Raw genomic sequence first — 191,005 nt, 5'->3', positions numbered from 1 at the left:
GTCGGCGCCCGGGGGGCGCCGACCGCCCAAAAAACACGTGCGATTGCTGCATCGCCTCGGCTCGCCTGGCGGCTCACTCGGCGATCAGGTTCTCGCAGGCTCGAACCTGGCTTCGCTCGCAATCGCGACGGTGAGGGTTGTCGGGTGGTTGCTGTGGTGGCTGGGGTTGTTGCGCTCGACGGTGGCTGTCTGCGTGGACGGTGCGGTTCGTGCATTGCCTTGTTCGCCTGGGGGCTCACTCGGCGATCAGGTTCTCGCAAGCTCGAACCCGTTTGGCGCGGGGTCTCAGGTCTCGGTGAAGGAGAGGATGTCGCCGGGTTGGCAGTCCAGCTCGCGGCAGAGGGCGCTGAGGGTGGTGAAGCGGATGGCCTTGGCGCGGCCGTTCTTCAGGATGGAGAGGTTGACGGGCGTCACGCCGACGCGTTCGGCCAGCTCGACGAGGGTGATGCCGCGTTCGGCCAGGACGGCGTCCAGGTGGACGGTGATCTGGTGGGGGTCCTCGGGCGGCATCAGACCAGGCCCTCGGTGTCCTCGCGCAGCCGTGCGCCGTGCCCGAACGCCCCGGCCAGCGCGGCGATGAGGATGGCCAGCAGGACGGTCGAGGCCTGGACCGTGAAGCCGATCTCGATCGCGGGCTCGATCGGGGTGCCGCCGACCAGCGCGTTCATCGTGATCATGTCGAGGGCGGGGGCGGCGGTGCCGAGCAGCAGGACGGCGATGGAGATCGTGAAGAGGCGCCGGATGTTCGCGGGGACGAACACGTCCCCGGAACGGAACGTCGCGGCCATCCGCATCAGGAGCGACAGGATCAGGATGATCAGCACGCCCCGGGCGACCTCGGGGGCGGCGAGCAGCACTCGGTCCGACAAGCCGGGGTCACTGACCGCCAGCTCGGCGTGGTGAGTGCCGCGCAGGGTCGCTCCGCCGGACGCCAGGTGCGGCACCTGCGCGTTGGTGTCGAGGCGGACGTCGCGGGTGTCGATCGGCGGGAAGGGGCCGGTCACGCCGAGGATCGGGAAGAGGACCTGGAACAGCCCGACCAGCAGCAGGCCGAGGCCGATGGCCAGTTCCAGGACGCGGCTGTCGAATCGCGTCCAGAGCGTCTTCGGGGCCATGCGCGTCTCCTTGAGGGGGGCATATCGTTTTTCGATAGTAACGATAAACGATATGTCGCCGTCAAGCCCTCGTCCGTGAACGGACATGGAGGGTCGGGAGAGGCCGATCAGCTCGGTCGGTGGCGGGGCGGGGGAGCGGCCGGGTGGTCAGACGGCCGCGTTGTCGAGGATCAGGCGGAACTGCTCGGCGCGGCCGCCGGTGATCGTGCCCTCGCGGGTGCGGGTGGCGATCTTGTGGCGGAGGCCGGCGACGTCCGCGCGTAGGCGGTCCAGGCTCCGGGCCCGGTGATCGAGGATCCCCTCGATCACGTTGCCGAGGTCTACGCCCACGTCGTCGCGGACCTCTCCCGCGGCCACGCCCTCGTCCACGGCGCGGCGCAGCCTCATCAGGGCGCCGTCGACGCTCATTCCGCGGGGCGGGGCCGTCTCGGGCGGCGTCGTCGGCGGGGGCGGCTCGGCGGGGGGCGGCCACGGCGTCTGCGAGCCGGTCGTCTCCGGCGGGGAGGTCGCGGGCGGGGACGGCGCGGGCGGGGAGGCCGCCTGGAGCGGGAGCAGCCGGTTCGCGGAGCCGTCCCGGCTGGAGACGGTGTCGCCGATGCCGAGGACGAGCACGGTCGCCGCCACGATCGTGGCGGCGACCCCGGCCAGCGCGAGCCAGGGGAAGCGGACACCGGACGGGGCGCGGGGCAGGTCCTCGCGCCGCCACTTCGCGGTCTCCCGCTCGCCCGTCATCGGTTCTCCTGCGTGGATACCCCGGCATTCGGGCCGGTGAGGAAACGGGCTCTTGCGGGGCAGGTCGGGGAAGCCAGGGTGTTTTGCCGTCCACCGGGTTGGCGCGCACCGAGGCTGCTAGAACGTAGGTCATGGCGCGGCAGGTCAGGCGGGCGTTCAAGTACCGCTTCTACCCCACGAGCGAGCAGGCGGCGGAGCTGTCGCGCACGTTCGGGTGCGTGCGGCTGGTGTACAACAAGGCGCTGGAGGAGCGCACTCGAGCCTGGTACGACGAGCAGCGCCGCATCTCCTATGCGCAGTCCTCGGCCTTGCTTACGCAGTGGAAGAAGACAGAGGAACTGGCCTTCCTCACCGAGGTGTCGTGCGTCCCGCTCCAGCAGGCGCTGCGGCACCTTCAGACGGCGTTCGGCAACTTCTTCGCCAAGCGCGCCAGGTATCCGCGGTTCAAGTCGCGCAAGCGGTCGCGTTGCTCGGCCGAGTACACCCGCAGCGCCTTCACCTGGCGCGAGGGGAGGCTGACGCTGGCGAAGATGGCCGAGCCTCTGGCCATCCGCTGGTCGCGTCCGCTGCCCCAGGGTGCGGAGCCGACTACGGCAACCGTTTCCCGCGACAGCGCGGGCCGCTGGTTCGTGTCCCTGCTGTGCCAGGACACCATCTCTGCGGCCCCCGCCACGGAGGCAGTGGTCGGGGTGGACGCCGGGATCACTTCCCTGGTGGTGCTGTCGTCCGGGGAGAAGGTCGACAATCCCCGGCACGAGCGCCGTGACCACGGCCGCCTGGCCAAGGCGCAGCGGAACCTGGCCCGCAAGGCCCCCGGTTCGGCGAACAGGGACAAAGCCCGCCGCAAGGTCGCCCGCGTCCACGCGCGGATCGCCGACCGGCGCCGCGACGTGCTGCACAAGGTGTCGACCCGTCTCGTCCGTGAGAACCAAACGGTCGTGATCGAAGACCTCGCCGTCGGCAACCTGCTCAAGCGCCGCAGCCTCGCGCGCGCCATCTCGGATGCGGCGTGGCGGGAGCTGCGGTCGATGCTGGAGTACAAGTGCGCCTGGTACGGCCGCGAGCTGGTCGTGGTCGACCGCTGGTTCCCCTCCTCCAAGCTGTGCGGAACCTGCGGAACCGTCCGCGCCAAGCTGCCGCTGGACGTCCGCGAATGGACGTGCGAGTGCGGCGCGGTGCATGACCGCGACGTGAACGCGGCGCGCAACATCCTGGCCGCCGGGCTGGCGGTGTCGGCCTGTGGAGACGGTGTAAGACCTCAACGGGACTCCTCCCGGACGGGGCACTCGTCGGCGAAGCAGGAAACCCGGCGGGCGACCGCTGGAATCCTCCGCCTTCAGGCGGGAGAGGAAGTCAAGCCTGCACGGTGGCGAGGACGCGGTTCAGTTCGTCCGCGAGCTCGGGGGACAGGCCGCGCTCCCGCAGCCGGGTGACGATCTTGTCGTGCAGTTCGGCGATGCGGCCGCCCACGTCGACGTCGCGGTCGGCGGTGAGGTCGTTCTCCAGGTTCGTGATGACGTTGTTGAGGTCGATCGCGACGTCGGAGCGGATCTTCCCGGAGGCGTAGCCGCGGCTGACGATGGGACGCAGCCGTCCCAGCGCGTCGGTCACGCGGGGGGCGCCCTCCGGTGGCGGCGTCCGCGGCGTGCGCGCCGTGGGTGCCGGGGCCTCGGCCGAGGGGGCGGTGCTCGTCCGCGCCGGGGGCGCGACGGCGACCGGGGAGCGCGGCGCCGATAGCACGACCGCGGCGGCGGCCGTGACCGGAATGGCCGCCACGAGGGCGAACGCGGCGAGGCGGGCGCCTCCGCGGCGGGCCGGCGGAGGCGGTGGGGGAGGCGGGGGCAGGGCCCTGGTGCGGTCGTCGCTTGGCAAAGCCGTGCGGGAGACGGTGAAGACGGCGTTCGACGGCTCCTCGTCGCGGCCGAGGAGAGCGGCGACCTCGGCGGCGGGCGGGGCGTTTCGGCCCATGCAGCGGGCGGCGAGCGCGGACAGGTCCTCGGGGGCGCCGGGCGCGACGCAGGCGGCGATGACGGCGCCGAGCGCGCGCACGTCGGCGGCCCTCGCGGCGGCGGGGAAGCCGTCCGCGTCCTCCGCGCCCTCGCGCGAGCGGGCGCCGCGGACGACGGCGCCGATGCCGGTGTCGACCACTTTCACGTCGGCCCCGGCATCGCCGTGGACGAGCATGACCTTCTCCGGCCGCAGATCGCCGTGCGTCACGCCCGCGGCGTGCGCGACCTCCAGGGCGCCCGCGATCTGGCCGCAGACGGCGGCCGCCTCGGGCGCGGGGAGCGGCCCGCGCCGCAGCCGCTCGGCGAGGGTCTCGCCGACCAGGAACTCGGTCACGACGAAGGACGCGAGCCGACCGGACGCGTCGCGGGTCTGGTCGCTGTCGTAGACCGTCTCCAGCGCGGCGTGGGACAGCGCGGCGGCGCGGTTCACGCCGCGCCGGAAGGCCCGGTTCGGGCCGGTGCGCGCGGGCGCCAGGACCTTCACCGCGACGGGACGGCCCAGGAGTTCGTCCCAGCCGCGCCAGACCTCCATCGCACCGCCGTCGTCGAGGCGCTCCACGAGGCGGTAGCGCTCCGTCAGCCGCAAGCCCGATTCCACTCGACGTCACCCTCGTCGCACTCCGGTGCCGGGCGTGGTCCCCGGCTCGCCAGGAGGTACGCGCCGCGGGCGCGGCGGGGTTCGACCGGTCCACCTCGACCCGGGGCCGGTGCGCGGCGAAGGCCTTTCCGAACGGCTCCGGGAAATGGAACGGCAATTGGACCGGGAGTCAGGTGTCTCGATATTGAGAATCCCCGGTCCAACTGACAGGATCTGTACCTCATGACCCCCGACTCAGGGCAGGGGTGACCATGACCGAAGGCTCTATTGCCGTGCCTGTCGCGCTGCTGGCATTGGCGGCGGTGCCGGGCCTGCATTTCGATCTGGTGCGCGGCCGCCGGGAACGGGCCCGACCCGGAGACGCGCTGCCGCGGCTGTCCCGCGCGGTGGTCGCCGGGGTGGTGGTCACGACGGTGACGTCGATCCTGCTGGGCGTGCTGGGGCAGTCCGCCGTGCCGAGCCCCCGCCGCCTCCTGGACGAGGGCGGCGGCGCGGTCCCGACCCTTGCCGCGGCCTGGGCGGTGTGCTGTTTCCTCGCGATTTCCCTGACGCTTTCCTCGCTGGCAGCGGCAGTTCTCGCGCGCCTGGAGAATCTTCCCGGGCCGCTGCCCGCCGCGGCCCGTCCGGCCACCGGCCCGCGCGCCGATTACGCCGACCGCGACGTCGAACTCGAAATCACGTTGAACAGCGGAGAGACCTTTCGCGGACTCCTCGGCGAGGAATCGGCGGCGCGCGGGCCCGACCTGTCCTTCATCACCCTGTGCGGCCCCATCTTCCAGCTCGACGGGCACGGCGGCCCGCTGCCGCTGGACGCGCTGCACTGGGACCGGATGGTCGTGCCGACGCGGGCGGTCAACAGCGTCCTGGTGCGCCCGGTGGAGGAGCAGCCGCCCCCGCCGCAGGCGCTGCGCGGCGTCCCGTCCCGGCACTCCGCGCCGCGCCTGCGCCCGGCCGACCAGCTCAAGATCTTCGTCGAGCAGTGCTACGCGTGCCGGCTCGTGCCCGGCGCGCTGGTCAAGCTGCTGGCCCTGGAGCTGGTGGTGATCGCGCTGGCCGGGGCGCTGGCCGGCGCGATCACCTGAGCGTCACACCCGGCTGGGCGACCGCTCGGCCCGCCACGCGGCGAGCTGCTCGCGCAGGCTCTCCTCGTACAGGGCGACGTTCGCGGTCTTGACGTCCTCGTAGCCGCGGATCATGTCGGGCAGCTCGGCGATCCGCACGGCGGCGTCGAGGCGGCCGTCCCCGGCGGCCCCCGCCTCCAGCCCGGCCACCAGCTCGTTCACCACCGCGACGTACCCGGTGACGAGGCGCCGCTCGGCGCGCCGCTGCGCGGTGGCGCCGAACGGGTCGAGCGGAGTGCCGCGCAGCCGCCGCATCGCGCGCAGCGCGCGGAACGCGGGCCGGGCCGTCCGGCGCAGCGCGATCTTCCTGTCCACCCCGACGGCCCGCAGCAGCGGCGGGTGCAGCATGTACGCGACCGTGGAGCCGGGGCCGAACTGCTCCTCGACGCGCCGGGTGAGCTCCGGGTCGAGGTGCAGGCGGGCCACCTCGTACTCGTCCTTGTAGGCCATCAGCTTGTGCAGGTTCCGCGCCACGGCGACCGCGAGCCGCCGCTCGCCCGCGCCCGCCGCCTCCTCGGCCCTGGCGACGCGCAGGACCGCGTCCAGGTACCGCTTGGCGAGCGCCAGGTTCTGGTACGCGGCGAGGTCGGGCACCCGGATCCGCAGGACGCGGGCGAGCTCGCCGTCCACGCCGGACGCGTCGACGAGGTCCATCGCGGCCGACGCGGTCGAGTCCAGCGGGCGCGGCGCGACCTGCGCGGTCCCCGCCGTGGCGGAGGCGTCCTGGCCCTCCGGTTCGAGCACCAGCCGGCGGCCCGCCCGGAACGCCTGGATGTTCGCCTCCACCTGCACGCCGTTCAGCGTGAGGGCCTCCTCGATCGCCTTCGCCGACAGCGGCAGCAGCCCCGCCTGGTAGGCGGCGCCGACCACCACGAAGTTCGCGGTGGTCGTGCTGCCGAACCAGCGCTCGGCGAGCGCCAGGGCGTCGAGCGCGACCAGGCGGTCCGCCCGGGTGCGCTCGGCGATCTGCTTGACCAGGGACGCGCTCGGCGGCAGCGACGCCGAGGTGTCGACGATCATCCGACCGGTCGGCACCTCGCTGGTCGACACGACCGCGGCGGTCCGGTCCGGCGCGCAGCGGCGCAGGTTGGTCTCCGAGGTCCCGGCCAGCGAGTCGAACACGAGGTAGGCGTCGGCGCCGCCCGCGCCGACCATGCCCGGACGGTCCCGGTCGGCCGTCCCGATGCGCAGGTGCGACACGACCGCGCCGGCCTTCTGGCTGAGGCCGGTCTGGTCGAGCGCGCGGGCGTGGCGGCCGTCGATGAGGGCCGCCGTGGCGAGGACCTGGTTGACCGTGACGACGCCGGTGCCGCCGATGCCGACGAGCAGCACGTCCGCCGACTCGGGCCGCTCCGCGGGCTCCTCCAGCTCGCCGATCCGCGGCAGGGTGCGCGCCGCCTTGGGCTTGTCGCCGGGGATGACGGTAACGAACGAGGGGCAGTCGCCGTCGACGCACGAGTAGTCCTTGTTGCAGGACGTCTGGTTGATCTGCGTCTTGCGGCCGAACTCCGTCTCGACCGGCTCCACGCTGAGGCAGTTCGACTTGGTGCCGCAGTCGCCGCACCCCTCGCAGACCGCCTCGTTGATCAGCACGCGGGTCTGCGGGTCGGGGACGAGGCCGCGCTTGCGCTTGCGCCGCGTCTCGGCCGCGCACGCCTGGTCGTACAGCAGCACGGTCACGCCCGGGATCTCGCGCAGCTCCCGCTGGACGGCGTCGAGGTCGTCGCGGTGCCGGACCCGGACGCCGGGCGCCCAGTCGGTGCCGCGCGGGTAGCGGGACGGGTCGTCCGCCACCACCACGATCTTCGCGACGCCCTCGGCGTGCAGCATCCGGGTGATCGCGGCCGGGTCGGAGCCGCCGTCGGCGTCCTGCCCGCCGGTCATCGCCACGGCCGCGTTGTAGAGGAGCTTGAAGGTGATGCTGGTCCCGGCGGCGACGGCCTGCCGGACCGCGAGGCTGCCAGAGTGGAAGAACGTCCCGTCGCCGAGGTTCTGGAACATGTGCTCGGTGTCCGAGAACGGCGCCGCGCCGACCCACATCGCGCCCTCGCCGCCCATCTGCGTGGTGCCGATGCTGCGGTCGGTGAACACGGTCATCACGTGGCAGCCGATGCCGCTCGCCGCGACCGACCCGTCCGGGACGACCGTCGACCGGTTGTGGGGGCAGCCCGAGCAGAAGTACGGGGTGCGCGCCGGGGCGAGCAGGTTGATCTGCGGCTTGCGGGGCTTGAGCACGGCGTCGCGCAGGTCCACGTGCTCCTCGCCGACGCGGTCGGCGAGCAGCCTGGCCAGGGCCTTCACGAGGCGGTCGGCGTCCAGGCCGCCGTCCGTCGGGACCAGGCCGGCGCCGTCCGGGCCGTTCTTGCCGTACACGGCCGGGCGCTCCGCCAGGTCGTACAGGACGTCCCGGATCTGCGTCTCGACGAACGCCCGCTTCTCCTCCACGACGACGATCTCGCGGAGCCCGCGGGCGAACTCGCGGATCCGGTCGGCGTCGAGCGGGTAGATCAGGGCGAGGCGCAGCAGCCGGACGCCCCGGCGGGCCAGGGCCTCGTCGTCCAGTCCCAGCCGGTCGAGGGCCTCGCGCAGCTCCACGTAGGTGCGCCCCGCGGCGACCAGCCCGATCACCGCGTCGCCGGCGGCCCCCTCGATCCGGTCGAGGCCGTTGGCCGCGGCGTAGGCCGTCGCGGCCTCCAGGCGGCCCTGCAGGACCTCCGTTTCGAGGGCGTTCGTGCCCTTCAGGTCGACGCCCGGCTTGCGCGTCGGCTTCCACGGGCGGCCGCGCCACGCGAACTCCGGGTACACCGGGTCGGGCACCGGCTCCACGTCCACGACCTCGTGGGAGTCGGCGACGTCCGTCACGAGCTTGAACCCGGTCCACGCCCCGCTGAACCGGGACATCTCGAACCCGTGCCGTCCGAGGTGCAGCAGGTCGCCCACCGACCCGGGGACGAGCACCGGCATGAACGCCTCGGCGAGCGCGCCCTCCGTCGCCGACGGCAGCGTGGACGACTTCGCGGACGGGTCGTCGCCCACCACCGCGAGCACCCCGCCGCGCTCGGACGTGCCGAGCCAGTTCGCGTGCTTGAACGCGTCCAGCGACCGGTCCACGCCGGGCGCCTTGCCGTACCAGAGCCCGAACACGCCGTCGAACCGCGGCCCCGGCAGGTGCTCGACCAGCTGCGACCCGTACACGGCCGTCGCCGCGAGCTCCTCGTTCACGCCCGGCACGAACCGGATGTCGTGGCCCTCCAGCAGCTTCGCGTCCCGCATGAGCTGCTGGTCGAGGCCGCCGAGCGGGGACCCGCGGTACCCGGACACGAACCCGGCGGTCCGCCAGCCCCGCCGGGTGTCCGCACGGCGCTGCTCGAGCAGCAGCCGGACGAGCGCGTGCACCCCGCCGATCGCGATCCGGCCGCGCTCCAGTTCGAGCCGGTCGCGGAGGGGGGAGGAAGAAACGGTGGTGCTCATGCTTGCATTGAGCCGCCTCTGCTGAGCGGAGTGCAAGATGGTGGGACGATACTTGAGCAGATTGCTCAAGTCAGAACCGAGTTACCCGCCGGAGCTGAGCGTTGTGACCCGTACCACTCTCCTCGACCTGCAGATCCTCCGCCGCCTCGTCGAGCAGCCCCGCATCGGCGTCACGGAACTGGCCGCCAAGCTCGGCATCGCCCGCAACACCGCGCACGCCCGCGTGGAGCGCCTCGAACGCGAGGGCGTCATCGGCCACCGCGGCCGCGAGGTCGACCTCGGCGCCATCGGCTTCGAACTGACGGCCTTCGTCACCCTGGAGGTCGCCCAGGGAAGGCTGCGCGAGGCCGCCGTCGCGCTCTCCGCGATCCCGCGCGTGCTGGAGGTCCTCGGGATCACCGGCCAGGGCGACCTCCTCGTCCGCGCCGTCGCGCCCAACGGCAAGCAGCTCCACGAGGTCATCGACTCGATCCTCGCCTGCCCCGGCGTCCGCCGCAGCACCACCTCGATCGTCCTGACCCACCAGGTCCCCTTCCGCATCGCCCCCCTCCTGGAGGACGAGGAGAAGCGCGCCCGCGCGAAGGCCCGCAAACCGGCCGACTGACGGCACCGGCGGCCCCGGTCCGGGTCAGCGGATCGTGACGCGGACGCCTCCGTACGAGAGGCGCCCGCCGCCGTCCGCATCGACCGCGACGATCAGCGCGGGCCCGGGCTTGAGCGCCTTGTGGAACGGTGTGTCCCACCCGTCCGCGCCACGGATGGATCCCACGGCACCGAGGGTCTCACCGTCCCGCCGCACGACCACGTACGCGGGAGGACTCCCGGTCGCAGCACGCAGGCGCGGGCGCGCGTCCACGGTGGCCCGCGCGGCCGGTTCCAGGATGCGGACGGTTGCGGCGGGCGCGGGATCGACCCGCCCATCGGCGGAGCCGTCCGCCATGGAGTGGACGACGACGGCTCCGGCCGGCCGCAGGCTCCGCTTCTCGACGAGCAGGTAGAGGAACCGGCTGGGCGTGCCGCGCCCCTGCGTGACCTGGCGGACGAGCCTCCACCCCGCGGACCCATGGGAATCCGGGGCGAGCCGAGGGAGCGCGCCGCGCAGATCCTTCACCGAGCCGTACCGCCGCTGCGCCTCAGGCGTCAGCAACCGCCAGGCCGTCCCGGCGTCGCGCCGGGCCATGGCGGCCTGCCACTCGCGCGGCACCCCGCTGATCCCGCTGGTGTCCGGCGGCAGCGCGCACCCGCACCCCCGAGGCCGCGCGGGCTCGGCGAGGACGACCACTGCTGTCGCGACCGCTCCCGCCACTGCAACCGCCCCCGCCAGGATCGCGCCCAGAAGCCATCGCCGACCAAGAACCACCCGCCGAACGCCCGCCACCGCCGCCCCCTCACCTCTCCGAACGCCCGCTCGGACGCTCCCGCCGACGCCGAGGTTCCGCGACCGGGCGGAACTCCTGGCCAGTCGGCAGCGTGCCGTTCAGTCGGCAGTGTCAATGTGGGGGGCGACCCCCCACACCCCCCGCCCGACTGAGCGGCGCCGTTCAGTCGGTGAAGATGCCCGCCGTCGCGTTGACGAACGTCGCGGTGATCGCGGCGGCGCCGTCCGAGGCGAGGAAGGCGGCGGTGTCGGCGATCTGGGCGAGCGTGGGGGAGCGGCGCAGCATCCGCATCTCGGCCAGCCGCGTCAGCAGCCCCTCGAAGGCGGCCTCGTCCAGGTCGGCGCCGTGCAGGGCGAGCTTCTCCCGCGTCATCGTCTCGGGGAGCCCGGCCGTCCAGATCCCGACGACGCGGACGCCGCTCGGGCCGCACTCCTGCGCCAGGTTCCGGACGAGGGCGTCGATCGCGGCGTCCGCCGGGCCGGTGCCGCCCATCATCGGGCTGCCCTTGGCCGAGCCGCTGTTCAGCGCGAGGATCACGCCCGAGCCCTGCTCGGACATGTGCCGCGCGGCGGTCCGGGCGGTGAGGAAGTTCGCGGTGATGCCCGTGGTGACGGGGCGCAGGAAGTCCTCGGCCGGCACGGCGGTCAACGGGGTCCCGTGGACGTCGCCGCGCGAGACGAGGTTGAGCGACACGTCCAGGCTCCCGGCCTCCTCCACGACGCGGCGGGCGTGCTCCTCGACGCCCTTCTCGTCCAGCGCGTCCACCACGGCGGCCTCGGCACGGCCGCCCGCGGCGGCGATGCCGGCCGCGACCGCCTCCAGGCTCGCGCGGGTCCGGCCGGCCAGGTGGACGGTCGCGCCGTGCCGGGCAAACGTCCGGGCCACCGCGCCGCCGATCGCGCCGCCGCCGCCGTAGATGATCGCGTTCTTGTTCTCCAGCATGTCCTTGCTCCGTTCCTGTAGGGCGAACGGATATTGAGACGTACCCCGGCTGAGAAATCATCGCGGGCCGGGCGGGAAGGTCAGGGCGCCAGGGTGAGCGGGAGGCCGAAGGCGGGGAACAGGTGGGGCTCGAAGGAGGTGATCTCGGCGATCAGGCCGTCCTCCACGCGCAGGACGTCCAGGACCTGGGCGCGGTAGACGCTGGTGCCGGGGCGCTGGACGTAACCGGCGACCGCCGGCTGCCCGTTGGCGCGGGTCGGGAGGTGGCGCCAGCGGCCGATGTAGGCGGGGGAGGCCGGGTCGAACGTCTGGCGGAGCATGCCGATGATCGCCTCGCGGCCGCCGAACCAGAGCGGGTTGGGCGGCATGGTGATCCGCACGTCGTCGCGGAGCATGGCCGCCATCGCGGCGGTGTCGCCCTCCACGGCGGCCTTCATGTAGCGCGCGAGCAGGTCCTTCTCCGCCTCGGACGGGTCGGCGCCGCGCGCCCACCGCTCGCGCCGCCGGGGGAGGCGCTCGCGCAGGGCGGGGCGGGCCCGCTGGAGGGCGCTGTTCACCGAGGCCAGGGTCATGTCGAGGGCGGTCGCGGTGTCGGCGGCGGGCCAGCCGAGGAAGTCCCGCATGATCAGCACGGCGCGCTGCCGGGGCGGCAGATGCTGGATCGCGGCGAGGAACGCCAGCTCCATCGTCTCCGACGACTCGGCCGCCGCCTCGGGCTCCGCGTCCGGGAACGGCTGCAACCAGGGGAGGAACGGCGACGCCTCCACCCCGTCGGTGGGCGGGACCGGCGAGGGGCCGTAGCGCCGGGGACGGCGCTCGTCCCGGCGCAGGAAGTCCAGCGCCGTGTTCGTGGCGATCTTGTAGAGCCAGGCGCGGAGGCTGGAGCGCCCCGCGAAGCCGTCGCGGTTCTTCCACGCCTTGAGCAGCGTCTCCTGGACGAGGTCCTCGGAGTCGTCGTAGGAGCCGACCATCCGGTAGCAGTGCACCTGGAGTTCGTGCCGGTACCGCTCGACCAGCCCGGCGAAGGCCCACTCGTCGCCCTCCCGGAGGACGGCCGCCTCCTCCGACTCCGCCGCCTCGTCCGGTTCCGTCGCGCCCGGTTGCGTTACGCCTGATTCCGTCACGGAGGCGTCCGTTACGGATTCCCGCCGTGCGGGGCCCGGCGCCGCGTGGGTTTGCGTCACGCGTTCCGGCGTTACGGTTCCCGCCGCGTCCCGGGCCACCCGGGCGATGCGGCGCAGCCGTCCGACCGAGGACGCCAGCGACTGGACGCCGGTGTAGAACGGCCCGGGCGCTTCGGGGGTGAGGCCGCGCACCTGGCGTTCGATGTCGGAGATCAGCTCGTGGACGGCCTCGCCCCCGGCCCGCCGCGTCCGGTACGCCTTCTGCCGGCACGCGGCCGAGCAGTACAGCGACGCGCGCCCCGGCCTCCCGGCCGCGGGCGGCATGGGCTTGCCGCAGGAACGGCACGCGCGGCCCGGCGCCGTGTCAGTCATCCCGGTCGTCCTGCGCGACGCGGCGCACGACCAGGAGGGCGACGTCGTCCGGCGCCGCCTCGCGGCCGATCAGCGCCGACATCACCGCCGCGCCGACCGCCTCCGGCGGACCTGCGTGGACCGCCTGGCACAGCCGGGCGACGCCGTTGAGGATCGAGTCGTCCCGCCGCTCGATGAGGCCGTCGGTGTAGAAGCAGAGCAGGGCGCCCGGCGGGACGTCGATGGTCTTGGTCCGCCGGGGGATGTCCTCGCCCAGGCCGATCAGGACGTCGAACTTCATGTCCACGGGCTCCGCCGGGCCGTCCGGCGGCGCGAGGACGGGGGGAGGGTGGCCGGCCGACGACAGCCGGATCCGGCCTCCGCCGCGGTCGGCGACCGCGTACAGCACGGTCGCCGTCGCCTCGGGCTCGAAGTACAGCATCTTCCGGTTGAGCTTGCGCAGCACCTCGGCCGGATCGTCGTTGTCGAGCGCGTACGCGCGCAGCGCGCTGCGCATCCGGCCCATGACGACGGCCGCCGGGAGCCCGTTGCCCGCCACGTCCCCGATCACGATGCCGATCTCCCCGGACGGGAGCGTGAACACGTCGTACCAGTCCCCGCCGACGATCGCCTTGCCGGGACGGTAGCGGGCGGCCATCTCGAACCCGGGGACGTCCGGCGGCGCGGCCGGGATCAGGCTGCGCTGCAGCTCCAGCGCGCCGGCGTGTTCGGAGCGGCTGAGCACGGACTGCACCGCCTGCGCGGCGCGGGAGCCCGCGAGCTGGAGGAACTCGGTCTCCTCGGAGGTGAACCGGCGGTGGGCGAGCGTCCCGACGTGCATGACGCCGACCAGCCTTCCGGCGCCGACGAGCGGGACGCCCAGCAGCGACCGCAGGCCCCGCTCGACGAGCAGCGGGTTGAACACGCCGGCGCTCGGGACGTCCGGGATGTAGACCGGCCGGCGCTCGGCGGCGACGCGCCCCGCGAACCCCTCGCCGACCGGGACGTGGGCGGCCTGGGCGACCTCCTCCTCGATGCCCTTCGCGGCGGTCGCCACGAGGAAGCGCTCCTCGCGGTCCAGGAGCAGGACGACGGCGGTGTCCACGCCGAGGACGGCGCGGACGCGGTCGAGGAGGGTGTCGAGCAGTTCGTCCACGTCCATCTGGGCGAACGCCTCGTCGGTGATCGCCTGGATGTTCGCCAGCCTGCGGTTCGCGCCCTCCGTAGCGCCCGCCGTCTTCTCCACCTTCACACCTTATGTACTAACCCGCCGGTCCTGGCAGGAATCGTTCCCGAGGCACCTCCGGACACCGTCGGCGATCTCCAGGTCCTCGCGGGCCGCCACCACGAGCGTCCGGACGGCGGCGCCGTCCGCGGTGACGTCGGTGTCGCCGTCCGCGGCGGCGTTGCGGCCGGGGTCGACGGAGGTCCCGAGGTACGCGAGGTCCTCGGCCAGCCGCGCGCGGACCGCCGGATCGTGCTCGCCGATCCCGCCGGTGAAGACGAGCACGTCGAGCCCGCCGAGGGAGGCGGTCATCGCGGCGGCGCAGGCGCGGAGGCGGTGGTGGTAGACGTCGAGGCCGCCGAGGGCGGCCGGGTCGCCCTCGGCGGCCCGCTCGCGGACCCGCCGCATGTCGCCGGTGCCGGTCAGGCCGCGCAGCCCGGAGCTGCGTTCGAGCGCGTCGCCCACCTCCGCCGCCGGCACCCCGTGCTTGATCAGCCACAGCGGGATGCCGGGGTCGATGCTTCCTGCCCGGGACGCCATGACCAGCCCTTCGAGCGGCGTGAACCCCATCGTGGTGTCGACCGACCGGCCTCCGGCCACCGCGCACAGGGACGCGCCGGCCCCCAGGTGGCACACCACCATCCGCGGCGCGGCCGGGTCCGTGCCGAGCATCTCGGCGGCGCGCCGCACGGCATAGGAGAACGACAGGCCGTGGAAGCCGTAGCGGCGCAGGCCGAACCGTTCGACCCACTCCCGGGGGAGCGCGTAGGCCGCGGCCGCCTCCGGCAGCGTGGCGTGGAACGCGGTGTCGAAGCACGCCACGGCCGGGACGTCCGGCAGCACGCCGGTGATCTCGTCCAGGGCGTGCAGGGAGGCGGGCTGGTGCAGCGGCGCGAGGTCGGCGAGCTCGCGGAGCCGCTCGGCGGCCTTCCCGTCGACGCGCACCGGTTCGGTGAAGTCGGTACCGCCGTGGACGAACCGGACGCCGATGGCGTCCGGCCGGGGCATGTCCGCGACCAGCCCGGCCATCTCGTGGCCGCCGCCGGAGTCCTCGGCGAGGACCGTGTCGTCGGCGTCGAGCAGGCTCACCTTCAGGCTGCTCGACCCGGGGTTGACCGTCAGGACCCGCATCAGTAGGGCCACGTCCAGTCGCTGACCTCGGGCGCGTCCTCGCCGTGCTCGCGCGTGTAGGAACGCAGGAAGAGGCGCTGGTCGGCCATCCGCTGCCGGATGTGGGCGACGCGGGCGCCGAGCTGCGGGACCCGGTCGATGACGTCCATGACGAGGTGGAACCGGTCCAGGTCGTTCAGCATGACCATGTCGAACGGCGTGGTCGTCGTCCCCTCCTCCTTGTAGCCGCGCACGTGCAGGTTGCCGTGGCCCGCGCGCCGGTAGGTGAGGCGGTGGATGAGGTACGGGTAGCCGTGGAAGGCGAAGATGACGGGCTTGTCCCTGGTGAACAGGGTGTCGTACTCGCGGTCCGACAGGCCGTGGGGGTGCTCGCTGTCCGGCTGGAGCCGCATCAGGTCGACGACGTTCACGACCCGGACGCGCAGTTCGGGGAACAGTTGCCGGAGCAGGTCGACGGCCGCGAGCGTCTCCAGCGTCGGGATGTCGCCCGCGCAGGCGAGCACCACGTCGGGGTCCTCGCCGCCGTCGGTGGAGGCCCACTCCCAGATGCCGATGCCGCGGGTGCAGTGCGCGATCGCGGCGTCCATCGGCAGCCAGTTCAGCGCGGGCTGCTTCCCGGCCACGATCACGTTGACGTAGTCGCGGGAGCGCAGGCAGTGGTCCCCGACCGACAGCAGCGTGTTCGCGTCCGGCGGCAGGTACACCCGGACGATCTCGGGCTTCTTGTTCAGCACGACGTCGAGGAAGCCGGGGTCCTGGTGGGTGAAGCCGTTGTGGTCCTGCCGCCACACGTGCGACGACAGCAGGTAGTTCAGCGACGCGATCGGCCGCCGCCACGGCAGGCCGCGGGTGACCTTCAGCCACTTCGCGTGCTGGTTGAACATCGCGTCGACGATGTGCACGAACGCCTCGTAGCTGTTGAAAAGCCCGTGCCGCCCGGTGAGGAGGTAGCCCTCCAGCCAGCCCTGGCACAGGTGCTCGCTCAGCACCTCCATCACCTGGCCGGACGGCGACTGGTGCTCGTCGGTCGGCAGCAGCTCGCCCTCGAAGACGCGGTCGGTGGCCTGGAACACGTCCCCGAGCCGGTTGGACGCCGTCTCGTCCGCGCCCATGATCCGGAAGTTGTCCGGGTTGGCCCGCACGACGTCGCGCAGGAAGGTCCCGAGGCGCCGGGTGGGCTCGGTGGTGACGGTGCCGGGCTTGCCGACCTCCACGGCGTACTCGCGGAAGTCGGGCAGCGTCAGCGGCTTGAGCAGCAGCCCGCCGTTGGCGTGCGGGTTCGCGCTCATCCGCCGCTCGCCCTCGGGCGCGAGGGCCCGCAGCGCGGCGACCGGGCGGCCGTCCTCGTCGAACAGCTCCTCCGGGCGGTAGGAGCGCAGCCACTCCTCCAGCTGCGCGCGGTGCCCGGCGTCCTCGCACACGCCGGCGAGCGGCACCTGGTGGGCCCGCCAGGTGTTCTCGACCGGCAGGCCGTCCACCTCCTTCGGGCCCGTCCAGCCCTTGGGGGACCGCAGGACGATCATGGGCCAGCGGCGCCGCTCGGTCGCCCGCCCCTCGCGGGCGCCGCGCTGGATGTCGGCGATCTCGTCGAGGGCCTGGTCGAGGGCGGCGGCCATCTTGCGGTGCATCGACGCGGGCTCGTCCCCGCTCACCAGGACCGGCCGGTAGCCGTACCCGTCCAGTAGCTGGACGAGCTCCTCCTCAGGGATCCGGGCAAGCACCGTCGGGTTGGCGATCTTGTAGCCGTTGAGGTGCAGGATCGGGAGGACGGCGCCGTCGCGCACCGGGTCGAGGAACTTGGTGGAGTGCCAGCTCGCCGCCAGCGGCCCCGTCTCCGCCTCGCCGTCCCCGACGATGCACGCAACGACGAGGTCGGGGTTGTCGAACGCGGCGCCGAACGCGTGGGCGAGGGAGTAGCCGAGCTCGCCGCCCTCGTGGATGGAGCCGGGCGTCTCCGGCGCGACGTGGCTCGGGATGCCGCCGGGGAAGGAGAACTGCCGGAACAGCCGCCGCATGCCCGCCTCGTCCTGCGACACCTCCGGGTACACCTCGCTGTAGGTGCCTTCGAGCCACGCGTTGGCGACCGCCGCCGGCCCGCCGTGCCCCGGGCCCATGACGTAGATCATGTCGAGGTCGCGCGCCTTGATCACGCGGTTGAGGTGCGCGTAGCAGAAGTTCAGCCCCGGGGTGGTGCCCCAGTGCCCGAGGAGCCGGGGCTTGAGGTCCCGCCGTTCGAGGGGCTCGCGGAGCAGCGGGTTGTCGAGGAGGTAGATCTGCCCGACCGACAGGTAGTTCGCCGCTCGCCAGTACGCGTTGATCTCTCGCAGTTCGTCATCGCTCAGGGTGACCGACTGGGTCATTTGCGCGTCCTCCGGGTGCTCGTGACCGCCCTGAGGACATCCCGTCCCCACGAACGGGGTTCTCAACCGTCATGGAGAGCCCATCAGCCCTTTGCCCGCGGGCCTAGGGCCGAACGTCCCGGAAGGCCGGAACGACAACGAGGCCACGGCGCTCGGCCGTGACCTCGTTCCCCCCACCTGGATGTGAACGTCGCCGGTTACAGGGGCGGCCTGCCGTGCGAGCCGGCGCCCGGCCTCCGCCCCGCCCCCCAGCGAACCGGCGGGACCACTGGGTGCGATGAAGCCTGCCGCCTACCCGTGCGTAGGTGCGCGGTTCCCGGAGCGCGGTCGACAAGCGGCGGGCCGCCTGCGACGAGCGGTCGACAATGAGTGATCGAATGGTGACGGAGCGCCCGATCGCGGCCCCGCCGGCGGGGGCCGCCGGAGGGGCCGGAGGGGCCGGTGCGGTCTGAGATGCTACGCAGATCGGTACAGGTAACCGGCAAGGAGGCGGAATGGGCGGGTTCTTCACCGGACGGACGCTGACCGGCATCGGGCGCGACCTGCGCTCGGGCCGGGAGTCGGCGCGGGGCCTGGTCGCCCGGGCGCTGGAGTCGGTCGACGAGGACCTGAACGCCTTCACGACCCTGGACGCCGAGGGCGCCGAGTCCGCCGCCCGCTGGGCCGACGAGGAGCTGGCGTCCGGCGTCGACCGGGGGCCGCTGCACGGCGTCCCGGTCGCGGTGAAGGACATCATCGACGTCGCCGGGCTGCCCACCGGGATGGGGTCCGGGCACTTCGCCGGGCACGTCGCGGAGACCGACGCGGCCTGCGTGAGGATGCTGCGGGACGCGGGCGCCGTGATCCTCGGCAAGACCGGCACGCAGGAGTTCGCGTTCGGCGGCAGCGGCGACGTGTCGGTGAACGGCGCGGTCCGCAACCCCCGCGACCGGGAGCGGATGTCCGGCGGGTCCAGCAGCGGCAGCGCCGTCGCGGTCGCCTCCGGCACGGTCCCGCTGGCCATCGGCACGGACACGGGCGGGTCGGTGCGCATCCCGTCCGCGTTCTGCGGGATCGCCGGGTTCAAGCCGCCCTACGGCGTCATCCCGGCGGACGGCGTGTTCCCGCTCTCGCGCTCGCTCGACCACGTGGGCGTCCTCGCCGCCACGGCCGACGACTGCCGCATCGCCTACCACGCGCTGACCGGCCCGGCGGTGGCCGTCCCCTCCCGCGTGGACGGGCCGTCCGCGAGCGGCGGCCCGGACGGGGGCGCGCCGTACGGGCGCGTCGCGTGGATCGAGCCGCCGGTGTGCGACCCCGAGGTGGAGCGGCGCGTCCGCGCCCTGTTCCCGGACGCGCCGTCCGAGCGGATCGACTTCGCCGGCCTCCGGCAGGTGTTCCTCGCGATCGAGTACAGCGAGGCCTACGACGTGCACGCCGAGCGCGTCGCCGAGGCGCCCGGCCTGTTCCAGCCGGCGACGCTCGGCCGCCTGGAGGAGGCGGGCCGGATGCCGGGCTGGCGGCTCGTCCGGGCGCTGCGCGAGCGGGACCGGTACGCCGAGGAGATCGCCGGGCTGCTGGACCGCTACGACCTGCTGGCCATGCCGACCATGCCGATCCCCGCGCCGCGGATCGGGGCCGCCGAGGTCGGGCTCGGGCCGCTCACCGCGCTCCTGGTCAGCCTCACCTCGCCGTGGAACGTGCTGGGCCTGCCCGCCCTGACCGTCCCCGCCGGGACCGTCCCGGCGGACGGCGGTGTCGAGCTGCCGGTCGGGGCGCAGCTCGTCACCCGCCGCGGCGGCGAGAGCCTCCTGTTCGCCGCCGCCGAGCACCTCGCCCCCTGACCCGGTCCGCGCCCAGGCCTGTCTCGAAGTGAGGCGGGGCCTTGCCTACAGGTAGAGGCCGAAGAACTCCTCGGGGTGCTCCAGCAGCGGGGGGAGGTCGTCGGCGGTCAGGGTGACCAGCTCCTCCTTCGTGGGGAGCGCGGCCTGGACGCCGGCCTTCTCCTTGCCCCCGGCGCCCTTCTTGGCCGCGGCCCCGTTCTCGGCCGCCGCGTCCTTCCTGAAGGAGACGGCGGCGGAGGCGACGCGGTCGGCCTGGTTCGCGACGGCCACGTCCAGCATGTTGCGCATCAGGCGGCCGTTGCCGAAGGACGGGCCGCGGGGCGCGCGGCGCAGCATCGTGTGCAGGACGTCCTCGGTGCCGGGGGCCAGCTCGAAGCCGTCGGCGGCGGCGAGCTGGCGGAACACGGTGATCAGCTCGTCGTCGGTGTAGTCGGGGAAGTGGATCTGCTTGGGGAACCGGGAGTCCAGGCCGGGGTTGGCGGCGAGGAACTCGGCCATCTCCTGCTCGTAGCCCGCGACGATCACGACGAGGTCGTCGCGGTGGTCCTCCATCAGCTTGACCAGCTCGGCGATCGCCTCGTGCCCGTAGTCGCCCTTCAGCGGCGACTGCGTCAGCGTGTAGGCCTCGTCGATGAACAGGACGCCGCCGACCGCGCGCTCCACGAGCCGGCGCGTCCGGGGCGCGGTCTGCCCGATGTACTCGCCGACGAGGTGGGCGCGGGACGCCTCCACCAGGTGCCCGGACGACAGGACGCCGAGCCGCTTGTAGATGCGGCCGAGCAGCCGGGCCACCATCGTCTTGCCGGTGCCCGGGTTGCCGGTGAACACCATGTGCCGGGTCGGCGGCGTGATCCGCAGGCCGGACTCGCTGCGCAGCCGCGCCGCGTGGGTGCCCGCGACGAGCAGCGCGATCTCGTGCTTGACGGTCTCCAGGCCGGTGAGCTCGCGCAGCTCGGCCAGCGGGTTCCCGGCGGCCTGCGCGGTGTCGAGCGCGGCCGGGATGTCCTGCTTGCGGATGACCGGCTCGCCGCCCGGCGCGCCCGGGTCGAGCTTGGCCCGCGCCGCGGCGACGACCTGCTCGGCGAGGTGCGGCGCCAGGCGGGCGTTGCGGAGCGTCTGCATCGGCGAGGTCGCGGCCAGCAGCGCGCCCGCCGCCTCGACGGCCGGGCGGGTGGCGCGGGCGCCGCGGGCGTCCAGCGCGCGGCGGAACAGCTCGGCGTGGCCCGCCGCCGTGAACGGCCGGGTGCGCGCGATCCGGAACCGCTGCGGCAGGACGGGGTTGATCTCGCGGATCCGCTCCTCGCCGCCGGCGTCGCACAGCGCCACCACGTTCAGGTCGGGGTGGACGGCGAGGAGCCGGTGCAGCTCGGCGGCGAGGGCCTCGCCGTTGCCGGGGTCGGCGACGATGCCGTCCAGGCCCTCGATGATGAGCAGCCGGTCGCCGGCGCAGTCGCGGGCGTCGGCGTGCAGCTTGGCGACGGCGTCCGACAGGCGCTGCCCGGCGAACAGGTTGTCGGTGACCCAGTGCGGGTCGCGGCCGAACGCGAGCGCCCTGCCGAGCTCCTCGGCGGCGTCGCGCTTGCCGGTGCCGTCCGGGCCGCTGATCAGCAGCCGGACGGGCGCGCTGCCGCGGGTCAGCTCGTCCAGCGCCGCGGTCACCTCCGGCTGCTCGACCAGCGTCGTGGCGATCTCCGAGCGCGCGGCGGCGGCCCCCGCGCCCGCGCCGCCCGCCGCGGGGACGCTCTTCAGCGTCTCGGTGAGCGGGTTCACGACGCGGCGGCGCGGCGCGTACAGGCGGCGCAGGTCGGTCTGGAACTGGCCGACCGGGATCCACTCCGCCTTCGGGAACCACGGGTCGCCCGGCAGGCCCTGCACGATCGCGACGAACCGCATCGCCATGTCGAGCCAGCCGCGGCACGCGTCGGCGGCGCCCGCGACGAGCGCCCGGACGAGCCACGCCCGCGTCCGCTCCTGCCACGCGCCCGGCTTGAACCCGCGGCGCTCCGCGGTGAACCGCTGGAGCAGCTCGCCGTAGCGGTCCTCGCCGAGCGCGACCGCGAGCTCGGCGGGGACGTGGTCCATGCTGCCCTGCAGGAGCAGCTGGACCAGGTGGACCTCGATGCCCTCCTCGCGCGGAGCCGCCTCGACCAGGTGCTCGTAGGACGCGGTCAGCCCCGCGCAGACCCACTCCAGGTAGCCGACCGGGCCGAGCAGCTCGGGCACCGCCGCGACGATGTCGTCCCCGGCGTGCGCGTGCCAGTGCTCGCGCAGCTCCATCTTGGGCAGGTTCACGTCGCAGACCGGCGGGTCGTCGTAGAGGCGCAGCAGCGCCTTGCGCCGCTCCTCCAGCGGCTCGATGCCCTCCAGCACCGACAGGCAGTCGCGGGCCAGCTCGATCGCCAGGGCCCGGTCGGGCGCCTCGATGAGCCAGTCGACCGGCGGGCGCCACCGGCCGCCGGGCGCGTCCCAGCGGGTCATGCGGTCGCTGAGCGGGCCCGGGTTCACGAGGTGGCGGTGCAGCAGCCGCTCGGGGAGCTGCGACCACGACCCCGCCTTGATCGCGCCGCCGCCCGGCAGGAACGCCAGCATGCCGAAGATCTCCGCGGTGACGAGCGACGCCGGCAGCGTCAGCAGCTTGTGCTCGTCGGTGGTCAGCTCCACGGCCCGCGGGTCGGCCGCCAGCCCGTCGATCCGGGCCGAGATCTCCTCGAACAGCCCGTCCGGGACGCGCCACGGGCCGTGCGAGTAGACGTCGAGCACCGGCTCGTCGGTGAGCAGTAGCTCCAGATGCTCCGGCAGCCGCAACGAACACTCCCCAATACCGTCCAAAACAGGGGTACAGCTTATGTTTCCAGAGCGGGTGCCGTGGCGTCCGTGTCCCACCGCACACTCAAGGGTCCCACCGCGCGCTCAAGGCCGGCGGAGCGACTCCACGGCGATCCGGGCGGCGGTTCCGATGACCGCGTCGGCCTCCGGGAGGACGGCGACGGGCAGCGTCGACCTGGTGAACACCGCCACCGCGTAGCGCGCCCCGTCGGGGTACTCGACCGCGCCCACCTCGTTGCGGAGGGTCGGCAGCGTGCCGGTCTTGCCGCTGACGACGACGTCGTCGTAGGGGAACCCCGACGACAGGCGGTGCGGCCAGACCTGGAGGCCGAGCAGGCGCCGCATCGCCGCCGACCCGGCGGGCGGGGCCGCCTCGTCCCGCCAGATCATCGACAGCAGCCGGGTCATGTCGCGGGGCGTGCTGCGGCTCGTGCGGAGCGGGTCGAGGGCGCGCAGCCGGCCCTGGAGTCCCGGCTCGTCCAGCCTCGCCCACACCTCGGCGACGCTGTCCGCCCCGGCGTCGGCGAGCAGCGTCTCGTGCAGCTCGCGGCCGTTGCCCAGGATGGCGGTCCGGCGGAGCCCGAGGTCGGCGGCCGTCGCGTTGACGGCGTCCAGGCCGACCCGCTCCATCACGGCGTCGGCGGCGGCGTTGTCGCTGACGGTGATCATCAGGCAGGTGAGGTCGCGCAGCGACATGCGGACCTCGTCCAGCAGCGCCGACACCCCGGTCGGCCCGGCCGTGCGGTCGTCGGGGCGCAGCACCACCTGCTCGGTCGGGTCGAGGACGCCGTCGGCGGCCTGCCGGTGGAACGCGACGAGCAGCGGCACCTTGAACACCGACGCGAGCACCACCGGCTCGTCGGCGCCGACCGCGACCTCCCGGCCGGTGTCCATGTCGACGACGTGCAGGAAGCCGGTCACCCCGGCGGACCGGAACGCCGTCTCGATCCGCTCGGCCGCCTCCGCGCTCCTGACGGGGGCCCCGCTCATGCCAGGAACCCCGAGGAGGGGCGCGGGACGACCCGGCGGGCGGGCGGCCGGTCGAGGGGCGCCATGCCGGCCTCGTCGCGCAGGACCGCGGTCGCGACGGCGGTGAAGTCGGCGATGGCGCGGGCGTGCTCGGGGTCGCGGGCCCGCCGCCAGGCGCACGACGTCCGCCAGGCGAGCGGCTCGCCCGCCAGCGGCCGCCACGCCGCCCCGGCGGTGTCGTCGGTGCGCGGGACGAGCGCCACGGCCGTCCCCGCGAGGACGAGCCCCAGCGCGAACCCCGGATGCCGGGCCTCGTGCACGGCGGCGGGCGCGTACCCGTGCCGCCGGCAGCCCGCGAGCAGCTCGTCGTGCGCGCCCGGCGCCTCCTCGCGCGGCGGGACGACGACCTCGCGGGTGCCGAGGTCGGCCAGGTGCACCTCGGGGGGCGCGCCCGGCTCGGCGGCGCCGTCGCCGGCGGGCAGCAGCACGCCGAGCGGCTGCGCCAGCATCGGGCCGAGCTCCAGCCCGCGGGTGTCGCACGGGTGCCGCACCACCCCGGCGTCCAGCGCGCCCTCGGCGAGCGCGCGGATCTGGTCGTCGGTGCCCGTCTCGCGCAGGTCGAGCCGCAGGTCCGGGCGGCGTTCCCGGAACGCGGCGATCAGCGCGGCGACGACCCGGCCGCCGAGGTCGCTCGGCAGGGCCGCGCGCACCGTCCCGACCTCCCCCAGCCGGGCCCGCTCGGCGACGGAGTAGATGCGGTCCACGCGGGTGAGGATGTCACGTGCCTCCTCCAGCAGCAGGCCGCCCGGCGGGGTGAGCCGCACCCGCCGGCTGGACCGGTCGAACAACCGCACGCCGAGCTCCTTCTCCAGCCGCTGGATACGCTGGCTCAGCGGCGGCTGCGCCATGCCGAGGCGCTCGGCCGCGCGGCCGAAGTGCAGTTCTTCGGCGACGACGACGAAGCACCGCAGATGCCCGACCAGGTTCACGAGCAGCGATGATACCAATTCGGATATTCATCCGGAGCGATATCAATCTTGGACTTTTCGGGCAGAGCCTGGTCTCCTTGTGCCCCCACCGGTCCGCCCGCCCGTCAGCGGGCCCCGGCCGGTGGACCGATCAGGGGGAAGGAGTTGGACGATGCGCCGATCCCGTGTGCTCGCCGTCGCCGCGGTCGCGGTGGCGGTCGTGATCGTGGGGGCGGGGGCGGTGTGGTTCCTGCGCGACGGTGACGACCCGAGGGACGCCGCCGAGCGCTATCTCGCGGCGTGGAGCGGCGGCGACTTCGCCGCCATGAAGGCGCTGACCGACCGGCCGCCCGCCGACTTCGAGGCGCGCTTCAAGCGGATGCGGGACGACCTCGGCGCCGTCGGGCAGCGCTACACGGTCGCCTCCGTGGGGCGTCCCAAGGACGACGCGGTCGGCGGGTCCTACGGCGCCGAGGTGACGCTGGCCGGGGACCGGAAGTGGAAGTACACCGGGTCGCTGCCGATGGTGAAGACGGACGGCGAGTGGCGCGTGCGCTGGTCGCCGCAGGTCGTGTACCCGGAGCTCAAGGAGGGGCAGCGGCTGCGCGCGTCCCGCGCCTGGCCGGACCGCGCCGCCGTCCTCGCGGCGGACGGCAGCGACCTCGCCTCCTCGCCGTCCGGGTCCGCCCGGCAGCTCGCCGGGCAGGTCGGCCCCGTGTCCGCCGAGGCCGCGGGCAAGCTCGGCGCTCCCTACCGCAAGGGCGACCCGGCCGGTGTGGACGGCCTGCAGAAGCAGTACGAGCACCGCCTCTCCGGCAAGCCCGCGCTCGCCGTGCAGATCGTGGACGGCAAGGACGTCCCGGTGAAGACGCTGGAGCGGTTCGGCGGCGCCGAGGGCGAGCCGGTGAAGACGACCATCGACCCGAAGACGCAGGCCGCCGCAGGGCAGGCGGTGTCGAGCGCGAGCAAGCCGGCGTCGATGGTGGCGCTGCGCCCCTCCACCGGCGAGATCCTCGCCGTGGCGAACCAGCCCGGCGGCTACAACCGCGCGCTGATGGGCCGGTACCCGCCGGGCTCGACGTTCAAGGTCGTCACGGCCGCCGCGCTCGTCGCGGGCGGCATGTCCCCGGCGACGAAGGTGGGGTGCCCGGCGACCACCACGGTCGGCGGCAGGTCGTTCCACAACTACAAGCACGAGGACTTCGGGTCGGTCCCGCTCCGGGAGGCGTTCGCGCACTCCTGCAACACCACGTTCGCGCGCCTCGCCGTGGACAAGCTGGGCGAGAAGCGGCTCGCCCAGGTCGCGGCCCAGTTCGGGTTCAACGCCCCGGTCATCGCGGGACTCCCCGCCGTGCGCGCCGCGTTCCCGGACACCAAGGACGACACCGCGTTCGCCGCCGCGTCCTTCGGGCAGGGCCAGGTGCTGACCAGCCCGCTCAACATGGCGAGCGTCGCCGCCGCCGCGGCCGACGGCACCTGGCGCTCGCCCCGCCTGGTCGGCGCCTCCCTGGCCGCGCAGGCGGCCGACGCCGGGGGCCGCAAGCCCGAGCCGCCGAAGCGGCTGGAGCCCGCCGTGGAGAAGGCCCTGCACGCCCTCATGCCGGCCGTCGTCAGCGAGGGCACCGCGTCCGGCGTCGGCTTCCCGGCCGGTACCGCCGGCAAGACCGGCACCGCGGAGTTCGGCGAGGGCGACAACCCGCCGACCCACGCCTGGTTCATCGGCTACCGCGGGGACGTCGCCTTCGCCGTGATCGTCGAGGGCGGCGGCACCGGCGCCGAGGCCGCCGCTCCGATCGCCGCGAAGTTCCTCCGGGCGCTCTAGCCCGCGGCTGTCCGCGACGCGCGTCGCCCCTGGCACCGGACGCCTGGACGTCCGGTACCAGGGGCGATCGCCTTCGGAGCGCTTCCGGGGAGCGCTCAGCGGAGCGCGTTGGCGAGGACGCGCGCCGTCTGGGCGACGGCCTGGTCGTCGGCCGCCGCGTCGGGCGCGAACCGGTTCGTGGTGATCACGATGACCAGCGGGGCGCCGGACGGCGGCCAGGCGATCGCGATGTCGTTGGCGGTGCCGTAGGTGCCGCCGGTGCCGGTCTTGTCGCCGACCGTCCAGTTGTTCGGGAGCCCCGCGCGGATGCGCTTGTCCCCGGTGACGGTCGCCTTCATCCAGTCGACGAGCCGCTCGCGGTCGGCCGGCACGAGCGCGCCGCCGGTGGTGAGCGCCCGCAGGTTCCCCGCCCACGGGCGCGGCGCGGTGGTGTCGCGCACCTCGCCCGGCTTCCAGATGTTGAGGTCGGTCTCCCAGCGGTCGCTGCGGCTGACCGTGTCGCCGAGCGAGCGGAAGAACGCGGTGAGGCCCGCGGGCCCGCCGATCTGCTTGAGCACCAGGTTCCCGGCGGTGTTGTCGCTCTGGGTGATGGCGGCGTGGCACAGGTCGGCGACGGTCATGCCGGTGTCCACGTGCTTCTCGGTGACGGGGGAGTACTCGACCAGGTCGTCCTTCGTGTAGTGGATCACCCGGTCGAGCAGGCCGGGGTCGGACTGCCGGGCCTTGCGCAGCACCGCGCCGCACGCCATCGCCTTGAACGTCGAGGCGAACGGGAAGCGCTCGTCCGGCCGGTGGGCCACGGCGCGCCCGGTGCCGGTGTCGATCGCGAAGGCGCCGATGCGCGCGTGGTGCGTCGCCTCGAGGCGGCCGATCTGCCGGGTGACCCTCGCCTGCGCGGGATCGACGGCGATCGTGGACGTGGCGCTGCGCGGCGCCGCGGTCCGCACGTCCGGCTCCGTGCCGGAACCGCAGCCGGCGAGGCCGGCGATCGTCGTCAGGGCGAGAGCGGCGGCGCCGAGCCGCCGGTGTCGGGTGCTGTGGGTCGTCATGCGGGAGAGCAGACCAGAGCCGCGAACGACATGTCCAATATTGATATGGCGCGGGATCCGATATGCGAACGCATATGACGTGCCGTGACCTGGCCGGACCCGGCGGTCAGAGCCAGTCGCGGACCTTGAAGATCACATAGAGGGCGAGGCTGCAGACGACGACGATGACCGTGCTGGCGACGAACCCGGAGTAGTGGCCGAACCCGGGATAGGGGACGTTCTGTCCGTAGAACCCGGTGACGGCGGTCGGCACCGCGATGATCGCCGCCCAGCTGGTGACCTTCTTCATCACCTCGTTCATCCGGTTGCCCTGCAGCGCCAGCCGCGTCTCCAGCAGGTCGGCGACGAGGTCGCGCAGGGCGTCCGTCCACTCCCCGACGCGCAGCGTGTGGTCGTAGACGTCCTGGAAGTAGGGGACGAGCGGCGCGGGGACGATCCGCGGGTCGCGGCGGAGCAGCGTGTTCAGCACCTCCCGCATCGGCAGCGCGATCCGCCGCAGCGCGGCCAGGTTCTTGCGCAGCCGGTAGCTGCGCCGCTGGATCTCCTTGACCGGGAACGCGTCGTCGAAGACCAGGTCCTCGACCGCGTCGGCCTCGTCGTCCAGCGCCTGGACGGCCGCCAGTTGCAGGTCGACCACCAGGTCCAGGAGCCCGTAGAGCAGGAAGGCCGCGTTCGGCTCGCCGAGCCCGGCGTCCGGGCTCTGGTCCCAGCGCCGGATGAGCGCGTCCACGTCGAAGCCGCAGTCCTGCCGGACCGTGACGAAGGCGCGCTCGCTGATGAACGCCGACACCTCGTGCATCGCCAGCTCGCCGTCGGTCACCACCGGAACGTAGACGTTGAGGAACGCGTACCCCCGGTAGCGGTCGAGCTTCGCCCGCTCGTGCCGGGACACCGCGTCCTCGACGGCCACGGGATCGAGGCCGAGTTCGTCGCTGACCACGTGCAGGTCCTCGCGCCCCGGCGCGCACAGGTCGAGCCACACGACGACGTCCGGGCGCTCCAGGTAGTCGCTGAGCTCCGCGACGGGGAACCCCTCCGCCTCGATGCGGCCGTCGCGCCAGGCCCGCGTGCGCGGCGGCGCCGAGCCGATCCGGTCGTCCGGATGCGCGGCGATGTCGATCTCAGACGGGTGGGATTCCATGGGCGGCGTTATACCCCTCTTTTCGAAAACATGATGGTCCGGTGGGCTTGCGGGCCCCGGACCGGTCAGCGGGGGCGCGGCGGCGCCGTCGACCCGCGGAGGACGAGTTCGCCGGGCAGGACGAGGGGAGCCGGAGCGCGGCCGTCGAGGAGGGCGAGCAGCGCCGCCATTCCCTGGGCGCCCAGTTCCTCGGCGGGCAGCCGGACGGTGGTCAGCTCGGGCTCCAGCGCCGTCGCCAGCAGCACGTCGTCGAACCCGGTGACCGACACGTCGGTCGGGACGTCCAGCCCCAGCGCGCGCGCCGCCTTGTACGCGCCCGCCGCGATCAGGTCGTCGTCGCAGACGAGCGCGGTCGGCGGGTCGGGGGCGGTGAGCAGCCGGGTGGCGGCGCCCTTGGCCGAGGCGACGTCGATCGCGCAGGCGGACCGGGTCAGCACACCGCCCGGCAGGCCGGCGACGGCGCCGGCGAGGGCGTCCGCGCGGGCGTGGAACGTCCACTGGTCCACGGCGGCGGCGACATGCCCGATCCGGCGGTGGCCGAGGGCCGCGAGGTGCGCCGCGATCTCCCGCATCCCGTCGGCCACGCCGAAGTCGACGGTGGGGACGGGGGCGCCGGGCCGCCCCGCCGGGCCGCTGTCCAGCATCACCGCGGGCGTCCCGCGGAACCGGCCGAGCGCCTCCACGGCCATCGAACTGGCGAGGATGCCGTCGATCGCCTCGTCCGGCGCCGCGAACGGGCTGTCGGCGGGGCCCGCGGCGTCGTCCGGCCAGGTCGAGACCACGACGCCGAAGCCGTGCCGGGCGGCGACCCGCGCCGCGCCGGTGTAGACGGGGCCGAAGAACGGCGCGGTCAGGGTCGGCACCATCAGCAGGACGGTCCGGGTCGTGCCGAGCCGCAGGTTCCGGGCCGCCTGGTTGGGCCGGTAGCCGAGCCGCTCCGCGGCGCTCCGCACGCTGCGCGCGGTCGCGGGGGAGACGCGCCCGCTCCACTTGCCGCCCAGCACGAGCGAGACCGTGGACTGCGAGACCCCGGCCTCCTGAGCCACGTCCTTGCTGGTGGGACGGCTGATCGCCGGCACCTGCGCCTCCCTGGCGGATCGGTCGGACGAAATCAGACTAGAACGGGACGACCCGGAGGTGGTACGTATGACGGGAGTAATACGTATGACTCGGCAAGCAGGACGGGATCTCGGGGGCCATCGATGCGCGGCTATGTCGTCTTCCTGCGGAGGCCGTACGCGGGACGCCTGCTCGGCGGCACCCTCCTCGGACGGCTCCCCAACGGGATGGGCATCCTCGCCGTCGTCCTGCACGTCCGCGCGGACGACGGCGGCTACCCGCTCGCCGGGACCCTCGCCGCGATCCTCGGCCTCGCCACCGCCGCCGGGCAGCCCGTCCTCGGCCGCGCCATGGACCGGTTCGGCCAGCCGCGCGTCCTGCTGCCCGCCGCCTGCGCCTCCGCGGCCGGTTTCGCCCTGCTCGCCGCGGTCGGCGCGGACCCGCTCCCGGTGGCCGTCGCCGCCGTCTTCGCCGCCGGGTTCGCCACCCCGCCCCTCGAAGCCGGGCTCCGCGCGCTGTGGCCCGACGTCCTGGACGGCCCCGAGCAGGTCGACGCCGCCTACGCGCTCGACGCCGCCGCCCAGGAGCTGCTGTTCACCGCCGGGCCGCTGCTCGTCGTCGCCGCGGCCGTCGTGAACACCGAGACCGCGCTGCTGCTCACCGGCGCGCTCGGCATCGCCGGAACGCTCGTCGTCGCATTGTCGGGGCCGTCGCGCAGGTGGCGGGGCGCGCCGCGCGCCTCCGACTGGGCCGGGCCGCTGCGGTCCCCGGGCCTGCGGGTCCTGCTGCTGTCGCTCGGCTGCGCCGGGATCGCGCTCGGCGTCTACTCCGTCGCCGTCGTCGCCTACGCCGAGGAGCAGGGCAGCGACCTGGCCTCCGGGCTGCTGCTGGCGTGCATGGCGGGCGGCGCCCTCGCCGGCGGGATCGCCTACGGCGCCCGCTCGTGGGCGGGCGCGGCGCACCGGCGGCTGCCCTGGCTGCTGGCCGCGCTCGCCGCCGGATACCTCCCGCTCGTCCTCGCGCCGGGCCTGCCCCTCATGTCGGTGATCGCGTTCGCCTCCGGCGTCTTCCTCGCGCCCGTGCTGGCGTGCAGCTTCACGCTCGTCGACCGGCTCGCCCCGGCCGGGACCGTCACCGAGGCGTTCGCATGGATCGTCGCGGCGATCGGCGCGGGCAGCTCCGTCGGCTCGTTCGTCTCGGGCGTCGGGCAGGACGCCGCGGGCGTCCCCGGAGCGTTCGCGGGCGCCGGCGCCGGGGGCGTCCTGGCCCTGGCCGTGTGCCTGCTCGGCGCGCGGACGCTGCGCCCCGCCGCGCGCCCCGCCGTCCCCGTGGACGCCGCAGCCGGGCTCTAGCGGTCCCGGCCGGGCGTCAGACCCAGGACTGGAACCAGATCCGCTCGTGCCAGTCCTCGTAGGGGATCGTCTGCGCGGACAGGATCGGATGGAAGTACGCGAAGTTGGCCAGCACCACCAGCAGGAACGCCCCCGCCGCGGCGGCGCCGATCAGCCGCCTGACCCCGGCGGTCTGGACGGGCGCCGGCGGCGCGTGCGCCCCGTGCTCGCCGTACGGATGCTCGCCGTACCCGTGGTCGTCGTACGGCTGCTCGTCATAGGGCGCGTGCGCGCCGTACCCGCCTTGCTCGCCGTACGGCGCGAGGGCCGGATCCTGGTCGGCGGGGGAGTCCCAGGGCAGGCCGGGAGGCCCTTCGGACATGGCCCCTTGGGGATCGGCGGCTCCGCCGTTCTCGCCGGGACGTGCCGCGTGCGCGCCCGCCGCCCAGCCGGGCGCGGGTCCGATCAGGTAGCCGAGCACGAGGACGACCGCCAGCACCATGAACGGGATCAGCGGCGTCGCGTAGAACAGGAACATCGTGCGGTCGGCGAACGCCGACGGGAACCAGGTCAGCCAGCCCGCGAGGAAGCCGAGCAGGATCGCCCCGGCCCGCCAGTCCCGCAGGATCAGCCAGATGAACGCGACCACGATCAGCGCGACCAGCGCGCCCCACCACAGGGCGGGCGTGCCGATCCCGAGGATCTCGCGCGAGCAGCGGGACGCGCCGCCGCACGCGCCCTTGGGCTCGGTGTAGAAGAACGCGACCGGGCGGCGCAGGATCGGCCAGTCCCACGGCCACGACTGGTAGGGGTGCTTGGCGTCCAGCCCGGTGTGGAAGCCGAGCATCTCCGCGTGGTAGTGCCACAGCTTCGGCATCGCCTCGAACGGCCGCCACAGCGGGTTGTCCGACGCCGTGCCGCGCCCCCAGCCGCCCGGCTTGAAGATCCACCCCCACCAGGTCGCCAGGTAGGTGACGAGCCCCACCACGACCATCTGCACGAACGCCGGGACGGCCTCCAGCAGCATCGTCCCCTGCAGCGGGGCCCGCACCCCGGCGGCGCGGCGGGCGCCGTAGTCCCACAGGACGGTCATCAGCCCGAACGCGGCGACGTAGAAGATCCCCGTCCACTTGGTGGCGCAGGCGAGACCGAGGCAGACGCCCGCCCCCCACCGCCAGCCGTGCGCGAGGAACGGCCCGTACACCGAGGTCTCGCCGGCCTCGATCCGGTCGGCGAGGGCGCGGCGGGAGCGGTCCCGGTCGTTCACCAGGCAGGCGAACCCGGCGAGGACCCAGAACATCACGAAGACGTCCAGCAGCGCGGCCCGGCTGGTCACGAACGCCAGGCCGTCCAGCGCCAGCAGCAGCCCGGCGGCGCAGCCGAGCAGCGTCGAGCCCGTCATCCGGCGCGCCACCCGGCACAGGATCAGCACCGACAGCGTCCCGACCAGGGCGGGCACGAACCGCCACCCGAAGGGGGTCGCGCCGAACATCGCCTCGCCGATCGCGATCATCCACTTGCCGAACGGCGGATGCGCGACGAACGCGGGGCCGCTGCCCCAGATGTGCGCGTCCGGGTCGGCGATGAGCATCTTGTCGGCGTTCTCGACGGTGTTGTGCTCCCAGCCGAACTTCAGCAGTGCGAGCGCGTCCTTGGCGTAGTAGGTCTCGTCGAAGACCACCGCCTTCGGCGTCCCCAGCCGGTCGAACCGCAGGTACGCGGCGAGCGCCGTGACCAGCAGCGGGCCCAGCCAGGACAGCAGCGGGCTGCCCGGGATCGCGGGCGTGAGCCATTCCCGCAGCTGGGGGGGCCGGCGCCGGGACGCCGTGGCCGGGACCGAAGCCAGATCCGTCGTCGCCATCCTGCGAGTTTATTTGCACTCGCCGCCTCCTTCAGGACCTCGGGGCGCCCCCTGGGACAATGGGCCCCGTGACCGGACCGGGATGGAGGCCGCGATGGAGGCCGTGACAGGGGCCGTGACGGGGACGCTGCGGCTCGCCGCGGCGCCGATCGGGAGGCCCGAGGACGCCTCGGCCCGCCTGCGGGCCGCGCTCGCGGAGGCGCCGGTCATCGCGGCGGAGGACACGCGGCGGCTGCGGCGGCTGGCGGGCGACCTCGGCGTCGAACTCGCCGCGCGCGTCGTGTCCTACAACGACCTGAACGAGCGGGAGCGGGCGGCGGGCCTCGTCGAGGACCTGCTCGCCGGACGGGACGTCCTGGTCATCACCGACGCCGGGATGCCGGGCGTGTCGGACCCCGGGTACCGGCTCGTCCGCGCCGCCGTCGCCGAGGGCGTTCCGGTCACGGTGCTGCCCGGGCCGTCCGCGGTCACGACCGCGCTGGCGGTGTCGGGGCTGCCCACCGACCGGTTCTGCTTCGAGGGGTTCCCGCCGCGCAAGCCGGGCGAGCGGGCCCGGCGGCTGGAGGCGCTCGCCGGCGAGCCCCGCACGATGGTGTTCTTCGAGTCGCCGCGACGGCTGCCGGTGACCCTCGCGGCGATGGCGGAGGCGTTCGGCGCGGACCGTCCCGCCGCGGTCTGCCGCGAGCTGACCAAGACCTACGAGGAGGTCCGGCGGGGGACGCTCGGCGAAGTGGCCGCGTGGGCGAAGGACGGCGTCCTCGGCGAGATCACGCTGGTGGTCGGGGGCGCTCCCGAGCCGCGCGGGCTGTCGGACCCGGTGGAGCTGGCGGCGGCGGTCGCCGCGCGCGAGGCGGCCGGGACGCCGCGCAAGCAGGCCATCGCCGAGGTCGCCCGGGAGAACGGCGCCCAGAAGCGCCTCGTCTACGACGCCGTCGTCAAGGCAAGGAAATAGTCACCGCCCCCAGAGCGATGCAAACGGGGTCCTTGCGGGCATAACTGAGCCGGTGGCCTCCGGCCGGGGCATCCGTGGGAAGCAGACCAGAGGCGCCGCGGTCAGATGCGTACGGAACGGTCTGCGAGGGGGTGAGTGCCGTGCATGAGGCATGGACGAACCACGAGGTGTGGGGCTTCGAGTGCCTGAGCTGCGCGGGGTCCTGGGACGAGGAGTTCCGGGTCCGGCACTCCGGCGACGGGCACGGCAACGAGGCCGTCGTCTACGAGCGCCACGGCCAACCCTGCACGACGCCCTGGGTCAACCGGTGCTGCCCGACCTGCGGCAGCGAGAACGTCAAGGCGCTGTCCGCGACGCATGGCAGGCGAGAGGACCCGCCGATGGCCCGCAGCGTCAGCGACGTGGCGATGGTCTTCCACCTCCGCCGGATGCACGCCTGGTAGCCGCCCGGCGCTGACTCTGCCGTTCAGGCGGTGACCTCGGTGGCCAGGGGTGACTCGGGCACCGCCGGCTCGGTGGGCTGCGCGGGCTCGGGGGACGGTGCCGACTCGCTCTTCGCGCGCCGGGCGAGGCGGCGCGTCCACCCGGTCACCGTCTCGCGGGCCTCGGGCCGGAACGCCAGCCCCGCGGCGAGCGCCGCCAGCGGGACGGCGGGCAGCACGTACCGGTAGTCGAACTCGGCGGTGGCCGCGGGCGCGAGCAGCAGCCCGGTGGCGAGCGTCCACGGCAGCAGCGCCTCGCCGCCGAACCGGCGCCACAGCGGGACCAGCCCGGCCAGGCCGATGAGCAGGATGCCGCCGACCATCGTCCCGCGCAGGTAGAAGACGTCCTGGTAGCCGCGGGCGACCCCGGCGAACGGCTCGGCGACCTGCGTGCGGGCGTTGCCGTGCTCGTAGCCGCGCGCGTCCTGCGCCGCCGTCCCGCCGCCGGGCATGTGCCAGTCGGGCAGCGGCCTGCTCTTCTTCTCGAACTCGTACTGCGAGTACGTCGCCGGGTCGGGGAACACCGTGCGCTTCCACTGGAAGACACGGAAGAAGTCGTGCGCGACGACCCGCGCGTAGTCGAGCGGCTGGGCGGTGATGGCGCGCTTGGCGAAGTCGTTGCCGAGCTTGTTGTTCTCGGGGCTGAACCGCGTGCCGGTGTAGCGGTTGAGCGGGGAGCGGGCGTTCCAGATGCCGTCCTGCGAGTTGGGCAGCCGGTTCCCCGGCTCGGTGCACAGCGGGTACTCGCTGACCGGCAGGTCCTTCATCCGGTGGCAGTCGGCGAACTTGTAGACCCGGGCGTACAGGAAGATCCCGTTGCTCTCGGTGATCGCGAACTTGTCGCTCTCGGCCTTGTACCAGCCCATGTAGCCGAGCACCGGCAGCAGGCAGGCCACCAGCGTCGCGGCCATGAGCCGCCAGCCGCAGCGCCGGATCAGCATGTAGACCAGCACGCCGAGGAGCACCGGCATGCCGACCGAGCGGGTCAGCCAGGCCATCCCGACGATGAGCCCGACCGCCGCGGCGATCTTCCAGGTCGGGCGGTCCCGCCAGAGCAGCAGCGTGACCGCGCACATCACCAGGAAGGTGAAGGTCGTGTCCGAGAGCACCAGGTGCTCGAGCTGGAGCTGGTAGGCGTCCAGCAGGACCGGCGCGGACGCGAGCGCGGCGCCCCAGCCGGGCAGCCGGAACCGGCGCCGCAGCAGCGCGTAGATCATCACGCCCATGGCCAGGCCCATGAGGTGCTGGATCCCGGCGACCAGCGCGAAGCTGTGGAAAGGCTTCAGGACGAGCAGCAGGAACGAGTACCCGTCGGGCCGCAGCGGGTGCGGATACGGGTCCATCGCGACGTTCAGGTAGTCGAAGCTGTCGTTGAAGAACATCACCGGCTGGTAGCCGAGCATCGTCACCAGGCGGAGCAGCGCCGCTATGGCAATGATCACACTGAACGTCGGATTCCGGCGCGCCAGCGTCCACAGGCCGCGAGCGCGCCGGCGGCCCGGCGTCGCAGTCGCGGCGGACGGCTCCTCGGGCGCGTCGCCCGATTCCGGACGTGCCTTTGTGTCCGTTTCCGGGCCGTCCTCAATGGCGGTGCCGGAATCGGCGACCGTGGGGCGGGATATGCCGGACTCCAGTGCCGCCGACGCGGAATCGAGCGCGGCCTTGCCGGAGCCTGGAGGAGATTTGGCCGAATCCGGGATGGTCTTCGGCCCCCCGGGCGTGTCGCCCGGGACGTCCGTCGTCGCGGCGGACGCGGCCGCCGTGGCCAGGGCCGTTCCGCCCTGCGCCGACCCGTCGAGCGCGGTGCCCCGCGGCGTTTCCCCCGCCACTGCCGCACCTTCCCTTCGATGTCCGGCCCCCGGTCCGGTGGCACTGAGTCCGTCCCCGGCACTACGTTCGTCCACGGCACTGCGTCCTGCGGAGCGCGTCACAGCCGCCCAACCCTTTCCGGGCCGCCGTGCCCGTATGCTTGACGTCCTAACATGCCGCCCGCGATCGCGCCGGATAGGGTCTTCCGGTTGCAAGTGGGCAACACGATACGGGTGCTCTTGACGAGAGCGGCCCTCAAGCCCCGCCCTCGGCGGGCATCATTGAACGCTGACGGGCCGTCCCGAGGAACCACACGCGGAACAACAGAGATTAGTGGAAAACGCCGCAGACGGTCAGCAGGTGTAACAGGGTCACCAAGAGTAACGACGCCACCAGGGGTAACGAAGGAGATCGCGTGGAACTCTCCGTAGTGATGCCATGTCTGAACGAGGCCGAGACGGTCGAGACCTGCGTCCGCAAGACGATCGCCTTCTTCGAGGACAAGGGCATCGACGGCGAGGTGGTCATCGCCGACAACGGCAGCACGGACGGCAGCCAGCAGCTCGCGCGGGACGCGGGCGCGCGCGTCGTGCCGGTGATCGACAAGGGTTACGGCAACGCCCTCATGGGCGGGATCCGGGCCGCGCGGGGCAAGTACGTCGCGATGGGCGACGCCGACGACTCCTACGACTTCGCCACCCTCGGCCCGTTCCTCGACGAGCTGCGCGACGGCGCCGACCTCGTCATGGGCAACCGGTTCAAGGGGGGCATCGCCGACGGCGCCATGCCGCCGCTGCACCGCTACCTCGGCAACCCCGTGCTCAGCTTCGTCGGCCGGTTGTTCTTCGGCAGCAAGATCGGTGACTTCCACTGCGGCCTGCGCGCCTTCGACAAGGACGCGATCCTGCGGCTCGGCCTCCAGACCGGCGGCATGGAGTTCGCCAGCGAGATGGTCGTCAAGGCGACCCTCCAGGGCTACGACATCCGCGAGGTGCCGACCACGCTGTCGCCGGACGGGCGGACCCGCGCCCCGCACCTCAACACCTGGCGCGACGGCTGGCGCCATCTGCGCTTCCTCATGCTCTACAGCCCCCGCTGGCTGTTCCTCATCCCCGGCCTGGTCTTCATGACGCTCGGCCTGATCGCCGGGATCGCGCTGTCGACCGGTCCGGTGACCGTCGGAGAGATCGCCTTCGACGTCGACACGCTGGTCGGCGCGTCCGCCGCGCTGGTGATCGGCTTCCAGGCGGTGCTGTTCGCGCTGCTGACGAAGGTCTACGCGATGCAGGAGGGCTTCCTGCCGCACGACCGCCGGGTGCAGCGCGTCATCGACTGGTGGAGCCTGGAGCGCGGCCTGCTGCTCGGCGGGCTGCTCGCCGCCGCCGGCCTCGCCGGCCTCGTCGCGTCCCTGCTGCACTGGCGGGTGAACAGCTTCGGCGAGCTCGACCCGCGGCACTCGCTGCGCATCGTCGTCCCCGCCGCGACCGCGCTCGTGATGAGCTTCCAGGCCATCTTCGCCTCGCTGTTCGTCAGCATCCTCGGCATCCGCCGCCGCCAGCACCCGCCGCTCACCGACCCGGCCGAGGAGGCCGCGGGCGTCGTCGACGCGGCCGTGCGGAAGGTCGCCGCGAGCGAGGCCGAGAAGGCGGAGCGCGCCGAGAGGGGCGCCGGGCCGGAGGCCGGCGAGGCCGCGGCCGAGCCGGAGAAGGTCCCCGCCGCGAAGGCGGGCGCGACGGCCGGGGCCGGCGACGAGGACGGCGACGAGGACGGCGCGTCCGCGCGCTGACGGGCGCCCGCGCTCGCGGCCCGCGCGGCACCCGTCCCCGGCGGAGCCGGTCTTCGTCACCATCCGAGAAACCGCGGGGGCAGACCGTGCCGGAGGCTGAGAGCTCGCTGAGCGTCTCCGGGCCTGGGACCGGCGCCCCGCCCGCACTATGACAGGCTTGACCGTCGATGGATCTCCCTTGCCCGACCGTCCGCGCCCGGCGGGCCGTACGCCGGTGAGCACGCGCACGCCGCCGGACGACACCGCGCCGCCGGACGACGCCGCACCGCCGCCCGCGCCGGCCGCCGTCGCGCGGCCGCCGGCGGACCCGGTCGCCGCCCCGCGCGCGGACCGCCGCCGCTGGGCCTGGCTGTTCGTGCTCGGCTGGGCCGCGCAGGTCGCCGTGCGCCTCTGGCTCGCGTCGGGGCAGACGATGCCGGTCGCGACGCCGGACGAGTCGGGCTACCTGTTCGCCGCCCGCGTCCTCACCGGCGGCCCCGACGCCGACATGTCGTTCGGGACGGTGTACCGCGGCGGCTACCCGCTGCTGCTCACGCCCGCCTTCTGGATCGGCGCGGGCCCCGTCGGGGTGTACCGGGCCGCCCTGGTGATCAACGCGCTGGTCAGCGCGGCGATGCTGCCGCTGGCCTACCTGCTGCTGCGCCGGCTGGCGGTGCGGCGGCGCTGGTCGTACGTCTTCGCGCACGTCACGGCGCTGCTGCCGTGCGTGCTCTTCTACTCCGGATTCGTGCTGACGGACGCGATCCTGCCGGTGCTCGTGGCCGGCTGGCTGCTGCTGACGCACACCTGGCTGACCGCCCCGCCCGCGGCCGGGGGCCGCACGCCGGTCCGGCCGACCCCGACCGGCGCGGGCGCCTCGCTGCTGGTCGCCTACGCCTACGCCTGCCACACCCGCGGCGCGATCCTGCTCCTCGTGCACGCCGCGCTGCTCGGGGCCGCCCTGGTGCTGCGGTGGCGGTCCTGGCGGGCCGTGTCCGCGTCCGTGCTCGTCCTCGGCGCCGCGACGGCCGCCGGCATGCTGCTGAACCGGTCGCTGCTGCCGCACATGTACCCGCAGGGCGACAACGACCTCGGCGGCAACGTCGTGAAGCGCGTCACCACCCTGGACGGGTGGGGCTGGATGCTCTCGCTCGGCACCGGCCAGGTCTGGTACCAGGCCGTCGCGACCGGCGGCGTGGCGGCGCTCGGCCTCGTCACGGTCGCGTTCCTCGCCGTCCGCCGCACCACACCGGGGCCGACGCGGGCGCTGGCGCTCGCGCTCCTCGCAATCGTGGCGGGCATCGCGTTCGCGACGTCGGCGGCCCTGCCGGTCGAGTACCGCATCGGCAACTACGTGTACGGCCGCTACCTGGCCAGTGTCACGCCGGTGCTGTTCGCGGTGGGCGTCGCGGTCCTGATGCGCGCCTCGCGGCGGACGCTGCTGTGGACGGCCGGTGCCGCGGCCGCCCTGACGGTCGTCGCCGCCTGCGTCGTCCAGTGGTACGCGGGCGACCTGCTCACCCGGTACACCTACACGGCCTACGACTTCCCGGAGACGGCGTTCCTGACCTGGGACTGGAAGGCGTTCCACCTCTGGCACGCCACGCTGGCGGGCCTGCTGCTGCTCGCGCTGTCGGTGGCGGCCGTCCTGGTCCGCCCGCGCCGGTCGACCGGCCCGCTGCTGCTGGCGGGCCTGCTGGCCGCGGTCGCGCTCGCCATGTGCGCCACCGCCACCGAGCGGATCGCGCAGCCGCTGGTGCGCGCCGAGACCGCCTACACCGACCTGCGGGGCAGCGTCGACCTGACGAAGCAGCGGTCCATCGCCGTCGACTGGAACATCTGGTGGACGATCCGGCTCTCCCAGTACTACTGGGCCTGGTGGAGCGACGGCAGCGTCTTCGACGCCCGGTGGACGGCGCCGCCGCAGGACGCCGACATGGTCGTCCTGGCCTGGCCGAAGGACGCGCCGCCCACCGCGTCGTGGCCGAAGGGCGCCCCGCCCGGCTGGCACGTCGTCGCCAGCCGCCGCACCGCCGAGGGCGACTGGGTCGCCTGGCTGCGTGGCTGAAGTCCCGGCCCACTGCGCTCGCCTGGCGGCTCGCTTCGTGACCGGGCCTGGGCGAACGCGGCATCGCTTCGCGATCTGCCCGGTTCCGCTCGCCTCCGGCTTCGCTCCACCGGCCAGGTCACGCGTTCGCGTGCGTGGCGGAGGCCACTTCGAGGCAGGCTCTAGCTCGCGGCGGGGGGATTCCAGAGCTGGAGGACCCCGTCCGACGAGCGCCACATGAGCGTCCAGCCCTGGGACGGCTCCGGTCGCCAGCCGCCGCCGATCTGCGACTCCATGCCGCGCCAGCGCGTGTAGAGCATCGGGCCCTCCGTCGCGTTGCGCGGGACCGGCAGGTAGTGCGGGAAGTCGCGGATCTCGCCGCGCCAGACGGGGCGGCCCCACATGTCGCGCGTGTAGAACGTGAGGGTCTGCGCGAGCCGCCGGTCGGCGCAGATCAGCGTGATGTCGCGGTGGTCGCCGAGGTAGCCGCGCAGCTCGTTCCACGCCTTGTCGCGCGGCAGTTCCGGGACGGCGCGGACGGCCGCCACCGCGTACGTCGCGCCCAGTGCGACCGCCAGGACGGGGGCCACGACGGTCCGCAGCCGCAGCCGCGACACCAGGCCGGGCGGCAGCATCCGGAACATCAGGATCAGCGAGCCGGACCCGCCGGCGAGCAGCGCGGGCAGCACCGCGAACCAGTACCGCTGGAGCCAGGCGCGCAGCGAGATGTCGTTCGGGTCGAGGACGCCGGAGAACAGCGTCAGCGGCACCGCGAGCGTGAAGAACCACACCAGGACCAGCGCGAGCCGCCGGTCGCGGGTGAGGGCCCAGCCGACGATGGTGAGGGCCAGCGCGGCGGTGAAGACGAGGCCGAGGGGGTTCCACTCGTGCATCGCGCGCAGGAACGACCGCGCGGCGAGCGAGCGGGTGACGTAGTCGCGGGACTGGCCGCCGTGCTCGGCGGCCGACATGAGCCCGGCGAGCGGGCTGCCCCAGACGAGCTGGTTGTGGACGAAGTTGAGCAGCAGGATCGCCAGCATCGGCGCGCCGACCGTGACGTTGCGGCGCCACGGGATGCGCAGCAGCGCCAGGTAGGCGGGGATGGCGAGGAAGAGGAAGGCCAGGAACTCCCGGACGAGGAACGACGCGCCGAGGAGCACCCCGGCGGCCAGCAGCATCCGCGTCTGCGCCCGGCCGGTCCTGCGGCTCGCGACGACGAGGCCCGCCATCCCGATCGTGAACAGCCCGGCGCCCGGCATGTCCGGCAGCATGACGCCGGTCGACCAGGTGATCTCGTGGCCGAACGGGTTGGTCATGGTGAAGAACGGGTGGACCAGCATGACCGCCGCGGACACCAGGCCCGCCGCGTCCCCGAACAGGGACCGGACGACCAGGTACGTCCCGACGAAGAAGGCGGCGCCGCCGACGGCCGCGACGGTGAAGTAGGCGGCCTGGCCGTCCCCGAGGACCTCCTGGGCGAGCCGCGCAGGCAGCACCAGCCCGATCCGGGTGACCTGGTGCGGCACCTCGTCGAACGGCCACTGGGTGAGCGGGATGTGGGGCCAGTCGCGGGCGGCGAGCCACACGTAGTAGGGGTCGAAGTACAGCGGCGGCGTCATGACCACCCACTGGGCGAGCACCGCGGACGCCGCGACCAGCAGCGACAGCCACACGACCCGCCGGGTCCGCCGGACCCGGCCCACCAGGCCCGTTCGCGCGGACGGCGCGTCCGGCCCCGCGTCGTCGGCTTCCCGGGCGAGCGGCTCGTCGGACGTCGTCTGGGCCATGCCTGGGTTCCCGCCTCCGCTGGTCCGTGCTGGTGGTGGCCGATCCGTGCCGCCGGCGGCCGGCCCGCGGCGCCGATGGCCGCGCCCTCGCGGCGCCCCGCGCCGCCCCCGCGCCGCCCCGCGACGCCGGACCAGGTTACTCGCGTGCCGTGGCCTCCGCGACGCGACTACCCTTGATTCCATGTCCTCGTCAAGCCGTCATATCTTGACCGCGCCCGCATGGCCGTACGCCAACGGGCCCCGTCACATCGGGCACGTCTCCGGTTTCGCGCTGCCCGCCGACATGTTCAGCCGCTACCAGCGGATGGCGGGCAGCAAGGTCCTGATGGTCAGCGGCACCGACGAGCACGGCACGCCGATCCAGGTGCAGGCCGACAAGGAGGGCGTGACGGCCCGCGAGCTGGCCGACCGCTACAGCTCCGTGATCGCCGAGGACCTGCACGGCCTCGGCATGTCCTACGACCTGTTCACCCGGACGACGACGCTGAACCACTACGCGGTCGTCCAGGAGGTCTTCAAGGGCCTGTACGACAACGGCTACATCTTCCCGACCAAGACGATGGGCGCGATCTCCCCGTCCACCGGCCGGACGCTCCCGGACCGCTACATCGAGGGCACCTGCCCCATCTGCGGGTACGACGGGGCGCGCGGCGACCAGTGCGACAACTGCGGCAACCAGCTCGACCCGATCGACCTGATCAACCCGGTCTCGCGGATCAACGGCGAGACGCCGAAGTTCACCGAGACCGAGCACTTCATGCTCGACCTGCCCGCGTTCACCGAGGTCCTCGGCCGGTACCTGCGCGGCAAGCAGGGCCAGTGGCGGCCGAACGTGCTGAAGTTCGCCCTGAACCTGCTGGACGACATGCAGCCGCGGGCGATCAGCCGCGACCTCGACTGGGGCGTGCCGATCCCGCTGGACGGCTGGCGCGACAACCCGGCCAAGAAGCTGTACGTGTGGTTCGACGCGGTCGTCGGCTACTTCTCCGCGTCGGTGGAGTGGGCGCGGCGCTCCGGCGACCCCGAGGCGTGGCGCGCCTGGTGGCAGGACCCGGAGGCCCTGTCCTACTACTTCATGGGCAAGGACAACATCGTCTTCCATGCCGAGATCTGGCCGGCGATGCTGCTCGGCTACAGCGGCCAGGGCGACCGGGGCGGCAACCCCGGCTCGCTGGGCGCGCTGAACCTCCCGACCGAGGTCGTGTCGTCGGAGTTCCTCACGATGGAGGGCCGCAAGTTCTCCTCGTCCCGCCAGGTCGTCATCTACGTGAAGGACTTCCTGGAGCGCTACGACGTCGACGCGCTGCGCTACTACGTCGCGGTCGCGGGCCCCGAGAACCAGGACACCGACTTCACGTGGTCGGAGTTCGTCCGCCGCAACAACGACGAGCTGGTGGCCGCGTGGGGCAACCTCGTGAACCGCTCGGTGAACATGGCGGCGAAGAACTTCGGCGCGGTCCCCGAGGCGGGCGACCTCACCGACGCCGACCGGGCGCTGCTGGAGCGCAGCCGGAACGCGTTCGGGGCGGTGGGCGCCGAGCTGGAGCGCTCGCGGTTCAAGAACTCGATCACCGAGGCGCTGGACGTCGTCCGCGACGCCAACAAGTACCTGTCGGACCAGGCGCCCTGGAAGCTGAAGGACGACCCCGAGCGCGTCAAGTCGATCCTGCACACGGCGCTGCAGGTCGTCGACGACGCCAAGACGCTGCTGACGCCGTTCCTGCCGAACTCCTCGCAGAAGGTCTACGAGATGCTCGGCGGCCAGGGCGTGTGGAGCGGCATGCCGGAGCTGGAGACGGTGTCGGAGGAGGGCGGCCCCGACTACCGCGTCCTCACCGGCGACTACGCGACCGAGGCGCGCTGGGAGTCCGTGCCGATCAAGCCGGGCGTCCCGCTGGCCAAGCCGACGCCGCTGTTCAAGAAGCTGGACGCGTCGGTCGTGGACGAGGAGCTCGCCAGGCTGGAGCAGGCGTGACCCGAGACGGGGACGGGCAGGCCGCACGGTCCTACCCGCCGCTCCCGGAGCGCCTGCCCGTCGACGTCTTCGACAGCCACTGCCATCTGGACATCGTCGAGACGCCGGTGGACGAGCAGCTGAGGTCGGCGCGGGCGGCGGGCATCGCGCGGATCGTCACGATCGGCTGCGACCTGCCGTCCTCCCGGTTCGCGGTGGAGGCCGCGGGCGAGTTCGACGACGTGTACGCGGCGGTCGCGATCCACCCGAACGAGACGACGGGCGTCAGCGACGCCGTCCTGAACGACGTCGCCCTGCTGGCCGCGCACCCGAAGGTCCGCGCGATCGGCGAGACGGGCCTGGACTACTACCGCGACTGGGCGCCGAAGGAGGACCAGCACCGCTCCTTCCGCGCCCACATCGACATCGCCAAGCGCACCGGCAAGGCGCTCGTCATCCACGACCGCGAGGCCCACGACGACGTGCTGGCGATCCTGGAGGAGGAGGGCCCGCCCGCGACGGTGGTCTTCCACTGCTACTCCGGCGACGCCGCGATGGCGCGGGTCTGCGCCGACCGCGGCTACCTGATGAGCTTCGCCGGGAACGTCACGTTCAAGAACGCCGAGCCGCTGCGGGAGGCGCTGCGCGCGGCGCCGCTCGACCTGCTGCTCGTGGAGACCGACGCGCCGTTCCTGACGCCGATCCCGCACCGCGGGAAGCCGAACGCCTCGTACCTGATCCCGCACACCGTCCGCGCCATGGCGGAGGTCAAGGGCGTGGACCTGGCGGAGCTTTGCACCGCGATCGCCGCGAACGGGGAGCGGGCCTTCGGGCCCTGGTGACCGCGCCCCGCTTTCGCCCGGTATGCGGACCCAATGGCCCGCATACCGGGCAAATGGGGCGAGTGATGGCGTTGCGGTGGCGGAGACGGGCGGAGACCTCTAATCTCTGGCCGTTGGACGGGCGCCCCCCGAGCCCGGCTCCCTGGAGGAACTCCCCGTGCCTTCCCCCCTTGCCGCGCGGACGCGCGCGCCCCGCGCACTCGCCCCCGCCGCCGTCCTGCTGGCGGCGGCGCTACTGGCCTCGGCGTGCGGCGGGGACGGCGGATCGGCTGCCCCGAAGAACGGCGTCGTCGCGGACGCGCCGCGCACCAGCGCCCCCGCGCCGCGCAAGGTCGTCATCGTGGTCGACGCGAAGAAGACCGAGACGATGACGACAGGCACGACCGTCGCGCAGGTGCTGGAGCAGGCGAAGATCGCGCTCGGCCCGCACGACCTGGTCAAGCCGGCCGCCGACCGGCCCGCCGGGGACGTCATCAAGATCATGCGGCTGCTGTCGGACCCGGTGACCAAGGTCGTGAAGACGCCCGCGCCGACGGTCCGCAAGAAGAGCTCGTCCGTCCCGCCGTGGAGCGAGAAGGAACTGCGCAAGGGCCGTCCCGGCATCACGGTCGTGAAGGTGGCCTACGCCCGGCGCAAGGGCCGCCGGGTCATCACCGTCATCGCCAAGCAGGTGAAGCGCAAGCCCGTCGCGCGGATCGTCGCGGTGGGGCCGAAGTCGGCGAACACCGGCTCGGTGACGCGGCTGAACTGGCACGGGCTCGCCAACTGCGAGTCCCACAACAACCCCAAGGCCGTCAACCCGGCCGGGTACTACGGCCTCTACCAGTTCTCCCTGTCGTCGTGGGCGTCGGTCGGCGGATCGGGCAAGCCGTCGGACGCGAGCTCCGCCGAGCAGACCTACCGGGCGCAGCTGCTCTACAAGCGGGTGAACGGCCGCTGGCAGGGCCAGTGGCCCAACTGCGGGAAGTTCCTGTTCTCCTGAGCGGCGCCCACCGGGGACCTGGGGGACGGGCCCCCGCGACGACAGGAGAGACTTGGCGCATGGGGGACACCAGGGGCCTGCTCGGGCCGGCGGACGTGCGGGAGCTGGCCGGGCGGCTCGGCATCAGGCCGACGAAGACGCTCGGGCAGAACTTCGTCATCGACGCCAACACCGTCCGGCGGATCGTCCGGGCCGCCGAGCTGAGCCCTGACGACGTCGTCATCGAGGTGGGCCCCGGGCTCGGGTCGCTCACGCTGGCGCTGCTGCCGCTGGCGCGGCGCGTCGTCGCCGTGGAGATCGACCCGGCGCTCGCCGCCGAGCTGCCCGCCACCGCCGCGGCCCGCGAACCGGAGTTCGCCGGGCGGCTGGAGGTCGTGCGCGCCGACGCGATGAAGATCGCTGAGGTGCCGGGGCCGGCCCCGACGGCGCTGGTCGCGAACCTGCCCTACAACGTCGCCGTCCCCGTCGTCCTGCACCTGCTGGCCGTCCTGCCGTCGCTGCGGTCCGCGCTGGTGATGGTGCAGGCCGAGGTCGCCGACCGGATGGTCGCCGCGCCCGGCTCCAAGATCTACGGGGTGCCCTCGGTGAAGCTCGCCTGGTACGGGGACGCCCGCCGGGCCGGGCCGGTGGGCCGCGCGGTGTTCTGGCCCGCGCCGAACGTCGACTCCGGGCTCGTGGCGTTCACCCGCCGCGACCCGCCGGCGACGGCGGCGTCCCGGCAGGAGGTGTTCGCCGTGGTCGACGCCGCGTTCGCGCAGCGCCGCAAGACGCTGCGCGCGGCGCTCGCGGGCTGGGCCGGGTCGGCGGCCGCCGCCGAGGACGCGCTGCGCGCCGCGGGCGTGGACCCGCGGGCCCGGGGCGAAGCGCTGGACGTGGCCGCCTTCGCCCGGATTGCCGAGTATGGTCCTTCTCGCCGGGGTGATCACCCTCGAACCCCTGAGGCGAGGGCTCCCCGCGGGGGATGACGCATCAGCATGAGCCGGAGGTCGATGTGAAGGCGCGTTCGCGGGCGACGCGAGCCGGATGGCCGATCGTGGGGACGGCGCTGCTCGCGACCGCGGGCGTGGTCGCCACGGTCGCGGCGGGCTGCGGGGGCGGCGCCGGCGCGGCACCCAAGATCACGACGACGGCGCGGGCGGGCGTGGCGCCGGTCCCGCCGGCGCAGGGCGCCTACTTCGGGGCGTGGGTGCCGCCGGAGCGCGCGGGCCGTCCGTCGGCCTCGGCCTCCGCCTCCCCGTCCGGCTCCCATTCCGACCCGTCCTCGGATCCATCGGCGGGTTCGCCGTCCGGCTCGCCGTCGGGCTCCGCGTCGGAGACGCCGTCCGGGAAGGACGCCGGCAAGCCCGGCATGGCGCCCATCGTCGGCTTCGAGCAGCGCCTCGGCCGCCGGCTCGACATCGTGCAGAGCTACCGCGGCTGGAAGAGCGACTTCCCGGGCGCGCTGGAGGAGTCCGTCGCGGAGGGGAACCGCTACCTGCTGCTGACCTGGGACGGCGCCGACACCCGCGAGATCGTCCAGGGCGAGCACGACGAACTGATCGCCAAGCGCGCCCGCGCCGTCAAGGCCCTCGGCAAGCCGGTGTTCCTGCGCTGGTCGCGCGACATGGACAAGTCCACCAACCAGAGGAGCGTGCACTCGGCGGCCGACTTCACCGCCGCCTGGAAGCACGTGCGGGAGATCTTCAAGCGGGAGCGGGTCGACAACGTCGCCTGGGTGTGGTGCCCGACCGCCCGCGGCTTCAGCGGCGCGAACGCGGGCTCGTACTACCCCGGCGACGACCAGGTCGACTGGATCTGCGCCGACGCGCAGCCCGGCGCCGACTACGACTACCGCGACCTGTCGGAGGCGCTGAAGCTGTTCACCGAGTGGGCCCGCGGGCGGCACAAGCCCATCATGATCGCCGAGTTCGGGGTGCCGAAGTCCTACGGCCCGCGCCGCGCCGAATGGCTCCGCGAGGCCGCCAAGACCCTGCAGGACCCGCAGGTCAAGGCCGTCGTGTACTTCAACTCCGACGAGCAGGCGAAGAACGCCCGCGACAAGCGCCGCGCCTACTCGGTGACCGGCGACATGCACGCGACCTCGGCGCTCCGCGAACTCGCCACCGCGCCCTACTTCAACCCCCGCAACCTCCCCGTCACCAGTGGCGGCTGAGGGTCCCGTAGGGTTTCGCGAGTGAGCGCAGTGACGGTGCGGGTCCCCGCCAAGGTGAACCTCCAGCTCGGCGTCGGTCCGGTCCGCGACGACGGCTACCACGATCTCGTCAACGTGTTCCACGCGGTCTCCCTGTTCGACGAGGTGACGGCCGAGCCGGCCGAGCGGCTGGCGGTGGAGGTCGAGGCGGCCCCGCACGCGCGCGTCGCGGTCGACGGCGTCCCCACCGGTGAGGAGAACCTCGCCGCCAGGGCGGCCCGGCTCGTCGCCGCGCGCCTCGGCGTCGAGGGCGGCGTCCGGCTCTCGATCCGCAAGGCGATCCCGGTCGCGGGCGGCATGGCGGGCGGCAGCGCCGACGCCGCCGCCGCGCTCGTCGCGTGCGCCCGGCTCTGGGACGACCGGGAGCAGCCCGCCCTCACCCGCGACGACCTGATGGAGCTCGGCGGCGACCTCGGCAGCGACGTGCCGTTCGCCGTCCTCGGCGGCACGGCCGTCGGCCTCGGGCGCGGCGAGCGGCTCACCCCCGCCCTCACCCGCGGGACGTTCCACTGGGTGTTCGCCACCGCCGACGGCGGCCTGTCCACGCCCGCCGTCTACGGCGAATGCGACCGGCTCCGCCTGGCGGCGGGGGAGGCGGCCGCCTGGCCGACCGTGTCCGAGGCGCTGATGACCGCGCTCGCCACCGGCGACGCCAAGGCCCTCGGCGCCGCGCTCTCCAACGACCTGGAGCCCGCCGCCCTGTCGCTGCGCCCGTCGCTGAGCCGCACGCTCGACACCGGCCGCGAGCTCGGCGCGATCGGAGCGCTCGTCTCCGGCTCCGGCCCCACCTGCGCGTTCCTCGCCGAGACCCGCGAGGACGCCGCCGCCCTGGCGGACGCGCTGGAGACCGCCGGCGTCGCCGAGCAGATCGTCCGGGCCCACGGACCCGTCCCCGGGGCCACAATCCTCTGACGGAACGGTGTGCCGGCCGTGTCCCGGTAGCTGCCATCGTCACACAAGCGAACCTCGGGGTAGCAGAGCGCGTCCTCTAACGGTGACACCGGTTCCTTCGGTAGACCCGACCGGCGAGGTGGAACGATGACGTATCTGTCCGCGATGCTGGGCCTCGTGGCGATCGCCATGATGGGGACGCTCGTCCTGCTCGCGGTGCGCCGCGACCGGCATCTGCGCCGCAACGCCCCTGACAAGGTGGTGGCGGCCGCCGGAACGGGGTCCGCGGTTCCGGATTCCGCCATGCCGGGCTCCGCGGCCTCGGGCAACGCCGCGCCGGAGCCCGCGGCCCCCGGCTTCGTGGTGCCGGGGGAGCCGGGCGGGCAGTAGGCTCGCCGCGCGGCCGGGACCTTGGTCGCCCTGATCGATAGGTTCGCCTCCCCCGATTGTCGGAACTTAGCGAAATGGCTCGGCTTGGCATGCTGTCCCCCTTCCTGCTCCTGCTCCTGCTCCTGCTCCTGTTCTTTGCCGCCGTCGTGGTGGTCCTACTGGTGATCGCCACCAGCTCGTCGAGGTCCCGCAGGGGCGCGGCCTACGGGCCGCCCGGCGCCCCGTACCCGCCCCAGCAGCAGCCCGGCCAGTACGGCCAGTACGGCCAGCCGGGCCAGTACGGCCAACCCGGCCAGTACGGCCAACCGGGGCAATACGGCCAGCCCGGCCAGCCCGGTCAGTACGGCCAGCCGGGGGACCAGGGCCAGTACGGGCAACCCGGTCAGTACGGCCAGCCGGGAGACCAGGGCCAGTACGGGCAGCCTGGGGAGCAGGGCCAGTACGGGCAGCCGGGGCAGCCGGGACAGCCCGGTCCTTCGAGCCCGCCGCCCCCGAACTGATCGTCCGGGCGGGGCGCGCCGTGCGAGCGGTGCGCGGAGGGCAATACGCTTGAAGGCGCCGTGAATCTGATCAATCTTGAGAACGTCGCCAAGGCCTACGGGCCCAAGCCACTGCTCGACGCCGTGTCCCTCGGCCTGGACGAGGGCGACCGCGTCGGCGTCGTCGGCCGCAACGGCGGCGGCAAGAGCACCCTCGTGTCCGTCCTCGCGCGGGAGACCGAACCCGACGACGGCCGCGTCACCCACGCGCGCGGCCTGCGGCTCGGCTACCTGACCCAGCGGGACGCGTTCCCGGAGTCCGCGACCGTCCGGTCCGTGGTACTGGGCGACCGCGCCGAGCACGAGTGGGCCGGCGACGTCCGCGCCCGCGACATCCTCGGCGGCCTGCTCGCCGACCTCGACCTGGACGCGCCGCTGGCCGGGATGTCCGGCGGGGAGCGCCGCCGCGTCGCGCTGGCCCGGCTCCTCGTCCCCGAGTCCGACCTGCTCCTGCTGGACGAGCCCACCAACCACCTCGACATCGAGGCGATCGACTGGCTGGCCCGGCACCTGAAGGGCCGCAAGGTCGCGCTGCTCGTCGTCACCCACGACCGCTGGTTCCTGGACGAGGTCACCGACCGCACGTGGGAGGTCGTCGACGGCCGCGTCGAACGCTACGAGGGCGGCTACTCCGCCTACGTCCTCGCCAAGGCCGAGCGCTCCCGCATCGCCGCCGCCACCGAGGCCAAGCGGCAGAACCTGCTCCGCAAGGAGCTGGCGTGGCTGCGCCGCGGCCCGCAGGCCCGCACGTCCAAGCCCAAGTTCCGGGTGGATGCCGCGCAGGCCCTCATCGCCGACGAGCCGCCGGCGCGCGACTCGGTGGAGCTGACCCGGTTCGCGACGGCGCGGCTCGGCAAGACCGTCTACGACATCGAGGACGTCGACGTCCGCCTGGGCGACCGCGACCTGTTCCGGCGCATGACGTGGCGGCTCGGCCCGGGCGACCGCGTCGGGCTCGTCGGCGTCAACGGCAGCGGAAAGAGCACGCTGCTGCGTCTCCTGGACGGCTCCGTCCGGCCGGTGTCCGGAACGGTGGTGCAGGGCAAGACCGTCCAGCTCGCGCACCTGTCGCAGAACCTGGAAGAGCTCGACCCCGCCCGGCGCGTCCTGGAGTCGGTGGAGGAGATCCGCCGCCGCATCACCGTGGGCAAGCGCGAGTGGACGGCGAGCCAGCTCCTCGAACGCCTCGGCTTCGCGGGCGACCGGCAGTGGACGCCCGTCGGCGACCTGTCCGGCGGTGAGCGCCGCCGCCTGCAACTGCTCCGCCTCCTCATGGCCGAACCCAACGTCCTCCTCTTGGACGAGCCCACCAACGACCTCGACATCGAGACCCTCACCGAGGTCGAGGACCTGCTGGACGGCTGGCCCGGCACCCTCGTCGTCGTCAGCCACGACCGGTACTTCCTGGAGCGCATCACCGACCACGTCGTCGCGCTGCTCGGCGACGGCCGCGTGTCGCTGCTCCCCGGCGGCGTCGACGAGTACCTCGAACGCCGCGCCGCCGGAACCGCCCCCAAACCCGGCGCCGTCCGCGACGAGCCCGCCCCGCCGCCCCCCAAGCCCAAGGCCGGCGGCCAGGACTGGAAGGCCCGCAAGGAACTCGACCGCCTCGAACGCCGCCTGGAGAAGCTCGCCGGGCAGCAGGCCACCCTCCACGAGCAGCTGGCCGCGCACGCCACCGACTACGCCAAGCTCCAGGAACTGGACGCCCGCCTCAAGGAGATCCAGACCGAGGCCGCCGAGGTCGAAGAGGAATGGCTCATGCTCGCCGAAGATCTCGGCTAGCAGGAGTTTCCTGGCGGTTTTTGGGCGTACCGGGCATCATCCCCTGGATGACGACCTGGATCCTGAAGACGGACGAGCCGGGCGACGGTCCGCGCCTCGCCGTCAAGGACGCGATCGACGTCGCCGGGCTGCCCACCACCGCGGGCTGCCAGGCGGTCGCCGAACGCGCCGAGCCCGCCGCGGTGGACGCGCCCGTCGTCGCGTCCGCCCGCGCGCAGGGTGCCCGCATCGCCGGCAAGACCAACCTCAACGAGCTGTGCATGGCCGCGGACGGCGTCAACCCGTGGACGGGCACGCCGGTGAACCCGCTCGACCCGTCGCGGGTCCCGGGCGGCTCGTCCAGCGGCTCCGCGGTCGCCGTCGCCACCGGCGAGGCCGACGTGGCGTTCGGGACCGACACCTCCGGGTCCGTCCGCATTCCCGCCGCGTGCTGCGGCATCGCGGGCCTGAAGACAACGAACGGCCGCGTCCCCCTGAACGGCGTCTACCCGCTGTCGCCGACGCTGGACGTCGTCGGGCCGATGGGACGCGACGTCGCCGCCGTCGTCCTCGGGATGCGCCTGCTCGAACCCGGCTTCACGCCCGTCCCCTACGACCCGTCCTGGACGATCGCGCGCCTCCGCGTGGACGGCGTGGACCCGGCGATCGACGCCGCCGTCGACGACGCCCTGCGCCGCCTCGGCCCCGTCACCGACGTCACGTCCGAGCACTACGCCGACGCCGCCACCGCCAACGGCGTCATCATCAGCGACGAGGCCCCGCGCCAGAACTGCCGCCTTCTCGCCGAGCCGGACAAGCTGAGCGGGCGCATCGCCCGCCGCATCCAGCACATGATCGATGTGTCCGAGGCGGGGATGCTCGACTGGGCGCTCGGCGTGCGGAAATCGATCAGGGCCGAACTGGACGCCATCCTCGCCCGGCACACCGCGATCGCCCTGCCCGTCCTGACGTGCCTCCCGCCAGAACCCGACGAGGCGGACGAGTCCGACCTCGTCCTCACCGCCCTGGTAGGCCAGATCAACGTGGCCGGCCTCCCCGCGTTCGCCCTCCCCGTCCCAATGCCAGGCTCGCACCTCCCCACATCCGTCCAGCTCATCGGCCGCGCGGGCGCCGAAGACCACCTCTGCGCCCTGGCCGCCACCCTGGAAACCGCCCTGGCTCCCTGACGCGATGTCACCAAGCGTCGCCGGGTGCGTTGACTTGCGGCGTGAGCGGCCGACGCGCCACGCCCTAACGCTCTTGGACGTGCCACGCCCTAACGCGCTTGGAGTGGACCTGAGCGGGGCCGCGGGTCGGGCGGCCGGAAGGCGCTCTAGGCGCCTGGAGGTCGCCCGACCCGCCGAGCCGGGCGACCGCAGCGCCACGCCGAAACCCGCACGGGCCCGAAAACCCGCACCGTGGCGTGAGGATCGCCCGGCTCGCAACGGGGGGTTCCAGGGGGGTCGCTACCCCTGGGAAAAATCGAAGGGGATCAGCAAGGTTCTCAGGAGGGTGGCGAGGGTGTCGCGTTGGTCGGGGGAGAGGCTTTCCAGGATCGCCTGCTCGCGGCGGAGCAGGTCGGCGAACGCGGCGTCGACTCGGGTCAGGCCCGCCTTGGTCAGGCGGACCTGGACGCCGCGCTTGTCCTGCGGGTCGGGGTGCCGCTCGACCAGGCCCGCCGCCGCCAGGCGGTCGATGCGGTTCGTCATCGTGCCGGACGTCACCAGGGTCGCGTGCAGCAGGCGGCCGGGGCTCAGCTGGTAGGGGGCGCCGGCCCGGCGCAGCGCGGTGAGCACGTCGAACTCCCACGACTCCAGGCCGTGGTCGGCGAAGACGGCGCGGCGGGCGCGGTCGAGGTGGCGGGCCAGCCGGGAGACGCGGCTGAGGACCTGCAGCGGCCGGACGTCCAGGTCCGGACGCTCGGTGTTCCACGCCTCGACCAGCCTGTCGACCTCATCGCGCATGCCGACACCCTACCTGTCTTGATATCGAGAAAGGTGGGTGCGGGATCAGCGCCGGGCGCCCAGCGCCGCGGCGATCCGCTCCGCCGCCTCCGGCGCCTGCCGGACCCCCTCGCGGTAGACCTGCGCCCAGCGCGACCGGTCCCCGAGGTTCGGCCCGAACGCCTCCAGCGCCCGCTCGTCCGGGACGATCCGGACGTCACCGCCGCCGCCCCGGGGCATCGGCTCCACCACGACGAGCGGCCCGGCCCCCTTCACCAGTTCCGCGTCCGACCATCCGGTGAACGCGCCGTCCATGTAGCGGCGCCCGCCGATCGGCACCGGCTCGCAGAACCCGGGCGCGGCGCTGCTCGCGGCCACCGCCAGCGTCAGCGGGACGCCGCTCGACGCTTCCCACAGCACCGGTTCGCCCGACACGGCGTCCACCCCGGTGATCAGCAGCCGGGTGTCCGGCCACGCGTCCGTGCCGACCAGGTACCGCATGCTCGCGCGATGGCGCTCCGCGGGCGGCGCCGCCGCGTCCAGCGCCAGGCGCCCGATCCGCCGCCTGGCCTCGTCCGGTTCCAGTCCCGGCGTGCCGCCCACCTCGAACACCCGCGCCATCACCGAGCCGTCCACCGGCGCGGGCGGCTCGCTCGGCGGCGGCAGTTCGGCCAGCGCCGCCAGGTCTCGGCCCGTGGTGATCGCGGCTCCGGCGATGGCGCCCGCCGACGTGCCGACGACCACCCCCGCGTCCGTCGGCTCCACGCCCGCCTTGCGCAGCCCCGCCGCCAGCCCGATCAGCCACGCCGTCCCGACCGGGCCGCCAGGGCCGAGCGCCAGCGCCCAGCCGTTCTCGTCGTCTGTCATGGCAGTGAGCCTAGGAGCCCGCTTTGCAAGGGCGCATCAGTCAGGCGACCGGGCCGCGGTGACGGGCCACAAGATTCTTGACATCAAGATAGCGGCGGGGCATCATGTCTCTTGATGTCGAGAGAAACCGCGGCCGTGTGGGACCCCGCGCAGTACGGGGTCTTCGGCGACGAGCGCGCCAGGCCCTTCAACGAACTCGCCGGACGGCTCGGCGGCCCCCCGCCCGCCCGCGTCGCCGACCTCGGCTGCGGGAGCGGCGAACTCACCGCCACCCTCGCCGCCCGCTGGCCGGACGCCGTCATCGACGCCCTCGACAGCTCCCCCGAGATGATCGCCGCCGCGCGCGAGCACGAGATCCCGGGACGGCTGGCCTTCCGCGTCGCCGACGTCGCCGCCTGGGAGCCCGAGCAACCGGTCGACCTCGTCATCTCCAACGCCGTCCTGCAGTGGGTCCCCGAGCACCCCGACCTGCTGCCACGGTGGGTCGACGCGCTCGCCCCCGGCGGACGCCTCGCCTTCCAGGTCCCCGGCAACTTCGACGCGCCCAGCCACGTCCTGCTGCGCGAGATGGGCCGATCCCCGAAGTGGGGCGGCAGAATTGCGCACCTGCAGCACGACGCGCCCGTCCTCGACCCCGCCGGCTACCTCGACCTCCTTGCCCGCCTCGGATGCGCCGTCGACGCCTGGGAGACCACCTACACGCAGGTGCTCCAGGGCGAGGATCCCGTCCTCGAATGGGTCAAGGGCACCGCGCTGAGGCCCGTCCTCTCCGCGCTCGGCCCGGACGAGGCCGGCGAGTTCCTCGCCGAGTACCGGGAGAGGCTCAGGCGGGCCTATCCCGCCGCCCCCTACGGCACCGTGTTCCCGTTCCGGAGGATCTTCGTGATCGCGGCCAGGAACGACCCCTAGACGGGACGCCGCCCGCCTGCCCGAGGGAAGCGACTCTGTTCCCCTGCGGTGCGCCACCTCCGGCGGACGGGCGGCGTCCGTACGACCCGGCTCGCGACCCGAGACCGGCGACCCCGGCCGGCGGCCTTCCGGACGAACTCCGGAAGGCCGCCGGCGCGCCACGTCCGGAGGCAACCATGATCACCGGCGTCCACCACGTGCAGCTCGCCGCACCGCCCGGCAGCGAGGACCGGCTCCGCGCCTTCTACGGCGGCGTCCTCGGCCTCGAAGAGGTCCCCAAACCGCCCGAACTCGCCAAGCGCGGCGGCGCCTGGTTCCGCGGCCCCGGGGTCGAACTCCACCTCGGCATCGAGCCCGGCTTCCGGCCCGCCCGCAAGGCGCACCCGGGCCTGCTCGTCGACGACCTCGACGCCCTCGCGGCCCGCCTGCGGGCCGCCGGCCACGACGTCACGCCCGACGACCTGTTCCCGGGCCACCGCCGCTTCTACGCCGACGACCCCGTCGGGAACCGGCTGGAGTTCCTGCGGCCCTCAGGCTGACGGGTCCGCGAGCTCCTCGAAGTCGCGCCGCGCCCGCCGCTGGGCCTTCTCCGCCTTCGCCGCCGCCTTCTCCTCGGCCCGCTCCGCCTTCGCGGCGGCCTTCTCCGCGCGCTTCTCCTGCCGCTCCATCTCCTTGCGGCGCCGGCGCGGATCCAGCGACGGCCTCGGCTCCAGCCCGGACAGCCCGTTCCAGGCCAGGTTCACGATGTGCGCGGCCACGTCCTCGCGGCGCGGCTTGCGGACGTCCAGCCACCACTGGCCCGTCAGCGCCACCATGCCCACCAGGCTCTGCGCGTACAGCGACGCGAACTTGTCGTCGTACCCGTGGCGGTCGAACTCCTGCGCCAGTATGTACTCGACCTCGCCCGCGATCTCGCTCAGCAGGCTCGCGTAGCTGCCGGTCCCCGTCCCGCCGTGCGAGTCGCGGACGAGGATCCGGAACCCGTCCGGACGCTCCTCGATGTACTCCAGCAGCGCCAGCGCCGCCTTCTCCAGCTTGCTCCGGTAGTGCACCACCGAGTTCAGCGAGTCGGTGACGAGCCCCAGCAGCCGCTCGAACTCCCGGTCGACGACGACCGCGTAGAGCCCCTCCTTGCCGCCGAAGTGCTCGTACACCACCGGCTTGGACACCCCGGCCGCCGACGCGATCTCCTCGACCGAGGTGCCGTCCAGGCCGCGCTCGGCGAACAGCGTCCGGCCGATCTCGAGGAGCTGCTCGCGGCGTTCCTTGCCGGTCATCCGCTTCCTGCGGATCCTGGGAACGGGTTCTGTCACAGGATCAATTGTGGCGGTCAAGCCGCCTGCTTCGTGCGCTTGGCGGCGAGCCGCTCCTGGTTCGGCCAGCGGACGTCGCGGGCCAGACCGAGCTTCTCGAACATCCAGATGATGCGCGCGCTGATGTCGACCTGCCCCTTCAGCACGCCGTGCCGCGCGCAGGTCGGGTCCGAGTGGTGCAGGTTGTGCCACGACTCGCCCAGCGACGGGATCGCCAGCCACCACACGTTGCGCGACTTGTCCCGGACCTCGAACTCCTCCTTGCCGAACGTGTGGCAGATCGAGTTGATGGACCACGTGACGTGGTGGACCATCGTGATCCGGACGAACCCGGCCCAGAACAGCGCCGTGAGGAAGCCCGCCCACGACATGGTGACGAGCCCGCCGATCAGCGCCGGGAGCAGGAACGACACCGCGACCAGGCCCGGGAAGGCCAGGTGGATGCGCCGGATGTCGCGGTCGTCGAGCAGGTCCTTGGCGAACCGCTGCTTGGAGGTGCGGTTGGCGTCGAACAGCCACCCGTAGTGCGCCCAGGCGAGGCCCTTGGCCAGCGCCTTCCAGTCGTCGCCGAACCGCCACGGCGAGTGCGGGTCGAACTCCTTGTCCGAGTGCTTGTGGTGCCGCCGGTGGTCGGCGACCCACGTGATGACCGGACCCTCGATGGCCAGGCTCCCGGCCAGCGCCATGAAGATCTTCAGGCCGCGGGTGGCCTTGAAGGACCCGTGGGTGAAGTAGCGGTGGTAGCCGACCGTGATGCCCCCGGCCGACAGGAGGTAGAAGACGGCCATGAGCGCGACGTCCGTCCAGCCGAGAAACCGGCCCCAGGCCAGCGGGACGGCGGCGAACAGTGCCAGGAAGGGCACCGCGGTGAACACGGCGACCAGCGCCCGTTCCGCGTTGCCGCGCTTCTGGGGCGCGAGTTCGGGACGCCGCTGCGGGCGGGGCGGATCCATCGTCGGAGCGGTTGTCATGCGTCATCACTTCCTGTGACTCGGGCAGCCTTACCTACGCCAACGTAACCTACGAGACCGTAGGTTGTGCAGAGCCGAACCGTAAAATGAGCGGGAAACTGCCTCTTCGGCCACACAACTCTCTTGCGGAACGGAGGGTCGACGAGCCACCGCGGAAGGACGGTCGGGCGTGGGCCCTCGCCCTGACCGTACGCGCCGTGCGAAGTGCTCCCTCGCCGGATCGCGGTAGGCGACGCCTCCGGAGCCGGTTGCTCCGGGCTCGCCGACCGCCGCGTCTCCGCGGAGACCGGTGCGCCGCTCGACCGGGCCCTGGCCGCTCGGCACGCAGTTTGCTTGCTCGATGACACACGTTCTAAACCAACCCGGACAAAACGGCCTCGGTGCGAGGTGCTGCCGGCCGATGAACCCGCGGTGCCGTGCTCGGAGGCCTCCGGGGCACGCCTGATCGGCCGTTCCGGGGGAGGTTCTCAGCGAGGTTTCGCCGACCGCGGCGGGCGAAGGCGATAAGTGTGGGGTCGTGCGGCCCGCACCGGTATCGTGGGCCCTTGCAGGCGCCCTCGCGATGGCGATGAGCCCTGCTGGTCCGCCGTAGCGTAACGGGTAACGCAGCTGATTTTGGTTCAGAAGAGTCCAGGTTCGAGTCCTGGCGGCGGAGCTGTCGGAAATGTCCCGAGGGGTGGCCCTCGGGTGGGTGATGGGGTGACAGGAGCGGGGCGGGCGGTATCCTGCCCGTGTCGGGTTCGCCCCGGCCTGCCGTGTCGTGATGTCGCAGGTGGGCGGGCCCGCGACCGATCCCCGTCCGCGATGCCGAGGAGCCTCCTTGTGAGCGCTGCGAGCCGCCCGGCCGCCGTCATCGTCCTCGCCGCGGGCGAGGGCACCCGGATGAAGTCCCGTACCTCGAAGGTGCTGCACGAGCTGTGCGGGCGCAGCATGCTCGGCCACGTGCTGGCCGCCGCCCGCGAGCTGGAGCCCGAGCGGCTCGTCGTGGTCGTCGGGCACCGGCGCGAGCAGGTCGTCGAGCACCTCGCCGAGCACGCGCCGGACGCGGAGGCCGCCGTCCAGGAGCAGCAGGGCGGGACGGGCCACGCCGTGCGGATGGCGCTGGAGCACACGGGCGCGCTGAACGGGACGGTCGTGGTGACGAACGGCGACCACCCGCTGCTGCGCGGCGAGACGCTGCGGGCGCTCGTCGAGGCGCACGAGGACGAGGGCAACGCCGTCACCGTGCTGACGACCGAGATGCCCGACGCGACCGGCTACGGGCGCATGGTCCGGGCGGCGGACGGCAGCGCCGAGGCGATCGTGGAGCACAAGGACGCCACCGAAGAGCAGCGCGCCATCAGCGAGATCAACGTCGGCATGTACGCGTTCGACGGCGCGCTCCTGGCGGACGCGCTGAAGCGGGTGACCACCGACAACGCGGGCGGCGAGGAGTACCTCACCGACGTGGTGGCGATCCTGCGCGGCGACGGTCACCGGGCGGGCGCGCATCTGGCCGCCGACTGGGTGGAGACCCAGGGCGTCAACGACAAGGTCCAGCTGGCGCAGGCGCGCAGGCAGCTGAACGACCGGATCCTCGAAGCGCACATGCGGGCCGGCGTCACCATCGTCGACCCGGCGTCCACGTGGATCGACGTGCAGGTGACCGCCGAGCCGGACGCCGAGATCCACCCCGGGACGCAGCTGCACGGCCGGACGCATCTGGGCGAGGGCGCGCGGATCGGCCCGGGCTGCACGCTGACCGACACGGTGGTCGGCGCCGGCGCGTCGGTGACCAACGCGGTGTGCGTGGAAGCGGAGATCGGGCCGGAGGCCTCGGTCGGGCCGTACGCCTACCTGCGGCCCGGGACGCGGCTGGCGCCCAAGGCCAAGATCGGGACGTACGTCGAGACCAAGAACGCCGACATCGGCGAGGGCACGAAGGTGCCGCACCTGACCTACGTGGGCGACGCCGAGATCGGCGCGGGCTCGAACATCGGCGCGAGCTCGGTGTTCGTCAACTACGACGGTGTGCAGAAGCACCGCAGCGTCATCGGCTCCCATGTGAAGGTCGGCAGCGACAACATGATCGTGGCGCCGGTGACGATCGGGGACGGCGCCTACACCGCGGCCGGCTCGGTGATCGTCCAGGACGTCCCGCCGGGGGCCATGGCGGTCGCGCGGGGGCGGCAGCGCAACGTCGAGGGCTGGGTCGAGCGCAGGCGGGCGGGGACGCCCGCGGCCGAGGCGGCCCGGCGTGCCCGGGAGGGCGAGGAGGACGCGCGGTAGCGCGCCCGATGAGGACTGCCCCGCCGCAGGGCGGGGAGGTGGAGGACGACGGCGTCTTCCGGAACAACAGAGAGCCGCCCGACGTGAGAGCGGCTCGGTCACAAGACGACCGCGCACCGGACTCTTTGGCGCGCGGGTAGTGGGGACAACCACCCACATGTAGGGCATAGTTCCATTGAGGGGGAGTTGTCAGAGGTGAGTGGGATCAAAACGAGCGGCCAGAAGAAGCTGATGCTCTTCACCGGCCGAGCCCACCCTGACCTGGCCAGGGAAGTAGCCGACAACCTCCAGGTCGAGCTGACGCCGACGTCCGCCTACGACTTCGCCAACGGCGAGACGTTCGTGCGGTTCCTGGAGTCGGTGCGCGGCTCCGACGCGTTCGTGGTCCAGAGTCACACGGCTCCCATCAATCAGTGGATCATGGAGCAGCTGATCATGGTGGACGCGCTGAAGCGCGCGTCGGCCAAGCGGATCACGGTGGTGGCGCCGTTCTTCGGCTACGCCCGGCAGGACAAGAAGCACCGCGGCCGCGAGCCGATCTCGGCGCGGCTGATGGCCGACCTGTTCAAGACGGCGGGCGCCGACCGGCTGATCACGGTGGACCTGCACACCGCGCAGATCCAGGGCTTCTTCGACGGCCCGGTGGACCACCTGTTCGCGCTGGACCTGCTGGCCAGGCACTTCGAGAGCCGGCTGGACACCTCCCAGGTCACGGTGGTCGCGCCGGATGCGGGCCGGGTGCGGGTCACCGAGCGGTGGAGCGACCGGCTGGGCGGCGTCCCGATGGCGATCATCCACAAGAAGCGCGACCCGGACGTGGCGAACGAGGTCAAGGTGTTCGACGTGGTCGGCGAGGTCGCGGGCCGCACCTGCGTCGTGGTGGACGACATGATCGACACCGGCGGGACGATCGTGAAGGCGGCGGACGCGCTGTTCGACCAGGGCGCGACGAAGGTGGTCGTGGCGGCGACGCACGGCGTGCTGTCGGGTCCGGCGGTGGACCGGCTGAAGAACTCCCGGATCTCCGAGGTGGTGCTGACGAACACGCTGCCGATCCCGGAGGAGAAGCAGTTCGACAAGCTCACGGTGCTGTCGATCGCTCCGCTGGTCGCGCGGGCGATCAACGAGGTGTTCTCCGACGGCTCGGTCACGAGCCTCTTCGGCGGCCACAGCTAGGTCTTCGTTCCGGCCGCGTCGTCCGGCGCGGCGCGAGGCACCGGGATCGGTCCCGGCATGGGCGTGATGGGCGCGGCGGCGCCCATGGCGCAGGCAGGGCCTTGGCGTTGGGCGTTGCCGTGTTGGGCTAGACTTGTGCAACCGCGTATGCCCCAGGACGTTCAAGTGCGGTGCCGGCGCAGGGGCCGCACTCCCCGGGGAACGCAAACGAATCTTTGAGCGCGCCCGCCTTCGACGGCGCGCGAGGATCGCAACGCTCTGTCCGTAGCGGACGTCCGATGGCGGACGGCCGTGGATCGCAACAACGAGGAGTTTTCGCCGTGTCCGAGGTACGCATTGCCGCCGAGCCGCGCACCGAGTTCGGTAAGGGTGCCGCGCGGCGCACCCGCCGGGCCGGCAAGGTGCCCGCCGTCCTCTACGGTCACGGCACCGACCCGCAGCACATCTCGCTGCCGGGCCACGACCTGATGCTGGCCCTGAAGACGCCGAACGTGCTGCTGACCATCGAGGGCCTCGGCGGCGGCGCCGAGCTGGCGCTGCCGAAGGACGTCCAGCGCGACCCGGTCAAGGGGTTCCTGGAGCACGTCGACCTGCTGCTGGTGAAGCGCGGCGAGAAGGTCGTCATCGATCTGCCGGTCAACCTGGTCGGCGACGTCGTCCCGGGCGGCGTCGTCCAGCAGGAGCTGGTCCAGGTGTCGGTCGAGGCGGAGGCGACGAAGATCCCCGAGGCCGTGGACCTGTCCATCGAGGGCCTCGAGGTCGGCACGCAGGTGCTGGCCGGCGACCTGAAGCTGCCGTCGGGCGTGACGCTGCAGGTCGACGCCGAGGCCCTCGTCCTGCAGATCGCCGACGCGACGGCGTCGGCGGGCGCGACGGAGACCGAGGCCGAGGCGGCCGAGGCGGCCGAGGCCGCGGCCGCGGCTTCCGAGGCCGAGGGCGAGGCCGCCGCCGAGTGACGGCGGCGCCGCCGGGCCCTCGCGGCCCGGCGCGCGGCCGCGTCGGATGGCGGGCCGCACGGTACTTCCACGGCCTCCGCGGGTGTGCGCACCGGCGGAGGCCGTGTTCGCGTGTGTGAGGAGTGCGGGTGGACGCGGATCTCTGGCTCGTCGTGGGGCTGGGCAACCCGGGGCCGTCGTATGCGAAGAACCGGCACAACGCGGGGTTCATGGTGCTGGACGTGCTCGCGGAGCGCGCCGGGGGCCGGTTCAAGTCGCACCGGGCGCGGGCGGACGTGCTGGAGGGCCGTCTCGCCGGGGCGCGGGTGGTGCTGGCGAAGCCGCGTTCGTTCATGAACGAGTCGGGCGGTCCGGTGAAGGGGCTGCGGGACTTCTACAAGGTGCCGGTGGAGCGGCTGGTCGTCGTCCACGACGAGCTGGACATCCCGTTCGGCGCGGTGCGGTTGAAGCAGGGCGGCGGCGACAACGGCCACAACGGGCTGCGGTCCGTCACCAAGTCGCTGGGCGCGAAGGACTACCTGCGCGTGCGGTTCGGGGTGGGGCGGCCGCCGGGGCGGATGGACGCGGCGGCGTTCGTGCTGAAGGACTTCTCCTCGACGGAGCGCAAGGAGCTCGGCTTCGAGGTGGACCGGGCGGCCGACGCGGTCGAGGCGCTGCTGTCCGACGGACTGGCCGCGGCGCAGAACGCCTTCCATGCCGGATGACGCGATGCGCGGTGACTTCCATGCCGGATGAGTTTCATGCCGGATGACCGGATCCGGACGCCGTTCCGCGACCGGGCGGTCGCCGTGCGTATGGTGATCAAGGGTACGCGAGGTGCTTATTCGTACGCGTTCGCCCGCGTTTGTATGCATTGGTGGGGTGGTGTCCGCGTTTCCCCCGTGACCACGGCAAAGCGGCCGTAAGATGCAGGTCGATTGAGGTTCGGGCTTTCGTGTGAACCTCAGGCTGCGCTCAACCGTCTTCGGTGTGAATCGCGCTGACGGGGCGCGCGTTACAGGGGATTGGTGAGTGGTTTATGGCCGTCGTTGACAAGGTCCAGACCGAGTCATCGATCCGCCATGAGCACGAGCGCGCGTCGTCGCCGAACTGGAGCAGGACCTACCGCCGGCTCGCGCGGGGCCTCGACTTCGCCAGCATGCTGATGGCCGGCGTCATCGCCTTCGTGCTCAGGTTCCCGGGCGTCCCGACGGAGCTCGACGCGCCGTACGTGGTCCTGACCGTGGCCCTGCCCGTGCTGTGGCTGCCGACGCTGGTGCTGTGCCGGGCGTACCAGCCGCGGTACGTGGGCGTCGGGTACGAGGAGTTCCACCGGGTGCTGCGCGCCGGGTTCATCCTGACGGCGGTGGTCGCGATCGTGGCGTACGCCACGAAGACCGACGTCGCGCGCGGCTACGTGGTGATGGCGCTGCCGCTCGGCACGTTCCTGGCACTGCTGGCGCGCTACCGGCTGCGCAAGTGGCTGCACAAGAAGCGCTGGCACGGCGAGTGCATGCGGCGGGTCGTCGCGGTGGGGCACCGCACGTCGGTGTCCGACCTGATCCGGTTGCTGCAGAAGAAGCGCTACCACGGGATGGACATCGCCGCGGTGTGCCTGCCCCCGGTGCTGGCGGCGGGCGAGGACGCGGTCGCCGAGGTGGAGGGCGTCCCGGTGCTGGGCGACTTCAGCCAGGCGGCGGCGGTCGCGGAGCGGATCGGCGCCGACTCGGTGGCCGTGCTGGCGTGCCCGGAGATGGACGGCGTGGCGCTGCGCCGGCTGGCGTGGCAGATCGAGCGCAACGACGTCGAGCTGGTCGTGGCGCCCGCGCTGATGGACGTGACCGGGCCGCGGATCTCGATCCGCCCGGTGTCGGGGCTGCCGCTGCTGCACGTGGAGCACCCGGAGCTGGACGGCGGCCGCAAGGTGCTCAAGGGCCTGGTCGACCGGGTGGTCGCGCTCGGCGGGCTGGTGGCGCTGAGCCCGCTGCTGCTGCTGATCGCCGTCCTGATCAAGATGTCCGGGGAGGGCCCGGTGCTGTTCCGGCAGACCCGCGTGGGGCGCGGGGGCCGGGAGTTCACGCTGCTGAAGTTCCGCACGATGGTCGCCGACGCCGAGGCGCGGCGGATGGAGCTGCTGTCGGCGAACGACAACGACGGGGTGCTGTTCAAGATCCGGCAGGACCCGCGGGTGACGCGGGTGGGGCGCCGGCTGCGCCGGTACTCGCTGGACGAGCTGCCGCAGCTGATCAACGTGCTGCGCGGCGAGATGTCGCTGGTGGGGCCGCGCCCGCCGCTTCCGGAGGAGGTCGCCCAGTACGGCGGGGACGTCTACCGGCGGCTGGTGGTCAAGCCGGGCCTGACCGGGCTGTGGCAGGTGAGCGGCCGCTCGGACCTGTCGTGGGAGGAGTCGGTCCGCCTCGACCTGCGGTACGTGGACAACTGGAGCCTGGCCCTGGACCTGCAGATCATGTGGAAGACGTGGTCGGCGGTGTTCCGCGGATCCGGCGCGTACTGAGCGGCGCGCCCGCCGCCCTCCGCACCGTGCCAGAGGCGGCCCCGGGCCCGTTCCGGGCCGGCCGCTGACCGGGACCTGGCCCGGTGGACCGGGCGCGCCGCATGAGAAAGTGGACCGAGCAGACCAGTCGAGTCGGGAATGTGATCTACAGATGACCGAGTCAGGGACGGTAGACGATCATTCGCTCGCGGCCGAGCTCGCCGGGGAGGCGGGCCGGCTGCTGCTGGGCGTGCGGGACGAGACGGGCTTCGCCGACGCGAAGGCCCTGAAGGACACCGGCGACCTGCGCGCGCACGAGTACCTGATGGCGGCGCTGGCCGAGCGGTGTCCCGGCGACGCCGTCCTGTCCGAGGAGGGGCGGTCCTCGGTCGCGGGGAAGCGCTCCAAGGGCGACGACCGCGCCCCGACCCGCAACACCGCCGACGCGGAGCGGCTCACGGCCTCCCGCGTGTGGATCGTCGACCCCCTGGACGGCACCCGCGAGTTCTCCGAGGAGGGCCGCCGCGACTGGGCCGTGCACGTGGCGCTGTGGGAGCGGGACGCCTCCGGAGCCGGCCGCCTGGCCGCCGGGGCCGTGGCGCTGCCCGCACAGGGCCTCGTCCTCCGCACGGACGCGACGGGCGGCGCCTCGCTCGTCCGGACGGACCTCACCGGCTCCGACCCGGTCACGGGCGGGAGCGGGTCCGCCGCCGCGCCGCCGCCGCGCGAGGTCCCGCTGAACGTCCCGGCGCCGGACGCCGGCAAGCTCCGCATCGCGGTGAGCCGCACGCGCCCGCCGGAGTTCGTGCGGCGGCTCGCGGAGGCGATCGAGCCGGACGTGGAGCTGGTGCCGATCGGGTCGGCCGGCGCGAAGATCTCCGCGGTGCTGCTCGGCGAGGTGGACGCCTACGTGCACGCGGGCGGCCAGTACGAGTGGGACTCCGCCGCCCCGGCGGCGGTGGCGCTCGGCGCTGGGGCGCACGCGTCCCGCGTCGACGGGTCGCCGCTCCGCTACAACCGGGAGGACCCCCGGCTCCCGGATATCCTGGTGTGCCATCCCGGGTCGGCATCGACGCTGCTGACCGGCATCCGGGAAGTGAGCGGCACGCTGCCCTGACGATCCGTCCCCAGGGCGGGACCGAACCGGCGAGAGCCGGCCGCCGTGCCACCGGTTGCATCTGCCAGAACAGCGTGGAAAGAGCCCCAGACCATGCAGCGTTACGATTACCTGCTGTCCCAGCTGGACATCCTCGAAGCCGAGTCGATCCATATCTTCCGAGAGGTGGCGGCCGAGTTCGAACGGCCGGTGCTGCTGTTCTCGGGCGGCAAGGACAGCATCGTCATGCTGCGCCTCGCCCAGAAGGCCTTCTGGCCCGCCCCGATCCCGTTCCCGGTGATGCACGTCGACACGGGCCACAACTTCCCCGAGGTGATCGAGTTCCGCGACCGCCGGGTGGCCGAGCTCGGCGTCCGGCTGATCGTGGCCTCGGTGCAGGACGCGATCGACAGCGGCCGGGTGGTGGAGCAGAAGGGCCGCCGCGCGTCCCGGAACCGGCTCCAGATCACGCCGCTGCTGGACGCGATCGAGCAGCACCAGTTCGACGCGGCGTTCGGCGGCGCGCGGCGCGACGAGGAGAAGGCCCGCGCCAAGGAGCGGGTGGTGTCCTTCCGGGACGAGTTCGGCCAGTGGGACCCGAAGAACCAGCGCCCGGAGCTGTGGAACCTGTTCAACACCAAGATCGTGCAGGGCGAGCACGTCCGGGTGTTCCCGCTGTCGAACTGGACCGAGCTCGACATCTGGGACTACGTGCGCCGCGAGGAGCTGGAGCTCCCGCCGATCTACTTCGCGCACACCCGGCGGGTGTTCGAGCGGGACGGGCTGCTGCTGGACGCCGAGACGGGGTTCGCGAACCGCGGCGACGACGAGCCGGAGTTCTCCGCGACCGTCCGGTACCGGACGGTCGGGGACGCGTCCTGCACGGGCGCGGTGAAGTCGAACGCGGGGACGCTGGACGAGGTGATCGAGGAGATCGCGGCGACGCGGATCACCGAGCGCGGCCAGACCCGCGCCGACGACCGCACCAGTGAGGCCGCCATGGAGGACCGCAAGAAGGAGGGCTACTTCTGATGGCCAGCGCGAACGACCGGCCCGCCGAGGCCTCGTCGGCCACGGCCCCGTCGGCCAAGACGATGGACCTCCTGCGGTTCGCGACCGCCGGCAGCGTCGACGACGGCAAGTCCACGCTGATCGGCCGGCTGCTGTTCGACTCCAAGTCGATCTTCGAGGACCAGCTGGAGTCGGTGGAGAAGACCAGCGCCGACCGCGGCGAGGAGTACACGAACCTGGCGCTGCTGACCGACGGCCTGCGGGCCGAGCGGGAGCAGGGCATCACCATCGACGTGGCGTACCGGTACTTCGCGACGCCGCGCCGCAAGTTCATCATCGCCGACACCCCGGGGCACATCCAGTACACCCGCAACATGGTGACGGGCGCCTCCACCGCCGACCTGGCGATCATCCTGGTGGACGCCCGCAAGGGCATCCTGGAGCAGTCGCGCCGGCACGCGTTCCTCACCACGCTCCTCCAGGTCCCGCACCTGGTCGTGGCGATCAACAAGATGGACCTGGTCGACTACGAGCGGGGCGTGTACGAGCGGATCGTGGACGAGTTCACGGCGTTCGCCTCCAAGCTGGAGGTCACCGACCTGACGTTCATCCCGATCTCGGCGCTGCACGGCGACAACGTCGTCGAGCGCAGCGTGAACATGCCGTGGTACGAGGGGTCGTCGCTGCTGCACCACCTGGAGCACGTGCACATCGCCTCCGACCGCAACCTGATCGACGTGCGGTTCCCGGTGCAGTACGTGGTCCGCCCGCACGCGTCCACGGACCCCGAGCTGCACGACTACCGCGGCTACGCGGGCCAGGTCGCGGGCGGCGTGCTGAAGCCGGGCGACGAGGTCGTGCACCTGCCGTCCGGGCTGACCACGACGATCACCCATATCGACGGGCCGGGCGGGCCGGTGGCGGAGGCGTTCGCGCCGATGTCGGTGACGCTGCGCCTCGCCGACGACATCGACATCTCCCGCGGCGACATGATCGCCCGTCCGAACAACCGGCCCGAGACCGCGCAGGACATCGACGCGATGGTCTGCTGGATGACCCCGGACCGCACCCTCACCCCGCGCACGAAGCTGGTCATCAAGCACACGACCCGCACCGCGAAGGCGATGGTGAAGGAGCTCCACTACCGGCTGGACGTCAACACCCTGCACCGCGACGACCAGGCGGCGGCCCTCGGCCTGAACGAGATCGGCCGCGTCTCCCTGCGGGTGACGCAGCCGCTGTTCGTCGACGACTACGGCCGCAACCGCCTCACCGGCGGCTTCATCCTGATCGACGAGGCCACCAACAACACCGTCGCCGCCGGGATGATCACCGGCGCGCGCTGACCGGTCGCCGCGGGGCCCGCCCGGCCCCGCGGCCGCGTCCCCCCGAATCCCCTCCGACCCCCTCGAACCCCTACGACAAGGCAGGCCCTCGATGCCCCCGTCCGTCGGAGTCGTGCTCCCCACGCACAACCGGCCGGAGCTGCTGCGCCGCGCGCTGGAATCGGTGCTGGCGCAGGACTACGAGGGCGAGGTGCGCGCGGTCGTCGTCTTCGACCGGGCCGAACCCGACATGTCCCTCGCGGGGGACCGCGTCGAGGTCGTCCGCAACACCCGGGCGCCGGGCCTCGCGGGCGCCCGCAACTCCGGCGTCCTCGCCCTCGGGACCGACCTGGTCGCGTTCTGCGACGACGACGACCTGTGGCTGCCCGGCAAGCTCGCCGCGCAGGTGAAGGCCCTGGAGGGCGAGCCGGACGCCGTGCTGTGCAGCTCCGGCATCCTGATCGACTTCGACGGGCGGGAGCTGCCCCGGCTGGCCGGCACGGACCGCGTCACCTACGACGCGCTGATCCGCGACCGGATGATGAGCGTCCACTCCTCCACCTACGTGGCGCGCCGCGAGCCGCTCATCGAGATCGGCATGGTGGACGAGTCGATCCCCGGCAGCCAGGGCGAGGACTGGGACCTCGCGCTCCGCGCCGCCCGCCGCCACCCGGTGCTGAACGTCGACGAGCCGTACGTCCGGGTCCTGTGGGGGCTGACGTCGTACTACGCGCAGGCGTGGGAGACGAAGGTGGCCGCCCTGGAGTGGTTCCTGGAGCACTACCCGGAGATCTCCGAGGAGCCGGGCGCGGCCGGGCGCGTCTACGGGCAGCTCGCCTTCGGCTGCGCGACCGTGGGGCGCCGCAAGGACGCGCTGCGCTGGTCGGCGCGTGCCCTGAAGGCGAACCCGGCCGAGCGCCGCGTCCCGTTCGCGCTGGCCGTGGCGTCCGGGGTCGTGTCCGGCAAGCGCGTCCTGCTGGCCCTGCACACCCGGGGCCGCGGCATCTGACGGGCTATGCCGATTCCCCGGCTTTCTCCACCTTGACCCACGTCGCGCCGGTAATGTCAATGGCCATCTCAGCGTTGAAGGAGCCTCTTCCGTGAACCACTTCTCGCGCCGCATCGTCGCGTCCGGGACGCTGGCGCTGGCCTTGGCGCCGGCGTTCGGAATGACCGCCGCGCCCGCCTTCGCGGGCGTCGACCTCGACGCGGTCGCCGAGGGCATCAGCGAGAGCGGCTACTACGTCGACTCCCACGCCAAGTACTACCAGTCGGACGGCGCGCAGGAGCTGCTCCGCTCGGCGCAGGGCCGGTCCGTCGCGGTCTTCATCGCGATCCTTCCCCCCGGCGACGACGCGGGGCAGGTGCTGAGGCAGCTCCCTGGCCTGATGAAGCGGAAGGGCACCTACGCGGTGCTGGCCGGCGACCAGCTGCGGGTGTCCTCCACGGCGCTTCCGGCCGCCCGGGTGAAGACCATCTACGACGGGGCCGTGAAGGGCAGCAAGGGCAAGCCCGACCTCGCGCTGCTGAAGTTCGTGCAGACGCTCCCGGAGTCGAAGTACGCGCCGCCGAAGCCCGGCAAGCCCGGCAACAACGGCAAGCCCGCCCCGGAGGCGTCGGTCAAGCAGGAGCAGGAGGAGGAGCGGACGCTCGCCCAGTCGCAGCCGACCGGCCCCGCCGCCGGCGCGGAGGTCCAGAAGAAGGACGACGGCTCGGCCATGCCGTACCTGCTCGGCGGGGGCGGCGCGGTGGTCGTGGCCGCCGCCGGGGCCGGATTCCTGCTGTGGCGCCGCCGCTCCGCGACCCCGGCACCCGCCGGAGCCCCGACCGGAGCCCCGGCCCCCGGCGCCGCCGCGTCCCAGCCCCCCGCCCCCGGCCCCCAGCCCCCCACGGGAGGCCCCCAGCCTCCCGCAGCCGGCTCTGAGCCCGGCGGAACCACCCCCGAGCCGCCCAAGACCCCCTGAGGGCTTGTAAGGGGCTCCGGGCTGAGTTGAGGGGCGTTCAGGGCTTCGTCAGCAGGATTAGGTGGCGTTCGCCGACGCCTACCGACAGGGCGTCGGGCGGGGGCGTGCCCTCGGCCGTCATCACCGTGCCGGGGCGGCTGCGGGGCGTCCTCTTCCCGGAGCCGAGTTGGCCGCTGCCGCCCGCGCCCCAGGTCAGCAGGGTCCCGTCGGCGAGGATCGCGGCGCCGTAGGCCTCGCCCGCGAACACCCGGATGGCGCGGCGCAGCTTCGGGCCGCCGCGTCCGACGACGGTGACGGGGACGGTGCTCGGCCGCACCGTGCCGTCCCCGAGCTGGCCCGCGGTGTTGTTGCCCCACGCGACGACGGTGCCGTCCTTGCGGAGCGCGTAGTTGTGCTTCTCCGCCGCGGCGACCGCGGCGACCCCGTCGAGGACGCCCTTGCCGCCCACGCCCGAGACGAGGGCGGGCGTGAGCCGGTCCCGGCGCGAACCGTCCCCGAGCTGGCCGAGCTCGTTGTGCCCCCAAGAGGCGACCCGCCCGTCGCGCAGCAGCGCCAGCCCGTGCTGGCCGCCGATCGCGATGCGGACGACGCCGTCCAACCGCGCGGCGCCGTCCAGGCCGCGCACCGGCACGGGCAGGGCCCGGTCCTCGCGGGTGCCGTCGCCGACCATGCCGTAGGCGTTGGCGCCCCACGCGAGCACCCGCCCGTCGCCGAGCAGCGCCAGCTCGGTGTGCCCGTCCGCCGCGATCGCCGCCACGCCGGTGAGCGGCCCGCGCCCGTCCGGCGCCCGTACGGTCGTCGGGACGAGCGGGGCCCCGCGCTCGCCGGTGCCGCGCTGCCCGGACGACGACTCGCCCCAGGTCACGACGGTGCCGTCCTTGCGCAGCGCCATGGAGAAGTCGTTGTTGGCACTGACCGCGACGGCGTCGTCCAGCCGGCCGGGACGCCCGTCCGGCGCGCGGACGGGGACGGGGACGCCGCTGTCACGCGTGGTGCCGTCGCCGAGCTGGCCGTCGTCGTTGGCGCCCCACGCGACGACCTCGCCGCCGTCGAGGACGGCCAGCGAGTGGCGGCCGCCGCCCGCGACGGCGACGGCGCGGTCGAGCCGGCCCCGGCCGCCGGCGCCGGTCACCGGGCCGAGCCGGGGATCGGCGGCCGCTCCCGTCCGGCCGAGCTGCCCGTCGGCGTTGAGGCCGCTCGTCCACACGGCGCCGCTCGGCCCGTCCACCGAACCGGCGGCGGGCGGCGGGGACACCAGCGGCTCCCCGGCGGGCGCCGCCGGCCCCCCGCACGCCGCCGCGGCCAGCAGCACCGGGACGGCGGCGAGCGCGGCGATCGAGCGGCGTGCCGGGGTCACGCCGCGCGGACGCAGGCGAACAGGTGCCTGGCGTAGTTGTCCTCGTACGGGGGGCGGGCGTCGTCGTCGGGGCCGAGGTCGATGATCTCGTCGAAGCCGGTGTTCTCCCGCAGGAACCGCGCGACGCGGGCGGGGTCCCAGCCGCGCAGGGACTCGGCGAACCACGCCTCGTTGTCCTGGCCGGTGTCGAAGAACAGCACCCGGCCGGTCGCGCGGTCCAGCAGCCGGATCAGCTCCTCGGCGCTGACCGAGCCGCGCCCGAGGACGAAGTGGTGCAGGAGGCTGAAGCAGGACACCACGTCCCAGCGGCCGGCGTCGTGCCCGCCGAGGAACTCGACGCAGTCGCCGGTGGAGATCGCGCCCTCCGGAAGTCCGTAGACGGCGCGGCCGAGCGGGACGGCCAGCGGGTCGCGCTCGATGCCCTCGGCGTCGAAGCCGCGCTCGGCCATCTTCGCGACGAACCAGCCGTAGCAGCTCGCGACGTCCAGGTAGCGGCCTCCGGTGAGGCCGCGCTCGCCGAGGAACGCGTCCATCTTCGCGAGCCGGTCGGTGCACTGCCGGACGGTCGTCCAGCCGGTCCTGAGCTCGGGCGCGTCGATCGGCTGGTAGAGCTCGTGGGTGCCGTCGAGCCAGCTCATCTTCAGCAGGAGGTCCTGCAGGGGCGTGGTGACGGGCAGCCACTTGGCGACGACGTTGGCACCGTCGGCGCCGCTCATCGCCGCGATGGCGAGCCGGTGGTGGCCGTCGAGGATCTGGTACTGGTCGGAGCCGCGGACGGGCGCGACGAGCACCGGGTCCTGCGGGCCGCTCTGCTGCGGGCGGGGCGCCGCGCCCGGCGCCTCCTCGCCCCGGTATCGCGAGACGAAGACGCGGGCGGCGGCGAGGACGCCCGCCTCGTCCGTGGCGCCGAAGTAGTCGCCGCCCGCCTCGATGCAGCGCAGCCCGAGCCGGCCGTAGCCGCTGGCGAGGATGTCGGCGTCGGTGAGCTCCGGACGCTCGTCGGCGAGCCGCAGCAGCCCGACGTGCGGGCCCTCCAGGAACGGGGTGGACGGCCACAGCAGGTCGTCGGTGCGGTCGGCGAACTCGCGGGCCGTCCAGCCGCCCTGCGCGCCGACGAGCAGCTGGTCGAACCGGACCGGCACCTTCCACGGGCGCCGCAGCACGGCGGTGGACACCGCGACGCGGGCCGCGGCCGGGATCGGCAGCGAGCGCCCGGCGTCGACCAGCCGCCCGTAGACCGGGCCGCTGGGGGCGAGGCCGCTCTTGCGAAGCACCGCGCGGGACTTGCGGCGCACTTGGTCAATTCCCGTGGGCATGGATGCTCCTGGCAGGTGTCGGGTCGGTGGCGGGGGACGCGGTGGCGCCCGCGGGTGCGGTGCGGCCGCGCCTCCCCGGCAGCAGGGAGGCGAAGGCGGTGAGGGACAGCCGCTCGCGGCCGACCCAGAGGAGGGCGAGGTACAGGAGCGCGCCCGGGACGAGCCCGGCGGCGAGGGCGGCCTCGCCGGAACCGGCGGCCAGCCGGACGGCCAGCGGCACCGCCGCGAAGCTGACCAGCGCGGAACCGCCCGCCCAGAAGAGCCCCGCGCTCGCCGGGGTCATGCCGAGGATCCTGCGGACCTGGACCAGGGCCAGCAGCGTCCGCACGAGCAGCCCGGCCGCCCGCGCCATCGCCGCCCCGGCGATCCCGAACGGCGGGATCAGCAGCACGTTCAGCACCAGGTTCACCCCGAGCGCGGCGCTCTGGTTGACCAGGCTGAGCCCGCTGCGGCCCGCCATCAGCAGCATCACGTCGCGGGCGCCGGTCGCGGTCGCGACGAGCATCGCCATCGCGAGGATCACCGTGACGACCTCGCCCGTCCCGCGGTAGCCGGGGCCGAAGGAGCCGACGTACACCGGCGCGCCGACCGCGATCGACAGGTGCACCGGCCAGGCGAGCGCGAGGTTCCAGGACGCGCACACCGCGAACACCCGCTGCGCGCCCGCGCGGTCGGCGAGCGCCATCAGCCGGCTCACCGCGGGCTGCATGACGTTCTGCACGGCCTGGGTGACGAGCTGGCTGATCACGATGAACCGGGTCGCGGCGGTGTAGATCGCCGCCTCGCGGGGCGAGCTGAGCGCCGCGACGAGCACGATGTCGGCGCGCTGGAACGCCGTCTGGCAGATCTGCGCGAACGCGCGCGGCGCCGTGAACCGCCAGAAGTCGCCCGCCAGCGGACGCCACCCGGACGCGGGCTCGTCGACCGCGGCGACCGGCGCCCCGGCACGACTCCGGCGGCTGATCTTCAGGTACCAGAGGCCGGCGACGGCGAGGCACGGCAGGTACGGCGCCGCCCACGCCAGCGCGAGCCACACCGCGTCGTCGGTGAGCAGCGCCGCCACGACGACCCCGGCGACCTGGAGCGTCTGCCGCAGGATCTTGTCGACGAGGACGGTGGGGCGCATCGAGCCGTGGCCGCGGGTCGCGGCGAGCAGCGCGTCGTGCGCCCCGGCGAGGGGCAGGAACAGCGCCAGCACCCGCACCATGCCCACGGCCTGGTGAGGGTCGTCGGCGCCGATGTGGCCCGCCGTCCACGGCGCGGTGAGGGCCAGCACGAGACCCGCGAGCAGCGCCGTCGCGGCGACCGGGACCAGCGCCACCGGCACCGTCCGCCGCGCCGCGGCGCGGTCGCCGAGCGCGAGGTGGCGGGGCAGCCAGCGCAGCAGGCCCGCGTCCGTGCCGAGGCCCGACACGGCCTGCAGGATGATGAACAGCGACGTCGCGGCGAAGAAGGTGCCAGCGATCCGCTGCGAGTACAGGTGCGCGACCAGGAAGACGAGCGCGAGGCCCTGGACGCCCGCGACGGCCGCGCCGACGAGGTTCAGGGCGCCGCCCCTGGCCAGCCTGTTCAGGTTCGGCCCGGCCGCCTGGGGCTTGGGCCCTTCGGCCGCCGGGGACTTCGGCTCGTCCGCCTCGGCGCCGCCGGATTCAGGGCCCGGCATGGCGGCCGGCCCTGTGCGGCTTCTTGCCGTAGCGGGGCGCGACCTCCGGGGCCGCGTCCCCCGAACCCGCGGGGGGCGTCCCGTCGGCGCCGTCCTCCGGCAGCTCCGGCGGCATGTACTTGGAGATGTCCTCCTGCGTCCGCGTCGAGGCGGATTCGAGCGTCGCCTCGGTCTCCGGGTCGGCCGGCTCGGCGGGCTCGGCGTCGGACGGCGCGACCGGGCGCGGACGCGCCGCGCCCGTGCCCTGGGTGACGTCCGTGGGGGAGACGGGCTTGGGGGCGACGGGCTTGCCCGGCCCGGACGGGGGGTCGAGCGCGGGCGGGAGGGGGCGCCGCCGCGCCTCCGGCTGCGGCGCACCGCGCCGCGGAGCCGCCGCCGGGCGCGCCTCGCTCGGCCGGGGCGGCTGCTTGACCTGCGGCAGTGCCTGCGTGACGAGGGTTCCGGGGTCGGCCGGGTCCTCGTCGGCCTCGTCCTGCGGAACGCGCGGCTGGTCGTCGGCCCACGCGAGGGGGGCCTCCGGGGCGCGGCGCTTGCCGCCCCCGCGCGTCTCAGGGTGGCGGGTCTCGGCTCCCCGGCCCTCACCGCCCTGCGGAGGACGGGACTGGCGGGCGGGAGCCTGGCGGGACCCGCGCCCGCCCCGCGGCTCCGGCGGCTCCAGCAGGGCGCCGAGCACCGTGACGCCGGCGCGCTCGGCCTCCACGTACGCCTGCCGCAGCTCCTCGCGGGTCGTGACGCCCTGGTTGATCACGAGCACGACCGCGTCGACGAAGGTGCACAGCGCCTGGGCGTCGGCGTCGTGCAGGCTCGCCGCGTTCACGATGAGGTACTCGCTGCGGCGGCGCAGGACCTTCACGGTCTCGCGCATCCGCGGGCCGCTGAACCGGTGCGCGGCCTCGCGGGCCCGCGGGCCGCGCGGCAGCAGCCGCAGCTGCGAGTCGGTGTGGATCAGCAGGGTCGCCGGGTCGGTGCCGCTGAGCAGCGTGTCCGACAGCCCCTTGCCGCCGGGACGCGCGCCGAACAGGGTGCTGACGTCGGCGTCCTCGGTGGTCGCGTCGATCATGATGGTCTTCGCGCCGGCGAAGGCGAGCGAGACCGCGAGGTTGGCGCTCGCCAGCCGGGCGCTGCCGCCGGGGGTGGCGTTGCTGACCAGCAGCGCCACCGGGGTCTGCGGCGCGGTCGCCACGACCGCGGCGCGCAGCCGCCGGTACGCCTCGCCGACCGGGCTCTTGGGCGCGCTGACGAGGGCCAGCGTGTCACCGGCCGGGCCGCCCGCCGGGATCGTGGACAGTGTCCGGACGCCGAGCCCCTCGATCGTCTCGGCGTTGCGCAGCCGCTGGTTGAGCCGCTCCCGCAGCAGCATGATCACGAAGCCGGCGACCAGCCCGAGCACCAGTCCGCCCGCACCGTACATCGCGGGCCGCATGATGCCCGGCCCGCTCGGCGCGTCCGCCGGGGTGATCACCTGGCCGGGGTCGATGGGGGTGCTGGCGATGTCGTTGGACTGCTCGTCGATGACGCCGAGCTGGTTGGTGTAGGCGGTGACGCGCTGCTGGATGGTGGCGCGCCGGGAGCCGGAGGACGCCGCCAGCTCGTTGTTCGCCCGCTGCAGCAGGCGCTCGACCCGGGCCGACTGCGCCTTCAGCTTGGCGAGCTGGTTGTTCACCACCGCCTGTGCGCGCTGCGCGCGGTACTCCAGGTAGGCGTCGGCGAACGCCTGCGCGCCCGCGCGGGCGTTGCCGGAGCTGCTCGCGGTGTAGGTCAGGTTCAGCACCTGGGTGTTGGGCGGGACCGAGACGCCGATGTCGCCCTCCGCCTCGTGCCCGAGCTTCTTCTCGACGATCTTGGCGACGCTGTCGGTGGCGACCAGCTGCGCCTCCGTCTGCAGGTTCACCAGGTCGTCTCCACGGCCCTCCGGCGAGTACGGGTTGCCTTCCAGCGGGCTGACCAGCACGGTCGCCGTCGCCTTGAACGGCGGCGGAACAAGGATCTCCAGGGCGACGCCGGCCCCGGTGCCGAGCAGGGCGAGCACGATCAGCGCCCCCAGATAGCGCCGGACCAGGGAGAACAGCTGGCCTCCCTGGGGGTCGGCCGTCTGGTCAGCTCCCACGACGATCTCCCTCATCGATCAGAATCGTGCTAGGCGGAGTGTTCATCACGACTTTAACCGCGCGTTGCAAGAAGACGGTTCCGTTCATGTCAACCTCGTCCAGGGGCGCCGGCGCGGGCAGGGGGCCGGCGCGGGGCGTTCCGCTGCGCCGGTGAGTCGGGCCCGTCGAAGGCGGGCGCGGTCAGCACGATCACGCGCGCGGGGTTGGCGGCCTGGTCGAGGGCCAGCACCCCGCTCGCGACCTCGCGGTCCAGGGCCCGTCCGCGTTCGACCACGACCAGGGCCACGTCGCTGGCCCCGGCCGCGGCGATGGTGTCCGCGCCGTTGATGTCGGGGGTGGTGATGACGACGATGCGCGAGACGCGGCCCGCCTTGTCGACGGCGCGGGTGAGCTGCCGGTCGTCGTCGCTGCGCACCAGCCGGACGTCGAACGAGCGGCCGGTCCCGGCCGCGGCCCGCGGCTCGCGGATCTCCTCGCCGTCGGCCACGATGCGCAGCACCGTCGTCGGCGACCCGCCCTCGGTGCACAGCTCGGCCAGCTCGTAGGCCACCTCGGTCCCGGCGGAGCCCGGCACCCCGGTGACCAGCACGGTGGTGGCGTCGGCGTCGAAGACCAGGTTGCGCAGCCGCCGCGAGACCTCGCGGTGCCCGCCGCCGAGCGCCGAGCCCTCCACCATGATCGGAAGCCGGCTGTGCAGCCGCAGGTCGGCGGGGCGGCGGATGCGGCGCGGCCGCGTCTCGCGGATCGCGACGTAGCCGAGCCAGCCGAGCAGCCCGAGGCCGATACCGGTCGCGCCCGCGACGTCGCGGCCGGGGTCGTCGCCCAACCGGGGGAGCGGCGCGCCGCGCAGCACCTCGCCGGGCTGCTCCTGCTTGCTCTTGATGGCCGCGACCTGCTTCTCCACGTCGCGGATCTGCTTCACCAGCGCCTGGCGGCGGGTGCGGGCGGTGAGCCGGCGCAGCTCCTCCTCGTCGCCGGGAAGAGCCGCGAGCTGCTTCTTCAGCAGCTCGGCGTTCTGCTCCAGCGCCTGCCGGTTGCGCTCCAGCACCTGGCCCATGATCCGCGTCCGCAGCGCCAGGTAGGTGTCGGCGACGACGCGGGCGCCGTCCTGGGCGGTCCGCGGCGTGCCGGCCCGCACCGAGATCGTGAGCACGTGGGTGTTGGACGGCACCGTCAGGCCGATGCGGTCGCGCAGTTCGGCGTCGGACGCCCGGAAGCCCGGCCGCGTCTTCAGCCTGGACAGCACCGCGTGCGACCAGACGAGCTGGGCCTCGGTGTCCATCGTCGTCTCGCGGGGACGGCGGGTGTCAGTGTCGATCGCCGAGCCGATCTCGATGGGCGGCCGCAGCGCGACCGGCGGCGCCAGCACGTAGATCTGCGCGGTGTAGGTCGTCGGCGTCAGCACGATCTTCACGATCCCGACGGCGCCCCCGGCCAGCAGCGCGATCAGCAGCGCCACCAGGTGGCGGCGGACCACGCCCGCGTACCGGGTGACCGGGATCGAGTCCGGCGCGAGCGGCGGTTCCGCCTGCACGCTGGCCGGGCCGAGGGTCCGTTTGCTCATCGCCGCCTCATCGCCGCCAGGCGGGTTCGGCGCCGAGGAGCGCGGCGAGCTTGTCGTCCCAGGGGGCGTAGTGGTCGGCCAGGCGGCGCTGCAGGTCGTCGGGCAGGGGGGAGCCCGGCCGGGCGTTGTGCCGCTCGAACGACTCGGGACGCCACGGCGGCAGCCCGAGGAACTCCAGGATGGAGTCGTAGCAGGCCTCCGGCTCGGAGAAGAAGTCCTCCGCGAACGCCACGTGCACCCTGTCGCGCCCGAAGAGGGCGAACAGCCGCTCGATCTGGTCGGCGTAGTGGCCGCGGTCCAGGTAGGAGTGGTGCCGGTGGCCGTGGCTCACGTAGGAGGGATCGGCCTTGATCTTCTCGACCTCCCCGGCGAGCCGCTCGGGCTCCAGGTCCAGGGCCCGCTCGAACGGCTCGGTCTCGAACCCCCGCGCCAGCTCGTGCTTGTGGGCGGAGTAGGCGCGCACCACCGGGTCGCGCAGCAGGACGATGAGCTTCACCCCGGGCAGGTCCCGTGCGATCCGCTCGGGTGCCAGCGGGTGGTGCATGTAGTAGCCGGCGGACTCGAACGCCTGCGGGGCGGTGCCCTGCGTGCGGCGCTCGGCCAGGGCGCGGACCGGGAAGTGCCCCCGGTACCAGGCGAGGCCGCGCGGGTAGTTGACGTCGAAGTAGTGCACGCCCTTGTGGAAGTTCGGCTGGACGGTCGCCGGGTGCGCGGCCAGGGCGCGGAACAGCGAGGTGGTGCCGCCGCGCTGCGTGCCGACCATGAGGAAGTCCGGCAGCATCCGGGTGCCGGAGGTCAGCCGTCCCCCGGCCCGGGTCGCGGCCCGTCCCGCCTCCTTGACCCACTGGGGGGCGTCACGACGTGAGATCACGGGGTTCCTCCAGGGGCCGGTTCCGGCGGGGTGGTGTGCAGGAGCGCGAGCAGGCGCTCGGTGTCGGCGCGCAGCGGCCCGCCGATCGGCTCCTGGGCGGCCAGCAGGTAGCGGCGGCACAGCTCCAGCAGGTAGAGCCGGACGGTCGCCGCCGCGGCGGGGCCGGTCAGCCCGAGCGGCTCCAGCAGGGCGGCGGCGCCGTCCGGCCAGGCGGCGTAGGGCGGCCCGGACGCCGTGCGCATCGCCTCCTGGAGCCGGTAGTGCAGCAGGTCGAAACCGCCCGGGACGCCGCGCGAGAACCGCTCCCAGTCCCACAGGCGCAGCACGCCGCGGTGCCAGGCCATGTTCCACGGCGTCCAGTCGCCGTGCCAGGCGCCGAAGTCCAGGACCAGGTCGCCGTGCGCCTTGCCGGTGCTTTCGACGACCTCGCCGAAGACGGCGCGCTGCCGCTCGTCGATGACCCTGCCGGGGCTCGCGGCCATCTCGTCCCAGTAGGCGCTGCCGCCCAGCGGCCCCCGCTCGATGCCGCCGACCTCGAACAGCGCCCGCATCTGGGCGGTCGGGGCCTGCTCGCGCCGGCGCAGGCCGAGCGCACCAGTCGGGAGGGGTTCGAGGACGAGCAGGTCGAGGCCGCGCCACGTTCCGTGGTGGAGCAGCCGGGGGACGTGCAGGCCGCCGCGCGGGCCCGGGCCGGGCAGGCGGTCGTTCAGGTAGGACAGGGCCTCGGCCTCGCCGGCGAGCAGCCCCCGGGCCGTGCCGGTGTCGCCGATCTTGACGAACGCGACGGCCTCGCCGCGCGGCGAGAGCGCGTGCAGGATCGGCTTGCGGTTGGCGCGGGCGCTCCCGAGCCCCACGCTGACCACGACCGGCCGGCCGAGCAGCTCCGACAGCCGGTCCTCGATGGAGGGGCCGCCGCCGGTGACGCGGAGCCGGTCGCGGAGCGTCCGCTCCGGCAGCCCGGTGCGCACCGCCGCCGCCGTCAGGCCGCGGGAGGCGCGCTGCTTCAGGCCGAGGTCGTGGCTGTAGCGGCGCAGCGCGGCCGCCGCGGCGCGCGGCATCCCCGCCGGGACGAGCAGGCGCGGCCGCTCCGCGTTGGGAAGGAAGGCCAGCTCACGGCGCGCACCCTCGGCTCGGCCCGGCGGGACGGCCTCGACCCGTGCGTCCGGCCACAGCTCCTCCACCGCCGTGATCCAGGCGGCCCGCGTCTCCTCCGCCGCGCTCACGGCGCCGCCTCGGCGGGAACCGGCTCCTCGGCCGGGGCCTCGTCCTCGGCGAGGGACCGGGCACGGGCGCGCGGCCGCGCCTCGGCGCGGGCGTCCCTGCTCGCCCGCCACATCAGGCCGACCGCGATCATCACCGTGTACAGCGGTACCTCCACCATGTCGTACGTGATCATGAACAGGCCGCAGGCGATGAGGACGGAGCAGCCCGCCAGCGAGTACGCGCCGCGTTCCCGGCAGTGCCGGAGGAACCGGACGGCGAAGAACGCGCAGAACGCGATCGTCCCGACGATGCCGTTGGCGAACAGCAGGAGCCACAGGTGGCCCTGGGTGCCGAGCGGCGGCGAGCCGCACGCCTTGCAGCCGATCTTGTCGCCGCCGGAGACCTGGCCGAGGTCGCCCTGGACGTTGCGCGTGGAGCCGAAGCCGACCAGCGGGGAGCCGGTGAGGGCGCTGCGGGTCGTCTCCTCGGCCAGCAGGGTGCGGCGGTTGTTGCTGTGCGGGTTGTCGAGGCGGTCCTGGACGAGGCCGGGCAGCGGCGACAGCGCCACGACGATCGCGCCCGCCGCGGCCATCCCGGCCGTCCAGGCGATCACGCGGGGCCCGCCCACCTGGAGCAGCTTCACGACGCCGAACAGGCCGATCGCGCCGAGCGCGCCCCACAGCCCCCGGTTCAGCGAGTACACGACCGGCCACAGCGACGCGGCGAGGACGGCCAGCCCGAACACGCGGCGCCGCATCTTGGCGCGGACGATCCAGGTCAGCAGGAAGTACGGGAGGAAGAACGCGTAGGCCGAACCCCAGGTGTTGGCGTAGGCGAACGGCGCCATGGGCCTGGACTGCTCGAACCCGAGGATCGACTCGATGTCGGCGACCTTCGGGTGCACGATGTCGCGGACGAAGGAGTTGCTGGTCAGCCCGTGCGGCAGCACCATCTCCACCGGCGAGGTGAGCTGGATCGACGGGAAGAACGACCCGACCAGCCCGCCGACGGTCGTCACGATGAACATGTAGCCGAGGAGCCTGCCGACCTTGCCCGACGGCAGCTCCCGCTCGCTCATGTTGCCGACGTAGAGCAGCACGATGGTGGACGACAGGTACCAGGCGAGCCGGTAGCCGTACACCAGGAGCCGGCTGAACCCGCCGCCCGGTTCGGCGAGGGGTGCGTCGGCCCACAGCACGAGCACGCCCAGCACGACCCAGAGCAGGAAGAACAGCCACGCCGCGAAGCCGCTGGGCGCGACCAGGGTGCCGCGCCGCCGCCACAGCGTCATGGCCATGGGCACGCTGATGACCAGCAGCACGACGTTCGCCAGGCCCAGGAGCCACCACACGGGGAAGCCGAGCAGCGCGACGCTCAGCGCCCAGCCCGGCCGCAGGCGCCAGGGCAGCAGCCGCGGCGTCGCGAGAGGGGTGCTCCCCGCGATCCCTCGCATCCCCGACAATCACCGCTCCGTTTCCCCTGGGACGCGCCTTCGGCCGCGGACCGCGCCGTCCGGCCCCGGAGGCGCGCCGCCCCCTGGTGGAGGACGTCCTGCTTCTTACCAGGGACGACAGCGGACGCTGGCCACCTTCGGCCACACGGTCCGGTGCTCCGGCGCGAGCCGGCACGCGTCCTTTCGAGGTGCGCAGCGTACCCCGCGAGGCGCGATGGACGTGCCCGCCGGGCCCCGTCCGGCGCCCCGCGGCGATCGGATCACCGTGCTGTTCGGTGGTCGCAACCGAAAAGTTAGTGATCAAACGGCAGTTTCGGTGGCTCGCTGGCTACGATTGCGCGGCGCCGTGTGCCCATTCGGTGAACACGGCGGCTTACTTCTAACTGCACGGAGGGGTCGATGGGCAGACGCAGGTGGGGGGCTCTGGCCGCGGGGGCCGCGCTCGCACTGGCGACGCTTACGGGGAGCCTCGCCGCGGGCACCCCGGCGCGCGCGGACCAGAGAGGGTCCGAACCGGGGCACGGCAAGGTCGTCAACGCCGACCCGGCGAACTACACGCCGAACGTCATCGACGGCGAGGTCAAGTCGATCATCAAGATCGGCGGCAAGATCTACGTCGGCGGCTCGTTCACCCAGGTGAAGGAGGTCGGCGCCAACAAGCCGACGCTGGTCCGCAACCGCCTGTTCGCCTTCGACGCCGCCACCGGCGCGATCGACCCCGACTTCGTCCCGAACCTCAACAAGGGTGAGGCCAGCGCGCTGCTGCCCGCCCCCGACGGCAAGTCGATCTACGTCGGGGGAAGCTTCAGCGAGATCAACGGCGTCCGGCACTTCGTGCTCGCCCGGATCAACGCCCAGACCGGCGCCCCCATCGCCTCGTTCGACCCCGAGCTCGACGCCAAGGTCCGGGACCTGCGGCTGGCGGGCGGCCGGCTGTACGTCGGCGGCACCTTCGCGACGGTCGGCGGCGCCGCGCGGGCGGCGCTCGCCACCCTCGACCCCGAGACGGGCGCCCGCGACGACTTCGTGAACCTGAACATCGCCGGCACCCAGACCGGCGACGGCGTCACCCAGATCTACAAGATGGACGTCAGCCCGGACGGCTCCAAGCTCGTCGGCATCGGCAACTTCAACTCCGTCGCGGGCAGCACCCGGCGGCAGATCGTCATGGTGGACCTCACGGGCCAGTCCGCGGCGCTCGCGAACTGGGACACCGTCCGCTACGCCGACCAGTGCTCGCAGTCGTTCGACACCTACATGCGCGACGTCGAGTTCTCCCCGAACGGCTCGTACTTCGTGGTGACGACCACCGGCGCGTACGGCGGCTCGGCGAAGCTGTGCGACACCCAGGCCCGCTGGGAGAGCGCCACCACCGGCGGCGGCCAGCAGCCGACCTGGGTGAACTACACCGGGGGCGACACCACCTACGCCGTGGAGATCACCGACACGGCCGTCTACACCGGCGGCCACTTCCGGTGGGCGAACAACCCGTTCGCGGGCGACAAGGCCGGCCAGGGCGCCGTCGGCCGCGAGGGCATCGTCGCGCTCGACCCGGTCAGCGGCCTGCCGTTCAGCTGGAACCCGGGCCGTGACAAGGGCGTCGGCGTCTTCGACATGCTGGCCACCGACGAGGGTCTGTGGATCGGCAGCGACACCGACAACGTCGGCGGCGAGTTCCACCAGAAGCTCGCGCTGTTCCCGGTCGCGGGCGGCACGACCGTCCCCGCCTACAGCACCGGCGAGCTGCCCGGGAACGTCTACTCCGGCGGCGGCATCGGCGTCGGGGCCGCCAACTACCTGAGGCACCGCTCGTTCGACGGCACCACCACCGGCGCCGCGGTCGACGACGGCACCGCGGGCGTCGACTGGCGGACCGCGCGCGGCGCGTTCATGGTCAACGGCGAGCTCTTCTACGGCTCGTCGGACGGCCAGTTCCGGCGCCGCTCGTTCGACGGCACCGCGCTCGGCGCAACCACGGCCATCGACACCGCCGACCAGCTCGTCAGCATGTCGACCTGGCATTCGCAGGTGCCGAACATCACCGGCATGTTCTTCGCCAATGGCCGGATCTACTACACGCGCGGGCAGTCCGCGCTGTACTACCGGACGTTCAACCCGGAGAGCAACGTCGTCGGCGCCCAGGAGTTCTCCGCCGTGGGCAACCTGGCCGGCATGAGCTGGAGCTCCGTCGGCGGCATGTTCGTCAACGGCGCGAACCTCTACTACGTCAACAACTCCAACGGCCGCCTCTACCGCGTCGCGTTCTCGGCGGCCGGGGTGCCGTCCGGCGCGTCGACCGAGGTCAGCACCGCCGACTGGCGCGGCCGGACGGTGTTCCTGTACGCGGGCACGCCGAACCAGCCGCCGAACGCCGCGTTCACCGCCAACTGCGACGCGCTCGACTGCGCGTTCAACGCGGCGGGCTCGTCCGACTCCGACGGTTCCATCGCCTCCTACGCGTGGGACTTCGGCGACGGCCAGAACGGCACCGGCGCCACGCCGCAGCACGCGTTCGCCGCGGCCGGCACCTACACGGTGAAGCTGACGGTGACCGACGACCGCGGCGGCAAGGGCACCAAGTCCCAGGACGTCACGGTCGCCCCGAACCAGGCGAACATCGGCTACCGGGGCGGCTCGGGCGGCAACGGCAACGTCACGACGGCCACCGCGCAGGTGCCGCCGGCGGTCCAGCCCGGTGACGGCATGCTGCTGATGCTGACGTTCAACAGCAGCGCCGCGACGATGACGACCCCGCCGTCCGGCTGGACGCAGGTCGGCACGCAGGCCGCGGGCACCGCGACGTCCGTCGTCTGGAAGCGCGTCGCCCAGGCCGGCGACGCCGGCACGCAGGTCGCCATCGCGCTCAGCGCCTACACCAAGGCCGACATCCGGCTGCTCGCCTACGAGGGCACCAACGCCACCGACCCGGTGGCGGCGGTGGCCAAGAGCAGCGACGCCGGCACCGTCACCGAGCACACCAGCCCGTCCGCGCAGGTGGACGCAGCCGGCTCGTGGGCGGTGTCGTACTGGGCGGACAAGTCGTCCAGCACCACGTCTTGGACGGCCCCGGCCGGCGTGGAGACCCGCGGCATCGGCATCGGCTCTGCCAGCGGCCGCATCACGGCCCTGGTCGGCGACAGCAACGGCACGGTCGCCACCGGCACCTACGGCGGCAAGACGGCGACGACCGACGCCGCCAGCCGCGCCGCGATGTGGACCATCATCCTGGCCCGCAAGTAAGAAGCACCACCGCACAAACGACGCCCCCCGCCGGACCACCGGCGGGGGGCGTCGCACGTAACGGAGGGCCCGGCGCGAGAAGCAACCAGCACCACCAACCCACCCGCCGCAGAAGCCGCCCCCGAAGCCGAGCCACCGCGACCAGAACCCCACGCGCAGCGCAGGCCCGCGCGAGGGCCAGGCCCGCGTGAAGGGCAGCGCTCACATAGAGGGCGCGCCACATGGAGGACGAGCCCGCGTCACGGGCAAGGCCGCGAAGGACGGCCCACGCGGTGAGGGACGCGCCGCGTGGAGGACGTGCCGTGTGAAGGGCGCGCTGCGTGAAGGGCGCGCCCGCGTGAGGGGCAGGCCCAACGCGGAGGACGCGCCGCGTGGAGGACGGGCCGTGTGAGGGGCGGGCGGCGTCGCGGGCGGGGTCGTGTGAGGGGCGGGCTTACGTGGAGGGCGGGGGCGCGTGAAGACGCGGTGCGCGAAGGGGAGGCCACGGGACGGGCAGGGGCGTGTGGGGGCGCGGCCTGCGTACGGTGGCGGTTTGTGGGGTGTGGCTTTGGGGTGGGTGCTTCAGGCGGCGCGAGGGGTTAGCAGAAGTCGCTCCAGGCCTGGCGGCTCTGGGTGTCCAGGAGGCGGAAGTCGCCGGTGCTCCAGTCGAGGTCGAAGTAGGCGACCCAGAGGGCGTTGCGCTTGGTGAGGTAGGCGTTCATGGCGCGGAGCCAGGAGGCGCGGCGGTCGCCGTTGTCGCCGGAGACGAGGTAGCTGCCGGTCTCGGCGACGCCGAACGGGAGGTTCTCGCCCTTGCTGACGGCCACGACGCGGTCGTACATGGTGGCCGGGTCGTCGTAGCGGCCCTTCTTCCAGCCGAGGTTGTAGACGTCCCAGCCGAGGACCTGGATGACGTCGCGGCCCGGGTAGTAGTCGCGCCAGTCGCGCTTGGACAGCGGGTCGAGGCTCCAGCCCATCAGGACGAGCGTGGCGTGGATGCGGGGGTTGTCGGCCTTGTCGGCGAGGGACCGCAGCCGCCGCCACGCGGCGCGGTAGTCGGCGGCGGTGAACTCGCCGGCGGCGATGTTGTCCTCGGGCTCGTGGTAGTAGACCCAGTAGAGGTCGCGGTCGCGCGGGGCGGTGGCGAACCAGCGGGTCATCGCCTGGTCGTACTTGCCGGCGATGACGTCCTTGGGCGCCAGCTTGAACGAGATGATCGGCGGGCGCTTCCCGGTGTCGGGCTTGCCGGGCCACGCCGGCGGGACGCCCTGGTAGAACAGCCGGACCGTCTCGAGGCCGCCGTAGGCGGCGTCCATGCGGGCGAGGGCCTTCTGGAAGGTCTCGCCGGGCTTGAGTTCGAGGGAGAGCCCGCAGAGCGTCCGGCCGCCGACCGGGGACGTCGTGGGGGTCTTCACCGGCTGCGGCGCCTCCCAGGTGGGCTCCGGCCCGGGCGCGGGAAGCGCCGTGCCGGACGTCTCCGGCGAGTTGCTCGGCGTCGGCGCGGGCGCGCCCGGCCGGGTCCGCAGGACGAGGCGCGGCCCGTCGCCGGTCTCCCGGGAGTGCAGCGAGACCGCCGACCGGCGGCCCTGGCCGGTGATGGCGAACGCGTAGTGGCCCGGGCCGTTCACCACCCGGCCGACGTCGAAGGACACCTTGGCCGAGTCGGCGGGGGCGGTCGCCACGACGGGCCCGGCGACCGGGCGGTTGCTCCAGGACGTGCCCTCCTCCGTCCAGGAGCCGGGCAGCGTGCGGAGCTCGACCTGGCGCGGCCGGTTCTCCAGCCGGTCGAACGTCATCTCCACGCGGGCCCCGGCGACCGCCGGGGTTCCGGGCGGCACGTCGAACGCGACGTAGGCCTCGGTGTGCCAGCCGGGCCACCGCGAGGCGGTGATCTTCCTGGCCCCGCCGAACGTGGTGCCCGGCATCTCGCGCACCACGTAGGTGTCGGCCGACGCGGGGACGGTGCCGTGCCCGCGCGCGGCGGCCGTCCGGGCGTTGTGGACCGTGCCGCTCCCCGACAGGACGATGGCGGCCGCGGAGCCGCCCACGACCAGCAGGGTGCCCGCGGTGGCGAAGTAGAGGAACGGGTTCGAGCCGCGCCGCCGGCCGCGGCGCCGGCGCGGCGCGTCCGGAGGGACGGGCAGGGAACGGCGGGCGTCGGGCCGGTGATGGCCGCCGGAGAACACCTCGCGCTGTCCGTGATGGCCCACCGACCCGCCCCCTCCCCGCAGAATGGCCCCGTTCCTATCTCACCACGACTCGCGGCTCAGCCCGCGGGGAACATCCCGAGGCGGCCGTGGTACTCGTGGCCGAGCTGGTCGGTGTCGCTGCCGACGAGCAGCCCCTTCGGGTGGGCGACCAGCGTCTCGACACCGTGACCGAGCGTCCGCGTGGGGTTCCACGCCAGCGCCTTGCCGGTCTTGGGGTTGAGCGCGCCGATGCCGGGGCGCGACACGGCGCCGGGGCCGGCGGAGTCGTGCCCGTAGGGGTTGTCCAGCCAGCGCTGGTGCCCGCCGACGTAGACGGCGGAGCCGGTCACCGAGGTGGACAGCAGCGTGTCGCCGCCCGTCCAGTTGACCCAGGTCGGCTTCTGCCCGGACCCGGTGCGGGACGACTCCCAGCGGGCGGCCGTGTCGCACATCTGGGTCTGGCCGTAGGGGCCGCCCGTGGTGACGACCACGAAGTACTTGCCGTCGGGTGAGAAGTCCATGCCGCGCATGTAGGTGTCGAACGCGGCGAGGTTGCAGGGCGAGGCGTACCGCTCGGTCGACCAGGTCGACAGCTTCGCGGTGCCCTTGCCCAGGTTGATCATCGCGATCTGGACCCGGCGCTGGCCGTTCACGCGGGTGAACGTCCCGTTGATCACCATGCGGGTGTCGGTGGGGTCGACCGCCATCCGGTACACCTTGAGGTCGCCGGCGCGGGGCTGGGTGATGCTGAAGTTGAACCCGTTGTCGGCCACGCCCGTGAGCCTGTCGACCCGCGCGATCGCGGTGCGCGCCTTGCCGCCCGCCTTGGTGAAGGAACCGCCGATGTAGAGCCGGGAGCCGCGCACCACCATGGTGTTCACCCGGTAGTTCACGTTGGGCTTGAAGCCGGTGTGGACCTTGTTGGTCGAGACCTTGAGCGCGGTGACCGTGCCGGTCTTGACGCCGTTGACGGTCGTGAACGTCCCGGCGGCGTAGATCCAGTCACTGGACCCGGGCTGCAGCGCGTGGACGGTCCCGTTGACCTTCGGGACGAAGGCCGTGCTGATCTTCCCCGTCCGCATGTCGTAGGCGAACAGGTTGTGCCGCTTGAGCGTCTTCTTGCCGCTGCCGGCCTCGCGGACCTCCTCGAAGTTCCCGCCGACGACGACCCAGTTCCCGACGACGGTGATGGCGCGGACGGTGCCGTCCAGCACGTGCGGGGTGTTGTTCACCGGGTTGGCGGAGACGACCGCCGGCTGGGCGAGGTCGGCGAAGGCGGCCGTGCCCGTGGCGGCGGGGACGGCGAGCGCCGCGAGTGCGGTGGCCGTGAGGCGGGCGAGGGTGGGGCGCATGAAGGTTCTCCGGAGTGCGGCCGGGGAGTCTGATGGCATCTTGTCCTACCACATCGCTGTATTGGGAGAAGGGCTTCCGGTGGAGTGCGTTATGAGAGCGATGCGGCTCGACCGGAGGGCGCCTTGCCGTGGCGCAGGCGATGGTAGAGCACGCGTGCGAGGTAGGCGCCCAGTTCGACGGTGTAGCGGCGCCAGAGGCGGCGTGGCTCGCGCGCCAGGCGGTAGAGGAAGCCGACGCGCAGCTTCAGGACCCAGGCCGGGTAGTAGTCGCGCCGTTCGGCCAGGTGCTCGAAGTAGGCGCCGCAGGTGATGATGACCGGCGCGGTGAGCCGGTCGCGGTACTCGGTGACGAACCGCTGCTGGAGCGGCGTGCCGAGGCCGACGTGCAGGATGTCCGGGGCCGCCTCGTTGATCTCGGCGACGAGGCGCTCGGCGGTCTCGGCGGGGATGCGGCCCTGCCCGTCCGCCCAGTGGCCGTGCAGGGTGCCCGCGATCTCCAGGCCCGGGTACCACGCGCGGAGGTTCGCGGCGGCGGCCTCGGCGACGCCGGGGGCGTTGCCGAACAGGAAGACGCGCCAGCCCTCCTCGGCCGGCTGGCCGAACAGGTCGTCGGTGAGGTCGTCGTTGGCCATCCGGCCGGGGACGGGGCGGCCGAAGACCTTCGCGGCCAGCACGACGCCCCAGCCGTCCGGGAGGTCGAGGTCGAAGCCGTTCATCAGGTCGCGCAGCGCCGGATCCTTCTGCGCCTTGAGGACGTAGTCGGGGTTGGCGAAGGTGACCGTCAGTTTGGACCGCTCCTTGACGGCCGCCGCCACGAAGGACCGGAACTGCGCGACGTCCGCGCGGCTGACCCGTACGCCGAGGACGTCCACGGTGTCGTGCGGCCATCGTTGGTCCACGTCTCGTTCTGCTCTCCTGAAGCGCCGGCGATGCCGGGGGAAACGGCCGGGGAGGGCAGCGTATCCCGGTTCGGAGCGGCGCGGCGGCGGAGGACGAGCCAGGCGGCGACCGTGGCGGAGGTGAGGACGGTCATGGTCCAGGCGAGGGGAGCGGGGCCGACTCCGAGCATCTTCAAGGAGGAGGCGACCAGCACGAGGGTCAGCACGCGCCGGATCAGGGCGCTCGGGGCGCGGGAGGAGATCCGGGAGCCGAGGTAGACGCCGGGGACGGAGCCGACGAGCAGGGCGGCGGTGACCTCCATCCGGAAGTCGCCGAACAGCAGATGGCCGATGGCGGCCGCGAAGACCAGCGGGACGGCCTGGAGCAGGTCCGTGCCGACGAGCTGGTTGGCCTTGAGCGTCGGGTAGAGGGCGAGCAGCGCGACGATGATCAGGGAGCCGGAGCCGACCGAGGTGACGCCGACGACGAGTCCGCCGACGGCGCCGATCAGCACGGTCGGGACGGGGCGGACCGCGATCTCGGGGGTCCGGCCGCCGTCGCCCCCGGCCGGTCCGGAGCGCCCCCGGTAGGCGAGGTAGCCGCGCAGCACGAGTCCGGCGGCGGCGATCATCAGGGCGACGCCCATCGCCTTGCCGATGACGTTCTCGACGGAGTGCCCGTGGCCGAGCGCGCGGGCCAGCAGGACGCCGGAGAAGGCGGCGGGCACCGAGCCCGCGCACAGCCAGCCGACCAGCCGCATGTTGATCGTGCCCTGCCGGTAGTGGACGGCGCTGCCGACCGGCTTCATCACGGCCGCGGCGACCAGGTCGCTGGAGACGGCGGCGAGCGGGCTCACCCCGAAGAAGGTCACGAGCATGGGCGTCATCAGGGCGCCGCCGCCCATACCGGTCAGTCCCACGATGATGGCGACGAGGAACGAGCCGAGCGCCATCGTCCAATCGAAGTCCATCGGCATGGCCTACCTGTCATGTAGGAAATATGGTTAACACCATAGGCGACGCCCCCCAGATCAGGTAAGTCAGGGTGGGAAGGGACGAATGGGGCGGGGGAGGCTACTCCGGTCGCACCCAGCCGCCGTCGACCAGCAGGTCGAGGACCTGGGCGACCGCCTCGTCCGGCGTCAGCCGGGAGGTGTCGAGCGTCAGGTCGGCGTCGTCCGGCTCCTCGTAGGGGTCGGAGATCCCGGTGAACTCGGGGATCTGGCCGGCGCGGGCCTTGGCGTACAGGCCCTTGCGGTCGCGGCGCTCGCACTCCTCCAGCGGCGTCGCCACGTGCACGAGGATGAAGTCGCCCACGGCGGACACCATCCGGCGCACCTCGGCGCGCGTGGCCGCGTAGGGGGCGATCGGCGCGCAGATGGCGGTGCCGCCGTGCCGGGTGATCTCGGCGGCGACGAAGCCGATGCGGCGGATGTTGAGGTCGCGGTCGGCGCGGGAGAACGTGAGGCCCGCCGACAGCATCCGCCGGACGACGTCGCCGTCCAGGAGCGTGACCGTCCGGCCGCCGCGCTCCACCAGCGCGTCGGCCAGGGCGCGCGCGACCGTGGACTTCCCGGAGCCGGACAGGCCGGTGAAGAACACCGTGATGCCGCGCGAGCGCTTCGGCGGGCGCGCCAGCGCCAGCTCGGCGGCGACGGCGGGCGGGGTGAACCAGTCGGGGACGGGCTCGCCCGCGTCGAGCAGCTCGTTCAGCCGCTCGGGGGTCAGCTCGGCCTGGACGTGGTCGGGCTCGATGCGCGCGACGGGCCGCCAGACCTCCACGTCGGCGTCGTAGGCCCACGGCTCCGGCACGACGAGCGGGATGGCGGTGTCCTCCATCTCCCGCTCCGCGAGCAGGTGGGTGGCGCCGTAGGCCGCCGCGACGTGCGCGTGGAGCAGGACGTCGCGCTCCCGGTCGCCGCGCGCGGGCAGCGGCACGGGGATGATCTGGGTGCCCTCCGGCAGCTCCTTGCGGACGCCCAGCAGCGCCCGGACGAGGGACTCGTCGTGCTCGCCGCCCAGCAGCGGCAGGACGAGCACCTTCGCGGCGAGCCGCTCGGCGACCTGGCGGAGCTGGCCGAGCTGCTTGCGGTGCAGGGGCTCCCGGGTGGCCACCGCCAGCACGCTGCCCTCGAACGCGTCCAGCTCGTCGGGGCGGCGGCGCAGGCGGTGGAACGGTCCGTGCGCGGGGGCGCGGAGCGCCTCCAGCGGTCCGGCGAGCCGCCACGCCTGGGTGGTCGGGTCCTGCCACGCCTCGCCGACCTTCAGCACCGCGAGCGGCACGCCCTCGGGGTCCTGCAGGACGATCCGCTCATGACCGGTCAGGTCCTTGGGGACCGTGAGCGTGACCGGGACCGGCCACGGGGTGCCGTCCGCGAGCCGCCCCCCGGCGATCACCATGGCGGTGTCGAACGAGCCGAGGAAGCCCGTCAGCGGGCGGTGGACGCCCGCCAGGATCAGTTCGAGGTCGGCGAGCTCGACCGGGTCCGGCGTCCAGGCGGGCAGGTCGCGCAGCGTGTCGGGAAGGCCGGCTTCGACGGTCACCGCGATCTCCGATCCCGCCCGGCCGCGGGGCCGGGCTCGTCCGTGTCGAGCAGGGGTATACGCAGGAAAAATACTGCCCCGTCCGGACCGCGCGCACGTCCGCCCCGGCTCGGACGCATCGTCCCCTCCGCTCAGATGACCCGTGCGAAACGGTTCTCGGGTTTGCGGATGACGAAGGTGACCTCGCTGTGGTCGGCGGTGAGGCGGCCCCGGCCTGCCGCCGACACCAGCCGGCACAGCAGGTCGGCGAGGCCAGTTCCGGCCCCGAAGCGCGGCAGGGCGTCGAGGGACTGCCTTGAGGTGTACTCCTCGGCGATGACCAGCCCCCGCATGACGCAGTACCAGCGCATGCCCGCCAGGGACGCGACCCGGTCGTAGATGGCGGGCGGCGGGCTCGTCCGGATGACCGGCACCGGGCGGGGCGCGGCGGCGGCCGGCGCCGGCCCGGCCCCCTCGGGCTCCCGTGCCGCGGGCACGGGCGGGGGCTCTCCCGCCGGGGCCTGCTCGGCGCCGGCGGGCCCGGCCCCGTCGGCGCCCACCGGGTACGGGACGCGGGCGTGGGCGCCGCGGGCCCGGCCCCGGCGGTCCGCGACCGGGGGGCGCCCGGTACGGGGGCGGCGCCTCCGGCCGGACGCGCGCAGCCACCGTGGGAGCGTGCGGTCCAGGAACCCGAACGCGGTGTCGCGGTCGCGCATGTGCACCAGCAGCAGCCCGCCGGGCTTCAGCGCGGCCACGAACCGGTCGAGGACCAGCTCGGCGTGCGGGACGCGCTCGATCAGGTACGTGGCGTGGACGATGTCGAAGGCGCGCGGCGGCAGCGGGACGGTGCGCAGGTCGCCGAGGTGCCAGGTGTCGAGGTCGGGCCGCTCGCAGGTGTAGGCGCGCAGCTCCGGGGACTCCATGTCGACCCCGGTGACGTCGCATTCGCGGCCGCCGAGGTCCAGGCCCGTCCCCCAGCCGCAGCCCGCTTCGAGGATGTGGATCCGCTGCAGGGGCTTCTCTAGGGCGTACTGGCGGGCGCGTTCTGAGAAGAGATCGCCGTCGTTGACCGGCGGCGTACGCAGATCGGTCACAGTCTCGCAGCGTAATCGTCCGGATGCGCTCCGTCCCCTATTTGCCTTTTCTTGGCGGCGCCCGTGTCGCCCTGACCACGCGCTGGGGCCTTCAAGGGCGCTTCAGCGGCGGTCGAACGGGTGCGGTCCAGGGCGCGTACCCTGGTACGCGATACCGGGGTCCGCTGGGATTCCGGGTTTTCGGGCTGCCCTGCCTCGGGGTGAGCGGCGAAGTAGCGGCGAAAAATCGGGCGAATAATGACGCTTTCTGGACTTGTTGACCTTGCGTGCACCGACCCCGGTCTGCGGCACGCGCTCTCGCGGGCGCGTTCGGACACCGAGATCGTGGCGCCCCCGGCGCTGTGGCCGATCCTGGCCGCCGCCCTGAGCCGCCGCCTCCGCGAGGACGGCGGCGGCGTCGTGCTCGCGGTGACCGCGACCGGCCGCGAGGCGGAGGACCTGACCGCCGCGCTGTCGAGCCTGCTCGCCCCCGACCGCGTCGCGCACTTCCCGGCGTGGGAGACGCTGCCGCACGAGAAGCTGTCGCCGCGCTCGGACACGGTGGGGCAGCGGCTCGCGGTGCTGCGCCGCCTCGTCCACCCGGGCGCGGGCGGCCCGCCCGGCGAGGACGGATCGGCCAAGGGCGGCGTGCTGGACGTCGTGGTGACGCCGGTCCGCGCGGTGCTCCAGCCGATCGTGTCAGGGCTCGCCGACCTGGAGCCGGTGCGGCTCGCCTCCGGCGAGGACGCCGACATGGACGACACGGTCCGGAGCCTGGTGGACGCCGGGTACCACCGCGTCGACCTGGTGGAGAAGCGCGGCGAGATCGCGGTGCGCGGCGGGATCCTCGACGTGTTCCCGCCGACCGAGGAGCACCCGCTCCGGGTGGAGTTCTGGGGCGACACCGTCGAGGAGATCCGCTACTTCAAGGCCGCCGACCAGCGCTCCCTGGAGGTCGCGCAGGCCGGGCTGTGGGCGCCGCCGTGCCGCGAGCTGCCGCTGACGGACAAGGTGCGCGAGCGCGCGAAGCTGCTCGCCGAGGAGCACCCGGCACTGGAGGAGATCCTCGGCCGGATCGCCGACGGCGACACCGTCGAGGGCATGGAGGCGTTCTCGCCCGTCCTCGCCGACAGCATGGAGTTGCTGACCGACCTGCTGCCGGACGGGTCGGCGCTGCTGGTCTGCGAGCCCGAGCGGATCCGCACCCGGTCGGTGGAGATGGTCCGCACGAGCCAGGAGTTCCTGGAGGCGAGCTGGGTCAACGCCGCCGCCGGGGGAGAGGCGCCGATCGACCTCGGCGCCGCGGCGTTCCGCTCCCTGGAGGAGGTCCGCGCGCACAGCGCGGAGCTGGGGCTGCCGCGGTGGAGCGTGACGGCGCTGAACCCGCTCGCGGCGGGCGGCGCGGCCGGCGAGCTCCCCGACGGCGGGCACGAGGGCGGCGGCGCGGAGGCGCTGAGCCTCGGCGTGCAGGCCGCGGAGGCGTACCGCGGCGACACCTCCCGCGTCGTCGGCGACCTCAAGGGCTGGACGGACGGCGGCTGGCGCGTGGCGCTGGTCACCGCCGGGCACGGGCCCGCCGAGCGCCTCGTCCAGCTCGCCCGGGAGGAGGGCGTCGGAGCCCGGCTCGCCGACCTCGCCGAGCCGCCCGAGCCGTCGGTGGTCACCGTCACGACCGGGCTGCTGGAGAGCGGGTTCATCTGGGAGTCGGTCAAGCTCGCGGTGCTGACCGAGACCGACCTGTCGGGGCAGAAGTCGTCCACCCGCGACATGCGGCGCATGCCGTCGCGGCGGCGCGGCGGCATCGACCCGCTCCAGCTCAAGCCGGGCGACTACGTCGTGCACGAGCAGCACGGCGTGGGGCGCTACGTGGAGATGGTCAGCCGGACGGTGCAGGGCGCCACCCGCGAGTACCTGATCCTGGAGTACGCCAAGAGCGACCGGCTGTTCGTCCCGACCGACCAGCTGGAGGAGCTCACCCGGTACGTCGGCGGCGAGGCGCCCAGCCTGCACCGGCTCGGCGGCGCCGACTGGCAGAAGGCCAAGTCCCGCGCCCGCAAGGCGGTCAAGCAGATCGCCGGGGAGCTGATCCGGCTGTACTCGGCGCGGATGGCGAGCCCCGGCCACGCGTTCGCGCCCGACACCCCGTGGCAGCGGGAGCTGGAGGACGCGTTCCCCTACAACGAGACGCCCGACCAGCTCGCCGCCATCGACGAGGTGAAGGGCGACATGGAGCGGTCCGTCCCGATGGACCGGCTCATCTGCGGCGACGTCGGCTACGGCAAGACCGAGATCGCCGTGCGGGCGGCGTTCAAGGCCGTCCAGGACGGGCGGCAGGTCGCGGTGCTGGTGCCGACGACGCTGCTGGTGCAGCAGCACATGTCGACGTTCAGCGAGCGGTTCGCGGCGTTCCCCGTCACGGTGCGGCCGATCAGCCGGTTCCAGTCCGACAAGGAGATCGAGGAGACGCTGCGCGGGCTGTCGGAGGGCTCGGTGGACGTCGTGGTCGGCACGCACCGGATCCTGTCCTCGCAGACCCGGTTCAAGAACCTCGGCCTGGTGATCATCGACGAGGAGCAGCGGTTCGGCGTCGAGCACAAGGAGGAGCTGAAGCGGCTCCGGACGCAGGTGGACGTGCTCGCCATGTCCGCGACGCCGATCCCGCGGACGCTGGAGATGGGCCTCACCGGCATCCGGGAGATGTCGACGATCCTCACCCCGCCGGAGGAGCGGCACCCCGTCCTGACGTTCGTCGGCCCGTACGAGGAGAAGCAGATCGCCGCGGCGATCAGGCGCGAGCTGCTGCGCGAGGGCCAGGTGTTCTTCGTGCACAACCGGGTCCGGTCCATCAACAAGGTGGCGGCGAACCTGGCGCGGCTCGTCCCGGAGGCGCGGATCGCGGTCGCGCACGGCCAGATGAACGAGAACGAGCTCGAGAAGGTCATGGTCGACTTCTGGGAGAAGAACCACGACGTCCTCGTCGCGACCACGATCGTGGAGTCCGGGCTGGACGTGCCGAACGCCAACACCCTCATCGTCGACCGCGCCGACATGTACGGGCTGTCGCAGCTCCACCAGCTGCGCGGGCGCGTCGGGCGCGGCCGGGAGCGGGCCTACTCCTACTTCCTCTACCAGCCGGAGCAGCCGCTCACCGAGACCGCGCACGAGCGGCTCGCGACGCTGGCGCAGCACACCGAGGTCGGCGCCGGCATGTACGTCGCGATGAAGGACCTGGAGATCCGCGGCGCGGGCAACATCCTCGGCGCCGAGCAGTCCGGGCACGTCGCGGGCGTCGGGTTCGACCTGTACGTCCGGATGGTCGGCGAGGCGGTGCGGGAGCTGAAGGAGGGCGGCGGCGAGCCCGAGGCCGTCGAGACGAAGGTCGAGCTGCCCGTCGACGCGCACCTGCCGCACGAGTACGTGCCGGGCGAGCGGCTCCGGCTGGACGCCTACCGGCGGATCGCCGCGATCACGTCCGAGGACGAGATCGGCGCCGTGCACGAGGAGCTGAAGGACCGGTTCGGGCCGCTGCCCGTCCCGGTGCTGAACCTGCTGGAGGTCGCCCGGTTCCGGGCCAAGGCCCGCAAGGCGGGGCTGACCGACGTCACCCTGCAGGGCAACTTCGTCAAGTTCATGCCCGTGCACCTGCCCGACTCCAAGCAGGTGCGGCTCCAGCGGCTGTACCCGAAGAGCATCCTGAAGCCGGCGACCGACACCCTGCTGGTGCCCGCGCCTAAGACCGCGCCGCTCGGCGGCCGTCCGCTGCGCGACCAGGAGCTGCTGAAATGGGCGACCGACCTGGTGGACGCGCTGTTCCTGGAGTCCCCGGCGCGGCGCTAGGCTGGCGCCGCCCCGATAGGGCGATATTCGACCGAGCGACGAGACGAGGAATCCGTGCCTGGTAAGTCCGTGAAGGCAGCGGTGGCGGCCGTGCTGGCGGCCGGCGCGCTGGCCGGCTGCGGCGGCTCCCCGAAGGTCGGCACCGCCGCACTCGTCGGCGACGACCGCATCACCGTCAGCACGCTCAGCCAGACCGTCCGCGACTGGCGCGCGCAGTTCCGCGCGGACCCGGCGGCCAACGAGCTGCGCGCGAACCCGGCGGGCCCGGCGCCGCAGCTCGCCGGCGACTCCGAGTCCGACCTGCAGGGCGCACTCACCCTGCTGATCAACTTCCGGGTCGCCGACCGGGTGGCGCGGCGGGCGGGGGTGGAGGTCACCGGAGGGCAGGTCGACGGCGCCCTCCAGGCCCTGGACCACCAGGGCGGGGCCCAGTCGATCACGCTGGCGAGCGGGCTGCCCCGCGCGCACGCCCGCGACCTGGCCCGGCTCGTGGCCACGCAGCTCGCGGTCATGCAGCGGTTCGGCGCCGACCTGAACAACCGGCTGAGCCCGGCGACGCAGCAGGCCGGCCGGCAGTGGAACGAGCTGTTCCAGCGCACCGCCGCCGGGATGCACATCGAGGTGAACCCGCGCTACGGGCACTACGACCCCGCCAGGTTCGAGGTCGCCCCGATCGTGTACCGGCTGTCCAGCCCCGATTCGGGTATCTGAGGCGCATGAGCCTCACCCTGCTCGCGACCACCCACCGCGTCGCGCCGGGCCTGCTGTCGTGGCGGGCCTGGGACGCGCTCCGGTCGGCGGACGCCGTCCGGCTCCGGGGCGGGCATCCGCTGCTGCCCGCGCTCCTGGACGCGGGCGTCGTCCCGGACCTCGTGGACGCCCCCGACCCGGCCCTGCTGGTCGCCGACGCCCGCGCCGCGGACGTGCTGTGGGTGGCCGCGCCCGAGGGCGACGAGGCGCTGATGCGCGAGATCGGGGCGCTCGTCGTCGACGACCCGCTGGACGTCGAGGTGCTGCACGGCTCCTACGACCTGCCCGGCGCGCGGCTGCTCGACCTGGTCTCGGTGATGGACACGCTGCGCCGCGAATGCCCGTGGGACCGCAAGCAGACGCACGCCACCCTCGTCCCGTACCTGCTGGAGGAGGCCTACGAGGTCCTCGACACCGTCGAGGAGGGCGACTACGGCGCGCTCCGCGAGGAGCTGGGCGACGTGCTGATGCAGGTGGCGTTCCACTCGGTGGTGGCCGCCGAGCGCGACGACGGGACCGCGTTCACGATCGACGACGTGGCGGGCGCGATCGTCGACAAGCTCGTCCGGCGGCACCCGCACGTGTTCGGGGACGTCACCGTCTCCGGCGCCGACGAGGTCAACGCCAACTGGGAGCAGATCAAGGCGGCCGAGCGGGCGGAGAAGAGCGGCGCGGACGCCTCGGCGCTCGACGGGGTGCCGATGGGCCAGCCCGCGCTGTCGCTGGCGGCGCAGCTGCAGCGCCGCGCCGGGCGCATCGGCGCGCCGGCCGCCCTCGCCGACGGCCTGGCGGACGAGGCCGGGGCCGAGTTCGGCGGACGGCTGTTCGCGCTGGTCCGGGAGGCCGGTGAGCGGGGTGTGGACGCGGAGGCCGAGTTGCGCGCCGTTTCGCGGGTATTCCGCGAGCGTGTCCGAGCGTGGGAGCGGCGGGAGCGACGCGACCCCTGAATCGGGGGATAATGGGCGAAACCTCGCCGATGGGGTGGCCCGCGCGAGATGCCGCGTCTACTCTGAGCGCGTGCCGACCGAGCCCGGAAGCGACGCAGGGGATACCGGGAGCGGGGTCCCGGCGGCGCGGCGCCCTCGCCCGCGACGCCTGCTCACCTCGTCGACGACCCGTGCCGAGAAGGCCCGCGCGGTGCGCGGCCTCGGCGCCTTCGGCGGGCTGGCCGGCCTGCTCGTCGCGCTCCTGCTGCTGCCGACCGCGTGCACGGCGGGCGTCGGCGCCCGCGACGCCGCCGGCTGGTTCGAGGCCGAGCCGGACGGACTGTCGACCTCCGGCGTCCCGCAGCGCTCGAAGATCCTCGCCGCGGACGGCACCACCATCGCCACGTTCTTCTACCAGAACCGGGTCGACGTCCCGCTGGAGAAGATCGCCCCGGTGGTGCGCCAGGCGGTGCTGGCGATCGAGGACAGCCGGTTCTACGAGCACGGCGCCATCGACGCGCAGGGCACGCTGCGGGCGCTCGCCAGCAACCTCAGCAGCGGCCAGGTGACGCAGGGCGGCTCCGGCATCACCCAGCAGTACGTGAAGAACCTGCTGCTCACCCAGGCCGACTCCGACGCCGAGCGGCGGGAGGCGCGGGAGGTCTCGGCCGCCCGCAAGATCCGCGAGCTGAAGTACGCGGTGGCGCTGGAGAAGAAGTTCAGCAAGGACGAGATCCTGCGCCGCTACCTGAACATCGCCTACTACGGCGACGGCGCCTACGGCGTCGAGGCGGCGTCGCGGCACTACTTCTCCAAGCACGCCTCCCAGCTCACGCTGCCCGAGGCGGCGCTGCTCGCCGGCGTCGTCCGCTACCCCTACGCCTACGACCCGATCCGGCACCCCGGGGCGGCCCGGGAGCGCCGCGACACCGTCCTGACCCGGATGGCCGAGCTCGGCTGGATCGACCAGGCCAAGGCGGACGAGGCCAAGCGGGAGCCCCTCAAGCTGGACGTCGACAACGTCCGCAGCGGCTGCGTCACCAGCAAGGCCCCGTTCTTCTGCGACTACGTCCAGCGCGAGATCCTCACCGACCCGGTGTTCGGGAAGACGCAGCTGGACCGCGAGAAGCTGCTCAAGCGCGGCGGCCTGACGATCCGCACCACCCTGGACAGGCGGGCGCAGAAGGCCGCGCAGCGCGCCGTCGACGGGCACGTCCCGCCGAAGAACTCCGCGCACAAGGCCGCCGCCGAGGCGATGGTCGAGCCGGGCACCGGCGAGATCAAGGCGATGGCCGTGGACCGCCGGCTCGGCCCCGACCGGGACCGCGGCAAGACGTGGATCAACTTCGCCGCCGACGCCAGCCACGGCTCCAGCATCGGCATGCAGGCCGGGTCGACGTTCAAGGCGTTCACGCTGGCCGCCGCGCTGGACGAGGGGCTGCCGTTCGGCACCCGGCTGATGGCGCCGCGCGCGTACACGCCGGTCGGCTACCGCAACTGCGACGGCGACCGCGTCGGCGACCCGTCGGCGTCCCTGCGCAACTCCGCCGACGGCGAGGGCGGCAAGCAGTTCAGCCTCGTCACCGGGACGCACCACTCGGTCAACACGTTCTTCCTCGCCCTGGAGAAGAAGGTCGGCCTCTGCGACACCGTCAGGATGGCCGAGCGGCTCGGGATGAAGCAGGCGAACGGCAAGGCGCTGGAGCAGTACCCGTCGTTCACGCTGGGCTTCAACCCCGTCTCGCCGCTGCGGCTGGCGGCGGCCTACGCGGCGTTCGGCGCCCGCGGCCGCTACTGCGAGCCGGTCGCGATCCGGGAGATCCGCGACGCCTCCGGCCACCGGCTGAAGGTCCCGGGCCGGCACTGCGAGCAGGCGCTCGACGAGGGCGTCGCGGACGCCGTCAACTACGTCCTGCGAGGCGTCCTGACCAAGGGGACCGCGCGCGGCATGGGCCTCGGCCGCGACGCCGCCGGCAAGACCGGGACCGTCGACAACTTCTCCGCCGCCTGGTTCGCCGGGTACACCCCGGACCTCGCGGCGGCGGTGTGGGTCGGCGACCCGCGCGGCGGCTACAAGCACCCGATGGAGAACCTGTGCATGGACGGCCGGTGCTACGGCGCCGTGTTCGGGGCGACGATCCCGGCGCCGATCTGGCAGCAGAGCATGCTCGGGGCGCTCTCGCACACCGACCCGACCTCGTTCCACCGGCCCCCGTCGCACTTCTTCAGCAGGGGCTCCGGCGAGGACCGGGCCAAGGTGCCCGACGTGCGCGGCATGAAGCCGAGCGAGGCCGTGGCCCGGCTCCGCGCCGCGGGCTTCAAGGCGCGGGTGGGCGCGCCCGTCGAGTCCCGCCGGTTCCCGAAGGGGACGGTCGCCGGCATGTCGCCGACGTCGGCCGAGCCCGGCGACACCATCACGCTGCACATCAGCAAGGGCGCCAAGCGCAAGCAGGACAAGCAGCGGCGGGGAGGCGGCCTGCCCACCGGCCCGGTCGTCCCGGCGCCCGGCGACCCCGCCCAGCAGGCCCCCGCCTGACCTGGGTCGACGTGTGATCGTCCGGCTGCCGGGTAGATCGGTTCGGGGAGATCGACAGCGGGGACGGACACCCGCACTGATCGTTTCGGGGGACGAATCGCCATGCGAGCCATCGCCGTGTCGGAGTACGGGGCCACCCCGGCGCCGATGAACCTGCCGCGCCCGGAGCCGGGACCGGGCGAGATCCTGGTGCGGGTGATCGCCGCGGGGCTCAACCCGCTGGACTGGAAGATCGCCGAAGGCATGCTCAAGGACTCCGTCGACGTGCCGTTTCCGCTGATCCTCGGCCGGGACGGCGCGGGCGTCGTGGAGGAGGCCGGCGAGGGGGTGACCCGGCTGCGGGCCGGTGAGCAGGTGTACGGGTGCTTCGCGGCGGTGGAGCGGGGGCTCGGCAGCTACGCCGAGTACGCGATCGTCCGCGAGGACGGGCCCGTCGCGAAGATGCCGGAGGGCATGATCTACACGCAGGCGGCGGCGGTGCCGACGGCGAGCGCGACCGCCCTCGCCATGGTCGAGCAGGCGCGGATCGACACCGGCCAGACCGTCCTCGTGGTCGGCGCGACCGGCGGCGTCGGGCAGAGCGTCGTGCAGCTCGCGGCCCGCGCGGGAGCCAAGGTCATCGCGACCGCCCGCGACGACATGGCGGGCACGATGCGGCGCCTCGGCGCGGACGAGACCGTCGACCACTCGGCCGGCGACCTCAACCGGCAGGTGCTCGGCGTCCACACCGACGGGATCGACGCCGTCCTCGACATGGTCAGCGACACCCGGGCGGCCGAGCACCTCGCGCAGCTGCTCCGGCCGGGCGGCACCTACATCACCACCACCTGGGCGGTGAACCCCGACGCCATGGAGGCCAAAGAGCTGCGCGGCGTCAACTTCAAGGGCGAGCCGTCCGCCGAGCTGCTGGACCGGCTCTCCGACCTGATCGACGCGGGCGCGCTGCGCGTCCGGGTCGAGCGGGAGGTACCGCTGGAGCAGGCGGCCGACGCCCTCGCCGACAACCGGCTCGGCGGCGCGCGCGGCAAGACCGTGTTGCGCATCTGACACCTCGCGGAGGTGAGGACGGCGGCGGTGCGGGCATGCAGAGCCGGGAGGAGGAGGCACATGAACGAGAGCGAGCCCGAAGACGACCGGCGCGCCCGGCTCCGCGACCTCGAGGAATCGCTGGCGCGGCTGCGCGCCGACCTTCCCTCGCCGTCCGGCGACCCCACGGACATGGTGGACTCCGGGCAGTACCTCGCCCAGCGCGAGGAGCTGCAGGGGCAGATCGACCTGCTGGAGGCCGAACGCGAACGCCTCCGCGCCGATCTCGGCATGACCTGAGCGGCCTGGAGGCGGCCCGGAGGCGGCCGGGAACAAACCCCGGCGGCCTCCGGTTGCGTGGGCATGACCACCTACGAGGAGTTCGAGCGCGCGACGTTGTTCTTCGACGCCCGGGACTACGCGGGCGCGGCGCGCATGCTGGCCCCGATCGTCGACGGCGACCCGGGCAACCGCGCCGCGGTCGAGCTGCTCGCCCGCGCGTACTTCCACAGCGCCCAGCTCGGCCCCGCCGAGGAGACGTTCCGCCGGCTGATCGAGCTGGACCCCGGCAACGGCTGGGCGCACGAGGCCCTCGCCCGCACCCTGGAGCGGCGGAGCCGCCCGGACGAGGCCCGCGCGTTCCGCAAGCTGGCGCGCGCCATGGGCGTCGCGCCCGCGGAGCAGGTCGAGGTCTCCGTGACCGCCGCCGACCTGGCCTGACGGGTCAGTCCGCGGACTCGTCGCGGGGGAGGCGCAGGACGAACCGGGCGCCGGGGACGCCGTCGATGCGGTCGGTGAGGATCAGCGAGCCGCCGTGCGCCTCGGCGATGTCGCGGGAGATCGCGAGGCCGAGGCCGGTGCCGCCGGCGTCGCGGTGCCGGCCCTCGGCCAGCCGCGCGAACCGCTCGAAGACGCGCTCGCGGTCCTCCGGCGCCACGCCCGTCCCGTCGTCGATCACCTCGACCACCGCGGTGGCGGGCGGCTCGTTGCGCAGGATCACCGTCACCTCGTCGACGGCGTGCCGGTCGGCGTTGTCGATCAGGTTGGTGAGCAGCCGCCCCAGCTCGCTGCGCCCGCCGCGCACCGTCACCGGCCCCTCCGCCAGCACCGTCACCTGGACGCGGCGGGGGCGGCGCAGCACCTCCTGGTCGGTGATCTCGGTCAGGTCCACCCGCTCGCGGGAGAAGCCGCGGTCGGCGTCGAGCCGGGCCAGCGCCAGCAGGTCGTCCACCACGGCCGACAGCCGCTCGGTGTTGAGCAGGATGGCGCGCAGCGTGGCGGGGACGTCGGCGTCCTCGGGGGCCGAGAGCGCCAGTTCCAGCTCCATGCGCAGCGCGGTGAGCGGGCTGCGCAGCTCGTGCGACACGTCCGAGACGAACGCGCGCTGCCGCGCGACGGCCTCCTCCAGGCGGTCCAGGGTGGCGTTCACGCTGTCGGCGAGCCGGCCCACCTCGTCCCGGCGGGCCGGGGCCGGGACGCGGCGCTCCAGGTCCGTCGCGGTGATCTCGTCCAGCTTCCGGCGGATGTCCTCGACCGGACGCAGCGCCCGGCTCACCGACAGCCACGTCCCGTAGCCGGCGAGCCCGGTGACGAACGGGACGAAGAACAGGAGCAGCGCCGCCGTGAGCGGGCGCGGCAGCGGCCCCGGCCGGGGAGCCAGCGAGTAGATGAACACCGCGTCCGGCCCGATCCCCACCCGGCGCTCGACGACCACGAAGCAGCGGGCGCCGGGCGCGTCGATGCCGCAGAGGGGGGCGACCCGGCGCTCCTCGAACGGCGACGGCGGCGGGAGCGGGACCCTGGCGCGGCCCTGCATCCGCGGCGTGGCCGCGAGTATGTCGCCCCGCTGGTCCACCACCTGCTGCAGGGTGTCGGTGGTGGGCGAGATGTCCAGGGTCAGCTGACCCTTCTGGAGCGCCGTCGCCGTCCGCCGGTTGTTGCGCGTCAACTGCCGGACAAGGTCGTCGTAGGCGTCCTGGTGGACCTGGACCAGCAGTACCGCGCTCAGCACCGACGACAGCACGAAGGCGATCAGGGAGGCCGCCACCGTCACCCGGAACCGGATCTCCGGGTGGCGCAGGACGGCCCGCCAGATCCAGTGGCTCGGGCCCGTGGAGGGCCGGCTGAGCCGGGCGCGTATGACGACCTCCCGGTGGTGCTGCACTCATGTCAGTACCGGGAATTCTTGCCTGAACAGGGCAAACTGCACCCTGGCCGCCGGGTAAAAGATTCTCAGGCGGAGGCCTCGTCGACGCCCCAGCGGCGCCTGATCGCCCCGTCCACCAGGCCGAACAGCTGGTCGATCACGATGCCGAGGACCAGGATCACCAGCATGTAGGAGATCATGTCGGCGGTGTTGTTGAGCTCCCTGGCCTGCGACAGCAGCACGCCGAGCGAGGTCGTGTCGCCGATCACGACCAGCAGTTCGCCCGCCATCAGGCTGCGCCACGCGAACGCCCAGCCCTGCTTCAGCCCCGCCACGAACGAGGGCAGCGACGCCGGCAGGATCAGGTGCCGGTACAGCGGGATGCCGCGCAGCCCCATCACCTTCCCCGCGCGCAGCAGGATCGGCGGCGTGTAGTCGACGCCCGCGATCAGCCCGTTGGCGATCGACGGCGCGGCCCCGAGGATCACCACGAACAGGATCGCGCTCTCGCTGAGCCGGAACAGCAGGATGGCGAGCGGGAACCAGGCGATCGACGGCATCGTCTGCAGCCCGGTGATCAGCGATCCGAAGGCGCGGCGCAGCACCCGGAACCGCGCCACCAGCGCGCCGACCCCCACCCCGACCGCGACGGCGAAGGCGAACCCGACGGCGGCCCGCCGCATCGTCAGCGCGACCGCGTCCCAGAACCGCGCCGAGGTGAGCCGGCCCCAGAAGACCGGGAGGGTGTCGCGGGGGCCGGGAAGCACCCACGGCTCCTTCCAGCCGCTCCACACGACCAGCTGCCAGGCCGCGAGCGCGATCAGCACGGCCGCGGCCATCGGCCACGCCGCCGACCACGCCCGCCGGCCGAACCTGGTGCGCGCCGTCCCGCCGCCGAGCTCCAGCGCGTCGAGCCCGGCCAACTCGCGGTCGAGCCGCGCCGTCTCCTCCGGCGCCTCTCCCTTCACCACGTCATGCGCCATGCCGGACGACCTCCTCGCGCAGCCGGTCGGTGACGGAGGCGCCCAGGGAGGCGACCTCGGGGGAGTCGATCCGCCGCGGCCGCTCCATCGGGACGGGGAACTCCGCCACGACCCGGCCCGGGCGGCTGCTGAGCAGCACCACCCGGTCGCCGAGCCGGACCGCCTCCCTGACGTTGTGGGTGACGAACAGCACGGTCAGGGCGCGCTCCCGCCAGATCCGCTCGATCTCGTCGTGCAGCAGGTCGCGGGTCATCGCGTCGAGCGCGCCGAACGGCTCGTCCATCAGCAGGACGGTCCGCTGCCCCTCGCCCGCGCCGTCCTCGGTGAGGGCCAGGGCGCGGGCGAGCGCGACCCGCTGCCGCATGCCGCCCGACAGCTGGTGCGGGCGCCTGCCCGCGAACCCGCCGAGGTGCACCGACTCGAGCAGCCGGGCGGCCCGGTCCCGCCGTTCGCCCCGCGCGACGCCGCGCGTCTTCAGGGCGAGCTCCAGGTTGCCCGTCACCGTCAGCCACGGGAACAGGGCGGGCTCCTGGAACATCAGCGCGACCCGGGCGCCGGCCTTGTCGATCGTCCCGGCGCTCGGCCGGTCGAGGTCGGCGACCAGGTTGAGCAGCGTGCTCTTGCCGCAGCCGGACGCGCCGACCAGGCACACGAACTCGCCCGGCGCCACGTCCAGGGACACCTTGTCGAGCGCGAGGAGCGCGGGCCCGCCCGTCCCGAACGCCTTGGAGACCTCGCTGAGGCGGACCGCCGTGTCCGCGGTCATCGGTCGCTGACCTGTGCCTTCCCGCCCGCCTTGAGGACGTCGTTGAGGGGGGCCAGGTTGTAGATCCCGGCCAGGTCGGTCTTCTCCAGCAGGCCGATCTCCTCGGCGTGCCGCGCGCCGCCGACCAGCGAGGACGCGACCGGGTCGGTGGTGAAGTCGATCTCCTTGAAGGCGGCGGCGAGCACGTCCTGCTTCAGCGGCTTGCCGCTCAGCTTCGCGAGGGCGTCGTTGGTGACCTTCTCGGCGTCGGCCCTGTTCCGGTTGATGAAGTCGGTCGCCTCGACGACGCCCTGGAGCAGCTTCTCGACCTGCTCGGGGTGCTTCTTCTCGTACTCCTGGCTGACCAGGAGGTTGGTGATGACGAACTTGCCGCCGGGCCACAGCGACTTCTCGTCCAGCAGCCTCTCGCCCTTGTTCTCCAGGATCAGCCGCGACGCGAAGGGCTCGGGCACCCAGGCGCCGTCGATGTCGCCCTGCGCGAACGTCTGGAGCGTCTGGGCGTTCTCCTGCGGGACGACCTTGACGTCTCCGCTGCCGTCCTTGTTGGCGGTGAGGCCGTTCTTCTTCAGCCAGTACCGCAGCGCGACGTCCTGCGTGTTGCCGAGCTGCGGGGTCGCGATCTTCTTGCCCCGCAGGTCCCCGGCGCCCTTGATCCCGGGCTTCACCACCAGCGAGACACCGCCCGAGGCCGCGCCCGAGATGATGTGGACGGCCTTGCCGTGAGACTTGGACCACGCGTTGATGGACGGGTTGGGCCCGACGAACGTCGCGTCGATCGCGCCGGAGAACAGCGCCTCGACGGCGGCGGGCCCCGCATTGAACGTCGCGGTCTTCGGCGCGGCGCCGAGGTGCTCGGCGAAGATGCCCTTCTCGACGCCGACCAGCGCGGTCGCGTGGGTGATGTTCGGGAAGTAGCCGAGCCTGAGCGGCGCGTCCCCCTCGGACCCGCCGCCGCCGTCGCCGCAGGCGGCGAGCGTGCCCGCCGCGGCCAGGACGGTGAGTGCCACGGCGGCGACGCGCCCGCGGAGTCCACGATGCATTGTCATAATTCCCTACTAATCAAGTCTGTTTGACCTGCATAGTAGATAAGGCGGGCGATCTCCGCGTCAAGTCGCGCTCCTGGCGCGATCCGGCCGCGACGCGGTCGCCGCAGGAAGTGGTTTGGTCGCAGACGTCCCCTATGCGTGGACCGCCGGGGCAACGGCGAGGCGGTTGGGCGGCGGCGGGGGCGCGCGGATAGGCTCGGTGACCGCACAGACCATCCGCACCATCAGGGGGTTCCCCGTGTCGTCGATCGAGGCCGTACTCGCCCGGGAGATCCTTGACTCCCGCGGCAACCCGACCGTCGAGGTCGAGGTGCTGCTCGCCGATGGGACCGAGGCGCACGCGGCGGTCCCGAGCGGCGCCTCCACGGGCCAGTTCGAGGCCGTCGAGCTGCGGGACGGCGGTGAGCGCTACGGCGGCAAGGGCGTCCGCAACGCCGTCAAGGCCGTCAACGAGACGATCGACGAGAAGCTCGTCGGCTACCCCGCCTCCGACCAGCGCCTGATCGACCAGCTCCTGGTCGACCTCGACGGCACCCCCGCCAAGTCCGCGCTCGGCGCCAACGCCATCCTCGGCGTCAGCCTCGCCGTCGCCAAGGCCGCCGCCGACTCCGCCGGCCTGCCGCTGTTCCGGTACGTGGGCGGCCCGAACGCGCACCTGCTGCCCGTCCCGATGATGAACATCCTGAACGGCGGCGCGCACGCCGACACCAACGTCGACATCCAGGAGTTCATGATCGCGCCGATCGGCGCGGCCACCTTCGCCGAGGCGCTGCGCTGGGGCGCCGAGACCTACCACGCGCTGAAGTCGGTGCTGAAGTCCAAGGGCCTGAACACCGGCCTCGGCGACGAGGGCGGCTTCGCCCCCGACCTGCCGAGCAACCGGGACGCCCTCGACCTCATCCTGGAGGCGATCCGCAAGGCCGGCTTCACCCCCGGCCGCGACATCGCGCTCGCGCTGGACGTCGCCGCCACCGAGTTCCACGCCGACGGCCAGTACGCGTTCGAGGGCACCAAGCGCTCCGCCGACGACATGGCCGCCTACTACGGCGAGCTGCTCGGCAGCTACCCGCTCGTCTCCATCGAGGACCCCCTCGACGAGGAGGACTGGGCCGGCTGGGAGGGCCTCACCGCCGCCGTCGGCGACCGAGTCCAGCTCGTCGGCGACGACCTGTTCGTCACCAACCCCGAGCGGCTCGGCCGCGGCATCAAGTCCGGCGCCGCCAACGCGCTGCTGGTCAAGGTCAACCAGATCGGCACGCTCAGCGAGACCCTCGACGCCGTCTCGCTCGCGCAGACCAGCGGCTACCGCTGCATGATGAGCCACCGGTCCGGCGAGACCGAGGACACCACGATCGCCGACCTCGCCGTCGCGACCAACTGCGGCCAGATCAAGACCGGCGCCCCCGCCCGCAGCGACCGGGTCGCCAAGTACAACCAGCTGCTGCGCATCGAGGAGCTGCTGGACGACGCCGCGCGCTACGCCGGCGCCGCGGCGTTCCCGCGCTTCGACGCGCGGGGCTGAGCCGCGCGGCCCGGCGGGGCGGCGTCCCGTCCCGCCGGGCACCGGGTTCCGGCAGCCGAGCCGCAGGCAGGGGAAACGCTCAGGCAGGGGACACGATGGCGCACGGTGACGACGAGCAGACCGACCACGATTCCGGAGGGCACCGGGCGAGGGGCGGCCGGGGCCGCCGCTCGAACCCGGCGCTGACGAGCCGCGCCGCGATCCTCGCGGTCGTGGTGTGCGCGATCGCGCTGAGCCTCGCCTACCCCGTCCGGGAGTACATCGCCCAGCGCAAGGAGATCGCCGACCTGCGGCGCCAGGAGGCGGTGTCCCGCCGCAAGGTGGAGATACTCGCCCAGCGCAAGCAGCAGCTCGGCGACAAGTCGTACATTGAACGTGAGGCGACGCGCCGGCTGCATTACTGTCGTCCTGACGTGAAGTGCTACATCGTCCTGGACGGCGGTGAAGGGGACGGGCAGCGCTCCCGCAAGGGCGGCACGGAGACCAGGCCGCCCTGGTACGAGACGCTGTGGCGGTCGGTGGAGGCCGCCGACAGGCCCCGCTGACCGTCCCTTGGGCGCGGACGACGAACGGATCCCCCGGATCCGTGGGGTGGGACTGATGATCGAAGCACGTGACACGGCCGCGGTCGCGGCGCAGCTGGGGCGCGAGCCGCGCGGCGTCCGCCGGGTGGCGAGCCGCTGCCCCTGCGGGCTGCCCGCCGTGATCGAGACGGCGCCGCGGCTCCCGGACGGGACGCCCTTCCCCACCCTGTTCTACCTGACGTGCCCGAAAGCCGCCTCGGCCATCGGGACGCTGGAGGGCAGCGGCGCCATGCGCGACATGCAGGCCCGGCTCGCCGCCGACCCGTCCCTGGCGGCCGAGTACGCCGCCGCGCACGAGGACTACCTGCGCCGCCGCGACGAGGCCGCCCGCGAGGACGGCGTCGAGCCGCTCCCGCCCGGCATGCAGAGCGCCGGCGGCATGCCGGAGCGCGTCAAGTGCCTGCACGCCCTCGTCGCGCACGAGCTGGCGGTGCCGGGCGCCAACCCGTTCGGCCGCGAGGCCCTCGACGCGCTGCCCGACTGGTGGCGCTCGGGGCCCTGCGCCCAGGTGGAATGCGGCACGCCGGAGAACGGCGCGGCGGAGAGCGGCACGACGGAAACCGACCACGCGGAACCGGAACCGAGGGAGGCGCGGTGACGCGCGTCGCGGCCATCGACTGCGGGACCAACTCGGTCCGCCTGCTGATCGCCGACATCGCGGCGGGGGGCGGCGACGGCGAGGGCGGCGGAAGCCTGACCGACGTCGAGCGCCGGATGGAGATCGTCCGGCTGGGCGAGGGCGTCGACCGGACCGGGCGGCTGTCGCCCGCCGCGCTGGAGCGCACCTTCACCGCGATGCGCGGGTACGCCGAGCTGATCGAGCGGCACGGGGACGGGCACGGGCCGATCAAGACCCGGGTGGTGGCGACCAGCGCGACCCGCGACGCCGCCAACCGGGCCGACTTCGTCAGCGGCGTCGTCGACATCTTCGGCGTCGTCCCCGAGGTGATCAGCGGGGACGAGGAGGCCGGGCTGTCGTTCACCGGCGCCACCCGGGAGCTGGCGAAGCTGCGCCCCGCCCGCCCCTACCTGGTCGTCGACATCGGCGGCGGGTCCACCGAGTTCGTGCTCGGCAGCTCATCGGCGGACGCGGCCCGCTCCATCGACATCGGCTGCGTGCGGATGACCGAGCGGCACCTGCGGGACGACCCGCCCTCGCCCGAGCAGATCTCCAACGCCGCCGCCGACATCGACGCGGCGCTCGCCGCCGTCCGCGAGAGCGTCCCGGTGGACGAGGCGCGCACCCTCGTGGGGCTCGCCGGGTCCGTCACCACGGTCGCCGGCATCGCGCTCGACCTGCCGACCTACCAGCCGGAGCGCATCCACCTCGCGCGGATCACCGCCGGCCAGGTGCACGAGGTGACGCGGCGGCTGCTGCACGCCACCCGCGCCGAGCGCGCCGAGTTCGGCGTCATGCACCCCGGCCGCGTCGACGTGATCGGCGCCGGCGCGCTCATCCTGGACCGGATCATGCGCGAGTACGGGTTCGGAGCGGTCGTCGTCAGCGAGCACGACATCCTCGACGGCATCGCCTGGTCGCTGTGTTGATTCAGTCCCGGCCCCCTTCGCTCGCCTTGCGGCTGTGTTAATACAGTCCCGGACCACTTCGCTCGCCTGGCGGCTCGCTGCGTGACCGTGCCTGGGCGAACGCGGCATCGCTTCGCGATCTGCCCGGTTCCGCTCGCCTCCGGCTTCGCTCCACCGGCCAGGTCACGCGTTCGCGCGCGTGGCCGAGGCCACTTTGCGACAGGCCTAGTACTTGAGGCGGGTCAGCAGGGCGGGGATCAGGACCGCGTTCGGGTTCTGCTGCGGGACGTAGAGCAGCGGCGCGGTGCCGCCGGACTGCTGGATCCAGACCCGTCCCCGGTCGACGGTCGCGCCGGAGATCAGCGACCAGCTCAGCGACACCCGGTTGCCGCGCACGCCGCCCGGGTGGACGGTCAGCCCCTGCGCCACGTCGACCGACTCGCCCGCGCGCACGCGGCGGGCCAGCTCCTCGACGATCCGCGGCTCCGCGTACTCCTGGCAGAGCTGGATCAGCCGCCCCCAGACGTGCTCGGGCTCGCCGTCCGCCCCCGGCGGGCGGCCGGGCAGGACGCCCGGCTCGACCACCACCTCCACGCGGGGGCCGCCGCGGAACGGGTACCGCCCCGCCTGGAAGATCCACTGAGTGGCGGGGGCGCGGCCGTGTGCGGCCGGGTGCTCGGCCGCCCAGTACGCCACCCACTCGACCCGCGCCCAGGCGAGCGACGCGTTCCCGTAGGCGACGCCCTGGTCGTCGGCGTGCAGGCGTAGGCCGCGCACGTTCACGTCGAGGGCGGGGACGAAGGGGGCGCGGTCCCAGGTCGGGACGTGCGGGGCGGCGTGGTGCGTCCCGCCGGAGGTCCCGCGGTCCGGGCGCTGCTCGCGGCGCGGGATCCGGGGCGGGCGGTCGGGTTCGGGGTTCAGCCGCTCGGTCCAGTTCTGCCCGTCCCACCAGCGCAGGCTCCCAGTCCCGTAAGGGTCTGGGTACCAGCCCGGTTGCGACACTCCTGCCTCCCACCTCGCACAACGCGCGTGCCGGACCACCGCCTCCCCGACCGGCGAACGCATCGTACCGATCGGACCCGCTCGCCACCGGCCATGGGCGGAACCCGGCCACCGGCTGTGGCGTGGGACGATCGGTGGTATGCCGCCCGCCAACCCTCCGTTCGTGCCGCCCGGGTCAGGGTGGCCGGAAGACCCCGCCGTCCCCGCGACCCCCGTCGCGCACGGCGCGGGCGACGTCGCCGAACTGGCCGCCGGGGCGCCGGATCTGCACGAGCTGTGCGCCCGCCAGTCGGTGTGCCGCGCCTGCGACCGCCTCGTGGAGTGGCGGGAGCAGGTCGCCGTCCAGCGCCGCCGGGCCTTCGCGGACGAGCGGTACTGGGGGCGTCCCATCGCGGGATGGGGCGACGAGCGCCCGCGGATCCTGATCGTCGGGCTCGCCCCGGCCGCGCACGGCGGCAACCGCACCGGCCGGATCTTCACCGGCGACCGCTCGGGCGACTGGCTGTTCGCGTCCCTGCACCGGGTCGGGCTGGCGGCCCGGCCGACCAGCGTCCACGCGGGCGACGGGCAGCGGCTGATCGGCGCGCGGATGGCGGCGACCGTCCGCTGCGCCCCGCCCGACAACAAGCCGACCCCGCTGGAGCGGACCACCTGCCTGCCGTGGCTCGCCCGCGAGGTCGCGGAGGTCGCCCCGACCGTCCGCTGCGTGGTGTGCCTCGGCGGGTTCGCCTGGCAGGGCGTGTGGCCCGCGCTGAAGCAGGCCGGGTACGGGGTGCCGCGCCCCCGGCCGAAGTTCGGCCACGGCGCCGAGGTCGAGCTGGCGCCGCCGCCGTCCGAGCCCCGGCGCGACCCCGTCCTGCTGCTGGGCTGCTACCACCCGAGCCAGCAGAACACCTTCACCGGCCGGGTCACCGAGGACATGCTGGACGCCGTCTTCGTCCGCGCCCGCGACTACCGCTAGCGGGACCGGGCGCTCGCCGTCCAGGGCGCCGACCCGAGCCCGTCGCGCCGGCGGAACGGCCCGGACGAACCGCGGCATCGCTTCCCCCCGATCACCGTCTCCGCGAGGAGTTCGACGGCGAGGCAGGGCCGTGGCCAAGCGGCCGTGGTGCGGCGGACCGGCCCCTGCACCGATCCGCCGCCCGCGACCGCTTGGCGCCCCCGTCGGGCCCTGGCCTCGCCGTCTCCCTTCTGGCGTTACAACGGGTGAGATGCCGACGGTGGGGAGGAAGTTCGCAACTGCGGCCAAGACGTGAGCGGACCGCAGAACCGGGTACCGCTCCGGATATGCCATCCCAGCGCACGAAACAGATCGTGATCGTCGGCGGCGGGTACGTCGGCATGTACACGGCCCTGCGCCTGCAGAAGAGGCTGCGCGGCGAACTGCGCCGCGGCGAGGTCGCCGTCACCGTCATCGATCCCCAGTCCTACATGACCTACCAGCCGTTCCTGCCCGAGGCGGCCGCGGGGAACCTGGAGCCCCGGCACGTCGTCGCGCCGCTGCGCAAGGTCCTGAACCGCTGCCGGATCGTGAACGGGTTCGTGACGCGGATCGACAACGCGTCCAAGCGCGTCACCATCAGGCCGGCCGGGTCGAACCACGGCGTGCCGGAGCGGGACGTGGAGTACGACATGCTCGTGGTCTGCCTCGGGTCCATCTCCCGGACGCTGCCCATCCCCGGCCTGGCCGAATGCGGGATCGGCTTCAAGACCGTCGAAGAGGCGATCTTCCTGCGCAACCATGTCATCCACCAGCTCGACATCGCCGCGTCCAACCCGAACGACGAGGCCGTCCGCAAGCGCGCCCTCACGTTCGTGTTCGTCGGCGCCGGATTCGCGGGCATCGAGGCCATCGCCGAGCTGGAGGACATGGCCCGCGACGCCTGCAAGTGGTACCCGACCATCGACGAGGAGGAGATGCGCTGGATGATGGTCGAGGCCACCGACCGCATCCTCCCCGAGGTGGGCCCCGAGATGGGCCGCTGGACCGCCGAGGCCCTGCGCCGGCGCGGCATCGAGGTCAAGATGAACACGCTGCTGAAGTCCGCGGAGAAGCGGCACATCGTGCTGAGCGACGGCGAGGAGTTCGACGCCGGAACCCTCGTCTGGACCGCCGGAGTCAAGCCGCACCCCGTCGTCAAGGAGAGCGACCTGCCCCTGGACGACAAGTCCCGCATCAAGTGCACCGCCGACCTGACCGTGGAAGGGCTCGACGGCGTCTACGCCGCCGGCGACAACGCCGCCGTCCCCGACCTCACCGACACCGGCGACTTCACCGCGCCCAACGCCCAGCACGCGGTCCGGCAGGCCAAGCGCCTCGCCGACAACATCGTGGCGGACCTGCGCGGCAAGCCCAGGAAGCCGTACGTGCACGCCTACGTCGGCTCCGTCGCGGGCCTCGGCCTGCACAAGGGCGTCGCCAACGTCTACGGGCTCAAGCTCCGCGGCCTCCCCGCGTGGTTCATGCACCGCACCTACCACCTGTCGCGCATGCCGACCGTCAACCGCAAGTTCCGGATCACCATGGACTGGACGCTCTCGGCGTTCTTCCGCCGCGAGATCGTCTCGCTCGGGGAACTCGAATCGCCCCGCCAGGAGTTCGAGCTCGCGGCCGGCCGCCAGCACGACATCTGACAACCGTTCTTGACCGACCGGACCGTTCCACTGGCCGAACCCGGCCGCCGAAGCCCCATTCCCACGGCCCTTGGAGAAGGCGGTGGCAGCCACTGACTCGATATGATGACGCCGCCCCTGTAGCCCAATGGCAGAGGCGGGCTCCCTAAAAGAGCCATTGTGTCGGTTCGAGTCCGACCAGGGGCACAGTGTCTTCCCAGGGGGGCGACCCCCTGGAACCCCCGTTGCGAGCCGGGCGATCCTCCCGCCACGGTTTCGGTGTGTTGTGCCCGTGCGGGTTTGTTGCGTGGCGCTGCGGTCGCCCGGCTCGGCGGGTCGTGCGGCCTCCAGGCGCCTGGAGCGCCTTCCGGCCGCCCGCCCCGCTGTGTTTCCCAGGGGGAGCGACCCCCCTGGAGCCCCCCGTTGCGAGCCGGGCGATCCTCACGCCACGGCTGAGGTTCTTGTGCCCGTGCGGGCTTGTGCGTGGCGCTGCGGTCGCCCGGCTCGGCGGGGCGTGCGGCCTCCAGGCGCTTAGAGCGCCTTCCGGCCGCCCGCCCCGCGGACCGGTTCAGGTCCACTCCAAGAGCGTTATGGCGTGGCCCGTCCAGGAGCGTTGGACGTGGATGTTCTGAGCCTTTTGGGGGGTGTCCTTGCGGGGAGTGGTCAAGGGCGGTGGGGGAAATGCGGGATTGGTTGGGCGGGGTTTCGGCTGATCAACCGGGGGGAGTGCGGCTTACACTGAGGGTTCACGTCGGCCGAAGTGGAGACTCTGATGGAGAGTAGAAATCCCGCGTTCCGGGGAGGAGCCTTCGACCAGCGGGGCGGAGGGTTCGGGGCGCAGCCCTACGGGGCGCAGCCCTACGGAGGGGGCGGGTACGCCGCGCCCGGGTACGCGCCGCCCGCCACCCGGCCGATGACCATGGACGACGTCGTCGTCCGCGGGTTCCTGACGCTCGCGACCCTGGTGGTCACCGCGGCGCTGGCCTGGACGCTCGTGCCCACCTCGCTCGCCGCGCCCGTGCTCGTCCTCGCGCTCGTCGCCGAGATCGGCATCTGGGCGTTCATCACGTTCGGCCGCAAGGCCAACGCGGCGATGGTGCTGGCGTTCGCCGCGGTCTACGGCGTCGTCGTCGGAATCATCAGCCACTCCTACAACGACCTCTACCACGGGGTCGTGTTCCAGGCCGTGATCGGGACGGCGCTGGCGTTCGGCGCCACCCTCGCCGTCTACGCGCTGCGCATCGTCCGGGTCACGCCCAAGTTCGCCAAGTTCGTGATGGCCGCCGGGCTCGCGCTGATCGGGCTCATGGTCGTCAACCTCGTGGTGCACCTCTTCGGCGGCGACCACGGCATCGGCATCCGCGACCCCGGCAGCCCGCTCGCCTACGTCTTCAGCGTCGCCGCGATCCTCGTCGGCTGCTTCTTCCTGCTGCTCGACTTCGACTCGATCGAGAACGGCGTCCGGGCGGGCGCGCCCGAGAAGTTCGCGTGGTACTGCGCGTTCGGGCTGGTGCTGAGCCTGGTGTGGATCTACCTGGAGATCCTGCGGCTGCTCAGCTACTTCTCCGGACGCGACTAGCGTCCCGCAAGGATCAGCCCCGCGCCGGGCGGCGTGGGGCTGATCTTTGTGCGGGATCTCTGCGCCAAGGTCGCGGCGGCACGGCGCCGCGACTGCGGGGGCATCCTCTGGCGGGATCCCGCAACGTCCGTTATGAAGTTCGCTCGGTACGTCCCCCCGAGGGAGGGACGTGCTCAGTAGTGGCGGGCGCGGCGCGCGCGCTCGTGCTCGCGGACCAGCGCCGCGGCGTAGCCATGCGAGAGGTTGTGCTCCTCGGCCAGCCAGGTGCTGCGTTCCTCGCAGCGGGTGAACGACGGGCCGTTCTCGATGGCGGTGAACCACTCGGGGATGTCACGTCCTGTGACTTGCGGGATGCGGGCGATCAGCTTGCTGTGCGTCTCCGGCGAGTGGTTCAGTGACAATTGGCACCTCCAGGTCGCGGGCCTCTTCCTGCCGACTCTGCAACACCTCCGCGCATGTGACAACCCCCTAACGGGGACCTATCTTTTACGTTACGTAGATCATTTGTAGCGGGGATGTTCCCCGGAAACGCGCAGGTGGCCCGCATGGAGCCGCCTGAGGGCGGTTCCGGGCGGGCCACCGGATGCTTCTTGCCGGAAAGTTTGTTCGTCGTTTCCCCAGGTAAGTTCGGCCTTACCTCTAGGAGAGGCGCTCCAGGACCATCGCCATGCCCTGGCCGCCGCCCACGCACATGGTCTCCAGCCCGAACTGCTTGTCGTGGAACCGGAGGCCGTTGAGCAGCGTGGAGGTGATCCGGGCGCCGGTCATGCCGAAGGGGTGACCGACCGCGATCGCGCCGCCGTTGACGTTCAGCTTGTCGAGGTCGATGCCGAGGTCCTCGGCGGACGGCAGCACCTGCGCCGCGAACGCCTCGTTGATCTCGACGAGGTCGATGTCGTCGATCGTCATCCCGGCCTTGGCGAGGGCCTTGCGGGACGCCTCCACCGGGCCGAGGCCCATGATCTCGGGGGACAGGCCGGTGACGCCGGTCGACACGATCCGGGCCAGCGGGGTGATGCCGAGCTCGGCGGCCTTGGTGTCGCTCATGACGACGACCGCGGCGGCGCCGTCGTTGAGCGGGCAGCAGTTGCCCGCGGTGACCGTCCCGTCCGGCCGGAACACCGGCTGGAGCTGCGACACCTTCTCGTAGGTGGTGCCGGGGCGGGGGCCGTCGTCCTTGGCGACGACGGAGCCGTCCGGCAGCGTCACCGGGGTGATGTCCTTCTCCCAGAACCCGTTGGCGAGGGCCTTCTCGGCGAGGTTCTGCGAGCGGACGCCGAACTCGTCCTGCGCCTGCCGGGACACGCCGCGCATGCCCGCCACGTTCTCGGCGGTCTGGCCCATCGCGATGTAGATGTCGGGCACCGCGCCGTCCTCGCGGGGGTCGTGCCACACGGGGGCGCCGCCCTCGCCGGCCCGGGCGGTGCGGGCCTGGGCCTCCTCGAACACCGGGTTCTGCGTGTCGGGCAGGCCGTCGCTGCTGCCCTTGGCGAACCGGCTCACGGTCTCGACGCCCGCCGAGACGATGACGTCGGCCTCGCCGGCGCGGATCGCGTGCAGCGCCATCCGGGTCGTCTGGAGGGAGGACGAGCAGTAGCGGGTGATGGTCGCGCCGGGCACGTTGTCCCAGCCCAGCAGGACCGACACGACGCGCGCCATGTTGTAGCCCTGCTCGCCGCCCGGCAGGCCGCAGCCGAGCAGCAGGTCGTCGATCTGGCTCGGGTCCAGCTGCGGGACCTTCGCCATCGCGGCGGTGACCATCTGGGCGGTGAGGTCGTCGGGCCGGATGTCCTTGAGCGACCCCTTGAAGGCGCGGCCGATCGGCGAGCGCGCGGTTGCGACGATGACTGCCTCGGGCATGTGCGGGTCTCCTTCTCAGCGGCCAACGGTGTTACTCACCGGTCACCAGCAATCTAGCCGCTGGTCGCACGCGGCGTACACGCCGCCCCCCGGGCCTGGTGGACGGCGCGTCCAATAAGTGTCGACTTACCTCGCTCACCTGGGCGAAGTCCCGGCGGCGCGGTGACCGCCGCCCCATGTGCCCGGGACGCCGGGCGCCGCAGGCTGGGAGCGACGCCACCGGCCGGGCCGTCGCAGGCGCGCGCGGAGGCCCGGCCGGGGTCCCGGACCGCCGGGGCCCGCCACCGGTGACCGGGCGGGCTCCGGCCCCGCGAGGGCGGCGCGGTCCTCGCCCGCAGTGTCGTCATCTGCATGGCGCTCGGCTTCGCGGCGGCGGGGCAGGTGGGGGCGGCGCAACGGGTACCGGAGCGTGGCCCAGCGGCCCCGGGGACCGCGGTCGCGGCCTGCCAGCGACGCGCCGCTGACCTCCGTACCAGCCCGCTCCGCGGCCTCGACGGCGGCGAGGTAGACGGGGATGACGTCCGCCGTCAGATGGCCGGACAGGTCGCGCCGCAGGCCCAGCGCGGACGCCATCGACGGCAGCACCGCGGCGGACGCGGCGGCGTAGCCGCGGGCCGACGGGTGGTAGCGGTCCTCGCTGAACATGGAGAGCGGGTCGGCGGCGAACTCGGGGCCGAGCAGGTCGCCGAGCGACACCGACCGGCCGCCGCGCTCGACGACGGCGATCGTCTGGGCGGCGGCGAGCTGGCGGCTCGCCCGGCGCGCGAACCAGCGCAGCGGCGGCATCAGCGACCTGACCGAGCCGAGGTCGGGGCAGGTGCCGACGACGACATGGCTCCCGGCGCCGCGCAACCGCTCCACCGCCTCCCCGAGGTGGCGGACGGACTCGACCGCCGGCACCCGCCCGGTCACGTCGTTGGCGCCGATCATGATGACGGCGATGTCGGGACGGGTCTGCAGAGCCTGGGCGACCTGGCCGCCGAGCGCCTCCGAGCGGGACCCGGAGCGGGCCACGTTCGTCAGCCGGACCGGACGCCCCGCGACCGCCGCCAGCCCGGCGGCGAGCAGCGCGGCGGGCGTCTCCTCCGGAGTGTGCACGCCCAGCCCGGCGGCGGTGGAGTCGCCCAGCATGACGAGCGAGAGGGGCTCGCCGCCGTGCGCCTCGCCGTACAGCCCGTCCGCCACGGGCGGGTCGCCGTTCGGCCGCGACAGGATGGTCCTGCGGGCGAGCCGGGCCTGCATGAGGAGCAGGCCGAACGTGATTCCGCCGAGTGCGGTGATGCCTCCGCCGCCGTAGGCCGCGGCCGCCGCGATACGGCGTGCGGTGAATGCCCTCAACATGCTGCGCTGACCCTCCGTGAATGATTTCCTACCCGCGCCAAAGGGTCGCGATACCTGCGGTGGCCGATCTCGGCTACCGTCGGGAACGGGAAACCTTCCGGGTCCCGCGTCCGTTTCCGCGCGTGACCGGCGGCGGAAGAGGGCCGCAACTTCAAGAACACCACACTGAACGACAAGGATGTCGCGGTGCACGTACACGACTCGCTCCTCGAACTGATGGGCAACACCCCGCTCGTTCGACTGCGCAAGGTGACCGCCGGCGTGGGCGGCGGCCGGCGGCCGCAGGTGCTCGCCAAGGTGGAGTACTTCAACCCCGGTGGGTCGGTGAAGGACCGCATCGCGGTCCGGATGGTCGACGCCGCCGAGGAGTCCGGCGAGCTGCGGCCCGGCGGGACGATCGTCGAGCCGACGTCCGGCAACACCGGGGTCGGGCTCGCCATCGTCGCCCAGGAGCGCGGCTACCGCTGCGTCTTCGTCTGCCCCGACAAGGTCGGCAAGGACAAGATCGACGTGCTGCGCGCGTACGGCGCCGAGGTCGTCGTCTGCCCGACGGCGGTGAACCCCGAGCACCCCGACTCCTACTACTCGGTGTCGGACCGCCTCGTCACCGAGATCCCGGGGGCGTGGAAGCCGAACCAGTACACCAACCCGCAGAACCCCCGGTCGCACTACGAGACGACCGGGCCGGAGCTGTGGGAGCAGACCGAGGGCCGCATCACGCACTTCGTCGCGGGCATCGGCACCGGCGGCACGATCAGCGGCGTCGGCCGGTACCTCAAGGAGGTCTCCGGCGGGCGGGTCCGGATCGTCGGCGCGGACCCGGAGGGCTCGGTCTACTCCGGCGGCAGCGGCCGCCCCTACCTCACCGAGGGCGTCGGCGAGGACATCTGGCCCGAGACCTACGACCGCGACATCTGCGACGAGGTCATCGCGGTGTCCGACAAGGACTCCTTCACCATGACCCGCCGCCTCGCCCGCGAGGAGGCGCTGCTCGTCGGCGGCTCCTGCGGGATGGCCGTCGTCGCCGCGCTGCGCGTGGCCGAGAAGGCCGACCCGGACGCGGTGATCGTGGTGCTGCTGCCCGACGGCGGCCGCGGCTACCTCGGCAAGATCTTCAACGACAGCTGGATGGCGGACTACGGCTTCCTCACCCCCTCCACCGAGGAGGCGCGGGTCGGCGAGGTGCTCACCCGCAAGGGCGGCACGCTGCCGGAGTTCGTGCACGTCCACCCGCACGAGACCGTGCAGACCGCGATCGCCATCATGCGCGAGTACGAGGTGTCGCAGCTGCCGGTGATGAAGGAGGAGCCGCCGGTCATGGCGGCCGAGGTGGTCGGCTCGGTCGGGGAGACCGACCTGCTCGACATCATGGTGAAGGGGCAGGCCAAGATGACCGAGCCGGTGGAGTCGCACATGGCGGCGCCGCTGCCGACGCTCGGCTCCGGCGAGCCGGTCAGCAAGGCCGTCGGAGTCCTGGAGAAGTCCGGCGCCGCCGTCGTCCTCGTGGACGGCAAGCCCAAGGGCCTGATCACCCGGCAGGACCTGCTCGCCTTCCTGGCCGACTCCACCGGCTGACCCGCCGGGCGGCGGCGCGCCGCAAGGGCCGCCGAAACGGCAGAGCGCCTGGAGACCGTGCGGTCTCCAGGCGCTCTGCCGTTCAGGTGCCGGGTTGCGGGGTCCGGCCGGTGGGCGGCGTTATGGGCCGGCCCCCGCAACCCGGCGTCTCGGGGGGCGCCGCGGTCAGCCGCGGAACCCGGACGGGGCGAAGTCCTCCCGCGTGTCGGACGGCCGGAGCTGCTTCTTCGGCTCGTCGCCGTGGCCCGGCCACCAGGCCCTGTGGCCCAGCATCGCGGTGAGGCCCGGGACCAGGAAGGTGGACATCACGAAGGCCGACAGCGCGATGCCGATCGCCACCGAGAAGCCCATCTGCTGGAGCATCGAGACCGGCGCGAGCATCATCACCGAGAAGGTGCCGGCCAGGATGAGGCCCGCCGCGGCGACCGTCGGGCCGCCGTGCTGGACGGCCAGGGCCGCCGCCTTCCGCGGCTCGTGGCCCTCCTTGGCCTCCTCGCGCAGCCGCGCCGTCATCAGGATGTTGTAGTCGGTCCCGATGGCCAGCACGAACAGGTAGAGGACGATCGGCAGCTGGAAGGTGACGCCGGGCTCGCCCATCGCGCCCTGGAAGACGTACACCGCGGAGCCGAGCGTCGCCGCGAAGCCGAGCAGGACGGCCACGACCAGGTACAGCGGCGCGACCACCGACCTCAGCAGCAGCGCCAGGATCAGCGCGATCAGCACCGCCGCGACCGGCAGGATCACCGACAGGTCGCGGTTGTTGACCGTGTTGATGTCGGAGAAGATCGCCGTCGGCCCGCCGACGTAGGCGCGGGTGCCCTCCGGCGCCGCCTTGTGCACGGCGGGCGCCAGGTCGTCCTTGACCAGGCTGATCGCCTTGTTGGACGCGGGGTTGAGCTTCAGCACCAGGTCGACCCGGGCCACGGACTTGTCCTGGCCGGGGACGGGCGGCTGCACCTTGCCGACGCCGGGCGCGTTCTCGACGGCCTTGCTGAACGCCTGGAGCTGCTGCTGGTCGACCGGCTGCCCGTTCTGGCTCTTGATGAACACCTGGACCGGGGTGGTCAGGCCGGGCGGGAAGCCCTTCTCCATGTCCTTGGTCGCCTGGGCGGACTCGGTGTCCTGCGGGAAGCCGGCGGCGAAGTCGTAGTCGGCCTTGAACCCGAGGGTGCCGAGCGCCAGCACGACCAGGACGAGCCCGGACGCCGCGGCGGCCAGGGCGGGGCGCTTGCCGACGCCGCGGCCGATGGCCGTGGAGAACCTGTCCTTCGGCTGCTTCTTCCACGCCTTGGACGGCCAGAAGACGGCGGTGCCGAGGAGCGAGACGATCGCCGGGAACAGCGTCAGCGAGGTGATGCCCATCACGACGACGGCGATGGCGAGGGCCGGGCCCCAGGCGCTGAAGACGCCGAAGGTCGCGAGCAGCAGGACCAGGAAGGTGACGGCGATGGCGGCGGCGGCCGAGGAGATGACCTCGCCGACCCGCTCCACCGCGGTGATCATCGCGGTCTTCTTGTCGTCGCCGGCCCGCAGCCGCTCGCGGAAGCGGAACATCAGGAACAGGTAGTAGTCGGCGCCGATGCCGAAGAGCACGATCAGGATGATGGTGCTGAGGCTGTCGTCGCCGGAGAACCCGAAGATCTTCGAGGCGACGCCGATCAACCCCATCGCGACCTGCATGGTCACGCTGATGATGACGATCGGCAGCACCGCCGCCAGCGGGGCCCGGAAGATCAGCAGGATCAGGCCGATGATCAGCACGAAGGTGGCGATGCCGACGATCTCGAAGGACTTGTTGAAGGAGTCCTCGTTGTCGACGAAGCCGGCGACGTCACCGCCGACCTTGGCCTCCAGCCCGCTGCCCTTCAGCAGGGTCGGCAGGTCCTTGCGGATCTGCTTGACCGCCTCGCCCTGCTTCTTGTTGTCGTCCATCGAGGTGCCCTTCATCGGCACCATGACCACCTGGACGGCCTTGTTGGGCGCCACCGCTTGCGGTCCGGTCGCGAAACCGAGGACCGTCGGAGGCTTCTTGGCGTTGAGCGACTTGGCGGCGGCGTCCACCTTCGCGGTGTCCTGCGCCGTCAGCGGGCTGCCGTCGGTGCGCTTCACCACGATGAGCGAGGAGGTGTCCTCCTGCTGCGGGAAGGCCTTTTCGGCGATCTTGAGCGCCTGCACCGACTCGTACTTCGAGGGCAGGAAGTCGCCCTGGTCGGACTCGGTGGTGAGCTTGGGGGAGAAGGCGATGATGAGCACCGCGGCCACGAGCCAGGCCACGATCGTCCACCACGGGTGTCTCACGACGAAGCGCGCGAGCCGAGCGAACATGGGGGCTTCCTTAATTCACGGTCGTTGGGATACCTGTAAAACGGTAGAGACCGGACGCCGCTTGCGGGTCACCCGCTGCGCCGAAATAGCGGGTGATACCTCCGGGGGAGCCTCTCCTTCTTGAGGAGGGTCGGGGAGTGGATAGCCTCGTACCCATGGACAACGAGGTTCAGCAGGGCTTCGAGACCCTGGCCATCCACGCCGGGCAGGAGCCCGACCCCGCCACCGGCGCGGTCGTCCCGCCGATCTACCAGGTCTCCACCTACAAGCAGGACGGCGTCGGGGGGCTGCGCGGCGGCTACGAGTACTCCCGGTCGGCCAACCCGACCCGTACGGCGTTGGAGGTATGCCTCGCCGAGACGGAGGGCGGAGCGCGCGGGCTGGCGTTCGCCTCCGGGCTCGCCGCCGAGGACGCGCTGCTGCGCACCGTCTGCAAGCCCGGAGACCACGTCATCGTCCCGAACGACGCCTACGGCGGGACCTACCGGCTGTTCGCGAAGGTCGCCCAGCCGTGGGGCGTCGAGTTCGACCCGGTGCCGCTCGGCGACATCGCCGCGGTGCGGGCGGCGGTGCGCCCCGAAACGAAGATCATCTGGGTGGAGACGCCGACCAACCCGCTGCTCGGCATCGCCGACATCGCGGCGCTCGCCGCCGTCGCGCGGGACGCGGGGGCGCTGCTGGCCGTCGACAACACCTTCGCCTCGCCCTACCTGCAGCGGCCCCTGGAGCTCGGTGCGGACATCGTCGTCCACTCGACCACCAAGTACATCGGCGGGCACTCCGACGTGGTCGGCGGCGCGCTGATCGCCGCGGACGCCGCCGTCGGGGAGCGGCTGGCGTTCCACCAGAACGCGATGGGCGCCGTCGCGGGCCCGTTCGACGCCTGGCTCACCCTCCGCGGGATCAAGACGCTCGGCGTCCGGATGGACCGGCACTGCGCGAACGCCGAGCGGATCGTGGAGATGCTGACGCGGCACCCGTCCGTCCGGCAGGTCCTCTACCCGGGGCTGCCCGATCATCCCGGGCACGACATCGCCGCCAAGCAGATGAAGGCGTTCGGGGGCATGGTCTCGTTCCGGATGGAGTCGGAGGAGGCCGCCGTCCGGGTCTGCGAGCGGACGAAGCTGTTCACGCTCGGCGAGTCGCTCGGCGGCGTCGAGTCGCTGATCGAGCACCCGGGCCGGATGACGCACGCCTCGGCGGCCGGATCGCCGCTGGAGGTGCCCTCCGACCTGGTGCGGCTGTCGGTCGGCATCGAGGACGTCGCCGACCTGCTCCGCGATCTGGAGCAGGCGCTTTCCTGAGAATCGGCTGACCGTTCCCCACCAGACTTGATCAAAACATCTATACTCGGCGCGCCAGGTTCGTGAAGAAAGGGCCCGGGGTGCGCAAAGTACTGGTGTGTGGGGCGGCGTTCGCCGCGACGTGTGTCTCCGCCGTGACCGTTCCCGTGGGCGCCCACGCGAACGCTCCGGCGCCGACGCCGAGCGCGTCCGTCCCGTCCGAGTCGCCGGCGGGGACACCGTCCGGCGGGCCGGAGACCGGGGCCCCCGGTACCGGCTCGCCGTCGGCGCCGTCCACGTCGCCGACGGAGGGCGTTCCGTCCGGCCCGGACGGGGAGCCGGACGGCACCGTCACCGCGCAGGCGGTGATGGTGACGCCGCAGCTGCCGCAGTTCCGGACCTACGCCTACGGCAAGGCGCCCGCCCAGAAGATCGATGCCTACTGGCGCAAGCCGGGCCCGCGCGCCACGCCGCGCCCGGCCGTGCTGCTCCTGCACGGCGGCTACTGGCTGGAGGGCGACAAGGGCGGCGGCTGGAAGTACTTCGCGCGCCGGCTGACCGACGAGGGCTTCGTCGTCCTGTCGGCGAACTACCGGCTCGCGCCCAAGGCCCAGTGGCCCGCGCAGCGCGACGACGCCCTGGCGGCCCTCGACTTCATCAAGAAGCACGCCCGGGTGTGGAACGTCGACCCGAGCCGCATCGCGGTCATGGGCTCCTCGGCGGGCGGCCACCTCGCCACGCAGCTCGGCACGCTCGGCACCGGCACCCGCCAGGTCCGCGGCGTGATCGCGCTGTCGCCGCCGAACAACCCCTACCTGGCCTTCCAGGACGGCGCGAAGCCGGACGCCCCGTTCACCCAGCGCAAGCTGCGGCGGGCCGTGGTCGACCTCCTGCACTGCGTGCCGGGCGCGACCGCCGCCCCCGACTGCTGGACGAAGCTGGACGACGCCAGCACCGTCACGCACGTCTCCGCGGGCGACGCCCCGATGCTGCTGATGCACGCCACCGGCGACTTCGTCCCCGTCACCCAGAGCACCGGGCTGGCGAGCGCGCTGCGCGCCGCGGGCGTCCAGGCGACCGTCAAGACCGTCGAGGGCGACATGCACGCCTCCGACATGCTGAGCGACGAGGGCGTCTACCCGACGATCCTGGCCTGGCTGAAGAAGCGCTTGCAGTAACATGGCAGTGCTCTCCTCCTTCGGGCCTGACGGCCCTCCATCGTCTAGCACTGCGGCGATCGCTGGCATCGCTCCGGCTCGCCTGGCGGCTCGCTGCGCGATCAGGTTCTCGCTTCGCTCGAACCTGCCTTCGGACGCGATCGCGACCATTGAGGTCGTCGCGTGGTTGCGGCACCGGCTGAGGCTGTCGCGTGGTTGCGGTGAGGGGTGGGGGCGCGGGGGCTAAGGTCGGCTCATGTCGACTTCGGACCGCATCCTGCTCCTTCTCCACATCGGGTTCGCGATCTTCACGCTGGGGCCGCTGACCGCCGCCACGATGTCCACGCCCCGCTACATCCGCAAGCGCGACGTGGTGGTGGTGCGTTACCTTCACCGGACCACCCAGATCTACGGGATCGGCACGCTCGGGATCTTCCTGATCGGGCTCGGGCTGGCCAAGGGCGACCTTGCCGAGGTGTGGCTGACGGTGTCGATGACGCTGTTCGTCGTCGCGCTGGTGCTGCTGCTGATCATCGAGCGCGACCAGCGCAAGGCGGCGCATCTGCTGGAGGTCGCGGCGGCCGGGGCGAAGCCCGCGGCGGTGCCGGCCCGTCCCGCCGCGGAGGAGGCGGGAGAGGGCGCGGCGGAGGCCAAGGCCGAGGAGCCGGCCGCCGGGGGCGCTACCGCCGAGCCCGTCACGGCGGGTGAGATCGCCCAGGTGGAGCGGGGGCGGCTGGCCGCCATGTCCGGCGTCGTCGCGTTGATCTGGCTGGTGATCCTCGTGCTGATGGTCTGGAACGGCTGAGCCGGCCGAATGCGATTAAGCCCGCCGGACTCTTAGGTAGTCGCTGACTACGTACTCGCCTAGGCGGTCGGCGTCGGGGGCGAAGACGCGGCCGCCGTTGCGCCGGGCTACCTCCTCCACGAACGACACGAGGCGCCGGTCCTCGGCGAGCATGAAGAAGTTCATGCAGGCGCCGCGGCGGGTCATCTTGTCGACCTCGGCGAGGGTGAGCACGAGCGTGTCGGTGGACGGCGGGTAGTCGAACAGCGAGCGGCCGTCCGGCCGCAGGTGCGCGGTCGGCTCGCCGTCGGTGACGACGAGGACGATCGGCTCGAAGTCGGGGTGCCGGTCCAGGTGCCGTCCCGCGATCATCAGGGCGTGGTGCAGGTTGGTGCCCTGCACCATGTCCCAGTCGAGGCCCGCCATCTCCGTCGGGTGCAGGACCCGCGCGTAGTTGGAGAACCCGATGATCTGGATCGCGTCCTGCGGGAACTTGCTGGTCACGAGCGTGTGCAGGGCCAGCGTGGTCTGCTTGGCGGCCGCCCACGTCCCGCGCAGCACCATCGAGTAGGACAGGTCGACCAGCAGGCACACGGCGGCGCCGGTGCGGCGCTCGGTCTCGTGCACCTCGAAGTCGTCCACGCTGAGCCGCACGCCGTCCGGGCGCCGGGGACCGTTCCCGCCGACCGCCACGGCGTCGGCGGCGGGCGCGGGCTCGGTGACCCGCGCCGCGCCCGCGGGCGGGGGGACGAGGCCGGTGCCGTGCTCGGGGACGCCGCGCTCCATGGCGCTGCGACGGATCGCGTTGCTCACCGTCCGGACCACGTCGAGGGGCTGCTCGTCGCCGAACCGCCACTCGCGGCTGGAGCCGGTCAGCTCGCCCGCCTGGCCCGCGTCCCGCTGGTCGTGGTCGCCCTGGCGGCCGGACGCCAGCTGGGAGAACACCCGGCGCAGCGCGGTCTCGCCGAGCCGCCGCACCGCCTTCGGCGTCAGCTCCAGCTCCCCGCGCCGGCGCCGCAGGTAGCCCTGCCGCTCCAGCTCGGCCTCGATGCGGCGCAGCTCGGCGAGGTCGTCGACGGCCTGCCGGCCGAGGGCCCGCCGGACGGCCTCCTCGTCGATGTCGTCGAGCCGGGCGCCGGGGTAGTCCTGCCCGAGCGCCGCCTCCAGCTCGCTGAGGTCGGCCAGTTCCGCGAGCGCGGTCGTGGCGTCGCCCATGCCGAGCGGGTCGTCGCCGGTCATCTGCTCGGCCTGGCCCCAGCCGAGGTCGGGGCGGCGGGCCCGCAGCGCGTCGCCGAGCCGGGTCATCTCCATGGCGAGGCCCGCGTCCTGCATGGCCTGCTCCATGAGCCCGGCCAGCTCGGCGCGCTGCTCGGGGCTGAGCGAGGCGAGCAGCCGGTCCATCGCGGCCGCGCGGCGGGCGAGCGAGTCGACCAGCTCTTCGAGGTTCTGCGGGGAGTCGGGGAACATGTCCCCGTACTCGCCCATGAACCGGTCGAAGTCCTCCTGGGTGTGCTCGCCGCGCGCGTCCCGCTCCAGCATCTGGTTGAGCGCGGCCATCATGTCCTTGACCCGCTGCATGGCCGCCGGGTCCTGGTTCTCCAGGGCCTGCTTCATGCCCTGGAACTGCGCGTCGAGGACCTCGCGGCGCAGCAGGTCCTTCAGCTGCTCGAAGGTGCGGCGGGCGGCGTCCGAGCGCCAGTCGTAGTCCGACAGCCGCCGGATGGCCTGCGAGGTGTCGGACGGCAGCGTGTCGAGCTCCGCCTCGCGCAGCCGCGCGTCGTCGCTCGGGTCGGGGAACAGCTCGGCCCGCTCCTGCCCGATCGCGGTGTCCAGCAGCGCGCGGGCCTGCTCCAGGGTCCCGTCGAGGCGGCCCCGGTCGCGCAGCGCGCGGCGCCGCTCCCGGACCTGCCGGAGCATGTCGTCGAGGCCCCGGCGGCCCTGGGCCCCGGGCAGGCCGCGGCGCAGCAGCTCGCGGAGCGCGTCGCTCGGGCGGGTGCCGTCCAGCACCGAGTCGCCCATGGCGTCCAGCGCGTCGCGGACGTCGTAGGGCGGCGCGAGCGGGTCGGGCCCGTCCTCGTAGGCGCCGTAGCGGTATCGGCTCATCGCCTCTCCTTGCGCGTGGAGACCTCGGGACGCGGCGTCACGTCCGGTACGTCGCCGTCCCGTCGGCCCGTCCCTCGGCGGTGTCCTTGGACAGCCGCCGGGTGAGGAACAGCCCCTCCAGGGCGAACTCCAGGGCCGCGGCGGCCTGACCGGGGGACTCCCCGCTCATGCCGAGCCTCTCCATGACCTTGGCGAGGCCGGGCACCTGGCCGATGCGGCGCAGCAGCTCCCGCGCCGACACCAGCTCGCCCGACTCCACGCTCTCCCCGGAGTCGAACTTGTCGAGCAGCCCGGTGAGGTCGGCGGCGCCCAGCGTCCGCCGGTAGGTCTCGGCGACCGCGCGGCGCAGCAGGTGCTCCAGCACTTCCTGCTCGCGGCCCTCCTCGCTGACCTCGAACTCCACCTTGCCCATCAGCGACGGCACGACGGCCGGCAGGTCGCAGACCCGCGCGACGGCGTGCTCCTCCCCGGTGAGCGCCGCCCGGCGCACCGCGCCCGCCGCGACGGTCTCGGCGCCCGCCAGCGCGAACCGCGCCGACACCCCGGACCGCGCGTCCACCGCCGTCGACTCGCGGACGAGCCGGGTGAACCGCCCGATCACCTCGATCAGGTGGTCCGGCACCTCGGCGGGCAGGCCCGCGAGGTCGGCGAAGTCGGCCTCCTGGCGGATCAGCGCCAGCTCGGCGTCCAGTTCGAGCGGGTAGTGGGTGCGGATCTCGGCGCCGAAGCGGTCCTTCAGCGGGGTGATGATCCGGCCCCGGTTGGTGTAGTCCTCGGGGTTGGCGGACGCGACGAGCAGCACGTCCAGCGGCAGCCGCAGCGCGTAGCCGCGGACCTGGACGTCGCGCTCCTCAAGCACGTTCAGCAGCGCGACCTGGATCCGCTCGGCGAGGTCGGGCAGCTCGTTGATGGAGAAGACGCCGCGGTTGGTGCGCGGGACGAGCCCGAAGTGCACGGTCTCCGGGTCGCCGAGGGTGCGGCCCTCCGCCACCTTGATCGGGTCGACGTCGCCGATGAGGTCGCCGACGCTGGTGTCGGGCGTGGCGAGCTTCTCGCCGTAGCGCTCGTCGCGGTGCTTCCACTCGACCGGCAGCTCGTCGCCCAGCTCGTCGGCGAGGCGGCGGCACCGCACGCAGACCGGCGCGTACGGGTGGTCGTTGATCTCGCAGCCCGCCACCACGGGCGTCCACTCGTCCAGGAGCCCGGCCAGGGTGCGGATCAGCCGCGTCTTGCCCTGCCCGCGCTCGCCCAGCAGCACGAGGTCGTGCCCGGCGAGCAGGGCGCGTTCCAGGTGGGGCAGGACGGTGTCGTCGAAGCCGAGGATGCCCGGGAAGCGCGGCTCGCCGGATCTCAGCCGGTCGAGCAGGTTGCGGCGGATCTCGGCCTTGACGGAAAGCTGTACGTGGCCGCCTGCGCGCAGCGCGCCCAGGGTCGATTCGCGGGGGGCGGATTCGCCGGGTGTGGACTCGCGTGGTGTGGATGAACGCACGCGATCGACACTACGTCGCCGGTGCGCGCGATCGCACCCCCGCCGGGGATTCGCCCGTCCCGTCCCATCCCGACGACGTTTGGGTGGAACGGGCGCGGAGGGGGAGACTGGAGGTGTGAACGGAGCCGGCGAACGGAGTGAGGGAGGCGGCGCCGATGGCGCGATTCGGTGATGGCCTGGCCCTCGGACCCGATCTGTCCAGCGCCGCCGCGGCGGCGGTAGAGCAGGCGCTCGCGCCGCTGAGCGCGGCGCCCGACCTGGTGTGCGTGTTCGTCACGGGCGACGACCCGGACCAGATCGAGGCCGCGGCGCAGGCGGCGCAGCACGCGGCCGGGGCGGCGCTGCTGCTGGGGTGCAGCGCGTCCGGTGTGATCGGGGCCGGGCGCGGAGTGGAGGAGCGGGGCGCGGTGAGCGCGTGGGCGGCGGTGCTGCCCGGCGCGCGGATCGACGCGTTCCGGCTGGAGACGCTGAAGGGCGACGACCGGCTCATCGTGGTGGGGATGCCGGAGGCCCAGGACGACGACGTGGTCGGCGTGCTGCTGGCCGACCCGTCCAGCTTCCCCGTGGACGCGTTCGTGGAGCGTTCGGACGACGCGCTGCCGGGGCTGCCGCTGGTCGGCGGGCTGGCCGAGGGCAGCGGGCTCGGCGAGACCGGGCTCGGCGAGGCCCGGCTGTTCGTCGGCGGCGAGGTGTACCGGGACGGCGCGGTCGGCGTGGTGATCGGCGGGGCCGTCGCCGCCGCCACGGTGGTCAGCCAGGGGGCCCGCCCGATCGGCCCGGACATGGTGGTGACCAGGGCCGAGGAGAACGTCCTGTACGAGCTGGCGGGCGTGCCGGCGCTGGAGAAGCTGGAGCAGATCGTCCTCGGGCTTCCTGAGGAGGAGCAGGAGCTCGCCGGGCGCGGGCTGCTGATCGGGGTCGCGATGGACGAGTACGCCGACGAGCACGAGCACGGCGACTTCCTCGTCCGCGGCGTGGTGGGGGCCGACACCGACACCGGCGCCATCGCGATCGGCGACGTGGTGGACGTGGGGCGCACCGTCCGGTTCCAGGTCCGGGACGCGGGCGCCGCCGAGGAGGACCTCACCGCGCTGCTGGAGCGGTTCGACCTCGCGCCGGTCGAGGGCGCGCTGCTGTTCTCCTGCAACGGCCGCGGCCAGGCGATGTTCCCCGACTCCGACCACGACGCCAAGGTGCTGGACCGCGCCTTCGGCCCGGCCGGGGTCGGCGGCTTCTTCGCGGCCGGGGAGATCGGCCCGGTCGCGGGGCGCAACCACGTGCACGGCTTCACCGCCTCGATCCTCGCGTTCGGCCGGGCCGAGGAGGCCGTTTGAGCGCCGTGCTCGCGGTGGACATCGGCGGGACGAAGCTCGCCGCCGCGCTGGTCGAGCCCGACGGGCGGGTCACCGCCCAGGACCGGGCCCCCACCCCGAACGCGCCGGGCGTGGACGGCGAGGAGCTGTGGCGGGCGCTGGAGGCGCTGCTCGGCTCGCTCGTCGCCGCCGCCGGCGATCCGCCCCTCGCGGGCGTCGGCGTGGGCTGCGGAGGGCCGATGACCTGGCCCGCCGCCGAGGTGTCCCCGCTGAACATCCCGGCGTGGCGGGGCTTCCCGCTGCGCGAGCGGCTCCGGGCCCGGTATCCGGGGCTGCCCGTCCGCATCCACAACGACGCGATCTGCGTCGCGATCGGGGAGCACTGGCTCGGCGCGGGGCGGGGGCACGACAACGTCCTCGGCATGGTGGTGTCCACTGGCGTCGGCGGCGGGCTCATCCTGGGCGGGCGGCTGGTGAACGGCGCGAGCGGCAACGCCGGGCACATCGGGCACGTCATCGTCGAGCCCGGCGGGCCGCCCTGCGGGTGCGGCGGTCGCGGCTGCCTGGAGGCGGTCGCCCGCGGGCCGGGGCTGGTCGCGTGGGCGCGCGAGCAGGGCTGGCGGCCCGGGAGCGTCTACGCCACCGGCGTGGAGCTGACCGAGGACGCCCGTCGCGGGGACCCGGTCGCGTGCGCGGCGATGCGCCGCGCGGGCCGCGCCCTCGGCATCGCGATCGCGTCCGCGACGCACCTGTGCGATCTGGAGGTCGCGGCGATCGGCGGCGGCCTGTCGCAGGCGGGGCCGCTGCTCTTCGACCCCCTGGAGGAGGCGTTCGGCGAGCACGCCAGGATGGAGTTCGCGCGCCGCCTGCGGATCGTCCCGGCGGAGCTCGGGCAGACCGCCGGGCTCGTCGGCGCCGCGGCCCTGGTCTACGCCCAAGATCGTTACTGGAGTGCGGGGTAGGGCTGGCGTGCGAGGATGACTCAATGAGCGAAGCGAGCCGGGGGGTGTGGGGGGTCGCCCCCTCACAGGGGAACATGAGCAGAACTGGTCTGACCTCCGTCGGCGTCGACGACGTCCGCGCCGCCCGGGAGCTGCTGAGCGGGGTGGCCGTGCCCACGCCGCTGATCCCCTCCCGGGTGCTGTCGGAGCAGATCGGCGGGCCCGTCCTGCTGAAGTGCGAGAACCTGCAGCGCACCGGCTCCTTCAAGATCCGCGGCGCGTACGTGCGGATCGCCCGGCTGAGCGAGGAGGAGCGGGCGGGCGGCGTGGTCGCGGCGAGCGCGGGCAACCACGCGCAGGGCGTCGCGCTGGCCGCCTCGATGCTCGGCTGCAAGGCCACCGTGTTCATGCCGGTCGGCGCGCCGCTGCCGAAGATCGCCGCGACCCGGGGCTACGGCGCCGAGGTCGTCTTCCCGGGGCCGACCGTGGACGAGTGCCTCGTCGCCGCGCAGGAGTACGCGGACGAGTGCGGCGCGGTGTTCATCCACCCGTTCGACCATCCCGACGTCGTCGCGGGCCAGGCCACGATCGGCCTGGAGGTCATGGAGCAGTGCCCGGAGGCCCGGACGATCGTGTCGCCGGTGGGCGGCGGCGGGCTGCTGGCCGGGACCGCGGCGGCGGTGAAGGGGCTGGCGAAGGAGACCGGCGGCGGCGACGTCAAGCTCGTCGGCGCGCAGGCCAAGCGGGCCGCGGCGTTCCCGCCGTCGCTCGCGGCCGGCAAGCCCACCCAGATCGAGATCGAGCGCACGATGGCGGACGGTATCGCGGTCGGCCGCCCCGGCGAGCTGACCTACGCCATGTTCACCGAACTGGTGGACGCCGTCGTCACGGTGAGCGAGGAGTCGATCTCCCAGGCGCTCCTGCTCTGCCTCGAACGCGCCAAGCAGGTCGTCGAGCCCGCGGGGGCGGCGGGCGTGGCGGCGCTGCTGGAGCACGCGTACGCCGTCGAGCCGCCCGTCGTGGTGCTGCTGTCGGGCGGCAACATCGACCCGCTGCTGCTGTCGAAGGTGCTGCGGCACGGCCTCGCGGGCGCCGGGCGGTACCTCGTGGTCCGCTGCCGCCTGAAGGACCGTCCGGGCGCCCTGGTGACCCTGCTGAGCGAGCTGGCCGAACTGGGCGTCAACGTCCTGGACGTCATGCACGAGCGCATGGCGGCGCGCCTCCATGTCGAGGAGGCCGAGGTGCTCATGCACCTGGAGACCCGCGGGGCCGACCATTCCGAGGACGTCATAGGCCGCCTGCGCGAAAAGGGCTACACCCTCACGCTGAGCTAGCCTGCGTGTCAACAGTCCCGGCCCACTTCGCTCGCCTGGCGGCTCGCTACGTGACCGTGCCTGGGCGAACGCGGCATCGCTTCGCGATCTGCCCGGTTCCGCTCGCCTCCGGCTTCGCTCCACCGGCCAGGTCACGCGTTCGCGTGCGTGGCCGGGGCCAGTTCGAGACAGGCCCCGGCTGCACGGCCGGCTCGGCGTGAGGGTGGGGCCCTACAGGGCGGGCTTGCCCTCGGAGTAGAGCCACGCCTTCGCCCACGAGTCCAGGTCCTTGCCGGAGAGCTTCTCGGCGAAGCGGACGAAGTTGCCCGTGGAGGCGTTGCCGTACCGGTACGCCGCCGGCCACGCCTTCAGCAGCCGGAGGAACGCCTTCTCGCCGATCTTCGTGCGCAGCACGTGGACGGCCATGGCGCCGCGGTCGTAGACGAGCCCGTCGAAGATGTGGTCGCGGCCCGGGTCGGCGACCTTGCCCGTCCACAGGTCGTCGCTCGCGGGCGTGGCGTAGGTCTCGTCGAACAGCGCCTGGACGCTCTTGCCGCCGTGCGCCGCGCTGTACATCCACTCGGAGTACGTCGCGAAACCCTCGTTCAGCCAGATGTCGGCCCACTTCTTCGGGGACACCGAGTCGCCGAACCACTGGTGGCCCAGCTCGTGCGCGAGGAGGCTGGTGCTCGGGATCGCGCCCGGGCGGCGGCCCAGGTCGTAGACGGGACGGCCCTGCGTCTCCAGCGCGTAGCCGACCCCGGCCTTGACGACGATCCCGCCCGTCGAGGTGAACGGGTAGCGGCCGTAGAGGGCGTTCTGGAAGTCCGTGACCTCGGCGGTCTGCTCGTGGAACTTCTTCGCGTCCTCGGCCTTGACGGCCATGGCCTGGTCGGTCGCGGTCAGGTTGGGGATGCCCGCCTTGGTCCGCCCGCTGACGACGTCGTACCGGCCGATCGCGATCATTGCGAGCTCGCTGGCCATCGGGTTGCGGACGTCCCAGCGGGTGGTCGTCCAGCCGCCCGCGGTCCGCTTGGCGCGCAGGTCGCCGTTGGCGAGCGTGGTGAGGCCGCTCGGGGCCGACAGCGTGTAGGTGTAGGTCGCCTTGTCGGTCGGGTGGTCGTTGACCGGGTAGACGGCGGCCGCGCCGAACGGCTGGTTGAGCATCACCGCGCCGTCGTTGGTCGCCACCCAGCCGGACGTGCCGAGAGTGTCGTCGTCGATCCGCTGCGGAACGCCGGAGTACGCCACGGTGACCGTGAAGGTGCGGCGGTCCCGGATCCCCTTGCGCGGGGTGATGACCAGTTCCTGGGCGCCCGTCCGGGTGTAGGACGCGGCCCGGCCGTCCACCTTCAGCGAGGAGATCTTCAGCGGGCCGAGGAAGTCCAGGTCGAAGCGGGACAGGTTCTGCGTCGCCCGCGCCGTCACGCGGGTCACCGCCTGGATCCCCTTCGTCGCGGGGTCGTACTTCAGGCCGATGTCGTAGTGGGCGACGTCGTAGCCGCCGTTGCCCATGTCGGGGAAGTAGGGGTCGCCCGCGCCGGGCGCGCCGGGCGTGAACCGCTCTGCGGCGCCCGCGGGCGCGGCGGTCACCGCGAGGCTCGCCGCGACGCCCAGCGTCACGGCGGCCAGCGCTCTGGGGGTTCTGCTCATCAAGCTCGTCCTCGGTAGCCTCGGTGAAACGTGATAACCGCGCTCAAAGACTTTCTCGTGAACCGGGTCCGCACAAGCGCGATTTGATATCGAATCTGCCTTTGACGTGAGGTTTTTGTGGCCGGATCCGGCTTCGGGTCACCAAGTCCGCGGTTTGGTATCCGCGCGGAGCCATGCCTGGAACAGAGTCGTGAGCCTTTGGCCCGACACCCGCTCGGCCAGCGAGGCGAACTGCGCCGTCGTGGCGGTGGAGTGGCGGTGCTCGGCCGTCCAGGTCCGCAGGATCGTGAAGAACGCCCTGTCGCCGACCCGGTTCCGGAGCGCCTGCAAGGTCATCGCGCCCCGGATGTAGACGGAGTAGCCGAACATCTTCGCGGCCCCGGGCGCGCCCGGCGGCGGCCGGAAGACCGGCGAACCCGCGGCCCGCGCGTAGTACCGCTTGAAGATCTTCTGGGCGGAGTCCTTGCCGGTGCGCTCGCGCCACAGCCACTCGGCGTAGGTCGCGAAGCCCTCGTTGAGCCAGATGTCGCTCCAGTCGCACAGCCCGACGCTGTCGCCGAACCACTGGTGGGCCATCTCGTGGACGACGAAGCCCTCGTCCGGCGCGAACCCGCCGTAGAGCGGGCGCTCCTGCGTCTCCAGGGCGTAGCCGAGCTTCGGGTCGTCGACGATGCCGCCCGCGGTCGCGAACGGGTACGGGCCGAAGAGCGGCGCCGCCCACCTCAGCACCTGGGCGGTGGTGCTCTCCAGCCGCTTCGCCGACGACCGGAACGCGGGGTCCACCGCCGTGATGACCGGGACGCCGGCCGCCTCGGTGCGCCGCACCTCGAACCGTCCGATGGCGACGGTGGCCAGGTAGCTCGCCATCGGCGCGTCCTCGGTCCACTCGTAGGTGGTGGCCGCGGCGCCGGCGCGGACGGGGCCGGGCCGCCCGTTCGCCACGGCGCGCAGGCCCTTCGGGACCGTGATGCGGAACGCGTACGTGGCCTTGTCGCTGGGGTGGTCGTTCACCGGCAGCCAGCTGGACGCGCCGTCCGGCTGGGAGGCCACGACGGCGCCGTCCCTGCTCGGCGTCCAGCCGTAGGTGCCGAATGTCCGGTCCCGGACCGGCTGCGGCCTGCCCGCGTACCGGACGGTGGTCCGGAACGTCCGCCCGGCGCTGATCGGCTCGGCGGGCGTGACCACGAGCTCCCGGCCGGCGCGTCGGTGGCCCGCCTCCCGGCCGTCCACCGAGACGGCGGTGATCCGCGGACCGCGGAAGTCGAGGTCGAACGCGGAGAGGTCCTGCGCGGCGGTCGCGGTGACCGTCACCGTCGCTTCGACCGCTCCCGTCCTGACGCCCGCGTAGGCCAGCGCGACGTCGTAGTGGGCGACGTCGTAGCCGCCGTTGCCCGCGTCCTTGATGTAGGAGTCGCCCAGGCCGGCCGCTCCCGGCGAGGGCGTGCCGCGGTCACCGGGCCGCGCGCCAGGCCGGGAGGGCTGTGGACAAGCCGCGACCGCGCGCAGCCCCGCCGAGGCGGCCGGATCACCGGCCTCCTCGGCCCCCTTGGACGCGGACGCGGAGGCGGCGCCGGGCGACCCGGCCAGGATCGCGACGGCCAAGGCCGCGGTCGTTCGCCGAGATGGCCCCTTCACCAAGCCGATGGTGGCGGCGCGCCCGCCTCGCCGGTCTGGCGGCCCGCCGGGCTTTCCCCCGTCCTTGCCGGACGTTCACCTGCGGCGGACCTGGGTCACCCGGTCATTTGGCGGGACGGCCCTTCTTGAACAGCCAGTCGTCGAAGAACGCGTCGAGCTTCTTGCCCGACACCCGGTTCGCCGTCTCGACGAACTGCTTCGTCGTGCCGCCGGAGTGCCGGTGCTCCTTCGTCCAGGTCTTGAGGATCTTGTAGAAGACGTCCTCGCCGACCCGGCCGCGCAGCGCGACCAGCGTCATGCCGCCCCGGTCGTACACCGACCGGCCGAACATCTGCTTGCGGCCGGGGTTGCCGGGCGGGACGTCCCACAGCTCCCGTCCGCCGATGCCGCTGTAGGCCTCGTCGAAGTGCTCCTGCACGCTCTGGCCGCCGGTCTTCTCGTCCCACAGCCACTCGGCGTAGGTCGCGAAGCCCTCGTTCAGCCAGATGTCCTGCCAGCGCGTCACGCTGACGCTGTCGCCGAACCACTGGTGGGCCAGCTCGTGCGCGACGATGGTCGGCTGGAGCCCGAACGCCCCGTACACCGGCCGCGTCTGCGTCTCCAGCGCGAAGCCGACGTCCGCGTCGTCGATCAGACCGCCGGTCGAGGAGAACGGGTACGGGCCGAACAGCTTGGACCACTCGTCGATGACCTGGCCGTTCAGCTGGTGGAACTGGTCGACGCTCACGCCGGCGGTCGACGCGTCCACGGCGGTGATGTTGGGGATGCCGCCCGCCGTCTTGCCCGTCCGCACCGCGAACCGGCCGACGTCGACCGTCGCCAGGTAGGTGGCCATCGGGTCCTTGACCCGCCACTTCGAGGTCGTCGTGGCGCTGGCCTCGGCGCGGTGGGCGACCGGCACGACCCCCGGCCCGTCCGTCGGCTCGGTGCCCGGCGGCTCGGTGGGCGGACCGCCCGGCAGGCCCGGCGGGGTTCCGGTCGCCCCGCCGCCCGAGTCCTGCGGCGGCGTGTCCGGCTCGCCGTTGGCGATCGCCGTCAGGCCCTGCGGGACGGTGATCTCGAAGTCGAAGGTGGCCTTGTCGCTCGGATGGTCGTTGCTGGGGAACCACGTGTGCGCGCCGCTCGGCTGGCACGCCACGAAGACGCCGTCGGACGTGCGGATCCAGCCGTACCGGCCGAGCACCGGGTCCGACACCGGCCGCGGCGTCCCCGAGTAGGCGACCACCGTGGTGAAGGTGCTGCCCTTCTCCAGGGGCTTGGCGGGCGTCACCTCCAGCTCGCCGCCGCCGCGCTGCTGCCGCGCGGGCGCGCCGTCCACCTTGATGGAGGACACGTCCAGGCCGGTGAGGTCGAGGTTGAACCGGGCGAGCTTCGCGGTCGCCTTCGCGGTGATCGTCGCGACGCCGTCGAGCTGCTTCGGGCCGTCCGGCGTGATGGTCAGCTTCAGCCCGTAGTGCTGGACGTCGTAGCCGCCGTTGCCGTTGCCCGGCACGTAGTCGTCGCCCGCGGTCGTCGGCCCCGCCGGGCCGTTCACCACCGGTCCCTTGGGCGGTCCGGACTCGCCCGGGTTGCCGAACGGGGCCTGGCAGGCTGCGGTCAGCGACCCCGCGACGGCGAGGGCCGCCAGCCCTGCCGCGCCGCGGAACGCGGTGCCGCGGACGGCCCTTGGGCCGGTACGACGGGGGCTGGGGGAGTTTCCGGCCATATGCACGCCGTCCAGCCTGCCCGGACGGGACCCCGCCCGGCAACTCGGACGGCCGCCGGAACCCCGCCGGCGCGGGCGCTCTCAGCGACCGGCGTACGGATTCGCCCGGTACGGATCGGCCTTGACGACGACCGTCTGCGCCACCTTGCAGTGCAGCGCCTGCTTGCGCTGGTCCCAGAGGATCCACGCGATGTCGATCAGGCCGATGCAGCCGCAGATGCCGCCGAGCACGCTGTAGAACGCGGAGCGCCCCGCGGCCTGGCCATTGGTGATCGCCTGGCCGTCGTCGGCCCGGACCACCCGCGTCCGCGCCAGCATCTTGCCGAGCGTCTGCCCCCATTTGGCGTGCATCAGCCAGAAGTAGAAGAACGCCAGCACGACGCTGATCGCGTTCGTCCCCACCCGGGCGCCGTCGTACATGGTGGTGCCGGGCTCGGGATTGACGACGTTGTTCCAGTTGACGAACGGGATCGAGATCAGGCCCGTCACGATGCCGATGATGATGAGGTCGACGAGGCCCCCGCCCAGCCGCGCCCAGCGGCTCGCGAGCTCCGCCGGCGGATGCGCGTACCCGCCCGCGCCCTGCCCCGGATACTGCTGCCCGTATCCCGGCTGGGCGCCGTACTGCCCGCCGTAGGGCTGCTGCTGCCACTGCCCCTGCTCACCGTAAGGCGGCTGACCGTACGGCTGCTGCCCGCCGTACGGCTGCTGCTCGCCGTAAGGCTGCTGACCGCCGGGCGGCTGCTGGCCCCACTGCTGCTGCTCGCCATAGGCCTGCCGCTCGCCATAGGGCGGCTGCTCGCCATAGGGCTGCTGACCGCCGGGCGGCTGCTCGCCGTAGGGCCGCTGCTGCCCTCCCGGTGGCGGCCACTCTCCGTACGGCTGCTGCTCTCCGTGCGGAGGCTGCTCGCCTTGTGGATGCTGCTCGCCGTAAGGCGGTTGCTCCCCGTAGGGCTGCCGGCCGCCATAGGGCTGCTGCCCTTCGGGTGGCTGTTGCCCCCACTGCTGCTGCTCCCCGTAGGGCTGTTGACCGCCGGGTGGCTGCTGCTCGCCATAGGGCTGCTGCTGTCCGCCGTACTGTTGCCGTCCGCCCGGCGGCGGCCATTCCCCGTACGGCTGCGGCTCTTCGTGCGGGGGCTGCTCTCCGTAGGGCGGTCGTCGGTCCTGGGGTTCCTCCCCGTACGGCTGCCCGCCGCCGTAGGGGCCCGGCCGGTCGGGCTGCTCCCGGTCCTCGTGCGGCCGGTCGTCCTCCGGCTCTCGCCCGGACGCGGGGTCGTGCGGCGGTTGCGTCATGCCGAGAGGGTCGCCGCGTCGCCGCAGGTCAACCCTGCCGCGCCCGGGTGGAGCCGGAATGTTTACGTGCGCATGGCAGGCCCTTGCCGGGACGCGTTCACGACCCGGACCGGTCGCGGGCGTAGGGGTTCGGCGTCCATGGCGTCACCTTCACCACGATCGTCTTGACCGCCTTGTCGTGCAGCGCCTGGCGCCGGTCGTCCCACAGGATCCAGGCGTTGTCGAGGAGGCCGAGGAGGCCGAGGATCGCGCCGCCGGCCAAGAGGAGGTTCAGTGCGCCCGTCGCCACGCCGATGCCGTAGACGATCGCCTGTCGTCCGAGCGCCTGGCCCCAGCTCACCGCCGACCTGTCGTCGGCCCGCACGAGCCGGATGCCGAACGCCTTCTTGCCCAGGGTCTGGCCCCACCGGGCGTGCAGGACGGTGAAGTACACGAAGCCCAGCAGGACAACGATCCCGTATCCGACGAGGAGGCGAGGGATGTTGTAGAGGTCCAGCGGGTTCGTGACCGGCTCGCCGGACTCGATGGAGTCGCGCATCCGGTCCCAGCGGATCGAGAACAGGACGGCCGGCACCGTCCCGATGCTGAGGACGACGCTGTCGATGATCCCGGCGCCGAGCCGAGCCGCGCGTCCGGCGACCGCGTCCTGCGTGCCGCCTCCGAAGCCGGGGTGGGGGACGCCGGGCGGGCCGTAGCCCGGAACCGGTGGCGCCTGCGGCAGGGCGCCGGGGTGGCCGTATCCGGCCATGGGAGCGGCCTGGGCGGGCGGCCCGCCGTACGAGCCCTGGTACGGCGGCGGGCGCTCGGGCGAGACGGGCGCCTCCTCCTGCGCCTCCTCCCGCGGCCGGTCCGGGGGCTGCCAGCCGCTGTCCGGCTTCGGGGTGTCCTGGGGTGGTTCGCTCATGGCCCCACAGTGTGCCCGGTACAGGAGGTCACGGCGTCGCCACGGTGACGACCGGCCCCGGACGCGGGCGCGTCCGGGGCCGAGTCCCCCGAGCCTTCAGGCGCCGCGGCGGGGGCGCCGCCGCGGCCTCACGGGTGCCGGGGTGTCACAGGGGTCAGAGCGTCACAGGTTGCCGCGGCGCTCCTGCTCCCGCTCGATCGCCTCGAACAGCGCCTTGAAGTTGCCCTTGCCGAAGCCGAGCGAGCCGTGCCGCTCGATCAGTTCGAAGAACACGGTCGGACGGTCCTGGACGGGCTTGGTGAAGATCTGCAGCAGGTAGCCGTCCTCGTCCCGGTCGACCAGGATCCGGCGCTTCTGCAGCTCCTCGATGGGGACCCGCACCTGGCCGATGCGCTCGCGCAGCTCGGGGTCCTCGTAGTAGGAGTCGGGGCTCTCCAGGAACTCCACGCCCGCGGCCCGCATCCGGTCGACCGAGGCCAGGATGTCGTTGGTGGCGAGCGCGATGTGCTGCACGCCCGGCCCGCCGTAGAACTCCAGGTACTCGTCGATCTGCGACTTGCGCTTGCTCTCCGCGGGCTCGTTCAGGGGGAACTTCACCTTGCGGGTGCCGTCCGCGACCACCTTGGACATCAGCGCCGAGTACTCGGTCGCGATGTCGTCGCCGACGAACTCCGCCATGTCGGTGAAGCCCATGACCCGGTGGTAGAACTCGGCCCACTCGTCCATGCGCTCGACGTTGCCGACGCAGTGGTCGATCGCCTGGAAGAACCGCTTCTCCACCGGCTCCACGATGGGGTCGGCGGGCTCGAACCCCGGCAGGTAGGGGCCGGTGTAGTTCGAGCGGTCGACCAGCGTGTGCCGGGTCTCGCCGTAGGTGGCGATCGCCGCGACCGTCACCTTGCCGTACTCGTCCTCCAGGACGTGCGGCTCCTCCAGGCCGGTGGCGCCCTTCGCGAGCGCGTGCCGGTAGGCGTGCTCGACGTCGGGCACCTCGATCGAGAGGTCCACCACTCCGTCGCCGTGCTCGGCGATGTGCCGTCCGAGCTCGGTGCCCGCCTTCACCGGGCCGCGGAACACGAACCGGGCGCCGCCCGACTCCAGCACGTGCACCGCCTCGTCCGGGCTGCCGTTCTCCGGGCCCCGGTAGGCGACCCGGCGCATGCCGAACGCGGTCGAGTAGTAGTGGGCGGCCTGTTTGGCGTTGCCGACGGCGAAGACGACGGCGTCCATACCCTTGACCGGAAACTCATCCATACCACCCAATCTCGACATGTGCCTGCAAGGTGCGCAAGAGCGGGCTGAAATACTGGACAATCTGTACAGCGTATCCGCGTTCGGACCGGTCGCTCTGTACATGGTGACCACGACCACAGGAGGGTGCCGTGCCGATCGACGAACTGGACGGCCGGCTGATCGAGCTGTTCGCCGCCGAACCCCGGGTCGGCGTCCTGGAGGCGTCCCGGCGGCTCGGGGTCGCGCGCGGGACCGTCCAGGCCCGGCTGGACCGGCTCGCGCGGGACGGCGTCATCGCCGGCCACGGCCCGGAGATCGACCCGGCCGCGCTCGGCTACGGGGTGACGGCCTTCGTCACGCTGCAGCTGCGGCAGGCGGGCGGCCACGACCCGGTGGCGGCCCGGCTCGCCCAGGTGCCCGAGGTGATCGAGGCCCACACCATCACCGGCGGCGGCGACATGCTGTGCCGCATCGTCGCCCGCAGCAACACCGACCTCCAGCGCGTCATCGACGTCATCGTGGACGTCGCGGGCGTGGAGCGCGCCTCGTCGGTCATCTCCCTCGCCAACCAGATCCCCTACCGAACCCTGCCCCTGGTGCGCGCGGTGGCCGGGCAGTCCAGGGGCGGGCCGTCCGAGGGCGGGACGCCGGGCGGCGCGCCCCGGGGACGGGTGCCGGGGTGAGGGCGCGCAAGCAAGGACCGCCGGGCGGAATCCGCCCGGCGGTCTTCACCTCCGCAGTGCCGAAGCCGGCGGCTACGCGCCGCCGTAGGGGGTGGCGTCGAGGATCTCCACGGTCATGGAACGGCCGTTGGGGAGGTTGTAGGTGGCCTTGTCGCCGACCTTCTTGCCGTCGATCGCGGAACCGAGCGGCGACTTGGGCGAGTACACGTCGATGGGAGCGCCGACCTCCTCGCGGGAGGCGAGCAGGAACGTCACCTCCTCGTCGTCGCCCTCGAACGAGACCGTGACGGTCATGCCCGGCCCGACCACGCCCTCGGTGCGCGGCGCCTCGCCGACGCGGGCGTTCTCCAGGATGCCCTGGAGCTGGAGGATCCGGCCCTCGATCTTGCCCTGCTCCTCCTTGGCCGCGTGGTAGCCGCCGTTCTCGCGCAGGTCGCCCTCCTCCCGCGCCGCCTCGATCTTCTGAGCGATCTCGATGCGGCCCGGGCCCGACAGGTGGTCCAGCTCAGCCTTGAGCCGGTCGTACGCCTCCTGGGTCAGCCAGGTGACGTTGTCAGCGCGGGTCTCGGTCACGGGTACTCCTCATCCACATGGTGCGATCGGTCCACCCCCGCGGGCGGGCGTCACATCGACATGAAGTGCGGCTGGGTGAAACCTCAAGCCTATCCGGTGTGTGCGGGTAAAGGTTCCCTGAACTCGGCGTCCGCAATCCGCCAATCGTGTCCCGCCACTCACCGGCCGTAAAGGCCTGCCGTCAGCGGCAGGCGGGTCAGACCTTGCGGCAGTCGCGGATCCTCGCCCCGGTGGCCCGCCGCGGCGTCTGGAGCGTCTCCGTCCCCTTGACGCTGGACGTCCCGGGCGGCACGGAGACCTCCTTCTGCGCGAGCACGGCGAAGGCGGTGTCGTAGGCGTCCACCGTGCAGCGCACGTCGTCGCCCTTCCCCTTGGCCACCGTGTAGTTGAGCTCGACCGACGTGTCGGTGATGTCGTAGGTGACCGTCTGCGACACGATTCCGGGCGTCTGCCCCGTGTGCGCGGCGAGGATGCCGAAGCCGGCCGCCCCCAGCGCCGTCAGGAGGCCGATGACCGCCAGCCCGAGCCGGCTCCGCCGGGACGCGGCCGGAGCCTCTGCTTTCGACACGCTCGTCGTCATGGCGGGAATCCTCGTGCGGGGTGCGGACGTTGTCAGGGACAATTCATTCTCGTCTGTCATGGCGCGTGCCTCGAACCGGGGCCCGCTCAACAGTCCGGAGAGGGAGACCCCCAGTGTCCGAGGTCATCGACGGTACGTCCGACGCCATGGGCGGTGCGGCGCTCGAACGGCCCTGCGGCCGCGACGAGCCCCTGCGGCTCATGGCGGTGCACGCGCACCCCGACGACGAGTCCAGCAAGGGCGCGGCCACGATGGCCCGCTACGTCGCCGAAGGAGTCGAGGTCCTCGTCGTCACCTGCACCGGCGGTGAGCGCGGCGACATCCTGAACCCGGCGATGGACCGGCCCGAGATCAAGGCCGACATCGGCAAGGTCCGCGAGGAGGAGATGGCGCGGGCCCGCGAGATCCTCGGCGTCGGGCAGCGCTGGCTGGGATTCGTCGACTCCGGCTTCCCCGAGGGCGACCCGCTGCCCCCGCTGCCGGAGGGCTGCTTCGCGCTGGAGCCGCTGGAGACCGCCGCCGAGCCGCTGGTGCGCGCGGTCCGCGAGTTCCGCCCGCACGTGATGCTCACCTACGACGAGAACGGCGGCTACCCCCATCCCGACCACGTGAAGTGCCACGAGGTGTCGGTGGAGGCGTTCGAGGCCGCGGGCGACCCGGAGCGCTACCCCGACGCCGGCGACCCCTGGCAGCCGCTGAAGCTCTACTACCACATGACCTTCAGCAAGGAGCGCATCCTCGCCCTGCACTCCGCGATGGAGAAGGCCGGCCTGGAGTCGCCCTACGGCGACTGGCTGAAGCGCTTCGAGGAGGAGGGCGACCAGCGCGCCAGGTGGGAGGTCACCACCCGCGTCCCCTGCGCCGACCACTTCGAGACCAGGGACCAGGCCCTGCTCGCCCACGCCACGCAGATCGACCCGAACGGGTTCTGGTTCGTCGTCCCGCTCGACGTCCAGCGCGCGGCATGGCCGACCGAGGACTACCATTTGGCCAGGTCCCTGGTCGACACGGAACTGCCGGAGGACGACCTGTTCGCCGGCGTCCGGGAGAAGGTGTGCTTGTGATGCCAGCCGTCTACGCCATGCCGCTGAACGACGACACGGTCACCCCCGGCGTCCTCGGCTTCGTGGTGTTCCTCGTGCTGCTGGCCGCGACGGTCTTCCTGATCCGCTCGATGGGCAAGCAGATGAAGAAGATCCAGGCGCCCCGCGAGGCGGATCTCCGGCAGCAGGAGTGGGAGCGGGCCGAGGCGGCGAAGGAGGCCAAGGCCGCGGCGGCGGCCAAGCCCTCCGACGACGACGCCTGACCCGGCCCCGACCCGGCCCCGCGCCGGTTGGACGCCGCCGCGCCGGGGAGGACCCTCGGTGTGCGCGCGAACTCCGATGACGCCGACCGCGGTCTCCCGCCCGCGGAGGCTCGCCGTGCCCTCGACCGCCATCTCGCCGGCGCCGTCATCGGTGAGGGCGAGATGGCGGCCGAGGGGCTGGCCCTGCTGGAGGGGGAACGCTGGGCGGAGGCCGCCGAGACGCTGGAGGAGGCCCTGCGCCTCGCCGAGCGCGAGGGGGACGCCCACACGGTCCTGGCGGCGCGCCACGACCTCGCCCGGGCGCTGATCGGCAGCGGCGACCTCGACCGCGCGATCGGGCTGCTCGGCCCGCTGCCGGACGAGTTCGCCGCCCTGCCGGAGCCCGACGAGCGCGCCCGCGCCCGCGCGCTGGAGAGCCTCGGCGAGGCCCACCTGCGCGCGCACCGCCCCGTCGCGGCCATCAACTTCTTCGGCCAGGCCCTGGAGATCCTGCGCGGGCTGGACGCGGTCGCCGGGCAGGCCGCCATGTTCGTCCGCATAGCCGACGCCGCCCGCCTCCGCGGCGACGCCGCGGCCGAGCGCGCCGCCCTCGACCGCGCCGCCGAACTGATCCGCCCCGCCTGATCGGCCCGGCCCGGAGCGCCCTAGATCTTGCCGTGGTCCCAGCTGACGATCCGGTCGGGCTCCATGACGATGAGGACGCGCTTGGACAGCGCCTGCTCGATGCCCTCGGCGATCACCGGGTCGACCGGCTCGCCCAGCTTCGGGACGGGCAGGCCCGCCATGCGGGAGCCGACGACCATGCCGACCTTGGACCGGGGCTCGGGGTCCTCGATGACGAGGCCCCGCCCGTACAGGGCGACGCCGCGCAGTTCGCTGTACTCGACGCCGTCCTCGACCAGGCACGTCATGGTGGGGTCGCGGCGCAGGTTGATCACCTTCTGCGACGACTTGTACGTGGTGAAGGCGATCTTGCCCTCGTACAGCGTGTAGAACATCGTCACCAGATGGGGCTCGCCGTCCTTGCCGACGGTCGCGACCTGCACCTTGAAGTTGGCGGCCAGGTAGTCCGCCACTTCCTCCGGCGACATCTTGATCTTGTCGCGCTTGCTACCGGCCAACGGGCCCTCCCAGGATCGTCTGCATCGCGCACAGAATAACCAAGCGCTTGCCCGCCTCATCGCCCGGCACCATGGGGGGATGTCCGTGCGCGATCTCACCGTCCTCGGCTCCGCCAGCGCGGTGCCCACCAGGACCCGCAACCACAACGGCTACCTGCTGCGCTGGGACGGGCAGGGCGTCCTGTTCGACCCGGGGGAGGGCACGCAGCGGCAGATGACGCACGCGGGCCTCTCCGCGAACGACGTGAACTGGATCTGCGTGACGCACTTCCACGGCGACCACTGCCTCGGCGTGCCGGGCATCGTCCAGCGGATCGCCCGCGACGGCGTCGCGCACCCGGTGGACGCGGCGTTCCCGGCGAGCGGCCGGCTCTACTGGGAGCGGCTGCGGAACGCGGCCGTCTTCCGGGACACCGACGTCGTCCGCGAGCGCCCGGTGTCGGGGGAGCGGATGGCGCTCGACACCGGTGACGCCCCTTTCAGCCTGGTCGCCCGGCGGCTGTCCCACCCGGTGGAGGCGTACGGGTACCGGCTGGAGGAGCCCGACGGCGTGACGATGCTGCCGGACGAGCTCGCCGCGCGCGGCGTCCGGGGGCCGCTGATCCGCCGCCTCCAGGAGGACGGGCGGGTCACCACGCCCGACGGCCGCACCGTCACGCTGGCCGAGTGCAGCGTGACCCGTCCCGGGCAGAAGGCCGCGTTCGTCATGGACACCCGGCTCTGCGACGGCGTACGGGAACTGGCCGACGGGGTGGACATGCTCGTCATCGAGTCCACGTTCCTGCACGAGGACGCCGGGCTGGCCGCCGAGTACGGGCACCTGACCGCCGCCCAGGCGGGCGAGGTGGCGGCGGAGGCGGGTGTCCGCCGCCTCGTCCTGACCCACTTCTCCGAGCGGTACCCCGCCGCCGACGAGCACCGCTTCCTGGCCGAGGCGGCCGCCGCGTTCGGCGGCGACATCACCCTGGTCCACGACCTGGACCGCATTCCGCTGCCGCCGCGCCGTCTGACGGGCCGGGATGCCGGGCAGGACCCAGGGCATGGCTGACGAAGTCGATGTCGTGGTGATCGGTCTCGGGCCCGGGGGAGAGGACGCCGCGGGGCGGCTCGCCGAGGCGGGCCTCTCGGTCGTCGGCGTGGAGTCGCGGCTGGTCGGCGGGGAGTGCCCGTACTACGCCTGCGTCCCCACCAAGATGATGGTGCGCGCCGCGGGCCTGGTCGCCGAGGCCGAGCGCGTCCCCGGCATGGCGGGCGAGGCGTCCGTCCGGCCCGACTGGGGGCCGGTGGCCGCCAGGATCCGCGACGAGGCGACCGACTCGTGGGACGACAAGGCCGCCGCCGACCGCCTCACCGGCAAGGGCGTGCGCCTGGTGCGCGGCGAGGGCCGCATCACCGCACCCCACGAGGTCACCGCCGGCGGCCAGGTCTTCCACGCCCGCCGCGGCATCGTGCTCAACACCGGCACTTCTCCCACGGCCCCGCCGGTCGACGGTCTCGCGGACACCCCCTACTGGACGAACCGCGAAGCCGTCCAGGCCACCGAGGCCCCCGAGTCGCTCCTCGTCCTCGGCGGCGGCGTGGTCGGCGTGGAGATGGCGCAGGTCTTCTCCCGCTTCGGCAGCCGCGTCACCATCGTCGAGGCGGCGGACCGCCTTCTCATCAACGACGAGCCGGAGTCGAGCGCCCTGCTGCGCGAGGTCTTCGAACGCGAGGGCATCGGTGTGCGCACCGGCGTGAACGTCAGCCGCGTCGCCCACGACGGAGCCGAGTTCACGATGCGGCTCGGCGACGGGGAGCTCGCCGCCGACCGCCTCCTCGTCGCGACCGGCCGCCGCCCGAACCTGAAGGGGCTCGGTCTCGGCGCCGTCGGCCTGGACGAGAACGCCCGCCGGATCGCCGTGGACGGCCGCATGCGCGCCGCCGACGGCGTGTGGGCGATCGGCGACATCACCGGCATGGGCGCGTTCACGCACGTCTCCATGTACCAGGCGGCCGTCGCCGTCCGGGACGTCCTCGGCGAGGAGGGGCCGCCCGCGGCCTACCGCGCCGTGCCCCGCGTCACCTTCACCGATCCCGAGATCGCGTCGGTCGGCCTCACCGAGGCCCAGGCCCGCGACCAGAACCTTCCCGTCCGCACGGCGGTGGCGCCGATCCCGGAGTCGACCCGCGGCTGGATCCACAAGGCCGGCAACGACGGCTTCATCAAGCTCGTGGAGGACACCGAGTGGGGCACGCTGGTCGGCGCCACTGCGGCGGGCCCGTCAGGCGGGGAGGTCCTCGGCTTCCTGGCCGTGGCGGTCCACACCGAGACCCCGACCGCCGCCCTCCGCGAGATGATCTACGCCTACCCCACCTTCCACCGCGCCGTCGAGTCCGCGCTCGCCGGCCTCGCCGCGCGGGCGCGGGGGGAGTGAGGCGGCGGCCGGATCGGGCAGGATCGGGGGCATGAACCGGCTCAAGGACGCGACCAGCCCGTACCTGCTCCAGCACGCCGGGAACCCGGTGGAGTGGTGGGAATGGAGCGACGAGGCGTTCGCCGAGGCGCGGCGGCGCGACGTCCCCGTCCTGCTCTCCGTCGGATACGCCGCCTGCCACTGGTGCCACGTGATGGCCCACGAGTCCTTCGAGGACGGCGAGACGGCCCGGGCCATGAACGAGCTGTTCGTGAACGTCAAGGTCGACCGGGAGGAGCGGCCGGACATCGACGCCGTCTACATGGAGGCGACCCAGGCCATGACGGGCCAGGGCGGCTGGCCGATGACGGTGTTCATGACTCCGGAGGGGCACCCGTTCTACTGCGGGACGTACTTCCCGCGAGCGCAGTTCCGGGCGCTGTTGCAGGCCGTCCACAAGGCGTGGACGGAGCAGCGCGACGACGTCGCCCGGCAGGGGCAGCAGGTCGTCGACGCCCTGACCTCGCGCGGGTCCGGCCTCGGCGGGTCGGAGGCGCCCGGCGACCGGGTGCTCGCGCACGCGGTGAAGGTGCTCGCGCGCTCCTACGACGCGGCGCGCGGCGGGTTCGGGGGCGCCCCGAAGTTCCCGCCGTCGATGGTCCTGGAGTTCCTGCTGCGCCATCACGCGCGCACGGGCGACGAGGAGTCGCTGGCGATGGCGTCCGGCACGCTGGAGGCGATGGCCCGCGGGGGCATGTACGACCAGCTCGGCGGCGGGTTCGCGCGGTACTCGGTCGACGCGGGATGGGTCGTCCCGCACTTCGAGAAGATGCTCTACGACAACGCCCTGCTGGCGCGGGTCTACGCGCACTGGTGGCGGCTGACGGGGAACCCGTCCGCGCGGCGGGTCGCCCTGGAGACGTGCGACTGGATGCTGCGCGACCTGCGCACCGACCAGGGCGGGCTCGCGTCGGCGCTGGACGCCGACAGCGAGGGCGTCGAGGGCAAGTACTACGTGTGGACGCCCGAGCAGTTGCGGGAGGTGCTCGGGGACGAGGACGGCGCGTTCGCCGAGCGCCTGTTCGAGGTGACCGGGACGTTCGAGCACGGCGCGTCCGTCCTGCAGCTCCTGAGCGACCCCGATGACGTCGAGCGGTACGAGCGCGTGCGGACCGCGCTGCTGGCGGCGCGCGCGCAGCGGATCCCTCCGGCGCGGGACGACAAGGTGGTGGCGGCGTGGAACGGGCTCGCCGTCGCGGCGCTGGCCGAGTGCGGCGCGCTGTTCGACCGGCCGGATCTCGTCCGGGCGGCCGAGGAGGTCGTGCGGCTGCTGGGGGAGGTCCACCTCCGGGACGGGCGGCTGGCGCGCACGTCCAAGGACGGGGCGGCCGGGGCGAACGCCGGCGTCCTGGAGGACTACGCCGACGTGGCCGAGGGCCTGCTCGCCCTGCACGCGGTCACCGGCGACCCGCACCACGTGCGGCTGGCCGGCGAACTGCTGAACACCGTCCTCGAACGGTTCGCCGACGGGTCCGGCGGCTTCTACGACACGGCCGACGACGCCGAGCGGCTGTTCCGGCGCCCCCAGGACCCGACCGACAACGCGACGCCGTCGGGGCAGTTCGCGGCGGCCGGGGCGCTGCTGTCGTTCGCCGCGCTGACCGGGTCCGACTGGCACCGGCAGGCGGCGGAGGACGCGCTGGCGCCGGCGGGCACGCTCGCCGACGAGCACGCGCGGTTCGCGGGCTGGGGCCTCGCGGTCGCGGAGGCGCGCGCGGCGGGCCCGGTCGAGATCGCGGTGATCGGCGATCCGGAGGACGTGCGCACCCGCGCGCTGCACCGCACGGCCCTCATGGCCGTCGCGCCGGGCGCGGTGGTGAGCGTCGGCCCGCCGGACGCCGAGGGCGTTCCCCTGCTGGAGGGGCGGGGACTGGTGGAGGGAGAGCCGGCGGCGTACGTCTGCCGCGGGTTCGTCTGCCGGCTGCCCGTCACGACCCAGGCGGACCTGAACCGCGAACTACGTGGGCAATTGGACTGACGATCCACTTTATGGCAACGTGACCTTGATCTCAGCCGGGCAGGCTGTTACTACTGAGTAACTGGAACGTGCCTGACCCAATGGAGCCGAGCGGACGAGGCTGACCGGTGGCGCCCCGGGTATCTGGACGGTGGCCGACCATCTGAGTCATAGTCGTGTCCTGTGCGCGGTCAGGGACCCGGCGCGAGGCGACATCGAGGGAGTGTGCCAGTGGGCAAGCCGAACCGCCGGATCCTTCCGACGATCATCGGCGTCTCCGTGCTGACGACGCTCGCGGCCAACGTCGCCGTCCTCGTCGCGCACGACGACGGCCCGCCGGACCGGCCGCGCGGCGAGCAGCGCGCCCGCTTCGTCGCCGCCTCCGGCAGCACCGGCCTGTCGCCCGGCGCGGTCGCGCCGCTCGGCAGGCGGCTCACCCCGCACGTCCTCGTGGCGGCCCCTTCCACGCTCTCGCCGGAGTTCGTCCAGAAGATCCGCGGCGCCAAGGGCGTGAAGGGCGTCGAGGTCGTGGACGCGGTGCAGGGCATGGTCGCGGGCAAGCGCGTCGGCCTGATGGGCGTCGACCCGTCCACGTTCCGCAACTACACCCCGAAGCCGACCGCCAAGTCGGACGCCCTCTGGCGCAACGTGGCCTCCGGCGACGTCGCCATCTCGTTCACGATGGGCAGCGACGGCGGCGTCAAGCTCGGCACCCAGGTGCCCGTCGGCGGCAAGCAGCACCAGTCGCAGCTGCGGGTGGGCGCGTACGCGACGATGGGCATCAGCGACGTCGACGCGGTCATCTCGCACACCACCGCGCAGGCCCTCGGGATGCCGACCGGCAACGCCATGCTGATCAGTGTCCCGAAGACCGCGCCGAAGACGTTCATCAAGAAGCTGCGCAAGGTGCTGCCGAAGCACGCCAAGGCCGTCGCGGTCAACCCGGAGATCGACTTCCCACGGGCCGGGAACGTGCCGGTCGCGGGCGGCCAGGTCATGACGGCGAGCCAGGTCCGCACGGTGATCAAGGCGGCCTACACCCGGCTCGGCTGGCCGTACGTGTGGGGCGGCGAGTCCGAGGCCGAGGGCGGCTACGACTGCTCCGGCCTGATGCAGTACGCGTTCGCCAGGGCGGGCATCCGGCTCCCGCGCGTCGCCGCCGACCAGGCCCGCGCCGGCTGGGTCGTCCCCTACAGCAAGGCCGAGCCGGGCGACATGCTCATCTGGGCCAACGACCCGACCGCGCCCGGCTACATCTCCCACATCGCCCTCTACCTGGGCCAGGGCAAGATGCTGGCGGCCCCGCGGACCGGCACCGTGGTGCAGGTGCAGAACGTCTACACCCGCAACATGCGCGGCGCCGTCCGAGTCAGCCCCCGAATGGCCGCCTCCCTGGCCCGCTGACCCGCGCAGCGGGCCGCCGGCTCACAGGGGGCAGCCGCGGCCGAGGAACTCCAGGTTGTGGTCGATGAGCCCGGGGAGCTCCTCGGTCGCCGCGCGTCCTTCCATCCACCGGTAGAGGGCCGCCTGGAGCACCCCGATGACGGCCCAGGTGAAGGTCTCCACCTCCGGGTCGTCGGGCCGCCGCCCCGTGCGGTGGCCGACGACCTCGGTCAGCATGGCGTGGGTGCCCTCGCGCATCGACTCGAACGTGCGGGCGCGCAGCGAAGGGACCCGGGAGGTGAGCCGCATCCGGGCGTTGACCGTGTCCAGGTCGGCTTCGTACATGAGCGGGAGCAGCTCGCGGAGCGTGGCGCGCAGCGCCTCGATGGGGGACAGCCCGGCCGGCTGGCCCCGCATGACCTCCGCCATGATCGGGTCGTACTCGTCGGTGACGACCACGTCCTCCTTGGTGGGGAAGTAGCGGAAGAAGGTGCTCGGCGAGATCTCGGCCGCCGCGGCGATCTGCTCCACGGTCGTCTCGTCGTACCCCCGCTCGCTGAAGAGGCGGAGGGCGTGGTCCTGGATCGCCCTGCGGGTCCGCAGCTTCTTGCGCTCCCGCAGCGGCAGCCGGGCGAGCCGGTCCTCCAGCCGGTCGATCGGGTGCTCACGGGACGGCGTGCTCATGCTCCGATTGTCCTGCATCCGCGGCGGAGGCCGCATCCTCGCGTCCCCGCGCGGGCTGGAAGAGCCACAGGAGCAGTGCCGCCACGACGGCGGCGGCACCGCACGCGGCGAACACCGCGTCCATGCCGTGGACGTACGCGGCGCGGGCCGAGGCGAGCAGCCCCCCGTCGTCCAGCCGCCCGGCGACGGCGACCGCCCCGCCGATGGAGTCGCGCGCCGCGGCGGCCGCGTCGGGAGGCAGCCCGCCGGTGGAGACGCGGTCCCGGTAGAGCGCCGACAGCAGGCTGCCGAGGCCGGCGACGCCGAGCGTCCCGCCCGTCTGGCGCAGCGTCTGCACGAGGCCCGAGCCGCGCCCCGCCTGGGCGGGCGGCAGGGCGGCGAGGACCGCGTCCATCGCCGGGACGATGGTCAGCCCGCAGCCGAGGCCGACGACGAGCAGCCACGGGACGGTGGCGGGGTAGCCGTCGCCCGCCCCGGTGAGCGCGCCCCACCCGAAGCCCGCCGCGAGCACGAGCAGCCCGGTGACGAGGATCGGCTTGTGCCCGGTGCGGTGCGCGACGCGGTCGGTGACGACCCCGCCGGCGAGCAGGCCGAGCAGCATCGGCATCAGCCGCACGCCGGTGCCGAGGACGTCGTTGCCCTGGACGGCCTCCAGGTACTGCGGCAGGACGAACAGCGCCCCGCCCATCATCAGGTTCGCGGCGACGGCGGCGACCATCGCCCATGTGAAGGCGGGGTTGCGGAAGAGGGCCACGTCCAACAGGGGCTCGGCGGCACGCCGCTCCCACAGGACGAACCCGGCCAGCAGGACGGCCGCGAGCGCGAACGAGAGCAGCACCACCGCGTCGCTCCAGCCCCGCACGGGGGCCTCGATGACCCCGTACACGAGCGCGACGACCCCTGCCATCGACAGCAGCGCGCCGATCCCGTCGACCCGCGGCGCGGCCGGGTCCCGCGTCTCGGGCAGGAGCAGCGCCACCGCGATGCCGCCGACCAGCACGACCGGCACGTTGACCAGGAAGATGGAGCCCCACCGGAAGTTCTCCAGGAGCCAGCCGCCGAGCAGCGGGCCGAGCGGCAGCCCGAGCGCCATCGCCGAGGACCAGACCGCGACCGCGCGGGTGCGCTCGTGCGGGGGGAAGATCGCGGGCAGCATCGACATCGACAGCGGGGTCACGATCGCCGCGCCGAGGCCCATGAACGCGCGGGCCGCGATGACTCCGCCGGAGCCGTCCGCGAACGCACCGGCGAGCGAGGCGGTGCCGAAGACCGCGAGGCCGGCCAGCAGCAGCCGCTTGCGGCCGAACCGGTCGCCGAGCAGCCCGGCCGGGAGCAGCAGCGCCCCGAACACCAGCAGGTAGGAGTCCACGATCCACTGCAGCGCGCTGGTGCTCGCGTGCAGCCGCTCCGACAGCGTGGTCAGCGCCACGTTGAGGATCGTCATGTCGAACCCGAGCGCGAGCATGCTCAGCGCCAGCGCCCCCAGCCCCAGCCAGCGCCGGGTGTGTCCCACGGTCATGACTTCCACCTTCATATGAGTTTCACTATGAAATGACAGTAGCTCTCATTTGATGGTGATTGTCAATCGAGATGGGGACTGGCGCAGCCTCGGGAGGACATGTAATTTTGATTACATGAGTACGAGCGAAGCGGCGGAGCAGCTGCGCGGCTGGTTCATCGGACGGCTCCCCGAGGAGTGGTTCGAGGGCGCGCCCGAAGTCGTCGTCGACCGCGAGGAGGTCGCGGTCGTCGGCACCCTGCCCGTCCCGGCCGCCGCGGCCGAGGCGGCCGGCGCCGAGCGTGCGGGCGTCATCGCGGGGCACGTCCAGCGCTTCCGCGACGAGACCCGCGACCGGCGGATCGCCATCGCCCGGGAGGCCGAGCAGCGCTTCGGGCGCAAGGTGTCCTGGGGCGTGGAGTGCGGCGGCGAGCGGGAGATGTTCACCACCCTGTCGGTGCCGGTGATGACGCGGCTGCGGCAGCCCGAGCGCCGCGTACTGGACACGCTCGTGGACGCCGGGGTCGCCCGCAGCCGCAGCGACGCGCTCGCCTGGTGCGTCAGGCTCGTCGGCAAGAACACCGACGAGTGGCTGTCGGAGCTGCGCACCGCCCTGCAGCACGTCGAGCGCGCCCGCGCCGCCGGCCCCAAGGCCTGACCGCCGGCCCGGAGCGGCCGGGCATTACCCGATCTCGGTGATCACTGGGTGTGATCATGGCGCCGACCTCCCCTAACGTACCTGGAGAGCGGGCCGGACGCGGGCGGGAGGTGCGGGGATGCCGGGGCTGCGCTGCCTGGACGGGTCCGACCTCGCGGTGGTCCCGGTCGCCTCGATCGACCGCGGCGGCACCCCGTTCGAGATCACGCTGGAGCTGTGGCGCGACGGCGAGCCCTTCGGGGCGGTGGGGGAGCGGTGCGGGTACTTCCTGACCGGGCTCGCCGCCCGGGTCGCCGCCGCCCGGGCCGACGGGTCCCCGCAGGCGGCACGCTGGCCCGACCCCGACGACCGCTTCCCCGACCCCGCCCCCGCCGACGCGGCCCGGGAGCCCGAGCTGTTCGCGTTCCGCTACCGCGACCGGGGCGACGTGGTCAGCACCGGTGAGCTGCGCTGCTCGCTGCGCACGTCCTCGATGTGGGTCGGCCGCCAGCGGTCGGCGGCGGGCCGGTGGCGGGTCGCGCGCCGCGCCGTGGTCGAGGCGTGGGGCGCGGGCGGGCGCGGCGTCCGCGCCGTTCTCACCTCGGCCGAGCTGGCGCGCTTTCTCGCCGATCTGCTCGCCGAGGCGGACCGGGCCAGAGCAGGCCATCCACCGCGCCTGGCCCGGCCCGCGCGTTAGCCTGGCGTACGGGAACGGTGGGAGAAGTGTCGCCGTCGGGCCATAATTGAGCGACTTTCCGCCAGGGTCGGTCGCTCGAAGGGAAGCCCATATGCGGGTTCGGCGTACGGGAGAGCCGCGCACCAGGTCGGCGCGCGGCGCGCGGAGGGACGGCGTGCGCCGGCGCCCCTCCGAGGGCGGCGGGCGGCTCGTCTCCGCCCTCCGCCGCAGCGGCCCGTACGCGGCCGTCCGCGACGCCGTCTACCGGATGTACGAGCGGCGCGTCGAGGCCGAGTTGCCCACCGAGGTCACCCCCCGGCACGTCGGCGTGATCCTCGACGGCAACCGGCGCTGGGCGAGGTCGATGGGGCTGGCCGACGTCAACACGGGCCACCAGCGCGGCGCCCAGAAGATCTCCGAGCTGCTCCAGTGGAGCGCGGAGGCCGGCGTCGAGCACGTCACGCTGTGGCTGCTGTCGACCGACAACCTCAACCGGCCCGCCGCCGAGCTGGAACCGCTCCTGGCGATCATCGAGAACACCGTCCGCAAGCTCGCCGAGGACGGCTGGCACGTCAAGCCCGTCGGCGCCCTCGACCTCCTGCCCGATAAGACGGCCCGCGTCCTGAAAGATGCGGGAGAGGCCACATCGGGCGCACCCGGCCTGATTGTGAACGTCGCCGTTGGGTATGGAGGTAGGCGTGAGATCGCTGATGCGGTGCGCTCACTGCTCATCGAGCAGGCGAGTCGTGGCACCAGCATCGAGGAACTCGCCGAGGTCCTCGACGTGGAGCACATCGCGGAGCATCTCTACACGCGCGGCCAGCCGGACCCGGACCTGGTCATCCGCACCTCGGGAGAGCAGCGTCTCTCCGGCTTCATGCTCTGGCAGAGCGCCCACTCGGAGTTCTACTTCTGCGAGGTCCACTGGCCGGACTTCCGGAAGGTGGACTTCCTCCGGGCCATGCGCTCCTACGCCGCGCGGCACCGGCGCTACGGTACCTGATCGTCCCTCGCGGACCACCGCCCCTGCGCGGGCGGACCTGCGCGCCACCGGCAGTTCCCTCATATCCAGGGAGATCGAGTGGCCACAACCTCCGCGCGCCGTCCCGGTCCGTCCGGGATCCCTTCTGGGGCTTCCGTCCCGGAGACCTCCGGAGACCTCGGGGGCGCTGCCCCCGGCAGGGAACCGGACCGGCGCACGTACGTCCTGGACACCAGCGTCCTGCTCGCCGATCCGGGGGCGATGACCCGGTTCGCCGAGCACGAGGTCGTACTCCCCATCGTCGTCATCTCCGAACTGGAGGCCAAGCGGCACCACCCGGAACTCGGCTACTTCGCGCGGCAGGCCCTGCGCACGCTGGACGACCTCCGCCTGCTGCACGGGCGGCTGGACGAGCCCGTCTCGGTCGAGGGGGCGCTCGGCGACCAGGGCGGGACGCTCCGCGTCGAGTTGAACCACGCCGACCCGAGCGTCCTGCCGGACGGGTTCCGGCTCGGCGACAACGACACCAGGATCCTGTCGGTGGCCGCGTGGCTGGCCCGCGAGGGGCGCGACGTCGTGCTGGTCTCCAAGGACCTGCCGATGCGGGTGAAGGCGTCCGCGGTCGGGCTCGCCGCCGAGGAGTACCGCGCGGAACTGGCCGTCGTGGAGTCCGGCTGGACCGGGATGCGCGAGCTGGAGGTGCCGGCCGGAGCCCTCGAGGAGCTGTACGAGACGGGCGGCGCCGACCTGGAGGAGGCGCGGGACCTGCCGTGCCACACGGGGCTTCGGCTGCTGTCGGAGCGCGGCTCGGCCCTCGGCCGGGTGCAGCCGGACAAGTCGGTGCGGCTGGTGCGCGGCGACCGCGAGGTGTTCGGGCTGCGCGGCCGGTCCGCCGAGCAGCGGATCGCGCTGGACCTGCTGATGGACGAGGAGGTCGGCATCGTCTCGCTCGGCGGGCGGGCCGGCACCGGCAAGTCGGCGCTCGCCCTCTGCGCGGGGCTGGAGGCCGTGCTGGAGCGGCGGCAGCACCGCAAGGTCGTGGTGTTCCGCCCCCTGTACGCGGTCGGCGGCCAGGAGCTCGGCTACCTGCCGGGTTCGGAGAACGAGAAGATGTCGCCGTGGGCCCAGGCCGTCTACGACACCCTCTCGGCGGTGACGACGCCGGAGGTCATCGAGGAGGTCGTGGACCGTGACATGTTGGAGGTCCTGCCGCTCACGCACATCCGCGGCCGGTCGCTGCACGACTCGTTCGTGATCGTCGACGAGGCGCAGTCGCTGGAGCGCGGCGTCCTGCTCACCGTCCTGTCGCGGATCGGCTCCGGGTCGCGGGTCGTGCTGACCCACGACGTGGCGCAGCGCGACAACCTGCGCGTCGGCAGGCACGACGGCGTCGCGGCGGTGGTGGAGCGCCTGAAGGGCCATCCGCTGTTCGCGCACGTGACGCTGACGCGGTCGGAGCGCTCGCCGATCGCGGCGCTGGTGACCGACATGCTCGGTGACGTCGGGGCCTAGAGCCCCGGCGAGTGAGAACCCCGGCGGGCCGTGACGGGCCGCCGGGGTTCTCGCGTCTCAGAACGACGTTCTCCTTCCTACGGAGGGTGATCGGTAAACCTCGCAACGTAGGAATGTGGCGAAGGTCACAATCGTCCGCTTCTGTGGGAGGAGCCGCAGGTCCGGCCGGGTTTTCGGTACGTCCGCAGTCGGGTTGACAACGGACCGTCCGGCCCCATCTGTCTCGTTTTGGTTGCGAACCAGCCCTCGGCCTCGGGCATTGTGTCTCCCCGTAAGCACCCCCAGTGCGGTGCCCGGCCGGAGCGCGGCCCCTGAACGCGCGCGACGTGCCGGCGCCGACCCGGGTCCGGGGCCGCCGAACGCCGGCGGCCGGGCCGGACCGGGGTGGAAACAGTTCGTGCGCGTGTCCATGCGCGTGCGACCGTCGGAAGGACCGCCTTGTACGGAGACCGCCCCGGGTCCCCTAGGCGAGACGATCGACAGAGCTTCGACCCCCGGCAGCCGGTGATGGCCTCCGCCCCGGCCCAGGCGCCCGGCTCCTCCCCGGAGGGCCCCGAGGCGCCGCACGAGGACGACGTGCGCGTGGCCGGCACCCGCCCCCGCGCGAACGCTCCTGCGGGGGACACGCTCGGCCTCCAGCCCCTCCAGGAGCCGCTGCGCACCGGCGTCTCCGGCGACGAGATCTCCTCCGGTCCGGGCGCGCCCCGCCGTGCCGCCCGCGGGGGCGGCTCCCGCGGGCGCGGCGGCAAGCGCATCGCGGTGGTCGCCGCGGGCGCCGCCGTCGTGATCGGCGGAGGCGCGGTCGCCGCGTTCGCGCTGACCGGCGGCTCCGGGGACGAGGGCGCGCAGACCGTCAAGCCGACGCGGCAGCTCGCCGACGCCGCCGCGCCGCCGAAGATCGACCCGAAGGTGCTGGAGCAGCAGCGCAAGAAGCTGGCGCTCGACCGCGCCTCCCGCGCGACGCGCCAGGACGGCGGCAAGGGCCCGTCCCTGCTGCCCAAGGGCAAGCCGATCCCGACCAAGACGCCGGAGAAGAAGAACGGCTCCTCCGGCGGCGGCCCGACCGGCGACCCGGTCCCGGCCGGCGAGGCGCAGGCGATCGCCAAGAAGCTGATGCCGAGCTACGGCTTCACCGGCGACGGCCAGTTCGGCTGCCTGGTCAACCTGTGGAACAAGGAGAGCCACTGGAACGTCCACGCGGCCAACCCCTCGGGCGCGTACGGCATTCCGCAGGCCCTGCCCGGTTCCAAGATGGGCAGCGCCGGGCCCGACTGGCAGAACAACGCCACCACGCAGATCAAGTGGGGGCTCGGCTACATCAAGAACCGCTACGGCACGCCGTGCGGCGCGTGGTCGCACTCGCAGTCCGTCGGCTGGTACTGATCCGGCCCCGCCGCGTCCCGGACGCCCTGAGCGGCGTCTGGGACGCGCGACCGGCCCCGCCCGGCTCAGCGGCGGGACGTCCCGGTCATCCGCAGGACGTCGAGCGCCTCGTCGAGCTGCTCGACCGTCAGCCTTCCCTCGTCGACATAGCCGCGCTCCAGCACGACCTCGCGGATCGTCCTGCGCTCCCTGAGCGCCTGCTTGGCGACCTTCGCCGCCTCCTCGTACCCGATGTAGCGGTTCAGCGGCGTCACGATCGACGGTGACGACTCGGCGTACTCGCGCATCCGGTCCAGGTCGGCCTCGACGCCGTCCACGCAGCGGTCGGCGAGCAGCCGGGACGCGTTCGCCAGCAGGGTGACCGACTCCAGCACGTTGCGGGCCAGCATCGGCAGCATCACGTTCAGCTCGAAGCTGCCGGACGCGCCGCCGAACGCGACCGCCGCGTCGTTGCCGATGACCTGCGCGGCGACCTGCGCGACCGCCTCGGGGATCACCGGGTTCACCTTGCCGGGCATGATCGACGAGCCGGGCTGCAGGTCGGGCAGCCGGATCTCCGCGAGCCCGGCGCGCGGCCCCGAGCCCATCCAGCGCAGATCGTTCGCGATCTTGCTGAGGCTCACCGCGATCGTGCGCAGCGCCCCGCTCGCCTCCACCAGGCCGTCCCGCGCGCCCTGCGCCTCGAAGTGGTCGCGGGCCTCGGTCAGCGGCAGCCCGGTGTCCCGCGCGATCTCGGCGATGACGCGGGCGGCGAAGCCCTCCGGCGTGTTGATGCCGGTGCCGACCGCGGTCCCGCCGAGCGGGAGCTCCGCCAGCCGCGGCAGGACGGCCTCCAGCCGCTCCACGCCGTGCCGCGCCTGCGCTGCGTACCCGCCGAACTCCTGCCCGAGCGTCACCGGCGTCGCGTCCATCAGGTGGGTGCGGCCGGACTTCACCGCGGTCGCGAACTCCTCGGCCTTGCGCGCGAGCGCGGCCTCCAGGTGCCGCAGCGCGGGGATCAGCTCGTTCACGACGGCCCCGGTCGCCGCGATGTGGATGGACGACGGGAACACGTCGTTGGACGACTGGGAGGCGTTCACGTGGTCGTTGGGATGGACGGGGCGGCCGAGCCGCTCCTGCGCCAGCGTCGCCACGACCTCGTTGGCGTTCATGTTGGACGACGTCCCCGAGCCGGTCTGGAACACGTCGATCGGGAACTGGTCGTTCCACCGCCCGTCCGCGACCTCGCGGGCGGCCTCGGCGATCGCGGCGGCCAGGTCCTCATCGAGGACGCCCAGCTCCGCGTTGACGACCGCCGCCGCGGCCTTGATCCGACCGAGCGCGGCGATGTGGGACGCCTCCAGCGTCCGTCCCGAGATCGGGAAGTTCTCCACGGCGCGCTGCGTCTGGGCCCGCCACTTGGCCGCGGCCGGCACCCGGACCTCTCCCATCGAGTCGTGCTCGACGCGGAACTCCTGCTCGCTCATGGAACGCCTCCCACTCGACTTCGGCGGCCGCCGTCGTCCATGGCAGCCCGGTCGGTGGCTCACGCATTCCCGCGTGAGGCGCGGATCACTCCTTGTTCAGCGTGTAGTTCTGCCGCTCTCCCGGCTTGCCCGCGGGCTTCTGCTGCCCGTTCACCCAGACGTCGCAGGCGGACGCGTCGTAGACGACCGCGTTGAGGCGGGGCTGGTCGTACCGGCGCGCCTCGCCCCGGTGCAGCGTCTCGTCTGCGAGCACGGTGATCGCGGTGCCCGGCACCGACACGAAGATCTTGCAGGAGTCGGTGCGGGCCCGGACGGCCAGCGTGCTGGTCGCGGCGCCGGGCGGCGCGGCGGCCTGGGCGGCGGAGCCTCCCGGTGTGGTGGACGCCCCGGCGGTGGGCGAGGGGCCGGGGCTCTCGCGCATCATGCCGACGATGAGGGCGGTGGCGCCGATGCCGCACGAGGCGACGGTCGCGCCGATGAGGCCGATCACGACCATCAGCCGGTAGCGGGGCGTGGGGGCGCGGCGTCCCGAGCGCGGGCCCGCCATGGCCCGTTCGAGCCGGTCCACCGCGCGGGCGTGGCTGAGCCGCCGGGTCGGGTTCTTCTCCAGCAGCCCGGTGATCACGGGCGCGAGCGCGCCGGCGTTCTGCGGGGCGGGGGTCGACTCGTTCGCCAGCGCGGACAGCGTCGCCATGACGTTCTCGCGCTCGAACGGCGGGCGGCCCTCCAGGGCGGCGTACAGCGTCGCGCCGAGCGACCAGAGGTCCGAGCGCGGGGTCGCCTTCTCCCCGGCCGCGACCTCGGGCGCCACGTACGCGGGCGACCCCATGAAGTGGCCCGTCTTGGTGAGGCTCGCCGAACCGGAGGAGAACGCGAGCCCGAAGTCGGTGAGGACGACGCGGTCGCCGTCCAGCAGCACGTTGCTCGGCTTCAGGTCGCGGTGCACGATGCCGGCCTTGTGCGCGGTGTTGAGGGCGTCCAGCAGGGCGCGGCCGATGTGCGCGACGCGTTCGGGCGGCAGGGGGCCCGAGCGCTCGATGAGCTGTTCGAGGCTGGGCGCCTCGATCATCTCCATCACGATCCAGGGACGGCCCTGCTCGATGACCACGTCGTACACCTCGACGATGGAGTGCGTGCGCAGCTGCGCGGGCGCGCGCGCCTCCCGGAGGGTACGGCGGTAGAAGACCACCCGGTCGTCCTCGGCGAGGTTGTCGGGGAGCCGCAGCTCCTTGATCGCCACGGCGCGATCGAGGAGCTCGTCATGCCCTCTCCAGACGGTGCCGTTGGCACCCTGACCTATCTCCGAGACCAGCCGGTAGCGCGTCGCTAGCACGAGGCGCTCTGACTGAGACATGGCGGAAAAGATACCGGAGTGGCCCGGCGGTCATTGGGGAGACTTCGGCACCAACGCGGATTTTGGCCTAATACTGTGACCTACCGACAAGAAACTTCCGGGGACCGCCCGTCCGCGACCCCTGTCCGGGGTCGCGGACCGGTGCCGGACGTCAGCGCCTGCCGATGGTGAGGACGGGTCCGGTGGTGTCGGCGAAGAAGTCCTCGCCCTTGTCGTCGACCACGATGAACGCCGGGAAGTCCTCGACCTCGATCTTCCAGACGGCCTCCATGCCGAGCTCCGGGTACTCCAGGACCTCGACCTTCTTGATGCAGTCCTGCGCGAGCCGCGCCGCCGGGCCGCCGATCGAGCCGAGGTAGAACCCGCCGTGCTCCTTGCAGGCGTCGGTGACCTGCTTGGACCGGTTGCCCTTGGCCAGCATGACCAGGGAGCCGCCCGCGGCCTGGAACTGCTCGACGTAGGAGTCCATCCGGCCGGCCGTGGTCGGGCCGAACGAGCCCGAGGCGTAGCCCTCGGGCGTCTTGGCCGGGCCGGCGTAGTAGACGGCGTGGTCGCGCAGGTACTGCGGCATCGGCTCGCCCGCGTCCAGCCGCTCCTTGATCTTGGCGTGCGCGATGTCGCGCGCCACGACGAGCGGGCCGGTCAGCGACAGCCGCGTCTTGACCGGGTACCTGGTCAGCTCGGCGCGGATCTCGTCCATCGGCCGGTTCAGGTCGATCCGGACGACGGTGTCGTCCAGGTGCTCGTCGGTGGTGTCGGGCAGGAACTGCGCGGGGTCGGTCTCCAGCCGCTCCAGGAACACGCCCTCCGCGGTGATCTTGGCGAGGGCCTGCCGGTCGGCGCTGCACGAGACCGCGATCGCGACCGGGCAGGACGCGCCGTGCCGCGGCAGCCGGACCACCCGCACGTCGTGGCAGAAGTACTTGCCGCCGAACTGCGCCCCGATGCCGAGCTTCTGCGTCAGCTCGAACACCTGGAGCTCCAGCTCCAGGTCGCGGAACCCGTGCCCGAGCGGCGAGCCCTCGGTGGGCATCGTGTCCAGGTAGTGGGCGGAGGCGTACTTGGCGGTCTTCAGCGCGTACTCGGCGGACGTGCCGCCCACGACGATCGCCAGGTGGTAAGGCGGGCAGGCGGCCGTGCCGAGCGAGCGGATCTTCTCCTCCAGGAAGGACATCATCCGCTTGGGGTTCAGGACGGCCTTGGTCTCCTGGTAGAGGAACGACTTGTTGGCGCTGCCGCCGCCCTTGGCCATGAACAGGAACTTGTAGGCGTCGCCGGGCGCCGCGTACAGCTCGATCTGCGCGGGCAGGTTGGAGCCGGTGTTCTTCTCGTCCCACATCGTCACCGGCGCCATCTGCGAGTAGCGCAGGTTCAGCCTCGTGTAGGCGTCGTACACGCCCTGCGAGATGTGCTTCTCGTCGTCGCCGTCGGTCATGACGTGCTGGCCGCGCTTGCCCATGACGATCGCGGTACCGGTGTCCTGGCACATCGGCAGGACGCCGCCGGACGCGATGCCCGCGTTCTTCAGCAGGTCCAGCGCGACGAACCGGTCGTTCGGGGACGCCTCGGGGTCGTCCAGGATCCGGCGGAGCTGGGCCAGGTGCGCGGGTCGCAGCAGGTGGGCGATGTCGCGCATGGCCGTCTCGGTGAGCAGCCGCAGAGCCTCCGGCTCGACCTGCAGGAACGTCCGGCCGTTCGCCTCGAACGTGGAGACCCCGTCGGAGGTCAGGAGCCGGTAGTCGGTCTCGTCCGGGCCGAGCGGGAGCAGGTCGGTGTAGGAGAACTCAGGCATCTCAGGCAGATCCTCGCGCGATTCCGATGGGGGCCGAGTCACAGGTTACGGGCTCGGCTGGCGCCGCCTCACGGGGGGCGACCCGGGCGCGCAGGCCCACCACGACGCCCGCGGCGACCAGGGCGGCGCCCGCCAGGTCGGCCGGTTCCGGCCGGTCGACGCCGAGCGCGACCGTGGTGACCACCGCGCTGATCGGGATCAGGCCCGCGCACAGCCCGGCGCGGTCGGCCCCGAGCCGTCCGATCGCGTCGTACCAGAGCAGGAACGCGATCGTGGTCACGACGATCGACAGGTAGGCGAAGCCGGCCAGCTCGCCGGGGGTCGGGACGCGCAGCAGGCCCGTCCCGTCCGCGGCGAGGCCGACCGCGAGGAGCATCGGGACGGCCAGCGCGGCGGAGTAGGCGGAGACGCGCAGCGGTCCGATGCGCGGCAGCAGCGGGACGGCCAGCAGCGAGAAGCACACCTCCCCGCCGAGGGCGCCGAGCGAGAGCAGCAGCCCGCGGACGCTGCCGCTGCCGAGGCCGTTCGCCAGGGCCGCCCCCGCCGCCACCACGCAGGCCGCCACGATGATCGTCGGGGCCGGGCGGCGGCCGTCCAGCAGCGGCCCGACCACGGCCAGCACGATCGGGACCGTCGCGATCACCGTGCCGATGGTGGCGGGGCTCGTGTCCCGGGTGGCCGCGACGATGCAGACGTTGAAGGCGACCAGCCCGGTCCCCGCCAGCGCCGCGAGCAGGAGCCAGTCCCGCGCGGAGGGCCGGCGGGCGGGCCCTCCGGCGATGCGGGCCGCGGCCAGCAGGACCACCGCGGCGACGGCGTACCGGACCGCCTGGCCGCCGAAGACGGGATAGGCGGAGATCGTCGCCGAGACGGCGGTCAGCGTGCCGACGAGGGACATCGCGGCCCCGGCGCCCGCCATGCCGCGCTTCTGTGAGGTGTTCATGGACCGAACGCTAGAAGCCGGTTGGTCCACCGGACAGTGCCAATCAATCCACACGAACGTGGACCAATAGCCTCTCCGTGACGTCCACCCCATGCCTTGACGCTGAGAGTCATGTGACCGACCTTCATCTTCCACTCGACCGGTCCGCCGGCCGGCTGGCCGCGCAGATCGCCGCGGGCTTCCGCGCGGCGGTGCGCTCCGGCCGGCTGACCGCCGGGACCCGGCTGCCGTCGAGCCGCGATCTGGCCCGTGACCTTGACGTCTCGCGCGGCGTCGTCGTCACCGCCTACGAGCAGCTCACCGCCGAGGGCTTCCTGATCGCGCGGCGCGGCGACGGCACCCGCATCGCGCCGCTGGCCCGCCCCGACGAGGAGGCGGCGCCGCCGTCCCGGCCGCCCGCCGCGCCCCGCCCGGTCGAGCCCCGCCCGGAACCGGAGGTCCTGTACGACCTGTCCCTGGGCCGCCCCGACCTGTCGGCGTTCCCCCGCGAGCGCTGGATCGCCGCCGCCCGCGCCGCGCTGCGCACCCTGCCGCACGACGCGCTCGCCTACCCCGACCCGGCAGGCGTCCCGGACCTGCGCGCCGAACTGGCGTCCTACCTCGGCCGGGTGCGCGCCGCGCTCGCCGACGCGGACCGGACAGTGATCATGAGCGGGGTGGCGCACGGCCTGTCGGCCGTGCTCGGACTGCTGCGCGCCGACGGCCACACCACGCTCGCCGTCGAGGACCCGGCGAGCGTCCGCCAGCTGCCGATGCTGGCCGCCGCCGGGGTCCGCCTCGTCCGCATCCCGGTGGACGGCGAGGGCATCGACGTCGCGGCGCTCGCCCGCACCCAGGCGCGCGCCGTCCTCGTGACGCCCGCGCACCAGTACCCGACCGGCGTCGTGCTGTCCCCGGCGCGCCGCGCCGAGCTGATCGCCTGGGCGCGCGACGCGGACGGCGTGATCCTGGAGGACGACTACGACGCCGAGTTCCGCTACGACCGCGACCCGGTCGGCTGCCTCCAGGGCGTCGAGCCCGACAGGGTCGTCCTCCTCGGCTCGGTCAGCAAGTCGCTGGCCCCCGCCCTCCGCCTGGGCTGGGCCGTCGCCCCGCAACCGCTCGCCGAGCGGCTGCGGGAGCACCGCGCCTACACCGACCACGGCGCCCCCGTCCTGGAGCAGTACGCGCTGACAGAGTTCCTGCGCGGCGGGGGCTACGACCGGCATCTGCGCACCATGCGCAGGCGCTACCGCGCCCGGCGGGACGCCCTCGTCGGCGCGCTCACCGAGAATCTGCCCGGCGCCAGGATTCACGGCGTCTCAGCGGGCATCCACCTCTACGTGGAACTGCCGGGCGGATGCGACGAGGACGCGGTGGTGGACCGCGCCGCGCGCTCCGGGGTGGCGGTCGAGGGCGCCCGCGGGATGTGGTCGCCGCGCCGCGCGGACGAGGCGCCCCCCGCGCTCGTCCTGGGCTACGCAGGCCTCACCGAGCCCCGCCTGGTCAAGGCCGCGCAACTGCTGGGACAAGCGGTTGCTCACGGTGATGGGGGGTAGGAACAGCTTCCCCGGTGTAGGAGGTATGCATGAGTCTGGAAGAGGCCGCGCGGCAGTTGAAGATGGCGGGCCACGACGCGCAGGTGGCCTTCGACTGTGTCGGTCTGGGCGACCTCGAACGGGCGCAGGAGCACGCCGTGACGCTCCGGGCCGCGGCCGACGCCGCCGAGGTGGCACTGGCCCAAGCACTGAAGGACATGACCCCGGAAGAAGCCCAAACCGAAGGCGAACGCGCCGTAACGGCCCTAGCCGAAGACTGAGCTGTGCTAGCCCAGGGGGGCGACCCCCTGGAACCCCCGTTGCGAGCCGGGCGATCCTCACGCCACGGTTTCGGTTCTCGTGCCCGTGCGGGTTTGTTGCGTGGCGCTGCGGTCGCCCGGCTCGGCGGGTCGGGCGGCCTCCAGGCGCTAGAGCGCCTTCCGGCCGCCCAACCCGCGCCCTCGCTCAGGCCCACTCCAAGAGCGCCAATCACGCCATGGGGCGTTCCATCGCTGGGGCGTCGGGGCGGGCGCCTGGGAGTGGTGTCGGGTTGAAGCCCTTTGCCGTGGCGAAGACGACCAGGACCAGCAAGGTCGGGATGATGAAGGCTAGGCGCAGGCCGTGGTCGGCGCTCAGCGGGGCGATGGCGCCCACCACCGCGGCTCCGAGGACGAAGCCCACGTAGTTGAAGATGTTCACGCGGGAGACGGCGACGCCGAGGCCGGTCGGGTCGACCCGTCCGGCGGCGGAGAACGACACCGGGGCGATCACGCTCAGGCCGAGGCCGGCGAGCGCGAACGCGGCGATCGCGAAGGCCGCGTTCGGGGCGGCGACCACGCCGGCCATGCCGAGGATGCCGACCACGCCGCCGATCCGCACCACCCGGACGGCGCCGGAGCGGCGGACGGCGAGGTCGGCGACGGTGCGGCTGACGACCATGGTGACCTGGTAGGCGACGTAGCCGAGCGGGGCGACCCAGTCGCTCGCGGACAGCTCGTCGTCCAGGTACTTGGCGCCGTAGCTGGAGATCGCCGAGTCGGCCAGGTAGGCGACGGCCATCGCGGCGCCCACGACCAGGATCGGCCGCCACGGGACGCTGCGCCCGGCGGCCTTGAGCTCCTCGGCGGTGGGGCCGTCCCCCTCCTCGGCGCGGCGGTAGAGGCGGCCGCCGGTGGCGAGCGAGGCGGCGATGCCGACGGCGGCGGCGATGGCGAAGCCGGTGAACAGCGACAGGTCCAGCTTGTTGGCGAGGGACGCCCACAGGCCGCCGAGGATCCCCGCGACGCTCCAGACCGCGTAGAACCCGGTGATCAGGCTGATCCCGTAGCGGCGTTCGACGGCGATCGCCTGCGCGTTCATCGACGCGTCCACCGCGCCGACGAACAGGCCGAAGGCGGCGACCGTGATGTACAGGGCGAGGTCGTTGTCGCCCGTGAGGCCGATCAGGGCGATCGTGACGGCCACGGCGGGCTGGGAGAACCGCAGCACCGGGCCGCTGCCGAGCCGCTGGAACAGCGCGCCGGAGGCGACGCTCCCCACGCCCGCGACCAGCGGCACCATGAGCAGCACCAGCGACAGCGTGGCGTCGCTGAGGTCGTGCGCCTCCTGCATCTTGGGGACCTGCGTCACCAGTGAGGCGAAGCAGAGCCCCTGGACGGCGAACGCCGTGTACGCGGCGAACCGGGCCCTGCGGTCCCGGGCGGTGGTGCCCTCGCTCATGCGCCCCGACCTCTCTGGCTGCGCACCGTAAGAAGACGCAATGTGAAGAAGATTCGCGTCAGCGTAGGGACAGGGTACGCCCCAGGTCAATGGGCGGGAAGCGTCAGTCGATGAGGCGCCGCCGCATGCCCCGCACGGCGATCATCCACATCAGCGCGGCGAACGCCACCAGCCCGGCCAGGTGCCCGAGGTCGGCGAGCGGGTGCAGGCCGAACACCGCGTCCCTGACCAGCTGCACGCAGTGGTACAGCGGGTTGAGGTAGGAGACCTTCTGCGCCCAGCCGGGCAGCGCGTCGACCGGGAAGAATGTCCCGGCGATCAGGAACAGCGGCGTCACCACGCCGGTGATCACGTAGTCGAACGAGTTGATCGACGGCACCACCGACGACGTCCACATGCCGAACAGGCCGAAGCCGAGCGCGGTGAAGAACGTCACGAACGGCACCAGCAGCATCCCGAAGGAGGGGTCGAGGCCGAAGAACAGCGCCACGACGAGCGGCGTGCACGAGTACACCGCCGACTTGGCCGCGATCCACAGCGCCTCGGCCGTCACCAGCTCGTGCACGTCCACGGGCGCGGCGAGCATCGCGTCGTAGGTGTGCTGGAACACGCGCCTGATGTAGCCGTTGAACATCCCCGGGAACACCGAGGTGAACAGCGCCGCCGTCCCGACGACGCCCGTCGCGACGAAGTCCAGGTAGCGGTAGTCGCCGATCATCGCGACCATCGAGCCGAACCCGTAGCCGAAGGCCAGCAGGAAGAACGTCGGCTCCACCATCGAGGCGAACGACGTCGACTTCCAGTACCTCTTGAAGAGGGCCAGCTCGTGCCGCCAGATCCCGCGGACCGGGGCCGTCTCGAACCGGCGCAGCCGCGGCGCCCGCACCGCCTCGGCCGTCTCCTCCTGGACGGTCACTCCACACGCTCCCCGGTCAGCACGACGAACACGTCCTCGAGGTTGGAGGCGCGGCGGACGCCGTCCGGGCCGAGATCGTCCTCCAGCGAGGGCGGGATGGCCTCGGCCTTCAGCACCGACACCGACGGCCCGGTCCGGCGGGTGGGCAGCCCGGCCGCCCTCGCCAGCCGCTCGACCTCCGCCAGCCGGTCCGGCGGCCCGTAGTGCTCGACGACCTGCCCGCCCGCGTACTCGGCGACCAGCGCCGACGGCGTGCCCCGCGCGATGACGCGGCCGTGCGACATCAGCGCGCACTCGTCGGCGAGGCGCTCGGCCTCCTCGATGTAGTGCGTCGACATCAGCACGGTCGTGCCGCCGGCGCGCAGCCCGTCGATCAGCCCCCACAGCTCGGCCCGCACCTGCGGGTCGAGGCCCACGGTCGGCTCGTCCAGCAGGACGAGCGCGGGCCGGTGCACCAGCCCCCGCGCGATCAGCAGCCGCCGCCGCATGCCGCCGGACAGGTCGTCCACCTTGGTCAGCTGCCGCTCGGTGAGGTGCGCGATCGCCAGCGCGTCGTCGACCGCCTTGCGCCGCTCCTTGCGCGGCACCCGGTACAGGTGGGCGAACACCTCCAGGTTCTCGCGCGCGGTCAGCTCCTCGTCGAGGTTGTCCTGCTGCGGGACGACGCCCATCACGGCCCGCGCGCGCTTGGACTCCCGGGGGACGTCGAAACCGAGCACGCGGATGGCGCCCTCGTCGGCGATCGCCTGCGCGGTCAGCATCTTCATCGTCGTCGACTTGCCGGCGCCGTTCGGGCCGAGCAGCCCCAGGCAGACCCCGGCGGGAACGTCCAGGTCGAGCCCGTCGACGGCGGTGAAGTCGCCGAACCGCTTCACGACGCCGCGGAGGCTGATCGCCGGCGCGGCGGCGCCCTCGCGGTCGGCCGCGTCCGCGGTCGGCCCGGTCCGGGCACGATGCAAGGTCATACCCCTCACACTAGGTACGGCGAGGGACGAATCCCCACCGGTTTTCCCGCGGGGCCGTCCCCGGCGGCGGCTACCCTCTTCCTTGTGGACGTCCCCCATCGCCCGGCGGCCGAGAAGGTCACCAACGTGCGCGACCTGCGCGCGTCCGACGCCGACCGGGAACGCGTCGCCGCCGTCCTGGGCGAGGCCCTCGCGGACGGGCGGCTCACCATCGAGGAGCACTCCGAGCGCACCTCCCGCGCCTACGCCGCCCGCACCCTGGGCGAGCTGACCGGGCTCACCGGCGACCTCAGCCCCGAGGAGGCGCAGCCCATCCTCGTGGACGACCGCCCGGTCTCGGTCTTCTTCGGCCGCACCCGCCGCGACGGGCGCTGGGTCGTCCCGGTCAAGCTCCCGCTCCTCGCCCTGTTCGGGACGGTCGAGCTCGACCTGCGCGAGGCCGTCCTCCAGCGCCGCCACATCGTGGTCGACTCGCTGGTGCTCGGCGGCCGGATCCGGCTCCTCGTCCCCGAGGGCGTCCGCGTGGACGTCACGGGGCGCACCATCCTCAGCACCCGCGACCTGCGGGCCCGCCCCGCGGACGAGGGCCCCACCATCGAGGTGAGCGGCACCATGATCTTCGGTTCGGTGCGGGCGCGCGCCCCCAGGCTCCCGCTGCGCACCCGCGTCCGCAACCGCCTCAACCGCGGCCGGTAGGGCCGCGGCCTACACCGCCGTGTCGAAGTTGATCGCGCTGTAGGCGCGCAGCTTGCTCAGCTGGTGCTCGCTGGAGACCGTCCGGATGGTGCCGCTGCGCGACCGCATGACCAGCGAGTGCGTGACCGCCGTGCCCTTGCTGTAGCGGACGCCGTCGACCAGCTCGCCGTCGGTGATGCCGGTGGCGGCGAAGAACACGTCGTCGGAGGTCACCAGGTCGTCGGTGGTGAGGACCCTGCCCAGCTCGTGGCCGGCGTCGGCCGCCTTCTGCCGCTCCTCGTCGTCCTGCGGCCACAGCCGGCCCTGGATCACCCCGCCGAGCGCCTTGATCGCGCACGCGGCGATGATGCCCTCCGGGGTGCCGCCGATGCCGAGCAGCAGGTCGACGCCGGTCCCCGGCCGGGACGCCATGATCGCGCCGGCCACGTCGCCGTCCATGATGAACTTGATCCGCGCCCCGGCCTCCCGGACCTCCTTGACGATGCCCTCGTGGCGCGGCCGGTCCAGGATGCAGACCGTCACGTCGTGCGGCGAGGAGCCCTTGGCGCGGGCGATGGCGCGGATGTTGTCGGCGATCGGGCGCTCGATGTCGACGACGTCCGCCGCCTCCGGGCCCGTCACCAGCTTCTCCATGTAGAACACCGCGGACGGGTCGAACATCGACCCCCGCGGCGCCACCGACAGCACCGCGATGGCGTTGTTCATGCCGAGCGCGGTCAGCCGGGTCCCGTCCACCGGGTCCACCGCGACGTCGCACTCGGCGCCGGAGCCGTCCCCGACCTCCTCGCCGTTGAACAGCATCGGCGCGTTGTCCTTCTCGCCCTCGCCGATCACGACGACGCCCCGCATGGAGACCGTGTTGATCAGCTGGCGCATCGCGTTCACGGCGGCCCCGTCGGCGCCGTTCTTGTCGCCCCGCCCGACCCAGCGGGCCGCGGCCATGGCGGCGGCCTCGGTCACCCGGACCAGTTCCATCGCGAGGTTGCGGTCCGGCGCCGCCGGCTCGGTGGCGAGGGGGGAGGAAACGGTGGTCTCATCGGACATGCGGGGCAGCCCCTTCGGTCGGTGGTGCCTCGGATTCTCCGTGGACCGGATGGCAAGCCACAAATTGGACCAGACCAGCCGGGCCGCGGACATCCGGGCACGGATGGAAGCGGTATCCGGGCACGGTCGACGGGTACGGTGCGGAGCCGTGAATCCACTACGGCACGGACAAGGGATCGTTTCCCCCTGGGAGAGGGCGTAATCTCAGGCGTCATGAGCAGCGACATCGACGTCCCGTCCGGCGGGGTGACACAGAACGGGGGCGCGCGGCCCGCGGCTGTCCCCACGCGGACCTCCGACCGCGGGGCCGCCACGCGCGGCGCACTGCTGGCCGCGGCCAGGGACGTCTTCTGCGAGTCCGGCTTCGCCCAGGCCGCGGTGACCGACATCGTCGCCAAGGCCGGCGCCAGCGTGGGCAGCCTCTACCACCACTTCAACGGCAAGGCCGACCTGTACCTGACGCTGTTCGAGGACTTCCAGGGACGCCAGCAGGAACGCACCCGCGAGGCGATCAGCGCCGTCCGGGAGGCGGGCGAGACCGACCCCATGCGGCAGTTCATCGCCGGCGCGGGCGCCTACCTCAACGGATGCCTGGACGAGCGGGACGTCGCCCGGCTGTTCATCTCCGGCGACGGCCCCCCGGGGTTCGACCGGGTCATGCGCCAGCGCCTGAACAAGTGGGCCCGCCGCAACGCGGCCCTGTTCCACACCGCCGACGGCGGCGTGGACGAGGCCCTGGTCACGGTGCTGACCGGCGCGATGGCGGGCGCGGTGTCGGAGATCTCACTGCTGGACGACGAGGACGCCGCCCGCCGGCTCGCCGACAAGATCATGGCCATCGTCGGCACGATCAGGAACCCCGGTACGGAGCAGCGCTGAGGGTGCGGGATCCTGGAGGGGTGACCGACAAGACCCCATCCTCCGCCCCGGACGCCGAGGCCGCCCGGCCCGAGCCGGACGCGCCCGCCGAACGCCCCGGCGCGGACGCGCCGGCGGAGCGGCCCGGGACGGACGAGGCCGCGGAACGGCCCGGCGACGGCTCCTCCGAGGAGCCGCGCGGGACGGGCGCGCCGGCCGGCCGGCCCGTGGTCGAGGTGAGCCCCGGCGTGTACAAGCGGCTGACCACGGGGCTCGGCGGCTTCACCATGGCGATGGGCGCCTGCCTGCTGCTCGTGCTGGCGATCTACGTCATCACGCCGCGCAGCGACAAGGAGGTCCTGCCGACCGTCGACTACGGCTCGCAGCTGTGGGCGATGCGCAACGACGCGCCCTACACCGTCTACGCCCCGGAGGGGCTCCCCATCCACTGGCGGCCCAACAGCTCGCGGGTGCACGGCCTGGGCTCCGGCGGCAAGGACCCCGTCGCCTGGCACCTCGGCTTCGTGACGCCGAGCGAGCAGTACGCGGCGCTTGAGCAGAGCAACGAGAAGGCGTCGGAGTTCGTCCCGCGCATGGCCAACAGCAGCCAGCCGGTCGGGACGCAGCAGGTGAACGGCGTCGCCTGGACCAAGTACCACCGCAAGGACAAGAAGGCGAACACCCTCGCCCGGACGCTCCCGAACGGGGTGAGCCTCGTCGTCACCGGCACCGCGTCCTACGCGGAGCTGGCGGTCCTGGCCGGGTCGCTCAAGGAGCAGGCGAAGACCGGCGGACCTCCCCCTCCGGCGACGGCCACGCCGGCGTCCTGACCCCTAGAACGGGGCGGCGGCGTCGCCGTTGTCGGGCCGTTCGAGGGCCGCGGCCAGCCTGGCGCGGGCGCCCTCCAGCCACTCCTCGCAGACGGCGGCGAGCCTCTCGCCCCGCTCCCACAGGCCGAGCGACTCCTCCAGCGTCAGGCCGCCGGCCTCCAGCCGCTTGACGACCTCGGCCAGCTCGTCCCGTGCCTGCTCGTACGACGGCTTCTCCGCCGTCCCCTTCTCGTCCGCCACCGGCCCACCCTCTCATCCCCGGGGAGACGGCCCGTCCCCCGGTCGGCATCCACGGTTCACTCCCGCCCGGTCACGGTCACGCCGAGCCGCCCGTCGGCCAGCCGCACGTGGAGGCGCTCGCCGTCCTTGACCCCCGCCGACTCGCGCACGACCGACGCGTCCTCCCGCTGGACGATCGCGTACCCGCGCTCCAGCGTCGCGGCGGGGGAGAGGGCGAGCAGCCGGGCGCGGGTGTGCCCCAGCTCGTCCTCGGCCCGGTCCAGCGCGCCCGACAGGCACCGCCGGGTCCGGTCGCGCAGCGCCGCGACCTGCTCGGCCTGCCGCTCGATCTCCCGCACGGGGTCGGCCAGCGCGGGCCGCGAGCGCACCGACCGCAGCCAGGCCAGCTCCCGCTCCACCGCGCCGGACAGGCACCGCCGCCCCCGGTCGCGCAACTGCCGGACGAGCTGGAGCTGCTCCCGCACGTCCGGCACGGTCTTCTTCGCGGCGTCGGTCGGGGTGGAGGCGCGGACGTCGGCGACCAGGTCCAGCAGCGGGCTGTCCTGCTCGTGCCCGATCGCGCTGACCACCGGGGTGCGGGCGGCGGCGACCGCCCGGACGAGGGCCTCGTCGGAGAACGGCAGCAGGTCTTCCATCGCGCCGCCGCCGCGCGCGATGATGATCACATCGATCTCGGGATCGGCGTCCAGCGCGCGCAGCGCCTCCATGACCTCGCCGACCGCGTACGAGCCCTGCACCGCGGTGTTCTCGACCCGGAACGCCACCGCCGGCCACCGCCGCCGCGCGTTCTGCAGGACGTCGTGCTCGGCGTCGGAGTCGCGCCCGCAGATCAGCCCGATCCGGCCGGGCAGGAACGGCAGCGGGCGCTTGCGCTCGGGCCGGAACAGCCCCTCGGAGGCCAGCACCCGCTTGAGCCGCTCCAGCCGGGCCAGCAGCTCGCCGACGCCGACCGGCCTGATCTCCAGCACGCTGAGCGAGAACGTCCCGCGGTTGATCCAGAAGTCGGGCTTGGCGTGCACGACGACGCGGGCCCCGTCGGTGACCGCCGGTCCGGCGGCCTCGAACACCGCGCGCGGGCCGACGACCCGCACCGACATGTTCGCCACCGGGTCGCGGAGCGTCATGTAGACCGTCCCGCCGCGGGCGTTGAGGTCGGTGATCTGGCCCTCCACCCAGATCCGGCCGAGCCTGCCGATCCACCCGCTGACCGCCTGCAGGACGGTCCGCACCGGAACCGGGGACTCGGCCGTGGTCTCCATCGCCATGCAGGCAGCCTACGGCGCGGGCCGCGCCGCCGTTCCGCCCGCCGCTCCCACCGCCAGAATCCATTTGACCGAAGAGACACGTCCCCGGCCACAGAACATTAGTCAAGCTAACTTAGACTAGCTAAGTAATTTCGAGGAGAGACCGTGACCGCATCCGAACGCGAGCTCGCCGAGCGGCTCAACCGGTGCCTGCGCCACGTCGTGCTGATGCTCCGGCGGGTCAGCGCCGACCAGCCGATCACCAGCCAGCAGCTGTCCGTGCTCGGCTCCCTGGAGCACGGGTCGCGGCGGATGACCGAGCTGGCGGCCGAGCACGGCGTCCGGCTGCCGACCATGACGGCGCAGATCAACCGGCTCGAACGCGACGGGCTCGTGGCGCGCGGCCGGAACGGCGCCGACGCCCGCGTCGTCACCGCCTCGCTCACCGGGGCGGGACGCGACCGGCTGGCCGCCGGTCGCGCGCGCCGGATCGGCTTCCTCGCCGAGCGGTTCGCGGAGCTGACGGACGAGGAGCGCGCGGCCGTGGCCGCGGCGCTGCCCGCCCTCGACAAGCTCTTCGGCGGGCCCTGAACCCGTACACGGAGGTACCCATGCACGCGAAGCCTTCGGCGAACCTGGACGCCACGCCGAGCCAGGTCTCGCCGCACCAAGCTGATCCGCCGATATCAGCGTCAGCGAATGCTCAGTCTGCCGCCGTCCGCTGACGGGAACGGAAGAAGCCCTCGGGAGTTTCCTCGAGGGCTTCTTCCGTTCCCTGCTGCCTGGCGGGCCGGTCAGTTCAGGCCGTTGAGCTTGGCGATGCGGCGCTCGTACATGCGGATGACGTCCTCGCGGCCGGCGTGCTTGCGCTCGTACTCGCGCAGGAGCTTCACCTGGTCGGCGGACAGCCCGCGCAGACGCGCGCGCAGCTGCGGCAGCGTGGCGCTGTCGTAGTCGGGGACCGGGAGGTCCTCGGCGATGTGCTCGGCCTCCGCCTGCGCGGCGGGCTTGGCCTCCGGCTTCGGCTCGAACGCCGCCTCGTCGACCTTCTTCTCCGGGGCCTCGCCCTCCTCGGCCTTGCCCTTCGCGGCCTCGGCCGGCTTTGGCTCGGGCTTGGCGGGCCCGGGCTCGGCGGCCTTCGGGCTCGGGGCGGGCTCGGCCTGCGGCGCGGGCTCCGGCTTCGGCTCGGACGGCACCGGCTTCGGCGCGGGCTGGGCGACCGGACCGGCCGCGCCCTCCGCCTTGGCGTGGTGCCTGCCCAGCGCGCCCGGCTTGGCGGGCTTCGGCGGCGGTCCGGGGCGGGCGTGCTTCGGCGTGTGGCGCGTCCCGCCGCCGGGCTTGCCGACCGAGATCTCCTCGGTGGCGGTGCCCCCGGCGGCCGTGCTCGTGGCGGCCGCGCGCGAGGCGGCCGTCCTGGTGCGGCGTGCGGGCACCGGCTCGGGCTCGGCCTCGGGCTCCTCACCGCGGACGCGCTCGGCGACCAGCCCGACGACCTTCCCGGCCGTGTGCTGGACGTCGTCGCGGAGCCGGCCGATCACCGGCTTCACACCGCCGCCCTCGGTGATCTCCTTGTAGTCCCTGGTCACCCGGTCGGTGAGCAGCAGCGCCCGGCCGACGCCGAACATGGCCAGCCGGACGGCGTGCAGCGGGAGATCCCGGACCTGTTCCCCCAGGTTGTCGCGGACCTGCTCACTGAGGCGGCGCGGCGATTTCCTCATCGGATGTTCCTCTTCCTGCCTCGTCTCCGTCCCCACTCACTCTGCCCCATCGGTGCAACCCTGGTCACGCGGGGTGAATGGAATTCTGGCAAAGCGTGCCGTGGAGTCGGTCACAGCCCCGCCCCTCGTACGATGGAGCCATGACCTCCACCCAGCGCCGTGTCCTGCTCGCCAAGCCGCGTGGTTACTGCGCGGGCGTCGACCGGGCCGTGCAGACGGTCGAGATCGCCCTGGAGAAGTACGGGGCCCCGATCTACGTCCGCAAGCAGATCGTCCACAACGTGCACGTCGTGAAGACGCTGGAGGAGCGTGGCGCGATCTTCGTGGACGAGACCGAGGAGGTCCCCGAGGGCTCCATCGTGGTGTTCTCCGCCCACGGCGTGGCGCCCGTCGTGCACCAGGAGGCCGCGGGCCTGAACCTGCGCACCATCGACGCGACCTGCCCGCTGGTGACCAAGGTCCACAAGGAGGCGGTCCGCTTCGCCGCCCAGGACTACGACATCCTGCTGATCGGCCACGAGGGCCACGAGGAGGTCATCGGCACCACCGGCGAGGCCCCCGACCACATCCACCTCGTCGACGGCCCCGGCGACGTCGCCAACGTGCGCGTCCGCGACCCCGAGAAGGTCGCGTGGCTGTCGCAGACCACGCTGTCGGTGGACGAGACCGTCGCCACCGTCGAGAAGCTCCGCGAGCGGTTCCCCAAGCTGATGGACCCGCCGTCCGACGACATCTGCTACGCCACCCAGAACCGGCAGGTCGCGGTCAAGGAGATGGCGGCGCAGGCCGACCTCGTCATCGTGGTGGGGTCGACCAACTCCTCCAACTCCGTCCGGCTGGTCGAGGTCGCCAAGGAGCACGGCGCCGACGCCGCCTACCTCGTCGACTACGCCGAGCACATCGACCCGGCCTGGCTGGAGGGCGTCACCACCGTGGGCGTCACGAGCGGCGCGTCCGTCCCGGACGAGCTGGTCCAGGGGGTCCTGGCGTGGCTCGCCGAGCGCGGCTACGGCGAGGCCGAGGAGATCGAGTCCGTTCCGGAGCACATGCGCTTCTCCCTGCCGAAGGAGCTCCGCAAGGATCTGCGCATCACGCCCGTCTAGTCCCGCCGGGACGAGCGCCCGGCGGGACGTCCCGCCGGGCCCGCGGGCGTCAGCGGCCGGAGTCCGGCGCCGGAAGGTCGAGCAGGAAGCTCCTGAGCGCCTCGCCGATCTCGTCCGGCGAGTCCTCCTGCAGGTAGTGGACGCCCTTGACGGTCACTTCCCGCTGGTTGGGGAAGGTACGGGCGAACTCGGCCGCCCGGCCGACGAGCAGGGCGCCGGGTTCGGCCGCGACGAACAGCTTGGGAACGGGAGTTTCGGCGAGCCAGCGGCCGTAGGCCTCCACGATCTCGGCCACGTCCTCCGGAGTGCCGTCGATCGGGAGCTCGCGGGCGAAGGCCAGCGTGGGAAGGCGCGACTCGGGCGTGCGGAACGGGGCGCGGTAGGCGTCCATCTCCTCCTCGGTCAGGACGCGCACGACGCTGCGGGGCAGCACCGTCTCGACGAAGAAGTTCTCCTCGAGCACCAGCTTCTCGCCCCGCTCGGACCGCATGGCGCGGAACAGCTCCTCCCGGCCCGGCGGGAAGTCCGTCCACAGGCGCGGCTGGACGATGGCCTCCATGTAGGCGATGGCCTTGACCCGGCCGGGGTTGCGGGCGGCCCAGTGGAAGCCGAGCGCCGATCCCCAGTCGTGCAGGACGAGGGTGACGTCCGTGGTCAGCCCCATGGCGTCGAACCAGGCGTCCAGATGGCGCGCGTGGTCGGTGAAGCGGTACGCGGGCGCCGGGCCTGAGCGCCCCATGCCGACGAGGTCGGGCGCGAGGCACCGGCCGAGGTCCGACACGTGGGGGATGACGTTCCGCCACAGATAGGACGAGGTCGGGTTGCCGTGCAGGAAGACGACGGGGTCGCCGGAGCCGGATTCGGTGTGGTGCATTTCGGTGCCGAGCACGGGTGTCATGGGCACGGGGTTCTCCTGGTCATCTCAGGACCGTCGTGAAGACGACGTCCTTGAAGCGGTGCAGCGGTTCGGGGGTGCGCTCGACCTTCATGCGCAGGATCGCGCCCTGCCATGAGGCCAGCAGGAAGTCGGCCAGGTCCGGGGCGGGGACCGTGAGGGTGATCCGCCCCTGCGCCGCCGCCTCTTCGAGGCAGTGGACGAACGGCGCCCGCCACTCGGCGAAGATCTCGGCGAGCCGCGTCCGGATGGCCTCGCTGTGCTCGGCCGACTCCAGGCTCAGGTTCCCGACCAGGCAGCCGTGCCGCCATCCCCGGGCCTCCAGCCGGTCGGTGATCGCGTCGAAGTAGCCGCGGAGCCGCTCGACCGGGTCCCGCTCGGCGCCGAGCGTCTCGGCGGTGAGCGACCGCACGTCCGCGAAGTAGCGGTCGAGGATCTCCAGGCCGAACGCCTCCTTGGAGGCGAAGTGGTTCGTGAACGACCCCTGCGGCACCGAGGCCGCGGAGGTGATCTCCCGGACGCCGGCGGCCGTGAACCCGCGCCGCCGGACCACCTCGAGACCCGCGTCGAGGATCTGCTCCTTGTTCGATGGTCTGGCCATGGTGAGCAATATGTACGAACGTATTGAGTTCGTCAAGCCAGGTCACGGCACTGGGCGTTGCGGAACTCTTCTCAGCCGCGGCCCGGCCGGCCGGGTCAGTCGTCCTCGTCGTGGGGGAGGCGGCGCCGGTCCCGGTCCGGGGCGGGGGTCTCGTCCCACCGGACGGGGTTCTCGTTCTCCTCCTTCTCGAAGAGCCGGACCCCGACCAGCTTGTCGTGCAGCTCCCGCGCGTTCGTCATGACGCCGCGGGCCAGGCAGATCACGACCACGAGCAGCGTCCCGAAGAACAGCCACGGCGCGGTGGCGGCGAGCGCGGTGAACACGCCCACGGTGACGGCGCGCAGCAGCGAGCCGCCGCCGAGGGCGGTGGTGAACACGACCGTGAGCGTGGCGGCGAGGAACACCAGCGGCGGGCTGACGACGAGCGTGAGCAGGTCGGCGGGACGCGTCGCGAACGCGGCGAGCGCGCAGCCGATCGCGAACCCGGCGCCGGCGAGCAGCGGCACGTCGAACCACCGCGACAGCAGCCCGCACAGCACCCCGGCGGCGAACATGACCACGATGCCGCCGCGCCCGGTGAGCGTGACCGGGCCCGGCGAGTCCGACCGGGGCGGACCGCCGCGCCGCCGCCGCGCCGGACGCTCCGGGGACGGCGAGGCGCCGCCCGGCGCGTCGCGTACCGTCGATGAACTCATCGCCACCTCTTCCCCGTGGGAGGCGGACCCCCCACACGCCCCGGCCCGCTCCGGTCACGGACGTTCCGCGGATCGCCCTGCTCGGGGACGTGCCCGCCGAGGCCCGCCGCTCCCGCGGCGGGACCGCGCAGGGTCTGCTCCCGATCAGGCAGATGGTCCTCGTCGTCGAAAAGTTCGTCGTATGCGGTCAGTTCGGCCGCGGAGAGGGCGCGGGGGCTCTCCTCGACAGGATGGGGGCTTTCCAGGCCGTCGTCCACCACTCCAAGCTCGTTCAGCTTGCGCGCGCTGACCAGGACGCGCGTCTCCAGGGACCCGACCGTCCGGTTGTAGGACTTGATCGCCCCGGTCAGCGCGCGGCCGAGCTCGTCGACGTGCTGCCCCATCGTCCCCAGCCGCTCGTACAGCTCCTTGCCCAGCTCGAAGACGGCGCGGGCGTTGCGCGAGAGGGCCGCCTGCTGCCAGGCATAGGACGCCGTCCGCAGCATCGTGACGAGCGTGGTCGGCGTGGCGATGTGCACCCGCCGCCTCATCGCGTACTCCAGCAGGCCGGGGTCGCGCTCCAGGGCGGGCGCCAGGAACGCCTCGCCCGGGATGAACAGCACGACGAACTCCGGCGCCGGGCTGAACGCCTGCCAGTACGACTTCGCCGACAGGCGGTCGACATGGTCGCGCAGGTGCCGCGCGTGCGCGTCCAGCCGTACGGGGTCGCCGCTCTCGGCGGCCTGCAGGTAGGCGGCCAGCGAGACCTTGGAGTCGACGACGATGTTCTTGCCGCCGACCAGCCGCACGACCATGTCGGGGCGGACCGTGCCGTCGGCCGTCACCGAACTGGCCTGCTCGTCGAAGTCGCAGTGGTGCGTCATCCCGGCCAGCTCCACGACGCGGCGGAGCTGGAGCTCGCCCCAGCGCCCCCTGGCCTCGGGCCGCTGCAGCGCCCGGACGAGCGACTGCGTCTCGCGCCGGAGCTGGTCGGAGCTCTGCCGGACGAAGTCGACCTGCTTGGCCAGCATGGCGTGCGACTCGCGGCGGCCCGTCTCCACCTCGCGGAGCTGCTCCTCCACCTTGGCGAGCGTCTCCTTGAGCGGCGCGACCAGGTGCTCGACGGCCTGCTGCCGCCGCTGCAGCTCCCCGGCGGCCTCGACGCCCGCCGCCTTGAGCCGCGCGTCAGCCAGCTCCAGGAACCGCTGGTTGCTGGCGTCCAGGGCCTTCGCCGACAGGTTCTCGAAGTGCTCGGCCATCCGCTCCTCGGCGTAGGCGAGCTTCTCCTCGGCCGCCCGCGCCCGCGCGATCAGCGCGCCCTGCCGGCCCGTCGCGAGCGCGTACCCGGCGACGGCGCCGAAGACGGCGCCGACGAGGAGTCCGGCGAACAGCGCGAGGTCCATCCGTTCATCGTGGCAGCGCGCCCGCGATCGGCGACCGCGACGCGCCGGGATGCCCCGCGTCACCGGACATTTGGCCCAGTGTTCACCAAGGGGAGGCCGTGCGGAGGTTCCGGGCAGCCCGAGGGGTCCGCGCGCGCCATAAACTTGACCGCCGTGAGCCTCTCCATCGGAATCGTCGGGCTGCCCAACGTCGGCAAGTCGACCCTCTTCAACGCGCTGACCAAGAACGACGCGCTGGCCGCCAACTACCCGTTCGCGACCATCGACCCCAACGTCGGCGTGGTCGGCGTGCCCGACCACCGGCTGACCGTGCTCGCCGAGGTGTTCGGCTCGCAGAAGATCATTCCGGCGACGATGGAGTTCGTCGACATCGCGGGCATCGTCAAGGGCGCGTCCGAGGGGCAGGGGCTCGGCAACAAGTTCCTCGCCAACATCCGGGAGACCAACGCGATCTGCCAGGTCATCCGGGCGTTCGAGGACCCGGACGTCACGCACGTGGACGGCGACGTCGTCCCGTCCCGCGACATCGAGACGATCAACACCGAGCTGATCCTGGCCGACCTCCAGACGATCGAGAGGGCGCTGCCGCGCCTCGACAAGGAGGCCCGGACCAAGAAGGACAAGGACAAGCTCGCCGTCGTCGAGGCCGTCAACGCCGCGCAGAAGCTCCTGAACGACGGCGTCACGCTGTTCGCGGGCGCCGAGCAGGCCGGAGTCGACCTCGCCCTCCTGCGCGAGCTGCACCTGCTCACCGCCAAGCCGTTCCTCTACGTCTTCAACCTGGACGAGAGCGAGCTGACCGACGAGGCCCTGCGCGAGCGCCTGCGCACCCTGGTCGCCCCCGCCGAGGCGATCTTCCTGGACGCCAAGATCGAGGCGGAGCTGATCGAGCTGCCCGACGACGAGGCGCTCGAACTGCTGCAGGGGATGGGGCAGGAGGAGTCCGGCCTGTCGCAGCTCGTCCGGATCGGGTTCGCGACCCTCGGCCTCCAGACCTATCTGACGGCGGGGCCCAAGGAGGCGCGCGCCTGGACGATCCGCAAGGGCGCCACCGCGCCGGAGGCCGCCGGCGTCATCCACACCGACTTCCAGCGCGGCTTCATCAAGGCCGAGATCGTCTCCTTCGACGACCTGACCGCGGCCGGCTCGATGGCCGCCGCCCGTACGGCCGGCAAGGTCCGCATGGAGGGCAAGGACTACGTCATGCAGGACGGCGACGTCGTGGAGTTCCGCTTCAACGTCTGACGATGATGCCGTAGGCGAGCGGTGGGGCCGCGGCCGGCCAGGGTTCCGGCGCGGCCGTGTCGGGCGGCGCCCCATGTGATTTTGGCGACACGCGAGGCCGTTCGGGCCCCTGTGCTCTGTGAGCTGCGTGTTTTGGCGTTGAGTGTCGTAAATATAACGCTATGTCCCATATTTTCGGGAAGCGGATTGCGGTCGCCGACGCCATCCCGTGACCAAGCAACTCCCCGAGGCGCCGCGCTTGTCCGGTACCGGGGCCGGCGCGCCGTTCGGAGGCCCGGATAGGGGAACGTCACCGTTTGGCAATCTTCCCCGTTCCTGCTGAGGTGGATTGCATTATCCACAACCGCGTGCCGGGGCTGTGCTTCGCCGGGATGCGCTGGAACAATTGACGCCCGTGGTTACCCTGGGCCCGAGGTGGGTTCAGAAAAGCCACCGGACATGACCAGCACACAGGACCGCGCCGACCGGGGGCGAGGCGCGAGCGGAGGCAGGATGGCTCGCAGGTCGGCCGTGGGACGCGGCCGTGACACCGCCGTCGTCGACGAGACCGCGGCGCCCGGCCGGGCGCTCGCGTCGTCCGCCGACCCGTGGGACCTGCCCGACCACGGCCGCGGGTCCGGAGGCGGCGGCTCGCGCGGCGGCGGCCGCTGGGGCGGCTCCGGCGGGCGCTGGTGGGTCTGGGTCGGCCGCGCCGTGCTGTGGGCGCTGATCATCGTCATCCTCGTCAACGGCGTCCGCGCCCCGTTCGAGCGGTTCACCTCCGCCGAGAAGGCCGGCGGCGCGGGCACCCCGTCCAAGCCCCCGAAGAACGCCGGGTTCCCGAGCAGCGCCGCGGGCGCGTTCGCCCTCCAGTTCGCCAACGTCTACCTCAACTACGACCAGAAGACCGCACCCGCCCGCGAGGCGCAGCTGAAGACCTTCCTGCCCGACGGCGCCGACGCCCAGTACGGGTGGAACGGCGTGGGCAAGATGCAGGTGCAGTCCGTCCAGGTCGCCGGCGTCGACGCCCGCGACGCCAACAACGCCACCGTGACGCTCCTGGCCCGCACCGCCGACCGCTGGCTCCGCCTCGCCGTCCCGGTGTACGCCGACCGGAGCGGCTCGCTGGTCGTCTCCGCCCGTCCCGCCCTGCTCCCCCCTCCGACCAAGGCGCAGCTTCCCCAGGACGGCGTCCAGGACCGCGACACGGCCCTCGAGACCGAGCTCCAGCCCTTCCTCGGCACCTTCTTCCAGGAGTACGCGACCGGCAACCAGGCGGCCCTGTCCCGCTTCTCCAACGGGACGACCATCGCCGGCCTGGCCAACTCCGTCACCTTCGTCCAGGTCAAGGAGGTCGTCGCGCCGAAGGGGCCCGGGGGCTCGCGCACCGTCACCGCGACCGTGGTGTGGCAGCCCGCCGGGGGCGGCGGCGGCGAGCTCGAGCAGAGCTACCAGATCGCCATGGTGAAGAAGGGAACGACCTGGCTCGTCCAGGACATTCGCGGCACCACGCAACCGAGCGCATCATGAGAGGCCGCGAGGTGAACACGACGAACCCCCAGCCCGACCGCCGACCAGGGAAGGTAGCCGATTCGATGTCGCAGCACGTCATGGCGCCGATTCCGCACGAAAACCCCGCGGCCGGCGAACTCGGGCCCGCCGTTCCTCCCGACCGCGTCCATTGCGGCGCCGTCCTTCCCGTTCACCCGCGAGATCACGCGCTTCGTCAATTCATCCGCCCGGCGATCGGAATCGGAGTGGTCCGCTAGTGCCCGACGACATCGAGACCACGGCCAAGGCGACCGCCGAGGCCCTCGGCGTGGACGTCTCCTGACCCAGACGGAGGTCCGAAGGCGGCACGGTGCCCGCGCAGTTAGGGGAGTAGGGGCGTGGATCTACCCACGTACACGAACATCTGGCGCATCGAGAAGCGGCTCTACAAGCTGTACGACCTGCGGCTTCCGATGCCGCTGCCGCTGGTCCAGATCGGCGTCTTCCTCGGCGTGTTCGTGCCGTGGATCGTGCTGCTCCGGGTCGTCGGGATCCCCTTCGAGTCCCCCTGGCACGTGCTCTACATCGTCCCGCCGGGCGTGCTCACCTGGATGGCGACCCGCCCCGTCATCGAGGGCAAGAGGCTCACGGAACTGCTGCTCTCCCAGGGCCGCTACCTCGCCGAGCCCCGCACCTGGTGCCGCCTGACCCCCATCCAGGAGCCCCGCGAGGTCGTCATCGTGGCCCGCGTCTGGCGCCGCGCCGGCGCCCCGGTCCCCGCGGCCGCGATGGAACGTGCCGCGATCAAGTCCCGCCGCCGCGGCCGCCGCCGCGCCGCCGAGCCGGAGCCCGCCGCGGCCCCCGCCGCGACCCCGGTCCCGGTCCAGGTCCCGCGCCCCGCGGCCGCCGCCGCGCCCCCGTCCCTGGTCGAGTACGCGGCCCAGCGCGAGGCCGTCCCCGCCGCCCAGCTCCCCGCCGCCCAGTTCTCCACCCCCGAGCCCTCCGTGCCCCGTCCCGCCGAGCCCGAGCCCGCCGCCCCCGGCCCCGCCGTCCCGCCCAAGGCCTGGCGCCGCACCACCCGCGACATCGCGCACGAGGACGACGTCCTCCCGTTCGCCGCCGACGTCGAGCGCCCCCCGGCGACGCCGCGGCTGGAGGTGCCCCCACCCGGCCCGCCCCCGGGCTCCGGCAAGCGCGCCCTGGCCTCCGGCGTCCGCCGTCCAGGCGAACCGGCCGAGTTCTGGCAGGCCGTCCCGGCCGGCGACACCAGGCCCGACGTCCCCCAGCTGCCGCGCGCCGACGCCCGCCAGGCCGCCGAGGAGATCGCGAACGCCCCCGAACCCGCGGCGCCGAGCGTCCGGTGGGTGCGCCCCGCCGAGCCGGGCGACGGCGTCACGCGGCAGCCGCCCGCCGAGCCCGAGCAGGCGCACGCCGCGGAGGGCGAGCGCGTGCGCGCGCCGCGGGCGTTCAACGGCGAGCCCGGCGACAAGAAGGTCGCCGGAACCCGGATCCGGGCCCAGGGAACACCCGCCCCCCAGCGCCCCACCCCCACCCGCCCCGACATCCCGATGGTCCCCGGAGCCTTCGGCGCCCAAAACCCCAGCCCGGCACAACCCCCAAGGCACGCCCCCGCCCACACGACCCCGCCCGCCACCCCGGAGCAGGAGCCCGCACGGCCGGAGGACTCGTCGCCGTCCACCCAGGACACCCCGCGCCCCGCGTCGCCCACGCAACACGTGACGCAGCCGGAACACCCAGCACCCCAGGCAGACTCGCCCGCCAAGCCAGAGCAGGAAGCCGCCCGGTCGGAGAACTCGTCGCCGTCCGCACAGGACGCCGCGCGCTTGGCGCAGCCTTCCGCCTCGCCTGCGCAGCATGTGACGCGGCCGGAGCACCCGGCGGCCCAGGCCGAGTCGCCCACCGCGTCGGAGCAGGAAGCCGCGCGGGCGCGGTCGGCGCAGCCGCCCATGCCGACGGAGCGGCCCGCCGCAGAAGCGGAGTCGCCTGCCACGCCGGAGCCGGAAGCGGCACGAGCGGGGGAGTCCTCGCCGTCCGCGCAGGACACTCCGCGTCCCGCGTCGCCTGTGACGCGGCCGGAGCGCCCGGCGGCGCAGGCGGAGTCGCCCGCCGCGGCGGAGCGGGCCGCTGACTCGGAGGGGGGCGGTGCGGAGTCGCCGGCGCCTCACGCGCCTTCGGGGCGGCCTGTGCTGCGGCCGGAGCAACCCGTCATGTGGTCGGGGCGTCCCGCCGCGCGGCCCGAGCAGCCCGCTGCGCGGTCGGGCACCGAGGAGGCGGGTGCCGAAGCGGAGCGTGGCGGCGCGGCTGGGGGTCCGCCCGTGCCGCCGGAGCGGCGTCCTGGATGGTCGGGGCAGCGGCCGGAGGCGCCCGCCGCCGCGGCGGAGCAGGCTGGTGCGCCGCCCGCGCCGCACCAGCAGGTGCCCATGGTGCGGCCCGCCTCGCCGCCGGAGCAGCCCGGGGTGCTGCGGGAGCCGCCCAGGCCCTGGTCCCAGGGGCTGTCCAAGCCGCAGCGGCCCGCGGTCCCCGGCGGCCTCGGCCGCCCGGACGCGCCGGAGCCCCCGCCGGCCGAGCCTCCGGCGGTCGCGGAGCCGCCGCGTCCGGTGGAGGAGGAGGCGCCGCCGCGGGAGGTCCGGTCGCAGCCCGCCTCGCCCGTCCGGCCGCGGCCCCTGCCGCCGCCCCCGGCGCCCCCGCCGTCGGGTCCGGCGATCACCCCGCCCGGTCCCGAGCACGAGGTGACCTCCGGCGGGCTGCGGCGGCTCATCCACGCGGTCGGCGGCGGGCACGGCGAGGTCGACGCCGACTACCAGCAGCGGATCCAGCAGCCGTTCCACGGGACGCGGCACGTCGTCGTGCTGGGGTGCACCGGCGGGGCGGGGCAGACCGTCACCGCGCTGATGCTGGGGCACACGTTCGCGCAGCACAACGGCGAGCCGGTCGTCGCGATCGACGTGAACCCCGGGCCGGGCGCGCTCGCGCGGCGCACCCGCAGCGACACGAACGAGACGCTGACCGGTCTCATCACGCGCGCCGACCAGGTGTCCAGCCTCACCGCGATGCGCCGGTACACCTCGCAGGCCAAGTCCGGGCTCGACGTCATCGCGGCGGGGAAGAACCCGCTGCAGGCGCTCGACGACCGCGACTACGCGCTCGCGATCCGCACGCTCGACAAGTTCTACTCGGTGACGCTGCTCGACGCGGCCGCCGCCGTGGTCGCGCGCGTCCTGCCGTACGCCGACCAGATCGTCCTCGTCGCGCCGGCGAGCGCCGACGCGCCCCGGGCCGTCGCGATGACGTTCGAGTGGCTGGACGGCCACGGTTACGAGGAGCTGCGGTCCCGCGCGGTGACGGTCATCAACGGGGTGAGCCGCCGCAGCATGGACGACGTCGAGCAGGCCGAGGCCGTGGCGCGCGGGCGCTGCCGGGCCCTGGTGCGCATTCCATGGGACGATCACCTGAGCATGGACCGCGCGCCGCGCAACGAGCTGAAGTCGTTGCGCACGCCGACGCGGCGTGCCTATCTTGCCCTCGCCGGCGTCGTGGCCGGCGGCTTCACCGTCATGCCCGAGCGTTACCAGGAGCTTCAGCAGGAGCAGGAGGCCACCCGATGAGCGCCCCTCGCGGGCATCGAGCGGAGACCGTAGTGAACCGGGCATTGCTGGCGGACCCGCCTGACGTTCATGACCGTCCGGATTGCGAACACTCTCCCGGGCAGCCCTGTGCGGCCGCCCGCGCGAGGAGAGAATCGTTGATCGGAACCGGCGTCGGGAGGACGGCATGAGCAAGTCGAGCCGACTGGCCGTGCGGTACTTCGACGACCGCGTCCTGCTGACCGACAGCGCCGCCTGGGCGTACTTCCGGCTGCCCACGGTGTCCTACGAGTTCACGACCGGTGAGGAGCGCGAGGCGCTCGCCACCAACATCACCATCGCGCTCGCCGGCATCCGCATGCAGGACGCCGAGGTCCACCTGCGGATCGCGCACCGGACGTATCCGGCGGCGGAGTGGGCGCTGGCCCTGGACCGGACGTCCGACGGCGGTCCCGGGTGGCGGGAGTACCTGGAGGAGACCTACGCCCACGTGTGGGCCAAGGACTTCTGGACCAAGGAGGTCTACCTCGGGGTGCGGCTCGGCCCGCGCGGCATGGGCGCGCAGCTGTCGGGCGGCGTCCTGTCGCAGCTCCTCAAGGCCTACAAGCGCAGCGAGAACGTCCTCGGCGTGCACGACGACGCGGTCGACAAGAAGGAGATCGCGCGCTGGACGGAGCAGGCCGAGCGGATCGGCCGCGCGCTCGGCGGGTCCGCCCTGTACGCGAGGCACGCCACCTCCACCGAGGTGGCGTGGCTGTTCCAGCACGCGGTGACGGGCTCGCTGGCCGACCCGCCGCCGTCCGCCGTCCCGCGCAGGACGTGGGGCAAGGGCGAGATCGAGTCGCTGGTGGAGGGCGCCATCCACAACGGGCGCTCGTACCTGCGGATCGAGCAGCCGAACTTCACCGGCGCGGGCGGCGGCGCCACCGCCGCCTCCTACGTCGCCTACCTGTCGTTCGCGCGGTTCCCCGACATGATGCCGTTCCCGGACGGCGAGCCCTGGTTCCACTATGCCGACGCGCTCCCGTTCCCCGTCGAGATCAGCGCGCGGATGAAGCTGGTCCCGCCGGCGAAGGCGTCCAAGGACGTCTCGCGCAAGCTCGCGCACGCCCGCGACATGGACCAGCACATCCGGGAGGCGGGCGCGGAGGCGCCGATCGCGCTCGCCGAGCAGATCGACGCGGCCCGGATGCTGGAGCACGGCATCACCAAGGAGCGGCTGCCGTTCGTGTACGGGTGGCACCGGCTGATCGTGTCCGCGCCGACCGAGGACCTGCTCGCGCAGCGCGTGGACGCCGTCGTCGAGCACTACCGCGACATCGGCATCGACGTCGTCAACTCGACCGGCGACCAGTTCTCGCTGTTCCTGGAGTCGCTGCCCGGCGACCAGATCCGGCTGAACGCCTACGCGCAGCGCCAGCCGCTGCGCACCATCGCGGGCGGGATGCCGGTCGCGACCGTCGACCTCGGCGACCGAACCGACGACGAGGGCGAGGGCTGGGTCGGCCCGTACATCGGCGAGACGCTCGGCCGTGCCCGGGCCATCGTGCACTTCGACCCGCTCGTCGCGGCGGCCCGCAACCGCCCGACGGCCGTCGCGATCACCGGTGAGCCCGGCGGCGGCAAGACCACGCTCGCGCTGCTGCTGATCTACCAGATGTCGCTGCGCGGCGTCACCGTCGCGGCGATCGACCCGAAGGGCGACGCCGAGTCGCTCGTGGAGCTGCTCAAGGCGCGCGGCAGGAAGGCGCGCATCCTGCCGCTCGGCTCGGCGGCGCCCGGGCTGCTCGACCCGTTCTCCTTCGGCGACGACCTCGCCACCAAGAAGATGATGGCGACCGAGACGCTGCGGCTGCTGCTCCCGCGCATGTCGGAGGAGCGCGAGTCCGCGATGATCCAGGCGGTCGGCGCGGTCGCCAACGCCGAGCGGCCTTCGCTCGGCCGCGTCGTCGACTACCTGGAAGGCGCCGACGACCCGGCGTCCAAGAACCTCGGCGCGGTGCTCCGCTCGATGTCGGAGATGCGGCTCGCGCGGCTGTGCTTCGACCCGTCCGGCGGCGAGCGCATCGACACCGCCGGCTGGACGACCGTGTTCACGCTCGGCGGGCTCACCCTCCCGGACGTCACGATCCCGCGGGAGGACTACTCCTACGAGCAGCGGCTGTCGGTCGCGCTGATGTACCTGGTGTCGCAGTTCGCGCGGCGGCTGATGCACGGCCTCGACCGGCGGCTGCCGAAGGCCATCTTCCTGGACGAGGCGTGGGCGATCACCTCGACGCCGGAGGGCGCCAAGCTCGTGCCCGAGGTGTCGCGCATGGGGCGCTCCCGCAACACCGCGCTGATCCTGGTCTCCCAGAACGCGGGCGACCTGCTGAACGAACAGGTGACGAACTGCCTGTCTTCGGTGTTCTCGTTCCGCTCCACCGAGCGGGTCGAGGTCGGAAACGTGATGTCCCTACTCGGGGTCGAGGCGTCCGACGAGCACAAGGCCGTGCTGCGCAACCTCGGCAACGGCGAATGCATCTTCCGTGACCTCGACGGCCGAGCGGGGCGCATCGGCGTCGACCTGATCTCCGAGGAACTGCAGCGTTGGCTGGACACCAACCCGACCCGGTCCCGTCCGGGCACGTCCGAACTGACCGTCGCGGGGGCCGAGGTCGAGGAGGTCTCCCGATGAGGGGTTCCCGCAACGGGACGGCGCGCCTGCAGCGCTCGCCCGGCGAAGGACTCGACCGCGCGGACCTGCGCCGTCCCCGGCGCCGCGCCCGCCGCGCGCCGCGCACCCGCCGCTCGGTGATGCTGCTGGTCGTCATGGCGCTGTTCATGCTGGGGCCGCTGACGCCGGCGTCGGCGTCGGCCCCGCAGCTGCCGAACCCGCTGAACGATGTGTGCAGCCCGGCCGACCATCCCCCGCCCGAGCGGTACGGGTCCGGGACGGACGGCATGATCAAGCCACCCGACTATCCGGACGAGAAGCTCCAGAAGACTCCCGTCGAACGGCTCACCTACTACGACCGGTACGGCACCGCCGGGCAGACCTGGTACGCGGTCGACATGGGCTGCTCGGACGCGATGTCGATGATGGGCAACGCGATCGCGAACACCGTGTTCACCCTCGTCCGGACGGTCGACCGGACGACGATCAGCGTCTACCAGGCGGCCGCGTCGGAGTCGCTGCTGAGCTGGCTCAAGGACACCGTCGACGGGGTCATCATCGACCTCGGCAAGACGTTCAACGCCCGCTACTGGTCGTGGGTGGTCATCCTCGGCGCGATGTGGCTGGCGTGGTGGGGTCTCGTCCGCAAGCGGGCGAGCAAGGTCACCGAGGGCGTGGTCTGGATGATCGCCGCGATGGTGGCGCTGGTCTGGCTGATCGCGCGGCCCGCCGACTTCACCACGCTCGGGACGAAGGTCTCCGAGGCGACCAGCGCCGCCTTCAGCGCCGCGCTGCCACCGAGCGACACCGAGGGCGGGACGTGCGTTCCCGTCCCCAACGGCAAGCCCGATCCGGCGACGTCGCAGAGCATCGACGCGACGTCCCGCAACGCGAACGCGCTGTGGGTGGCGCTGGTCTGCAAGCCGTGGCTGCAGGGCGAATTCGGCACCAGCGATCCCAACGCGAAGATCATTAAGCAGAACGCCGACAAGCTGCTCTGGTCGCAGGCGGTCGATCTTCCAGAGACGTACGGGACGAACAAGGTCGACCTGGGGAAGAAGGCCGACGCCTATAAGGACGTCACCAAGGACATCAAGGACAACCATCCCGAGAGCTATGCCCTGTTCCAGGGCAAGGCCTGGGAGAACCGGCTGGGAGTGGCGCTCATCGCGCTGTTCGCGGCCCTGGTCGCGGGCATGCTCATCCTGGTCATCGCGACCGCGCTGATCGTCGTGAAAATCGCGTTTCTGCTGCTCCTCGTCGCGGGACCGATCTTCCTCGGGATCGGCATCCATCCGGGTGTCGGGCGCGTCATCGCCATGCGCTGGCTCGAACTGCTGCTCTCCATGCTGCTGAAGCAGGCCGCGCTCATCGGGGTGCTCTCACTGCTGCTGTGGGCCTACAGCCTGATCCTCGGCGAGACGCTGCCATGGGGCCTGCAGGTGCTGTTGATCGCGCTGGTGACGTTCGCGGCGTTCGTGTACCGCAAACCGTTCCAGCACCTGTTCTCCGCCGTCGGCTACTCCGCGGTCGGGGCCCGGGAGAAGGGCGAGGCGGAATTCGGCAAGTCGGTCGCGGCGGCCCGCAAGAGCACCGAGGCGATACCGCCGGTGGCCGCCTACCAGATGTTCCGCAAGGCCAAGGAGGACCCGGCGGTGGCCGCGGCCATCATCGGCGGAGTGACGGGCGGCGCGACGACCGGCGCGATGGCCGGCGCGATGAACTCGGCCGACAAGTCGGCGCCCGGCGCGGGCGCGGAGCAGTCGCCTGAGGACGCCCCGGTCCTCGCGGCCAAGCCGCGGGGTGCGGGCGCCGCCGGCGCCGCGGCGGCGCAGGGGCGGTCCAAGCGCGGCGCTCCTCCGCTGAACCTGCCGACCCGGGCGGGTGCGCTCGGCGACCGCCGTACGGACGGTGGCAAGGCGGCCGCCGCCCGGCCCGGCGTCGTCGTCGCCAAGGGATGGGAGAGCACCGGCATCCGGCGGACCGGCCCGCCCGGCAGGCAGTGGACGGCCAGATGGCTGGTCCAGTAC

The 191,005-nt window shown here is 73.1% G+C and carries 154 protein-coding genes and 2 tRNA genes; 81 read left to right on the top strand and 75 right to left on the bottom strand.

Annotated elements, in window-relative coordinates:
• Positions 1–285: 285 nt before the first annotated feature.
• From ABWI07_RS08095 to ABWI07_RS08085, 3 genes are all read right to left on the bottom strand, one after another.
• Positions 286–510 (bottom strand): helix-turn-helix domain-containing protein, encoded by a 225-nt coding sequence (locus ABWI07_RS08095; protein WP_353818079.1) that lies wholly within the window; start codon positions 508–510, stop codon positions 286–288.
• Positions 510–1,115, bottom strand: coding sequence for a DUF2975 domain-containing protein (locus ABWI07_RS08090; RefSeq protein ID WP_353818078.1), 606 nt, complete (start codon positions 1,113–1,115; stop codon positions 510–512). Before ABWI07_RS08090 ends, ABWI07_RS08095 begins: the two co-directional genes overlap by 1 nt.
• A gap of 147 nt (positions 1,116–1,262) precedes the next feature.
• Positions 1,263–1,847: a hypothetical protein gene (locus tag ABWI07_RS08085; RefSeq protein ID WP_353818077.1), complete on the bottom strand. Its 585-nt coding sequence runs from the start codon at positions 1,845–1,847 to the stop codon at positions 1,263–1,265.
• A gap of 131 nt (positions 1,848–1,978) precedes the next feature.
• Between ABWI07_RS08085 and ABWI07_RS08080 the strand changes: the two genes are divergently transcribed.
• The gene (locus ABWI07_RS08080; protein ID WP_353818076.1) at positions 1,979–3,280 is read left to right on the top strand and encodes an RNA-guided endonuclease InsQ/TnpB family protein; all 1,302 of its coding nucleotides are present in this window, start codon (positions 1,979–1,981) and stop codon (positions 3,278–3,280) included.
• Here ABWI07_RS08080 and ABWI07_RS08075 read toward each other — a convergent pair.
• A complete protein-coding gene (locus tag ABWI07_RS08075) occupies positions 3,201–4,454 on the bottom strand; it encodes a serine/threonine-protein kinase (protein ID WP_353818075.1) in 1,254 nt (417 codons plus the stop codon). The genes ABWI07_RS08080 and ABWI07_RS08075 overlap by 80 nt on opposite strands.
• Positions 4,455–4,705: 251 nt before the next feature.
• Between ABWI07_RS08075 and ABWI07_RS08070 the strand changes: the two genes are divergently transcribed.
• A complete protein-coding gene (locus ABWI07_RS08070) occupies positions 4,706–5,536 on the top strand; it encodes a DUF6338 family protein (RefSeq protein ID WP_353818074.1) in 831 nt (276 codons plus the stop codon).
• A gap of 3 nt (positions 5,537–5,539) precedes the next feature.
• Here ABWI07_RS08070 and ABWI07_RS08065 read toward each other — a convergent pair whose 3' ends face one another.
• On the bottom strand, positions 5,540–9,082 hold the full coding sequence (locus ABWI07_RS08065) for an indolepyruvate ferredoxin oxidoreductase family protein (protein ID WP_353818073.1): 3,543 nt from the start codon (positions 9,080–9,082) through the stop codon (positions 5,540–5,542).
• A 67-nt stretch (positions 9,083–9,149) separates the two neighbouring features.
• Here ABWI07_RS08065 and ABWI07_RS08060 point away from each other — a divergent pair, with 67 nt between their 5' ends.
• Positions 9,150–9,650 (top strand): Lrp/AsnC family transcriptional regulator, encoded by a 501-nt coding sequence (locus ABWI07_RS08060; RefSeq protein ID WP_353818072.1) that lies wholly within the window; start codon positions 9,150–9,152, stop codon positions 9,648–9,650.
• 24 nt (positions 9,651–9,674) lie between these two features.
• Here ABWI07_RS08060 and ABWI07_RS08055 read toward each other — a convergent pair whose 3' ends face one another.
• From ABWI07_RS08055 to ABWI07_RS08030, 6 genes are all read right to left on the bottom strand, one after another.
• Positions 9,675–10,352: a hypothetical protein gene (locus tag ABWI07_RS08055; protein WP_353818071.1), complete on the bottom strand. Its 678-nt coding sequence runs from the start codon at positions 10,350–10,352 to the stop codon at positions 9,675–9,677.
• Positions 10,353–10,587: 235 nt separating this feature from the next.
• Positions 10,588–11,367, bottom strand: coding sequence for an SDR family NAD(P)-dependent oxidoreductase (locus tag ABWI07_RS08050; RefSeq protein WP_353818070.1), 780 nt, complete (start codon positions 11,365–11,367; stop codon positions 10,588–10,590).
• 80 nt (positions 11,368–11,447) lie between these two features.
• Positions 11,448–12,863 carry an RNA polymerase subunit sigma-70 gene (locus tag ABWI07_RS08045; RefSeq protein ID WP_353818069.1) on the bottom strand — a complete coding sequence of 472 codons (1,416 nt, stop codon included), beginning with the start codon at positions 12,861–12,863 and terminating at the stop codon, positions 11,448–11,450.
• Positions 12,856–14,088: a PP2C family protein-serine/threonine phosphatase gene (locus tag ABWI07_RS08040; protein WP_353818068.1), complete on the bottom strand. Its 1,233-nt coding sequence runs from the start codon at positions 14,086–14,088 to the stop codon at positions 12,856–12,858. Before ABWI07_RS08040 ends, ABWI07_RS08045 begins: the two co-directional genes overlap by 8 nt.
• Before the next feature lie 9 nt (positions 14,089–14,097).
• Entirely contained in the window at positions 14,098–15,210 is a 1,113-nt protein-coding gene (locus tag ABWI07_RS08035) for an acetate/propionate family kinase (RefSeq protein ID WP_375708338.1), read from the bottom strand.
• The gene (locus ABWI07_RS08030) at positions 15,198–17,558 is read right to left on the bottom strand and encodes a phosphoketolase family protein (RefSeq protein ID WP_149261001.1); all 2,361 of its coding nucleotides are present in this window, start codon (positions 17,556–17,558) and stop codon (positions 15,198–15,200) included. The genes ABWI07_RS08035 and ABWI07_RS08030 overlap by 13 nt, the downstream gene beginning before the upstream one ends.
• Before the next feature lie 494 nt (positions 17,559–18,052).
• Between ABWI07_RS08030 and ABWI07_RS08025 the strand changes: the two genes are divergently transcribed.
• The gene (locus ABWI07_RS08025) at positions 18,053–19,381 is read left to right on the top strand and encodes an amidase (protein ID WP_353818067.1); all 1,329 of its coding nucleotides are present in this window, start codon (positions 18,053–18,055) and stop codon (positions 19,379–19,381) included.
• Between the two features lie 45 nt (positions 19,382–19,426).
• Here ABWI07_RS08025 and ABWI07_RS08020 read toward each other — a convergent pair whose 3' ends face one another.
• The 3 genes from ABWI07_RS08020 to ABWI07_RS08010 form a co-directional block, all read right to left on the bottom strand.
• Positions 19,427–22,186: an AAA family ATPase gene (locus tag ABWI07_RS08020; protein WP_353818066.1), complete on the bottom strand. Its 2,760-nt coding sequence runs from the start codon at positions 22,184–22,186 to the stop codon at positions 19,427–19,429.
• A gap of 105 nt (positions 22,187–22,291) precedes the next feature.
• Positions 22,292–23,197: a serine hydrolase gene (locus ABWI07_RS08015; protein WP_353818065.1), complete on the bottom strand. Its 906-nt coding sequence runs from the start codon at positions 23,195–23,197 to the stop codon at positions 22,292–22,294.
• Positions 23,194–24,165 carry a LysR family transcriptional regulator gene (locus ABWI07_RS08010; RefSeq protein WP_149260997.1) on the bottom strand — a complete coding sequence of 324 codons (972 nt, stop codon included), beginning with the start codon at positions 24,163–24,165 and terminating at the stop codon, positions 23,194–23,196. The genes ABWI07_RS08015 and ABWI07_RS08010 overlap by 4 nt, the downstream gene beginning before the upstream one ends.
• A gap of 151 nt (positions 24,166–24,316) precedes the next feature.
• Here ABWI07_RS08010 and ABWI07_RS08005 point away from each other — a divergent pair, with 151 nt between their 5' ends.
• Positions 24,317–25,966 carry a penicillin-binding transpeptidase domain-containing protein gene (locus ABWI07_RS08005; RefSeq protein ID WP_353818064.1) on the top strand — a complete coding sequence of 550 codons (1,650 nt, stop codon included), beginning with the start codon at positions 24,317–24,319 and terminating at the stop codon, positions 25,964–25,966.
• A gap of 95 nt (positions 25,967–26,061) precedes the next feature.
• Here the strand turns inward: ABWI07_RS08005 and bla are convergent, their stop codons facing one another.
• The 3 genes from bla to ABWI07_RS07990 form a co-directional block, all read right to left on the bottom strand.
• The gene (bla, locus tag ABWI07_RS08000) at positions 26,062–27,015 is read right to left on the bottom strand and encodes a class A beta-lactamase (protein ID WP_149260995.1); all 954 of its coding nucleotides are present in this window, start codon (positions 27,013–27,015) and stop codon (positions 26,062–26,064) included.
• 106 nt (positions 27,016–27,121) lie between these two features.
• A complete protein-coding gene (locus ABWI07_RS07995; RefSeq protein WP_353818063.1) occupies positions 27,122–28,156 on the bottom strand; it encodes a magnesium transporter CorA family protein in 1,035 nt (344 codons plus the stop codon).
• Between the two features lie 65 nt (positions 28,157–28,221).
• The gene (locus ABWI07_RS07990; RefSeq protein WP_353818062.1) at positions 28,222–29,235 is read right to left on the bottom strand and encodes a LacI family DNA-binding transcriptional regulator; all 1,014 of its coding nucleotides are present in this window, start codon (positions 29,233–29,235) and stop codon (positions 28,222–28,224) included.
• A 123-nt stretch (positions 29,236–29,358) separates the two neighbouring features.
• On the opposite strand from ABWI07_RS07990, the gene ABWI07_RS07985 reads away from it, so the two are divergent.
• Positions 29,359–30,567: an MFS transporter gene (locus ABWI07_RS07985; RefSeq protein WP_353818061.1), complete on the top strand. Its 1,209-nt coding sequence runs from the start codon at positions 29,359–29,361 to the stop codon at positions 30,565–30,567.
• Between the two features lie 16 nt (positions 30,568–30,583).
• On the opposite strand, the gene ABWI07_RS07980 is transcribed toward ABWI07_RS07985, so the two are convergent.
• Positions 30,584–32,407 (bottom strand): dolichyl-phosphate-mannose--protein mannosyltransferase, encoded by a 1,824-nt coding sequence (locus ABWI07_RS07980; protein ID WP_353818060.1) that lies wholly within the window; start codon positions 32,405–32,407, stop codon positions 30,584–30,586.
• Positions 32,408–32,501: 94 nt separating this feature from the next.
• Here ABWI07_RS07980 and rsmI point away from each other — a divergent pair, with 94 nt between their 5' ends.
• Both rsmI and ABWI07_RS07970 read left to right on the top strand, forming a co-directional pair.
• Positions 32,502–33,359 (top strand): 16S rRNA (cytidine(1402)-2'-O)-methyltransferase, encoded by an 858-nt coding sequence (gene rsmI / locus ABWI07_RS07975; protein WP_149260991.1) that lies wholly within the window; start codon positions 32,502–32,504, stop codon positions 33,357–33,359.
• 140 nt (positions 33,360–33,499) lie between these two features.
• Positions 33,500–33,802 (top strand): hypothetical protein, encoded by a 303-nt coding sequence (locus ABWI07_RS07970; RefSeq protein WP_149260990.1) that lies wholly within the window; start codon positions 33,500–33,502, stop codon positions 33,800–33,802.
• Between the two features lie 23 nt (positions 33,803–33,825).
• Here ABWI07_RS07970 and ABWI07_RS07965 read toward each other — a convergent pair whose 3' ends face one another.
• Positions 33,826–35,670, bottom strand: coding sequence for a glycosyltransferase family protein (locus ABWI07_RS07965; RefSeq protein ID WP_353818059.1), 1,845 nt, complete (start codon positions 35,668–35,670; stop codon positions 33,826–33,828).
• A gap of 395 nt (positions 35,671–36,065) precedes the next feature.
• Between ABWI07_RS07965 and ABWI07_RS07960 the strand changes: the two genes are divergently transcribed.
• Together ABWI07_RS07960 and ABWI07_RS07955 are read left to right on the top strand one after the other, a co-directional pair.
• On the top strand, positions 36,066–37,436 hold the full coding sequence (locus ABWI07_RS07960) for a glycosyltransferase family 2 protein (protein ID WP_235036989.1): 1,371 nt from the start codon (positions 36,066–36,068) through the stop codon (positions 37,434–37,436).
• 214 nt (positions 37,437–37,650) lie between these two features.
• The gene (locus ABWI07_RS07955) at positions 37,651–39,483 is read left to right on the top strand and encodes a hypothetical protein (protein ID WP_353818058.1); all 1,833 of its coding nucleotides are present in this window, start codon (positions 37,651–37,653) and stop codon (positions 39,481–39,483) included.
• A 161-nt stretch (positions 39,484–39,644) separates the two neighbouring features.
• Here the strand turns inward: ABWI07_RS07955 and ABWI07_RS07950 are convergent, their stop codons facing one another.
• Positions 39,645–41,249 carry an ArnT family glycosyltransferase gene (locus tag ABWI07_RS07950; RefSeq protein ID WP_353818057.1) on the bottom strand — a complete coding sequence of 535 codons (1,605 nt, stop codon included), beginning with the start codon at positions 41,247–41,249 and terminating at the stop codon, positions 39,645–39,647.
• A 181-nt stretch (positions 41,250–41,430) separates the two neighbouring features.
• Here ABWI07_RS07950 and metG point away from each other — a divergent pair, with 181 nt between their 5' ends.
• The 10 genes from metG to ABWI07_RS07900 all read left to right on the top strand — a co-directional run bounded on the left by metG (position 41,431) and on the right by ABWI07_RS07900 (position 51,989).
• The gene (gene metG / locus ABWI07_RS07945; RefSeq protein WP_149260988.1) at positions 41,431–43,224 is read left to right on the top strand and encodes a methionine--tRNA ligase; all 1,794 of its coding nucleotides are present in this window, start codon (positions 41,431–41,433) and stop codon (positions 43,222–43,224) included.
• Positions 43,221–44,045, top strand: a complete 825-nt coding sequence (locus tag ABWI07_RS07940; protein ID WP_149260987.1) for a TatD family hydrolase — start codon at positions 43,221–43,223, stop codon at positions 44,043–44,045. Before metG ends, ABWI07_RS07940 begins: the two co-directional genes overlap by 4 nt.
• Before the next feature lie 157 nt (positions 44,046–44,202).
• Positions 44,203–45,027, top strand: a complete 825-nt coding sequence (locus ABWI07_RS07935) for a resuscitation-promoting factor (protein ID WP_149260986.1) — start codon at positions 44,203–44,205, stop codon at positions 45,025–45,027.
• Between the two features lie 59 nt (positions 45,028–45,086).
• Complete coding sequence (rsmA, locus tag ABWI07_RS07930; protein WP_149260985.1) at positions 45,087–45,992, top strand: 16S rRNA (adenine(1518)-N(6)/adenine(1519)-N(6))-dimethyltransferase RsmA; 906 nt, start codon at positions 45,087–45,089, stop codon at positions 45,990–45,992.
• The gene (locus ABWI07_RS07925) at positions 45,989–47,179 is read left to right on the top strand and encodes a glycoside hydrolase family 26 protein (RefSeq protein ID WP_235036988.1); all 1,191 of its coding nucleotides are present in this window, start codon (positions 45,989–45,991) and stop codon (positions 47,177–47,179) included. Before rsmA ends, ABWI07_RS07925 begins: the two co-directional genes overlap by 4 nt.
• Positions 47,180–47,200: 21 nt before the next feature.
• Positions 47,201–48,130, top strand: coding sequence for a 4-(cytidine 5'-diphospho)-2-C-methyl-D-erythritol kinase (locus tag ABWI07_RS07920; RefSeq protein WP_353818056.1), 930 nt, complete (start codon positions 47,201–47,203; stop codon positions 48,128–48,130).
• 126 nt (positions 48,131–48,256) lie between these two features.
• Positions 48,257–48,499 (top strand): hypothetical protein, encoded by a 243-nt coding sequence (locus ABWI07_RS07915; protein ID WP_149260984.1) that lies wholly within the window; start codon positions 48,257–48,259, stop codon positions 48,497–48,499.
• A gap of 74 nt (positions 48,500–48,573) precedes the next feature.
• The gene (locus tag ABWI07_RS07910) at positions 48,574–48,999 is read left to right on the top strand and encodes a hypothetical protein (protein ID WP_353818055.1); all 426 of its coding nucleotides are present in this window, start codon (positions 48,574–48,576) and stop codon (positions 48,997–48,999) included.
• Positions 49,000–49,059: 60 nt separating this feature from the next.
• Complete coding sequence (locus ABWI07_RS07905) at positions 49,060–50,823, top strand: ABC-F family ATP-binding cassette domain-containing protein (protein ID WP_353818054.1); 1,764 nt, start codon at positions 49,060–49,062, stop codon at positions 50,821–50,823.
• Positions 50,824–50,870: 47 nt separating this feature from the next.
• The gene (locus tag ABWI07_RS07900; protein WP_353818053.1) at positions 50,871–51,989 is read left to right on the top strand and encodes an amidase; all 1,119 of its coding nucleotides are present in this window, start codon (positions 50,871–50,873) and stop codon (positions 51,987–51,989) included.
• Between the two features lie 279 nt (positions 51,990–52,268).
• On the opposite strand, the gene ABWI07_RS07895 is transcribed toward ABWI07_RS07900, so the two are convergent.
• Positions 52,269–52,766 (bottom strand): MarR family winged helix-turn-helix transcriptional regulator, encoded by a 498-nt coding sequence (locus ABWI07_RS07895; protein ID WP_353818052.1) that lies wholly within the window; start codon positions 52,764–52,766, stop codon positions 52,269–52,271.
• A gap of 45 nt (positions 52,767–52,811) precedes the next feature.
• Positions 52,812–53,612, bottom strand: a complete 801-nt coding sequence (locus tag ABWI07_RS07890) for a patatin-like phospholipase family protein (RefSeq protein ID WP_149260980.1) — start codon at positions 53,610–53,612, stop codon at positions 52,812–52,814.
• Between the two features lie 114 nt (positions 53,613–53,726).
• Between ABWI07_RS07890 and ABWI07_RS07885 the strand changes: the two genes are divergently transcribed.
• Positions 53,727–54,521, top strand: coding sequence for a trans-aconitate 2-methyltransferase (locus ABWI07_RS07885; RefSeq protein WP_353818051.1), 795 nt, complete (start codon positions 53,727–53,729; stop codon positions 54,519–54,521).
• Positions 54,522–54,697: 176 nt separating this feature from the next.
• Positions 54,698–55,060 (top strand): VOC family protein, encoded by a 363-nt coding sequence (locus ABWI07_RS07880; RefSeq protein ID WP_353818050.1) that lies wholly within the window; start codon positions 54,698–54,700, stop codon positions 55,058–55,060.
• Here ABWI07_RS07880 and ABWI07_RS07875 read toward each other — a convergent pair.
• Entirely contained in the window at positions 55,052–55,834 is a 783-nt protein-coding gene (locus ABWI07_RS07875; RefSeq protein WP_268843265.1) for a TetR/AcrR family transcriptional regulator, read from the bottom strand. The genes ABWI07_RS07880 and ABWI07_RS07875 overlap by 9 nt on opposite strands.
• Before the next feature lie 17 nt (positions 55,835–55,851).
• Complete coding sequence (locus ABWI07_RS07870; RefSeq protein ID WP_149260977.1) at positions 55,852–56,805, bottom strand: acyl-CoA desaturase; 954 nt, start codon at positions 56,803–56,805, stop codon at positions 55,852–55,854.
• Between the two features lie 582 nt (positions 56,806–57,387).
• Between ABWI07_RS07870 and ABWI07_RS07865 the strand changes: the two genes are divergently transcribed.
• The 11 genes from ABWI07_RS07865 to ABWI07_RS07815 all read left to right on the top strand — a co-directional run bounded on the left by ABWI07_RS07865 (position 57,388) and on the right by ABWI07_RS07815 (position 69,074).
• A tRNA-Gln gene (locus ABWI07_RS07865) sits at positions 57,388–57,460 on the top strand.
• A 167-nt stretch (positions 57,461–57,627) separates the two neighbouring features.
• A complete protein-coding gene (glmU, locus tag ABWI07_RS07860) occupies positions 57,628–59,073 on the top strand; it encodes a bifunctional UDP-N-acetylglucosamine diphosphorylase/glucosamine-1-phosphate N-acetyltransferase GlmU (protein ID WP_268843264.1) in 1,446 nt (481 codons plus the stop codon).
• Between the two features lie 195 nt (positions 59,074–59,268).
• On the top strand, positions 59,269–60,249 hold the full coding sequence (locus ABWI07_RS07855; protein WP_141578287.1) for a ribose-phosphate diphosphokinase: 981 nt from the start codon (positions 59,269–59,271) through the stop codon (positions 60,247–60,249).
• Between the two features lie 320 nt (positions 60,250–60,569).
• The gene (locus tag ABWI07_RS07850) at positions 60,570–61,205 is read left to right on the top strand and encodes a 50S ribosomal protein L25/general stress protein Ctc (RefSeq protein WP_149260975.1); all 636 of its coding nucleotides are present in this window, start codon (positions 60,570–60,572) and stop codon (positions 61,203–61,205) included.
• A 128-nt stretch (positions 61,206–61,333) separates the two neighbouring features.
• Positions 61,334–61,909, top strand: coding sequence for an aminoacyl-tRNA hydrolase (gene pth, locus ABWI07_RS07845; RefSeq protein WP_353818049.1), 576 nt, complete (start codon positions 61,334–61,336; stop codon positions 61,907–61,909).
• 314 nt (positions 61,910–62,223) lie between these two features.
• A complete protein-coding gene (locus ABWI07_RS07840; RefSeq protein WP_149260973.1) occupies positions 62,224–63,699 on the top strand; it encodes a sugar transferase in 1,476 nt (491 codons plus the stop codon).
• A 151-nt stretch (positions 63,700–63,850) separates the two neighbouring features.
• Positions 63,851–64,795: a 3'(2'),5'-bisphosphate nucleotidase CysQ gene (locus tag ABWI07_RS07835; RefSeq protein ID WP_149260972.1), complete on the top strand. Its 945-nt coding sequence runs from the start codon at positions 63,851–63,853 to the stop codon at positions 64,793–64,795.
• 93 nt (positions 64,796–64,888) lie between these two features.
• Positions 64,889–65,806, top strand: a complete 918-nt coding sequence (gene cysD / locus ABWI07_RS07830; protein ID WP_149260971.1) for a sulfate adenylyltransferase subunit CysD — start codon at positions 64,889–64,891, stop codon at positions 65,804–65,806.
• Between the two features lie 62 nt (positions 65,807–65,868).
• A complete protein-coding gene (locus tag ABWI07_RS07825) occupies positions 65,869–67,131 on the top strand; it encodes a sulfate adenylyltransferase subunit 1 (RefSeq protein WP_149261241.1) in 1,263 nt (420 codons plus the stop codon).
• Positions 67,132–67,222: 91 nt separating this feature from the next.
• Entirely contained in the window at positions 67,223–68,119 is an 897-nt protein-coding gene (locus ABWI07_RS07820) for a glycosyltransferase family 2 protein (protein ID WP_353818048.1), read from the top strand.
• A 91-nt stretch (positions 68,120–68,210) separates the two neighbouring features.
• On the top strand, positions 68,211–69,074 hold the full coding sequence (locus ABWI07_RS07815) for a hypothetical protein (protein WP_353818047.1): 864 nt from the start codon (positions 68,211–68,213) through the stop codon (positions 69,072–69,074).
• Between the two features lie 37 nt (positions 69,075–69,111).
• Here the strand turns inward: ABWI07_RS07815 and ABWI07_RS07810 are convergent, their stop codons facing one another.
• From ABWI07_RS07810 to ABWI07_RS07775, 8 genes are all read right to left on the bottom strand, one after another.
• Entirely contained in the window at positions 69,112–70,431 is a 1,320-nt protein-coding gene (locus ABWI07_RS07810) for an RCC1-like domain-containing protein (protein WP_353818046.1), read from the bottom strand.
• Positions 70,428–71,747 (bottom strand): ParB N-terminal domain-containing protein, encoded by a 1,320-nt coding sequence (locus ABWI07_RS07805; protein ID WP_200842036.1) that lies wholly within the window; start codon positions 71,745–71,747, stop codon positions 70,428–70,430. Before ABWI07_RS07805 ends, ABWI07_RS07810 begins: the two co-directional genes overlap by 4 nt.
• Entirely contained in the window at positions 71,731–73,410 is a 1,680-nt protein-coding gene (locus ABWI07_RS07800) for a polysaccharide biosynthesis C-terminal domain-containing protein (RefSeq protein WP_149260968.1), read from the bottom strand. The genes ABWI07_RS07805 and ABWI07_RS07800 overlap by 17 nt, the downstream gene beginning before the upstream one ends.
• The gene (locus ABWI07_RS07795; RefSeq protein ID WP_160160990.1) at positions 73,397–75,517 is read right to left on the bottom strand and encodes a tyrosine-protein kinase domain-containing protein; all 2,121 of its coding nucleotides are present in this window, start codon (positions 75,515–75,517) and stop codon (positions 73,397–73,399) included. The genes ABWI07_RS07800 and ABWI07_RS07795 overlap by 14 nt, the downstream gene beginning before the upstream one ends.
• An 89-nt stretch (positions 75,518–75,606) precedes the next feature.
• Complete coding sequence (locus ABWI07_RS07790; RefSeq protein WP_353818045.1) at positions 75,607–77,082, bottom strand: GumC domain-containing protein; 1,476 nt, start codon at positions 77,080–77,082, stop codon at positions 75,607–75,609.
• Between the two features lie 7 nt (positions 77,083–77,089).
• On the bottom strand, positions 77,090–77,953 hold the full coding sequence (locus tag ABWI07_RS07785; RefSeq protein WP_149260965.1) for a sulfotransferase domain-containing protein: 864 nt from the start codon (positions 77,951–77,953) through the stop codon (positions 77,090–77,092).
• Entirely contained in the window at positions 77,950–79,176 is a 1,227-nt protein-coding gene (locus ABWI07_RS07780; protein ID WP_353818044.1) for a hypothetical protein, read from the bottom strand. Before ABWI07_RS07780 ends, ABWI07_RS07785 begins: the two co-directional genes overlap by 4 nt.
• Positions 79,173–80,609, bottom strand: a complete 1,437-nt coding sequence (locus ABWI07_RS07775; RefSeq protein ID WP_353818170.1) for a hypothetical protein — start codon at positions 80,607–80,609, stop codon at positions 79,173–79,175. Before ABWI07_RS07775 ends, ABWI07_RS07780 begins: the two co-directional genes overlap by 4 nt.
• A 399-nt stretch (positions 80,610–81,008) precedes the next feature.
• Between ABWI07_RS07775 and ABWI07_RS07770 the strand changes: the two genes are divergently transcribed.
• Positions 81,009–83,849 (top strand): PKD domain-containing protein, encoded by a 2,841-nt coding sequence (locus ABWI07_RS07770; RefSeq protein ID WP_353818043.1) that lies wholly within the window; start codon positions 81,009–81,011, stop codon positions 83,847–83,849.
• Positions 83,850–84,427: 578 nt separating this feature from the next.
• On the opposite strand, the gene ABWI07_RS07765 is transcribed toward ABWI07_RS07770, so the two are convergent.
• The 6 genes from ABWI07_RS07765 to ABWI07_RS07740 all read right to left on the bottom strand — a co-directional run bounded on the left by ABWI07_RS07765 (position 84,428) and on the right by ABWI07_RS07740 (position 91,864).
• A complete protein-coding gene (locus ABWI07_RS07765) occupies positions 84,428–86,038 on the bottom strand; it encodes a CBM96 family carbohydrate-binding protein (RefSeq protein WP_353818042.1) in 1,611 nt (536 codons plus the stop codon).
• Between the two features lie 56 nt (positions 86,039–86,094).
• On the bottom strand, positions 86,095–87,369 hold the full coding sequence (locus ABWI07_RS07760) for a hypothetical protein (RefSeq protein WP_353818041.1): 1,275 nt from the start codon (positions 87,367–87,369) through the stop codon (positions 86,095–86,097).
• 89 nt (positions 87,370–87,458) lie between these two features.
• A complete protein-coding gene (locus tag ABWI07_RS07755) occupies positions 87,459–88,268 on the bottom strand; it encodes a WecB/TagA/CpsF family glycosyltransferase (RefSeq protein WP_353818040.1) in 810 nt (269 codons plus the stop codon).
• Positions 88,151–89,218, bottom strand: coding sequence for a sulfite exporter TauE/SafE family protein (locus tag ABWI07_RS07750; protein ID WP_353818039.1), 1,068 nt, complete (start codon positions 89,216–89,218; stop codon positions 88,151–88,153). Before ABWI07_RS07750 ends, ABWI07_RS07755 begins: the two co-directional genes overlap by 118 nt.
• Before the next feature lie 103 nt (positions 89,219–89,321).
• Positions 89,322–90,791, bottom strand: coding sequence for an adenylyl-sulfate kinase (cysC, locus tag ABWI07_RS07745; protein ID WP_353818038.1), 1,470 nt, complete (start codon positions 90,789–90,791; stop codon positions 89,322–89,324).
• A gap of 131 nt (positions 90,792–90,922) precedes the next feature.
• Positions 90,923–91,864, bottom strand: coding sequence for a class I SAM-dependent methyltransferase (locus ABWI07_RS07740; protein ID WP_353818037.1), 942 nt, complete (start codon positions 91,862–91,864; stop codon positions 90,923–90,925).
• A 237-nt stretch (positions 91,865–92,101) separates the two neighbouring features.
• On the opposite strand from ABWI07_RS07740, the gene mfd reads away from it, so the two are divergent.
• The 7 genes from mfd (at position 92,102) to ABWI07_RS07705 (ending at position 101,638) form a co-directional block, all read left to right on the top strand.
• Complete coding sequence (gene mfd, locus ABWI07_RS07735; RefSeq protein ID WP_353818036.1) at positions 92,102–95,680, top strand: transcription-repair coupling factor; 3,579 nt, start codon at positions 92,102–92,104, stop codon at positions 95,678–95,680.
• A gap of 54 nt (positions 95,681–95,734) precedes the next feature.
• Positions 95,735–96,391, top strand: coding sequence for a hypothetical protein (locus tag ABWI07_RS07730; RefSeq protein WP_149260957.1), 657 nt, complete (start codon positions 95,735–95,737; stop codon positions 96,389–96,391).
• Between the two features lie 5 nt (positions 96,392–96,396).
• On the top strand, positions 96,397–97,377 hold the full coding sequence (gene mazG, locus ABWI07_RS07725; protein WP_149260956.1) for a nucleoside triphosphate pyrophosphohydrolase: 981 nt from the start codon (positions 96,397–96,399) through the stop codon (positions 97,375–97,377).
• Positions 97,378–97,447: 70 nt separating this feature from the next.
• Complete coding sequence (locus tag ABWI07_RS07720) at positions 97,448–99,892, top strand: penicillin-binding protein (RefSeq protein ID WP_160160989.1); 2,445 nt, start codon at positions 97,448–97,450, stop codon at positions 99,890–99,892.
• 102 nt (positions 99,893–99,994) lie between these two features.
• Entirely contained in the window at positions 99,995–100,939 is a 945-nt protein-coding gene (locus tag ABWI07_RS07715; protein WP_353818035.1) for an NADP-dependent oxidoreductase, read from the top strand.
• 60 nt (positions 100,940–100,999) lie between these two features.
• Positions 101,000–101,218 (top strand): hypothetical protein, encoded by a 219-nt coding sequence (locus ABWI07_RS07710; RefSeq protein ID WP_149260955.1) that lies wholly within the window; start codon positions 101,000–101,002, stop codon positions 101,216–101,218.
• Positions 101,219–101,281: 63 nt separating this feature from the next.
• On the top strand, positions 101,282–101,638 hold the full coding sequence (locus ABWI07_RS07705; RefSeq protein WP_149260954.1) for a tetratricopeptide repeat protein: 357 nt from the start codon (positions 101,282–101,284) through the stop codon (positions 101,636–101,638).
• 4 nt (positions 101,639–101,642) lie between these two features.
• Here ABWI07_RS07705 and ABWI07_RS07700 read toward each other — a convergent pair whose 3' ends face one another.
• The 4 genes from ABWI07_RS07700 to ABWI07_RS07685 form a co-directional block, all read right to left on the bottom strand.
• A complete protein-coding gene (locus ABWI07_RS07700) occupies positions 101,643–103,082 on the bottom strand; it encodes a sensor histidine kinase (protein ID WP_235036986.1) in 1,440 nt (479 codons plus the stop codon).
• 68 nt (positions 103,083–103,150) lie between these two features.
• Positions 103,151–104,047 (bottom strand): ABC transporter permease, encoded by an 897-nt coding sequence (locus ABWI07_RS07695; protein WP_149260953.1) that lies wholly within the window; start codon positions 104,045–104,047, stop codon positions 103,151–103,153.
• On the bottom strand, positions 104,037–104,813 hold the full coding sequence (locus ABWI07_RS07690) for an ABC transporter ATP-binding protein (RefSeq protein WP_149260952.1): 777 nt from the start codon (positions 104,811–104,813) through the stop codon (positions 104,037–104,039). The genes ABWI07_RS07695 and ABWI07_RS07690 overlap by 11 nt, the downstream gene beginning before the upstream one ends.
• On the bottom strand, positions 104,810–105,853 hold the full coding sequence (locus ABWI07_RS07685; protein ID WP_353818034.1) for an ABC transporter substrate-binding protein: 1,044 nt from the start codon (positions 105,851–105,853) through the stop codon (positions 104,810–104,812). Before ABWI07_RS07685 ends, ABWI07_RS07690 begins: the two co-directional genes overlap by 4 nt.
• A 244-nt stretch (positions 105,854–106,097) precedes the next feature.
• On the opposite strand from ABWI07_RS07685, the gene eno reads away from it, so the two are divergent.
• The 4 genes from eno to ABWI07_RS07665 all read left to right on the top strand — a co-directional run bounded on the left by eno (position 106,098) and on the right by ABWI07_RS07665 (position 109,513).
• Positions 106,098–107,381 carry a phosphopyruvate hydratase gene (eno, locus tag ABWI07_RS07680; RefSeq protein ID WP_149261235.1) on the top strand — a complete coding sequence of 428 codons (1,284 nt, stop codon included), beginning with the start codon at positions 106,098–106,100 and terminating at the stop codon, positions 107,379–107,381.
• Positions 107,382–107,476: 95 nt separating this feature from the next.
• Positions 107,477–107,926, top strand: a complete 450-nt coding sequence (locus tag ABWI07_RS07675; protein ID WP_149260950.1) for an FtsB family cell division protein — start codon at positions 107,477–107,479, stop codon at positions 107,924–107,926.
• Between the two features lie 55 nt (positions 107,927–107,981).
• Positions 107,982–108,563: a DUF501 domain-containing protein gene (locus tag ABWI07_RS07670; RefSeq protein WP_149260949.1), complete on the top strand. Its 582-nt coding sequence runs from the start codon at positions 107,982–107,984 to the stop codon at positions 108,561–108,563.
• Positions 108,560–109,513 carry a Ppx/GppA phosphatase family protein gene (locus ABWI07_RS07665; RefSeq protein WP_149260948.1) on the top strand — a complete coding sequence of 318 codons (954 nt, stop codon included), beginning with the start codon at positions 108,560–108,562 and terminating at the stop codon, positions 109,511–109,513. Before ABWI07_RS07670 ends, ABWI07_RS07665 begins: the two co-directional genes overlap by 4 nt.
• A gap of 204 nt (positions 109,514–109,717) precedes the next feature.
• On the opposite strand, the gene ABWI07_RS07660 is transcribed toward ABWI07_RS07665, so the two are convergent.
• Entirely contained in the window at positions 109,718–110,494 is a 777-nt protein-coding gene (locus ABWI07_RS07660) for a DUF2510 domain-containing protein (protein WP_353818033.1), read from the bottom strand.
• 139 nt (positions 110,495–110,633) lie between these two features.
• On the opposite strand from ABWI07_RS07660, the gene ABWI07_RS07655 reads away from it, so the two are divergent.
• The 4 genes from ABWI07_RS07655 to ABWI07_RS07640 all read left to right on the top strand — a co-directional run bounded on the left by ABWI07_RS07655 (position 110,634) and on the right by ABWI07_RS07640 (position 114,686).
• Positions 110,634–111,455: a uracil-DNA glycosylase gene (locus ABWI07_RS07655; protein WP_353818032.1), complete on the top strand. Its 822-nt coding sequence runs from the start codon at positions 110,634–110,636 to the stop codon at positions 111,453–111,455.
• Between the two features lie 326 nt (positions 111,456–111,781).
• Positions 111,782–113,128 carry an NAD(P)/FAD-dependent oxidoreductase gene (locus ABWI07_RS07650; RefSeq protein ID WP_353818031.1) on the top strand — a complete coding sequence of 449 codons (1,347 nt, stop codon included), beginning with the start codon at positions 111,782–111,784 and terminating at the stop codon, positions 113,126–113,128.
• A 113-nt stretch (positions 113,129–113,241) separates the two neighbouring features.
• Positions 113,242–113,314, top strand: a tRNA-Leu gene (locus ABWI07_RS07645).
• Positions 113,315–113,879: 565 nt separating this feature from the next.
• Positions 113,880–114,686, top strand: a complete 807-nt coding sequence (locus ABWI07_RS07640) for a Bax inhibitor-1/YccA family protein (protein WP_353818030.1) — start codon at positions 113,880–113,882, stop codon at positions 114,684–114,686.
• Between the two features lie 173 nt (positions 114,687–114,859).
• Here ABWI07_RS07640 and ABWI07_RS07635 read toward each other — a convergent pair whose 3' ends face one another.
• The 3 genes from ABWI07_RS07635 to ABWI07_RS07625 all read right to left on the bottom strand — a co-directional run bounded on the left by ABWI07_RS07635 (position 114,860) and on the right by ABWI07_RS07625 (position 117,887).
• Positions 114,860–115,087, bottom strand: coding sequence for a DUF4287 domain-containing protein (locus tag ABWI07_RS07635; protein ID WP_149260943.1), 228 nt, complete (start codon positions 115,085–115,087; stop codon positions 114,860–114,862).
• A 238-nt stretch (positions 115,088–115,325) separates the two neighbouring features.
• The gene (locus ABWI07_RS07630; RefSeq protein WP_149260942.1) at positions 115,326–116,546 is read right to left on the bottom strand and encodes an acetyl-CoA C-acetyltransferase; all 1,221 of its coding nucleotides are present in this window, start codon (positions 116,544–116,546) and stop codon (positions 115,326–115,328) included.
• Positions 116,547–116,681: 135 nt separating this feature from the next.
• The gene (locus ABWI07_RS07625; RefSeq protein WP_353818029.1) at positions 116,682–117,887 is read right to left on the bottom strand and encodes an SGNH/GDSL hydrolase family protein; all 1,206 of its coding nucleotides are present in this window, start codon (positions 117,885–117,887) and stop codon (positions 116,682–116,684) included.
• Positions 117,888–118,073: 186 nt separating this feature from the next.
• On the opposite strand from ABWI07_RS07625, the gene ABWI07_RS07620 reads away from it, so the two are divergent.
• Positions 118,074–119,462, top strand: a complete 1,389-nt coding sequence (locus tag ABWI07_RS07620) for a cystathionine beta-synthase (RefSeq protein ID WP_149260941.1) — start codon at positions 118,074–118,076, stop codon at positions 119,460–119,462.
• A 165-nt stretch (positions 119,463–119,627) separates the two neighbouring features.
• On the opposite strand, the gene ABWI07_RS07615 is transcribed toward ABWI07_RS07620, so the two are convergent.
• The gene (locus ABWI07_RS07615) at positions 119,628–121,787 is read right to left on the bottom strand and encodes an MMPL family transporter (protein ID WP_353818028.1); all 2,160 of its coding nucleotides are present in this window, start codon (positions 121,785–121,787) and stop codon (positions 119,628–119,630) included.
• A gap of 155 nt (positions 121,788–121,942) precedes the next feature.
• Here ABWI07_RS07615 and ABWI07_RS07610 point away from each other — a divergent pair, with 155 nt between their 5' ends.
• The 3 genes from ABWI07_RS07610 to ABWI07_RS07600 all read left to right on the top strand — a co-directional run bounded on the left by ABWI07_RS07610 (position 121,943) and on the right by ABWI07_RS07600 (position 125,032).
• Entirely contained in the window at positions 121,943–123,091 is a 1,149-nt protein-coding gene (locus tag ABWI07_RS07610; protein ID WP_149260939.1) for a cystathionine gamma-synthase, read from the top strand.
• A gap of 134 nt (positions 123,092–123,225) precedes the next feature.
• Positions 123,226–124,248, top strand: coding sequence for an alpha/beta hydrolase (locus ABWI07_RS07605; RefSeq protein WP_235036985.1), 1,023 nt, complete (start codon positions 123,226–123,228; stop codon positions 124,246–124,248).
• Between the two features lie 235 nt (positions 124,249–124,483).
• Positions 124,484–125,032 carry a hypothetical protein gene (locus ABWI07_RS07600; RefSeq protein WP_353818027.1) on the top strand — a complete coding sequence of 183 codons (549 nt, stop codon included), beginning with the start codon at positions 124,484–124,486 and terminating at the stop codon, positions 125,030–125,032.
• A gap of 15 nt (positions 125,033–125,047) precedes the next feature.
• On the opposite strand, the gene ABWI07_RS07595 is transcribed toward ABWI07_RS07600, so the two are convergent.
• Together ABWI07_RS07595 and ABWI07_RS07590 are read right to left on the bottom strand one after the other, a co-directional pair.
• Positions 125,048–127,114: a vWA domain-containing protein gene (locus ABWI07_RS07595; protein ID WP_149260937.1), complete on the bottom strand. Its 2,067-nt coding sequence runs from the start codon at positions 127,112–127,114 to the stop codon at positions 125,048–125,050.
• A 37-nt stretch (positions 127,115–127,151) separates the two neighbouring features.
• Positions 127,152–128,603, bottom strand: coding sequence for a sigma 54-interacting transcriptional regulator (locus ABWI07_RS07590; protein ID WP_149260936.1), 1,452 nt, complete (start codon positions 128,601–128,603; stop codon positions 127,152–127,154).
• 155 nt (positions 128,604–128,758) lie between these two features.
• On the opposite strand from ABWI07_RS07590, the gene ABWI07_RS07585 reads away from it, so the two are divergent.
• From ABWI07_RS07585 to ilvA, 3 genes are all read left to right on the top strand, one after another.
• On the top strand, positions 128,759–129,937 hold the full coding sequence (locus tag ABWI07_RS07585) for an FIST signal transduction protein (RefSeq protein ID WP_149260935.1): 1,179 nt from the start codon (positions 128,759–128,761) through the stop codon (positions 129,935–129,937).
• A 5-nt stretch (positions 129,938–129,942) separates the two neighbouring features.
• Positions 129,943–130,878 carry an ROK family protein gene (locus tag ABWI07_RS07580; RefSeq protein ID WP_353818169.1) on the top strand — a complete coding sequence of 312 codons (936 nt, stop codon included), beginning with the start codon at positions 129,943–129,945 and terminating at the stop codon, positions 130,876–130,878.
• Positions 130,879–130,952: 74 nt separating this feature from the next.
• On the top strand, positions 130,953–132,191 hold the full coding sequence (gene ilvA, locus ABWI07_RS07575) for a threonine ammonia-lyase (RefSeq protein ID WP_235036984.1): 1,239 nt from the start codon (positions 130,953–130,955) through the stop codon (positions 132,189–132,191).
• Between the two features lie 210 nt (positions 132,192–132,401).
• Here the strand turns inward: ilvA and ABWI07_RS07570 are convergent, their stop codons facing one another.
• The 6 genes from ABWI07_RS07570 to hppD form a co-directional block, all read right to left on the bottom strand.
• Complete coding sequence (locus ABWI07_RS07570; protein ID WP_353818026.1) at positions 132,402–133,823, bottom strand: M1 family metallopeptidase; 1,422 nt, start codon at positions 133,821–133,823, stop codon at positions 132,402–132,404.
• Between the two features lie 138 nt (positions 133,824–133,961).
• Positions 133,962–135,425, bottom strand: coding sequence for a M1 family metallopeptidase (locus ABWI07_RS07565; RefSeq protein ID WP_353818025.1), 1,464 nt, complete (start codon positions 135,423–135,425; stop codon positions 133,962–133,964).
• A 136-nt stretch (positions 135,426–135,561) separates the two neighbouring features.
• Positions 135,562–137,163: a M1 family metallopeptidase gene (locus ABWI07_RS07560; RefSeq protein WP_353818168.1), complete on the bottom strand. Its 1,602-nt coding sequence runs from the start codon at positions 137,161–137,163 to the stop codon at positions 135,562–135,564.
• An 81-nt stretch (positions 137,164–137,244) separates the two neighbouring features.
• A complete protein-coding gene (locus ABWI07_RS07555) occupies positions 137,245–138,456 on the bottom strand; it encodes an RDD family protein (protein WP_353818024.1) in 1,212 nt (403 codons plus the stop codon).
• A gap of 97 nt (positions 138,457–138,553) precedes the next feature.
• Positions 138,554–139,360: an RDD family protein gene (locus ABWI07_RS07550; RefSeq protein ID WP_149260930.1), complete on the bottom strand. Its 807-nt coding sequence runs from the start codon at positions 139,358–139,360 to the stop codon at positions 138,554–138,556.
• Positions 139,361–139,522: 162 nt separating this feature from the next.
• Entirely contained in the window at positions 139,523–140,614 is a 1,092-nt protein-coding gene (hppD, locus tag ABWI07_RS07545) for a 4-hydroxyphenylpyruvate dioxygenase (RefSeq protein WP_200842031.1), read from the bottom strand.
• Between the two features lie 128 nt (positions 140,615–140,742).
• Here hppD and ABWI07_RS07540 point away from each other — a divergent pair, with 128 nt between their 5' ends.
• Positions 140,743–141,276 (top strand): Lrp/AsnC family transcriptional regulator, encoded by a 534-nt coding sequence (locus ABWI07_RS07540; RefSeq protein WP_149260928.1) that lies wholly within the window; start codon positions 140,743–140,745, stop codon positions 141,274–141,276.
• A gap of 72 nt (positions 141,277–141,348) precedes the next feature.
• Here ABWI07_RS07540 and greA read toward each other — a convergent pair whose 3' ends face one another.
• Both greA and ABWI07_RS07530 read right to left on the bottom strand, forming a co-directional pair.
• A complete protein-coding gene (greA, locus tag ABWI07_RS07535; RefSeq protein WP_149260927.1) occupies positions 141,349–141,849 on the bottom strand; it encodes a transcription elongation factor GreA in 501 nt (166 codons plus the stop codon).
• Positions 141,850–142,045: 196 nt separating this feature from the next.
• The gene (locus ABWI07_RS07530) at positions 142,046–142,429 is read right to left on the bottom strand and encodes a DUF4307 domain-containing protein (RefSeq protein WP_149260926.1); all 384 of its coding nucleotides are present in this window, start codon (positions 142,427–142,429) and stop codon (positions 142,046–142,048) included.
• 146 nt (positions 142,430–142,575) lie between these two features.
• On the opposite strand from ABWI07_RS07530, the gene mca reads away from it, so the two are divergent.
• From mca to ABWI07_RS07515, 3 genes are read left to right on the top strand one after another with little or no spacing between them, the layout of a single operon-like run.
• The gene (gene mca, locus ABWI07_RS07525; RefSeq protein ID WP_149261231.1) at positions 142,576–143,493 is read left to right on the top strand and encodes a mycothiol conjugate amidase Mca; all 918 of its coding nucleotides are present in this window, start codon (positions 142,576–142,578) and stop codon (positions 143,491–143,493) included.
• Positions 143,493–143,735 carry a hypothetical protein gene (locus ABWI07_RS07520; RefSeq protein ID WP_235036982.1) on the top strand — a complete coding sequence of 81 codons (243 nt, stop codon included), beginning with the start codon at positions 143,493–143,495 and terminating at the stop codon, positions 143,733–143,735. Before mca ends, ABWI07_RS07520 begins: the two co-directional genes overlap by 1 nt.
• A gap of 60 nt (positions 143,736–143,795) precedes the next feature.
• Positions 143,796–144,359: a tetratricopeptide repeat protein gene (locus ABWI07_RS07515; protein WP_149260924.1), complete on the top strand. Its 564-nt coding sequence runs from the start codon at positions 143,796–143,798 to the stop codon at positions 144,357–144,359.
• A gap of 20 nt (positions 144,360–144,379) precedes the next feature.
• Here the strand turns inward: ABWI07_RS07515 and ABWI07_RS07510 are convergent, their stop codons facing one another.
• Positions 144,380–144,856 carry a pyridoxamine 5'-phosphate oxidase family protein gene (locus ABWI07_RS07510; protein WP_353818023.1) on the bottom strand — a complete coding sequence of 159 codons (477 nt, stop codon included), beginning with the start codon at positions 144,854–144,856 and terminating at the stop codon, positions 144,380–144,382.
• 79 nt (positions 144,857–144,935) lie between these two features.
• On the opposite strand from ABWI07_RS07510, the gene ABWI07_RS07505 reads away from it, so the two are divergent.
• The 4 genes from ABWI07_RS07505 to ABWI07_RS07490 all read left to right on the top strand — a co-directional run bounded on the left by ABWI07_RS07505 (position 144,936) and on the right by ABWI07_RS07490 (position 150,670).
• The gene (locus ABWI07_RS07505; RefSeq protein ID WP_353818022.1) at positions 144,936–145,904 is read left to right on the top strand and encodes a ribonuclease Z; all 969 of its coding nucleotides are present in this window, start codon (positions 144,936–144,938) and stop codon (positions 145,902–145,904) included.
• Positions 145,897–147,270, top strand: a complete 1,374-nt coding sequence (locus ABWI07_RS07500; protein ID WP_353818021.1) for a dihydrolipoyl dehydrogenase family protein — start codon at positions 145,897–145,899, stop codon at positions 147,268–147,270. Before ABWI07_RS07505 ends, ABWI07_RS07500 begins: the two co-directional genes overlap by 8 nt.
• A gap of 31 nt (positions 147,271–147,301) precedes the next feature.
• Positions 147,302–149,287 (top strand): thioredoxin domain-containing protein, encoded by a 1,986-nt coding sequence (locus ABWI07_RS07495; protein WP_353818020.1) that lies wholly within the window; start codon positions 147,302–147,304, stop codon positions 149,285–149,287.
• A gap of 210 nt (positions 149,288–149,497) precedes the next feature.
• The gene (locus tag ABWI07_RS07490) at positions 149,498–150,670 is read left to right on the top strand and encodes a C40 family peptidase (protein ID WP_353818019.1); all 1,173 of its coding nucleotides are present in this window, start codon (positions 149,498–149,500) and stop codon (positions 150,668–150,670) included.
• Positions 150,671–150,691: 21 nt separating this feature from the next.
• On the opposite strand, the gene ABWI07_RS07485 is transcribed toward ABWI07_RS07490, so the two are convergent.
• Together ABWI07_RS07485 and ABWI07_RS07480 are read right to left on the bottom strand one after the other, a co-directional pair.
• Positions 150,692–151,333: an acyl-CoA-like ligand-binding transcription factor gene (locus tag ABWI07_RS07485; RefSeq protein ID WP_149260918.1), complete on the bottom strand. Its 642-nt coding sequence runs from the start codon at positions 151,331–151,333 to the stop codon at positions 150,692–150,694.
• Entirely contained in the window at positions 151,314–152,852 is a 1,539-nt protein-coding gene (locus ABWI07_RS07480; RefSeq protein WP_353818018.1) for a DHA2 family efflux MFS transporter permease subunit, read from the bottom strand. Before ABWI07_RS07480 ends, ABWI07_RS07485 begins: the two co-directional genes overlap by 20 nt.
• Positions 152,853–152,967: 115 nt before the next feature.
• Between ABWI07_RS07480 and abmR the strand changes: the two genes are divergently transcribed.
• The 5 genes from abmR to ABWI07_RS07455 all read left to right on the top strand — a co-directional run bounded on the left by abmR (position 152,968) and on the right by ABWI07_RS07455 (position 158,021).
• Positions 152,968–153,489 carry an ATP-binding transcription factor AbmR gene (abmR, locus tag ABWI07_RS07475; RefSeq protein WP_149260916.1) on the top strand — a complete coding sequence of 174 codons (522 nt, stop codon included), beginning with the start codon at positions 152,968–152,970 and terminating at the stop codon, positions 153,487–153,489.
• A 118-nt stretch (positions 153,490–153,607) separates the two neighbouring features.
• Entirely contained in the window at positions 153,608–154,165 is a 558-nt protein-coding gene (locus ABWI07_RS07470; RefSeq protein ID WP_149260915.1) for a hypothetical protein, read from the top strand.
• Positions 154,166–154,256: 91 nt separating this feature from the next.
• Entirely contained in the window at positions 154,257–155,147 is an 891-nt protein-coding gene (locus ABWI07_RS07465; RefSeq protein ID WP_149260914.1) for an isoprenyl transferase, read from the top strand.
• 204 nt (positions 155,148–155,351) lie between these two features.
• Entirely contained in the window at positions 155,352–156,638 is a 1,287-nt protein-coding gene (gene phoH2 / locus ABWI07_RS07460; RefSeq protein WP_149261230.1) for an RNA 5'-3' helicase PhoH2, read from the top strand.
• Between the two features lie 507 nt (positions 156,639–157,145).
• Positions 157,146–158,021 carry an aggregation-promoting factor C-terminal-like domain-containing protein gene (locus tag ABWI07_RS07455; RefSeq protein ID WP_235036981.1) on the top strand — a complete coding sequence of 292 codons (876 nt, stop codon included), beginning with the start codon at positions 157,146–157,148 and terminating at the stop codon, positions 158,019–158,021.
• A 65-nt stretch (positions 158,022–158,086) separates the two neighbouring features.
• Here the strand turns inward: ABWI07_RS07455 and ABWI07_RS07450 are convergent, their stop codons facing one another.
• The 4 genes from ABWI07_RS07450 to ABWI07_RS07435 form a co-directional block, all read right to left on the bottom strand.
• Positions 158,087–159,487: a class II fumarate hydratase gene (locus tag ABWI07_RS07450; protein ID WP_353818017.1), complete on the bottom strand. Its 1,401-nt coding sequence runs from the start codon at positions 159,485–159,487 to the stop codon at positions 158,087–158,089.
• An 85-nt stretch (positions 159,488–159,572) separates the two neighbouring features.
• Positions 159,573–160,841 carry a serine/threonine-protein kinase gene (locus ABWI07_RS07445; RefSeq protein ID WP_149260912.1) on the bottom strand — a complete coding sequence of 423 codons (1,269 nt, stop codon included), beginning with the start codon at positions 160,839–160,841 and terminating at the stop codon, positions 159,573–159,575.
• A 151-nt stretch (positions 160,842–160,992) separates the two neighbouring features.
• A complete protein-coding gene (locus tag ABWI07_RS07440) occupies positions 160,993–162,633 on the bottom strand; it encodes a fumarate hydratase (protein WP_353818016.1) in 1,641 nt (546 codons plus the stop codon).
• 1 nt (position 162,634) lies between these two features.
• Positions 162,635–163,576 carry an EamA family transporter gene (locus ABWI07_RS07435; protein WP_149260910.1) on the bottom strand — a complete coding sequence of 314 codons (942 nt, stop codon included), beginning with the start codon at positions 163,574–163,576 and terminating at the stop codon, positions 162,635–162,637.
• A gap of 113 nt (positions 163,577–163,689) precedes the next feature.
• Here ABWI07_RS07435 and pdxR point away from each other — a divergent pair, with 113 nt between their 5' ends.
• Positions 163,690–165,114 carry a MocR-like pyridoxine biosynthesis transcription factor PdxR gene (gene pdxR / locus ABWI07_RS07430; protein WP_353818015.1) on the top strand — a complete coding sequence of 475 codons (1,425 nt, stop codon included), beginning with the start codon at positions 163,690–163,692 and terminating at the stop codon, positions 165,112–165,114.
• Between the two features lie 29 nt (positions 165,115–165,143).
• Positions 165,144–165,374 (top strand): hypothetical protein, encoded by a 231-nt coding sequence (locus ABWI07_RS07425; protein WP_149260908.1) that lies wholly within the window; start codon positions 165,144–165,146, stop codon positions 165,372–165,374.
• 208 nt (positions 165,375–165,582) lie between these two features.
• Here the strand turns inward: ABWI07_RS07425 and ABWI07_RS07420 are convergent, their stop codons facing one another.
• The 3 genes from ABWI07_RS07420 to ABWI07_RS07410 all read right to left on the bottom strand — a co-directional run bounded on the left by ABWI07_RS07420 (position 165,583) and on the right by ABWI07_RS07410 (position 168,693).
• Positions 165,583–166,812, bottom strand: a complete 1,230-nt coding sequence (locus ABWI07_RS07420) for an MFS transporter (protein WP_149260907.1) — start codon at positions 166,810–166,812, stop codon at positions 165,583–165,585.
• A 103-nt stretch (positions 166,813–166,915) separates the two neighbouring features.
• Positions 166,916–167,728 carry an ABC transporter permease gene (locus ABWI07_RS07415; RefSeq protein WP_149260906.1) on the bottom strand — a complete coding sequence of 271 codons (813 nt, stop codon included), beginning with the start codon at positions 167,726–167,728 and terminating at the stop codon, positions 166,916–166,918.
• Positions 167,725–168,693, bottom strand: coding sequence for an ABC transporter ATP-binding protein (locus ABWI07_RS07410; protein ID WP_149260905.1), 969 nt, complete (start codon positions 168,691–168,693; stop codon positions 167,725–167,727). The genes ABWI07_RS07415 and ABWI07_RS07410 overlap by 4 nt, the downstream gene beginning before the upstream one ends.
• A gap of 84 nt (positions 168,694–168,777) precedes the next feature.
• On the opposite strand from ABWI07_RS07410, the gene ABWI07_RS07405 reads away from it, so the two are divergent.
• Positions 168,778–169,389 carry a DUF1707 SHOCT-like domain-containing protein gene (locus ABWI07_RS07405; RefSeq protein ID WP_235036980.1) on the top strand — a complete coding sequence of 204 codons (612 nt, stop codon included), beginning with the start codon at positions 168,778–168,780 and terminating at the stop codon, positions 169,387–169,389.
• 9 nt (positions 169,390–169,398) lie between these two features.
• On the opposite strand, the gene glpX is transcribed toward ABWI07_RS07405, so the two are convergent.
• A complete protein-coding gene (gene glpX / locus ABWI07_RS07400) occupies positions 169,399–170,433 on the bottom strand; it encodes a class II fructose-bisphosphatase (protein WP_149260903.1) in 1,035 nt (344 codons plus the stop codon).
• A gap of 213 nt (positions 170,434–170,646) precedes the next feature.
• Between glpX and ABWI07_RS07395 the strand changes: the two genes are divergently transcribed.
• Positions 170,647–171,312, top strand: coding sequence for a TetR/AcrR family transcriptional regulator (locus ABWI07_RS07395; protein ID WP_149260902.1), 666 nt, complete (start codon positions 170,647–170,649; stop codon positions 171,310–171,312).
• A gap of 20 nt (positions 171,313–171,332) precedes the next feature.
• Positions 171,333–172,121, top strand: coding sequence for a DUF4245 domain-containing protein (locus ABWI07_RS07390; protein ID WP_353818014.1), 789 nt, complete (start codon positions 171,333–171,335; stop codon positions 172,119–172,121).
• Positions 172,122–172,124: 3 nt separating this feature from the next.
• On the opposite strand, the gene ABWI07_RS07385 is transcribed toward ABWI07_RS07390, so the two are convergent.
• Together ABWI07_RS07385 and xseA are read right to left on the bottom strand one after the other, a co-directional pair.
• On the bottom strand, positions 172,125–172,361 hold the full coding sequence (locus ABWI07_RS07385; protein ID WP_149260900.1) for an exodeoxyribonuclease VII small subunit: 237 nt from the start codon (positions 172,359–172,361) through the stop codon (positions 172,125–172,127).
• Between the two features lie 56 nt (positions 172,362–172,417).
• Positions 172,418–173,626 carry an exodeoxyribonuclease VII large subunit gene (gene xseA / locus ABWI07_RS07380; RefSeq protein ID WP_353818013.1) on the bottom strand — a complete coding sequence of 403 codons (1,209 nt, stop codon included), beginning with the start codon at positions 173,624–173,626 and terminating at the stop codon, positions 172,418–172,420.
• A 144-nt stretch (positions 173,627–173,770) separates the two neighbouring features.
• Between xseA and ABWI07_RS07375 the strand changes: the two genes are divergently transcribed.
• Entirely contained in the window at positions 173,771–174,196 is a 426-nt protein-coding gene (locus ABWI07_RS07375; protein ID WP_308800808.1) for a MarR family winged helix-turn-helix transcriptional regulator, read from the top strand.
• A 203-nt stretch (positions 174,197–174,399) separates the two neighbouring features.
• Here the strand turns inward: ABWI07_RS07375 and ABWI07_RS07370 are convergent, their stop codons facing one another.
• A complete protein-coding gene (locus tag ABWI07_RS07370) occupies positions 174,400–175,323 on the bottom strand; it encodes a DUF8129 domain-containing protein (RefSeq protein WP_353818012.1) in 924 nt (307 codons plus the stop codon).
• A 140-nt stretch (positions 175,324–175,463) separates the two neighbouring features.
• Between ABWI07_RS07370 and ABWI07_RS07365 the strand changes: the two genes are divergently transcribed.
• Positions 175,464–176,426: a 4-hydroxy-3-methylbut-2-enyl diphosphate reductase gene (locus tag ABWI07_RS07365; RefSeq protein ID WP_149260897.1), complete on the top strand. Its 963-nt coding sequence runs from the start codon at positions 175,464–175,466 to the stop codon at positions 176,424–176,426.
• A 49-nt stretch (positions 176,427–176,475) separates the two neighbouring features.
• Here the strand turns inward: ABWI07_RS07365 and ABWI07_RS07360 are convergent, their stop codons facing one another.
• The 4 genes from ABWI07_RS07360 to ABWI07_RS07345 all read right to left on the bottom strand — a co-directional run bounded on the left by ABWI07_RS07360 (position 176,476) and on the right by ABWI07_RS07345 (position 179,999).
• The gene (locus ABWI07_RS07360; RefSeq protein WP_149261227.1) at positions 176,476–177,324 is read right to left on the bottom strand and encodes a haloalkane dehalogenase; all 849 of its coding nucleotides are present in this window, start codon (positions 177,322–177,324) and stop codon (positions 176,476–176,478) included.
• A 19-nt stretch (positions 177,325–177,343) separates the two neighbouring features.
• Positions 177,344–177,922, bottom strand: coding sequence for a TetR/AcrR family transcriptional regulator (locus ABWI07_RS07355; RefSeq protein ID WP_353818011.1), 579 nt, complete (start codon positions 177,920–177,922; stop codon positions 177,344–177,346).
• A gap of 95 nt (positions 177,923–178,017) precedes the next feature.
• Positions 178,018–178,617: a DUF6542 domain-containing protein gene (locus tag ABWI07_RS07350; RefSeq protein ID WP_149260895.1), complete on the bottom strand. Its 600-nt coding sequence runs from the start codon at positions 178,615–178,617 to the stop codon at positions 178,018–178,020.
• A complete protein-coding gene (locus ABWI07_RS07345) occupies positions 178,614–179,999 on the bottom strand; it encodes a DNA recombination protein RmuC (protein ID WP_235036978.1) in 1,386 nt (461 codons plus the stop codon). The genes ABWI07_RS07350 and ABWI07_RS07345 overlap by 4 nt, the downstream gene beginning before the upstream one ends.
• A 153-nt stretch (positions 180,000–180,152) precedes the next feature.
• Here ABWI07_RS07345 and ychF point away from each other — a divergent pair, with 153 nt between their 5' ends.
• From ychF to ABWI07_RS07320, 5 genes are all read left to right on the top strand, one after another.
• Entirely contained in the window at positions 180,153–181,244 is a 1,092-nt protein-coding gene (gene ychF / locus ABWI07_RS07340; RefSeq protein WP_149260894.1) for a redox-regulated ATPase YchF, read from the top strand.
• Positions 181,245–181,736: 492 nt separating this feature from the next.
• On the top strand, positions 181,737–182,753 hold the full coding sequence (locus tag ABWI07_RS07335; protein ID WP_235036977.1) for a conjugal transfer protein: 1,017 nt from the start codon (positions 181,737–181,739) through the stop codon (positions 182,751–182,753).
• A gap of 359 nt (positions 182,754–183,112) precedes the next feature.
• Positions 183,113–186,340, top strand: coding sequence for a TcpE family conjugal transfer membrane protein (locus ABWI07_RS07330; RefSeq protein WP_353818010.1), 3,228 nt, complete (start codon positions 183,113–183,115; stop codon positions 186,338–186,340).
• A 166-nt stretch (positions 186,341–186,506) separates the two neighbouring features.
• Positions 186,507–188,996 (top strand): ATP-binding protein, encoded by a 2,490-nt coding sequence (locus ABWI07_RS07325; protein WP_353818009.1) that lies wholly within the window; start codon positions 186,507–186,509, stop codon positions 188,994–188,996.
• Positions 188,993–191,005 (top strand): type IV secretion system protein (locus tag ABWI07_RS07320; protein WP_353818008.1); only part of this gene is annotated, 2,013 nt, incomplete at its 3' end. The genes ABWI07_RS07325 and ABWI07_RS07320, both read left to right, overlap by 4 nt.

The organism is Actinomadura sp. NPDC000600, from assembly GCF_040492135.1.
Taxonomy (GTDB): domain Bacteria; phylum Actinomycetota; class Actinomycetes; order Streptosporangiales; family Streptosporangiaceae; genus Spirillospora.
Note: the sequence above shows the minus strand (reverse complement) of the source record. Positions and strands in the feature narration are given on the sequence as shown.

Excerpts from the sequence above, each read along its gene's own strand:
- ABWI07_RS07805 (WP_200842036.1), bottom strand. The coding sequence starts at position 71,747 with ATGCCCACGGGAATTGACCAAGTGCGCCGCAAGTCCCGCGCGGTGCTT.
- ABWI07_RS07775 (WP_353818170.1), bottom strand. The coding sequence starts at position 80,609 with ATGCGAGGGATCGCGGGGAGCACCCCTCTCGCGACGCCGCGGCTGCTG.
- ABWI07_RS07800 (WP_149260968.1), bottom strand. The coding sequence starts at position 73,410 with ATGCCGGGCCCTGAATCCGGCGGCGCCGAGGCGGACGAGCCGAAGTCC.
- ABWI07_RS07985 (WP_353818061.1), top strand. The coding sequence starts at position 29,359 with ATGCGCGGCTATGTCGTCTTCCTGCGGAGGCCGTACGCGGGACGCCTG.
- ABWI07_RS07335 (WP_235036977.1), top strand. The coding sequence starts at position 181,737 with ATGGCTCGCAGGTCGGCCGTGGGACGCGGCCGTGACACCGCCGTCGTC.
- ABWI07_RS08095 (WP_353818079.1), bottom strand. The coding sequence starts at position 510 with ATGCCGCCCGAGGACCCCCACCAGATCACCGTCCACCTGGACGCCGTC.
- ABWI07_RS07870 (WP_149260977.1), bottom strand. The coding sequence starts at position 56,805 with ATGACAACCGCTCCGACGATGGATCCGCCCCGCCCGCAGCGGCGTCCC.
- ABWI07_RS07695 (WP_149260953.1), bottom strand. The coding sequence starts at position 104,047 with ATGGCGCATGACGTGGTGAAGGGAGAGGCGCCGGAGGAGACGGCGCGG.
- ABWI07_RS07825 (WP_149261241.1), top strand. The coding sequence starts at position 65,869 with ATGGACCTCCTGCGGTTCGCGACCGCCGGCAGCGTCGACGACGGCAAG.
- ABWI07_RS07350 (WP_149260895.1), bottom strand. The coding sequence starts at position 178,617 with ATGAGTTCATCGACGGTACGCGACGCGCCGGGCGGCGCCTCGCCGTCC.
- ABWI07_RS07760 (WP_353818041.1), bottom strand. The coding sequence starts at position 87,369 with ATGCGCCCCACCCTCGCCCGCCTCACGGCCACCGCACTCGCGGCGCTC.
- ABWI07_RS07595 (WP_149260937.1), bottom strand. The coding sequence starts at position 127,114 with ATGAGCCGATACCGCTACGGCGCCTACGAGGACGGGCCCGACCCGCTC.
- ABWI07_RS07625 (WP_353818029.1), bottom strand. The coding sequence starts at position 117,887 with ATGTTGAGGGCATTCACCGCACGCCGTATCGCGGCGGCCGCGGCCTAC.
- ABWI07_RS07600 (WP_353818027.1), top strand. The coding sequence starts at position 124,484 with ATGTCGACTTCGGACCGCATCCTGCTCCTTCTCCACATCGGGTTCGCG.
- ABWI07_RS07345 (WP_235036978.1), bottom strand. The coding sequence starts at position 179,999 with ATGGACCTCGCGCTGTTCGCCGGACTCCTCGTCGGCGCCGTCTTCGGC.
- ABWI07_RS08025 (WP_353818067.1), top strand. The coding sequence starts at position 18,053 with ATGGGCGGGTTCTTCACCGGACGGACGCTGACCGGCATCGGGCGCGAC.
- ABWI07_RS08070 (WP_353818074.1), top strand. The coding sequence starts at position 4,706 with ATGACCGAAGGCTCTATTGCCGTGCCTGTCGCGCTGCTGGCATTGGCG.
- xseA (WP_353818013.1), bottom strand. The coding sequence starts at position 173,626 with ATGGCGATGGAGACCACGGCCGAGTCCCCGGTTCCGGTGCGGACCGTC.
- ABWI07_RS07435 (WP_149260910.1), bottom strand. The coding sequence starts at position 163,576 with ATGAACACCTCACAGAAGCGCGGCATGGCGGGCGCCGGGGCCGCGATG.
- ABWI07_RS07895 (WP_353818052.1), bottom strand. The coding sequence starts at position 52,766 with ATGCGCGATGAGGTCGACAGGCTGGTCGAGGCGTGGAACACCGAGCGT.
- ABWI07_RS07900 (WP_353818053.1), top strand. The coding sequence starts at position 50,871 with ATGACGACCTGGATCCTGAAGACGGACGAGCCGGGCGACGGTCCGCGC.
- ABWI07_RS07630 (WP_149260942.1), bottom strand. The coding sequence starts at position 116,546 with ATGCCCGAGGCAGTCATCGTCGCAACCGCGCGCTCGCCGATCGGCCGC.
- ilvA (WP_235036984.1), top strand. The coding sequence starts at position 130,953 with ATGAGCAGAACTGGTCTGACCTCCGTCGGCGTCGACGACGTCCGCGCC.
- ABWI07_RS08045 (WP_353818069.1), bottom strand. The coding sequence starts at position 12,863 with ATGACTGACACGGCGCCGGGCCGCGCGTGCCGTTCCTGCGGCAAGCCC.
- mca (WP_149261231.1), top strand. The coding sequence starts at position 142,576 with ATGGGCGGTGCGGCGCTCGAACGGCCCTGCGGCCGCGACGAGCCCCTG.
- cysD (WP_149260971.1), top strand. The coding sequence starts at position 64,889 with ATGCAGCGTTACGATTACCTGCTGTCCCAGCTGGACATCCTCGAAGCC.
- ABWI07_RS08015 (WP_353818065.1), bottom strand. The coding sequence starts at position 23,197 with ATGAGCGGGGCCCCCGTCAGGAGCGCGGAGGCGGCCGAGCGGATCGAG.
- ABWI07_RS07640 (WP_353818030.1), top strand. The coding sequence starts at position 113,880 with ATGGAGAGTAGAAATCCCGCGTTCCGGGGAGGAGCCTTCGACCAGCGG.
- ABWI07_RS07560 (WP_353818168.1), bottom strand. The coding sequence starts at position 137,163 with ATGGCCGGAAACTCCCCCAGCCCCCGTCGTACCGGCCCAAGGGCCGTC.
- ABWI07_RS07465 (WP_149260914.1), top strand. The coding sequence starts at position 154,257 with ATGCGGGTTCGGCGTACGGGAGAGCCGCGCACCAGGTCGGCGCGCGGC.
- ABWI07_RS07685 (WP_353818034.1), bottom strand. The coding sequence starts at position 105,853 with ATGCATCGTGGACTCCGCGGGCGCGTCGCCGCCGTGGCACTCACCGTC.
- ABWI07_RS08050 (WP_353818070.1), bottom strand. The coding sequence starts at position 11,367 with ATGCTGGAGAACAAGAACGCGATCATCTACGGCGGCGGCGGCGCGATC.
- ABWI07_RS07650 (WP_353818031.1), top strand. The coding sequence starts at position 111,782 with ATGCCATCCCAGCGCACGAAACAGATCGTGATCGTCGGCGGCGGGTAC.
- ABWI07_RS07655 (WP_353818032.1), top strand. The coding sequence starts at position 110,634 with ATGCCGCCCGCCAACCCTCCGTTCGTGCCGCCCGGGTCAGGGTGGCCG.
- hppD (WP_200842031.1), bottom strand. The coding sequence starts at position 140,614 with ATGGATGAGTTTCCGGTCAAGGGTATGGACGCCGTCGTCTTCGCCGTC.
- ABWI07_RS07370 (WP_353818012.1), bottom strand. The coding sequence starts at position 175,323 with ATGAGGAAATCGCCGCGCCGCCTCAGTGAGCAGGTCCGCGACAACCTG.
- ABWI07_RS07485 (WP_149260918.1), bottom strand. The coding sequence starts at position 151,333 with ATGAGCACGCCGTCCCGTGAGCACCCGATCGACCGGCTGGAGGACCGG.
- ABWI07_RS07470 (WP_149260915.1), top strand. The coding sequence starts at position 153,608 with ATGCCGGGGCTGCGCTGCCTGGACGGGTCCGACCTCGCGGTGGTCCCG.
- ABWI07_RS07995 (WP_353818063.1), bottom strand. The coding sequence starts at position 28,156 with ATGGAATCCCACCCGTCTGAGATCGACATCGCCGCGCATCCGGACGAC.
- ABWI07_RS07440 (WP_353818016.1), bottom strand. The coding sequence starts at position 162,633 with ATGCCTGAGTTCTCCTACACCGACCTGCTCCCGCTCGGCCCGGACGAG.
- ABWI07_RS07710 (WP_149260955.1), top strand. The coding sequence starts at position 101,000 with ATGAACGAGAGCGAGCCCGAAGACGACCGGCGCGCCCGGCTCCGCGAC.
- ABWI07_RS07925 (WP_235036988.1), top strand. The coding sequence starts at position 45,989 with ATGACGCATCAGCATGAGCCGGAGGTCGATGTGAAGGCGCGTTCGCGG.
- ABWI07_RS07450 (WP_353818017.1), bottom strand. The coding sequence starts at position 159,487 with ATGAGCGAGCAGGAGTTCCGCGTCGAGCACGACTCGATGGGAGAGGTC.
- ABWI07_RS08005 (WP_353818064.1), top strand. The coding sequence starts at position 24,317 with ATGCGCCGATCCCGTGTGCTCGCCGTCGCCGCGGTCGCGGTGGCGGTC.
- ABWI07_RS07715 (WP_353818035.1), top strand. The coding sequence starts at position 99,995 with ATGCGAGCCATCGCCGTGTCGGAGTACGGGGCCACCCCGGCGCCGATG.
- ABWI07_RS07425 (WP_149260908.1), top strand. The coding sequence starts at position 165,144 with ATGAGTCTGGAAGAGGCCGCGCGGCAGTTGAAGATGGCGGGCCACGAC.
- ABWI07_RS07610 (WP_149260939.1), top strand. The coding sequence starts at position 121,943 with ATGGACAACGAGGTTCAGCAGGGCTTCGAGACCCTGGCCATCCACGCC.
- ABWI07_RS07770 (WP_353818043.1), top strand. The coding sequence starts at position 81,009 with ATGGGCAGACGCAGGTGGGGGGCTCTGGCCGCGGGGGCCGCGCTCGCA.
- ABWI07_RS07690 (WP_149260952.1), bottom strand. The coding sequence starts at position 104,813 with ATGACCGCGGACACGGCGGTCCGCCTCAGCGAGGTCTCCAAGGCGTTC.
- ABWI07_RS07675 (WP_149260950.1), top strand. The coding sequence starts at position 107,477 with ATGGCGCACGGTGACGACGAGCAGACCGACCACGATTCCGGAGGGCAC.
- ABWI07_RS07980 (WP_353818060.1), bottom strand. The coding sequence starts at position 32,407 with ATGGCGACGACGGATCTGGCTTCGGTCCCGGCCACGGCGTCCCGGCGC.
- rsmA (WP_149260985.1), top strand. The coding sequence starts at position 45,087 with ATGGGGGACACCAGGGGCCTGCTCGGGCCGGCGGACGTGCGGGAGCTG.
- ABWI07_RS08080 (WP_353818076.1), top strand. The coding sequence starts at position 1,979 with ATGGCGCGGCAGGTCAGGCGGGCGTTCAAGTACCGCTTCTACCCCACG.
- ABWI07_RS07890 (WP_149260980.1), bottom strand. The coding sequence starts at position 53,612 with ATGACAGACGACGAGAACGGCTGGGCGCTGGCGCTCGGCCCTGGCGGC.
- ABWI07_RS07750 (WP_353818039.1), bottom strand. The coding sequence starts at position 89,218 with ATGGACTTCGATTGGACGATGGCGCTCGGCTCGTTCCTCGTCGCCATC.
- abmR (WP_149260916.1), top strand. The coding sequence starts at position 152,968 with ATGAGTACGAGCGAAGCGGCGGAGCAGCTGCGCGGCTGGTTCATCGGA.
- ABWI07_RS07505 (WP_353818022.1), top strand. The coding sequence starts at position 144,936 with ATGTCCGTGCGCGATCTCACCGTCCTCGGCTCCGCCAGCGCGGTGCCC.
- ABWI07_RS07950 (WP_353818057.1), bottom strand. The coding sequence starts at position 41,249 with ATGGCCCAGACGACGTCCGACGAGCCGCTCGCCCGGGAAGCCGACGAC.
- rsmI (WP_149260991.1), top strand. The coding sequence starts at position 32,502 with ATGGAGGCCGTGACAGGGGCCGTGACGGGGACGCTGCGGCTCGCCGCG.
- ABWI07_RS08030 (WP_149261001.1), bottom strand. The coding sequence starts at position 17,558 with ATGACCCAGTCGGTCACCCTGAGCGATGACGAACTGCGAGAGATCAAC.
- ABWI07_RS07885 (WP_353818051.1), top strand. The coding sequence starts at position 53,727 with ATGTCGAGAGAAACCGCGGCCGTGTGGGACCCCGCGCAGTACGGGGTC.
- bla (WP_149260995.1), bottom strand. The coding sequence starts at position 27,015 with ATGACGACCCACAGCACCCGACACCGGCGGCTCGGCGCCGCCGCTCTC.
- ABWI07_RS07355 (WP_353818011.1), bottom strand. The coding sequence starts at position 177,922 with ATGGCCAGACCATCGAACAAGGAGCAGATCCTCGACGCGGGTCTCGAG.
- ABWI07_RS07500 (WP_353818021.1), top strand. The coding sequence starts at position 145,897 with ATGGCTGACGAAGTCGATGTCGTGGTGATCGGTCTCGGGCCCGGGGGA.
- ABWI07_RS07420 (WP_149260907.1), bottom strand. The coding sequence starts at position 166,812 with ATGAGCGAGGGCACCACCGCCCGGGACCGCAGGGCCCGGTTCGCCGCG.
- glpX (WP_149260903.1), bottom strand. The coding sequence starts at position 170,433 with ATGTCCGATGAGACCACCGTTTCCTCCCCCCTCGCCACCGAGCCGGCG.
- ABWI07_RS07395 (WP_149260902.1), top strand. The coding sequence starts at position 170,647 with ATGAGCAGCGACATCGACGTCCCGTCCGGCGGGGTGACACAGAACGGG.
- ABWI07_RS07495 (WP_353818020.1), top strand. The coding sequence starts at position 147,302 with ATGAACCGGCTCAAGGACGCGACCAGCCCGTACCTGCTCCAGCACGCC.
- ABWI07_RS08090 (WP_353818078.1), bottom strand. The coding sequence starts at position 1,115 with ATGGCCCCGAAGACGCTCTGGACGCGATTCGACAGCCGCGTCCTGGAA.
- mfd (WP_353818036.1), top strand. The coding sequence starts at position 92,102 with ATGACGCTTTCTGGACTTGTTGACCTTGCGTGCACCGACCCCGGTCTG.
- metG (WP_149260988.1), top strand. The coding sequence starts at position 41,431 with ATGTCCTCGTCAAGCCGTCATATCTTGACCGCGCCCGCATGGCCGTAC.
- ABWI07_RS07670 (WP_149260949.1), top strand. The coding sequence starts at position 107,982 with ATGATCGAAGCACGTGACACGGCCGCGGTCGCGGCGCAGCTGGGGCGC.
- ABWI07_RS07705 (WP_149260954.1), top strand. The coding sequence starts at position 101,282 with ATGACCACCTACGAGGAGTTCGAGCGCGCGACGTTGTTCTTCGACGCC.
- ABWI07_RS07790 (WP_353818045.1), bottom strand. The coding sequence starts at position 77,082 with ATGAGCAAACGGACCCTCGGCCCGGCCAGCGTGCAGGCGGAACCGCCG.
- ABWI07_RS07840 (WP_149260973.1), top strand. The coding sequence starts at position 62,224 with ATGGCCGTCGTTGACAAGGTCCAGACCGAGTCATCGATCCGCCATGAG.
- ABWI07_RS07455 (WP_235036981.1), top strand. The coding sequence starts at position 157,146 with ATGGCCTCCGCCCCGGCCCAGGCGCCCGGCTCCTCCCCGGAGGGCCCC.
- ABWI07_RS07520 (WP_235036982.1), top strand. The coding sequence starts at position 143,493 with ATGCCAGCCGTCTACGCCATGCCGCTGAACGACGACACGGTCACCCCC.
- ABWI07_RS07480 (WP_353818018.1), bottom strand. The coding sequence starts at position 152,852 with ATGACCGTGGGACACACCCGGCGCTGGCTGGGGCTGGGGGCGCTGGCG.
- ABWI07_RS07835 (WP_149260972.1), top strand. The coding sequence starts at position 63,851 with ATGACCGAGTCAGGGACGGTAGACGATCATTCGCTCGCGGCCGAGCTC.
- ABWI07_RS07915 (WP_149260984.1), top strand. The coding sequence starts at position 48,257 with ATGACGTATCTGTCCGCGATGCTGGGCCTCGTGGCGATCGCCATGATG.
- ABWI07_RS07445 (WP_149260912.1), bottom strand. The coding sequence starts at position 160,841 with ATGTCTCAGTCAGAGCGCCTCGTGCTAGCGACGCGCTACCGGCTGGTC.
- ABWI07_RS07530 (WP_149260926.1), bottom strand. The coding sequence starts at position 142,429 with ATGACGACGAGCGTGTCGAAAGCAGAGGCTCCGGCCGCGTCCCGGCGG.
- ABWI07_RS07615 (WP_353818028.1), bottom strand. The coding sequence starts at position 121,787 with ATGTTCGCTCGGCTCGCGCGCTTCGTCGTGAGACACCCGTGGTGGACG.
- ABWI07_RS07820 (WP_353818048.1), top strand. The coding sequence starts at position 67,223 with ATGCCCCCGTCCGTCGGAGTCGTGCTCCCCACGCACAACCGGCCGGAG.
- ABWI07_RS07585 (WP_149260935.1), top strand. The coding sequence starts at position 128,759 with ATGGCGCGATTCGGTGATGGCCTGGCCCTCGGACCCGATCTGTCCAGC.
- ABWI07_RS08085 (WP_353818077.1), bottom strand. The coding sequence starts at position 1,847 with ATGACGGGCGAGCGGGAGACCGCGAAGTGGCGGCGCGAGGACCTGCCC.
- ABWI07_RS07570 (WP_353818026.1), bottom strand. The coding sequence starts at position 133,823 with ATGAGCAGAACCCCCAGAGCGCTGGCCGCCGTGACGCTGGGCGTCGCG.
- ABWI07_RS07880 (WP_353818050.1), top strand. The coding sequence starts at position 54,698 with ATGATCACCGGCGTCCACCACGTGCAGCTCGCCGCACCGCCCGGCAGC.
- ABWI07_RS07360 (WP_149261227.1), bottom strand. The coding sequence starts at position 177,324 with ATGACACCCGTGCTCGGCACCGAAATGCACCACACCGAATCCGGCTCC.
- ABWI07_RS07910 (WP_353818055.1), top strand. The coding sequence starts at position 48,574 with ATGGCTCGGCTTGGCATGCTGTCCCCCTTCCTGCTCCTGCTCCTGCTC.
- ABWI07_RS07555 (WP_353818024.1), bottom strand. The coding sequence starts at position 138,456 with ATGACGCAACCGCCGCACGACCCCGCGTCCGGGCGAGAGCCGGAGGAC.
- ABWI07_RS07325 (WP_353818009.1), top strand. The coding sequence starts at position 186,507 with ATGAGCAAGTCGAGCCGACTGGCCGTGCGGTACTTCGACGACCGCGTC.
- mazG (WP_149260956.1), top strand. The coding sequence starts at position 96,397 with ATGAGCCTCACCCTGCTCGCGACCACCCACCGCGTCGCGCCGGGCCTG.
- ABWI07_RS07365 (WP_149260897.1), top strand. The coding sequence starts at position 175,464 with ATGACCTCCACCCAGCGCCGTGTCCTGCTCGCCAAGCCGCGTGGTTAC.
- ABWI07_RS07550 (WP_149260930.1), bottom strand. The coding sequence starts at position 139,360 with ATGAGCGAACCACCCCAGGACACCCCGAAGCCGGACAGCGGCTGGCAG.
- ABWI07_RS07410 (WP_149260905.1), bottom strand. The coding sequence starts at position 168,693 with ATGACCTTGCATCGTGCCCGGACCGGGCCGACCGCGGACGCGGCCGAC.